Genomic DNA, 229,965 nt, shown 5'->3' on the forward strand with positions numbered 1-229,965 from the left:
CGATGCGTCGACGGTCAGCCCGAGCGCCTCGAGCACCGGTCGACCGCCGTCGGTCGACGCGCTGCCCCCGATGCCCAGCACGAGGCCGGTCGCCCCGGCATCGAGCGCCGCGGCGATCGCCTCGCCGAACCCGCGGCTCGTCGCGGTCCCCGGGCGCAGGGCCCCACCCAGGAGCGGTAGCCCGCTCGTCGCCGCGAGCTCCACGACGGCCCGGCCGTCCGGCAGGTGCAGCCAGTGCGTGTCGACGGGCGTGCCGTCCGGCCCGGTCACCGTCACGGGGACGCGGAGAGCGGTCGGGTACGCCGCGGCGAACGCGTCGAGGGTGCCCTCGCCACCGTCCGCCATCGGCACGGTGACGACGTCGTCCTCCGGCCGTTCGTCGAGCCACCCGGACCGCACCGCCCGCGCGGTGTCGGCCGCGGTCGCGGTGCCCTTCAGGGAGTCCGGAGCGATGACGACGCGCACCGGTCCACCGTAGCGGGACGGCCCGCGGTCAGAGGGCGAAGCGCGGGAGCGGCTCGCCTCCGGTCGCCAGGTCGGCGAGGAGTTCCCCGAGCAACGGCGCGAACTTGAACCCGTGGCCGGAGAACCCGGTCGCGACGGTGAGCGGCCCGCGCCGGTCGATGACGAAGTCCTCGTCCGGGGTGGTGTCGTAGAGGCAGCTGATGAAGGTCGGACGGGTCGCGTCGACCCCGGGCACGTACCGCGCGACGTACGCCTGCAGCCGCTCGGCCTCCTCGGGCACCGGCCGCTTGTCGCGAGCGTCGGGGTCGACGACCGGTCCGGTGCCGTGGAACCCGACCTTGACCCCCTCGCCCGGCGTCAGCAGCCCGTACACGTCGTCGCCGTCAGCCCAGTGCACGAACGACGGCCAGGCTTCGTCCGGCAGGTGGCTGGGGAAGTGGGCGGGCTGCTCCTGAGTGACGCGGACGGCCGGGAGGACCGCCCCGCGCCCGGCGAGCACGTCACCCACCAGCGTGGGCGCCCACGACCCCGCGGCGGCCACCACGCTCGCCGTCCGCACCGCCGTGCCGTCGCCGAGCGTCACGGTGAGGTCGTCGCCGTGGTCGACGATCGCCCGGACCCGGCTGCCGAACCGGAGCTCGGCCAGGCCCGTGCGTTCCGCGAGCGTCAGGAAGAGCTCGACCGCGTCGGCCGACCGGATGCGTCCGGCCGTGGCGTGCGTCACAACGTGCCCCTCGAACGCGATGCCGGGCCAGCGTGCGGCGGCCTCGTCCGGGGTCAGGGTCTCGTGGGGGATCCCGGCGCCCCTCAGCGCCGCGGCGATCGCCTCGACAACCTCGGGCCGGCCGTGGTCGACCGCGCCCGTCCGGTCGAGCAGCGTCGTGCCCGACGACGCTTCGAGGGCGTCCCACAGCGCGAGCGCGCGGGTCGTCAGCGCGACGTACTCCGGGTCGGTGTAGCCCTGCCGGAAGATCCGGGTCGCACCGTGCGACGACCCCTCGAGGTGCCCGCGACCGTGCTGCTCGATGAGCAGGACGCGCTCGCCGCGGGCGGTCAGGGCCCAGGCAGCGGCAGCACCGACCACGCCGCCGCCGATCACCACGTGCCCGTCGAACCGGCTCGCGTCCGGCTGCCTGTCGTCCATCACGGCAGCGTAGTGCGGCGCGGTGACCGGATCCCGGTGCTGACCAGGTGCTCAGCCGACCGGGACCGTCTCGCGTCGCTTCTGCCGCCACGGCGTCGCCGGTTCGTCCTCGCCGTTCCAGACCCGGACGACGCCCCAGCCGGCGGCGATGAGCGGGACCGCGAGCAGCGCCCCGGTCACCCCGCCGAGCACGGTGCCCGCGGTCAGGCCGACCAGGATGACGAGTCCGTGCAGGCGCAGCGTCCTGCCCATCAGCACGGGCTGCAGGAAGTTGCCCTCGATCTGGTTCACGAGCACGACGATCGCGACGACGATCACCGCCTTGACCGGCCCGAGCGCGACGAGTGTCACGAGTGCCGCGAGCGTGCCGGCGATCGGGGCACCGATCATCGGGATGAACGAGGTCACGAACGCCACCACCGCCAGCGGGATCGTCAGCGGGACGCCGAGGACCGCGAGGCCGGTGCCGATCGCCACCGCGTCGAACGCGGCCACGGCGGCCGTCCCGCGCACGTACCCGCCGAGGGTCGTCACCACGCGGTCCCCGATCCGGCGGGCCCGGTCGTACTGCTCGCCGGTGAAGGGGCGGAGCAGGAACTCCCAGATCGCCGGCCCGTCCTTGAGGAAGAAGAACAGGATGACCGCGGTGAGCACGGCCCCGGTGACGACGTTCGTGACAGCGGAGATGCCCGCGATCGCGCCCGCCCCGAACCGTGCGCTGGTGACGAAGTCGACGAGGCCGGAGACCGCGTCCTCGATCTGTCCGTCGGTCACCCGGACGGGTAGCTCGTGCAGGAGGTCCTGCACCTGCTGGAGCCCGTCGACCGCCGACGCCTGCAGTGCGGGCCACTGCCCGGCGAACGCGGCGACGAGCAACCACAGCACCCCGGCGGCCGCGGCGAGGACGCCCACGAACGCGATCGTCGTGGCGAGCACCGACGGCACCCCGTGTCCGCGGAGCCAGGCGACCAGCGGGTACAGCGCCGAGGCGACGATGAGCGCGAGCAGCACCGGGATCGTGACGAGGCTCAGGGTCGTCGCGGCGGTGACGATCCCGCCGATCACCACGACGATCACGACCGTCTGCAGGCACCGCACCGCGAGCCGGCCGTACGGGTCGGTCCAGGTGCTCGGGCGGACGGAGGTGGGCGCGGCGGAACGGCGCAGGTGCATGGCGGGTCTTCCGGGTCGGAGCGAGAACAGACGGCAACGGTGTTGCTGGTCGATGTCGACCGGCGCCGCGTCTGGCTCGACGGCAGACAAACCCTCGGGACGAAGGAACGATGGAAGGACGCCGCACCCATCTACGTCACCTTCGCCGTCGCCCGCATGCTCGCCGTCAACGGCGCCACCTTCGACGGACTCGTGCGGGCAGGGCTGACTGCCGGGCAGGTGGACGACGGCGCCACCCAGTCGGACGGCGAATTCGTCGCTCCGAAATCAAAAGCAACTGATGCCGGCTCGGTGTCCGCGGTGCTCAAACAAGGACACCGAGTCAGGCCGCGGTCGAATGCGAACAGAGGGATTTGGCGGCATTCGAAATTGCGGCAGAGATCTTCTCGATTGAGCGCCGTTCACCCGTCAGTCCGAGGACGCGTCGTTTCGGCGCCAGTTAGAGACGCCTTCAAGAAAGGCCGCCTCAACGTAGTGGAAGAATCGCTCGTCCCCGATAAGTTCGATCCCGCGCGTCTCACCGAGGTCGGTCTTGCCGATATCGCTGAGCACTCGGAACTCACAACCCTTCTTCACGACAAGTCCGTGCCCATCCTCGGCGTCACGAAGGAAGGTGTAGGTGGCGCTCGCCGCAGCGTCATCCTTCTTCTTTTTCGCCACGCGGGAGGCCTGAACGAGCTTCTTCACTCCGAATTCACCACCCTTGTAGAGGCCTATGCCAACGAGAGCGGCGACGGCGAGGACACCCTTCGGGCCCCCGAAGTTTGGAGCGATGCTCGAGAACCACTGGTACTCGGCAAACTTGGCCATGGCGTCTCCTGTCGACCCGGGTGAGCAGGAGCTTACCGGTGACGATCGCTCGCCTCGCAAGGTGCCCTGGGTTGCGCGTCAGTTGCAGGTCGCTTATACGATCCTGGCGTGCCACTGGAGCGGACGGCTGGCGTGGGCAAGCAGCCGCTGTTCGTGAGGCTGGCGAGGGTCATTACTGCAGCAGGCGCGGGTGCACGGACCGCACCGACAACATCATCGCGGCCAGCACATACCTTCGCGCCGACCTCGGCGATGACGACGACACCGCTGCCCTCGGCGACGCTTGCAACAACCTGCAGGTCCTCGCTGACACCGGCTACAACTTCCGCCACAACCTGCCAGCTGAACGCTGGCGCCTCCCACATTTCAACTGGCCGACGTTCACGTTGCTCCGCCGAGCCTAGGCGGACATCTTCGTCGCCCGTCGACCCGTTTCAACCCGCGCGGCGTCGTGGGTCATGCCGACCGCCGGCTATAGGGAGGATGACTCCATCGTCAGCGTCGGATCTGCCTCTGCGACGACAACCCTCCGCGGGCGCGCCATCCAATGAGGCTTCGTGGTGCCCCCCATCAAACCGTAAGCAGCATCAACACTGCGATCAGGGAGGCTTCGCTGCTACCGCGTCCTCAAGAAAGGTTTCGCCAGCCGCGAGCACGGCATCCAAGTCTTCGAACTCGCCGTACCAGGTGTCCTGCAGCGCGTTCTGCGGTGAACTACCGTCGCGGACGACAGGGCCAGCAGCTTCAGCGACACGGATGCTTCCCATCACTGCACGACACTAAGCTGCAGAACGTGACCGTTCCTCGTTGGCGGTTTCGGGTCGATGTCGGTGGTACCAGACAGCATCGGCGCATTGGGACTGGGAAAAGCGTGCGGGCATGCGGAAGGGCGAGCGATGGCGCTCAAAGATATGCGATATGTGGGGGAGGAACTCCGTCGTGACTCATCCGGGGGATTCGTGGATACACTGGAAGTGTTCCATGCCAAGTTGTCAGAACATTTCGAGGCACTGGCGGCGTCTCGTGAGAAGCTTCAGTATGCCGCCCCGGTATTCGCGCTCGAGCACGGTCTCTCGAACATCGAGCGCGACGAAATCGCCGTTGCTGTTCGCACCGCTACCGCACACGGACTGACCGCGCGGGAGCGGACAGCCTATTGGCTGCCGTTTGTGGTGTACGCCGCCGAATCTGGGTACGCGTACGAGGGCTCTGAGTACTGGCGCACATTTGGGAAGATGACCCCGGGGTGGACCGATGATGACCATGACTGGGTGTCGATCTGGTTCCGACGCTTCGCAAAGCAGTTCGCGGGTGCTGTTCCCTCCGGCGCTTTCGCCGACGCATTCCGAATCATCTCGTGGCCCATCACCCATTCCGTCCTTCCGGTGTACCTACAGCGGCAGCTCGTAGAGCTGCTGTTCCTATGTCGGGCAGAACTGACGCCTAGACTCCTGAACGACCCCGCTGAACTTGGCGCGCATCTCGCCGTGCGATCTGTGAAGTACTCCGAACGGTTCCGTATCTTCTGCCAGAACGGCGCTCTTGTTGGGCAAGTGAGTTCCGCTCTACTCACCGACAGCGGCGGTGAGTCGCCGTACCTGCTCTCAAGCACGCTCGACCGCATCGTTCAAAGCCTCAATCAGGAGCAAGACTCGCGCGCGTGGTTGCTTTCAGCGCGGGATGCCGTCGCTGTAGCGACTCGGCGACCATCTAGCGAGCAGCTCAACGTCCGACCGACCAGGCCTACTGTGCACCCCCTACGAATGTTCCTGCGGCGCTCTCCGGACTGGCATCTGCACGTCGAGTTGCCAACACTCACGAACTTCGCCGATGCGGTGCCTGGGCTGACCGAGGTTCTCCGAACGTCTCGGGCTCGTGTGAACGGCACGGCAAAGCCGGTGCCCCCAACGCGGCTCCTGCATCACGGACAGACGCTGCGGCTCGACTCCCTGCCCATTCTTGATCAGCCCTTCATCCGACTGGACAAGGCGGACGAGGCGATGAACGATGCGCTCGCCGAGAAGTATCCGGTGAGCGCCGGGCCAAACCGCATCTTCAAGTTGCAAGGTGAGGAAATCGCGTTCGAGATTCGTAGCAGGACGCTTCGAGCCGGCGGCAAGTACATACTTCTCGAACCTGCAGGTCGCAGGCCGAACCTTCCTTGGATCGTGCCGGCGAGAAGCGGTGTACACGGCGCAGTGGCCTATCGCATGGAGGTTCCGACACGGGTGGAGGACGCAGACCGTGTCGCGCTTGAGCAGTACGGACTGCTCCTTCGTACGCACGTCCAGGTGCGCCCGGTCGGTCTGAACGCGATCGGATGGGACGGGGAGTCGGAAGCAACATGGCTCGTCGGTGAACTGGCGCTTATCGGAGTGCGGGCAGACCTCGTACCCGACGCATGCGTGATCAGCGTGGGAGCAGAGGTCGAGCGGATCTCCTGGCCAGTTGGGGAGTCTGAGATCGTCCTCCGCCTGGTGGACTTGCCGGTGGGAGTGCACCAGTTGAGCGTTCGCCTCGAGGGCACAGCAGAAGGTTCGGCACTCGAGGCCGCTATGACTGCAGTGATCATCTCGACGTCCGCTGGGCAGGACGGGCGAGGAATTCGGATGCTCGCCGCGCCCGCCAACTCGAAGCTGCAGGACCTCTGGAACGGGCTGGCGAGCATCACAATCGATGGTCCCGCAGATGTAACCGCAACGCTGACCGTCGCGTTCGTCGCGGCAGACGGGACCTCCCTGGCTAGCTATCAGCAAAATGTTGTCTTGCCCGTCGACGAAAAGCATTGGAAGAGGATCGCTCGGGCGGTGCGTGAGGACAAACGTCTCGGCTCGGCGTACGACGACGCGGAGGCCGGCATCGTCTCGATCAGTCGCCAGAGCGTCGGGTTCGCTTCCATTCGATGCGAACGTGGCTTCGAGCCCCTGCGTTGGCGGCTCCTTCGCGGACACCGTGATGCCGCAATAACCGCGCAGGTCATCGATCAAACCGATGCGGGTGGTGTCGAGGTGACGATCTACGACGCCGATGAACCCGTCGCACCGCGGCGCACCCATGAGACCACCGTTGTGGTCCCTCCGCGCGGTGCTCTCGCCGTCGCGTCTGTCGGCACGATATCGACGTCGATGGTGCTGCCTGGCGACCCGAACAGTGCGCTGCAACGCCGCCCTCCACACCCTCGATTCCCGGCACGTGAACGAAGCGTGCAGGGTCTCACGCGGCTCATCGATGCAGACCGTCGTTGGGCGGACGCGGCGCTGCCCGGTGATCTCTTCGCAGCGTACGTCCAACACCGGGTGCGAGTCGCCATCGCCTCGGAAGTCGCATGCACGATAGGCCGAGGTCGGTGGGCCTCATTGGAACGCAAAGTCGGGTATTCGGACGCCGGCGAACTCCTCGACGATTTGGCAGGAGCGGTCGGAAGCGCGCCGCTTTACCAGCAACTGACCAACACCATTTCGAAGAGCCTGTACCGTTGGGATAGTCCGGGTGCAGTGCTGGAAGGCTTTGCCAGCGCCGCGAAGCGTGCGCTGAGCCGGGCGGGCCTTGAGGGACGCCCTTCCGCCGCGCGATACCTCCTGACCCTGGCCGGGCGCCCGGCGCTGACAGCGTCCTTCGACCGTGGGGACGCGATCGCCATCCTCAATGCCCTCCTCGACAGGCCGGAGCTATTCCACGCGGCGAGATATACCGTTCTGGCGACCCGCGCAATGGCGGAACCCACGATCATCGACGACGGATTCTAATGAACATTGAAACGCTTGACCGCCCGGCCGCCGTTGCCGTCACCGCATCCGCCCTCGGCCTCCCCTTGGAGACCGCTGCAAACGCCCCCGAATTCATCGCGGCGGCGCTTCGCCGCACCGCATCGTTCACGTGCCCGGCCAGTCCCGGACGTTTGATCGACGCCGTCCTCGGAGCGCTGCAGCCGCTCCACCCGGCGCTGGAACGGCAGATCATCGCCGACGTGCTCGAAGCGCTGATCAGCGGCGGCGATCTGGTCGAACTAACCCCGAATGCAGACCGCCGCACCCGGATGCTCTACCTTGGGCCACCTACGTCCGTGGCTCGAAGACCGGGCGAGTATCTTCTCGCCGGCGTTCACCCCTCCGGCGCCGTGGTCCGCGGACCCTTCACCGTCACTGCAACCGGCACCCGGAGAATTGCAATTACAGCGAAGGGCGACGAGGTTCCGGGTTTTCGCGTAGTCGACGCGGAACGCTGGGTCTCGCGTCCCGCGGCTCAAGCCGCCCGAGACTTCGTTCGTGAGTACGCCGAGCGACTCTCATTGGCCCCTCGCGGTGGCGACAACGTCCCGTCAGAAATCCTCGATCCAACCCGCCCAATCCGCTATTACCGGGGCCGGTGGCGTCCCCCGCACCCCGGGGATACGGGCATGTTTGTCGCTCGTCGCCCTCGAACCTACGGGGCCGACCTGTGGTGTCTCGTTGACCTGCGAGCGGGAACAGTGAACCGTGTGCTCCCCCTGCCGGCCCTCGATGCAGCAGTGGCCGCCCATGACGAGGCATGGCGTTTGCAAGCCGCGATTGACGCGACGCACGGCGCCCCTCAGATCGTTCGGGTCACGGAGGCTGCTGGGACATCACGGCTGGACTTTTTTGCGCCCCTACCCGGCTTCGCTGCCCGCTATATCAACCTTATGACGGATGCCGCTCCACGAGCTCGCGGGGCGCTGCTATCCGCGTCCACCGAGACCGACATGGTGGCTACCATAATAAGCTTTTTGCAGGAGACACTTTGGATGCGGAAGGGACACGCGAATGACAAAGAATGACCCGTTGACAATCGCCGAGACAGTCGCTGAGATCCAGGAAGCACTTCGGGAATACATCGAAGCCGCGTATCACGTAGGAAACCCCAACGTCATTGCGCAGCGACGGACCCTGCTGGAGACGGAAGGTGTGCTCTATCGAAACCCGTATATTGAAAGCACGCCGCGGTACCAAGCTGGAAAGAGATTCGACGATCTCCGTCTCTCTGCGGGCGCGCGAACACTGTTTAGAGCCCTTGGGCAGGGTGCAAACGGGGTGGTTCCGCTCCTTCACGACCCGCTTTACACGCATCAGGCAGACGCGTTGGAATGGGCGGGCACGGATGGTTCGAGTCTGGCTGTCACCACCGGTACCGGTTCCGGGAAAACAGAGTCCTTCCTGTTGCCGATGCTTGCGAAATTCGCCGATGAGGCGCAGGCTCGTCCGATCTCGTTCCGGCAACCAGCCGTGCGTGCTCTGGTGCTTTACCCTATGAACGCGCTCGTTAACGACCAGCTCGGACGGCTTCGGTTGCTCCTTGGAGACCCACGTGTCACCACGCAGTTCGACGCTTGGGCTGGGAGGCCCGCCCGTTTCGCACGTTACACCAGCCGCACGCTCTACCCCGGCGTTCGTACCGTCAGCAAGGACAAGATTCGTCTGAAAGCGATCGAAGACTTCTACCTCCTCATCGAAGAGCGGGCCGCCGATAGGACTGCATCTGGTCACGAAGCTGCGGCAAAGCTGATGGAGCACCTTCAAGGTCGCGGAAAATGGCCGGCGAAGCCCGACCTCCGTGCCTGGTACGGCGAGAAGGGTTCTCACTGGCAGAATGCTGATAGTGAGTTCATCCGAGCCATTCTGCAAGATCATGACCCTGAACTGTTGACACGGCATGAGGTGCTGCAGAGCCCACCCGATGCTCTGATTACCAATTACTCGATGCTCGAGTACATGCTAATGCGTCCGTTAGAACGGCCGATATTCGACCAAACGGCCGCGTGGCTCGCGGCGAACCCAGACGAGAAGTTCCTCCTCATCGTCGACGAGGCACACCTATACCGAGGCGCCGCAGGTGCGGAGGTCGGCCTCCTGCTACGGCGCCTGCGGACGCGGCTCGGGATCGCAGCTGACCGCTTCCAGGTCATCACCACGAGTGCAAGTTTCACGTCCGCAGCGTCAGCGGTTGAATTCGCGGCCGAGTTGACGGGTAAAGCCGCGTCATCCTTCCGACCCGTTACGAGCGCCCTGCGTACCAGCGATGGAGATGCGCCAGGCACAACGAGAGACGCTGAGGTTCTCGCCGCGGTACCCCTGCAGCGGTACTACGACGCGGAACGGGACGCAGATCGTGTTGAAGCACTTCAACCGCTCCTGGCGTATCGGGGCGTTGCGGCGGCCGGGGACGACAGCGCTCTGCTGTTGCACAGTGCGCTCGAAGGATGGGGGCCGATGAGCCGGCTGATCAACGAGACTATGCGGCAGGCGCAAGCCGTCGAGGAACTGGGGAAGGTCGTGTTCCCCGACGCGGAGACGCTCATAGCGGACCAAGCCGTCACTGCTTTGGTCGCTCTCGGCAGTGCCGCGAAGCGCGCTGCGGAAGATCCGGGGCTGCTGCCTTGCCGGGTGCACGCCTTCTTCCGTGGGCTTCCGGGTCTCTGGGCCTGCGTTGATGCTGACTGCTCAGCGAGGCCAGGAGATAGTGATGGCGATAGTCCAATTGGGAAACTCTACGCGCAGCCCCGCAGCACCTGCGACTGTGGGGCTCGGGTATTCGAGTACTACACATGCCGCCACTGTGGTGTCTCCTACGCGCGCGCCTACACCAACAACGTTCTGGATCCTACGTACCTCTGGAACGAGCCCGGCATGGCATTCCAGTCAACTGGAAGCGTCGCGAACGAACTTGAGCCGCTGGACATGCTTCTGGAAACGCCTGGGATCCCCGGTGACAAGTATGAAGTTGTTGAGCTGAACCTTGTCACGGGAGCGCTGCACCCGGACGGCGAACCCGACCGTTGTCGAACGGTGTACATCACCGCGCAACGGGCCGGTGAGGTGCAGGTCGACGATGATGACGATGCAACGGTTGTGCACGCAGACGGCCGATTCACACCGTGCGGTTCGTGCGGCGGACTGTTTTTCGGCAGCACGCCCGTCCAAGATCATCAGACAAAGGGGGATCAGCCGTTCCAGGCGCTCATCAGCCGCCAGCTCGAGGTGCAGCCGCCAAGCGCTCCATCGTCGGACTTTGCACCCCTGCGTGGGCGAAAAGTCTTGGTGTTCTCTGACAGCAGGCAGGTCGCCGCGCGTCTTGCGCCAACGTTGCAGAACTACTCCATGCAGGACTCCCTGCGGCCCGTGATGATGTACGGCTGGGCTCGGCTCGCCGAGAAGCCGCTCAGCGCAAACGCCCTGACCCTTGACCGGTTGTACAGCGCTGTCCTCGTCGGCGCGAACGAACTGCGGGTTCGCCTCCGTCCGGAACTGCGGGGAGGGGAGTCTACGCCGCCGATGAACGACGTGCGTCGACGCATCGCGGACGGTGCGCTCCAGGATGACGCGGCAGCCCTGATGGAACTGCTGAACGTGCCGACCAAACCACCACAGTCCCTGCTGCAGGCAATGTACACAACAATCACCGACCCGAACCGTGGGCTTGCAGCGCTCGGATTGGCGTCGTTGCGGGAATTGCCACGCGAGACCACCGGACTCGCCCAGGCTTTGCCAAACATCGACGGTGTCGCAGAGGACACAGAGACTAAAATTGCGCTTGTTCGGTTGTGGCTGAATCACTGGTTGAGTCGCAGTGGCGTGTGGTTCACCGCGATGAACGACGATTGGTGGAACATGCCCCGAAAGGTGCAGGCCCACCGCGGAGCGTTCCAGAAGATCGAGCAGTGGCTGCCCCACACAGCGAGCCGGCGGCGGTTCAAGACCGAATGGCTGCCCGTTCTCCTGGCCCACTTCTGCGAGCCAATGGCGCCGAACCTTTACCGATTGCGTGCGACGGAAGTGACGCTCGAGACTGGTGGGCTCTGGGGGTATTGCGACCGGTGTCGGTTCACGCAGCGTGCTTTCCCGGGCCGCAGGGTGTGCGTCAGTTGTGGACAGAGCGCCGTTCGTGTGATCGACCCCGACACAGATGCAGTGTTCACCGCTCGCAAGGGGTACTACCGAGCCAGTGCCGGGCAAGCGTTGCGGTTGGAGCCCTCCGTGCCGATGAGCATCGTCGCCGCAGAGCACACCGCGCAGCTCAACAGTACGAAGCAGGACGACGCATTCTCCCGGGCGGAGCAGTACGAGTTACTGTTCCAGGACATCGAGGTCGACCTTCCTGGCGTTGGTCAGGGGCGTACCGCAATCGACGTCCTCTCCTGCACGACGACGATGGAGGTGGGAATTGACATCGGCAATCTCTCCGGGGTGGCGCTGCGGAACATGCCGCCGTCTCGGGCCAACTATCAGCAGCGCGCCGGCCGCGCCGGGCGGCGGGGCAACGCGGTTGCGACGGTACTCGCCTTTGGTAGTGCTGACAGCCATGACGATCACTTCTTCCGCGAACCCATATCGATGATCCGCGGCGTCGTGGAAGATCCGACGCTCACCCTTGACAACGAACAGATCGCCCGCAGGCACGTCACTGCGTATCTGCTGCAACGCTATAACCAGGACGTCCTCCCTGACGCCGATGCCAGCGCGCACCGCTCACTCTTTGAGGTGCTAGGAACGGTGCGGGACTTCCTCACCGAGTTCGCGCAGATGAGCCGGACCGGTCTTGAGCAGTGGCTCCGCGACCATGAGCTGGAACTCGTTCAAGCGGTCGATGAGTGGCTACCGGCGCAACTCAGCGCGGAGCACCGAGCGGAAATCCTCGACGGGCTCGTGGACGACACGCTAAAGGCGATTGACGGCGCGCTCAGCTCGGGCGCGTTGCCCATGGCGACGGACGCCGAGAATAACAACAAGCCGCTCGCTGCCAGCGGAATGGGTGACGGCCGGTCGGTAGCCGACATGAACGACGAGGAGGACGCAGAGGAGGAGTTGGGCGAGGAACCTTCCGAGCGGGGCACTCAGATGAACCTCCTGAACCGACTCATCGATAAGGGCGTGTTGCCTCGATACGCGTTCCCCACTGACGTCGTCGCGTTCCACGTTTTTGATGCTGTTCAGTCCTCGCCATTCAACGTGCAGACGCTTTACGAGCCGACGCAGGGACTTCCAGTCGCCTTGACTCAATATGCGCCCGGGAAGACAGTCTGGGTGGATAACAAGAAGTGGACGTCCGGCGCCCTGTATCCACGTCGGGATCTCTCGAAGGCGTGGGAGGACAAGCAGCTGTACCTGGAGTGTTCAGTCTGCCATTACGCCAAGCATGTCGGCCAAGCCGAAGCGGTGCGTGGGGAAGCGCAGGACTGTCCCGCCTGCGATGGTGAGGGAACTTTCGGCGCCGCGATGAACTGGATCCGGCCTCCAGGCTTCGCTCATCCGGTCGGTCAGGATCCCGAGACAAGTGATGGATCTGCGCCTCAGAAGAGTTACGCCACTCGGGCCAAACTACTGACCAATGGACCGCACGATCAAACGAAGTGGAAGCAACTCACCCCACAGCTGACCCATGTCTTCCAACGCAGCACACTGTTGGTCAGCAACACCGGTCCGCAGGGGAAGGGATACTCCTGCTGTATTGCCTGCGGTCTGATTGAACCGTCCGCGAACGCCACCGGTGCAACCGCGGCCCCGCATCCGAAGCCGTACCCCGACTCGCGGGACCAGCAATGTCCGGGCGGGTTCGGAACTCGGAACATGGTGCTCGGCACTGATTTCGAATCTGACGTGCTCCTCATTCGCCTGCGTGTTGAGAGTCCGATGACCCTTCGGCCGAACCTGCTACCGACACAAGTAGCTCTGCGGACCGTTGCAGAGGCAATCACGATCGCGGCGACCGCGCGCCTCGGGATCGATCAGTCCGAACTGCAAGCTGAGCACCGACCGGCGCTGACCGCCCGCGGCTCCGACGGGCTCGAGGCGGAAATCTATCTCTACGACACGTTGCCGGGTGGAGCTGGGTTCACGAGAGCAGTTCACGACCAGGGGATCGCGGTGTTCCAGGATGCGTTGAAACTGCTTCAGGAGTGCCCCGAGAACTGCGAGACATCCTGCTACCGGTGCTTGCGAAGCTTCAGGAACCGCTTCGAACACGCTTCGCTGGATCGGCATCTCGGTGCGACGTTGCTGCGGTGGGCGCTGGAGCGCGAGCAACCGGAACTGAGTGCCGAACGGGTGGAACTCGCGATCCGACGGCTCCTCGCTGACCTGCGAAGCCGCGGGCTGGATGACATCGAATTCATCGGCCATGGGACGGTCGACGTGCCAGGCGTTGGGACGGTGGATGCGCCCATTCTTGCCCGAGGTGCGCGCGGACCGGACCGGATCTTCTACGTACAGCGCCCGCTGACCGCCGATGGACCGCCAACGCCGCAGCTTGAGGAGGTTCGCAAGGTCGGAACATTTGCAGCCGACCCAATCGACGAGATGACGGTCAGTCGGAACCTCCCAGTAGCGTCGCAACGGATACTCACCGCCCTAGGGGTGCCCCGCGTGGTCTGAGAACATCGGGCCGCTCCGGCTGGACGCCGGGGCGGCCCCGTCATCGCTCTGATAGTTCCTCCGGCGGGGGATTTGGAACCCGAGCTCCATGCTGAATGGGGAAAGTGGTTTTGTGCTGTCGTACCTGCTCGAGAATCTCGGGCCGGGCAGCGCGTCGCAATGCCCACCGTTCGAACCACCAGTCGACCACCTGCTGGGTGCTCGTCTGCCTGCTGTCGAAGAGGTAGTCCGGCTCGGAGTCGATGCCGAGCGAGTAGTCGCGGACGTTCCGAACCAAAGGAACCCCGAACAGGATCCGCTCCCGGCCGTGCTTGAGCAGATCTTCCGAGGACCAGCCCAATGCATTCAGGCCCAGCCGCACCTTCCGCAGCCGCGGGCTGACGCCCTCACCGAACATGCTGTTCACTCTCACTAGTGAGCCGGCGTGTTCAGAGAGACGGACGAGTGCTGCGATAGTCACGTCAGAGAAGTGGGATGACCCGAACGAGCGTGAACGGCCCAGAGGGTAGTAGCCCAGCCGCTCACCCTCTCTGCCGCCCATGACTTCAGCTGGCCAGAAGAGGCGGTTGTACTGACTCGCCCCTGACCCGTACAGCGACGTCGTCCCGATGAAGGAAAGCCTTGACTCGCGGCGGATCGGGCGACCCGCGATCGCGGACGCGATCTCGCTCGCTCGGTCGTAACGTCGGGCGTACGCGCTGGCGACGAACGGTGACGCGGCGAGAGCGCCAACGAGCTTCCCAGCGGCCAGCGCGTTATACGGGGCGACTGCGCCGCAGACGGTGAGGTCAGCAATCACCGTTCCTACTCGTTCACCGCGCGCCCGACGAACGACCCGACCGACGTGCTTCCGCATCTCCCGGTCGTTGAGCGCGGCGGAGAGGCCCGCGCCCGTGGGAACGTCGCCAAGGGTGGCGCCGAGGAGACGTTGCGCATCGAGGGTGTCGGCAAGTGCCTTCGCGCGCTTCGACCGGAAGAGTGGCGTTTCCGCACGGTTCACCCAGTAATCGTCGGAGTGTGCGCTGCGATCTCGGATCAGACGGCCGCGGTGGTGCTTCGCCCGATGACGGTCAGCGTCTTCGCGCAGACGCGTGATCGCTTCAGCGTCAGGGGAGACAAGGTCGGGAGGACTGAGGACGCCCTCCCGGAGCAGGTCGGCCAGGTAGATGTCTCCGCGTTGCGCTCGAATTCGGGAAGCGACCCATTGGGCGGCGCGGTCACTGGGCTCGTTGGCCAACTGGTCGAGGACTTGTGCTGTGCTCCAACCAATCCAATTGTCCCGGCCAGCGATCTGCACAATTGGACTGGACAGCGCTGCAAGGCCTATCACGGCGTGGTGCTCGGTTGCCGCGTCGCGAATCAGCAATCCCATCGACCTTCCGGGTACCGTCTGATAGGCGTTTGACCAGGTGTGCCGGAAATACCGCCAGATGTCCTGTAGTCCGAACCCCGTGAATGAATCGACGGCTTCCGCATCAACAACCTGGACATACGGTTTGATGGGTGCCGACGTCTCGAGTCCGCGCTCGAGCGCGGCTGCGAGTTCCTCGCCGTCGCGCATGAGATTGAAAACCGACACCATCCGGCCGTTGTATTCGTGTGGGGATTCCATGCCCCGCACGAAGCGCCGAACACTGGGTTCTCGCAGCTGCGCATCGCGGCGCAAATGTTCTTGCCGCCGAACGCGCAGCTTCTCGGTTTCCCTATCACTATCGGGGTCCGGCGGGCGGACGGCGACGCCGCCGTCGGCGCGGTGCACCACCCAGCCTTGGTCGACGAGGTCAATCAGGATGTGGGCCGCCGCAGCGAGGTACGGCTTGTCGTGAACGTCGTTGATGCCTGCGGCCGCGAACTCCTCGTCGTGGTCCAGGGACGTGTCTTCATCGAACCGGACCGCTGCAAGGTTTTCGGTGACCCGGCTGAAACTCTCACGCTCCTCGGCGGACGCTTGCGTCGGAAGGTCTACAGCAACGGTCGAGGAGGAGTTCAAGAGTGCCGCAGCATTCGTCCGAAGGTGCGGCTCCACCGCGTGACAAATTCCCCAGTCGACGTCCCGTCGGCTTCGAAGTGCGCGAGCGTGCGTCCGAGGGAGAGCAGCATCAGTTCAAACGAAGTGCGTACGCCTCCTCCGGTCGAGACCTCGACCGACTGGAGCGGAGCGTACAGGGCCGCGAAAGCGGGATGGTCCACGTTCAGCGTCAGGTCCAATCTCTGGTTGGAAAGTTCGGTCCGGAGCATCGATTCTATCGGAAGCGGTTCGGCGCATATACGGTACGTCAGTGGGGATCCGACGTGGTTTCGGATAGCCGGAAGGTCTCCGTCGGCGGCGGCAGCGACAGTGCAGGCCCGCTCGGTTGCTGCCCGGAACTTCACCTCTTCGAAGGCGCGTCGCACCCGTCCATTGAGGAGCCGTGCCGTCGCTTCGACGTACGGCTCGAGCGTGTCGATGAGAGCGCGCGTTGGCCGTACGCCCTGTTTGGTGTTGGTGATGCCGAATGCGTCATCAAGGGTCGGGGGGAACTGGATCTCGCACCGCCACCAGTCGTCGTAGTTCTCCTTTCGCTTGCTGCCCGTGAACATCCACCCATCCGCGACTTCCCGCCCGGCTCGCAGGACAGAGATGCCACCGCCGCCGATGATGCCGACCCGGCGTTTTGTCGCCTGGTCCAGGCCTGCCCACGCCTCAACGGGAAGGAGGGAGAACCTAACGATGACCTCGCTAGTTCCACCTACGTCATCCGGGATGGCAAAGCGCATCGGCGGGAAGGGCGGGCTTGCGCTGACACCGTTGAGTTCCGTCTCCAGCAGCAACGGGTCGGCAGGGGGCACAGCCTTACCGTTTACAGTGATCGACGTGCCACCGCGTAACGGTTCCCGATAGAGGCGACCGAGTCGGCGGATCACAGCGCGCTGCAGCCAGCCGAGCCGCCGGTACTCCACCCGATCGCAGTTGACCCATTCGACTACCGTGCCGTGTGCATCCGAAGCTGGGGAGACCTCGATCGGCGTGAAGTTCGGCGCGACTCCTGAGACGATGGCGGCGGCGTCGAGCGTGACGGCTCGTCGTACCTCGCCCCGGCGGGCGGAGGTGACCCGCACCCTGTTGCTCTGACTCAGACTCGCGGCTGGAAGGCCCATACCAAACCGGCCAAACGATGCCCGGCTGCCGAACCGCGACGACCCGCCGAACCGGAGGCACTGGCGAAGTTCCGGCGCCGTCATCCCATGTCCGTCGTCCGTGACGGTGACGATCGGACAGACACTCGGATCGTCCCGGCGGATATCGATGTCCACGTGTCGCGCGTTGGCCTCGAGCGCGTTGTCGACCAGTTCCGCGAGAGCTGTGGACAACGACAGATAGCCTGCGTCGCGGACCGCGCGGATGAAGTTTTCTGACACGACAAGGTCGTCGGACGGGTGTTCGAACGCGCTCATTCGGTTCTCCAGAGGCAGAAGGTGACTCGTTGAGAGTAGCTGCTCCGCGTGCCTCGACGCTGCCGAGTCGCTGGCTGCCTATCGGACGGTCAACTCGAGCGTGATCCGCTTCGTTCGCCCGGGTTCCGACAGGTCAATGGCGGAACCGTCCGTGAACTGGAGACGGGCGGTCGGCCGTCCCCCGGGCGACGCATGACTCCATGCCTGCGCGGAGGGAAGCGACATGACCCTGCCCGTGCGTTGCAAGTCAACCTTCAGCAGGTACTCGCCCGCGTGAAGGGTAAAAGTTCTTCCCGCCCCAAGGTCGAACGTCTCGATGGTCGCGGAAGCGAGCACGGACAATGGGACAACTGACTTCAACGCGTTCGGGGCCAGCACTTGTACGGCCGAGACGGTCTTGCCCACGGTGCCGAGCAAGAAGGTCTCCAGCTGAGGGCCGGCCTGCGCATCTGCCATACGCCAAGTATGGCGTCCAAGAGTCGCGGTGCTCGGCAGTTCAGCAGCCGAGCGTCGCTTTGCTTCCTCGCGCACGCCAGAGTCTCAACTAGGACGAGAGGAGTCTCGCTTGCGTTGAGAAACGACAGTCGCTGCGGGAAGGAGGAGGTGGAGCGAGTGACGGGAATCGAACCCGCGCTACCAGCTTGGGAAGCTGGAGTTCTACCATTGAACTACACTCGCGCATCCCGACCAGCGGGACGCAGCAAGCCTAGCGGATTCTGCGCTGGACGCCAGCCGAGTGCGCGCCGCACGGTCCGTGGCGGCGGCGACCCGTGCCTCCCGGCCGTCGCCGTGTCTCCCCTGTGAGGTCCGTGCGCCGACGGACAGCCCCGGCGGCCGTGTGTACCGTCCAGGGGGTTCCGTCGCCCTACCCGGAGGAGGACCCGGATGGTCAGGCATCCCCTCATCGACGACGTGGTCGGCACCGCCATCGTGGTCCGGTCCGCATCGCCGGTCGTGTGGCTGACGGAGTCGCTCGCCTCGCTGCTGCGTCGTGCGTCCGAGTCCGGCCGCACGGTCGTGCTCCGCACCGGCCGGGAGGCATCCGTCACCCCCGCCCTGCGGCACGCCCTGGGCGTGCACCACGCTGCGTGGGCCGTGGACGGTCCCGACGGCAGCCTGCGGGACGGCCGCACCGGCGTCGCCGCCTCCGGCATCGAGGACTTCGTCCGCCGCGGGCCGGAACTCGTCGGTCCGCCGGCGGCCGGACACCCGGCGGCGACGGACTCGGTGCGCCAGATCAGCATCGACCTCACCCTCCGCCACCACGCCGACCGCGCCGTCGACATCGGCGCCGCGATCGAGGCCCTGTGCGAGACCGTCGGCACCTGTCCGACGCACTGGGGCACCAGCGAGCCGCTCACGGTGCCGTGGGACCGCTGGGTCGTGACGCAGTACGCCAAGCACGAGGCACCGGACGTCTCCACCTCGTACGCGCACGGCGACGGGTTCTCGGCGACGATGACCGCGCACCTGCTCGACGGCGTGGTCGTCGAGACGATGTCGGCGGTGCTGACGATCCCCGAGGACGGCGCGGACCCGGCGCTCGCGTCGAGGCTGCTGGACGCGGTGCACCGGGTCGCCGACGAGGTCGAGCCCGTCTTCGGCGTGGTGATGCAGCGCCGCGGGGACGCCGACCACCTGGTCCGCGCGGTCGCGCACGAGGAGCCCTCCCCGCTGGCCGTCGTCGTCGGTCCGGAGGCCGCGGAGTTCCTCGACCGCGACGGCGAGTGGCCGCCGGCGCGGACGACGACCTCGGGCTTCGGTGGCGGCGGGCTCGTCGTGCGGTTCGACGACGGGTGGGAGGCACTCGAGGCCTTCCTCGACCGCATCGACGAGGACCGCTTCCTGCAGCTCGTCGGCGGCGCACCCCTCGACCCGGCGCACGACGATGGCGCGCTCGACGGGCACGACCGCGGGTCGCACGCCACGGCCGGACGGAGCACGGGCGGACGGAGCACGGGCGGTCAGGGTGCCGCGTGACGTGACGCTGCTCTGCCGTGGGCCGGTGGAGACCCGGGACGTGGCTGAGGCGCTGCTGCTGCACGACGAGGCGTGGGGTGTCCGCGCCCTCGACGACGGGCCGGTGCTGCAGGTCTGCCGGGACGCCACGCACCCGGTGATCACGGTGCTCGGGGTCCGACGGGTCGACTCGTTCGACGAGGTCACCCGGATCCTGCCGGACGCTCCGGCGCTGTCCACGCCGCTGTGGTGGGTGGACACGGTGACGCCGTTCGGCGCCGAGGGTGAGCCGGGTGTGACCGCTGCGCTGGAGGCGTCGATGGAGCTCGACGCCGTCTGCATCGTCCACGGGGACTGAGCGCCCGACGCGATCGCCGGCGCTCGACGTCAGTTGCGCTGGCTGCTGCTCAGTCGCGCTTGCTCATCGCCGCGAGCCGCTCGTTGTACGCCTTGAGGTCGGCGTCGCCGTCGCGGTCGGCCTTGCGGTCGAGGCGCTTCGCGTCGCGCTTGTCCGTCCGGACCCAGTTGCGCACGACGAGCAGCGCGACGAACACCATGGGCAGCTCGGACGCACCCCACGCGATGCCGCCACCGGTGTGCTGGTCGGCGAGCAGTGCGCGGTCGTCGGTCTGGCCGAGCGCGTGGAACCAGTCGGCCGCGAAGACGGACTGCGAGGTCATCACCGCGACGCCGAAGAACGCGTGGAAGGCCAGGGTCGCCAGGAGCGCGATGATCAGGATCGGGTACTGCGGGCGCTTCGGACCCGGGTCGACGCCGACGAACACCCAGAAGAACAGGTAGCCGCTGAAGACGAAGTGCACGACCATCACGACGTGCCACTCGTGGGACTGCATCGCGTACTGGAACGCCGGCGTGAAGTAGAACACCACGAGGGAGCCGGCGAAGATGACGCCGGCGACGGCGGGCTTCGCGAGGAACTGCATCCACCGCGAGTGCGTGAACAGCATGAGCCACTCACGCGCGCCGCGGGAGCCGTCGTTCCGCACCGGCAGCGTGCGCAGCGCCAGGAGCACCGGGCCGCCGAGGACGAGCGGCAGCGGCACGAACATCATGAGCAGCATGTGCTGGAGCATGTGCGACGAGAAGTGCACCATGCCGTAGACCGCCGGCCCCGCCGAGGTGGTCCAGATGAACAGCGCGCAGCCGAGCAGCCACGCGATGGTCCGGCCGACCGGCCACGAGTCACCGCGCTGCGTGAGCTTCCGCACCGACAGCAGGTACCAGCCCGCACCGACGACGGCGATCGCCAGGTACACCCAGTCGATGTGCCACTGCGTCAGGTAGGTCTGCACGGTCTGCGCCGGCGGGTACGGGAACCCGAGCAGTCCGGACCGGGTGTCCTGCCCGGTCTCCGGCGTCTGCGGGATCGGCGGCTGCGACCGCGAGACCGCGACCGAGACGCCGATCGCCACGGCCATGAAGACGATCTCGGCCAAGGCGAACCGGACGAAGAGCTTCCGGTCGAGCGGCGCACGGAGCAGCCCGGGCACGAGCTTCCGACGCTGCGCGACCCCGGCGAGTCCGAGCAGCACGAGGATGACGGCCTTGACCGTGATGAGCCAGCCGTACGTCGTGGTGACGAGGTCGGCCGGACCGGTCAGGCGGAGCGAGGCGTTGACGATGCCGGAGAACGCGACCGCGGCGAACGCCCAACCGGCCAGCGTCGAGTACCGGGCGACGACGCGTCCGGTGGCGCCCTTCGTGCGGGTGCGGAGCAGCAGCACGGCGACGAGTCCGCCGGCCCAGACGCAGACGGCGACCAGGTGCACGGCGAGCGAGTTCACGGCGTTCGCGTGCTCGAGCGACCCGGCGGCGTGCCCGGAGAGCGCGAGGGGCAGCAGGGCGAAGAGCCCGGCGACGGTGGCGACCGCGAGCGTGGCGACGCGCGTGGCGAAGGCGGCGACGAGGGTGGCGACCAGGATCGCCACGGCGGAGACGACGAGCGACTGGCCGATCTCGACCTGGAACGCGAAGAGCAGGAAGTTCCGCGCGAACACCGGACTGGTGAGCGGGACCCCGAGGGTGTTCGCACCCGTCAGGACGATGCCGACGACGGCCGCCAGGAACCACACGGCCCCGGCCGCCGCACCCCAGCGGGCGGCGCGGTGCTGCACGCTCGACATCGCGCCGTGGTCCGCCTTCTTGGCGGGCAGCGCGAACGCGGCGACGATGAGCAGGCCGATCGTCAGTGCTGCGGTGGTGTCGTGCACCACGCGGGCGACCGGCAGGCCGTACTCGACCAGGTCGCCGGCGGAGACGAGTTGCTGCGACGCGGTGAAGGCGCCGGTCACGGTCATGCCGAGCACGGCGCACGCCACGGCGAGGGGGATCGCGATCACCAGGACCGTCGCGACGGTCGTGGATCGCGCGGAGGTGGGGGCGGGGTCGGGTGCCGTGTCCCCGGGCTGCGTGGCGGCTGACGTGACGGTCATGACCGTCCAATGGTAGGTCGCCCGCCTGACACCCCGGTCCCAGTCCCGCGGTGGTCCCGGGCCGGTCCGGCTCGGGCTCCGGTGGTCAGTCGCGGTGCTCCCAGATGCCCTCGCTGCCGACCCCGACGAACCCGACGGCCTCGTTCACGTCGAGCATCGGACGGTTCTCCTCGGCGTTGAACGTGACGATCGACGGCCGGCCCGGGAAGTCCCGCTCGACCGTCTCGATCCCGACCACCTTGAGCAGCCAGCCGAGCCGGTGCCCGCGGTGCTCGCGGAGCACCAGCGTGTCCCACTGCATCACCGCTCTCGACGGGTCGTCCGGCACCTTGAGCTGGCTGAAACCGGCCAGGGTGGTGCTCTCGACGTGCTCGACCGCGACGGTGAGCATGGTGTGCGGCCCGGTCGCGAGCTGCTCCTCGGATCCGCGGACGCGGTCGGCCGTCCAGACGTCCTCGGGCTCCTGCATGTCACCCTCGGGGGTATCGGTGCTCATCCGCGTGTGCAGCAGGGCGAGGTCGTCGAGCCACCGCTCGGGCGTCGTGCCGGTCCAGGTGTGCACCCGGTACCCGGGGCCGGCTGCCGTCGCGGCGCGGTCGTGCAGTCCGCGCACGACGGAGGGATCGGCGGGGAGCTGCAGGCGACTGATCCGGTTCACCTGTCCGAACCGCCAGCCGCGTCCGGCCAGGAAGCGCACCGCGGCCTCGTCCTCGGGGACCGCGCCGGAGCCCGTCGGGGCCTGACGGTACGCGGGGCCCGTGCCGGGCCCGACCTGCCGCGAGACCGCGTACGTCTTCCACTGCGTGCGGCCCTCGGCGCGGGCGAGCTGCTCGAGGTGGTCGGCGAGCAGCGTGCCGAGCCCCTGGCGCTGTCGGTCGGGCCGGACGCCGAGCGACAGCCAGCAGTTGGTGGTGCCCGGCGCGGTCTTCGAGTCGTACGCCCCGGCAGCGACGACCGCCCCGGTGTCGTCGCGCACGACGAACAGGCGACTCGGCGACCCGGGCTCGTGGCACATCGGCAGGTACTCGGCGGGGGTCCACGGCAGTTCGGGCAGCCCGTGCACGGCGACCTCGGCCGCGTCGGAGACGGCGAGCCAGTCCGAGAAGGCCCGGACCAGCTCCGGATCGTCGTCCATCGTCGCCGGCACGACGAGCTCCTCGACGACGAGTCCTCCGTCGACGGTCTCGGTGCGGCCGGTCTCGGTGCGGTCGGTCATCGTTCGCCCCCTGTGGTCGGCCGGTCGGACGGCCGTCGTCCGCCGCCCGGCAGGGCAGCCTCGCAGCATATCGGTGGCCGTACCCTGCCGCTAGGCTTCTGCGCGTGCTGCTCTCCGACCGCGACATCACCGCCCAGCTCGCCGAGGGGCGGATCGGCCTCGACCCGTACGACCCCTCGCTCGTCCAGCCGTCGAGCATCGACGTCCGGCTCGACAAGTACTTCCGGCTGTTCGACAACCACAAGTACCCGCACATCGACCCCGCCGAGGACCAGCCCGAGCTCACCCGTCTGGTCGAGACCGACCCGGACGAGGCCTTCGTGCTCCACCCGGGGGAGTTCGTGCTCGGCTCGACGTTCGAGGTCGTGACGCTGCCGGACGACATCGCCGCCCGGCTCGAGGGCAAGAGCTCCCTCGGTCGCCTGGGCCTCCTGACGCACTCGACGGCGGGCTTCATCGACCCGGGCTTCTCCGGCCACGTCACGCTCGAGCTGTCGAACGTCGCGACGCTGCCGATCAAGCTCTGGCCGGGCATGAAGATCGGGCAGCTCTGCTTCTTCCAGCTGTCGAGCCCGGCGGAGAAGCCGTACGGCTCCGCCGAGTACCAGTCCCGCTACCAGGGCCAGCGCGGCCCGACGCCGTCGCGGTCGGCGCTGAACTTCCACCGCGCGGACGTCTCGCAGCGCGACTGAGCACGTCCGCGTGCACGGCAGCGGGCACCCGCCGGAGCGCCGCCCATAAGCCGCAACAGCACTGATGTACCGCCGATGACCGGGATGTCACATGTTGTGTATGGTGACGGCATGTCCGAAGCACCGACCCGTGCAGCGCACCCGGTGGTGGCGTCCGAGCTCATCCGTGCCGCACGACTCCGTGCCGGTCTGACGCAGGTGCAGCTGGCCGCGCGAGCCGGGGTCACGCAGAGCGTGATCAGCACCTACGAGAACGGACGCCGCGAGCCCTCGCTCGCCGCGCTGCAGCGGCTCGTGCGCGCAGCGGGCTTCGAGGCGGCGGTGGACCTGCTCCCGGTGGACGCCCCGCCGCCGCTGCTCGACCGGGTCGCTGCGGTCCGTGACGCCCTCGTCGCCCTGGTCGAGCGCAACGGCGGGTCCGGGCCGCGGGTGGTGTGCGATCCCGACGCCGGCAAGCGCCGCGAGTGTGTCGTGCTGCTCGTCGACCTGGCACCGGGGGCCGGCATCTTCACGCTCATGCGCATCCAGGACGACGCCGAGCGGTTGCTCGAGGTGGACGTCGAGGTGCTCGACGCCGCCGGCGCCGGAGCCGACCGGTACAGCGTCTCGGTGCCGCTGTGACCAGGACCCCCGTCGTCGGTGCCGCGTCACGACGCGACCTCGAGGACCGCCTCGACGAGATCGTCCGGGCCTGCGCGGCCATCGAACGGCACGTCGCGACGGACGACGCCACCGAGCTCGTGCTCGACGCGGTGCGCATGCGGCTGGTCGAGATCGGCGCGGTCGTCGCGACCCTGCCGGCCGACCTGACCGCCGTCGAGCCGGAGATCCCGTGGGCGCGGCTCGCCGGGGTGGGGGACCGCCTGACCGGTCGTCGACGACAGGTCACCGAGTCGGTGCTGCTGTGGACGGCACGTGTGGACGTCCCGCGGCTGTGTGCCGCGGTCGAGCGGTTGCGTGCGCGCGGGGCGGGTGCCGGCGGTGCCGGGGCACCCGAGGAGCCGCCGGCACCCGCGGACTGACCACTCCCACGGTCGAACCCGGCCACGTCCCCGGGACGGACGGAGCGACGGACGGGAGGCCCGTGGCGGCCCCGCCCCGCGCCTCCCGTCCGTCGCCCTGACGGGACCGCGAGACGGGGGCGTTCCCGCGAGACGCACCGCCGTCGCCGAGACGCCCCGGGAACCGGCGGTGTCTCGCGTCTGTCGAGGCGTCTCGCCCGGACGCCGGCGTCTCGCGCCGACGCCCCCCACGCGCCCCGGGACGCGGGACGGCCCCGTCTCGCCGGAGCGAGACGGGGCCGTCGTGTGCTGTGGTGCTGCTGCGGAAGGGGATCAGCCCTTCTTGGCGAGCTCCTCGAGGGTGTCGTTGCCCTTGTAGGCCTCGACCGCGTTCTCCTTGGTGACCAGGATCGGGGTCAGCTCGACGGCCGGCACGACCTTCGTGCCGTTGTCGTTGTTCTTGTCCTCGGTGGTCTTCGGGGTCTTGCCGTCGGCCAGGTCGGAGACCAGGTCGATCGCGGCCTGCGCCTCCTCGGTGGTGTTCTTGTAGATGGTCGAGTACTGCTTGCCCTGCATGATCAGCGGGATCGAGGCGGTCTCGGAGTCCTGACCGGTGACGACCGGGTTCGGCTTGCCGGCCGCAGCGGTCGCGGTGAGGATCGCACGGGCGAGGGTGTCGTTCGGCGACAGGACGCCGTCGAGCTCGGTGTTCGTGTACGACTTCGTCAGGATGTCGGTCATGCGCGACTGGGCGTTCTGCGCGAGCCAGCCCTGGGTGTTCGTCTGCGAGAACGAGGTCTGACCCGAGACGACCTTGAGCGTGCCGTCGTCGATCTTCGGCTGGAGCACGTCCATGGCGCCGTTGAAGAAGACCTTCGCGTTGGCGTCGTCGGGCGAGCCGGAGAAGAGCTCGATGTTGTACGGGCCGCTGGACTTCTTGGCCTTGAGTCCGTCGAGCAGGGCCTGACCCTGCAGCTGGCCGACCTTGAAGTTGTTGAACGCGACGTAGTAGTCGACGTCCGCGGTGTTCAGGATGTTGCGGTCCCAGGCGATGACGACCGCGCCGGACTTCTTCGCGGCGGCGACCTGCGTGCCGAGCTGCGAACCGTCGGCGGCACCGATGATGATCGCCTTCGCGCCCTTGGTGACCATCGACTGGATCTGGCCCTGCTGGTCCGGGACCGGGTTGCCGGCGTTGGCGTACTGGATGTCGGCCTTGAAGCCGGCGTCCTCGATCGACTTCTCGAACGCGGCACCAGCGAGCACCCAGTTCTGCGAGGTCTTGGCGGGGAGCGCGACGCCGATCAGGTCGCCCTTCTTGATCTGGACGTTCGAGGCGCCGCCGGAGGAGTCCGAGCCTGCGTCCGAGTTGCCGCGGGCGGAGCAGCCGCTGAGGGCGAGACCCGCGACGAGTGCCAGGCCGATGCCGGCGATGAGCTTCTTGCGCATGAGATTGCTTTCTCTTCGTTGAGGAGTGGTGCTGTGTGGTGCAGGGATCGTGCGGGCGGCCACCGGAGCGGCCGCCCGCCACGTGTTACTGGACGTTGACCTTCTCGGGCTGGTCCTCGATGCTCCGCGGCTGCTGCGCGGCCACCGTGTTGTCCTGGGTGTCCTTCCGCTGGAACTGCTTCAACATCCCGCCGATCAGGGACGGACGCCCCTGCGACTTCGAGTAGACGTCGAAGGCGACGGCGACGAGCAGGACGAGACCGCGGATGATCTGGACGCGGTTGGACTCGAGGCCCACCAGCGACAGGCCGTTGGACAGCAGGGCCATGACGAGACCACCGATGATCGACCCGGAGATCGTCCCGATGCCACCGGCGACCGCGGCGCCACCGACGAACACGGCGGCGATCGCGTCGAGCTCCCAGCCGGTGCCGTCGGCCGGGCCCGAGGCGCCCGAGTAGCCGACGAAGACCATGCCGGCGACGGCGGCCAGGACGGACATGTTCATCATCACGAAGAAGTTGACCTTGCGGGCGCTGACACCCGACAGGACGGCGGCGTTCGCGTTGCCACCGACCGCGTAGACCTGGCGGCCGAAGATCGTGTTCTTGGTGAGGAAGCCGTAGACGATGGTCAGGACGCCGAGGATGATCGCGACGATCGGGATCGAGGTACCGGCCGGGCCGGCGGCGAACAGGTACGTCGCGACGAGGGTGACGGCGACCAGGATGCCCGTGCGGACGATCGAGACCCAGAGCGGGACGAGCTCGGCCTGCATCTTCTTGCGACGCTGACGACCGCGCATCTCGAGGAAGATCAGCACGAGGCAGGTGACGAGACCGAGGATGAGCGTGCCGTTCGAGAACCCGAAGTCCGGCCCGAAGTCGGGCAGGAAGCCGGAGCCGATCTGCGCGTAGTCGCTCGGGACGGGCTGCGAGGTCGAGTTGCCGATGATCTGGTTCGCACCGCGGAAGATGAGCTGGCCGGCCAGGGTCACGATGAAGGCCGGGACCTTCACGAACGCCACCCAGAAGCCCTGCCAGGCTCCGACCGCCGCACCCACGGCCAGGCCGAGGATGATCGCGGCCCACGCCGGGAAGTGCCACTGCGCCATCGACTGGGCGACGATGATGCCGGTGAACGCCGCGACCGAACCGACCGACAGGTCGATGTGTCCCGCGATGATCACCATGACCATCCCCAGCGCCAGGATGAGGATGTAGGAGTACTGCAGGAACACGTTGATGATGTTCGTCGGCTCGAGGATGAGCCCGTTCGTCAGGATCGAGAACAGGATCAGGATCGCGATGAGCGCGATGATCATGCCGTACTGGCCGATGCTGTTGCCCTTGCCGAAGAGCAGTTTCAGGTTCTTCATGAGATCAGTGCGCCCTTCCGCGCGGAGGTCATGCTGCGCATGAGGGTTTCGGGGTCGGCCTGGTCCGCGGGGACGTCGGCCGTGATCTGGCCCTCGAAGATCGTGTAGATCCGGTCGGAGAGGCCGAGGAGTTCGGGGAGCTCGGAGGAGATGAGGATGATCCCCTTCCCCTGCGCCGCGAGCTGCTGGATGATGCCGTAGATCTCGAACTTCGCGCCGACGTCGATGCCGCGGGTGGGCTCGTCGAGGATCAGCAGGTCCGGGTCGGTGAACATCCACTTGGACAGGACGACCTTCTGCTGGTTCCCGCCGGACAGCTTGCCGACGTTCTCCTCGACGGTCGGCACCTTGGTGCGGAGCATCTTGCGGTAGCGCTCGGCGACGTCGTACTCCTCGAGGGAGTCGACGACGCCGGCCTTCGAGATCTTCGGCAGGTCGGCGGCGACCGTGGAGCGCTTCACCGTGTCGAGCAGGTTCAGGCCGAGGGCCTTGCGGTCCTCGGAGACGTAGCCGAGGCCGTGCTGGATCGCCTGCTGCACGTTCGCGATCTTGATCTCGCGGCCGTCCTTGATGATCTGGCCGTCGATGAAGTTGCCGTACGAGCGGCCGAAGATGCTCATCGCGAGCTCCGTGCGGCCGGCGCCCATCAGGCCCGCGAAGCCGACGATCTCGCCGCGACGGACGTGGAAGTTCGATCCCTTGGCGACCAGGCGGGACGCGTCCTGCGGGTGCTGGACGGTCCAGTTCTTCACCTCGAAGAAGACCTCGCCGATCTTCGGGGTGCGGTCCGGGAAGCGGCTCTCGAGCGAGCGCCCGACCATCCCGCGGATGATGCGGTCCTCGTTGACGCCGTCGCCCTTCACGTTGAGCGTCTCGATCGCCTTGCCGTCACGGATGATCGTGATCTCGTCGGCGATCTGCTCGATCTCGTTGAGCTTGTGGCTGATGATGATGCTCGCGATGCCCTTGGACTTCAGCCCGACGATCAGGTCGAGCAGGTGCTGCGAGTCGTTCTCGTTCAGGGCCGCGGTCGGCTCGTCGAGGATGAGGAGCTTGACGTCCTTGTGCAGGGCCTTCGCGATCTCGACGAGCTGCTGCTTGCCGACACCGAGGTTCTTGATCTGCGTGTCCGGGTCCTCGTCGAGGCCGACGCGGGCGAGCAGGTCCTGCGCGCGGAGCTGGGCGCTGGTCCAGTCGATGACACCGAAGCGACCGGGCTCGTTGCCGAGGAACAGGTTCTCGGTGATCGACAGCTCGGGGATGAGCGCGAGCTCCTGGTGGATGATGACGATGCCGGCCTGCTCGGACTGCTTGATGTCCTTGAAGCGGACCTCTTCGCCCTCGTAGACGATCTCGCCGCTGTAGGTGCCGTACGGGTAGACGCCCGACAGCACCTTCATGAGGGTCGACTTGCCGGCGCCGTTCTCGCCGCAGATCGCGTGGATCTCGCCGGCGCGGACGCTCAGCGACACTTCCGAGAGCGCCTTGACACCAGGGAACTCCTTGGTGATCGACCGCATCTCGAGGATGGTCTCGGCGCTGGTGACGGACCTGGTGGCCAGGTCCGGTCCCTGTGGGGTTGACGCCACGGTGCATCTCCTTCTGCCGCTGCGGTGCGGCAGTCCTTCGGGTGGTGAGGTGCGGCACCGGGGGCGCAGGAGAACCTGCGTGGACCTCGTTGTCGCGTCCGGTGTCCTGCCGCTCGTCGTTCGGGACGAGTGCTGTGTGACGGTCATGTGACCGTTCACATCGGCGGAACGGAGGTAATTTACGCACAGCCCCGTCGCGGCTGTCAATTCGGTTCGGTCGCGTTTGTGTAACGGCCCGCGTGATCCGGCGGATTCCGCGCGCTGACGCCCCCCCGAGGTGGGGTGGTGCGTGCGCTCCGGTCGCGCAACTTGCCGTATGCGGCGGAGGTGAGCGGCACGTCGTGCGACGAGAGCAGGACGGACGGGAGGCGCGGGGCGGCGCCGCCACGCGCCTCCAGGCCGACGGGTGGTCGCATCAGCGACGGCGGGGTGCGCCCGTCGATCCGCGCACCACGAGCTGCGGCACGAGGTCGACCGGGCGGAGCGCGTGCCCCTCGGACGGCAGGAGCAGTTCCACGCAGCGGCGACCGAGCTCCGGGAAGTCGACCTCCACCGTGGTCAGCGGTGGCCAGAGGTGCTTTGCCTCGGGGATGTCGTCGTAGCCGACCACGGACAGGTCGCCCGGCACGTCGAGGCCGTAGGAGCGCGCCGCGTGCATGACCCCGAGCGCCATCGCGTCGTTCGAGCAGAAGATCGCCGTGCAGTCCCGGTACCGCAGGAGTTCGCGGCCGGCGTGGTAGCCGAAGTCCGCGGTCCAGTCCCCCAGGATCGGCGGGACGACGGGCATGTCCCGGTCGGACATCTCGCGCAGGAACCCCTGCATCCGGGCCTCGGCCTCGATCCAGTCCTGCGGCCCCGCCAGGTGCCGTACGTACTCGTGCCCGAGGTCGAGCAGGTGCGCGGTCGCCAGCCGGGCGCCCTCCATCTGGTCGATGAAGAGCGTCGAGCGCTCGTCGCCGCCGCTCGTGCGGAGCGCCACGTAGGGCGTCCGCATGCCGAGCTCCTCGATGAGGTCGAACACGCGCTGCTGCGGGGCGATGACGATGATGCCGTCGACGTCCTGGTCGAGCAGGTGCCCGAGGCCGTCGCGGACCGCCTCGTCGGTGGCGGCGGCGATGTTCGCGGTCGTGACCGAGTAGCCGCGCGTGACGGCGGCGTCCTCGATCGCCTGCATCGTCGCGGCCGGACCGTAGTGCGAGCGCTGCGCGGTGAGCACGCCGATCGTGTGCGTCCGGCTGGTGACGAGGGCGCGCGCAGCCCGGTTCGGCCGGTACTGCAGCTGCTCCATCGCGGCGAGCACGCGGTCCTTCGTCTCGGCACGGATCGCGTCCGAGTTGTTGAGCACGCGCGACACCGTCTGGTGCGAGACGCCGGCGACCCGCGCGACGTCGCGGATGCTGGGCGAGCGCGGTTGCTGTGTCCGCGGTGACGCCATCGTTGCTCTCTCCCGCCCGGGGTCGTGGCACCTCGATGTGCACGTTCACATCCCGAGCCAGATCATTATGCACGGCAGTCGGCTGCGCGCCAGCCGGAGGGTGTCCCTCGGACCGGGGCTGCGCGGCGTTGCCACACGCACCTACGATTCGGCTGTGCATCCTCAGAACGAGGCGGACCCGACCGCCCCCGCTGCCGCCGCCACGGTCCGCGGCGCCACGACGCCGCGCGACGCCCGGGCGCCGCGCCGGCCCTTGAACCACCGCACCGTGCCGCGTGCCCTGCGGGGGCGGTCCATCGTCGCGGCGATCGCCGCCGTGGCCGCGCTCGTCGGCGCGGTCCTGCTGCCGACCACCGCGACCGCCGCCTCGACCGACGGGCGCCTCGTCGGTCAGGTCTTCCTCGAGGACGAAGGCATGGCCCCGCCTGCGACGATCGACGTGGTCGACGCGAGCGGGTACGTCGTCACGTCGGTCGACCAGGCGGCGCACGGTTCGTTCGTCGCGACGGTGCCGGCGGGCACCTACTGGTTGTCGCTGCGGGATCCCTCCGACGAACAGAAGTTCGTAGCGCAGTCCTGGTACCCGGACGCCCCGACGCAGCGCGAGGCGACGAAGGTCGTCGTGGGCGCGGGGCAGACCGTCCGGCTCGGGGCCTTCACCGCGCACCACCCCGGCATCGTCGTCGGCGAGTGGAAGTACCCGGCGGGCACCTCCCACCCTGACGTCTTCGGCGTCGTCACCGCGTGGCGCCTCGACGAGCACGGCGGCCGCCCCGTCCTGGTGAGCGGCACCGACATCGACCAGCAGTCCGACGAGTCGTGGACGATCACCGGGCTCGTCGCCGGGCGGTACGTCCTGCGGTTCAGCGCACTCGACGGCAGCTGGGCGACGAGCTGGTGGGCCGGCTCGCGCTGGGCGACCGACCCCGCGGCCGCGACGCCGCTGACCGTCCGACCCGGACAGTTCGACACCGGCATGGTGATCGACCTGCAGGAGCCCGTCCGCGACGTCACCCGCATCGACGGCGGGAACCGGTACGACGTCTCGGCGGCGGTCGCCGAGCGGATCCCCGGCACCGGCGGCACGGTCTACGTCGCCAACGGCGAGAACTTCCCCGACGCGCTGACGGCCGGACCGGTCGCCGCGCACGACCACGCGCCGCTCCTGCTCGTCACCCCGACCGCGATCCCCGACGTCGTGCGCCGGGCGATCGTCGCCCGTGCTCCCGCCCGCATCGTCGTCGTCGGCGGACCGCCGTCGGTCTCCGCCGACGTGTTCACGCAGCTGCAGGGCCTCGCGCCCGACGTCCGTCGGGTGTCCGGAGCGGACCGGTACGCGGTCGCCCGGCAGCTCGCGACCGACACGTGGGGTGCCAGCGGTGCGTCGAGCATGTACCTAGCGAACGGCACCGGTTTCGCGGACGCGCTCTCCGCGGGGGCCGCGGCCGCGTACGACGACGTCCCGCTGATGATCACGCCGGGCAAGTGGACGGCCGACCCCGCCGCGGCTGCGGTCCGGCGATCGCTCGGCGTCGAGTCGGTCTGGGCCGTCGGCGGCGCGATCTCGCTGAGCGACGCAGTGGCGCACGACGTGGCCGGCGACAAGTGGTCCGGTCGCTACGAGGGCGCGACCCGCTTCGACGTGTCGGCGAACCTGTCGTGGGACGTCTTCGCACCGTTCGGCGGCTACAGCGACACGGTCTACGTCGCGGTGGGCACGAAGTTCCCGGACGCGCTGTCCGGCACGCCGCTCGCCGCGGTCTCCGGCTCGCCGCTCGTCATCGTGAAGCCCGGCTGCATCCCCGAGGACACCCTGGACTTCATCGACTCGTTCGGGGCGAACCACGTCGTGCTGCTCGGCGGACCGGCATCGCTCGACGGCAACGTCGCGGCACTCCGGTCCTGCGGCTGAGCGGATCCCGCGGTCGGCGCGGCTGAGCGGATCCCGCTCAGCCGCGCACGGGCCCGTCACCCCGTCCGGGGTGACGGGCCCGTCGTCGATCCCCGCGCCGCGAGGGATCAGAGCCAGTTGCGCTTCCGGAACACGAGCCAGAGGATCCCCGCCAGGGCGAGCATCGCCACGATCGCGACCGGGTACCCGTACTCCCAGTGCAGCTCCGGCATGTGGTCGAAGTTCATGCCGTAGACGCCCGCGATGAGCCCCGGCGCGAACAGGATCGCCGCCCACGAGGAGATCTTCTTGACCTCCTCGCCCTGACGGTGTGCGGCCCGCGCCAACTGCCGGCTCTCCTCGCCCTGCGCCAGCGACGCGCTCGTCATCCGGCGCATCGCCTCGTTCTGCTCCTGCGTGACGAGGGTCGAGTGCAGCGTCAGGGCGTTCTCGAGCAGCGCCCGGAACGAGTCCACGCGCTCGGTCACCCGCAGGGCGTGGTCGAGCACGTTGCGCAGCCGGTGCTGCACCTCGTCGTCGACGCCGTACTTCTCGGCGCCCCGGAGCAGCCCGCGCACCATCGCCGGCACCGGGGCCGTGGCGCGCTGGAACCCGAGCACCTCGCTGAGCAGCTGGTAGATGCGCTTGGAGACGCCGGGGTCGACCTGGCCGGCGAAGAGCTGGTCCTCGATCGCGTCGACCTGGTCCTGGATGACCTCGACCACCGGGGCGTAGCCGTCCACGATCTCGTCGAGCACGGCCGCCGTGACGGCCTCGGACCCCATCGCGAGGAACTCCGGGTCCGCCTCGACCCGGCAGCGCACGGCGGCGAGGTCGGGCTCCTCGGCGTGCCGGACGCTCACCACGAACTGCCGTCCGACGAACAGGTGCACCTCGCCGAACTCGACCTCGTTCGTGTCCGCGCGGTGCCGTGCGGGGCGGAGCACCAGGAAGAGCGTGTCGCCGTACCGCTCGAGCTTGGCGCGCTGGTGTCCCTTGCGGGCGTCCTCGACGGCGTTCTCGTGCAGGTCGAACTCGGCGGCGACCGCCTCGAGCTCGGCGTCGTCGGGGCGCAGCAGTCCGATCCACGCGAGCGCGCCGTCGTCCGCCGTGACCGCATGTCGATCCGCAGCCGTGTAGGGATCCGCGACGGAGCGCAGGGTCGCGGGGCCGGGGACACGTCGTCCTCTGATGTAGACGGCGTCGTCGATGCGTGCCATGTCGTGCTCCTCGTGCTCGGGAGCAGGCAGGCGCGATGCTCCTCGACGGAGCAGGGCGTGCACGGGCGCCGGCGGGACCGGGGCGCTGGCGTGCGTCAGCGAACGGGCAGGGTGACGACCGGGGCGGTCACGCGGCCCGATCGAGGATGGTCACCCGACATCGCGCCTCACCTGCCCTTCCGGTCGTCCGTGGTCGCCGGGGCGCGACCAGCGGGCCACGTTACCCGGTGACGGGACGTGCGTCGAGTGAGCGGTCGCTCAGCGGGTGACGCGCAGCCCCTGCTGCTCGAGCTCGGCGAGCTGCCAGCCGAGCCACGGGCTCCACGCGAACGGTGCGGCGGCGACCGACGCCCGCAGTTCGTCCTCGGAGACCCAGGCGACCTCGGCGACCTCGTCGTCCGCGGGGGCCGGGACGTCGTCGGTCACGGCACGGAACACCGGGCAGACCTCGTTCTCGACGATGCCCGACGCGTCGACCGCGCGGTACCGGAAGTCGGGCAGCACGAGCTCGACGTCGCGGACCGTGATGCCGAGCTCGCGGGATGCCCGGCGGGCGACGGCGTCCTCGAACGCCTCGTCCGGACCGGGGTGCCCGCAGAACGTGTTCGTCCACACCCCCGGCCACGTCTTCTTCGACAGGGCGCGCCGGGTCACGAGGACCTTGCCCTCGGCGTTGCGCACGTGGCACGAGAACGCGAGGTGGAGCGGGGTGTCCTCGGTGTGCACCGCGAACTTCTCGGCGGTGCCGATCGGAGTGCGGTCTTCGGCGAGCAGGACGACGGATTCCGGGAAAGTGTTCATCTGCCCCGATAGGTTAGGCCAATGAGCGAGGAAGCGGCCACCGTGGCGCAGATCGACCTCGCACTGGTCGACGACTGCATCGAGCGCTTCTTCGCGGTGTCGTCGGCCCGTGCGCGTCGGTTCGGCAGACCGTCCGAGGAACTCTGGCGGGTGCTCCGTCGAGCGAGCATGGGCGGCAAGCGCTTCCGTCCGCGCATGGTCCTGACCGCGTACGCCGGGCTCGGCGGCACGGACGCCCACGCCGCCGCGAACGTCGCAGCGGCGTACGAGCTGCTGCACACCGCGCTGGTCGTGCACGACGACGTCATCGACCGCGACTGGTCGCGCCGTGGGGAGCCGAACGTCGCCGGCTCCTTCCGCGACACCGGCACCACGGGTGGCCTGGCGCTGCCCACCGCCGAGCACCGCGGGGTCAGCGCAGCGGTCATCGCGGGCGACCTCGCGCTCGCCGCGACGACCCGCTTCATCGAGGCGTCCGGTGTCACCGGTGACCGTCGCGCCAGGCTGCTCGAGATCCTCGACGACGCGGTCTTCGCGAGCGCCGCCGGCGAGATGACCGACGTCGACCTCGCGCTCGGCGTGATGCCGACCGTCGACGAGGTGCTCGCCATGGAACGGGCGAAGACGAGCGTCTACTCCTTCGAGGCCCCGCTGCAGTCCGGCGCCGTGCTCGCCGGTGCGCCCGAGTCCGTGGTCGAGGCCCTCGGTGCCTTCGGCCGCGAGATCGGCATCGCGTACCAGATCGTCGACGACCTGCTCGGGGTCTACGGCGACGAGACCGTGACCGGCAAGTCGGTGCTCGGCGACCTCCGCGAGGGCAAGCGCACCATGCTCATCGCCTATGCCGCGACCACCGACTGCTGGGACGACATCGCGCCGTACCTCGGCGACCCCGACCTGACCGAGGACCGCGCGGCCGAGCTCCGTGCGACCCTGGAGACCTGCGGCGCGAAGTCCGCGGCGGAGTCCCGGATCGCCGAGCACGCCGCCCTCGCCCGCGCCGAGCTCGCGGCCCTGCCCTACGAGCTCGCCGAACGACTGGAGCACCTGGTGTCCGAACTGCTGGAGCGCGTGCGGTGACCCAGACCGCACCACCGCGTCTGCCCCTCTACGACGCGACGGCCGAGGCCGCCTCCGGGGTCGTCATCGAGCGCTACTCCACCTCGTTCGGGCTGGCGAGCCGGCTCCTCACCAAGGACACCCGCGAGCACATCCGCAACGTGTACGCCCTGGTCCGCGTGGCCGACGAGGTCGTCGACGGCCCGGCGACCGAGGCCGGGCTCGACCACGACCTGGCCCGGACGGTCCTGGACGAGCTCGAGGCCGACACCGAGCGTGCGATGCGCCTCGGCTTCTCGGTGAACCCCGTCGTGCACGCCTTCGCCCGCACGGCACGCACGACCGGTTTCGGGCCGGAGCTCACGAAGCCGTTCTTCGCGTCGATGCGCATGGACCTCGAGCAGACGGAGCACGACCAGGAGTCGTTCGACCGGTACGTGTACGGCTCCGCCGAGGTCGTCGGCCTGATGTGCCTCCGTGCCTTCGTGTACCGCGCCGGCCGACCGACCTTCGACGACGCCGTGCTCGTGGACGGGGCGCGGGCGCTCGGAGCGGCCTTCCAGAAGGTGAACTTCCTGCGGGACCTGCACGCCGACTTCGAGGTGCTCGGCCGCTCGTACTTCCCGGGCGTCGACGTCCGCACCTTCGACGAGGCCACGAAGGACCGCCTGGTCGCCGACGTCCAGGCGGACCTCGACCGCGCCGCGCGCACCGTCCCGCTGCTCCCGGTCGACGCCCGCAAGGCCGTCGGGCTCGCGCACGCGCTGTTCCAGGAGCTCAACGACCGCATCGCCGCCTGCCCGGCGGACCGTCTGGTGACGACGCGCGTGCGCGTCCCGAACCCGGTGAAGGCGCAGCTCGCCGCACGCGTGCTCGCGGGGCGCGCCCCGCTGCCGTCCCGCGCGGCCCACCACCGGTCCGGAGGCCGTGCATGACCCCGCCCCGCGCCTCCCGTCCGTCCGCACCCGCGTCGCGGCGCGCGGTGCCGGCCCGGCGTGCCGTCATCGTCGGCGGCGGCATCAGCGGACTCGCGTCCGCCGCGCTGCTCGCCCGCGACGGCTACGCCGTCACCGTGCTCGAGCAGCGCGACCAGCTCGGCGGCCGAGCCGGGTCGTGGGAACGGGACGGCTTCCGGTTCGACACCGGACCGTCGTGGTACCTCATGCCCGAGGTCTTCGACCACTTCTTCCAGCTGCTCGACACCACGGCCGAGGCCGAGATGGACCTGGTGCGGCTCGACCCGGGGTACCGCGTGTACAGCGAGGGTGACGACGAGCCCATCGACCTGCGCGCCGACCGCGAGGCGAACATCGCGCTGTTCGAGTCGGTCGAGCCCGGTGCCGGCGAGCGACTGCGGAAGTACCTCGACTCCGCCGAGGACACCTACGCGATGGCGGTCCGCCGGTTCCTCTACACGACCTTCGCGGACCTGACGAAGCTCGCCGCCCCGGACGTGCTCCGACGCCTGCCGAAGCTCGCCCGCCTCCTGCTGCAGCCGCTGTCGACGTTCGCGTCGAAGGCCGTCCGCGACCGCCGGCTCTGGCAGGTCCTCGGGTACCCGGCGGTGTTCCTCGGCACGAGCCCGTACGCCGCGCCGAGCATGTACCACCTGATGAGCCACCTCGACCTGGCGGACGGCGTGCTCTACCCGAAGGGCGGCATCACCGAGGTCATCGCGGCCGTCGAGCGGGTCGCCCGCCGCGAGGGTGCGACGATCACGACCGGTGCGTCCGTCGAGCGGATCGTGGTCGAGGACGGGCACGTGACGGGCGTCGTCCACCGCGACGCGTCCGGGACGGAGCACACCGTGCCCGCCGACCTCGTGGTGAGCGCCGCGGACCTGCACCACACCGAGCTGCACCTGCTCGACGCGGAGCACCGGACGTACCCGGAGCCGCACTGGCGGAAGCGCGACCCTGGGCCGAGCGCCGTGCTCGTCTACCTCGGCGTCGACGGCCCCGTGCCCGGGCTGCTGCACCACACGCTCGTGTTCACCGCCGACTGGGAGGCGAACTTCGGCGCCATCTTCGGCAAGGACCGGCACGTGCCGGACCCGGCGTCGATCTACGTCTGCGCGCCCTCGCTCACCGACGACACCGTCGCGCCCGAGGGGTCGAGCAACCTGTTCGTCCTGGTGCCGCTGCCCGCCGACCTGTCCATCGGCAAGGGCGGGATCGACGGCGCCGGCGACGCCGAGGTCGAGCGGATCGCCGACCGCGCGATCGACGTCATCGCCGGGCGCTCCGGGGTGCCCGACCTGCGCGACCGCATCCGCGTCCGCCGGACGATCGGCCCGCAGGACTTCGCCGACGACTACAACGCGTGGAGCGGCTCGATGCTGGGGCCCGCGCACACGCTGGCGCAGAGCGCGTTCTTCCGCGAGAAGAACGTCTCCGCCAAGGTCCAGGGGCTGTACTACGCGGGCGCGTCGACCACGCCGGGCATCGGTCTGCCGATGTGCCTGATCAGCGCCGAGGTGCTGCTCAAGCGCATCCACGGCGACACCTCGACCGAGCCGCTGCCGACGCCGCTGCCGGCGCGGTCGACCGCTCCGGCCGCGGGCTGATGCCGGGGGCGTACCTCGCCGGACTCCTCGTGTCGATCGCCGGCATCGCGGTGCTCGACGCCCGGTACCGGTTGTTCTTCTGGCGGAGCCCGCTCCGAGCGGCCGCGGTGATGGCGATCGGCCTCGTGTTCTTCCTCGTGTGGGACGTCGCGGGCGTGCACCTCGGCGTCTTCTTCATCGGGCGGAACGACCTGCTCACGGGCGTCCTGCTCGCGCCCGAGGTCCCGTTGGAGGAGGTCTTCTTCCTCGTGCTCCTGTGCTGGACGACGATGGACCTGTTCGGTGCCCTGCGTCCGGTCGTGGCCAGGCGGCTCGACCGCGCCGGATCGCCGGACCCTGCCGGGTCGTCGGACCGTGTCGACGAGGAGGCGCGCTCGTGACCGGGACGACCACGTACGCCCTGCTCGCGGTGCCGTTCCTGGCGTCCGCCGCGCTCGTCGCCGTGGCGGCCGGGGTGGTCGCGGCCCGACGCCGTGGTGCTGGGCGACGGCGTACCGGCATCGTCGGCGGTGTCGTGAGTGCCGTGGTGGTCGGCGTCGTGCTGCTCGTGATGACGGGCGTCTTCAACAACGTGATCGTGGGACTCGGCATCGTGGCGTACGACGACGCGCTGATCTCCGGCGCCCGGATCGGGCTGTTCCCCGTCGAGGACCTCGCGTACTCGATCGGCGCCGTCCTGCTGCTGCCGAGCTGCTGGGTGCTGCTCGAGCGGCCGCGCGCGCGACGCGACGGACGGGCGGTACGGTCGGAACGGCCGACCCAGCCACCCCGTCGACCGGAGGAGACCCCGTGACCGTGAGCAGTGCCTCCAGACCGTCGACGGCGCGCGCCCTGTTCGTGTCCTCCCGGCCGATCAGCTGGGTGAACACCGCGTACCCGTTCGGTGCCGCGTACCTGCTCGGCAGCGGGGTCGGCGTCGACGGCGGGGGCGGGTTCTCGCTCGTCGCGTTCCTCGTCGGGGTCGTGTACTTCCTCGTGCCGTACAACCTGGCGATGTACGGCATCAACGACGTCTTCGACTACGAGTCCGACCTGCGGAACCCACGCAAGGGCGGGGTCGAGGGCGCACTGCTCGACAAGAGCGTGCACCGCACCACGCTGTGGGCCGTCGTCGTGACGAACGTGCCGTTCCTGATCGCCCTCGTGGTGCTCGGCGCCCTGAGCGGCAACGGGCCCTGGTCGTGGCTCGTCCTCGCGATCAGCGTCTTCGCGGTGATCGCGTACTCCGCGCCGGGCCTGCGCTTCAAGGAGAAGCCGTTCCTCGACTCGTTGACGTCGTCGACGCACTTCGTGTCGCCAGCGGTGTACGGGCTGGCGCTCGCCGGACCGCACTGGACCGGGGCGCTCGTCGCCGTGTGCGTCGCGTTCTTCCTGTGGGGCGTGGCCTCGCACGCGTTCGGTGCCGTGCAGGACGTGCTGGCCGACCGTGCGGGCGGCATCGGCTCCGTCGCGACCGTGATCGGCGCCCGGGCGACCGTGCGGTTGGCCTTCGTGGCGTACCTCGTCGCGGGCGTCGCGCTGCTGTTCTCGGACTTCCCGGGGCCGATCGCGGCGATCGTCGTCGTGCCGTACGCGCTCAACGTGCTGCCGTGGTGGAACGTCACCGACGCCGGAGCCGAGGCGGCGAACGCGGGGTGGAAGCGGTTCCTCTGGATCAACTACCTGGCGGGGTTCATCGTCACCATGGCGCTCATCGCCTACGCCTGGACGCACTGACGCAGCCCCCTGCACGACACCCGTCGCGGGCCTGACAGACTGGACGCACGCGCCGCGGGAGTCGTGGGGCGCCGGTCACGAAGGAGTGCACGCATGACGGTCCGCATCATCCACGTCGGTCTCGGAGGGTGGGGCGGCAACTGGGCCCGCACCGCCATCCCGCAGGTCACCGAAGTGGAGGTGGTCGGGCTCGTCGACCCGGTCCCCGCGACACTGGACGCGGTGCGCGAGGACCTCGGACTGCCCGCCTCGGCCGCGTTCGCCTCGCTCACCGAGGCGCTCGCCGGGGTCGAGGCCGACGCCGTCGTGATCACCGCCCCGGCGGTGACGCACGTGCCGCTCGCGCTCGAGGCCCTCGACGCCGGCAAGCACGTCCTGGTCGAGAAGCCGTTCGCGAACTCCACCGACGAGGCGCTCACCGCGGTCCGCCGGGCCGAGGAACTCGGGCTCGTGCTGCAGGTCAGCCAGAACTACCGTTGGTACCCGGCACCGCGGGCGGTGCAGGACCTGCTCGCGGCGGGGGAGCTCGGCGAGCTCTCGGCGATCAGCATCGACTTCCGCCAGTGGGACAACGACCAGCCCGTCGAGACCTACCCGCACTACCGGTTCCCGCACCCGATGATCAACGACATGGCGATCCACCACTTCGACCTGCTCCGGATGATCACCGGGAAGGAGGCCGTCCGCGTCTACGCCCGCGCGTCGTACCCGTCCTACAGCAAGTACCAGGACGAGGCCGTGACGTCGATGATCATCGAGCTCGAGGACGGCCTCGTGGTGAGCTACCGCGGCAGCTGGCTCTCGCGCGCGCCCCGCACCGCGTGGGCGGGGGAGTGGAGCATCCAGGGCGAGGACGGCGAGATCTGGTTCACGAGCCGCGACGGATCGCCGAGCGAGGTCGCCGGGGACCGCGTGACGCTCCGGACGGACCAGGACGCCGAGGCCGAGCCCGTCGAGCTGCCGACGCTCGAGCACACCGACCGGCAGGGCGGGCTGCAGGCCTTCGCGCGCTCGGTCGAGGGCGGTCCGGCGCCGGAGACGAGCGGCCGCGACAACCTGCGGAGCCTCGCGCTCATGGAGGCCGCGGGGCGCTCGGCAGCGTCGGGTCGCCCCGAGGACGTGGTCCTGCCCGAGTAGGCGCTCGCGGCTTTCCCCGGCGCTGGCTCGGCGCTCCCGCGCGGCGAGCTCGGGCGAACCGGGCGTACCGGGTGGAACCGGGCGTACCGGGTGGAACCGGGCGTGCCGGGTGGAACCGGGCGTTCCTGGTCGTCACGAACGACCAGGTACGCCCGTTCCCACCAGTCATCGCAACCGTTCTGGGAAGGAACGGGCGCGCGGACAGGCACACCGCGGCGGACGGGAGGCGCGCGGCGGGGCCGCCCCGCGCCTCCCGTCCGTCAGCCGGTCGCGTTCACCACCGCGGCAGCGACAGCCTGCCGCCGACGGTTCGGCGCGCACTGTCGCTCTCGCGGACAGGTCCACGCGCCGGGCCTGTCGACCGCTCCGCGGCGCAGGCGGCGGGCAGCCCCGCGTCGACGACGAACAGGCGGTCGCCCGTCTCGACCAGGTAGGTGTTGGTGTGTGTGATCTCGAGGCGGTCGCGCCCCTCGGCGACGTCCCGGAAGAGCATGGCCTGCAGCGTGGACCGCGGTCACCCGGTGCGGTGCCGGGCGGTGTCAGGAGGACCCGAGGGCGCGCCGGGCGAAGCCCGCGAGGAACGGCAGGGCCCGTCCGCGGAGCGATGCGGCCTGTCGGAGCAGGCCGCGGACGCGGAGCACTCCGGCGAGGACCACCTCGCCCTGCGCGCCGCCCTCGTCGGCCCACCTCGCACGGGAGACGGCATCACCGGGCAACTCGTCAGCCGACACCCGGACCGCGACCGTGTGCAGCGTCGTCGTCGCCGTCCACACGCGGCGGAGACCCCCACGGACGACCTTCAGCCCGTCGACCACGTACACATCGGCACCGGACGACAGGACCAGCCGGTAGTGCATGTGCCGCTCCGGCCCGGCGACCGCGAGGATGTCCGCGAAGCCGTGCACCACCGCGAGCGGCGTGGCCGTCAGCCCGGTCACGGAGCCTCGCAGCACCGTCGCCCGGAATCCGTCGCGCTCGGGATCGACCGCGTCGACGCGCACGAGCAGGTCGTCCAGGTCGAGCACGGTCGACCTGGCGCCGACGGTGCTCGCCGCCGTCCGGACGATCGCCGCACCGGCCGTCACCCCGCGTGGTCGGATCGTCCACGGCGTACCGGCGACGGAACCGACCCGCCCCGCCATGCGTTCGCGGAACGTGGTCACTCGCACGCAGCACCGCCCTCGTGGTGGCGCGTCGTGGTGACGGGTGCACCCGCTGCGCCCCGCACGAAGTCGACGAGGTCCGCGCGTGCAGCGTCGCCGACCGGCCAGGACTCGATGTCGAGACCGTGCCGGGCCCCTGCGCACCGCACCGTCCGGACCTGCGCGCCGTCGCGGGGTGCGACGTCCTCGGCCCACCGTCGGACAGCCGGGACGTCGACGTAGCGGTCCTCGTCGTCCCCGCCGACCTCCACGAGGGCCGGCATCCCGGCGGGCAGCGGCTCGTTCGCTGCGACGGCCGCCTGCGCGACGAGCCGCCCGGCGAAGACCGGGTCGAGGAACGGCGAGGCAGGACGCGGCGGTCCGGCGACCGGCGCGGACAGGTCGTGCGTCAGGGCGCGGAGCCGGGACACGCCGTCCCCGCCTGCGAACGGCAGCGGCGCGACGGCGGGGGACTCCAGCGCGAGCCCGGCGACCGGTCGTCCGAACGCCGCCCGGATCGCCGGCTCCTGCACGGAGCGGGTCGCCAGCAGCCCGCCGAAGGACCACCCCGCGAGCACGAACGGCCGGTCCGGGTCCTGCTCGGTGGCGTGCGCGACCCGGGCGGCCAGCGCTCCGAGATCGTCGAACGACCACCGGTCGATCGCACCCGCGTCCGTCGCGCCGTGGGACGGCAGGTCGAAGGACACCACGCGGACGCCCGCCGCGCGGAGGTCCTCGAACAGTGCTGCGTGGTTGTCGAGCCGGTCGGCGTGCCCGTGCAGGAACAGGACGTCGGCGACCGGTTCGCCCACCGGGTCGACGACGCCGACCCGGACCCGGTGCGCGCCGCCGCCCAGGTCGGGCACCTGGAGCGTCCCGGTGCGGAGGTGCGCGACCGGGCCGTGGGCGGGGCGGAGGTGCAGCGGTTCCGCCGGCAGGTCATCGTGCGCCGCGGCGCTGAGCACCTGGTCCGTGCGGAGGGCGTCGCGGACGGAGGGCACGACGCCGGCGGTCACGGTGAGGGCCGCAGCGAGCGCGAGCGCCCAGCCGGTCGTGTGGCGTGCGGTCGTGCGGCGGGTGGTCATGCGACGCCTCCGCTCCGGACCGTCGGACCGAGCAGCTCCTCGAGGTCCCGGGTGACGAGCCGCTCGGCGATCCGCTCAGCGATGGACGCGATCGTGAGCGACGGGTTGGCGCCGGTCGAGGTCGGGCAGAGCGCACCGTCGACGACGTAGAGCCCGGGGTGCGTACCGCCGTCGGCGTGGAGGACCCGTCCGTCGGCGTCGCACACCCCGTGGTCCACGTCGTCCGCCATCGCCGCCCCGCCGAGCGGGTGCACGGTGATCGGGGTGGTCGCGGGCGTTCCGCGCTGCAGGAGCGCTCGCCGAGGGTTGCCGACGAAGCGGGCGGACGCGCCCTCGGACAGGACCCGGAGGTCGTCGAGCTGCCGCGCGTAGACGTCCTGCGCCCCGGCGTCCGGCCAGACGATGCGAGGCTGCCCTCGTCCGTCGAGCACGATGCGCCCCTCCGCCGAGTCGGACCCCATCGCGAGCCAGACCTGCGAGTGCTCGAGTGCACCGCATCCCGGCGGGCAACCGCCCGGGCGCAGGTCGCACCACACCCGGCTGTCAGCGCTGAGCGCGAAGCGCAGGCCGAGGACGCGCCGCAGCGCCTCGGCCACCGGGTAGGGCAGCGCGCCGTCCTGCACGAGGTGACCCGATCCGCCGCTCCGGAGGTCGAGTGCGCTCGTGATGGTCGGGCCGATCGCGACCTCGGGCACGGCCTGGTCGCGGGCCCCGGTACCGGTGCGGCGAACGGTCGCGTTGTACGACACCGAGAGGGCGTCGGCGTTGCCGGAGAACCGTTCCCCGAGCCGTGCGCTCGTCCGCAGGCCTTCGGCGGCGCTCCGCAGCAGGATCCCCGTCGTCCCGATCGCGCCGGCGCCGAGCACCACCACGTCGGCGTGCAGCACGAACGGGGTCGGGCGTCGGCCGCCGGACCGGTGGTACCGCAGGCCGTGCAGGGTCCACCGTCGGCCCGCGGTCCCGGCGGTGACGTGCGTCACCTCGGCGCGGATGACGAGCCGGGCCCCGGCGGAGCGGGCCGTCGGCAGGTAGGTCGTCCAGAGGGTCGTCTTGGCGCCGACGGTGCACCCGGTGACGCAGTTGCCGCAGCGCGTGCACTCCGGCTGGGGGACGCCGGCGCTCGTCTCCCCGGGACCGCCGTGCAACCGGACGGCCAGCGGGAGCCGGACCGGTCGACGGCCGTGCACCGCCCCGAGGTGGTCGAGCGAGTGCGCCTTCGGTGTCGGGCGGTCCTCGTGCTCCGGGCGGAGGACCCGTCGGACCCGTTCGGCGTACGGCTGCAGCGCGGCCGCGTCGATGCCGGCCGGCCAGTGGTCGTCGAACACCTCGGGTCGAGCCTCGAGCAGCACGTTCGCGTAGATGAGCGAACCGCCACCGAGCCCGTTCGCGGTGAGCCGGTCGACGTCGGCGCCGAGACGCAGGTCGAACAGGCCGAGCGGGTTGCGACGGCTCCGGACCGCGCGGCGGACGGCGGCGAAGTCGGTCGGGAAGTCCGCGGGGAGCCACTCGTCGCCGCGTTCGACGATGACGACCCCGCCGGTGTCGGCACCGCTGGACGCCTGCGCGATCCGGGTCGCGGCGACGGATGCGCCGAAGCCGGAGCCGACCACGGCGACCGCGCACTCCTCGGGCAGGTCGTCGGTCGCGAGGGGGTGGTACACGGTCACGGTCGGCGCTCCTGGTCGTCGGTGCGGGCGTCGTGCAGCATCTGGTCGGCCGCGCGTTCGGACACCGCGAAGATCGTCATGAGGGGGAAGAGAGCGGGGATGGACGGGAAGACCGAGGCGTCGACGACGCGGAGACCCGCCGTGCCACGCACGCGGAAGTCGCTGTCGAGCACGGCGTGCGGGTCACCGTCGCGGCCCATCCGCGCGGTGCAGCTCGCGTGGTGGCCCCAGGCGTCGGCGCGGATGGCGGCGTCGAGGTCGTCGCCGCGCTTCGCCGCCCCGGGGAAGACCTCCCGGTCCGTCGTGGCATCCCCGAACCGCAGTCGGTGCGCGGTGGCCGTGATCCGGCGTGCCCGCTCGATGCCCTCGCGGACGGCACGCAGGTCCTGCCGTACCCCGGGGGAGTCCCCGCCGTCGTCGAAGTACCGGAAGTTGATCGCCGGTGGCTCGGTCGGGTCGGCGCTCCGGAGCCGGACGGTGCCGTCCATGCTCTGCTGGTAGCCCCGGATGACGGCCCAGCTGAAGTGGTCCCCACCCCGGAGGCCGTCCTCGGCGAAGCCCGGTCGGTAGCCGGTGAAGCCCGACGGCGCGCCGAACACGAAGAGTTCGGGGTGCGGGCTGCCGTCCGGGACGCGTTGCTTGATCCCGACCAGGATCCCGTTCGACCGGTAGAGCGCGTTCGGGTCCCCCGAGCGCCAGTCCCGCAGCCCGGGGTCGCCGGGTCGGCCGTACGTCTTCCCCTCGAGGACGGAGAACGGCCGGTCGTACTCCGTGACGACGGTCATCTCGTAGCGGTCCTGCAGGTTGCCGCCCACGCCGGGGGCGTCCACGACGACGTCCACGCCGTGTTGCCGGAGGTGCGCTGCCGGCCCGACGCCGGAGAGCATCAGCAGCTGCGGCGTGTTGAAGGCGCCGGTCGCGACGACCACCTCGCGTCTCGCCGTCACGTGGACGCGTGCGCGGTCCCGTACGGTGGGGTCGAGCCTGCGACGCAGCGGACTGGCGCCGTACTGGTAGGGCGCGACGACGGCCTCGACCCCGGTGGCGCGCGGCGTCTCGCCGGAGGTGTCGAAGGTGATCCGCTCGACGAGTGCGTCCGTCTGGACCGCGAGTCGCCCCTCGAGCCTCGGGGCCGCCTCGAGCAGTCGCTCCCGGGTGCCGTAGCGACGACCGTCCCGCGTCGACTGCGGGACGAGGAAGGTCCCCTCGCGGTACGCCTCGATGCCGCGCGGGTCGTTCGGGTCGAGCAGGGTCCCGCCGACCGCGCCGTGCTCCACGTCGACGTCCGACGCCGGCGGGGCGAGGTGCCCGGTCTCGACGAGCGCCGCGGTCACGATGCGGGCGAGGGTCGAGTCCTCGGTCAGGATCGCGGCCGGCGAGGTCTCGATCGGCAGCCACTCCCGCACGCGGTCCTGGTACCGCTGCATGACGGACGCGTTCCAGCTCGGATCGCCGGTGGCGCGGCCGATCCGGTCCCAGTCGTCGGACTCGGGCGCGAGCATGAGCAGGGCGTGGTGCGCCGTGCACCCGCCCAGGGTCGAGGCGCGCGGGTACAGGACACCGTCGCGCTCGCGGACGAAGGCCGACCCGTGCGCGTCGGTGTCGGTGTAGTGCCGGACCCAGAAGTCCCAGCTCATCTGCGGGTCGCTCGAGGCGAAGAGGTGGAAGGCGGGGACCGAGTAGACGTCCGGGTCGGTCGCTGCTGGACCCGCCTCGAGGACGAGGACGCTGTGCCCGGCCTCGGCGAGCCGGACCGCCAGCGGGACACCGCCGGCACCCGCGCCGACCACGACGTAGTCGTACTCGGTCGTGTCGGTCAGTGCATCGGTCCGGACGGTCGGCCGTCGGGGTCCGTCGTGCGGGTCGTCACCCGGACCGGGCCGACCGGTGAGGACGGCCCCCGTCGCCGCCGCGGCGGCCGTGACGCCCAGTCCGGCCGCCAGGAACCGGCGCCGGGAGGTCCGGCCCGTCGTCGTGGTCTGCTCCGTCATCGTCGGCTGCCCCGTCTTCGTCGACCGCCCGTTCATCGTCGGACGCCCCGGCCGGAGGCGAGCGTCAGGACGACGACCGCGCCCGTGGCACACCAGACGACGGCGGTCCCCCAGGTCGGTACGCCGAGGAGCGCCGCCCACAGCGGCGGGACCACCAGGACGCCGAGCCACGACGACGCACGTCCGCACCGGACCAGCGTGACCACTGCCAGCGCGAGCAGCCCACCGAGCCCCACGGACGTCGCCGCTGCCGTCCCCGACACGGTCGCCGCCGCGACCTCCGCCAGCTGCAGCACGGTGAGGAGGAGCACCGTGACGACCCCCGACCGGGTCGCGCGGAGCGCCACCACGGCAGCGCAGACGGCGAGGGTGGCGGTCGCCAGCAGGAGGGACGGCCAGGCCGACGACGACGGCGCCAGGGCGACCGCGACCGCCGGCACGGCTCCGGTGAGGACCTGGAGGACGAGCACCACGGTCACGGTCCGGCGGGTGGTGCTCCAGACGGTCGAGACCGGCCGGGAGCGGCCGACGACCGCGGCTGCGGTGGCAGCGGCCGCGACCGCGCCGGTGAGGACGGCGACGTCCGCGGTGTCGACCGCCGCGCCGGTGTGGGTGAACGGGTGCACGACGAGGGCCACGGCGACGGGCACGACGATCGTGGTCCCGACGACCACCGACCGCGAGGGGCCGACGTGGCGCACCCACCATGCCCCGGCGAGCCCCGCCACGAGGACTGCCCAGGGCACGGTGCCGAACACGTGGGCGACGACGCCCCAGACGACAGCGAGTGCTTGCACGACCACGAGGTGCACGGGCGACCGGAACCAGAGGGCGATCGCGGCCTCGACCACCAGGACCACGAGCAGCACCGCGACGAGCGCGCCGCCGTACCCGGCGAGGTCGACGAGACCGGCCACGGCCAGGCCCGCCGTCAGCCCGGCCCACCCCGCCCACGCGTGTGCCGTGTTCGTCGACCCGACCGCAGCCGAGCGGCGGCCGCTCGCGAGGAAGACCGCCGTCAGCGCGACCAGCGCGGTCGGGAGCACCCACCCGTCGAGCACCGGCAGGACCTCGGCGACGGCGAGCACCACTCCGACAGCGAGCACGAGCGTGCCGGCGGTCAGGACCGCGGTGCGCCGGCGCTCAGCGGTCGATGTGCGGAAGACGGGGAATCCGTCGTCGGGGCGGTGGTCGATGTCAGCGGGAGAGGCGAGCACCAGTGAAGTATGAGATACCGGAGATCAATCGATCCTGAGTGGGCGGCAGTGGACCGTGGACCGCGGCTCCTCGGTGCGGTGCCGGGCACCGACTGGTAGGCACGAAGCATGGCCAAGGACAGCATCCCCGAGCTCGAGCTCGCGAACGTGCGCACGCGCGAGCGCCTGACCGACAGCGTCAGCGAGATCAGGCGGCGCTCCGACGTCCCCGCCCGCACGCGGCTCGCGGTGGCGAAGGCCAGGCAGCGGTGGCACCGCGACCCGACCCCGCTCATCGCGATGGGCATCACCGCGGCGACGGGGATCGCGGCGATCGTCCTCGGCGCACGCATCGGACGGACCGACGCCGGCCACCTCGACAAGCCGGCCGCCTCGACGGCGTTCACCGCGCTCCTGCCGTTCGGCGCGCGTGGCGAGCCCGACGCCGACCAGGCGCGCGGTGGTCGCAAGGGGCGGAAGGCCCGTCGCAAGGCGGCCGAGGAGTCGCTCGAGCGCGACCCCGTGCACAAGAACCGCGTCAAGCAGCGCGCGGGGATTGCGGCCGTGCAGCGCCGCGCGACGGCGAACCGGAAGCAGGCCGCGAAGCGGTCGAAGGCGACGGCGAAGGCCCTCGCGAAGGCGAAGGGCTAGACCATGGCGCGCAAGGACAAGAGCCTCGAGCGGGACATGCAGCACAAGCCGGAGCCGGACGACCCCCGCAAGCCGGACAGCCCGACCGACCTCACGAAGCCGTCGTTCACGTACACGCTGAAGAAGACCCTGCGGGAGTTCACCAGCGACCAGTGCACCGACCTCGCCGCGAGCCTGACGTACTACACGGTGCTCGCACTCTTCCCGGGTCTGCTGGCGATCGTCTCGATCCTCGGCCTGGTGTCGAACCCGCGGGACACGATCGACACCCTGCTCGACGTCGTCACGAACGTCGGTGGTGGACAGGTGGCCGACCTCCTCCGCGACCCGGTCGAGGGACTCGTGCGCTCGCCCGCGGCGCCGATCACGTTCATCGTCGGTGTGCTCGGCGCGCTGTGGTCCGCCTCGGGCTTCGTCGGGGCGTTCGGCCGGGCGATGAACCGCATCTACAACGTCCGCGAGGGCCGGCCGATCTGGAAGCTCCGACCGACCATGCTCGGCGTCACGGTCTTCACCGTCGTGATGCTGGTGATCGGACTCCTCGTGCTCGTCTCCGGGCCGCTCGCCCGGGCCTTCGGCGACCTCGTCGGCCTCGGCGACGTCACGGCCACCGTGCTGCTCATCGTGCAGTGGCCGATCCTGCTCGCGATCATGATCGTCATCGTCGCGGTGCTGTACTACTGGGCGCCGAACGTCCGCCAGCCGAAGTTCCGGTGGGTGAGCGGCGGCTCGCTCGTCGCCATCACCATCTGGATCGTGGCGAGCGTCGGGTTCGGGTTCTACGTCGGGAACTTCTCGAACTACAACGCCACGTACGGCTCCCTCGGTGGCGTCATCGTGTTCCTGCTGTGGATCTGGATCACGAACAACGCGCTGCTGTTCGGCGCCGAGTTCGACGCGGAGATCGAACGCGGGCGCGAGCTGCAGGCGGGCATCCGGGCCGAGGAGGACATCCAGCTCCCCGAGCGCGACACCCGGCAGATCGACAAGCAGGAGGAGCAGCGCGCCAAGGACGTGCTCGAGGGCATCAGGATCCGCGAGAGCGCGGGGCGCACGAAGGACTGAGCGGGCGGCCGGCCGGTCCTGCACAGCCCGCCCGGCGGGCCCCGTCGTTCACAGCCTGGAGGCACGGCACCGGCCCGTCACGCCCCCTCCGTATGGTGGACGCATGACCGACACCGCACCTGCCGCAGACCGTCCGACCGCCCTCGTCACCGGGGCCACCCGCGGGATCGGCCGCGCGATCGCGCTCGAGCTCGGACGCACCCACCACGTCCTGGTCGGCGGACGCTCCGCCGACGCGGTCGGCGCGCTCGTGGACGAGCTGCCGAGCGCGGCACCGTTCGTCGGTGACCTCGGCGCCGGCGACGTGCCGGAGCTGCCGGCGTCGCTCGACGTCCTCGTGCACAGCGCCGGGGTCGAGCAGGGCACCCGCGTCGCGGACACCCCGCGCGAGGTCTGGGAGACCGTGTTCGCCACGAACGTCTTCGCGGTCGCCGAGCTCACGCGTCGGGCGCTCCCCGCGCTCCGGGCAGCGCGGGGCATCGTCGTGCCGATCAACAGCGGGTCCGGGCTCACCGCCGGCCCGGGCGGTGGGGTCTACGCGGCGTCGAAGTTCGCACTCCGGGCCTTCGCCGACGCCCTGCGCGAAGAGGAACGGGGCAACGGCATCCGGGTGTCGAGCGTGCACCCGGGCCGGACGGACTCCGACATGCAGCGGGCGCTGACCGAGAAGCTCGGCGAGGACTACGACACCGCCTACTACCTGGCGCCGGAGGACGTCGCCGCGGCCGTCCGGACCGTGGTCGACCTGCCGGAGCGGGGCACGATCGAGTCGCTCGCGATCCGTCCGACCCGGAAGCGCTGACCCCGTCACCCGAGCTCGATCCTCGTCGTCAGCGCCATGCGGTCGAGGAACCGCTCGTCGTGGCTGACGACGACGAGGGCACCGCGGAACGCCCGGAGCGCGTCCACGAGCTGGTCGACGCTCGTCAGGTCGAGGTCGTTCGTCGGCTCGTCGAGCACCAGCAGCTGCGGCGGTGGGTCCGCGAGCACCAGGGTCGCCAATGCCACCCGGAAGCGCTCACCGCCCGACAGTGACGCGACCGGGCGGTCGACGGTGTCCCCGCGGACCAGGAGCCGAGCGAGCTGGTTGCGGAGCTCGGCGTCGGGAACGTGGGGAGCTGCCCGGCGCAGGTTCGCGAGCACCGTCGCGCCGTCGTCGAGCGCGTCACGTCGCTGCGGCAGGTACCCGATCCGGTCGGCGTGCGGAACCGCTGAGGTCTCGGGCAGCGGATGCGCGCGCGCCTCGGGCGCCCCCACGAGCTGTTCGAGCAACGTGGTCTTGCCGACGCCGTTCGCGCCGGTGACCGCGATGCGCTCGGGACCCTGCACGACCACCGACCGGCCGCGCACGGTGACGGTCGCGATGCGCCTCGACGCGGGGACCTGCGGATCGGGCAGCGTGACGTGCAGCGACTCGTCGTCACGGAGGCGCAGCTCGGCCTCCTGCACCGCCGCCCGCGCCTGCGCTTCGGCCGACCCGTGGGCGACCCGCAGCCGACCGGCGGTCTCCTGCGCCTTCTTCCGTTGCTCGTTCGCCAGGATCCTCGCCATCGAGCGGCCGGCCTGCTCGCCCGCCCTCGCCCGGCGCGCGATCGTCGTCTCGGCCTCGATGCGCTGCCGTCTCTCTGCGCGGTGCCGTTGCTCGGCGACCCGGACCTCGCGGGCGACCGCCTCCTGCTGCACGGCGAGGTGTTCCTCGTACGCACTGAACGTCCCGCCGAACACCGTGGCCGATCCCGACCGCAGCTCGACGGTCTCGTCGACGTGTTCGAGGAGCTCACGGTCGTGGCTGACGAGCACGAGCGTCCCCGTCCACCGGTCGACGAGGTCGAAGAGCGCCGCCCGGGCGCCGCGGTCGAGGTTGTTCGTGGGTTCGTCGAGGAACACGATCGGGGCCCGGCGCATCCGGATGCCCGCCACGGCGGTGAGCACGGCCTGCCCGCCGGAGAGCGTCGTCACGGGGCGGTCGAGGTCGTCGCCGTCCAGCCCCGGCACGGATACCAGCGCGGCGGCGGCGCGTTCCTCGACGTCCCAGTCGTCGCCGACCGCGTCGAGCCGCTCCTCGCTCGCGTCACCGGCGAGGACGGCCCGCAGCGCGGCGACCGTCCTCCCGACGCCGAGCAGGTCCGCCACGGTGTCTCCGGGGCGGGCGTGCAGCCGCTGGGGCAGGTGGTCCACCGGGCCGGAGGTGCGGATCGACCCGGTCGTGGGGTGGAGCTGCCCCGTGGCGAGCCGGACGAGCGTGGACTTGCCTGCCCCGTTCCTCCCGACCAGACCGGTGCGGCCACGTCCGAAGCCGGTGGTGAGGTGGTCGAGCGCGACGGAGCCGTCGGGCCAGGTGAAGGTGAGGTCGTCGAGGACGACGGACGGTGTTGCGGGCATGGGTGTGCCTCCCGGATCGTGAGCTGGGCGCACGACACCGGACCCGCGGCGACCGGAGGGGTCAGCGACGCGGCAGCGCCCGACGGGGCGCGACGATCACGGTGTCAGCGCGAGGACTGCGCGGTACCGGTGATCGACTGCACGGCTGCTCGTTCCGTCGGGGGACCCCCGTGTCCGCCACCCGTGCTGCCGGTCGGTCTCCCGCCCCGGCGGCCCCGCGTGACGACGAGGTGTCACCCACCGTAGGGCTGACGCCGCCGGAGGACAAGAGGTGACAGGCTTGGGGCATGCCGGAGAACCTGCTGCCGAACCCGACCGCGAACCCCGCGACCCTGCTGCCGGAGGAGCCCGAGGTGACCGCCGCCCTCGCCGCCGACGCCCCCGTGTCGAGCGTCGTCCTGTCGCACCCGTCCTCGAGCCTGGCGTGGGCGCTCCTCGCCGACGAGGCCTGGGAGCGGGGTGCGACCCTGGAGTCCTACGCCTACGCCCGTGTCGGGTACCACCGGGGCCTGGACGCCCTGCGGAGGGCGGGGTGGCGCGGTGCCGGGCCGGTGCCGTGGTCGCACGAGCCGAACCGTGGCGTGCTCCGGGCGCTGTTCGCCCTGCGTCGCGCGGCGTCGGCGATCGAGGAGCCGGGCGAGCCCGAGCGCCTGACGGAGTTCCTCGACGCGTCGGACCCCGAGGCACTGCGCGCCCTCGCCGCCGGCGAGTAGCTCGGGGCGGGGGCCGCGCAGCGTGCCCCACGCACCCCGCACAACCGGAAGAACCTCGCGCCACGGAGTTCCGTGGTGCGGGGTGCCTTCGGTTGTGCGCGAGCAAACCGCGCTACGAGCTGCCCGCCGCCCTTCACCCCTCGGCTGGAGGTGTCGAGGTCCCCCGATCTCGACGAAGGGCGACCAGGAGGGGACGCTCGATGTGCCTGTCAGGACGAATTGGTCGGGGCGGGGTCGTGCGGACGGCGCGGTACAGCGACCACGGCATTGCGTCTGCAGAGCGCCACGTGACCAGAAGCACGACGCCGATCATCGAAATTGCGAACGTGACGAGCCCCAGCACCAGAGCGAAGACGAGATGCATGGTGGCGGACAGTGCCAGTGTCATCAGACGCACGTTCCGACGTCTCGCGGCCAATACAGAGAACGCGAGCACGTACTCCGTCACAATGACGCCCCAAGTAGCGGACTGAAGAAGCGGAGCATGGGAGAACGCGGACCCGAGAACGGAGCGGATCTCCGGGCGAGCTCCGAAATTCGGCTGCTGTAGCCAGAACCAGAGTGCGCTGCCGTCAGCCCATATCGGGTGTGTCTGCTTCACGACGGCCGCTTCCAGGTAGACGTACGCCAGCTGCACCTTGAGCGTGACGAGCAGGATTTGACTCGGGACGTGACGAAGGGCTGGAGTTGCTGAACTGCGCGGCGGCCACCCGAATGGCCGCCAGTCAGTCACGCACACCAGTGCGAGCACGGCGGTGACGCTCGCGGTCAGGTAATCGCCGCCTTCGATGCCGACTGTGTTGGACGCAAGAGTGAACGCGGCGTAAGCATGTAGCGGTGCGGCCAGCCCGGGTACAGCGCCGATGAGCGTGGGGACGCACAGCAGGACGAGCAGCCAGCGGACGACCTCCGCATCAGCCGACTCATCGAGGCAGAACGCTCCGAGAGCTGCGAGCCCCGTGCAGTTCGATGGCCTCAGCCCCGGCGTGGAGGGATCGTGCAACAGGACCGATGTGTCGTTTGCCGCGAGGACGAGAGCGGTCGAGAGTGCCAGCACGGACCGCGCGACGGTGAGCTGCAACCCGTGGGGTGACCTTGCCCAGTAGCGGAGGATCGCCGCGCCGAGCCCTCCTGCGGCGTCGCTCAGCTTCCGGTGCATCATACGTGCAGCCTTGTGATGGACCCGGGCGGCGGAGTGCGGAAATCCGCGAAGGCAAGAGGGACAGGTGGCTGTCGGATCAGCAAGAGTTCGCCGCAGAGAGCTTTCGATGAGCTGTGCATCGACACTTCCGGAACTCGCGAGGTTCGAGCTGCTTCGACGCAAGTGGCGGGCTGCCGCACGTTGTGGCATGGAGACCAGGGGGCGTTGTTCGGCAGACTCTCCAGCAAGTACGAGAGATCTTGGTCGAAGTTACGTGAACGCCTCGACAACCCGAAGGCATTCTCTTGCGCGGACGTCACATTGCCCTCGTCGACGGTCCATCGGTCCCTTTGCAAGTGAGCGACTCGTACGATGTCCTCCCGCGCGTCCCTCGTGAAGAAGCCCCAGCCCTGGCGGAAGACCTGCGCAACGGTGCGAGTGGCGATGCCGTTCCCGGAAGGGTCGCTGACAGTCTGCGGCGCTTTGTTCCCGAGGAACGAGAGCAGGCCGAGAAGGATGCATCCGGCGCAGCTGACGGCGGCGACCACGAAGGTCGGGGCGAGTTGGCGGACTCGCATCCCTTATGCGAAGAGGGCAGCGAGGCGAGCGGCAACTTCCGTCTCGCGGAGATGAGGATAGTGCTCCGCAACTTTCGACGGGTCCGCAGTCGGAAGGCCTTCGGTCGAGGTTGTCGTCATGCGCGAGTTCCACACTCCGTTGTTGGTCCAGAGGCCGTTCTGGTTGACTACGATGTTCACGTTTCCAGCGACGTTGAAGTTCACTCCGGCTATCACGGTCCCGACGGCGATCGCCAGGACGAGTGCCGCGGCGCAGACTGTCGGACCGCAGACGCGTGCAGAGTCATCTCGAGCCCCGGCCTCGATTGCTTCCGGGTAATTCGATCGGAGGGAAGAGGAGAAGGCGTCTCGGAGACCGGAGAAACCGTCGAGGACTTCGTACGGGTCGCCCGATTGCACCTTGTCGAGAGCCTCAGCAGTCTCGTAGGAGGTGTTGTGGAGGACATCGTCGACGATGTGATCGGTGAACCGCTCGTAGTTCTTCCGGTCAACGGCCGTCAAGCTGTCGGGCAGGCGCACCTCGGTATCGATCTCGTGCGCCAGCTCGCCCTGACCGAAGATGAGACCGCGCACGATCTGCTCGTCCGTGTACATCCGCGGCTGGGAAGCTGCGGCCGTGGACAAGCCCGCTGCGGCGATGGTGGCGCCGAGCGCGACCGTTGCGATGATTCTCTTCATGATGTCGTCCTGTATCAGTTGGTGAAGGGACTCGTCCGGCGTCTCGAGAGGCCGCCGCAGAGGTCGTCCTGAATGGTCAACACTCGTCGCAGCGGCGTGCCGCTCGGCTTGCGAAGACCGAGCCCGCAACGACCAACGCCAGACCCGCCGCCATCCCGATGAGGACGGCGGGGTCCGCGACAGCTCTCGTCGCAAACGCGTTCAACAAGCCACCGCCCACGAAGCAGAGCCCTGCGCCATCGAGCCACAGCCTGGCCGCACGATGGCCAGCTCGCCATGCCGCGTCCGACTTCATGACCGACTTGATGCGTATGCCGGCTGCGCCGTTGGGGCCGAGCGTGCCACGGGCGGCAAGTTCGCCCACGACTCCGATGACGACGCCGCTGAACACGAGGGCAAGACCAGACACCTGCATGTGATCAGTGAAACGTGATGTACCAGGAGAGTCAAGGGGGCGGTGGCAGATGTGTCTGAAGTCGAATGCCGCGGGAGCCTGCAACTGACCGAGCGCCGCGAGAATCTGCCACCAGGGCGCAGCCGTAGACGTCCCGCGACCTCGCGAGGGACATCGACTCCCTGGTGCAAACCCGAGCCGACCGCTCCCGTCAGCTCCTCCTGCTGGCGGGGCGCTCGCCACCGAACCACGCAACCGACATCGAACCCGGCCCAGGAGCTGGTTCGATGTCGGTTCCGTGATTCGACCCGAGCGGGCGGCCGACGCGAGCGCCGCCCGCCCCGCCCGCCCTCGCTACCCCAGCACCACGCTCCACGAGAACGCCTGCGGCCACAGCTGGTGCTCCGGCAGCACGTCGAGCCCGCACGCCCGCGACCCCAGCCCGTGCTGCGCCGCGTCGAGGTACAGGTACGCGTGCTCCGGCGTCGGCAGCTCGTACGGGTGCATCGCGCGCCCGAGCTCCTGAGCGGTCCACGGCGAGAGCGTGAAGCCCGCGCGGTGCGCCCCCACGGTCGACACCGTGAAGGAACCCACCGACAGGGCGCGCAGGGCGGGTCGGTGCCCGGTCTCCTGCGGCATCGAGTAGTCCACCGTCAGCGAGCGCACCGGTGCGCTGAACCGCCCGACCCGAGCTGCGCGCGACGAGTCCGCGTAGGACTCCGCCGGCCCGGTCCCGAACCACGAGGCATCACCGTCGAGCACCGACGCCGGCAGGTCGAACCGCACGCCGATCCGCGGCCAGGTCACGTCCCACGCCCCGAACGGCACCGCGTCGGTCTGCAGCAGCAGCCCGTCGTCGGTCAGCGTCCAGCGGTGCGTGACGTCGACGCCCCACCCGCTGTTCGCCGCCGCCACCCGGACCCGCTGCTCCAGCCCGTGCCCGGTCCGGGTCACGGACACGAGTCGGTGCGTCAGCCGGTCGAGCCCACGCTCGCGCCAGCGGACCGCGGACGCCGGGGCGTGCGGGTCGCCGACGCCCTTCGTGAGCACCGGGTCGGCCGTCTCGTAGCCGCCCTGCGAGGCGAGGCTGTCGTTGTCCGTCGGCGCACGCCACAGCTCCAGGCGCGGCCCAGCCACCTCGAGCCCCTTCCAGGACACCAGGTCGCCGCGCGCGGTGAAGGTCCCCTCGCCGAGACGGTCGCCGTCCCAGCCCTGCCGGGAGGCCCGTGGCACGTCCGCCGCGCGGCTCGCCACGAGCCGCTGCGTGCGTGCGACGACGTGGCCGGTGTCCGCCCACGCCGTCGGCCCCGCCAGTTCCGCCATCACGTCGAACCACAGCTCGTCGCCGGGCGCCAGGGAGTCGGTGTCCGCAGCGGCCGCGAGGACCTCGTCGGGCACCGGGAAGGTCGCTGACCGCCGGGCCGCGACGACCCCGGGGGTGAAGCGACCGCTCGCCTCCTCGACGCCGTTCCGCGACAGCGTCCACCGGAACCGCAGCCCCGCGGTCGAGGCCGAGTGGTACCGGTTCTCGACGAGCACGGTGGTGTCCGACACCGAGAAGCGGATCGGGGCGACGACGGCTGCGAACTCCGCCAGGCCGGGCGTCGGGGTGTCGTCGGGCAGGACGAGGCCGTCCATCACGAAGTTGCCGTCGTGCACGACCTCGCCGAAGTCACCGCCGTAGGCGTAGTAGTCCTCGCCCGTCGCGGTCTTCGCGAGCAGCCCGTGGTCCCGCCACTCCCACACGAACCCGCCGTGCAGGCGCGGGTACCGGTCGACCAGGTCCTCGTACTCCTGGATCTGCCCGGGCCCGTTGCCCATCGCGTGGACGTACTCGCAGTGCAGGAACGGCTTCGACCGCTGCCGCGCGGCCTCGGCCGGACCGCACCCGAGCAGCGGGGTCTCCGGGCCGCCGCCGATCGACTCGGTCTCCTGCAGCGTCGGGTACATCCGCGAGTACACGTCGGTGTAGGCGCCGGTGTAGTCGCCCTCGTAGTGCACGGGGCGCTCGGCGTCGCGGTCGTGCACCCACTGCGACATCGCCGCCAGGTTCCGACCGGTGCCGGACTCGTTGCCGAGCGACCACATCACGATCGACGCGTGGTTCTTGTCCCGCTCGACGGTCCGCGCGATGCGGTCGAGGTAGGCGTCGCGCCAGGCCGGGTCGTCCGAGGGGTTCCCGACCCAGTCGGTGAACAGGAATCCGTGCGTCTCGAGGTCGCACTCCAGGACCACCCAGAACCCGAGCTCGTCGGCAAGGTCGAGCACACGCGGGTGCGGCGGGTAGTGCGAGGTGCGGATCGCGTTGACGTTGTTCCGCTTCATGAGCGCCATGTCCGCGCGGGCGTGCTCCTCGTCGAAGACGCGGCCCCGCACGGGGTGGGTCTCGTGCCGGTTCACCCCGTGGAACACGACGCGCTCGCCGTTCACCAGGAAGCGGTCGCCCTCGATCGACACCGTGCGGAAGCCGAGGCGCAGCGAGACGGTCTCGCCGCCCGCACGGCCGCCGGCGTCGGTTCCGGTCGACACGGTCGCGTCGTACAGCTTCGGGACCTCGGCGCTCCACGGCTCGACGCCCTCGAGCGCGATCGGTGCGACCTCGTCTGCCGAGGCCCACGTGACGTCGACGCCGAGGTCCGGCACCCGGAAGCGCACCGGGAACGCGGCGTCGAGCGTCGGGAACGTGATCGTCCCCGTACCGGTCTCGGGTCGTCCGGACGCCGCCGTGCCCGCGGTCGCGGCCTCACCGAGCGTCGAGGTCCAGCCGGCGCGGACGAACACGTCGTCGATCGGCGCGGTCGGTCGCGCGAGCAGCGTGACGCTCCGGAAGATGCCGGGCAGCCACCACTGGTCCTGGTCCTCGAGGTACGAGGCCGCCGACCACTGGTGCACCCGGACGAGCAGTTCGTTGGTGCCGGGGCGCAGCAGGTCGGTCACGTCGAACTCGGTGGCGAGCCGCGAGCCGGTCGACCACCCGACCAGGGATCCGTTCAGCCACACCCGGAAGTGCGACTCGACACCGTCGAAGCGCAGCAGCACGCGGGCCGCGCCGTCGAAGGACGAGGGGAGCGAGAACGTGCGTCGGTGGTCGCCGGTCGGGTTCTCCTCCGGCGGGTGCGGCGGGTCGATCGGGAACGGGTACTGCAGGTTCGTGTAGCTGGGCGCACCGTGCCCGTGCAGGACCCAGTGCGACGGCACGGGGAGGCTGCCCCACTCCGCCTCCACCCCGGGGAGCGGGACGTCCGCGACCGGCGACCACCGGAAGTCCCACTCCCCGTCGAGCGACAGGGCGGGCGCGTCCGTGTGGAGCCAGGCCCTCGGCGCGAGCCGGGTGGCCGAGCCCGGCGCGGTCGAGGCGAGTGCCGCGAGCGCATCGCGCCCGTCGGGCTCGGGCGTGGACGAGGTGGAGGGGGAGTGAGCAGCGATGGTCAACCCTTGACCGATCCTTCCGTGAGGCCCCCGCGCCAGAAGCGCTGCAGGACGATGATCGCGATCACCAGCGGGATCACCGAGACGAGCACGCCGCCGGTGGTGAGCTGGTAGAACTCTGGCAGACGATCGACCTGTGCCCGCCAGTTGTTGAGTCCCAGTGTGATCGGGTAGAGCTTCTGGTCCGCCAGCATGATGAGCGGCAGGAAGAAGTTGTTCCAGATGCCGACGACCTGGAACAGGAACACGGTCACGAGTGCCGGGGTCATCTGCCGGAGCACGATCGTGTGGAAGATCCGCAGCTCGCCCGCGCCGTCGATGCGTGCCTGCTCGAGCAGTGCCGTGTCGACCGAGGCCGCCGCGTACACCCGGCACAGGAACAGCCCGAACGGCGAGACCAGGCTCGGGATGAGCACGCTCCAGTACGTGTCGGTCAGGCCCATCGTCGAGAAGAGCAGGAACAGCGGCAGCGCGGTCGCGGTCCCCGGCACGAGCACGCCGCCGAGGATCGTGCCGAACACGAGCTGCCGCCCGCGGAACTCGTACTTCGCGAGCGCGTACCCGCCGGCGGCGGCGAAGTAGGTCGCGAGGACCGCGCCGACGCCCGAGTACAGGATGCTGTTCGCGATCCATCGGACGAAGATGCCGCCGTCGTACGAGAACACCTGCTGGATGTTGCTGAACAGCGCGAACTCGCCGCCGAACCAGAACCCGTTCGTCGCGAACAGGGCACCGGTGGTCTTCGTCGCCGCGATGACGACCCAGTACAGCGGCACGAGGAAGTAGACCGCGACGATGACCAGGATGGCGGTCACGACGATCTGCGAGCGCGGGGAGCGGTCGAGCTTCCGGCGCTGGTGCGCCGTGATCGACGTGGTGTCGACGGGCTCGGCGGCCCGCTTGGTCACCGGCGCCTCGATGGCTTCACTGGTCATGCTTCCGCCCCCTTCGTTCCGTTCTGCTGGCTGCTGCCGGTCTGGAGGCGCGGTGCGGCTCCGTTGGTCGTGCTGCGGTTCGCGACGCCGGTGGCGGGTCGCGACCCGGTGGCGGACGTGCCGCGCGTCTGGAGCGCACGCCGCGCCTCCAGGCCGTCGCGCTTGGCCCGCCTCTTCTGGTCGCGCTCGTTCTTCGGCGCGCGGTTCGTCAGCGCGAGGAACGCGAACGACAGGATGAACGCGGCCAGCGCGATGATCACGGCCTGCGCGCTCGCGACGCCGTACTCGTTGAACGCGAAGGCGTTCGTGTACGCGGCGTAGTTCGGCGTGTACTCGGTGTCGATGGCGGGCGCGACCGTCGACAGGATCTGCGGCTCGGCGAAGAGCTGCAGCGTGCCGATGATCGAGAAGACCGTCGTGAGCACCAGGGCCGGCGCGATGAGCGGGATCTGGATCCGCCACGCGACCTGGAAGGCGTTCGCGCCGTCCATCTTCGCGGCCTCGTAGACCTCGCCCGGGATCGACTTGAGCTGCGCCACGATGATGAGCATGTTGTAGCCCGTGTAGGTCCACGTGACGATGTTCGCGATCGACCACAGCACGCTGTTCGCGCCGAGGAAGTCCGGCTGCAGCCCCATCGACTGCAGCAGCGACACGATGGGGGACAGGCCGGGCACGTAGAGGAACGACCACAGGATCGTCGCGATGACGCCGGGGACGCCGTACGGCATGAAGTAGACCGCGCGGAAGAAGGCGGGCCAGCGGGCGCTCGCCGACTCGAGCAGCAGCGCGAGGATCGTGCAGAGGACGATCATCACCGGCACCTGCACGATGCCGAACAGGAGCATGCGCCAGATCGAGCCGACGAAGCCGGCGTCGTTCAGGGCGGTGACGTAGTTGTCGAAGCCGGCGAAGCGGCCGGTGACACCGTCCTCGCCGAACAGGCCCTCGCGGTCGACGGTCGTGAAGCTCTGGAAGAGCGCACTGATGATCGGGATGATGAACGTCAGGACGAACAGGGCGAGGAACGGGGCGAGGAGGATCCACGGGGCGCGCTTCTGGGCGCTCGTGGCCTTCGTGCTCGTGCGGAAGCCGGATCCGGGCTGGGTGGCGGTCATCGTGCGGTCCTGACGCTGAGGCCCTTGTCCTTGAAGGACTGGACGATCTCCTGCTGGGCGAGCTCGACGGCGTCGGTGAGCTTCAGCCCACCGGTGAGCTTGCGGCGGAACTGGTTCTGCAGGCTGGTGAAGGCCGACTGGGTCACGGGTGACCACGACCACTCCAGGTTCTGCTCCTTGGCCGAGGGGGCGAAGACCTCCTCGTTGTAGTCCTGCCCGGAGAACCACTCGGACGGCTGCTGCCGCGCAGCGCCGATGTAGTCCTTGGCCGGCGACCACCCGATGCCGCAGTACTTGATCATCGCGTCGACGCCCTCCTTCGAGGTGGTCATCCACGTGATGAACTCGAGCGCCTCCTTCGGGTGCTTCGCGTTCGCCAGCACGGCGGCGGTCGAACCGCCGATCGAGCTCGAGCCGTAGCCGGTGTCGCCCCACGTCTGCATCGGCGCGACCTTCCACTTGCCCTCGCCGCCCTGCACGGACTGGATGAGGGCGTCACCCCAGCTCGCGCTCGTGACGGCGGCGATCTTGCCGCTCGCTGCGGCCGCGTACCAGCCGGGGGAGTACGCCCCGGCGCTGGTGTCGACGAGCTCGTCGTCGATCACCCCGTCGAAGAACTCGGCGACCATCATGGTCTTGTCGTCGGTCATGTCGACGACCCACGCGTCGCCGTCCGTCCGGAACCAACGCGCGCCGGCCTGCTGCGCGTACGCGGCGAAGGGCGAGGCGTCGGCGACGGGGAACACCTCGAGGTAGTTCCCGGTGCCCGTCCCGCGCACCTTGTCGGCCAGGTCGCGCCACTCGTCCCACGTCGTCGGGGGCTGGCCGCCGGCCTGCTCGAGGATCGCGGTCTGGTAGTAGAAGCCCATCGGGCCGGTGTCCTGCGGGATGCCGTAGACGCCGTCGACGAACTCGACCTGCGACCACGCTGCCTCGTCGTACTTCGACTGCACGTCCTTCGCGCCGTACCGGGCGAGGTCGACCAGGCCGTTCGCGAGCATGAACTCCGGGATCTGCCGGAACTCGACCTGCCCGATGTCCGGACCGCCGCCGGCCGCGAGCGCGGAGTACATCTTCTGGTACCCGCCCGAGTTGCCGCCGGGGATCCAGTTCGCGGTGACCTGGATGCGGGGGTTCTTCGCGTTCCAGACGTCGCAGACCTTCTGCAGGTCCTTCAGCCACGCCCAGTAGGTGATCTGGACCGTCTCGCCACCGGCGGCCGCGGGGACCAGCGGAGCCTTGTTGACGTTCGTGGACCCCGGCACGGCGCACCCGGCGAGCAACCCCGCCGCAGCTGTTCCGAGTCCGAGTCCGAGCAGGTTCCGTCGCGACAGGACGGTTCTCGATGGGATGGGTGTCATCACGGCTCCGGTTCGTCGTTGAGCGGGGTCGGAGCCAGCAAAGCACGAAACCGAGTGATGCTGTGCATTCACGAAGTCTTCACGGCGGGTCGTGACCGGATCGTGGCCGGGCTCCGGAGCGACGGCTGGCTGCGTGTTCGCTCCGACCTCCGAACGCGGTCAGTGCCGAGCGCGCACCGTGGCCAGCACGCAGAACACCGAAGCCGCAGGCGGCCCGACAGCGTCGTCGGCGGCACTGACGCACGAGGGGCAGACGATGACCGATCGCGGGAACAGCACGCACGGACCCGAGCTCGACGACCAGCTCGCGCACGAGGCGCAGAGCATCGTCCAGGGGCACGGCAGCAACGCGCACGTCGAGGAGTTCCGGCAGGCCGAACCGGTCCCCGACGACACCGACGACGCCGAGACGGTCACCGCCTCCGGCTACGACGGCGAGGGTGAGGGTTCCCTGCTGGACGACGGGTCCGCCGTCGACGAGGGCTCCGATGCCGTCTTCACGACCGAGACCGACGAGGAGGGCGAGCGCTGATGGCCCAGACCACCCGGGAGACCAGTGCCCTGCAGCCCGAGGTCGCGCAGGCGCTCCAGACGCCGGGCACCTGGACGTGGGCGTACGTCGACGCGTCCGGCAACCGCGAGGACCCCCGGCGCATCGCCGCGCTCCAGCGCCGGACCGTGTCCGACGCGCTCTCCGGGCAGGGGTGCTCCGAGCGTGCCGCGCAGATCATCGAGGAGGAGCTCGTCGAGCAGCCGGGTGTCCCCGCCCCGGTCGCCCGCTACGTGCTCGTCCGCGACGACGAACTCGTGCTGAGCGAGGTCCTGCCCGGGCACCTGCACGGACAGGAGTCGATCGGCACCGGCGCCGTCCCCGACCTGCTGCCCCTGCTCGCGCACCGGCCGTTCGACCTGCCGTTCCTGGTCGTCACCGTCGGACGCGAGGGCGGCGGGTTCCGCAGCTACCGGCTCGGGCACGCGCCCACCGGCGCCGCCGAGGACGAACAGCGCGTGCAGGGCCGCACCGACACCCTGCACAAGGCGAAGTCCGGCGCCGGGTGGAAGCAGCCGCACTGGCACCAGCACGCCGAGGAGATCTGGAAGCAGACCGCCGGTGAGGTCGCCGCTGCGATCGAGGAGACCGTCCGCGCGACCTCGCCCCGCCTGATCGTGCTCGCCGGGGACGTCCGCGCCCGCGAGCTCCTGCGCGGGGAGCTCTCCACGTCGACCCGTGCACTGGTGACCGAGGTCGCCGTCGACCCGCGTGCCGACGACGCGTCCGAGAAGGCGCTCGTGCAGCACGTGGACCTCGCGCTCGCCCGGGTCCTGGCATCGCGGCGGCACGACGTGCAGGACCTCCTCCGCACGCACGAGGGTCGTGGGGACAACGAGAGCGTCAGCGGACTCGGGTCCGTCGTGTCCGCGCTGCAGCAGGCGCGGGCCGCGGTCGTCGCGCTCGACGCCGGTGCCCTCGGCAACCGGACGCTGTACGCGCTCGACGCCGCGCCGTGGGTCGCCACCGCCCCCGAGCAGGCGGCCGGTGCGACGGTGCTCGGGCAGGTGCCGGCGGTGTGCGCGCTCGTGCGGGCGATCGTCCTGACCGACGCCGAACTCGTGCTCGTGAACGCCGCGTCGCTGCCGAGCGGTGCCCCCGCGTCCGCGCTCCTGCGCTGGCCCGTCGGCCCCGCGGTCCCCGCCTGACCCTTCCGCGGGACGCAACGTCGGCGACTCCTCGCAGCGGTACAGCTCTACGAGGAGTCGCCGACGTTGCGTCTTGCGGTCCAGCCCTGCGCCCTCGCTTCCGAGGCTCGCCGGGCGTCAGTCGTGGGAGACGTCGGCGCGCGGGACGACCGGCAGCGCGAGCAAGGGCAGCGCGGCCACGATCGCGAACGACGCCGCGAAGCCGAGCACCCCGACGAGCGCGCCGACTCCGGGGCCGACGGCGCTCGCCGCGAGGAACTGCCCCGTGTTCTGCGCACCGAGCGCCCGCCCGGACCACGACGGCCCCGCTGCCTCGGCCACCGACGTGTAGGCGAGCCCGTTGTCCGCCACGGTCACGCTCGTGGCGACGACGAGGAACACCGCTGCGGGTGCCCAGTGCGACACGTCGACGAGCGCGAGTACCCCCATCACCGCGGCCGCCGCCACGGCGACGATCCGGAGCGGCCCCACCCGGGATCCCGCGCGGTCGCTCCACGCGCCGACGAGGATCCGGCCCACGGCCCCGACGAACTGCGAGGCCCCGACCAGCAGTCCCGCCGCCGGTGTCGACCAGCCGAGCCCCACGAGCCAGACCAGGCCGTACGTCGAGAGCGTGAACTGCGGCACGACGAGCAGCACCGACACCAGGTGGACCCGCCACAGGAAGCCCGACGCCCGGTACGGGTTCGCGGAGGTGCCCGGGGTCGACGTCGTCGCCGCCCCACGCACCGGTCGCGGCGGATCGACGATGCCGATCGCGCAGAGGACGGTGAGCACCGCGCACAGCACGAACGGCAGCACGAGGGCCGTCCGGACACCGTGCGTCTCGGTGAGCAGCGGCACCGTCACGGCGGCGAGCGTCACCCCGAGCGGTTGCGACATCTGCCGGATGCCCATGGCGAGGCCGCGCCGCTCCTTCGGGAACCACCCGACGACGACCCGTCCACTCGCCGCGTTCGTCGACGCGCTCGTCATCCCGGCGGCCAGGAACGCGAGCCCGAGCAGCAGCGGGTCACCGGCCATGACCCACGCGGCCACGACGGTGAGCGTGGTCAGCGCGAGTCCGCCGGCGATGACGACGCGCTCACCGACACGGTCGGTCACCGCGCCCCACGCGATCAGGGTGAGGACGAGGCCGATCGTCGGCGCGGCGGCGAACAAGCCCGCCGACGCGAAGGGCATCCCCTGCGCCAACAGGTGGGGGATGAGCAGCGCCGGTGCGGAGACCACGAGGGTCCCGGCGGCCTGTGCGGCGACGCCGAGCGCGAGCATCGTCCACGCCCTCCCAGGGACGACGGCCGGAGCTGCGGTGGAGGTCTGCGCGGGCACGGCGTTCCGATCGGGAGTGGTTGGTGTACCAGGACGGTATACCAACACCCGTCGATCTGCACTACGCTGGTCCGCCGTGACCGAGACGACCGAGACCGCCGCGCCCGTGTCGCAGACGAGCCAGCTCTACGACAACCTCCGCGCGGCGATCCTCACCCTCGACATCGCCCCAGGCGAGCGCATCTCCGAGCGCGGGCTCGAGGGGCGCTTCCACGCGTCGCGAACCCCCGTGCGCGCAGCGTTGTCGCGGCTCGAGCGCGAGGGGCTCATCCTCCACGAGGGGCGGACGTGGACGGTCACGCCGATCGACCTCGACGAGATCGCCTCCCTCGCGGAGCTCCGCGGCGTGCTCGAACCCGCCGCGGCGCGTCTCGCCGTCGAGCGTGCCTCGGCCGAGCAGCTCGACGAGGTCCGTGCGCACCTCGACCAGCTGCGCAGCACGCCCGACCGTGAGGCCGGGATCCGCATGGGCTCGACCTTCCACCTGGACCTGGCGGCGCTCGGCGGCAACCGCTTCGTCACCGACGCCATCGCCGACGCGCTCACCCGGCTCGAACGGACACGGTGGATCGAGGTCCGCACCGCCGAGGCCCGCGAAGCCGCGTGGGAGGAGCACAGCGCCATCCTCGACGCCGTGCGCTCCGGCGAGGCCGACCGGGCCGCGGAACTGCTCGCAGCACACGTCGCCGGGACGAACGACCGCCTGCTCGCGTTCATCGCACAGGAGCGGCGGCGCCTGCGCGGGGCGGGCATGGCGATCGTCGGGAGTCCGGAGCTGCTCGGCGACGCCGAGCCGACCGCGACCCAGTCGCACTGACGAGGCCGCACCGACCCGGCCGCACCGGCCGGACCGACGAGGCGGACTCGACCGGTGCCTCCCGGCCGGTCAGGCCCTGGTCGTGGGTTCCTCGGATCCGTCGATGTCCTGGGTGGCCCATGCCGCCCCGTGCTCGGTGTGGTCGAGGAGCGCGTCACGCACCTCGGCCTCGTCGGTGGTGAGTCGGATGGCGTGCTTGCTGCCGGACCGCGTCTGCTGGGACATCGAGAGTTCCTCCTGTGTGTGTGGGCACCGTCGTGGTGCGCTTCCTCACGGGACGTTCTGAGGTCGCAACAGTCTGCGCCCGCCTGTCCGGCGAACGCAAGGGTCTCCGCTGGCCTGTGGAGAAGTCGCAGGCACCCTCGTGCCTAGGATGGTCCGGCCGCGCTCCGGTACCGCGGCCGGGTGGACGTCGGACGGGAGGCACGGCATGGGCGCGCAGCGCACCGCACCTCCCACGGTCTACGACGTCGCGTCCGAGGCCGGCGTCTCCATCGCCACCGTCTCCCGCGTGCTCCGCACGCCGGACGCGGTCCGCGAGGGCACCCGCGACCGGGTGCAGGCGGCGATCCGGACCCTCGGCTACGTGCCGTCCGGCAATGCCAGGGCCCTGGCCGGCAAGCGGACCGGCGTGGTCGGTCTGCTGCTGCCCGGGTTCGACGTCGTGCCGGACGAGCGACCCGACCTCGTGACCGACGGCGGCGTCCGCGTGGTCGACGACCGCCGGCACGTCACCCAGCCGTTCTCGTCGAACCTGTACTTCGACGAGGTCCTGCGCGGCGCGGAGACCGAGGCGTGGCAGCGGGGGCTCGCGCTCATGGTGGCGGCCGGACGAGGGTCCTCGCGCGACGTCATCGTGAACGACGTCGCCGGTCGCGTCGACGGCCTCGCGGTGCTCGCGCAGACGGTGCCCGACGACCTGCTCGAGCACGTCGCCCGACGCATCCCGGTCGTGGTGCTCGCGGACGACCGGCGCTCGCACGGCTTCGACTCGGTGAGCGTGGACAACGCCGCGGGCATGCGGACGCTCGCCTCGCACGTGATCGGTCGACTCGGGATCCGGTCGCTGGCCTACCTGGCGGGGCCGATCGACTCGCCGGACGACATGGAACGGTCGACGGGCTTCCGGCAGGCGCTCGCCGACCACGACCTGGCGGTGTCGGACGTGCGGGTCGTGCACGGCGACTTCGGGAGGGCCCGCGCTCGCGAGCTCGCATCGGTGCTGTTCGACGGCGGGGACGTGCCCCGCGGGGTGATCTGCTCGAACGACCAGTCCGCGCTGGGCGTGCTCGACGCGGCGGGAGCGCGGGGACTGCGGGTCCCCGAGGACGTCGTGGTCACCGGGTTCGACGGCATCGACGCCGGGCGCTTCTCGGCGCCGCCCCTGACGACGGTGCACCAGCCGATGGGGGAGCTCGGACGCGCTGCCGTCCGGGCGATCGTCGACCGGTTCGAGCGGCGCGAGGGGCCTCCACGGGCCGTGCGACTGCCGGTCGAGGTGCTGCTGCGCGAGAGCTGCCCGCCGGCGCTGTAGGTGGGTGACCAGCTGCCGGGTGCCGGTCGCTGGCCCGTCCCTGGTTCAGGTCGCGCGACATGCTGCCGGTCGCCGCTGCGGTCGCACGACTCGCCGTCCGTGCGGCGATCGGGCGGCGTGTCGTGCGACCGGAACACTCGCGGGCGGCGTCGGGCCGTGCCGCCCCGGCACGCAATCCGAGTGTTGCACGAGGTGATGTAAGCGCATACATTAGGCGCAGCACCCACTCGACACGGAGGTCGACCGAGCAATGACGCTTCCCCCACAGCGCATGGCACAGCGCACGCGCGGGCACCGCGACCCGCGCCCGGACGGACGGCGCAAGCCTCCGGCACCGGCACCGGCACCGGCACCGGCACTGGCGACGCCACCGCGCACTCCCGCCCGACGCCGCGGCCGCATCGCCGCCGCCATCGCCGGACTCGCGGTCGTGGCCCTCGTGGCCACCGGCTGCAGCATCCAGGTCCGCTCGCAGCCGGACCCGAGCATCGGCAAGGACACGATGCTCATCAACGCGGACCGCGGCAACCCGCTGTTCGACCGCAACTTCAACCCGTACATCTCGAACGCCCGCACCGCGAGCAAGTGGATGTACGAGCCCCTCATCGAGATCAACCCCCTCGACGGCAAGGGCACCCCGTGGCTCGCGAGCTCGTGGAGCCAGCCGGACCCGAAGACCATCGACATGACGATCCGGAAGGGCGTCGAGTGGTCCGACGGAACGAAGTTCACCCGCGAGGACGTCCTCTTCACGTTCGACCTGCTCAAGAAGTTCCCCGCGATGGACATCAAGGGCGCCTGGCAGCACATCGACCGCATCGAGCGGGACGGTGACCACGTCCTCTTCCACCTGAAGAGCGACGACGTGCCGAGCCTCAACATCATCGGCGCGACGTACATCCTCCCCGAGCACCACTACGGGAAGGTCGAGGACCCCACCACCTGGCGTGACCCGGACCCCGTCGGTACCGGCCCGTTCGTGCTCGGCAACTACTCCGACCAGCAGTACTCGATGGACAAGAACCCGCGGTACTGGCAGGCGGACAAGATCGCGATCCAGCACCTGATCCTGCCCGCGACGAACACGCAGCTCGACACCGTCACGCGCGGCTACGACTGGGCGTACTCGTTCATCTCCGACGTCAAGGGCACCTGGGGTGCGGCGTCCCCGGACAACACGTGGTGGTTCCCGGCCGGCGGTGTGATCGGCCTCATCCCCAACCTGACGAAGGCGCCGTACAGCGACGTCAACGTCCGCAAGGGCATCTCGTACGCGCTGGACCGCGACGACATCGCCGAGACCGCCTCCGAGGGCAACCTCAGCGCCGCGGGGCAGACCGGCCTGATCCTGCCGAACCAGGAGCAGTACCTCGACCCGTCGATCCCGGACGAGGGCATGATCGCGCAGGACACCGACCGGGCCCTGGCCGAGTTCGCGAAGTCCGGCTACATCCGGCAGGGCGGCAAGCTCGTCAAGGACGGCAAGCAGCTCGAGATCAAGCTCATGACCGCGAACGGCTACTCGGACTGGCTCCGCGCCGCGCAGCAGGTCCAGCGCGACCTCGGGAAGATCGGCATCAAGGTCGACATCCAGGCGCCGCAGCCCGCCGGCTACCAGCAGAACATCAACAACGGGCAGTTCGACATGGCGATGGGCGGCATGGGGAACGGCGACGTGTTCCAGGCCTACAACTCGCTGCTGTCGAGCGACTTCTACCAGCCGGTCGGCAAGTCGACGGTGAACAACTTCGAGCGCTACCGGAACGCCGACACGCAGCGGCTCCTCGACGCGTACAAGGCCACGACGGACAGGGCCGAGCAGCAGCGGATCCTGAACCAGCTGCAGGCGATCGTGTACGACGACCTGCCCGTGATCGGCATGTACTACGGCGGACTCTGGGGCCTGTTCAACACCGGCAAGTTCGTCGGGTGGCCGAGCGCCCAGGACCCGTACATGGCACCGCAGAACTACGACTCGGCACCGCTGCTCATCTTCACGAAGCTCCGACTCCGTGACAGCGCAGCGGGCAAGCAGATCCTCGAAGAGCAGAAGACGCAGACGAAGGAGGCAGGCAAGTGAAGTACATCCTCCAGAAACTCGTCCTCTTCGTCCTGACCCTCTGGGCTGCGGTCACGCTGAACTTCGTGCTCCCGCGACTCATGCCGGGCAGCCCGTCCGACGCGGCGCTCGCGAAGCTCAGCCAGAACGGCCCCGTCACGGACGCCACGAAGAAGGCCATCGAGGCCCAGCTCGGCGTCCCCAGCGGCAACCTCTGGGACCAGTACGTCAGCTACCTGCACCAGGTCGTGACGCTCGACTTCGGCACGAGCTACACGTTCTACCCGCAGCCCGTCGGTGACCTGGTCGGCCGCGCCCTGCCGTACACGCTCGTGCTCGTCGGCACGGTCACGATCCTGGCGTTCGTGATCGGCACCCTGATCGGCGTCGCGGCGGCGTGGAAGCGCGGCACCTGGCTCGACTCGCTCCCGACCCTGTCCGGCTCGTTCATGTCGACGTTCCCGTACTTCTGGACGGCGCTCCTGCTGCTGTTCTTCCTCGGCTACGTCCTGCACTGGTTCCCGACCACGGGCGCCTCGTCGGCGACGAGCGTCCCGGGCTGGAACGGCACGTACATCGCCGACGTCCTGCGGCACGCGATCCTGCCCGCCGTGACGATCCTGGTGACGAGCCTCGGCGGCTGGATCATCGGCATGCGCAACGCGATGATCAACACCCTCGGCGACGACTACGTCACCTTCGCCGAGGCGAACGGCCTCCGCGGCCGTACGGTCGCAGTCCGGTACGCCGCGCGGAACGCGATCCTGCCGAACCTGACCGGCTTCGGCCTGGCCCTCGGTGGCGTGGTCGGCGGCTCGGTGCTGGTCGAGCAGGTGTTCGGCTACCCGGGCATCGGCTACCTGCTGTTCAACGCCGTGATCGGGCAGGACTACCCGCTCATGCAGGCCCTCTTCCTGATGATCACCGTGTCGGTGCTCATCGCCAACTTCATCGTGGACGTCCTCTACGGCGTCCTGGACCCGAGGACGCGCCGATGACGAACAACGCAACCGTCGCAGTACGGACCCAGCAGCAAGACCCGGGCCAGCAGCAAGGCCAACAAGCCCCGAGCAAGCTGCAGGCCGCTGCCCGCCAGTTCGGCGTCGTCTGGAGCAACACCAAGGCCCGCGTCGGCATCTGCATCCTCGCCTTCTTCGTCCTCGTGGCGATCGCCGCACCGCTCCTCGCCCCCTACGGCGCGAGCCAGAACGGCTTCGCGCGCAACGCCGACGCCACCTGGGCGCACTGGATGGGCACCACCGCCGCCGGCGAGGACGTCCTCTCCCAACTGATCCACGGCGCCCGGGTCTCCGTGCTCGTCGGCGCGGTCGCGGGCTTCCTGTCCACGCTCGTCGCCGTCGCGATCGGCCTGAGCTGGGGGTACATCCGCGGCTGGGTCGCCGAGGTCATCGGGTTCATCGTGAACCTGTTCCTCGTCATCCCCGGTCTGCCGCTCATGATCGTCATCGCGGCCTACCTGCAGAACGGCGGCATCACGGTCATCATCGCCGTGATCGTCGTCACCGGTTGGGCCTGGGGCGCCCGTGTCCTCCGCAGCCAGACGCAGTCCCTCCGCAGCCGCGACTTCGTCACCGCCGCGCAGTTCTCCGGCGACGGCGCGACCCGCATCGTCTTCCGCGAGATCCTGCCGAACATGACGAGCCTGATCGTCGGCAGCTTCTTCGGTGCGGCGACGAGCGCGATCCTCGCCGAGGCGGGCCTCGAGTTCCTCGGCCTCGGTGACTCGTCGATCGTCAGCTGGGGCACGATCCTCTACTGGGCGCAGAACTCGAACGCGCTGCTCACCGGCCAGTGGATCCTGCTGTTCGCGCCGGGTCTCTGCATCGCCCTGCTGGCGATGAGCCTCACCCTGATCAACTTCGGCGTCGACGCCGTGTCCAACCCGCGGCTGCGCGAGGGCGCGCGCCGGAAGAAGGAGGCAGCAGCATGAGCGGCCAGACACCCGACGTGACCAGCGACGGCCTGGAGGCTCGTGGCGGCGCCGCCACGCGCCTCCAGGCCGACGCCACGCGCGCCACGCAGGACGTCCTGCTCGACGTCCGCGACCTGTCGGTCGTCTACGAGTCGGCCGGCCAGACGGCCGTCCAGGCCGTCGACCACGTGTCGTTCAGCCTGCGCAAGGGCGAGTTCGTCGGCCTGGTGGGGGAGTCCGGCTCCGGGAAGTCGACCCTCGGCTACGCGCTCACCCGCCTGCAGAAGCCGCCGGCGCGGACCAACGGCGGCAGCATCGTCTTCGGCGGGAGCGACATCCGCGACCTCGACGACGAAGCCCTCCGCCAGCAGCGTCAGGGCGGCTTCGCGATGGTGCTGCAGTCCGGCATGAACGCGCTCAACCCGGTGCGGACCGTGCGCAACCACTTCGTCGACGTCTTCCGGGCCCACGGTCACGTGCCGCGCGAGCGCTGGGACGCCCGGATGCGCGAGCTGATCGGCAAGGTGAAGCTGCCCGAGACGATGCTCGCGCGCTACCCCGGCGAGCTCTCCGGCGGCATGCGGCAGCGCGTCTCGATCGCCCTCGCGCTCTCGCTCGAACCGCAGCTCATGGTGTTCGACGAGCCGACCACGGCCCTCGACGTCCTCGTGCAGCACGCCGTGATGGACACGATCATCGAGTTGCAGCGCTCCGAGGGGTTCACGGCGATCCTCATCAGCCACGACCTCGGCATCGTGCTCGAGGCCACCGAACGCGTGCTCGTCATGCACGAGGGGCGGATCGTCGAGGACGGTCGGTCGCTCGAGGTCCTCCGCGACCCGCAGGACGACTACACGAAGATGCTGCTGTCGCACTACGCCGACCCCCGCGCTTCGGTCGTGTCGCTGCCGGGCTTCCCCGACCGGTCGCTCCGCGATCCCTCGACGACCCGCCAGGAGACGACCTCGTCGTTCAGCACCGTCGGCTCCCGCGAACGCAGCGCCGCCCGCAACCCGATCGTCGTCGACCACCTCGTCAAGACGTACCCGGCGCCGCGCCGCGGCGAGCAGCCCGTGCAGGCCGTCCGCGACGTCTCGTTCACGCTCGAGCCCGGGCAGTCGCTCGCCCTCGTCGGCCAGTCCGGTTCGGGCAAGTCGACCATCGCGAAGATGCTCACCGGCGTCGAGCAGCCGACCAGCGGTACGGTCCGCTTCGGCGACACCGACGTGGCTCGTCTGGGAAGACGGGGCCTGAAGGACCTGCGCTCCGAGGTGCAGATGGTGTTCCAGGACCCGTACGCCGCGCTCAACCCGCTGCACACCGTCGAGTACATCCTGTCCCGGCCCATCGCGAACTACACCGGACTCCGCGGGCGCGATGCCCGTCGGCGGGTGCTCGAGATCCTCGAGACCGTGGGCCTGACGCCCGTCGAGCAGTTCGCGCAGAAGCTCCCGCACCAGCTGTCCGGCGGGCAGCGGCAGCGCGTGGTCATCGCCCGGGCGCTCGCGAGCGACCCGCAGGTGATCATCGCCGACGAGCCCGTCTCGATGCTCGACGTCACGCTGCGGGCCGGCGTGCTCGCGCTGCTCGAGGACCTGCGGGAGCAGTGGGGCGTCTCGCTCCTCTACATCACGCACGACCTACTGAGCGCCCGACTCATCACCGACGACATCATGGTGCTGCACGACGGCGCCGTGGTCGAGCGGGGCCGGACGGCCGAGGTGCTGCAGCACCCGCAGGACGACTACACGGTCGCGCTGCTGGACGCGGTGCCGAACCCGCGGAGGACGCTGCTGGCATGAGCACCCTCCACGAGTTCCCCGTCGTCGCGCCCTTCGGCCACCTGCCCACGCCCGAGGGGGTCGACGTCGTCGGCATCGACCTGCCCGTCGGTCGGCTCACCGCCTACCGCGTGGTCCCGGACGGACCGTCGAAGGGTGTGGTGCTCGTCGTTCCCGGGTACACCGGGTCGAAGGAGGACTGGCGCACCTTCATGCCCCTGCTGCGCGAGGCCGGCTGGACCGCGGTCGCGATCAGCCGCCGCGGCCAGGCCGACTCCGCCGTACCCGGCAGCCCGTCCGACTACTCCCTCGAGGAGGAGGCGGCCGACGTCGTCCGGGTCGCGGCCCTGCTCGACGACGGGGCGCCCGTGCACCTGATCGGGCACTCGCTCGGCGGGGTGATCGCCCGAGCGGCCGCCATCGCCTCGCCGGGGTCGTTCCGCAGCGTCGTGCAGTTCTGCTCCGGCCCGTACGGCTGGCCCTACCGCAAGGTCACCGAGCTCACGATCCTGCACGACACCGGCGGGAACCTCCGGCAGCTGTTCGACTCGACGAACCCGCTCTGGGCCGGACGTCCCGACGACGAGCTGCCCGACGACGTCCGCATGGTCCGCGACCGCTTCGACGCCACGAGCCCGCTGAGTGTCGTCGCCGGCGGGCACATCCTCGAGGACCACACCGACTCGTCCGCCGAGCTCCGCGCGACCGGACTCCCGGTCCTCGTGGCGCACGGCGAGTGGGACGGTGCCTGGCCGATCCCGTGGCAGCGGCAGATGGCCGAGGACACCGGCGCCCGCTACGACGTGATCCCCACGAGCTACCACGGCCCCCACGTCGAGAACCCCGGCGCGACCATCGCCCTGTTCGACGACTTCCTGTCGGCGCACTGACGCCGGCGCACTGAAAGGACCCATCATCACCACGCTGCAGTTCCCCGACGGCTTCCTCTGGGGTGCCGCCACCGCCGCCCACCAGATCGAGGGCAACAACGTCAACAGCAATTGGTGGGTGCACGAGCACGAACCCGACACCACCATCGTCGAGCCCTCCGGCGACGCCGCGGACAGCTACCACCGCTACCGCGAGGACATCCGCATCGCCGCCGACCTCGGCCTGAACTCCTACCGGTTCAGCATCGAGTGGGCGCGCATCGAGCCCGAGCGCGGGTACGTCTCCCGCGCCGAGGTCGACCACTACCGCCGGATGGTCGAGGCGTGCCACGAGGCCGGCATCGAGCCGATCGTCACGCTCATGCACTTCACCGTCCCGCGCTGGTTCGAGCGCGACGGCTTATGGCGCGCGGACGACGCGGCCGACCTGTTCGCCCGCTACACCGAGGCTGCCCTCCCGGTCGTGCAGGACGGCGTCCGCTACGTCTGCACGATCAACGAGCCGAACATCGCCGCGATGCTCGCCGGGGGCGAGGACGCCGCGAACCTCGTCGCGTACGGCCTGCCGAACCCCGACCTGCACGTGGCGGACCAGCTGCTCGCGTCGCACCGGCGCTCCCGCGAGGTCCTGTCACAGGTCCCCGGCATCCAGTCCGGCTGGACCATCGCCACGCAGGCGTTCCGCGCGAACGGCGAGCCCGGTTCCGAGGAGATGCTCCGCGAGTACGGGTACCCGCGCGACGACTGGTACCTCGAGCAGGCGGCGGGCGACGACTTCCTCGGCGTGCAGGCCTACACCCGCACGTTCATCGGGCCCTCCGGTCCGCTACCCGTGTCGGAGACGAGCGAGACGACCCTGACCGGGTGGGAGTTCTACCCCGAGGCCTCGGCCGACGGACTCCGCAGCGCGTGGGAACTCTCCGGTCACGTCCCGCTGATGATCACCGAGAACGGCATCGCCACCGCCGATGACTCCCGCCGGGTCGCCTACACGCAGGGTGCGCTCGAGGGGATCCACCGCTGCATCGAGGACGGCATCGAGGTCCTGGGCTACCAGCACTGGTCGCTCCTCGACAACTACGAGTGGGCGTCCGGCTACCGGCCCACGTTCGGACTCGTCGCGTGGGACCGCGAGACCTTCGCGCGGACGCCGAAGGACTCGGCGCGCTGGTACGGCAGGATCGCGCAGGCGAACGCACTCGAGACGCGTCGCGACTGACGTGTGGTGACTGATGCGTGGTGACTGACGCGTGGTGACCGTCGCGACCCCGTGACGGTCTGGAGGCGCGGTGCCAGCTGGTACCGCGCCTCCCGTCCGCCGTGGGTCACGCGATCAGCGGGTCGCCTCGTCGCTGGAGGGGTCGTCGGCCGAGTACGCCTCACCGACGGCGTGCGCGTCGAACCAGGCGAGCAGCACCTCTTCCGCCTTGCGGGAGCCGCGCTCGCGGGCGAGGTCGAGCGCCGTGCGGCCCTCGGCGTCGAGCACCGTGACGTCCGCCCCACGCTCGATCAGTGCCTCGGTGGTGCCGCGTCGGTCGAACCAGGCGGCGGCGTGCAGCGGGGCGAAGCCCCAGCGCGGATCGACCTCGTCGATGCCGGTCGGGTCCGCGCCGAACCCGTCGAGTTCGAGCGAGAGCCCCCCGACGTCCCCGTGACCCGCGGCGCGCACCGCGGGCGCCGCCCACTCGAGCCAACCGTCCGGCACCGGGCCGTGCCAGCCGTGGGCGGGGCGCTCCTGCAGCTCGGACCACGCCGACTCGGCGACGGGACGGACCTCGATCACGACGTCACGGAAGTGCACCGCGAGCTCGCCGGTGGGGGAGAGCAGGAGCCGGAGTTCCCAGACGTCCGCGTCGACGTGCGCGATCTCGCCGCGGGAGACCTGCACGTCGCCGGCCGTGACGGCGAGCGGTGCGGTGTCCTCGGGCTCGAGCACGGCGCGGTGGAAGGTGAGCGTCACGCGGGCGTGGTTCCAGCGGCGCCACAGGCCGTCCGGGGTGTCGAGGACCTCGTCGGTCCGCACCACGACGACCATCCGGGCCGTGTGCGTGGGTGCCTCGTCGATGCCCGCCGCGTCGCCGTCGGGGGTCGCGGTGACCTGCCAGTCGGCGATGCGTGCCTCGTTCCAGGTCACGGACGCGAGGGCGGCGACGGACGGCGGTGCGTCGGTGACCAGGCGGGCGAGGTGCTCGGCGTAGCCCTCGACGTCCTCGAGGGAGACGTACCCGACTCCGGGCCATCCCACTCGACTCCATCGCACGGGGTCGAGCCTACCGACGAGTCAATCGACGACGCGGTCGCGTTCGCGGCGCGGGACGAGCGCGTCCTCGGCCAACACCACACCGCGGTGCGCGTCGTGCGGATCAGGGCGTCGCACGTCCTCCAGAGGAGGGCCCGACTCCTGCGCTGCTCGGGCCGACCACTGTCCGCACAGCGCGACCGCGAGCCAGAGCACCGTGGACGCGGCCGACATCGTCGCGAACCCGGAGTAGCAGAAGCCCAGGAAGACTCCGACCACGACGGCGAGACGAGCACCGACGGGCGCGGACCTGTCGAACGAGGGACGGAGGAGGACGAGCACGAAGACAACCACCGGGATCAGCCCCAGGTCGAATGCCAGGATCGCGAAGGAGTTCTCGAGGCTCGTGCGGAGGACGGCTCCCTTGAGCTGCCACGCTGCGCCCCAGCCGCCGCCGATGAACGTGTGGTCCCAGATGTGCTCGACGATGTACCGCGCGGCCGCTCCCCGTGCTGAGGCGGAGCTGCCGTCGTCGCCGGTCACTCGTTCGACCAGACCGCTGAGCAGTGACGTCCGCACGGCCACGAGCACCGCTGCACAACCACTGATGACGATCGTCAGGACCGCGACGAAGGAACGTGTCGAGCGCACGACGACCCAGAGCGTCCCGGCGAGAGCAACCGCGGTCGGCGCTCGTGACGCCGTGAGGACGACCGTGCTCAGGAGCACCAGCGCGACGACCAGTCGGATCGGGGCGCGACGGACGAATGAGGCCAGCGGGATGGCGACAGCAGCGGCGAACCCGAGGTCGAGCGGACTGTCCAGCGTCCCCCGAGGGCGGAACTGGCCGGTTCCGACGGCCCCGCGACCACCGACCGGTCCCCACGGCAGGTCAGATCGGAGAACGACCTGGATGACGACCACCGCAGCCACGACGAGCATCACCCCGATGACGACCACGGCCAGTCGGCGCAGGGTCCCGGGGACGGCCCGTTCGCTCGTGCGCGCGACGAAGCAGAACAGCATCGGTGCCAGGACGGCGTTGGTCAGCCCGAGGAGCGACGTCGGCCCGCTCCCGACGACGGCCTGCACCACGAGCAGGAACGCGACCACCACCAGGCCTGCGTACCAACCGCGGCGCGGTGGCACCTCGGCGGCCACGCTGCTCCACTGACTACGGAGGCCGAACACGCAGTGCACGATGACCAGGATCGTTGCTGGATGGAGTGCGGCGTTCCCTTCCCAGGCGCCGACGAGGAGTCCTCCGGCCGTGGACGGGACGAGGAGGCGGAGTGCGATGACGGCGGAGAGGGTCACCACCGGCCGCGACTGCTGCGTCGTGACGACGACGAGGCAGAACACGACCCAGATTGCCAAACGGAGCAGCTCCACGGTCAACTCCTGATCAGGTTCCGTCGGACGAGCCGGATGGTCTCGGTGGCGAGGTACCGTGCGTCAGTGGGACGGACGGCGTAGAAGTCACGCGTCCGAGCGCCGGTGAGGCGAGCCGCCCCACGCACGCTGCCGTTGCTCGAGAGCAGATTGCCGATGAGCGCCGCCGTCGCCGCCCCGACGGCACCGAGGATCGGGACGAGCGTCACGAGGCAGACGATGTTCGCGATGCACCCGACCGTGATGCTCATACTGCGCAGCTCGGGTCCCCCGCGGGCGGTCAGGGTGCTCCCGGCGATCGAGCCCGGTACACCGATCACGACGGCCACGATCGACACGGCCATCACCGGGACCGATGCGGCGAACGCGCCGCCGAACACGAACGGGACCCAGAGCGGTGCACTGATCCCGAGGGGCACCGCGATCGTGACGGCGAGCACGAACGCAGACCGAGCGACCCGGGGCACCCGCACATCGTCTGCTTCCTGCGCATCACTGGAGAGCATCACCTCACGAACCGCGTTGGTGACGATCGAGGGGACTTCTGCCACGTTGACCGCCACAGCGTAGAGCCCGAGCTGCTCGGCGTCCGCGAGCGGGAGCACCAGGAGCTGATCGAGACGGATGAGCAGCACCCCGGCCGCAGAGCCGAGCCAGCTGCGGAGCGAGAAGCTCAGCATCGGGATCGCCTGCACCACCGTCGCGCTGCCGCTGGGTGGGGTCGCGCGCGGCATGAACAGGTACACGAGGCCGCCGACGATCGGGGAGATCGCGACGAGGGCGACGGCGGCGGGGAGATCGAGACGATCGACTGCAGCCAGCACCAGTGTGCCGGAGATCTTGACGCTGGCTGCGATGATCCGTTCGGCAGTCACGAAGCCCCAGGCATGACGACCGGCCGCACGACCACGAAGGAGCGCGACGAAGAGTGCGGGGGTGGTGGCAGCCGTGGCGACGGTCACGAGGGCGGTCAGGTCGACGGTATCGCTCCCCACGATGACCGGCGCTGCGACCCCTACGGCAGCCAGTGCCGCGATCCCGCCGACGGTGAGCAGCAGCCAGGCGAGCCACCACCCGGATCGTGCCACGCGACGGCCGGAGGCGATCGTCTGGGTGACGGCGTCGGGGATGCCGAACGTGCCGATCGACAGCGCGAGGAGGAACGGTGCCGTCACGGCAGCGAGTTCTCCTCGACCGTCGACACCGAGCGAGTGTGCCAGGAACGGAGCCATGACGAAGGTCGCGGCCGGCGGGAAGACGTTGCCCACGACCAGGACGAGGGTGCTCGCCGTGATCGGTCGGCGGGCGCTCACGGGCTGGTCTCGGCGCGCACGATCTGCAGCAGGTCGGGCGTCAGGGTCGCCGCGATCTGTTGGTCGTTGCCCCCATCCGTCCCGTTGCTCCGTGACAGCGCCGACCGCTGTCCGCCGACGATCGTCCGCCAGACCCGAGGGGTGGCGTCGACCTGCGCGACACGCACGCCGTGCGCGATCGCCCGAGCCGTCAGCCAGACGTCGTCGGCGTGCGGCGCGGTCTCCCGGAAACCGGCGCCGTCGGCCCGCAGAGCGTCGAGGAGCGCAGGCGGGTAGAGGACCCCGGAGACGCCGGTCAGGAACGACGCATGCGACGGGGTGGTGCTCCGACACGGCGGCCAGGTCATGTACGGAGCCAGCGTCGAGTCTGTTGTGAGGACGATCTGGTGAGCGCGGTGACAGTGGACGGTGTCCGGTGCCGCGGTGTGGGCATCCAGCAACACTCGAAGCCACGCGCGGCCGTACCGGACGTCGTCATCCGCCGTGACGAGTGGGAGCGTGTGGTGCTCCTCCGACTGCACGTACGGCCACCACTTGCCGTGCGGACCGACCGGCTCCCCGACTCGCAGCTCGAGACCACGGGCGATGAGCCGACGAAGCGGACGGGAGCGCAGCGCGCGCATGCGATCGGCCTCGTCGTCGACCCAGAGGACGAGGCGCTGAGGCCGCACGCTTCCGCTCACGATGGACTCGATCGCCAGCGACACCGAGCGGAGACGTCGGCCGTGCGAGGTGAGCGAGACGACGACGGGTGCGGAGCCGGTCACTGGACGCGTCCTGACGAGGTAGATCGCGGCACGGCAGAGCTGTGGCACGGAGACCAGCGCGGCGATCGCCGCGCGGCGGATGAAGGATGCACGAGGAGCGAGCGTCATGCCACGCTCCGGAGGATGCGCCAGACGTCGGCCCGGAAGCGCGTGGCGTTCTCGGCAGATCGGTCAGCTGCGAGACGGCACCGTCGCCGCCGGACGGTGCCGTCCTGCTGGTCTTCCTCGGCGAGAGCGGCAGCGAGTCGTCCTGCGGCCCGGAGATCGAGGGCCAGCCCAGCGCGGTCGAGCTCCTGCGCGAAGAGGACCTGGTGGTCGTCCACGTGCTCGTCGAACGCGACCTGCCGGCCGAGGACGAGGGGCCAGGCTTCCGCCGCGAGCGCGCCGAAGACGGTGCCGGGGCTGCACTGGCTGACGACCACGTCGGCCCACGCGAGGGAGGTCTGCATGCTCGGCGCGTCGAGGTAGTCAGCGGCGGCACGGACGTTCGGGAGGCCGCAGGTCCAGGCGCCGACACCGTACTGGACGACCCACTCGTCGTGCGGTCGGGTCAGGAGTACCTGTTGTGCGGCGTCGAGGAGGCGTTGGAACGGCTGCTCGTGCGTACCCACGGTGAGGAGTACTCTCATCGGCTGGCCCCCACCCGTTCGCGTCGCGGGAACCCCGCGAGCTGACCGTCCCACTGGGCGATGAAGCAGTCCGTCACCGGACGGACCAACTTCGCGGTGAGCGTCGGGTTGTCGATCCGGTCGACGCACTCGATGAAGACGGTGCGCGTCCGGAAGAACACCTTCCCGAGCCAGAAGAAGGGCACCGCTGCGGCCGCTCCGCTGCTGACGATCATCTCCGGTCGTTCTCGGTACAGCGTCCGCGCGGCGATCGCGAGGTTCCGGACGAGCGCCGTGATGCTCCGGTTCGTCGGCCAGTGCAGGCCGTAGGTCCGGTGCCCGGCGATCTTGGCGATCGCGTCGGGCTTCAGGAAGGTCGCGATGGCGACGTCTGTGCCGTCCGGCGCGGGGAGGAGTGCGAGCAGCTGGTCGAGATGACCGCCACTGCTGCAGACGAAGAGGATGTTGGTCATGCCGGAGACTCCAGGAGGTCGTGTGCGCGTCGCTCCCACCGGGTGACCGCGTGGTTCAGCGTCACCGGTTCGATGTAGGCGTCGCAGTCGTCGAGTGCTGGCCGTGGCGTGTGCAGTCGTGCGCGCAGACGGGCTTGCAGGTCTGCTGCGGATCCGTTCTCGAAGAGTTCGAGGAGGTCGTTCCGGACCCCGAGGAGCGACTGCATCTCCGACGGTCCGATGGTGCTCGCCGCGAGCACCGGCGTCCCGACAGCGAGCGCTTCGAGGAGGACGATCCCCCAGGCTTCGCTCCGAGCGCTGTGGACGAGCACGTCGGCTGCGGCGATGAAGGAGTACGGCTCGGCGTGAGCGCCTTCGACAGACACTCGGAGGAGACCTCTCGGATCGCGGTACCGAGCGAGCTCGTCGGAGAGCGGGCCTGCACCGACGACGCGCCAGTGCACTGGCACGCCGAGGCCTTCGAGGGCTGCGAGCGTGACGTCCAGCCCTTTCCGGCGGATGAGGCTGCCCACCGAGACGACGGTGAAGGCGTCGTCGCGTTCGCACGGGGACGCCGCCGCGGCCGATCGGATCGCAACAGGGTCGACCGTGCTCGGGATGACGGCAGGGCGGTGGTCGAGACCGTAGACGTCGGTCATGGCGTCGGCGACGGTGTGCGTGTTGGCGGACAGGAGCGGTCGAGCGCGGAAGACGGATCCGATCAGGCGCTGCTTGAGCCGGCCGAAGCGGATGTACTCGGCGTGATCGGTCGGGTCGAGGTCCTCGCAGTAGTTGAAGACGTGGTGGGCGACGGATCGGGATCGGTCGATCATGGCGCACGCGAGGATCGACGACCAGAGCTTCACGATGACGAGCGATCGCGGTAGTGCCCGGAGGACTGCGTGCAACCGACGTGCGACGTCGACGGTCGCCGCATGGCTCTCGACACCGAGGACGAGCACGGCGACGTTCGGGCGCAGTAGCGGAACGAGGCCACCCCCACCCGAATGGAGGATCACGGTGACACGATGGCCGTTCTCGGCGAGTCGGTTGGCGACGTTGACCGTCTGGCGTTCGGCGCCGCCGAAGCGAAGGTGCGGTTGCACGAAGATGTAGGAAGACATGCGGCCCTTCGTTGTCATCTAGGATGTTATATATTAACTCTACGCGAGAGGAATTCAATGCGCAATCGGGCATCGCTCCGCATCCCCCGGCCCTGGGTGTTCGCCGTCGTGTCACGCCTTGCGGGGGGTGACGTTGCGGCCCGGCGGTTGGGCGTCGCGGTCGGGACCGGTTGCCGGATCTACTCCTGCCGCGTCGCATCCGAGTACTCGATGGTCTCCATCGGCAACGACACGACGATCTCCGTCGACGTGCTCTTCGTCACCCACGACGGCACCGGCTGGCTGTACCGGGACGAGCGGGGCCGTCGGTACCGGTACGCTCCGGTCAGCGTGGGAGATCGATGCTTCATCGGGGCCCGGGCCACGCTGATGCCAGGTGTCCGGATCGGTTCCGACTCCGTGGTCGCCGCGGGAGCGGTCGTCACTGAGTCGGTGCCGGACGGTTCGATCGTCGGGGGCGTGCCCGCGAGGGTGATCGGTCGGACGCGCGACCTCCTTGCGAAGATCGAGACCTGGCCGGCTGAGGACGACAAGTGCGGGCGAACCGCTGCGGAGCGGATCGCATCCATCGCTGAGGGGCACCGGCCGCTCCGGCGATGAGTCGACGCCGACTACCGCCGGCTCGGACCGATGACCCGCGCGGGGTTGCCCACTGCGACACCACCCTCGGGGACGTCGCACAACACGATCGCACCGGCCCCGATCCGCGCTCCTGCGCCGATCTCGACATCGCCGAGGATCTGCGCTCCTGCGCCGACATCGACGCCCGGTCCGAGGCGTGGCACCTTCGGAGTCGACTCACCGGAACGACGAACGCCGATCGTGACGTTGTGTCGGAGGGTGCTCCCTGGACCGATCTCTGCCGCGTGGTGGAGCACGACTCCGCGGTGGTGCGGCAGTGCCAGCCCAGGACCGATCCGGGTGCCGAGCGGGATCTCGGCTCCGAGCAGCGTCGTCGACACCGATCGGTACACCGCGCGGATCGGAGCAGTGAGGAAGCGGAGTGCCGAGGGTAGCGCCTGTGTAGCCCCCGCGACGCGGAACAGCCAGAGCAGTGTCCGTGCCGAGCGGCCAGCGTTCGCCGCTCGGTCGTCCCGCAGTTCGGACTGCAGGGTACGGAGCGACTCGATGTACCTCATGTTGCCTCCGTCAGGGCGTTCTGTGGTGAAGGCAGCACTGGTCGGGAGGGTCGTCCTGCTCCCGACCAGTGCTGCGCGACATCAGCGTGCAGTGATCGTGTTGCCCTGGCCGAGGTCCTGGACAGCGGTTTCGCCCGAGTACTGCACGGTGTTGTCCGAGCCGGGCACCGTGATGCTCTTCGCACTGTCGACGTGGATGGTGGCACCGCTCGCTTCGATCAGGAGATCCTCGACCGCGCCGAGCGTGATCGTCGATCCGTCCTTTGCGGCGCCCAGGACGGAAACGTGGGTGCAGTCACCGAGGTCGAGTGGCTTCTCGGCGGTGAAGTGTGCCGCGTCGATCGTCGCGAGACCGTCGACGCACGTGTTGTACACCGTCTCGTTGGCGGCGCTCGTCCTCGTCGGGGAGGGGGAAGCGGCCTTGTCCGGGTCTGCGCTGTTGCTGCACCCAGCAAGCGAGACGATCGATGTGATGGCAAGCGCGACAGTGAGGGCGGTCATGCGGTTCATGGGTGTTCTCCTTCTCTGAGATCGGGTCAGGGAGTCCGCGGTGTGCGGCTCCGACGTCCCTGTTCGGGGGCGCCGTGGGAATCGGTATCGGCTGCGTAGTACGTGTCGTACGATCCGCGGTCCTTGGTGGGGACCATCGTCATGACGATTCCGAGCGTCTTGCTGCCGATGCTCCGGAGTGCATCGAGCGCTGCGGCGAGTTGCTTCTGGGAGACTCGACGGACGGATGAGATCACCACTGCGCCGCTGGTCAGACGGCTGAGGACGGCCGCATCGGTGACCGGGAGGAGCGGAGGCGCGTCGAAGATCGCGAAGTCGAACTCGGTGGTCAGCTGGTCGATCAACGCGAGCATTGCATCGCTCCCGAGGAGTTCGCTCGGGTTGGGTGGGATCTGACCCGCCGGGAGGACGGAGAGGTTGCCGTGTCCCCAGGGGATCGTCACGTCATCGAGCTCGGTCCTCCCGATGAGGAGGTCGGAGAGTCCGGCTGCTCCCTCGATGCCCATGAGCTGGGCGATGCGGGGGCGCCGGAGGTCGGCGTCGACGAGGACGACGCTCGCGCCGCTCTCGGCCATGGTGATCGCGAGGTTTGCTGCTGTGGTCGACTTCCCCTCCGAAGGCAGCGCCGAGGTGATGGTGAAGCTCCGCCGCTGCGCATCGGCCTCGACGAACTGGATGTTCGTCCGCAAGGAGCGGAAGGACTCCGCTCGCGGGCTGCGCGGGTCAGAGTGGACCACGAGCGGACTGGTTGTCGCCGTTGCGTCGAAGCCGATCGTGCCCAGCACCGGTACCGAGGTCACCCGGGCGATGTCGTCTCGGGTCCGGACCTTGGAGTCGAGTGTCTGCCGCACGAGAGCTCCTCCGACCCCGAGTGCGAGCCCGAAGGCGAGCCCGAGCGTGACGTACTGGACGAGGTCTGGTGAACTCGGCTCCTCGGGAGCGAGCGGCGGCTGCACGGTCTCGATCCGGACGAGTGAGGCGCCGCCGTCGGTCGGCTTCTCGAGGTTCTCGGTCACCACGCGGGAGAAACTGGAGATGACGGCGGCGGTGATTCGGGCTGCCTCTTCGGGGTCCTCGTCAGTCACGGAGATGTTCAGCAGCACACTGTCGACGGTGGTGGTGGACACCACCTTCCGGGCGAGTTCGGTCGCGGTAGTGTCCAGTCGGAGCTCATCGATCACGGGCTGGAGCACGCTCGCACTCCGGATGACCTGCACGTAGGAGTTCACCTTCTGCTGCGCCGCGTTGTTCCCCTGTGCCAGGTCGCTCACATCAGGAGCTCCTGGTTGGACCGAGACGTAGACCTGGCCGGTCGAACGGTACTGCGGCGTGCTCACGGCGGCAGTGAGCGCGCCGACACCGCCACCGAGGAGCGTCGCCACGAGGAGCACGACGAGTGATCGGCGGATCGTTTGGAGGAAGTCGGAGAGCGTCATCATGCTCCAGGTCGAAGTCGGGTTGTCTCTTTAGTATATCAGATACTATGACAAGGGCGGCGACTCGAGGAGTCGCCGCCCTTGTGGTGGAGTGCTGAGGTCAGCTGGAGGGGGTGAGGCGGATACCGGTGATGCTGGTCGGGTCCCCGTCGGCGGGCTGCTGCACGAGGGTCAGGTCGTACGTGATCCCGGGCGCGAACGAACGCCGGATCTCCCAGTGGCCGCTCTCATCGACCTTCGTCTGGAAGATGGTGTTGTTGTTCCAGGCCGGAGCGATGGCCGTGACCGTCGCTCCGCGGGTTCCGGTGCCGGTGAAGCGCACGTCCGTGCCGGGCTCGAACGTCGACTCCTTCGCGGGCGTGGTCAGCGAGAACGGAAGGTCGACGCCCGTGGGAGCGAGCGTGAACGTGTTCGACAGCGACCGGGAGTCATCCGGTCGGATCTGCGTCGCGGTCAGCTCGTAGGTCGCAGTGGGTCCGTAGGAGCGGATGATGTTCCAGTTCCCGTTGGCGTCGGCCGTGGCCCGACCGTAGACGGTGTCGTTCCACTGGAAGCGGAGTTCGATCTTCGCGTAGGGGGTGGCGGTGCCGGTGACCCGGGTCTGTTCCCCTGGCGTGTAGTGGTGGTCCGCCGGCCCCGCGATCACGACCTCCTTGTTGGTGAGGTCCTCGGGCGCGAGGGTGAATCTGGTAGACGCGGAGGTGGTGCCGTCGACGCGGGTCTGCGTCGCCGTCAGCTCGTACGTGGAAGCTGGGCCGAAGGCGCGGTTGATCGACCAGTCGCCGTTCTTGTCGGCCTTCGCGGTGCCGTAGACGGTGTCGTTCCACTGGAAGCGGAGCTCGATCTTCGCGTAGGGGGTCGCGGTGCCCTTGACCGTGGTCTCGTGGTTCGGCTTGTAGGTGTGGCTGGACGGCTCGGTGATGTCGACCGCCTGAGGCGTCTGAGCGCCGTTGGGCGTGACCGTGATCGAGTCGGAGGTACTCAGGTTTCCCTTCGAACGCTGCTGAGCGGTGAGGGTCTTCGCGGAGTCCGAGGGTGCGAGTTCGATCTCCGCCGAGAACGTGCCGTCCTCGACCCTCGTGGTGACCGGCTCGGCACCGCCGGTGACCGTGACCGTGGCTCCGTCCTGGCCGGTGCCCGTGACCGAGACGACACCGGGGGTGACGGTGCCGGTCGGGCCGCTGATCTCGACGGCGTCGCCGAAGTCAGCAACGGCGGTGGTGGTCTGTGTGCCGTCGATGCCGGTCTGCTCGACGGTCAGGGTGTGCTGGCCCGGGCCGATCGGGTCGATCGGGAGCGACCACTTGCCGTCGGCGACCGATGCAGTCCCGAGGGTCTTCGCGCCGTCCTTCACGGTGATCGTCGCGCCCTCGGCGCCCTCGCCGGAGACCACGGCCTTCTGCGTCACGTCCGCGTCGAACCCGACCTGGGCGGTGGGCTGCTTCACGGTGGACTTGCCGGGGTTGATCGTGACCTCGGCGGAGGTGACGTTGTACCCCTTCGAGACGCCCTGCACGACGAGCTTGTACTCGCGGTCCTCGAGGCCCTGGATGACCGTGGCGTACCCGTTGGTGCCCGCGACGAGTTCCTTGAGCGGCTGGTCCGGCTTGCCGGCTTCGAAGATCTTGAGCTTCGTGCCCGCCTGCGCCTGGCCGCGGACGGCGAGGGCCTCGTCCGGGTCGAGGGTGTCCTCGTTCGAGGGGCTCGAGATCGACACGCCAGCGCCGTAGTCGAGCTGCACGTCGCTCATCGATGCGACCTCACCGCGGATGTGCTGCTCGACGCGCACGTCGTACGGGCCGCCGATGTTCGGCGGGTTGATCGCCAGGGAGTACTTGCCCTCGGCGTCGGTCATGGTGGTCTGGATCGGCCGGTCGCCGTGGAATGCCACGATCGAGGTGTTCGGCGACGCGGTACCGGTGATGTGCGCGACCTCGTCGACATCGGCGCTGAATTCGCCGGTCGCGGTCAGGTCGGACACGGCCAGGTCGACCTCGACCTCGGACTCGGCGACGCTCTCGTCGCCGGAGAACGCCTCGAGGTGCACCGTCGTCTTCCCCAGCGCCAGCCCGTCCAGGTCACGCGACCACGTGCCGTCCTCCTTCACGGGAACGGTCTTCGTCCTCGTCGTACCGTCCGCAGCCGTCCACGACACCACGACGTAGTCCGTGCCCTCCGGCGCGACACCATCGACCAGCTTCGCCGTCCCCGCCTCCAAACTCACGTCGGCGACGTCGGCGGAAACCCCAGCGAGATCAGCCGGCAGCCCGACGAAGTCCGCAGCAGATGGCTTGGTCGTCGACATGATGGCGTTGTAAGTAATGGCGTTGAGGGTGTCGAAACTGGAGGTCAGCCAGACACCCCATTTGTCGCCGTTGAAGTTGTGACGTACGCGCAGGCGTCCGTCAACCAGGCCCCAGAGACCCCCGTCGGAGTTGCACGCGACGCCTTCCCTCGCGGAGTTGACCAGGTAGCCTTTACCCCAACCGGTGCCGCCTTGGGCGGTGAGGCACTCGTCCGGCGTAGGGAACAACCGGTACCAGTCCGTGCCGTCAGACGTCTCTGCGTACTCGCTCCGGATCACGGACGCCGACGCTTCGGCTTCCTCCGGTGTGGCGTACTTGGTGAAGAGTTCTCCGTCGCTGAGGGCGTAGTAGCGGCCGTTGCGGATGTCGGTGACGAGCTTGAACGACGCTCCTGCAGTCCCGGGCGTGTGATTGGGTACCGAGGATGCGGTGGCAGCTGGTGCGATGCTCAGCCCCGCGGCGAGGGTGGCTGCGGCGACGCCGGTCGCGGCCGCAGCTCGAAGGAATGACTTCATGTGAATGAGGTGTCTTTCGGGATCGGGCCGCTGGGATCAGCGGCGTCTCACACAAGGAGTAATAAATATCACATGCACACGCTGTAAGCATGCCGAGTGTGATGACTACGAAGACTTGCGCCACCCCGACGCAACTTCGCCCCTGCCCACTTGACTCCCGACGGACCCTGAGTAAACTTGAGTGCAGCGGACGCAACTCCGCGTAGGCTTCAGCAAGACAGCACCCCAACCGAAGGAGCACCAACACATGGGACGTGCAGTAGGCATCGACCTCGGCACCACGAACTCGGTCGTCAGCGTTCTCGAGGGTGGCGAGCCCACCGTCATCGCGAACGCCGAGGGTCTCCGCACCACGCCGTCGATCGTCGCGTTCACGAAGGACGGCGAGGTCCTGGTCGGCGAGACCGCGAAGCGCCAGGCCGTCACGAACGTCGACCGCACCATCGCGAGCGTCAAGCGCCACATCGGTACCGACTGGAAGGTCGACATCGACGGCAAGAGCTACACGCCGCAGGAGATCTCCGCCCGTACCCTCGGCAAGCTCAAGCGCGACGCCGAGCAGTACCTCGGCGAGGACGTCACCGACGCGGTCATCACCGTCCCGGCGTACTTCAACGACGCCGAGCGCCAGGCCACGAAGGACGCCGGTGAGATCGCCGGCCTCAACGTCCTCCGCATCATCAACGAGCCGACCGCGGCCGCGCTGGCGTACGGCCTCGACAAGGGCAAGGAGGACGAGCTCATCCTGGTCTTCGACCTCGGTGGCGGCACGTTCGACGTCTCCCTGCTCGAGGTGGGCAAGGACGACGACTTCTCCACGATCCAGGTCCGCGCGACCTCGGGCGACAACCGCCTCGGCGGCGACGACTGGGACCAGCGCATCGTCGACCACCTCGTCAAGAAGTTCAAGGACGAGCACGGCGTCGACCTGTCCACGGACAAGATCGCGAAGCAGCGCCTGAAGGAGGCCGCCGAGCAGGCGAAGAAGGAGCTCTCGTCGCAGATGTCGGCGAACATCCAGCTCCCGTACCTGACGCTGACGGCCGAGGGCCCGCTGAACCTCGACGAGACCATCTCGCGCGCCCAGTTCGAGCAGATGACCTCGGACCTGCTCGACCGCACGAAGAAGCCGTTCAACGACGTCATCAAGGAGGCGGGTGTCAGCGTCAACGACATCGCGCACGTGGTGCTCGTCGGTGGTTCGACCCGCATGCCCGCCGTGGCCGAGGTCGTCAAGAGCCTGACCGGTGGCAAGCAGCCGAACCAGGGCGTCAACCCGGACGAGGTCGTCGCCGTCGGTGCCGCGCTGCAGGCCGGTGTCCTGAAGGGCGAGCGCAAGGACGTCCTGCTCATCGACGTCACCCCGCTGTCCCTCGGCATCGAGACCAAGGGTGGCCTGATGACGAAGCTCATCGACCGCAACACCGCGATCCCGACCAAGCGCAGCGAGACCTTCACCACGGCCGACGACAACCAGCCGTCGGTCGCGATCCAGGTCTTCCAGGGCGAGCGCGAGTTCACCCGCGACAACAAGCCGCTCGGTACCTTCGAGCTGACCGGCATCGCCCCCGCTCCCCGTGGTGTCCCGCAGGTCGAGGTCACGTTCGACATCGACGCGAACGGCATCGTGCACGTGTCCGCGAAGGACAAGGGCACCGGCAAGGAGCAGTCGATGGTCATCTCCGGCGGCTCGTCGCTGCCGAAGGAGGACATCGAGCGCATGGTCCGCGAGGCCGAGGAGCACGCCGCCGAGGACAAGGCCCGCCGCGAGGCCAACGAGCGTCGCAACCAGGCCGAGCAGCTCGTCTACTCGATCGAGAAGCTCATCAAGGAGAACGACGAGAAGCTCCCCGCGGACGTCAAGTCCGAGGTGCAGGCGGACGTCGACGGGCTCAAGTCGGCCCTCGCGGGTGACGACGACGAGGCCGTGAAGACCGCCTTCGACAAGCTCAACGAGTCGCAGGGCAAGCTCGGTCAGGCCATCTACAGCCAGCAGGATGCGGGCGCCGCTGCCGGTGGCGAGCAGCCGGCCGGCGACCAGGCGACGCAGGACGACGAGGACATCGTCGACGCCGAGGTCGTGGACGACGAGGACGACAAGGACAAGAAGTAACGATGGCGGACCCCAAGGACAACGTGCCGAACGAGGACGAGCCCCAGGTCGAGGGCGACGCCACCAACGCACAGGAGCCCGAGGACCTCATCGAGGCGGAGGGGCCGGACGTGGAACTCCCCACGGACGGCCCCGCCGCCGGCCCGAGCGCTGACCAGGCGGTGGCCGACGACGCCAGCGACCTCTCCCCGGAGGACCAGGCCCTGCTCGACGACGCCGCCCGCGGGATCGAAGAGGACAAGCTGAGCCAGGCCGACCGCGACCTCGTCGCCGACATGCGCGCCGACATGCTCCGTGCGCAGGCCGAGCTGGTGAACTTCCGGAAGCGCGTCGAGCGCGACCGCGAGGCGAACCGCGACGCCGTCATCGCCGAGGTCGTGCGGGCCCTGCTGCCCGCGCTCGACGACCTCAGCCGCGCCGAGGCCCACGGCGACCTCGCCGAGGGCCCCATGCAGGTCATCGCGCAGAAGATCCGAGGTGGCTTCGGCAAGTTCAAGCTGGAGCAGATCGGTGAGAAGGGCGAGCCCTTCGACCCGAACGTGCACGAGGCGATCGTGCAGCTCCCGACGCCGGGCGCGACCGGCCAGACCGTGGCGGACGTCGTCGAGCCGGGCTACAAGCTCGGCGAGCGCGTCATCCGTGCGGCCAAGGTCGCCGTCGCGGTCCCCGCCTGAGGCACGGGAAGGAGGTAGGGATTCATGGCCAGTCAGGACTGGTTCGACAAGGACTTCTACAAGGTCCTCGGCGTCGACAAGACGGCGAGCGACGCTGAGCTGAAGAAGACCTACCGGAAGCTCGCGCGGCAGTTCCACCCGGACTCCAACCCGGGTGACGCCGCCGCCGAGGCCCGCTTCAAGGAGATCAGCGAGGCGTACTCGGTGCTCTCCGACAAGGAGCAGCGCGCCGAGTACGACCAGGTCCGCGCCATGGGGTCGGGCGCCCGTTTCACCGCGGGCGGCCCGGGCCAGGGCGGCGGGTTCGAGGACGTCTTCGGTGGGATGTTCGGCCAGCAGGGCGGACAGCGCGTCCGCTTCGGCCAGGGCGGACGCGGCGGCGGTGCCGGCGGCTTCGAGGACATCCTCGGCGGGATGTTCGGTGGCGGCCAGGGCTTCGGCCAGTCGTCCGGCGGCTTCCGCGGGTTCGGTGGGCCGACGAAGGGACGCGACGTCACGGCGTCGACGACCCTCGACTTCACCACCGCGATCGCCGGTGACACGGTCAAGCTGTCGCAGGGGAACGGCCGTCCGGTGAACGTCCGCATCCCCGCGGGTGTCGCCGACGGGCAGAAGATCCGCCTGCGCGGCCGGGGCGAGCCGAGCCCGGACGGCGGCGAGGCCGGTGACCTGGTGGTCACCGTCAGCGTCCGCAAGCACCCGGTGTTCGAGCGCGACGGGCAGCACCTCCGCGTGGACGTCCCCGTGACGTTCGCCGAGGCAGCGCTCGGCGCGACGATACAGGTCCCCACCCTCGGCGGCGAGCCCGTCAAGCTCAAGGTCGCACCGGGCACCCCGTCCGGTCGCGTCCTGCGCGTCAAGGGCCGCGGCGTCACGACGAAGAACGGCACGGGCGACCTGCTCGCGACCGTCCAGGTCGCGGTGCCGTCGCACCTGTCGGACAAGCAGCGCGAGGCCGTCGAGGCGCTCCGCGCCGCCCTGCCGGACGAGGACCCGCGCGAGGACCTGCTCGCCAAGGCGCGCGGGTAGGCGGTACCAGCAACAGCACGAGAACCGGTCTGGAGGCCCGGTGCGGCTCCGTCAGGAAGCCGCACCGGGCCTCCAGACTGTTTCCAGGACCACCCGACGACGGAAGGGACGTGACGTGACCGACATGGACGAGGAGTCGCCCGTCTTCGCGATCGCGGTGGCGGCCGAACTCGCGGAGATGCACCCGCAGACGCTGCGGCAGTACGACCGGCTCGGCCTGGTCGTGCCCGGGCGGACCCGCGGCGGTTCCCGCCGCTACTCGATGCGTGACGTCGCGCAGCTGCGCGAGATCGCGCGGCTCGGCAGCGAGGGGGTCTCGCTCGAGGGCATCCGTCGCGTGCTGGAGCTCGAGAACGAGAACCGGGCGCTCCGCGACCGCGTGCGGGAGCTCGAGCGTGCGCTGGCTGACCAGTTGATCAGTCGACCGGGCGCGCGGGTGTTCGCGGCGACGACCACGGGTGCCGCGGTGCCGCTGCGAGCCGGGGTGCGGCCGCAGCGCAACACCGCCGTTGTGCTGTACCGACCAGCCAGAAGGACGACTGACGGCTGACGGAGCCCTTCGTAGCGTGACGAACGACCCGATCGGGTCACCAGTCACGATCTCAGGAGGTACTCCGTGCGTTCCCGTCCATCCGTCGTCACGATCGCCGTCGGCACCGCACTCACCGCCGTCCTCGCCTCGAGCGGCGTCAGCGGTCCGGCGTTCGCGGCGACTGACAGCAGCCCGTCGACCGGGGCGTCGACCGCGCCGTCGACCGAGGCCTCGACGAAGGCGATCTCGATCCGCACCAGCCCGCCCACCGACGTCTCCGTGTCGGTCGGCGCCGAGGGCTTCACCGTCCGGGCGACACCGCACTGCGACCTGGCGCCCGAGTGCAAGAGCTCCATCCGCGTCCTCAGCGCCGGGTTCAGCACCACCGTCGACACCCGGAACGGCGCGCTCGTCCCGTGGCCGACGGGTTGGGCCGAGGGGGAGACGCGCACCGACGGGCTCGTCTTCAGCGCTGCCTGCGACGGCTCCCGCTGCTACACCGAGACGTCCCCCGGGGTCTCGCTCGGGTCGATCACGCGTCCGGTGACGCCGCGGGCGCTCTCCGCCGAGGTCACCGCGCGGGACGACGCTGCCCGGACGGCCCGCGTCGAGGGGACCGCGACCCCGGGAGCGTCGATCCGCGTCGACGGGGCAGAGGTCGCACGGGTCGACTCGTCCGGCCGGTGGAGCCACGAGCTGCGGGACCTCGCGGTCGGCGACAACGTCCGCACCTACCAGCAGTACGTCGACGGCTCGTTCCGGGACGAACGACGGGTGACCGTCCGGATCGAGGAGACCCGACCCGTGTTCACGGGCACGGTGTCGTTCGACGACGACGTCACGCAGCGCGCGCTGGTCGCCGGTGCGGGCGTCCCCGGCGCACGCGTGGTGCTCGTCGACGGCACGTCTACGGTCGGCGAGACGACCGTCGGGGCGGACGGCCGGTGGTCGTTGCGGATCGACGCTCCCGACCGTGGCGGGGTCCGTCGCCTGACCGCGACCCACACGGCTGCGGGACAGGGGCCGGAGACCGTCGGCATCGACGTCGACTACGGCCAGGCCGTCCGCATCACCTCGCCGGGGAACGGATTCGTCATCCCACCGGCGTTCCCGGCGGTCAGGATCAGCGGGACCGCGGCGCCGGGGGCCGTCGTGCGGCTCTCCGAACGGGGTGTGAGCGGGAGCGACCTCGGCTCCGCGACGGCCGGTGCGGACGGTCGGTGGGCGATCCGGACACCGGCGCTGCCGCAGCGTGACCACGTACTGCAGGCCACGGCGACGTCGCGTGGTGCGAACTCGACGTCGGCCACCCTCGAACTCCTCGGCGGCTGATACGTAACACGCGGTATTCCGACTCCGTAGGTTGGTCAGGGTCCCGCACGGGGCCCTGACCGACAGGAGAACACGATGCACGAACGACCACCGATCGCTGCGGCCCTCGTCGCGGGGCTCGTCGCCCTCGCCGCCCTCGCAGGACCAGTGCCGGCTGCGTCGGCGGCTGACCAGGACGGCACCGGGGCCGAGGCCGGGACCGTCCGCGACCTCGCGACCGACCCGGAGCAGTCGCGGCAGTTGGCCTACCCGCACCTCCCCACCGGCGTCCGGGTCGAGGCGAAGCAGTCGGGTCTGGTCGTGACCGCCAACCCGGTCTGCACCGGACTCGTCTGGGGGTGCAAGTCGATCATCCACTCGAGCGGGCGCGTGTTCGACCTGGTCGACACGACGAACGGGTACACGGTGCCGTGGCCGTCCGACTGGCGCGAAGGGGAGTCGCGCGACGCCGGCGCGGTCTACTCGGCCGCGAAGGACTGGGTCTCCTGGTGGTGGAACTCCCGGCAACCGGCCGCACTCGGATCGGTGACGCGGCCGTACAGCGCACGATCGTTGACGGCGACGGTCGTGAGCAAGGACGACGCCGCTCGGACCGCCCGCGTGACGGGGACGGCGACGCCGAAGGCCTCGATCCGCATCGGTGGGTCCGAGGTCACGACGGCCGACCAGTCCGGCAACTGGTCGTACACCGTGACCGGACTCTCCGTCGGCGCGAACAGCCGGACGTTCCAGCAGTACATCGACGGCTCGTACAAGGACCAGAAGGCGTTGTCGGTGACGATCGTCGACCCCGTGCAGCCCGACCAGATCACCGGCGACCGCGGGTCGGCGACCCTGGAGCGCGGGAAGGCGACCACCGTGTACAGCACGTACACCCCGAAGCGAGCGTTCACGACCCCGTCGGGTCGTGTCGAGTTCACCGCTCCGACGGGGACGACCTTCGCGCCTGGTCAGGACAGCCAGCGCGGGGAGTACCGGTCGGGCTCCTCGTGGCGCTCCTTCGGCGGCGACAGCCTCGTGAACGGGTCGCGCTCGAGTGACGGTCGGACCTACACCTTCGACCTCGGGCAGCGGAACTGGGACGTCGCGCAGGACCAGGAGTTCCGGTTCGGGCTGCGGGTCGAGACGCCGGTCGACGTGACGACGACCACGAGCAGCATGACGGGGCACCTCTCCGGGTCGTTCACCGGCGGCACGTTCGACACCACCGCCACGACGGACACGACCGTGGCCGACCAGCCCCTGACCGCTCGGGTCGCCGAGGTCGACACCGCCCGGCGGACGGCGACGGTGGAGGGCACCGCTCCCGGCGTCACGACCGGCATCACGATCACGTGGGAGCGCAACAGCCAGGAGACGACGCAGCGCGTAGAGCCGAGCGACGGGACGTGGACGGTCGACGTCGACGGACTGCGAGCCGGGACCAACACGGTGCAGGTGGAGGCCTTCGCCGGACAACAGTCGCTCGCCCGGACCTCCGTCGACGTGCAGGTCGACGCGCCGACATTCGACGCGTCGGTGACGTTCGCCGACGACGTGACCGAGCGGGCGACCGTGTCCGGGCACGGAGTCGCCGGTGCGCGGGTCGTGCTCCGGGACGGGTCGACGGAGGTCGGGTCGACGACCGTGGGGCAGGACGGGACGTGGACCGTGCGGCCGGCAGCGCCGGACCGCGGTGGGGTCTGGTCGCTGACGGCGACGCAGACCGCGAGCGGGCAGCCGCCGCAGTCGATCGGCGTCGAGGTCGACTACGGGGCGGCCGTCAGGATCACCTCGCCGGGTGACGGGTTCGTCGTCTCGCCGGTGTTCCCGAGCGTCCGGATCAGCGGGGTCGCCGTCCCCGGTGCGGTCGTCCGGCTCGCAGAGCGGGGTGTGCCCGGCAGCGACCTGGGATCGGTCACCGCGGGCGCGGACGGTCAGTGGGCGGTGTCGACACCTCCGCTGCCGGTCCGCGACCAGGTGATCGAGGCGATCGCCACCGGGCGTGGCGCGAACACCACGACGGCGACGGTGTCGCTCTCCGGCAGCTGACCGGAGGTCGAGGCGGACGAGCCCGCGGTGCCCGAGCGGCCCGCGGGCTCGTCTGCGTCCGAGGACGCGTGCCCGAGCACACAGCCCCCGACGGCGGCACGGTGACAGCGGCAGAGTGACGACGGCGCAGTGGCCGGTCGCGTGGCCGACGGGCTCGCGCCGCGCGACGTCAGGGTGCGGGCGGTTCGTTCCGCTCCGCGGCGCGCGCCGTCATGCTCCCGCACCGGGGCACGGTGGGCAGCTCGAGCTCCGGGTCGACCGGTCTGCAGCGACCCGGTCGCCCGGCACGGATCCGGTCGATCACCGTGCGCAGGCAGGCGCCGCACACCTCAGCGGTCCTTCCGGTCCGGGTCCGGCAGCAGGTGGATCCGGCAGGACGCCCGCTCCGCCAGTCGCCCGTCGCGGCTGTCCACCGCGATGCGCAGCGCCACGAGGCCGTTGCGGATGTGCTCCCACGGCAGTGCAGCACGGACGTCGTCGTGGCGCAGTCGGTAGGTCAGGCCGTCGAGCGCGCCGCTCAGCGTCGCGGCGAGCAACGGGTTGTCGCACTCCGCGATGAACGACCGGTAGACCGGCGTCACGGCGTCGGCGCCCCACTCCCAGCGGGTCTCCGCCATGCAGTCGAGCAGGAGCCCGAGCCGGCGGAAGAGCAGGGCGCGTCGGCGATCGTCGAACTCGGGGATCGTCGTGCGCACGAGTCCGCCGAAGAGCAGCCCGAGCGCCTGCAGGGTCGGCACGAGGTCCTCGCGTCGGGGGACGGTCACCCTCGTGTACCGGTTGGCACGGAACTCGACCAGCCCGAGGTGCCCGAGGTCGGACAGCGCCTCGCGCACCGGCGTGCGGGAACAGCGCAGTCGGCCGGCCAGCTCGTCGTCGTCGAGCAGGGTGCCCGGGGCGAGCACCCCGCCCATGATCTCGGCGCGGAGTCGCTCCCTGGCCTGGTCTCGGAGCCGGGGCCGCACCCCGGCGTCTGGCGAAGCGAACATCGGCCCCTCTCGCACCGTCGTCCCACCCCGTCCGGGCGGTGCATCTGACTGTAGGGCCATGGGATACCAGAGCAGACCGGTGATATACCGACGTTGTCCGGTCGCGACGCCCCGTGAGGGTGGTGTGGGTAGCCTTGGCCGGTGCCGTTCGACTTCGCAGACCACTTCCGGCGCCGTTCCGACGGCGACCAGCCGGACATCGTCGCGATCGACGGCACGGACCGCTTCATGCTCGACGAGGCGCCGTTCCTGCACGGTGACGCGCTCCGGCAGCCGGGCGAGGTCGCCGTGGTCGACGACCGGTACGGCGTGCTGACGCTCGGACTCCTGGCTCTGCACGGCTCGAGCGACATCCGCGTCGTGCAGGACTCCCTGGTGGGGGAGCGTGCCCTCACCGCCAACGCCGGCACCTTCGGGCGTCGGGGCTTCCACCACCCGGCGACGCTCGAGGACGCCTTCCGCGACGTCCGGCTCGTGCTCCTCCGGCTGCCGAAGTCGAACGACCGGCTCGACGAGGTCGCGCGCGCGATCGCCCGGTGGGCGGCTCCCGACGTCGTCGTGGTCTGCGGCGGCCGCGTCAAGCACATGACCCTGTCGCAGAACGACGTCCTGCGCCGGTACTTCGGCGAGGTCACGGCGTCACGCGGACGCGCGAAGTCCCGACTCCTCATCGCACAGGACCCCCTGCACGCGGCCGCCGCGCGCGCGGACGTGACCGCGCCCTGGCCGCGCACGGTGCACAACGACGAGCTCGGCATCACGATCGCGGCGCACGGCGGCGTGTTCGCCGGGGCGTCGCTCGACCTCGGCACCCGGGTGCTCCTCGACGTGGTCGACGACGCGGTCCCGTCCGCGCGCCAGGCGGTCGACCTCGGGTGCGGCAACGGCACGATCGCGACCGTGCTCGCGCGCCGTCGGCCGTCGATCCGGGTGGTGGCGACCGACGTCTCGAGCGTCGCCGTCGCGTCGACCCGCGTGACCGCGGACCGCAACGGCGTCGGCGACCGGGTGGTCACCGCGCGGACCGATGCGGGGGACGAGCTCGACAGCGGCTCGGCGAAGCTCGTGCTCTGCAACCCGCCGTTCCACGACGGCACCAGCGTCAGCACCGACGCGGCGGCGGCGATGTTCCGGAACGCGGCCCGCATCCTGCAGCAGGACGGCGAGCTCTGGTGCGTCTGGAACGGCCACCTGCGCTACCGCGCCGACCTCGAGCGGACCGTCGGTCCGACGCGGCAGGTGGTGCGGACGTCCCGCTTCACCGTGACCGCGTCCCGCGTCACGTCCTGAGACCGGCCACGGACGGACGGGAGGCCCGTGGCTGCGCAGCCACGGGCCTCCCGTCCGTCAGGTGGTCACGTCAGGACGCGACCCGGGCCGGTCAGGCCGGCACGTAGTCGAACGTGTCCGGGTCCGGTCCGGTGCGGTGGCCCTTGTCGAGCGAGGTGATCGCGGTCATGTCCTCGTCGGAGAGCTCGAAGTCGAAGATCGCGAAGTTCTCCTCGACACGCGAGCGGGTGACCGACTTCGGGAAGACGATGTCACCGCGCTGGATGTGCCAGCGGAGGACGACCTGCGCCGGGGTCTTGCCGGTGTTCCCGGCGATCCGCGTGATGGTCTCGTCGTCGAGCACGAGGCCCTGTGCGATCGGCGACCATGCCTCGGTCGCGATGCCGTGCTCGCGGTCGTACGCGCGGAGCTCCTCCTGCACGAGGTACGGGTGCACCTCGATCTGGTTCACGGCCGGGGTGATCGTCGTCTCGGCGGCGAGGCGGTTGAGGTGGTGCGCCTGGAAGTTGCTCACGCCGATCGAGCGGGCCGTGCCGCCGCGGTAGAGCTCCTCCATCGCCTTCCACGTCGGGACGAAGTCCGAGACGGTGGGCAGCGGCCAGTGGATGAGGAACAGGTCGGTGTAGCCGCCGAGCAGGTCGGCCGACTTCTTGCCGTTCTCGAGTGCGGCCTCGGGGTCGTGGAACCCGTTGTTGAGCTTCGAGGTGACGAAGATCTCCTCGCGTGGGATGCCGGACGCCTCGATGGCCTCGCCGACCTCCTTCTCGTTGCCGTACATCTCGGCGGTGTCGATGTGGCGGTAGCCGACCTCGAGCGCGGTGAGGGTGGCCTCCTTCGTGTCCGAAGGGTCGATCTGGAAGACGCCGAAGCCGAGCTGCGGGATGGTCTTGCCGTCGTTCAGGGTGATGTTCGGAACGGTCATGCCGCCATGCAACCAAACGGGTCCCAGGAGGCATTCCGGCAACGCTCAGCCGGGCGGGTCGACCGGTGCGGAGTGCGCGAACCGGACCGGGGTCCGCTCGCTCGATCCGGTTTGCAAGCGGGCGGACAGGTGGGGCCGCAGCCGGTACAAGCGGGAGAATGTACGTAGAACACAGAACATCACCGGTCGGGGTGGTCTTCGTGACCGCACTCTGCCTGGTCGCCGCACTCGTCGGAACGCCGTCCGACCGGGCCGCTGCCGCGACCGACGAGCCGGGCCCGGCCGGAGGGGGAGTCGCGCCGTTCCGCGGGGCGATGCCCGAAGCGACCGGGGCGAACGCCGCGCCCGTCGTCCGTGCCTCGGAGGACTTCGAGCACGGCATGTCCACCACGCCGGTGATGCTCGACCAGTACGTGGGGCGCACCGGGCAGCGCTACACGGCGGACCCGCGGTGGATCGACGCGCAGCAGTGCAACGGCGTCCTGACCAGCCAGACGAGCCGCGACCTCGCCGCCTGCGCTGCGAACCCGCAGCTCCGGACGCTCGCGACCGTCCTCGGCACCGTGACCGGGACGGACCCGAGGTCGAACCACGCCGTCAGCGCCTGGACCCTGGACCGGCGGATGCCCGCGGACGCCGTGCAGGTGCAGCCGACCGCTGCGACGCCGCTCGGCCAGACCGGTCGCTTCGTCTCGTTCGGGGTCGCGGCGGCCGCGGCGTCCTGTGACGTCGCGCACCCGAAGCTCGCGTTCTCGCTCGTGGACCGCGGCGAGGAGCGCCCCGTCTCGGGGCCGATCGACCCGTGCACGGACCGACGCGCGCAGACGTACACCGTCGGCGGCGAGCAGATCAGGGCGGGCTCGTTCGTCTCACCCGGCGGTCTGCTCTTCGACGGCGACACCGTGCAGTGGCGGCTCCGGAACCAGCAGACGGCGTTCGACGGCAACGACGGCGCGATCGACGGGGTGTCGGTCCTCGACACGACACCGCGCCTGGCGAACGCCTTCGCCGGGACGCCGGTCGTCGGAGACACCGCCCGCATGACCGCCAGGGTCGTGAACACGTCGGAGCTCGGGTCGAAGCCCGGCTGGTCGTACGCGGAGCGCCTCCCCGCGGGCCTGCGCATCGCGCGGACCCCGCGGCTCGAGAGCACCTGCACCGGTGGAGCGGTGACCGCCGAGCCTGGCGGTGACCTGCTGAGCGTGCACGGGGACCTGGCCACGGACGCGGTCGACTGTGCCGTGTCCTTCGACGTGACCGCGGACCGCGCGGGGACCTACACGCTCGCTGCGGGCGACGTCGAGGCCCACCGCGGGATCGACCTGCCGGACCCGGCGAGCGTGACGTTCCTGCCCGAGCAGAACGCCCTGGAAGCCACCGAGGAACCGGTGCTGACGGGCGACGACGCGGTCGCCGACCTGGGCGAGGAGATCGCGTTCGCCACGACGGTGCGCAACGCCGGGAACGCCCCGGTGCACGACCTCGGTGTGGTCGGGACCGCGGGCACGAGCACCTGTGCCGCGACCGACCTCGCGCCGGGAGCGTCCACGCTCTGCACCTCGCCGAGTCGACCCGTCGTGCAGGCCGACCTCGACCGGGGACGGATCGACGATGCCGTCCGCGCCACCGCCACCGCGCGCTCCGGTGCCCCGGTCGATGCCACCACGTCGGCGAGCGCCCCGACCCCCGCGGCCGCACCCTCGGTGGCCGGGGTGCTCACCGCGCACCGGGACGACCACGAGCCGAACCCGGGCGACGAGGTGACGCTGGAACTCCGGGTCGCGAACACCGGGAACGTCACGCTGCACGACATCGCCGCCGCCGTCGACGACCGGGAGGAGTTCACGGTGTCGTGCCCTGCGGCCCCGCTCGCACCGAGCGCGGACGAGGACTGCCGTGTCTCGGGGGCTGCACGGCTCACCCAGCAGGACATCGACGGCGGCTCACTCGGCTTCGCCGCTCCCGTCGCCGGCCGTGCCCCGGACGGCGCCGAGGTCCGGACGGACACGTCGACCGACGTCCCGCTCCCGCGGCGCAACGCCGTCACCGCGACGGCGACCGCGTCGATCGTGCCCGGCGCGGGGTCCGTCCCCGTCGCGGGCGACGAGGTGCGCCTCGGGCTCGTCCTCCGCAACACCGGGAACACCACCCTGCACGACCTCACCGCGCTCGCCGAAGGCCGTCCGGACCTCGACGTCGACTGCCCGACCGGGGACCTCGCGCCAGGGGCTGTCGTGACCTGCACGGTCGGGTCGCACCACCTGTCCCAGGCCGAGGTCGACGCCGGGCGGCTCGACGTCGCCTTCACGGCGCGGGGCATCGGCCCCGACGGGCAGAGCGCCGAGGCCCACCCGGTGACGGGCGTGGACGTCGAACGGCTGCCGGTGCTCGGCGCGACGCTCACGGCGCACCTGGCGACCGTCGATTCCGGTGGCTCCGGTGGGTCCGGTGGCTCCGGTGGCTCGGATGGATCCGGAGGGTCCGGTGCTGCCGGTACCGACGACCGGCTGCCGCGTCCCGGCGACCACGTCGAGGTCGCCGTCGAGCTCCGGAACGCGGGCAACGTCACGCTGCGCGACCTGAGGGCCGAGCTCGTCGAGTCGGCCGACGCGCCGGTGACGTGTCCCACTGCGACGCTGGCACCGGGTGGGACGGTCTCCTGCACGGTCCCGGACCACGTGCTGACGCAGGACGATGTCGAACGCGGGGTCGTGCCGTTCGTGCTCGCCGCGTCGGCGACCGACCCGACCGGGTCCGCCGTCGACGCGCGTGACGACGTCCGGGTCGGCCTCCGTGCCGGGAACGTCCTCGACCTGCGCACGACCGTGGTCGAACGCGCTCGCGACGGCGAGGCGCGTCCGGTCACCGGAGCAGTCCACGAGGGCGACCGGATCGCGGTCCGCGGGACGGTGCGACACACCGGCAACCTCGTCGTGCACGGGCTCCGGGGTGTGGACGCGGACGTGCTCGACTGCGCGGACCGGACGCTCCAGCCGGGCGGTGCGACGACCTGCGACGGGGCGTTCCACACCGTGACGGCAGCGGACGTCCGCGCCGGGGTGGTCCGGTTCACCACCGAGGTCGCGGGGCGGGTGAGCCGCGCGGACGGCGAGTCCGAGCACGTCGGGGGCGGCTCGGACACCACGCAGACGGGGACCGTCACGGCGCACCACCGGACCGGCTCGTCGACCCCGGCGGACGACGCGTGGCCGGTGGCGGTCGCGTCCCCCGTCCGACACGACGAGGTCCGGGTCGAGGCCCCTGCGGCCGCCGGGGCGGCGGGCACCCCGGCGGCGCTGGCCTTCACCGGCACCACGGCCGTCGCCGGCGGACTCGTCGGAGCGCTCGGCCTGGTGCTGCTCGGGACGGCCCTCGTCGTCATGCGACGTCGGACGGACCGGACGGGACCGCCTGCGCAGGGTGCCGCCGGGGACCGCGGCGCGGGCCACGGCGAGGAGTAGTCGGGGAACGGACCCGGGTCGGGAGCGACCCGGGTCCGCGCTCGGCTCAGGCCGGCGCCCGCTTCAGGCCAGCGCGGCCGCGATGTACGCCAGCAGTGCGGAGCCGTAGGTCTCCGCAGCGTCGGCGCCGGTGAACTCCCGCCACTCGCCGTCGATCGTCGCGGTCACGGTGAAGCCCGCCGCGAGCGAGACGAACGCCGGCCCGAGCAGCTCGCGCAGCTGGTCCTCGCGCGGGAGCCACAGGGCCTCGGTCGCGGACACCGAGTCGAGCGCCCACTCGGTCGTGCCGTTGAACCCGAGCACGGTGCCGGATGGGTAGTCGTGCCGCTCGACGGTCATCTCGGAGACCGTGTAGACGTCGTCGTCGACGCCCGGCTTGTCGATGACGAAGCGGTCCCCGGTCGCGGGGTGCCAGCGGAGCCCGGCGTCGCGGAGGGCCTTGGCGGTGTCGACGGTGATCACGGCACCACCCTGCCACGTGCCGCCGCCGAGCGCGGTTCCGCCGCCGGGCGGAGGCGCACGGCAAGGTCCGCGTACTAGCATCGCCGAGCACCCCGCGTACGGCGAGCGATCGTCCGCGCGCGCGGACGCGACGATGCCGAGCAACCGGTGCCGCGCCTCCAGGCCGTCCACGGCCACGGGCACGACCGCGAGCCGGCGTCCGGACGCCGGTCCCCGCCGACGCCCGCGCCGCTCGTCCGCACCGAACCCGTCCGCCCAGCAAAGGACCCGCATGACCCTCGAGCGCGAGGAACTCCGCGACGACTGGACCGTGGCGATCGCGGGCGACGAGCCGCCGGTCGGCGCGCCGGAAGGCATCGTGGGACGCACCATGAGGGCGACCGTCCCCGGGCAGGTGCACACCGACCTCGAGCGCGAGGGGATCGTCGCCGACCCGCGGTACGACCGCAACGAGGCCGCTGCCGCCTGGGTCGGCCGCGCGGACTGGTCGTACCGCCGCACCGTCGACGTCGCCCCGCGGGGCTTCGAGCGCGTCGACCTGGTGTGCGAGGGGCTCGACACGGTCGCCGAGCTCAGCCTGGACGGCGTCGTCGTCGGCACCACGCGGAACATGCACCGCCGCTACCGCTTCGACCTCAACGACGTGCCCGGTGTGACGGGCGAGCGTGAGCTCGAGCTGCTGTTCGAGTCGCCGTACCGCGAGGCCGGTCGGGTCGCCGCCCGCGCCGGGTCGATGCCCGGACCGTACGACGAGCCGTTCCCCTACGTGCGCAAGATGGCGTCGAACTTCGGCTGGGACTGGGGACTGACGGCGGTCACGAGCGGGCCGTGGCGGCCGGTCGCGATCGAGCGCTGGTCCACCGCACGGCTCGCCGAGGTCCGACCGCTCGTCGACGTCGAGGCCGGCGAGGGCGTGCTCGACGCACACATCACCGTCGAGCGCTCGGGCATGAACGACCTCGACCAGGACGGCGAGGACGACGACCTCGTGCTCGTCGTGACCGTCAGCGGGCCGACCGTCGACGGTGGGACGACCCGGCAGCGCTCCCGTGCGCAGCTGACCCCGCAGAGCGACGAGACCGTCGTCACGGTGCGGGTGCCGGACGTCCGCCGCTGGTGGCCGCGCGGGTACGGGGAGCAGGTGCAGTACGACGTCACGGTCGAGCTGCAGACGGTCGACGGCGAGGTCCTCGACCGCCGCACGAGCCGCACCGGTTTCCGGTCGACCCGCATCGACACCGCCGAGGACGAGATCGGCAAGCCCTTCACGGTCGTGGTGAACGGCACCGTGGTCGACGTCCGGGGCGTCAACTGGATCCCGGACGACGTCATCGTGTCCCGTGTGGACCGCGCCCGCATCGAGGACCGGCTGCGCGCCGCTGCCGACCTGCACGTGAACCTCGTGCGCGTCTGGGGCGGCGGCGTGTACGAGTCGCACGACTTCTACGACGTGTGCGACGAACTCGGCCTGCTCGTCTGGCAGGACTTCCCGTTCGCCTGCTCCGCCTACCCCGAGGTCGAGCCGATCCGCAGCGAGGTCATCGCCGAGGCCCGGGACAACGTCGCCCGCCTCGCCGGACACCCGTCGCTCGTCGTGTGGAACGGCAACAACGAGAACATCTGGCTGCACGACGCCGACGGCTGGGCCGAGGAACTCGGTGATCGCGGCTGGGGCCTCGACTACTACCTCGACCTGCTGCCGACGATCGTGGACGCGGTCGACCCGTCGCGCTTCTACACGGTCGCCTCGCCGTGGTCGGGGTCGGAGAGCCTGCCGGCGAACCACGTCGACCACGAGACGCACCACTCGTGGGACGTCTGGAACCGGCTGTCCGACGACCACTACCGCGACTCCGTGCCGCGGTTCGTCTCCGAGTTCGGCTGGCAGGCCCCGCCCGCGTGGCGCACGCTGCGCGACGCGGTCGCCGACGAGCCGATGCGCGTCGACTCGCCCGGTGTCGTCCACCACCAGAAGGCCGACGACGGCATGGGGAAGCTCGCGCGCGGCATCGCGCCGCGCTTCGGCACCGTGGACCCGGCGGACCTCGACCGCTGGCACTACCTGACGCAGCTGCAGCAGACCCGTGCGATCGCGACCGGCGTCGAGCACTGGCGCACGCACTGGCCGCGCTGCACCGGGGTCGTGATCTGGCAGCTCAACGACCTGTGGCCGGTGTCCTCGTGGTCCGCGATCGACTCCGCGGGGCGGCTGAAGCCGCTCGCGCACGAGCTACGCCGCCTGTACGACGACGTGCTGCTGACGATCCGCCCGGTCGCCGCCCGCACGTCGGCCGCCGGTCCCACGGACGGCGAGGACCGGCCGGGAGGCACGGATCACCCCGACCGGTCGACCCACGACGGCGAGACGGCCGAGCTCGCGGACACGCTCTCGCTCGGTGTCTCACCGGGCGCTTTCGGCAACGCGCCGATCGAGGTCGCCGTCCGGTCGTCGCGCTCCGGTCTGGACAGCGTCGTCCGGGTACGGCGGATCGCGCTGTCGGGGGCGATCCTCGCCGAGGTCACGCTGCCCGTGCAGCTGTCGGCCTCCGGGGTCGCCGTCGTGGCGCTGCCGGAGTCGGTGGGCGTCGTCGACGACCCGACGAACGAGCTGGTCGTCGCGGACATGGACTGGCACCGTGCGGTGTGGACCCCGTCGCCTGACCGCGAGATGCGCTGGCAGCCGGCGCGGTACCGGACCTCGGTGACGCCGGCACCCGACGGGGACGGCCACGACCTGGTCGTCGAGGCGGACTCGCTCGTGCGCGACCTGCTGTTCCAGCCGGACCGCCTCGCGCCGACCGGCACGGTGGACCGCGGCTTCATGACCCTGCTGCCCGGGGAGCGCGTCGGATTCCGCTTGCGTGGCCTGGCGGCCGCGCAGCTCGGTGCACTCGACGAGTCTCCGGTCACCTGGACGTTGGACCGGGTGCTCGCAGGTGATATCCGAAACTGATATGCTTGTCGGGTGACGTACTACGTCATCCGCGTGCCTCCTCTGGCCGCGGCCGTCGAACGAGGGGCCCGCCGGTGTCGATCGCAGTCCGTCGTCCTGCAACGAGTTCGCAGTCCGGTGCCGGGCCGGCGGCCGATCGTGGCCAGCTGCACCGCGCGGTCGGTGGCTGGTTCGGCGACTACTCGCGAGCCGTCGCCGTCGTCGACCTGCTGCTGTTGGTCGTGACGTTCTGGATCGCCCACGGCATCCGCTTCCCCGGCGAACGACTCCTCGTGCCGTCCGCGCCCGGCTGGCTCGAGACCGCCACCGGCCCCGCGGTCGTCCTGCTCTGGGCCGCCCTGCTCGCGGGGTTCCGCACTCGGGAACCCCGGATCGTGGGTGTCGGCGGCGAGGAGTACCGCCGTGTCCTGCTCGCGAGCCTGACCACGTGCGCGGTCGTCGCCGTCGTCGCCTACGCCGTCCAGCTCGACCTCGCGCGAGGCTACGTCGCGATCGCCTTCCCGCTCGGCACGTTCCTGCTCGCGGTGGGGCGCCGGAACGCTCGCACCGTCCTCGCGCGGCGTCGGGCCCGCGGCGAGCTGCTGCAGGACGTCCTCGTCGTCGGTGACCCGGCGGACGTCCGCTACGTCGGACGTCGCGTCGCGGCCACACCGGCCGCGGGCTACCGAGTGGCTGCCGTCGCCGTCGACGCACCGGACGCTGAGTCCTCGCTGGTCCTCGGTCCGGACGAGGTCCCCGTCGCCGGTCGCGTCGACGACGTGCTCGACGTCGCCACCGCGCTGGACGTCAGCGCGGTGATCGTCGCCGGTGCGATCCCCGGCGGGCACGAGCGGCTGCGGCGTCTCGGGTGGCAGCTCGAGGAACGGGGCATCGAACTCGTCGTCTCCTCGCCGTTGGCGGACATCGCCGCGGACCGGGTGCACGAACGCCCCGTCGACGGACTGCCGCTGATGCACGTGGAGACCCCGGACTACCGCTGCCGCCCGGGCAAGCGGGCGCTCGACGTGCTCGGTGCGGTGATCGGTCTCACGGTGCTCGCACCGGTGTTCGTGGCCGTCGCGCTCGCGATCCGCCTCGATGACGGCGGTCCGGTCCTGTTCCGACAGGAGCGCATCGGTCGGGGTGGTCAGCCGTTCCGCATCTGCAAGTTCCGGACCATGTGCACCGACGCCGAAGACCGCGTCGCGGAGCTCGCCGCGCTCGACGAGGGTTCCGGCCCACTGTTCAAGGTGCGACAGGACCCTCGGGTCACCCGGGTCGGCGCGTTCCTCCGGCGGACCTCGCTCGACGAACTCCCGCAGCTGTGGAACGTGCTCACCGGCACGATGAGCCTGGTCGGCCCCCGTCCCGCGTTGCCCTGCGAGGTCGCGGTCTACGAGGACTTCGCCGATCGTCGACTCCTCGTCACCCCGGGCATGACCGGGCTCTGGCAGGTCAGCGGGCGGTCCGACCTCGACTGGGCCGAGGGAGTCCGACTCGACCTGCACTACGTCGAGAACTGGTCCTTCCTGCACGACATCGTGATCCTGGCGCGGACGGTCCCGTCCGTCCTGCGCTCGCGCGGCGCCTACTGAGTGCCGTGCCTCCTGACTCCGGCCGTGCCTTGACCCTCGGTCGGAACGGCGCACCCCCGGAACGCAGCGGCTTCCGGGGGTGCTGCCTGTGCGTCCGGTGTCCGTCCAGCCCCCGACCTGTGCTTCGTCGTCTGGTCGGGTTACGATTGCGGGACGACGGACTTCCGCCGTGCGGGTCGACGGAGACACGCAACACGGCGACCTGTTCCAGAACAAGGAGACATGATGCTCGGAAACCTCGGTGGCGTCCACCTGCTGATCATCCTCGGGATCATCATCCTGCTGTTCGGTGCGACCAAGCTGCCCGCGCTCGCCAAGGGCCTGGGCCAGTCGATCAACATCTTCAAGAAGGAGATGGGCGACGACAAGAAGCCGGCGAAGGACGGTACGGTGCAGGACGCCGCGCAGCCCGGGGCGGCCCAGTACTCGGCTCCGCAGAGCGACACCGCCGGCCCCGTCGTGAACCCGGGCCCCTCGGTCCAGCCGAACGCGCACACCGACCCCCGCAGCTAGGGCGATCCCAGCTCGCCGGACCTCCCGCACTTCGGGAACACGACCAGGACACCCAGCCCCGTCCTGTCGGCGGAAGCCCCCGCGACCAGCAGGTCGCGGGGGCTTCCCACGTCTCCGGGTGCCGTCGTCCGAGTCCGGGTCCTCGGCGGAGATCGATCAGGTGACGGCCGGTCGAGGGGCGGGGAGGACCTCGGGCGTTCCGCCACGAGCGGCGTTGGCGTCGACGTCGCCGCTGCCGCCGCGGTCGTCCAAGGATCGCGCGCAGCGTCGGGCGAGTGCCTCGAGGGGGCCGCGTCTGCCGGCTCGGTCGAGCAGGATCGCCGCGACCGCGGCCGCCACGATCAGGACGAGGTACGGGAACCACCCGTCGAGCGCCGGCAGCGGGTCCGGACGTCCGGCGACCACCCATGCACCGATTGCGAGGACGTGTCCGCAGTACAGCGTCAGGGCGCACCGACCGATCGATGAGAGCGGCCGCAGGCGCAGCGGTGCGACCGCCGTGAGGAGCAAAGCCGCGGCGAGGACGGCGACCGCGACCCCGATCGCCCCGAGGAGCTCGAACGTCGAGCCACCGTGCGGGGAGACGTCGAGCAGTCGCGCCCAGTTCACCTCGGGGAGCGGCTGCTGCTCGGGGACGAGCATCGTCGTGGATGACCCCGTCGGGATCGTGACAGACCCGGACCCGGGTCCGGTGCTCGACCCGGACAGGTCGGGGATCGGGATCATCGTGCCGACCGGACCGGAGATGCCGAAGGCGTGCGCGACGACGCTCCCGCCGCCGTAACCGAGGATCGCTGCGCCGATCCCCGAGCCGAGCGCGCCCCACAGGACCCTCCGGCGTTCGAGGCCGAGCCGCGCCAGGAGCACGCCGGCGAGGACGACGCCGAACCACGACACCGCCGGGTAGCCCGAGAACAGCGGGTCGGCGAGTCCGACACCGCTCAGCGAGGCGACCGACTGGCCGACGAGGGCGACCGGGGGACCGGCGACGAGGGCGAGGACCGCGGCCAGGACCACCCAGCGCAGTCGGAGCCGCAGGAACGGCAGCGCCGCGACGAACAGCACGGCGTAGGTGGGCAGGATGACGAGGATGCCGCCCGGGACCAGGGTCAGGAGCGCCCCGATCGCGAGGAGCAGGGCAGCTCGGGCCAGGACGTGCCGACGGTCGCGGATCCGTCCGCGCTCGGTCGGGCCGGTGGTCGCGAGGACGAGGGACACACCGGCGCAGAGCGCGAACAGCACGGACGACCGCCCGTGGACCATCGCACCCCACGTCGAGGGGTCGCCGAGGTCGACGGGGTCGTGGAGTGGGGCGAGGTGGGCGGCGAACATCCCCAGGACTGCGAGGCCGCGTGCGGCGTCGAGGCCGTCGAGTCGGGGGCGTCGTGGTGGGCGGTCACCGGTGGCGGCGGGTGTGGCGGCGGCGCTGGCGGCTCTGGGCCGCGTCGTGAAATGTTGCATGTCCCGATCCTGGCGACCAGGTGTTTCGTCAGCGTGTGCGTCTCCCCGATCGCGGCCGTGCAGGGTCCGGGCGCATGCTGAGCTCTTCCTGGTGTGACCGGTGCGGGACGGGCGGCGGCCGTGAGCCCTGGCCGTGCGCGGGTCGGCGGCCGAGCGGGCACGATGAGGTCATGGACCCGCACCGCCCGACGGCACCACTGCGCGGTGATCGTCGTGTCGTCCTCGTGGTCGCGATCCTGGCGTCCTTCGTCGTCGGGCTCGACTCGAGCGTGGTCACCGTCGCGCTCCCGGCGATCCGGCACGAACTCGGCGGCGGGCTGGTCGTGCAGCAGTGGGTCGTCGACGCCTACCTCGTGACCCTCGGGTCGCTCATCCTCGTCGCCGGATCGCTCTCGGACGTGTTCGGGCGGGTGCGGATCGTCACGTGGGGGCTGGTCGTGTTCGGGGTGGCCTCGGTCGCGTGCGCGGTCGCACCGTCGGGCGGGGTGCTCGTCGTGGCGCGCGCGGTGCAGGGGATCGGCGGGGCGCTCGTCACCCCGAGCTCACTCGCACTCATCGTCGCCGCGTACCGCGGTGCTGCGCAGGCGAGGGTGATCGGCACGTGGACGGCCTGGTCGAGTGCCGCGGTCATCGTCGGCCCGGTGGTCGGCGGCCTCGTGGTGGACGGCATCGGCTGGCGCTGGATCTTCGTGCTGACCACGGTGCCGATCGCGGTGACGATCCCGCTGGTGCTCCAGATCACAGGTGACGTGCCTCCGGTGCGGCGACCGCGGATCGACATCGTCGGTGCCGTCCTGGCGGTCGTCGGTGTGGGCGGCGTGGTGCTCGGGCTCATCGAGCAGGAGCGGCTCGGGTGGGGCGCTCCCGTGGTGGTGGTCGCGCTCGTCGCCGGCGCGGTCGCGCTCGTGGCGTTCGTGCCGTGGGAGCGACGGGTCGCCCGGGCCGGGGGCGCGCCGCTCGTGCCGCTCGAGCTCTTCCGGGCGCGGAACTTCGCGGTCGGGAACCTCGCGACCCTGTCGATCTACGGCGCGCTCGGGATGGTCGGCTTCGTCGTGACGCTCTTCCTGCAGGAGGTCTGGTCGTTCCCCGCCTGGCTCGCCGGCGTCGCGAGCCTGCCGCCGACGATCCTGCTCCTCGCGCTGTCCACCACGGTCGGCGCGCTCGCCGGGCGCCACGGCCCGCGGTGGTTCATGGCCGCGGGGCCGGCGATCGCCGCGGTCGGTGCGCTCGTGATGCTCGGCGCCGGTGACGAATCGACGGGCTACTGGTGGACGGTGCTGCCCGGGCTGGTGCTCGTCGGCGTGGGCATCGCGACGATGGTGACCCCGCTGACGAGTGCCGTGCTCGGTTCGGTGCCGGAGCGCGAGGCCGGAGTGGGATCGGCGGTCAACAACGCCGTCGCGCGGGTCGCCGGACTGGTCGTCGTGGCGCTCGCCGGGGTCGTGCTCGGTGGCGACGGCGTGAGCACGGCCGGGTTCCACCGGGCGATGGTCGTCATGGCAGTCCTGCTCCTCGCGGGTGCGCTCGTCAGCGCCATGGGGATCCGGAACGGATCAGCCGTCGGTGCCGTCGGGCTCCGGAACAAACCACCCCGTCCGTGAGTTGAGTCGAGTAGACTCAAGTACGAGACGCGCGCGCAGGACGCGACGTGCGAGCAGTACGACACCACACGACCACCGCAACGGAAAGGACGGACCGCATGGCGAACCTCCAGGGCGCCCCCGACTCGCAGGAGCGGCAGAAGACCGCCCTCGAGCAGTACGGCGTCGACCTCACCGCGATCGCCCGGAGCGGCAAGCTCGACCCGGTCATCGGGCGTGACGCCGAGATCCGCCGCGTCTCGCAGGTGCTGACCCGACGCACCAAGAACAACCCGGTGCTCATCGGCGAGCCCGGCGTCGGCAAGACCGCCGTCGTCGAGGGGCTCGCGCAGCGCATCGTCGCCGGCGACGTCGCCGACTCGCTCAAGGACAAGCGACTCGTGTCGCTCGACATCTCCGCCCTCATCGCCGGCGCGAAGTACCGCGGCGAGTTCGAGGAGCGCCTCAAGGCGGTGCTCAAGGAGATCAACGACTCCGACGGCCAGGTCATCACCTTCATCGACGAGCTGCACACCCTGATGGGCGCCGGCGGCGGCGAGGGCTCGGTCGCCGCGTCGAACATGCTCAAGCCGATGCTGGCGCGCGGTGAGCTCCGGCTCATCGGCGCGACCACGCTCGACGAGTACCGCCAGTACATCGAGAAGGACGCCGCCCTCGAACGACGCTTCCAGCAGGTCTACGTGGGGGAGCCGAGCGTCGAGGACGCCGTGGCGATCCTCCGAGGGCTCAAGGAGCGCTACGAGGCGCACCACAAGGTGACGATCAACGACTCCGCCCTCGTCGCCGCAGCGAGCCTGTCGAACCGGTACATCTCCGGCCGCCAGCTGCCCGACAAGGCGATCGACCTGATCGACGAGGCCGCGTCGCGCCTGCGCATGGAGATCGACTCGTCCCCGGTCGAGATCGACGAGCTGAAGCGCTCCGTCGACCGGCTGCGCGTCGAGGAGTTCGCGCTCAAGCAGGAGAAGGACGACGCCTCGAAGGCCCGGCTCGAGACCCTGCGCGCCGAGCTCGCCGGACGCCAGGAACGCCTCGACGAACTCCAGCGGCGCTGGCAGGCCGAGCGCGCCACCCTGAACCGCATCGGTGAGCTGAAGCAGCAGCTCGACGACCTGAACATGCGTAGTCAGCGGGCGCAGCGCGAGGCCGACTACGAGACGGTCTCGCGGCTCGAGTACGGCGAGAAGCCCCGCATCGAGGCCGAGCTCGCCGCCGCCGAGCAGGCCGAGAGTGCTGAGCGCATGGTGAACGACAGCGTCACCGACGAGGACATCGCCGCCGTGATCGCGCAGTGGACGGGCATCCCGGTGGGTCGCCTGCTGCAGGGTGAGACCGAGAAGCTCCTGCACCTCGAGACGGAGCTCGGCCGCCGGATCATCGGGCAGCGCAGCGCCGTCGGCACCGTGTCCGAGGCCGTCCGTCGCACCCGCGCGGGCATCTCCGACCCGGACCGACCCACCGGCTCGTTCCTGTTCCTCGGTCCCACCGGGGTCGGCAAGACCGAGCTGGCCAAGGCGCTCGCCGAGTTCCTGTTCGACGACGAGAAGGCCCTCGTCCGCATCGACATGAGCGAGTACGGCGAGAAGCACTCGGTCGCGCGGCTCATCGGCGCCCCGCCCGGGTACGTCGGGTACGAGGCCGGCGGGCAGCTCACCGAGACCGTCCGGCGTCGGCCGTACTCGGTGGTGCTGCTCGACGAGATCGAGAAGGCGCACCCCGAGGTCTTCGACGTGCTGCTCCAGGTGCTCGACGACGGGCGCCTGACCGACGGGCAGGGGCGAACGGTCGACTTCCGGAACACCATCGTGATCCTGACGTCGAACCTCGGCTCGCAGTTCCTGACCGACGCGTCGCTCAGCGCCACCCAGCGCGAGGAGGCCGTCCGTGAGCTCGTCCAGCAGTCGTTCCGCCCCGAGTTCGTCAACCGTCTCGACGACATCGTCGTGTTCCAGGCGCTGACGCACGAGGACCTCGGCCAGATCGTCTCGCTGTACGTCGACCGGCTCGCGCGCCGACTGTCCGACCGGCGGCTCGAGTTGGCGGTCACACCGCAGGCCCGCGGGTGGCTCGCCGAGCGCGGGTACGACCCGGTGTACGGCGCGCGGCCGCTCCGCCGGCTCATGCAGCGGCAGATCGACGACCAGCTGGCGCGGGCCATCCTGGCCGGCAACGTCCGCGACGGCGACACGGTCCGTGTGGACGTCGCGGACGACGGCGAGGCGCTCGTCGTCGAGCCCTTCGAGCTGGCCGAGATCGTCGAGGAGTAGGCGGACGGTCGGTTCCGGTCGCGACGGGACCGACCGCTCCGCGGTGACGGCCTGGAGGCCCGGTGCCGGTCCACGAGACCGGCACCGGGCCTCCAGGCCGTCGCGTGCCGTCCGTGGTCGCCGACCCGGTTACGCCGCGGAAACAGGCGGACCGACAGGCTCGCCACATGGACACACTCTCGATCGACACCGTTCCCCTCTTCGTCGTCCCCGGCCCGGAGAGCCGCGCCTTCGTCGTCCACCTGGACGAGCGACGCGGCACCGTGCACGTCGACCCAGCCGATGCATAGAAATGTCATGTGTCATGTACTCATGCGCGTACTGGTGGTGGATGACGAGACAGCCCTGGCCGACCTGATCGCCCGTGGCCTCACGCGTCAGGACATGGCCGTCGACGTGGCGTACCGCGGTGACCACGCCGACGAGTTGCTCGCCGTGAACGACTACGACGTCGTCGTGCTCGACCGTGACCTCCCCGGCATGCACGGGGACGAGGTCGCCCGACGGCAGACCGCCCGGTCCGGCTGCACGCGGATCCTCATGCTGACCGCCGCGACGGCGCTCACGGACCGCGTCCACGGGCTCGAGCTCGGCGCCGACGACTACCTGCCGAAGCCGTTCGAGTTCCCCGAGCTCGTCGCCCGGGTCCGCGCGCTCGGTCGACGCAGCACCGCCGCCGTCGCGCCGGTGCTCGAGCGGGACGGCCTGCTCCTCGACTCGAACCGCCGCATCGCCACACGCGACGGTCGGCCGCTCGACCTCACCACGAAGGAGCTCGGGGTGCTCGAGGTCCTGCTCCGCGCGGACGGACGGATCGTCTCCGCCGAAGAGCTCCTCGAGAAGGTCTGGGACATGAACATCGACCCGTTCACCGCCGCCGTCCGGGTGACGATGTCGAAGCTCCGCAAGAAGCTCGGTGCCCCGGACCCGATCCGGACCGTCCCGGGCAAGGGCTACGCGCTGTGACCCGACTCTGGTCCATCCGGGCGCGGACGACCCTGACGTTCGCGGTCGCCTCGATGGTCCTGACCGCGGCCGTCGTGCTCCTGGTGACGTGGGCCTCGACGGTGACGCTCACCGGGACGATCGACGGCGGCGCGGCCGAACGGACGCCCTCGTTGCGGAGCACCACCGAGGGCGACGACGGCGAGTGGTGGTCTGGCTCCGAGCTCCGACCGGGGCACGGCTCCGAGACCCCGGCAGGGGGTGCTCGGGACGTCCGTGGTGCCGAGGCGGTGATGGTGGTCGCGGAGGCGAACCGCACCCAGTGGCAGTGGGCCGCCGTCGGGGTGCTCGCCGCCGGACTGCTGGCGGGCGGGACCGGATGGGTCGTCAGCCGCCGGGTCCTCCGACCGATCGATCGGATCACCGACACCGCACGCCGGCTGTCCGCGTCGACCCTGCACGAGCGCATCGGACTCGACGGCCCCGACGACGAGCTCCGACGGCTCGCAGGGACGATCGACGACCTGCTCGACCGCCTCGAGGCGGCGTTCGAGAGCCAGCGGCGCTTCGTCGCACAGGCATCGCACGAGCTGCGGACCCCGCTGGCCGTGCAGCGCGCCGCCCTGCAGGTCGGCCTGGCTGAGGGCTCTGGTCCGGACGACGTCGTCGCGGTCCGCGAGGAACTGCTCGAGCAGAACCGGCGGACCGAGCACCTGGTCGAGAGCCTGCTGGCGCTCGCCGAGGCGGATCGCGGGCTCGACGGCCGCGTCGACGACCTCGACCTCGCCGAGCTCGCGGGACAGGTGGTCGCCGGGCAGCGGGACCACGCCCGGACCGCGGGGGTGGCCCTGACGGTCGAACCGGCCCCGTCCGCCGTGGTGTCGGCCGAGCCGGTGCTCGTCCGGCAGCTGGTGACGAACCTCGTCGACAACGCCGTCGAGTACAACGAGCCCGGCGGGTTCGTCCGCGTGTCGGTCTGCCCGGACGGCCTCTGCGTCGAGAACTCGGGGCCGGTGGTGTCGGCGGACGAGGTCGCCGTGCTCGTGGAGCCGTTCCGCCGCGGGGCGCAGGGCGCTGCGACCGGGCGCCACAGCGGTCTCGGGCTGTCCATCGTCGCGGCGATCGTCCGCGCCCACGGGTGGTCCCTGGCCGTCGAGCCCCGACCGGACGGCGGCCTCCGGGTGCGGGTCGCGACGGGCTGAGCCGGGATCGGCGGTGGTCCTGGCGAGGTCTTCGCAGCCGGCTACCGGTGTTTCGTCGATGTCACTCCGCCGCACGTCGTGCCGAAACACCGCTCCGGGTGCACTGGTCACATGACCACCACGACGAAGCAGACCATCGGACGGCTCTCGGCCGTCCTCGCCACCGTGCTCCTGGCAGGGTGCGCGCTCACCGCGTGTTCCTCGGGGCCCGACGCTCCCGACGCAGCGGGCGGAACGACCTCGGCCGAGGGCAGCCAGCGCGAGAAGCTCCTGGCGAACGCGAAGTGCCTGCGCGACAAGGGGTTCGACGTCTCGGACGAGCAGTTCACCTCCGGGAACTTCTCGATCCCGGAGGGCGCCGATCCCGACGAGTACCTGAAGGCCGACGAGGAGTGCAGCGCGAAGAACCGGAGTGCGGGTGATGCACAGGGCCCGGCGACGCCGTTCGGGTTCGGCCCCGCGGTGGCGGCCTGCCTGCGCGACTCGGGCTTCGCCGACTACCCCGACGACCCGGGGGCGCAGGGCGAGTACGTGCCGCACGACGGCGACGGCTTCGATGCGGCGCTCGACAAGTGCGTCACAGAGCACGGCGACGGTGCCGGAGTGCAGGCTCCCCGCGGCTGACCGGTGCGTGCAGCGGCGGAACCACTGTGTTTCGCCGCTGCAACCTCGGCCGACCGCCTGCTGAAACGTCGCTCCTCGTTCCATGGGTCCATGACCGAAACGACCTTCCGCCCGCGCGCCGTCCTGACCGCCGTCGCACTGCTCGCCGCACTCCCGCTCGCCCTGTCCGCCTGCTCCTCCGCCGACCCCGGTGCGGACTCCACCTCCGCCGCCCAGGGAGTCGGTGCGAAGTGGGGCGACTGCATGCGCTCCGCAGGGTTCGACGTCCCCGACCCCGCTGACGAGGAACTCGCGTCGGGGGTCGTCCGCACGCCGCCGGGCGCCGACGAGCAGGCGTTCGGCGAAGCCGCCCGCACGTGTCAGCAGGACCTCGGGCTCAAGAGCGCCGACGACGCGCAGCGACAGACCTGGGAGCGCCAGTACAGCCAGGTCGCGTCGTGCATCCGTGAGCACGGCTACGCCGACTTCCCCGAGCAGGAGCCCGGGGTGCTCAGTACCGGCGAGTACGCCCGCGCCTCAGAGCCGGCGTTCGAGAAGACCTTCCAGGACTGCCTCGCCGAGTTCGCTCCGGACACGAAGCAGCAGAACCCGGGCTGAGCGCTCCCCGCCCGACACGGCGCCAATCTGCACGCCGACCACGACCCTTGACCACGACGCCCCTGCCGACCCGGCGGGGGCGTCGTCGTGTTTCGCCGGTGCAACCCGTCCTGACCACCTGGGGAAACAGCCCGTCTCATTCCATGGACCCATGACCCACACGCCCGTCCGCAGCCGCGTCACGCTCGGCACCGTCGCCCTGTTCATCGCCCTCCCGCTCACCCTCTCCGCCTGCAGTACGCCCGACGCGGGGACCGCCCCCACCACGGCGGCGAAGGGCATCGGGACACAGTGGGGCGACTGCATGCGCGCGGCCGGCTTCGACGTCGAGGATCCGGACGACGACGCCGTGACCTCCGGGGTTGCGACCGCTCCGCAGGGCGTCGACCAGCACGCGTTCGCCGAGCAGGCGGGCACGTGCTCCCGTTCGCTCGGGGTCACCGGTGCCGACGACGCGACCGAGCAGAAGTTCCGGCGCGAGTACCAGCAGGTCGCGTCGTGCATCCGCGAGCGCGGCTACCCGGACTTCCCCGAGCAGGACGGCGGCTTCACGACCGAGGGGTACCCCCGGTCGGAGGAGCCGGAGTTCGACGGGGTCGTGACCGACTGCATGGCGGAGTACTCGCCGGACAGCCGGACCGCCGGGCGCTGACCCGCCGGGCGCTGACCCACCGGGCATGCACCCGCCCGGCACTGCCGCGCGGCACCACCCCACCTCACCCCACCTCACACACCGACCCCAGGAAGGTCCTGATGACCCCCACCTCCCACTCCCGACCCGGCCGCAGCCGTCGGCGCGTCGTCGTCGCCTCCGTCTGCCTGGTCGCCGTCCTCGGCGCCGGTGGCGCGTCCTGGGCGCTGCTCAGCGGCCAGCCGACCGCAGCCTCCGCCGCCGACGAGGACACCGCCACGGAGCACCGCTCCACGTCGCCGGTCACCCGCGGCGACCTGACCGAGTCGAACGTCTTCGCGGGCACGCTCGGCTACGGCGCCCCGGTCGGCGTACCGGCCGCGGCATCGGGCACCATCACGTGGCTCCCGGACCCGGGCCAGGTCATCCACCGCGACGAGCCGCTCTACGCGGTCGACGAGGAGCCCGTCCGGGCGATGTACGGCACCGTCCCGCTGTGGCGCACGCTCGAGTACGGCGACCGCGGTCAGGACGTCGCGCAGCTCAACCGGAACCTCGCGGCGCTCGGGTACGGCGTCGTCGAGGACGACCGGTTCGGCAAGCGCACGCTCGCGGGGGTCCGGCAGTGGCAGAAGGACCGCCACCGCACGGTCACCGGCACGATCGGCGCCGACGACATCGCCTTCGTCGACGGCGACGTCCGCGTGGCGAAGGTCGACGGGACGCTCGGCCAGACCGTCGGGAGTGGCGGCGGTGGTGACGCCGGTGGAGATGCCGGCGGCGGATCGGCCGGGGGCTCCGGCGGCAACGTCATCAGCGTCACGAGCACCAGCCGCGTGGTCGACACCACCGTCGGGCAGCAGGACGCGGACCGGCTCACGGTCGGGGCCGAGGTCTCGGTCCGGATCAACGGCGGCGGCGATGCCCTGCCCGGCAAGGTCGTCGCGACCGAGCCCGTGGAGGACGACAACGGCGGCGCACCGAAGGTCCGGGCGACCGTGTCGATCGAGGCGGGGGACCGGCAGCTGCCAGCGGCCGCGACGGCGCAGGTGATCGTCGCCGGTCGCAGCGAGCAGGACGTGCTGTCGGTGCCGGTCGCGGCGCTCGTGGCGCACGGATCGGACGGCTACGCGGTCGACGTGGTGCGACACGGCGACACGAAGCGTGTCCCGGTCGAGGCCGGCTTCGTGGCGAACGGTCGGGTCGCCGTCACCGGGGACGTCCGCGAGGGCGACCAGGTGGTGGTGCCCTCGTGACCGCCCCCGTCCTCGTGCTCGACGACCTCGTCAAGACCTACGGCGAGGTCGGGGCGCTCCGCGGGGTGTCGTTGTCCGTCGACGCGGGTGAACTCGTGGCCGTGGTCGGGCCGTCCGGCTCCGGCAAGTCGACGATGCTCAACATCATCGGGACGCTCGACCGGCCGACCTCCGGCAGCCTGACGATCGCCGGCAACGACGTGCAGACGATGGCGGACGACGCGCTGTCCGAGCTCCGCGCCGACCACATCGGCTTCGTGTTCCAGCACTTCCACCTGCAGGCAGGGGCGACCGCGACCGAGAACGTCGCCGACGGCCTGCTCTACGCGGGCGTCGGCCGGCACGAGCGCCGACGACGCGCGGTGGTCGCCCTCGAACGCGTCGGGCTCGGGCACCGGGTCGACCACCGGCCGAACCAGCTGTCCGGCGGTGAGAAGCAGCGGGTCGCCATCGCGCGGGCGATCGTCGGCGACCCGACGATCCTGCTCGCCGACGAGCCGACCGGTGCGCTCGACACGGCCTCCGGCGCGGCGATCCTCGACCTGCTCCGGGAACTGAACGTCGGCGGGACGACGGTGCTCGTCATCACCCACGACCTCGAGCTCGCAGCGGCCCTGCCCCGCCAGGTCCGGATGCGCGACGGACTGGTGCAGCAGGACTCCCGCGGCGACGGGGTCGACGCCCGCGAGCTCGCACGGACGATCCGCACGGCGGGTACGGGGCTCGTCGGCGCCTTCGGGTCGACCGGGCAGGAGGGAGCCCGGTGAGCCGCCGGAACGCCGTCCGCCCCGGCGACCTGCTCCGACTCGGGCTCTTCGGCCTGCGCACCCGCCCCACCCGCGTGGTGCTCTCCGCGCTCGGCATCGCGATCGGCATCGCGGCGATGATCGCAGTGGTCGGGATCTCCTCGTCGAGCAAGGCGAAGCTCGACCAGGTCCTCGACGCCCTCGGCACGAACGTGCTCACGGCGACCAAGGCGCAGGGCTTCGGCGAGACGCCACCGTTGCCGGAGACCGCGGTCGCGTCCGCCGAGCGGCAGGACGACGTGCTCACGGCCGCCGGCGTCGGCACCGTCCCGCGCCGGGCGCCCTACCGGAACGCGCTCGTGTCCCCGCTCGAGACCAAGGGCATCGGCACGATGACCGCGTGGGGCGACGTCCCCGCGGTGCTCGGTGGGACGGTGGTGTCCGGTCGGTGGCTGGACACCCGCGCCGACGCCGTCCCCCAGGTCGTCCTCGGCAGCCAGGCGGCCGCGTCGCTCGGCATCGACCGGGTCGCGGCGGACACCCGCGTCTGGATGAACGGATCGTGGGTGCAGGTCGTCGGGATCCTCGGGCCGATGGCACTCGCGCCCGACCTGGACAACCAGGTCTTCGTGCCGGGTGGGCTCGCGGCCGAGCTCGGCTTCGACGGCCACCCGACGGCGGTCTACACGCGGGTCGACCCAGAGCGTGTCGGTCAGGCCCGCGACGTCCTGGCCCGGGCCATCCGTCCGGACAGCCCCGCTGACGTCGGGGTGACGAACCCGTCCGACGCGCTCGCCGCGAAGAACGCCACGGACGACTCGTTCACCGGGCTCCTCGTCGGCATCGGCGGCGTGGCACTGCTGGTCGGCGGCATCGGCGTCGCGAACACCATGGTGATCACCGTCCTCGAACGACGGGCCGAGGTGGGTGTCCGCCGTGCGCTCGGTGCCCGGCGCCGCAACATCCGCGACCAGTTCCTGGTGGAGTCGCTGCTGCTGTCGTTCCTCGGCGGTGTCGCCGGGGTGGTGATCGGCGTGGGGGTGACCGCCGCCTTCGCGGCCGCGAACGGCGCTCCGCTCGCGGTGCCGCTCTGGGCTGTCGCCGGCGGCCTCGGCGCGACCGTCGTGATCGGTGGGGTCTCCGGGATCTACCCGGCGGCACGCGCGGCACGCATCCCACCGACCTCCGCACTCGCCGCCGTCTGAGCCGAGCGGTTCCGGACCGCCGCCGCTCGACCAGCGGCGGTCGATCCACCAGACGCACCGACGGGAGGCCCGGTGCCGGTCCCTGGAACCGGCACCGGGCCTCCCGGCCTAGCGTCCAGGGCATGCCAGAGCTGCCGATCCTGCGTCGCCTCACCGATTCCATCGAGCGCGCGAGCGTCCTCGACAAGGCCGTCGACGTCGACACGCGCGTCGTCCGTGCCGTCGCGAAGCCCCGCGCCCTGCGGCAGCTGCTGCACGGCGTACCGTTCGGCCACCCGCTGCACCCGCTCATGGTCCAGGTGCCGCTCGGCGCGTGGATCTCCGCCGCCGTCCTCGACACCATCGGCGGGAAGGGCAACGCCCGGGCCGCGAAGACCCTGACCGGGGTCGGTCTGGTGTCGGCGACGGCTGCGTCCACCGCCGGGTACGTCGACTGGGCCGAGCTCTCGCTCGAGCAGCGTCGCACCGGGTGGGTGCACCAGGCCGTCAACTGGGTCGGCATCACGTTCTTCGGGCTGTCGTGGTGGCAGCGCCGGAAGGGCAACACGGCCGCGGGCAAGGCCCTCGGCTTCGTCGGGCTCACCGTCGTGAGCGTCGGCGGGTACCTCGGTGGGCACCTGTCGTACCGGCAGCGCGCGGGCGTCGGATCGAGCGACCGCGTGCCGTTCGACGACTGAGATCGTCCCGCTCGTCCTTCGTTCGTGTTGGTTTCACGACAGAACAGTTGCGTTCGTGTGACTTTCGGACGTACAGTTCCTGGAACCAACGGGAACGAAGGAGTCCGGGCATGTACGCAACGGAGCGGCAGGACGCCATCGCCGCCGCGCTGCAGTCGGCCGGGCGGGTGTCCGTCGCCGACCTCGCCGAGCACTTCGACGTCACCACCGAGACCGTCCGCCGCGACCTCGACGCCCTCGAGGCCGCCGGAGTCCTGCGCCGCGTGCACGGGGGAGCCGTCCCCGCGGGCCGGTCGAGCGTCGTCGAGCTGAGCGTCGCCGAGCGGGAGGGCCAGCACGGCACCGCGAAGACCGCGATCGCCCGCGCCGCGATGCACCTGGTGCCCGCGACCTTCACCGGCTCGATCGCCCTCGACGCCGGCACCACCTGCGCCGCCGTCGCCGCCGAACTCGTCCGCTGGGAGCCGGCGACCCCCGGTGCGACCCTGACCGTCGTCACGAACTCGGTGCCGATCGCCGCCACCCTGCAGCACAGCGAGCACGTCGAGCTGCACCTGCTCGGCGGCCGGGTGCGCGGGGTCACGAGCGCCGCGGTCGGCACGGCCACCGTGCAGCAGATCGGCGCCCTCCGCCCCGACATCGCCTTCGTCGGCACGAACGGCCTGTCCGCGGGCTTCGGCCTGAGCACGCCCGACGAGTACGAGGCCGCCGTGAAGGGCGCCTACGTGCTCGCAGCCCGCCGCAGCGTGGTGCTCGCCGACGCCGCCAAGCACGGGGTCGAGGCGCTCATGCGCTTCGCCCGACTCGACGAGGTCGACACCCTCGTCACCGACCAGGAGCCGCCGGCCGACCTCGCCGGTGCGCTCACCGACGCCGACGTGGAGGTCGTGGTCGCATGAACAGCACCCGCATCGTCACCGTGACGCCCAACCCGTCCCTCGACCGCACGATCGAGCTCGGCGGCGAACTCCAGCGCGGCGCCGTGCAGCGGGCCGTCCGTACGACGGCGGAGCCCGGCGGCAAGGGCGTCAACGTCTCGCGGGTCGTCGTCGCGAGCGGTGGGGACACCCTCGCGGTGCTGCCCGGCGACGAGCTCGACCCCGTCCTGCTCGGCCTGGCGACCCGGGGCATCCCGACCGCCGCGCTGCCGATCGGGGCCCCGCTGCGCTCGAACGTCACCGTCACCGAGCCCACCGGCACGACGACGAAGCTCAACGAGCCCGGCCCCTCGCTCGCCGGGCGCCTGGATGACCTCGCCGCGCTCGTCGCCGACGCCGCCGGCCCGACCCCGACCGGCCCGGCCGCGCGCTGGGTGGTGTTCGCGGGGTCCCTGCCGCCCGGGCTGCCCGACGACGCGCTCGCCGTGCTCGTCCGTGCGGTGCGCGAGCGGCACGGCGACACCGTCCGGATCGCGGTCGACTCGTCGGGCGTCCCGTTCACGGCGCTGCTGCAGTCCGGCGAACGGATCGACCTGGTCAAGCCGAACGCCGAGGAGCTCGCCGAGGTCGTCGGCGGCGACCCCGAGGTGTACGAGCAGGACCTCGAGGCGGCCGTCGCCGCCGCCCACCGGCTGCGCGACAAGCACGTCGACACCGTCCTGCTGACCCTGGGCAGCGCGGGCGCCGTGCTCGTCTCCGGCGAGGGCAGCCACGCTGCCGCCGCACCGCGGATCACCGCCCGCTCGACCGTCGGCGCCGGCGACTCGTCCCTGGCGGGCTACCTGCTCGCCGAGGTCGCCGGTGCCTCCGCAGCCGAGCGTCTCGCCCAGGCCGTCGCCACCGGAGCCGCCGCCGCCGCGCTGCCCGGCAGCGACGTCCCCGCCCTCGACCACACCGACCCCGGCAGCGTGACCGTCCGGACCCTGCACACGACGCAGGTCCCGGCACCGATCGCCTGACCGTCCCCGCACAACCCCGCAGCACCACCCCTCGAACCCGCACTGCCCGCGCCACGGCGCCACTGCAAAGGAGCAACCCCATGTCCGCAGACACGACGCAGCGCCTCATCAGCGCCGAGCTCGTCGGCCTCGACGAGGACCTCGGCGCCACGTCGTCCGACGTCATCCGCGTGCTCGCCGACCGCGTCGCCGCGACCGGCCGCGCGGCCGACGGCGCCACCCTGGCCGAGGACGCCATCACGCGCGAGGCGAGCGTCGGCACCGGCGTGCCCGGCGGCATCGCGATCCCGCACGCCCGGTCGGCCTCGGTGTCGAGCCCGACGCTGGCGTTCTCGCGGCTCGCCCGGAAGGTGCCGTTCGGTGCGCCGGACGGCGACGCCGACGTCGTCTTCATGATCGCCGTGCCGGAGGGCGCCGACAAGGACCACCTCACCGTCCTGTCGACCCTGGCTCGCGCCCTCATCCGCGACGACTTCACCGCAGCCCTGCGCGCCGCCTCGACGCCGCAGGAGATCGTCGACCTGGTGCAGCGCGAGGTGGGCGGCGAGGTCGCCGCAGCCGGTGTGGGGAACGCGAGCAGTGCCTCCCGGCCGAGCACGACGGCCGGCGCGACCGGTGCTGCCGCCGCGACCGCCGCCGGAGCCGGTGCCGCCACCGGTAGCGCCGGTGCCCGCAAGGTCATCGTCGGCGTCACCGCCTGCCCGACCGGCATCGCACACACCTACATGGCCGCCGACGCCCTCGTCGCCGCCGCCGAGCGCGCCGGTGCCGAGATGCACGTCGAGACGCAGGGCTCCTCGCAGGTCGAGCCGCTCGACCCCGCCCTGATCGCCCGGGCCGACGCCGTCGTGTTCGCGGTCGACGTGGACGTCCGCGACCGCGGTCGGTTCGCCGGCAAGCCGCTGGTCTCCGGCCCGGTCAAGCGCGGCGTCGACGAGCCCGACGCGATGATCGCCGAGGCGATCCGCGCCGCCGACGACCCGCACGCCGCGCGCGTGCAGGGCGGTGCCGCGACCGCGTCCGAGTCGAACAAGGCCGACGAGCACTTCGGCCAGGCACTCAAGCGCTGGCTCCTCACCGGCGTCAGCTACATGATCCCGTTCGTCGCGGGCGGCGGTCTCCTCATCGCCCTCGGCTTCCTGCTCTCCGGCTACGCCATCGCGCTCCCGCACGGCGACTCCGGGCAGAACAACGCCGTCTACACGCTGACGAACTACACGCTGCTCAACCTGCCGCCGGAGGGCTTGGGTTACTACCTCGGCGCGGCCGCGTTCCAGATCGGCGGGGTGTCCCTCGGGTTCCTCGTCGCAGCCCTCGCCGGGTACATCGCCTACGCGATCGCCGACCGTCCGGGCATCGCACCGGGCTTCGTCGCCGGTTCGATCGCCGTCTTCATGAACGCCGGCTTCCTCGGCGGGCTCGTCGGTGGTCTCATCGCCGGTGCCGCCGCGTACTGGATCGGCCGCATCCCGACCTGGCGCTGGCTCCGCGGCCTCATGCCGGTCGTGATCATCCCGCTCTTCGCGTCGATCATCGCCTCGGGCCTCATGCTCCTCGTGCTCGGCGGTCCGATCGCCTGGCTCATGACGCAGCTCACCAACTGGCTGAACTCGCTCAACGGTGCCTCGGCGATCCTGCTCGGTGTCATCCTCGGCCTGATGATGGCGTTCGACCTCGGCGGCCCGGTCAACAAGGTCGCGTACTCGTTCGCCGTCGCCGGGCTCGGTGCCGGCACCGCGACGAACGTCGTGCCGTTCGAGATCATGGCCGCCGTGATGGCCGCGGGCATGGTCCCGCCGCTCGCCCTGGCCCTCGCGTCGACCGTCCTCTACCGCAAGGGCTTCACGAAGCCGGAGCGCGAGAACGGCAAGGCCGCGTGGCTCCTCGGTGCGTCGTTCATCTCCGAGGGTGCGATCCCGTTCGCCGCTGCCGACCCGCTGCGGGTCATCCCGGCATCGATGATCGGTGCCGCGGTCACGGGCGCGATCTCGATGGCGGCCGGTGTGACCTCGCGTGCGCCGCACGGCGGCATCTTCGTGTTCTTCGCGATCGGCAACATCGCGATGTTCGTCATCGCGATCGTGGCCGGGACGGTCGTCTCCGCGCTGGTCCTGGTCGCCCTGAAGAAGTGGGTGCGGAAGTCGCCCGCCGCCGAGTCCGTCGCCGCCGAGCAGGCAGCGGTGGCCGGCGAGACGGTCGGCCAGCGCGCGCCGGCCGCCGTGTAGCGGTCGTCACCACCTGACGGACGGGAGGCCCGTGGCGGATCCGCCACGGGCCTCCCGTCCGTCGTCGTGCCGCTCTGCGCGAGACGCCGGACTCCCGCCGAGACGCCGCGGGATCCGAGGGTGTCTCGACAGGAGAGGAGCGTCTCGGTCCGACGCCGGCGTCTCGGGGCAGCACCAGGGAGGCCGGACGGGGGCGGAGACGGTGCCGGGCGGCGGAGACGTGGTGGAGGAACGACCGCCCGACACCGCCGGCTCACCCGCCGACCACGAGGGTGCGCTGCTGCTGCGGGGCCGGCTGCCGACGCCGGTCGCCGTTGCCGCGAGCAACCGTCTCGCGCATGCACTGGTCGGAGTGCTCCGTGCCGGTGAGCAGGCAGGCATCCCGCCCGACCAGCTCAGCGACGCCGTGCTGCCGCTGCTCGCGCTGCACCGGGGTGCTCGCGACGACTGGCTGCGGCGGCTCGCCGATCGAGACGGACGCGATCGCCGGGACCTGGAGCACGAGGGCGCCGACGAGCCCGGCGATCAGGACGAGACGGCTGGTGGTGGATCGGTTCACGGTGGTACATCCCTTCGTTCGGACCTGTGGGACATGGTGGTCCCGTCCGGGGGCCGTGTCGGTCCGTCGAAGGTCTGAGCGGATGGCCGGGAGGACCACTCACCCCCGTCAGTCGTCGACCCAGCCGGAGCGGTGTGCGAGCACGGCGACCTGCACGCGGCTGCGGAGCCCGTACACCCGGAGCGTCCGGGCCACATGGGTCTTCACGGTCGCCTCGCTGATGAACAGCGCCCGGCTGATCTCCGCGTTCGACAGGCCGCGCGCGACCAGCAGGGCGACCTCGCGCTCCCGGTCGGAGAGGAGCTCGAAGGGCGGCGACGACGCCGGCCGGAACACGCCGCGCAGCCGGGCGCGCTCCAGGAGCAGGTTCGTCGCGTGCGGGGAGGCGAAGGCTGCACCCTCCGCGACAGCGTGCACGGCCCGCGCCAGTTCGGCCGGTTCGGTCTCCTTGGGCAGGAACCCGCTGGCTCCCGCGTCGGAGCCCGCGAGCACGTTGTCGTCTGTCTCGAACGACGTCAGCAGGAGCACCCGGCTGTCCGTCGTGGCGGTGATCTGCCGCGTCGCCGCGATGCCGTCGGTGCCCGGCATCCGGATGTCCATGAGGACCACCTGGGGCCGGAGGCGGGTGACGCGCTCGATCGCGGTGTCACCGTCCGCGGCGTCGCCGACGAGACGGAGGCCGGGCTGGGCGCCCACGAGCATGGCGGTGGCGGTGCGGAGGAGGGCCTGGTCCTCGACGAGGAACACGGTGACGTCAGCCACGCCGGCCTCCCTCCGTGGTCGCCGTGAAGCACACACGCCAGGTGCCGTCCGCCCCCGGCCCGGACGCGAACGTCCCGCCGTGCTCCTCGGCCAGTGCGCGCAGGCTGATCGTGCCGACACCGCCGTCGGGTGACCCGGTCCGGGCAGGATCGACGCCGTCGTTCACGACCTCGATGCGGCACCGGCCGCCGGGGTGCCCGTCGCGCTCGGGATGTCCGTCGCGCTCGGGGTGCCCGCTGGGGTCGTCGCGGGCGCCGTCCTCGAACGCGATGGTCACCTCCACCCGGTCCGGCTCGGCGTGCCGGATCGCGTTCGCGAGGCACTCGCGCAACACGCGGACGGCGATGCCGAGGAGCTCGCCGCTCGCGGGGGCGCCCTGGACGGAGGCGCGGATCGGGAGCCCGGCCCGCCGTGCGGCGGACAGGACGTCGTCGATGCTGGCGACGACCGACCCGGCCTCGCCCGCCACGTCGTCGTCGACGAGGTCCCTCACCAGGGCACGGATCTCGGCCAGACCCTGGCGGTTCACCCGGGCGATCTGCGCGACTGCGTCGAGCGCTGCGCGGTGGTCGTCCCGCCGCACGGCGACGGTCGCGACGTCGGCGAGCCGGGCGGAGAGGCACGCCGTGTTCGTCAGGGTGTCGTGGACGCTGCGTCCGACATTGACCCGGTGCTCGGCCGCGGTCCGCTCGAGCTCGGCCACGCGAGTGCGCTCGCGTTCGGCGCGCACCTGTCGTTCGAGTCGGTCCGCCCGGTCGACCGCGTCGCGGTCCCGCCGGAACCGCAGCCCGAGCCACACGGCGAGCAGGGCGACGACGGCGCAGAGGGCGAGTCCCGCGGGCGACCGATCGGCGAGCGGGACGGACAGGCCGAGGGCCGCCAGGGTCAGGGCGAGCGCGAGCAGCGCCTGCCGCCGACCGCGGAGGTCTGCGAGTGAGAACAGGGCGATCCCCGTCGTGAAGGGTTCAGCGGCGATGTCGGCGCGTCGGGTCATCCCCTCGAGCACGATCGCGACGGCGAGCACCAGCCACGGTGCGCGCCGGCGGGCGAGGGCGAAGGTGGTGACGGCCCCGGCGGGGAGCGCCCACTCCCATCCGGAGTACGCGAACACCGGTCGCCCGTCGGGTCCCCACCCCCAGCAGACGGCGGCGACGGCGACGAACGTCACGGCGGCGACGGCGAGGTCCTGGCCTCGGGGTGTCGGAGGTCTGCGGGGAGGGTCGGACTCCGCTCGGGCGTCCTCGACGGCAGGAAGGAGTGACCGTTCAACACTGACTGTCATACGGTATTTTGTACTCCTGATTGCGGAGAGGCTCCGCCGGTCACCGGGTGCACCGCGATCTGTCAGGACGCTCAGGGAGACTCGGGGGATGACGACCGCCCTCACGCTGCCGCCGACGATGTCCCTGCCCGCGGGTGCGACCGCCACCGCCGCGGGCTCCCGACCGGAGGGCACGGAGGACCTCGGGGGCCTGTCGGGCTTCGTGCTGCAGCTCATCGACGCACTGGGGGAGTGGGGCGTCGCCCTGATGCTCTTCGTCGAGACGGTGTTCCCGCCGATCCCGTCCGAGGTCATCCTGCCGCTCGCGGGCTTCCTGGCCGGTGCCGGGCAGATGAACCTCGTGCTCGTGCTGGTGCTGGCGACGCTCGGGTCGTACCTCGGCGCGCTCGTGCTCTACTGGCTCGGTGCCGTCATCGGGTTCGAGCGGACCGTGCGACTGCTGGGGCGACTGCCGCTCGTCGACGAGGACGACTTCCGCAAGGCGGCCGACTGGTTCCACCGGCACGGCAGGAGCGCGGTCTTCTTCGGCCGCTTCGTGCCGATCGTGCGCAGCCTGATCTCGCTGCCCGCCGGCGCGGACCGGATGCACCTGGTGCCGTTCTCCGTCTTCACGATCATCGCCAGCGGCATCTGGAACAGCGCGCTCGTGCTGCTCGGTGCGGCGTTCGGCACGCAGTACGACAAGGTCGAGCAGTACACCGAGTGGATCGACCGGGTGCTCTACGTCGCGATCGCGGTCGTGGTCGTCACGTTCGTGGTCCGGCGCATCCGCCGGGTCCGCGCCGAGCGGGCGGAGCAGCGCGCGGTGGCGCAGGACGCGCAGGACGCGCAGGACACGGGGTCGACCGGTGCCGTCCGCGGACGCCGTCGTGCGACGTCCGCGGACGACTGACGGGTCACTTCTTCGTGAGGGCCGACTCCTTGTGGGCGGCCTTGTTGCCGGACTTCTCCGACTCGACGATCCAGTACGGGTCGTCGTCCGTCGGCTTGAAGTCCTGACCGTCGAACGTGAAGTCCTTCGTCTTCTTCTCGACGAGCTTGCCGGTGGTCTTGCCCTGCGAGGTGTTCCAGTGCACCTCGTCGCCCTTCGACAGCGCCACGATGTCCTCCTTGCGTAGTCAGTACGGTTGCGTGACCCCGGACGCTACCCGCGCGGATGCGCGGATCCACGGGCATCTGTCCCCCATCACGATGTCGTAACGCCCCTGCGGGATCGAGGTGGGACGCGTACCGTTGACGGTGAGTCAGTTCGCCGGCGTGTGCCGCGGTCCCCGATGGCTCCAGACGGAACGACGTGCACCATGACCCTGGTCGACAGCGCACGAGCCGACACGGTCCTCGCGGGCCGGTACCGGCTCGTCCGGCTCATCGGTACCGGTGGCATGGGCTCCGTGTACGAAGCCCGCGACGAGCACACCTACCGGCTGGTCGCCGTGAAGCTCTTCGCGACGCCGGATTCGATGACGACCGCCGACCGCGTCCGCCAGGAGCGCGAGATCCGCCTGCTCAGCATGCTCTCGCACCCGGGGCTCGTGCCGCTCTACGACGCCGGGACCCACGAGTTCGAGGACGGCCCGCACCGCTTCATCGTGATGGAGCTCATCGCCGACACGACGCTGCTCCGGCGGCTCGCGGGCGGGCCGCTGCACAACTACGAGGTCGCCGACCTCGGCGCGCAGCTCGCCGACGCCCTCGCGTACGTGCACTCGCGCGGCATCGTGCACCGCGACGTCAAGCCGGCGAACATCCTCATCAACGACGAGGGTGCGTCCGGCTTCGCCCGCTCGGTCAAGCTCACCGACTTCGGCGTCGCGCACTTCGTCGACGGCTCGCGCCTGACGAACGACGGCACGATCATCGGCACCGCGGCCTACCTGAGCCCCGAGCAGGTCGCGGGTGAGCCGATCGGCTTCGCCACCGACGTCTACTCGCTCGGCCTGGTGCTGCTCGAGTCGCTGACCGGCAAGCAGGAGTACTCCGGCACCCTCATCGAAGCGGCCCTCGCGCGGCTCCGGAACGACCCCCAGGTCCCCGCGGAGGTCGGCGCCGAGTGGAAGGACCTGCTCGCCAAGATGACGCACCGCGACCCGGCGAAGCGCCCGACCGCGGTCGCGGTCGCGAACGCGCTGCGCGGTGGGTCGACGCAGATCACCGGTCCGGTGCCGCTCGGGCCGGAGCGCACGAAGCACAAGCGCGACCACAAGCTGCACCGTGCGGCGCACAAGCACGCCAGGCGCGGGACCTTCACGGCCGTTCGGCGGTGGCGGCGTCGGAACGTGCTCGTCGGCTCGTTCGCGACGTTCGGCGTGCTCGCGGCCTGCGCCGCCGCCTACGTCGCGGGCACCCTGCACTGAGGTCGTCCGTCCACGGGGGCGGCTCCGTCCACCGGTGCGCGCGACGCCGTCGCGGGACGGTGGTCCCTGGCAGGATGGGGGCATGACCGACCAGCGATGGATCAAGATCTGCGGACTCTCGACGCCGGAGACCGTGGACGCCGCCGTGGACGCCGGTGCCGACGCGGTCGGGTTCGTCTTCGCCGCCGGCAGCCCCCGGACCGTCACTGCCGACCTCGCCAAGGAGCTCGTCGAGCGGGTGCCCGAGGGCATCGACGCCGTCGGGGTCTTCCGTGACCAGCAGATCGACGAGGTGGTCGGCATCGCCTCCGAGGTCGGGCTCACCACCCTGCAGCTGCACGGCCGCGAGTCGGTCAGCGACTTCGCCCGCGCCCGTGACGCCGGGTTCTTCACCATCCGGGCCGTCGCCGCCGACGACTACCTGCGCGAGACCGCCGAGCAGCGCGCCGAGTTCGACCACGACCTGCTGCTGCTCGACGCCGCGGTTCCCGGCAGCGGCACCCTGGTCGACCCGGCGACGCTCGCCGGTCGGGTGGACGAAGCCTGGATCCTCGCCGGCGGTCTGACGCCCGCCAACGTCGTCGCCGCCGTGCAGGCGCTCGACCCGGACGGGGTCGACGTCTCCAGCGGGGTCGAGTCGGAGCGTGGCGTCAAGGACGCCGCGAAGATCCGCTCCTTCGTCGAGGCGGTCCGCAGCATCCCCTGACGGACGTGCCGTGACGGGCGCGGCGTCACCACATGACGGACGGGAGGCCCGTGGCGGATCCGCCACGGGCCTCCCGTCCGTCGTGTGGGCGCGTCAGCGCAGGGTCGGGATCAGCTCCGTCAGGAACGCGTCCGTGTCCTCCCAGCCCTCCACCGCGTGGCAGGGGACGCCGAGCGCCTTCACCGGGTAGTCGTTGCCCTCGGGGTCGAGGCGGTCGCCGACGAACAGCATGTCGTCGAGCGCGATGCCGGTCAGCTCGGCGAGCCGGCGCATGCCGTACGCCTTGTCGATGCCCTTCCGGGTGATGTCGACGCTGGTCGAGCCGCCGGAGCGGACCTCGAGGTCCGGGAGCTCCGCCTGGACGAGCCGGCGCAGGTGGTCCTTCTTCTCACCGGTCGGATCCCATCGCTTCTTGACGTCCACCGGGGCGGACTGGCCGAGCGCCGAGAACGTGATCTGCGACCCGCGGTCCTCGAGGATCTCGCCCCAGGTCTCCGACTCCCAGTAGCCGGCCGCCTTCGCCTGCGTCTCGACCGCCGCGAGGGCGCGGGCCTTCTCGTCGTCGGTCAGGTCCTCGGCGTACTGCAGGACCCAGTCCGACCCCGACCAGCGGTAGTACGCCGTGCCGCAGGTCGGCAGCAGGTGCAGGTCGTCGAGGACGAGGCCCTCGCGCTCGCGGAGCGGGAGCACGAGCTGCTGCTCGAACTGCTGGAAGTTGCCGCCCGAGATGACCGCGACGGGCACGGTGGCGAGCAGGGACGCGAACGTCTCGAGCATGCGCGGGTCGAGCGGGGACTTCGACGGCGCGAGGGTGTCGTCGAGGTCGAAGGCGACGAGGCGGGGCGTGGTCATGCCCCCGATTCTGTCAGCTGGGACCTGCGTCAGGCGCGGTGGGCGGCGGGGACGCGGTCGCGGGCGTACGTGATGTCGGTCCAGCCGTGCGGTGCGGGGTTGCCGTCCTCGTCGAGGTTCACGAACACGACCTCGTCGATGGTCAGGATGCTCCGGTGCGTGAAGAGGTTGCGGGCCTCGGCGCGCATCGTGAGCGAGGTCCGGCCGAAGCGGGTCGCGACGAGGCCGATCTCGACGATGTCACCCTGGCGCGCGGAGGACACGAAGACGATCTCGGACATGTACTTCGTGACGACCTTGCCGTTGCCGAGCTGGATGATCGCGTACACGGCTGCCTCTTCGTCGATCCAACGGAGCAGGCTGCCGCCGAACAGCGTGCCGTTCGCGTTGAGGTCCTCCGGACGGACCCACTTGCGCGTGTAGAAGTTCATCTCGGGCGTCGGGACGTCGAGGTGCTGCTGGCCGGGCTGGTGCTGCTGGTCTGGGTGCTGCTGGTCTGGCTGGTGCTGCTGGTGCTGATCCATGTCCGTACATGCTACGACGGCCGGACCCGTGGGGGTCCGGCCGTCGTGTGCTCCCGCGGCTGTCGGCTACTCCTTGACGAGGACGACCTCGTCGAGGGGCAGGCGGGTGCGCGGGGCGACCTCGCGCTCGGCGGCCTTCTCGTCGAGCTGCGACGGGTCCGCGACGGTGCCGATCGCGGTCACCGTGTACGGCAGGAAGCGCTCGGGCAGGTCGAACGCAGCGCGCAGGCCCTCGGCGTCGATGCCGGCCATCTGGTGCACGTGGAGGCCCTCGGCGTGCGCCTGGACGGTCAGCGCGGTGAGGGACTGGCCGAGGTCGTACTGCGCGAACGGGCGCGCCTCGCCGTCCTCGGTCGTGGTCTCGAGGATCCCGACGACGAGGGCGCTGGCACGGAAGGCCCAGGCGGCGTTGAAGCCGAGCAGGTTGTCGTTGATCTTCGCGAAGGTGTCGGTCCCACGACGGCCGGCGATGAAGCGGCGCGGCTGGTGGTTCATCGCGGATGAGGCCCAGCGAGCGGCCTCGAGGACGGCGTCCAGCTGGGCGTCGGTCATCGTCGCGGCGTCGTCGTAGGAGCGCGGGCTCCAGCGCTCCTCGAGCAGCGGCACGAGCGGCTGGCTGGAGTCGGTCGAACGGGTGAGCGTGTCGGGCGTCGAGGTCATGGTGGCTGCAACGGTAGTCGATGCGTACGCATTTCCCGGCTGAGTGACGTCACATGTGAGCGTGCTGCTCGGCCGCCCAGTTGCTCGGTTGCACGGCTGCTCGGCTGCTCGACTGCACGTGTTGCCGTGCTGGTCGCCGTGCGTGGCTCCGGGCTGCGAGGATGGTCGTGATGGGTGGCGTGTTGACCGGGTTCGCGATCATCGGCGCGATCATCGCCGCCGGGTACGTGGTCGGTCGCGTGCGCCTGCTCGGCCCGCACGCGCAGTTCGTGATGAGCCGGCTCGCGTTCTTCGTGCTCATGCCGTGCCTGCTCTTCCACACCATCGCCACGGCGCACATCGAGACGCTGCTGTCCCCGATGCTCTGGGTGTCGCTCATCAGCGCCGTCACGGTCGCACTCGTCGCCGTCGTGCTGTTCCGCCTGGTGCTCCGACGGTCGGTCGCGACGACCACGGTCGGCGCGCTGGCGTCCGGGTACGTCAACGCGAACAACATCGGCCTGCCGGTCGCGGTCTACGTCCTCGGCCAGGCCACCGCGGTCGTGCCGGTCATCCTGCTGCAGCTCGTGGTCCTCGCCCCGCTCGCGCTGACGGTGCTCGACGCGGCGACGGCCGGGGGTGGTGGATGGCGGTCCCGCGTCGCCGGGCCCTTCCGGAACCCGATCATCATCGCCTCGCTCGCGGGGCTCGTGTGCTCCGCGCTGCGGCTCGAGATCCCGGCGCCCGTGCTCGAACCGTTCTCGCTCGTCGGTGCCGCGGCGGTGCCGGTCGTGCTGCTGTCATTCGGCATGAGCCTGCACGGGGCGACACCACTGCGCGACCGGGCCACGCGGCCGGACGTGCTCGTCGCGTCGGCACTGAAGCTGCTCGTGATGCCGGCCGTGGCGTTCGTCGTCGCGCGCTTCGTCTTCGGCCTCGACGACCAGGACGTCTTCGTCCTCACCACCCTCGGGGCGCTGCCGGCGGCGCAGAACGTGTTCAACTACGCGCAGCGCTACCAGGCGGCCGTCCCGGTCGCGCGCGACGTCGTGCTCGTCTCGACGATCGGCGCCGTGCCGGTCCTGGTCGTCATCGCCGCACTCCTGCACCCGTAGCGCCACCCGCCGGACCCCGCCAGGGTGCCGAGTGGGCCAGATCTGTCACGCTCGACGGCTCCGGGCGACCGATCGCGCCCGGACGATGACCGACGCGCGGCATGTCGTGCCCGCTCGGGGCGGCGGCGTCAGAAGATCATCGGGCGGTCGTCGTCGAGCGAGGTCTCCAGGTCGAGGTCGACCGACACGGGGACGTGGTCGCTCGGGGCATCGCCCTTCCGCTCATCGCGGTGGATCGTCGCGCCGACGGTGACGTCCGCGAACGCCTGCGAGCCGAGGACGAAGTCGATGCGCATGCCCTCGTTGCGGGGGAAGCGGAGCGACTTGTAGTCCCAGTACGTGTAGCCCTCGGGCACCAGCGGGCGGACGACGTCCTGCAGTCCGCGTGCCTCGAACTCCCGGAACGCCGCGCGCTCCGGCTCGCTGACGTGCGTGGCCCCCTCGAACACCCGGACGTCCCACACGTCCTGGTCGAGCGGTGCGACGTTCCAGTCACCCATCAGCGCGAGCGGGGTGTCCGGCTCGGCGTCGAGCCACTCGGTCGTGCGGTCGGCCAGCTGCGCGAGCCAGTCGAGCTTGTACGTGTAGTGCGGATCGCCGAGCTCGCGGCCGTTCGGGACGTAGAGGCTCCAGAGCCGGACACCGTCGACCGTGACGCCCATCGCGCGCGCCTCGACCGGCAGGTCCGGACCCTCGTGCCCCTTGAGGAACCCGGGCTGGCCGGGGAAGTCGCGGGTGACGTCCTCCATCGGCAGGCGACTGGCGAAGGCGACGCCGTTCCACTGGTTCAGTCCGTGCGCCTCGACCTGGTAGCCGGCCGCCTCGAACGCCTCGACCGGGAACTGCTCGGGCTTGCACTTGATCTCCTGCATGCCGAGGACGTCGACGTCCTCGCGCACCAGCCAGTCCACGATCCGGCCCACTCGGGTGCGGACGGAGTTCACGTTCCAGGTCGCCACGCGCATGGGATCGAACCTACCGGTGGCGGCTGGCACGCTGCTCGCGCGCCGGCGCCGGCGCCGGCGCCGCGCCCAGCCGAGCCGAGCCCCCCGCCGTGCCGAGTATGCGACATCGCACGCGTCGATCGACGCGTGCGATGTCGGAAACGCCGTGCGATGTCGAGGGTGCTGTGCGACGCGGAACGTGCGCCGCCTGCGGCCCGCCGCTGTCGCGTGCGCCGCCTGCGGCCCGCCGCTGTCGCGTGCGCCGCCCGCCGCCCGCCGCTGTCGCGTGCGCTCCGGACTAGAAGCGGACGCCCCGTGCCGCCATGAACGGCGCCGGGTCGGTCGTCGCGCCGTTGATGTGGACCTCGTAGTGCAGGTGGCAGCCGGTCGAGTTGCCCGTCGAGCCGACCAGGGCGATGAGCTGCCCGGCCGAGACCCGCTGGCCCTTGGTGACGCGGAAGCCGCCGTTCACGATGTGCCCGTACGCCGTCGCGACACCGCCGCCGTGGTTGATCCGGACGTAGTTGCCGTACCCGCCGTACCAGCCGACGTAGTCGACGGTCCCCGCCGAGGCCGCGACGATCGCCGTCGAGCAGCCGCTCGTCAGGTCGAGGCCGTCGTGCTTCGTGACCCGACCGGTGATCGGGTGCACGCGGTACCCGTACGGGCTGATGACGTAACCGCCGCCGGGGCGCACCCAGCCGGTGCCGGAGCCGGAACCGACCCCGCCGCCACCGCCGCCGCCCGCTGCCGGAGCAGGCGCACCGCCACCACCACCGCTGCCCGCAGCTGCGGCGGCCGCGGCCTGGCGCTGGAGCTCGCGCTGCCGTGCCGCCTCGGCCTCCTGCCGGGCCTTCTCCTCCTCCGCCTTGCGGACCTTCTCACCCTCGGCGAACTCGGCCTCGGTGCGGACGCGGCCCGAGGTCAGCGTCGCGAGCTGGGCGTCGAGCCGCGCCTTGTTCTCCTGCTGCTCGTCGTACGCGGCCTGGACCTTGTCGGCAGCGGCCTGTGCGGCCTGCATCGTCCGCTCGGCCTCGGCAGCGCGCTCCTCGAGCGCCTTCGATGCGCGGTCGGCCTGCGCGGTGAGCGACCGGGCGACCGAGGCGTCGGCGCTCGCCGCGGCCTCGACCCGTTCGGCCTGTTCGGACAGCTTGCTCAGCGCACCGAGGTCGTACAGCAGGTCGCGCGCGCCCTCGCCCTCGGCCAGCACCGACGCCGTGACGTCCGCACCGCCGTGTCGCGCCATCTGCGCTGCGAACTGCCCTGCCTGCGACGCGCTCTGCTCGGCGATCTGCGCGTGCTCGTCGGCCTCGGCGCGGAGCTTCTGCTCGGTCTCCGCCGCGTCCTGCGCCTTGCCCTGTGCCGCGAAGAACTCGTCACCGAGGCGCTTCGCCTCGGCCTCGGCAGCCGCGACCTGGTCCGAGAGCCCGTCGATGATGCCGCGGATCTGGGTGATCTGCTCCTGCTTCGCGGACTCCTGGCCCCGAGCCGCGAGCACCTCGTCCCACGACGGGTACTTCGCGGCGCTCGCGCTCGGCGCGTCGACGAGCACCGTCGCGAGCAGGCCGGCAAGGGCCAGCCCGGTGGCGGCGATGCGGAGTCGGAGGGCGGGACGCGGGACGCGGTGGCTGGTGGAGCGAGTCACGGGGTCGAGCCTATACATCCGTACAGCCGACGCGACACGCCGCCGCGCCGCCTGTGGAGAACTCCCGACGGCATCGCGTCCCCCGCGACCGCACCGCAGGACGCCGGCGAAGCGCTGCCGCGCCGCCGGGATCGCGCGAACCGCGACCGCACCGCAGGACTCCGGCGAACCGCGACCGCACCGCAGGACTCCGGCGAACCGCGACCGCCCCTCAGAAGCCCCGCTCGCGGCGGATCGCGTCCGCGCTGCCCACGACGTCGCGCCGCAGGACGGACGCGCCGACGGTGCCCGCGTAGTCGTAGACGTCGAAACCCGTGCAGTGCGTGATGCTCGCCGGGGCACCCAGGGAGTCCTCGACCGCGGTGGTCCACACGTCGTTCGCGCCGATGACCACGAAGGTCGGCTCCGCGTCGCGGTAGGCACCGAGGTCGACGAGCCACGGGTAGGTCTGGAAGTCGTCCCGGACCTGCAGGAGCTCGACGTCGTCCGAGGCGTACGCCGCGAGGGGCCGGACCGTCCAGAACTGCCCGACGCCGGTGACCTGCCGCCCGTCCGCCCAGCGGTCCAGGCACGCCGACGGCGCGTACCGGGCCGCCGCGACCGCTCCGACCGTGCTCGGCGCCACCGCCACGCCCCCGGCCAGGACGACCGCTGCCGCGACCGCCACGGCGAGCTGCACGCCGCGCCGCGGTCGGTGCACCCGGGTCCGGCGGACGGCGGAGCGCACGAGCTCCGCGACGGCGACGAGCGCCAGGAGGGGCGCGGTCACGATCGGCTCCAGGTACCGCGGCGTCTGCGACCCGGCGACGACCACCCCGACGGACACCGCCACGACCGTCACCAGCGGCAGCACCGTCGCGACGAGCACGGTCCGGGCGGTGCGGACGCGCCAGGCCCACACCGTGCCGCCGACCGCGAGCACCACTCCGGCGAAGAGCAGCAGCAGCTCGGCGTCGCCGCGGGCCGACCCCGCGCGGTCGTCGGTCAGGGCCGCGAAGAACGCCAGTGTCCGACCGGCCTGCTCCGGGTGCACGTACGTCGACGGGTCGAGCGACACGAACGGCGCGAGCGGGATCCGGAGCAGGTACCCGACGACCGACCCCGCGACGAGCACGCCCGACATCCACGCCGTCGGTCGCCAGGGGACGCGGCGGGCGACCGAGAGCAGCACGAGGGTCACGACGACCGGCCCTGCCGACCACGGCACGTACAGCGGGTTCGATGCCGTGGTGCACGCCGCGACGAGCCCCGTGACGAGGAGCACGGTCACCGAGGCCCGCCCGGTCCGCACCGCACGGAGCACGAGGACCGCCGTCCCGAGCATCGCGAGCAGTGCGCCGTAGTAGTAGGTCGTCGTCAGCAGCAGGGAACCGAGCTCCAGCGACGTCGCCGTCGCGGTGTACTCCGTCAGCACGATCGCGGTCACGAACCCGAGCGCCAGCACGGACACCGTGATCCGTGCCGACCGGCGTGCGGCGGGCATGAGCTCGTTCGCCGCCGCCCGCACCAGCGCGTACACGGCGAGCAGGACGAGCACGCCGTTGAGCGCCAGGGCCTGCTGCGGCGTCGCCGTGACGAGGGAGCAGAGCAGGTAGACGGGCAGCTCCGGGAAGAAGAACAGTGCCGGCGACATCGCCCACTCGAACGGCTGCCCGAGACGGAGCGAGCGCTCGACGAGCGGCAGCAGGACGGAGTCGCCGTCGTACCAGAGCAGGGCGACGCGGTCGGTCGCCATGACGTGGCCGAGGGCGATGACGGACAGGGCGAGCGCGACGGCGGCGCCCAGTGCCTCCCGGCCGACGGCTGCCCACCGGCGGCGCGACGGCGGACCGGGGGAGGCGATCGCGACCGGCTCCGGTGCCGCGGCGCGGCCGGAGGGGCCGGGCGCGACGGGGGACATGAGCGGAGCGTACCGAGCGAGCCGTGACGCCGCCTGGCGATGGCGTTCCGGGGCCGAGCGACTACCCTTGTGGGCTGTGACCGACACGCGCGACCAGCTGATCCAGCACATCTCCGCAGACGCGGTGTTCCACGGCGACTTCACGCTCACCAGCGGCAAGCAGGCGTCGTACTACATCGACCTGCGCAAGGTGAGCCTCGACCACCGGGTCGCTCCGCTGATCGGGCAGGTCATGACGGACCTGCTGCAGCAGGTGCCCGACGTCGACGCTGTGGGAGGCCTCACGATGGGCGCCGACCCGATCGCCAGCGCCGTGCTGCACCAGGCCGCGGCGCGTGGGCTCGCCTACGACGCGTTCGTCGTGCGCAAGGAGCCCAAGGACCACGGCCGGGGCCGTCAGGTCGAGGGACCAGACGTCCGCGGCAAGCGCGTCGTCGTGCTCGAGGACACCTCCACCACGGGCGGTTCGCCGCTCAAGGCCGCCGAGGCGCTCGAGCGCGAGGGTGCGATCATCGCCGCCGTGGCCGTCGTCGTCGACCGTGACACCGGCGCGAAGGAGCGCATCGAGGCCGCCGGGTACCCCTACTTCGCGGCGATCGGGCTGGCCGACCTGGGGCTGAGCGCGTGACCGAGGGGCGTCCGGACGACGCGCGCGACCCCGACGGTACGTCCGGCCCGGCAGACGGGGCGGACGACCGGGAGGCCCGTCGCGCGCCCGCCACGGACGCTCCGTTCCGCGGTCTCCGCAGTGCCGCTGACATCTTCGGTGCGCCGCGTGCGGCCGACGAGTGGCCGTCGCGCCGCGAACGGCGCGAGGCCGAGCGGGCCGCGCGCGAGACCGGCGCACCGCTGCCCGAGCCGTTCGAGCCGACGACCGGCGCCCTGGCGCAGCCGGTGGACGCGGGCCGGCCCGAGCCGGCGACCGGCGCCCTGTCGCAGCCGGTGGATGCGGCCCGGCCCGAGCCGGACGAGGACGCCGGAGCGACGCAGGCGATCCGGATGGACGACGAGCTCCGCGAGCCGTCGGAGAACCCGCAGGCGACGGTCGAGCACGAACGCGCGACGCTGGGCGAGCGGATCCCGCCGGCGGCGCCGGTGCCACCGGCGAGCACGGTCGCGCACCCGTCGGCGATCTCGCTGCCGTCAGCGGTGCAGCACCGTGACGAGCGCGCCGCCGGGAACCGGGCCGTCGACGAGGAACGTCGGCGCGCGGACCCGTTCGGGCAGGGACGCAGCGACGTCGACTGGCTCGGCCGCGCCACCGGCTCGCAGCCTCCGGCTCCCGTGCCGACCCCGACCGGGCCCGTCGCGCAGCCCCTCGGCGTGGGGAACGTCCTGCCGCCGACCCCGGCCGCGCCGACGAACGAGCCACCGAGCTTCACCGAGCTGCTGCGCCTGCAGGGAGCGGAGGACTCCGCATCGACCGGGTCCACCGAGCGCCCGTTCGACTGGGCGATCCGGGACGACGAGACCGGTGAGGTGCCGACGACGCTGACCACCGACCGCTTCGACACGACGGCGTTCGGCGCCGGGTCGTGGTCGCTCGCGGACGAGGCGGACGACGACGTCGTGTCGGGCGAGGTCGACACGCCGGCCGGCGGCCTGCCGAGCGGACTGCTCGCGGCGCCGGTGCCCACGTCCGAGCCGGTGCCGGCTCCGGGTACGGCCCCCGCTCCCGCTGGTGGTGCGGCTGCGATCGAGGCCTCAGAAGAAGACGATGACGTCGACGTCGCCCGGACGACTGCGCTGCCGACCGTGGCGGACGAGCGGCGCGACGACGACGTCGACGGTCGCGACGACGATGACGCCGCCCGCACGACGGCGCTGCCCACCGCGCGCGACGACGTCCGACACGACGAGCAGGGCGACGCCGGTCCGGGCCTGCCGACGCCGATCGCCGCGACCGCCACCCCCTGGTGGGCGGAACCCGACGCCACCGTGCCGCCGACGGCAGCCCCGCCGCTGGTCGAACCGGCTTCGTCGGACACCGCTGCGGCCTACCCGGCGCACCTGCCACCCTCGGTCGGCCAGGACCTCCGCGGGCTGACCGGCGCCGCCGACGATCGGGCCGCCGACGACCAGCGCCACGACCGGCGCGGTGACGGCAGCGACGACCGAGACGACGACCGCGACGACCGGCCGGTCGAGCGCCTGCCTGCCGCGGCTCCGGACGACCTCGACCAGGCCGAGTGGGACGGCCGCGAGACGAGCGACACGAGCGCCATCAAGGACCTGTTCGGCACCGAGGCCGTCGGGCAGCTCGGCGACACCGGCTACGACCCCGAGGACTCGGGCACGCGCATGTTGCCCGCGGTCGCGGCCCCCGCCGGTGCCGCCGCTGCTGCCCGGACCCCGGGTCGTGCCGTGCCGACCGGGGCTGCGCCCGCGGGTGCTCGGTCCGCCGGTGACCGCGGCGGCCGGGACAACTTCATCAACGAGGGCTTCGGCCGCCTCGCCGGCGAGGGCAAGCGCGGCAAACAGCTGCTCGTCGTCGGCGCCGTGGTGCTCATCGTGGTGCTGCTCGTGGCGGTCTTCGGACTCACCCGCTGGATCCTCGGGAACTCGATCAGCGAGGAGAGCGCTCCCGCCGCCACGGCGACGTCCGCTGCCCCGTCGAGTGCCCCGTCCGCCGAGCCCTCGGCGGAGCAGTCCACCGAAGCCGCGGCGGCTCCCGCCCAGCCCCTGCAGTTCGCGACGACCCAGGCAGCACCGGGTGAGCACGCGTGGACCGAGCTCGCGGGTGGCGAGTGCCTGTCGCCCTACACCGACGCGTGGGCCCAGACCTACACCGTGGTCGCGTGCTCGACCGCGCACGCGGCACAGCTGACCGCCCGGATCCAGGTCGAGGCGGGGGCGTGGCCCGGGCCGGAGGACCTCGCGGCGCAGGCGTCCCAGGTGTGCCAGACCTCGCAGGCGATCGACACGTCGGCGGCGGCGACGTACGGCGACGTGCAGGTGCAGGGGTCGTACGCGCCGGACCAGGAGACCTGGGACCGCGGCAACACCTTCATCTCGTGCTTCGCGACGCGGTCCTCCGGCCAGCCGCTGACGGGCTCGCTCGCCCCGGACGGCGACTGACCCGCCCGGGGCGACGAGTGGTCAGGACGCGGCGGGGACCTTCGCGGACGCGTCGTCCAGGGAGCGGAGCTCCTCGGCGCTGAGCTCCAGGTCCGCGGACGCCAGCAGCGCCGGCAGCTGCTCGGTGTTCCGCGCGCTCGCGATCGGCGCGACGACGTCCGGCTGGGCCTGCAGCCACGCCAGCGCGACCGAGGCGATCTCCGTTTCGTGCGCCTGCGCGATCGTGTCGAGGGCGTCGACGACCGCCAGGCCCTCGTCGGAGAAGTAGCCAGACACCTGCCCCTCACGGTCCTTGCCGGCGAAGTCGTCCTTCGTCCGGTACTTGCCGGTCAGGAACCCGGCGGCCAGCGCGAAGTAGGGGACGACCCCCAGCCCCTCGGACGCCGCGAGCGGGGCGATCTCCGACTCGTAGGGCTCACGGGTGACCAGGTTGTAGTGCGGCTGGATCGCGACCGGCAGCGCCAGCCCGTTCTCCTTCGCGATGCGGATCCACTCCTCGGCACGCGACCGGGAGTAGTTCGAGATCGCGGTGTACCGGACGAGGCCCTCCTGCACGAGCTGGTCGAACGCGCGCACGGTCTCATCGAGCGGGGTGTCCTGGTCGTCGAAGTGCGCGTAGTACAGGTCGATCCGGTCGGTCCCGAGGCGCTCGAGGCTCGCACGCGCGGCCGCAGCGACGTTCGATGCCGACAGCCCCTTGTACTGCGGGTGCTGCGAGACCTTCGTCGCGATCACGACGTCGTCGCGCTTCCCGGACGCGCGGAGCCACGAGCCGATGACCCGCTCGGACTCGCCGCCCTCGTTGCCCGGAGCCCATGCCGAGTAGACGTCCGCCGTGTCGACGAAGTCGCCGCCGGCCGAGGTGTACGCGTCGAGCACCCGGTGCGAGGTCTGCTCGTCGGCGGTCCAGCCGAAGACGTTGCCGCCGAGGGCGAGGGGGAACACGTGCAGGTCACTGGTTCCGATGCGGGGCATGGGATTCCTTCCGGTTCGGTACGGGTCGCGTCCACGCTATGCCCCAGCTCCGTCCACGTGACCAGCGGGTTCCCGGTGTTGCATGAGGGCATGACCACCCTCGCCGACGACCTCACCGACCCCCGTTCGTCCGTCCGCCTCCGGGCCGTGATGGCCGCCGGCACCGAGGCGCGGGTGGAGGACCTCGAGGTGCTCGTCGAACGCTGCGCCGTCGAGCCCGACCTGCAGGTGCGCGAGGCCCTGACCTGGGCACTGGTCCGGCTGCCCGCGGAGACCGTCGTGCCCCGGCTGCTCGACGAGCTGCACCGCCCCGAGGCGCGGGCACGGTCGCAGGCGCTCCACACGCTGTCGAAGATCCGTGACGGGTCCGTGTACCCCGAGGTCGCCGAGCGGCTCGGCGACGACGACCCCGGCGTCCGTCGGACGGCCTGGCGCGCGGCCGTCCTGCTCGCTCCGGCCGACGAGGGACCCGCCCTCGCTCGTCGACTCGCCCGCGAGCTCGGCCAGGGCGACCGGGAGACCCGACTCGCGCTGAGCCGGGCGCTCGTCACGCTCGGCGAGGACGTCGTCGCCCCCGTCCTGGCGGACGTCGCGGACCGCCGTGGCGAGGCCGTCCGCGAGCACGTCGCCGAGACCGAGCGCCTGCTCGCCGATCCCGACGCCGGGTCGGCCCTCGCGCTCGAGCGCGCACGACGCGAGATGGCGCTCGGACGCGGCAAGCGCGCCTCGGGGTGACCGGGTGACGGACGGGAGGCCCGTGGCCGCGCCGCCACGAGCCTCCCGTCCGTCACGTGGTCGGTCCGCGCCGGTCCCGCCGTTCCGGGGCGGGCCGCGGAAGACCCGGATTCGGGTCGACGAACAGGACCGATCCGCTTGCGCACGCCGATCGGAGCGCGCCAAGGTGGGTGTCGAAGGGGAGTAGCTCCCAGCGCGTGCATCGACACACTGGCCATCACGACGATCGGCCCGGTGCACCACCTGCCGGTCCGACCCGGCGGGCGAGCGAGACCTTCGGCCGTTCTGCCGTGCCGAAGCGCTCCCCACCCCTGCGCGATCGGTGCGGCCCGACCAAGGGACCACCCCGTGATCGACACCGCATCCGTCCGCGCCGCAGAGTCCGGCGCACCGACCGCCCGCATGGGCCGCAGCGCCTGGGGGCGCATCGCGATCTGCGTCGTGATCGCCCTGCCCGCCGTGGTCTTCCGACTGACGGGCTTCGCCCCGAACCCCGTCGTCGACCTGCTCGTCTTCGGCGGCGCGGTCGTCGCCGCCTCGTTCCTGCTCGCCTGGGCCGCCGAGGCCGCCCAGAAGGACATCTCCGGCGCGCTCGCGATCGCGATCCTCGCCCTCATCGCCGTGCTGCCCGAGTACGCGGTCGACCTGTACTACGCGTTCCGCTCCGGGTACGACCCGTCGTACGAGCAGTTCGCCGCCGCCAACATGACCGGGTCGAACCGGCTGCTGCTCGGGTTCGGCTGGCCGCTCGTCGTGGTGATCTCGCTGCTCGTCGCCCGCCGGTACGTCCGTGCCGGGACCCTGCCGAGGTCGGCCACGAGGGTGCTGCAGCTCGAGCAGTCCTCGCGGCTCGACATCGGGTTCCTGGCGCTGCTGGCGGTCGTCGCGTTCCTCATCCCGCTGATGGGCTCGATCCCGCTGTGGTTCGGTTTCGTGCTGCTCGCCGCGTTCGTGGCGTACCTGTGGCGTGCCTCGCAGGCGCCGGACGACGGCGACGACGAGGAGATGGTCGGCATGGCGGGGAACATCGCGTCGATGCCGCAGCGTGCGCGCCGGTGGACGATCGTGGCCCTGTTCGTCGTGGCCGCCGCCGTCATCCTGTCGTCCGCGGAGCCGTTCGCCGAGGCCCTCGTCGCATCGGGCAGTGCCCTCGGCATCGACAGCTACTTCCTGGTGCAGTGGCTCGCGCCGCTCGCCACCGAGGCGCCCGAGTTCATCGTCGCCGCGCTCTTCGCGCTGCGGGGCATGGGCGGCGCGGCGATCGGGACGCTCATCGCGTCGAAGGTCAACCAGTGGTCGCTGCTCGTGGGCTCGCTGCCGATCGCGCACGTGCTCGGTGGCGGGACCTCGGGCGGACTGCCGCTCGACGGCCGGCAGGTCGAGGAGTTCGTCCTCACCGCCTCGCAGACCGTGCTCGGCGTGGCCATCATCATCGCGCTGCGCTTCCACCGGTGGTCGGCGATCGCCCTCGTGGCGCTGTTCGCGGTGCAGTTCGTGGTGACGGACACCAGCGGGCGGTGGGTGTTGAGCGGGGTGCACGTGGTCGCTGCGCTCGTGGTGCTCTGGATCAACCGGAGGGACATCGTGCCGACCCTGCGCGCGCCGTTCCGGCGGGCGGTGGTGGCCGGCGCGTAGCGGCCGCGGGGCGGCGACGGGGCGGCGTCGGGGCGGCCTGCGCCGCACGGCCGGGCCACCGGCTCGCCGCTTCCGGTCGCACGACGTGCCGTCGGCGGGCGTTCCGGTCGCACGACGTGCCGTCGGCGGCGGAGGTGAGCGGCACGTCCTGCGACCAGGTCGTCGGGTCTGGAGGCGCGGGGCGGGCTCGCACCGGGCCTCCCGTCCGGTGGGTGCGCCGTCGGCGCTACCGGCTCGCCGGTTCCGGTCGCACGACGTGCCGTCGGCGGCGGAGGTGAGCGGCATGTCGTGCGACCAGAACAGCGCTGGCGCGACCGCCGGCGGGCTGCGTGGGCGACCGCCGGCGGGCGCCGCAGGCGGCCGTCAGTCGGCGTGGGGGGCGAGCCAGATGGCCGAGGCGGCGGCGGCGGGGAGGTCGACGAGGGACTCCTCGCCGTCGGGGGACCGGCGCGCGACCGCGATCACGCCCGCGTAGTCCCGCACGCGCTCGACCCGCAGGTGCGTCCCGAGTGCGACCCCGAGCTCGTCGAAGTACCGGAGCAGGGCCGGGTCGTCGTCGGACACCCGGTCGACGATCCCGCACGCGCCGGGCTCGATCGACCCGAGCAGCGTCCCCGGGGACGACGGCACGGTGCCGTCCGCCGCGGGGATCGGGTCGCCGTGCGGGTCGTGCGTCGGGTGCCCCAGGTCGGCGTCCACCCGGTCGAGGAACGTCTCCGACACCGCGTGCTCGAGGGCCTCGGCCTCGGTGTGGACCTCGTCCCACGAGTAGCCGAGCCGTTGCACCAGGTAGGTCTCGATGAGCCGGTGCCGTCGGACCATCGCCACGGCGACCTGCTGCCCGAGCGGGGTGAGCACGACCCCGTAGTAGGGCGTGTGCTCGATGAGGCCGTCGCGGTCGAGCTTCCGGAGGTTGCCCGACACCGTCGAGGCCGAGACCCCGAGCGCCGCCGCGATGTCCCGCGTCGCGAGCCCCTCACCGCCTCGCTCGCCGGCCTTCCACACGAGCTTCACGTAGTCCTCTGCCATGGTGGAGAGGGAGGGCAGGCGCATGCGTCAATGGTACGGACGACGGGCGACCACGACGGCACCCGTCCGGCGTCGCCGCTGGCCGGTGCCCGCGTCGCTCCTGCTCGGTCTCGCGCCGCTCGTCGCCTTCGCGGCCGTCAGCGCCTGGCGCTCGCGGCCGAGCGACGACTACGGCACGCTCGGGCAGACGGTCGAGAGCGTCGTGCGGGCGCTCGTGCTGCCCGAGGGCATCGCGGTGCTCGTGCTCTGCGCCTACGTCACCGCCCTGGGCTGGTGGCCGATCGCGACCGTCGACCGTCGACGGACCACGCTCCGCTGGACCCTCACCGCGCCCGCCCTGATCGCCGTGGTCTGCCTCGCCCGGCTGCCGCTCGTCGAGTGGGACGCGCAGCCGGTCGGGTACTTCGTGCTGCTCGCGGTCGGGGTGCTCCTCGTCGGGGTGTTCGAGGAGCTGCTCACCCGAGGCGTCCTGCTCGTCGGGCTCCGGCGGCGGCTGCCCGAGTTCGGTGTGTGGATCGGGTCCTGCGTGCTGTTCGGGCTGCTGCACTTCCTCAACGTCCTCGCGGGCGCCGGGGTCGGCGTGACCGTCGTGCAGGTCGTGTTCGCGGCGTCGTTCGGCTCGACGCTGTACCTGGCGCGGCGGCTGACCGGGAACCTGCTCGCGCCCGTGCTGCTGCACGCGTTCTGGGACTTCGGGTCGATCGCGGTGTCGGCGACCGTGCCGACCGGGGACCTGGTGCGGATGGTGCCCGCCGGGGTCATCGGGCTGTTCGCCTTCGCGGTGCTCGCCCTCGGGCTGGCCGCCGGCGGCGTGGTCGCGTGGCGGGACGACCGGGGCCGTCGCCTCGGGCGCCGGTGGCGGACGGTACCGCCCATGGGGGCGCTCGCGGTGCAGGTGGACGAGCCGCGCCTCCCGTCCGCCGTCTGACGCGCACCGCCTGCGGGGCGGCGGCCGAGCGGATCATCCCGCGGGAGCGACAGGACGCCGCGAACGGTTGCGCGCATCCTGTCGCTTTCGCAGAGGACTCAGCGCGGAGGACTCAACGCGGGACCCAGCGCGGCGGACTCAGCGGGAGAGCGTGATCGCACCCGACCACCCGCCCGGCGCTGCGAATGCGCACAGCCTCGGGCCCGGTTCACCCCCGGGTGGGGGATCGTTCGCCGTCCGGCAACCACCCGTCCCTAGGTTCACCCTGTTTCCACACCGGTACAACAGGAAGGGGCGTCGCCCGCGGGCGACCACCACCACATGCGCAGATCCGCCCTCCGCGGAGTGACCGTCGCCGCCGTCGCGACCGCACTCGTCGTCGGGTCGCCGCTCGCCGCCCAGGCCGCGACGTACCCGAGCGACTCCACCAAGCCCGACCTCGTGTCGCTGCTGAACGGCTACGACCAGTACTGGACCTCCAGCGGGAAGAACGACCTGCACGGCACGGTGAACGACCCGGCGACCCTGGCGACGAACGACCAGCTGACGTCGTGGATCAACCAGCACGCCACGAAGGCGCAGCAGTTCACGGCCCTGCAGGACGCCGAGTACAACAACGCGTCGAACACCGCCTACGACCAGTCGTTCACGGTGTCGCAGGGCCTCGGCGACGTGCTGAGCAAGTTGTTCGTGCAGGGACGCAACAACGGCGACCTCCCGCTCGTGAACGCCCTCATCAACTCCTCGAACGGCACCAGCGGCGCCTACGTCGGCACCGGTGACGCGAAGGCGCACTACAGCTACCCGCGGCCCTACCTGCCGTCGGACCCCCAGGCGACGCTGCCCGCCGGCGACGACACCGCGAGCTGCAACCCGGCGACCGTGAACGCCTCGTCCCTCGCCGCGAACCGCACCGGCAAGGCATGGGCGGACGCGAAGGGCAACCTCACGATCACGCGCGTGCCGGCCACGACCGACACCACGCACGAGTTCTCGCCGAACGACGTCGTGCTCGACGCCGGCTACGGCCAGAAGGGCATCTGCACCGGCGGCTCGTACCCCTCCGGGCACACCACCACGGCGTACCAGGCGGGCATCACCCTCGCCACGCTCGTGCCCGAGCTCGCGCCGGAGATCCTCGCCCGCACGTCCGAGGCCGGCAACGACCGCATCGTCCTCGGCGTGCACTACCCGCTCGACATCATGGGCGGACGCATCGACGGCGAGGCCGCCCTGGCCGCCCGCTGGTCCGACACGCAGTACCGCACCGAGGTCCTCGAGCCGGCCCGTGCCGAGCTGACGAAGTACCTCGAGGCCCAGTGCGGCGGGACGCTGGCGGAGTGCATCGCCGCGGAGAAGCCGTACACCGACGACCCCTACGGCGGCCAGGCGATGCCCGGCGGCACCGCGCAGGTCGTCACCGACCGTGCCTCGGCCGTGCAGGTCTACCGCGAGCGCATGACCTACGGCTTCGCGAAGACCGGCACCGCGGGTCTCGCCCCGTCGGTCCCGACCGGTGCGTCGAACCTGCTGCTCTCGACCTTCCCGACCCTGACCGACGCGCAGCGCACGCAGGTGCTCGCGCAGACCGAGATCGCCTCGGGCTTCCCGCTCGACCAGTCCGGCACCGCGAACGGCTCGTGGGAGCGTCTCGACCTGGCGGCCGCGACGAGCGCGACCGTCGCCGTGGGCGCGGACGGCACCGCGACGGTCGTCTCGACCGGTGGCGAGGCGCGCGTCGTCTCCGGCGTGCTGACCGCCCCCGAGGGCACCTCCGTGCAGGCCGGCAAGATGATCGCCCTCGCCGGCACCGAGCTCCCCGCCGGCTCCACCCTGCAGGTCGTCCTGCGGTCCGACCCGGTCGAGGTCGGCACGCTCACGGTCGACGCCGACGGCACCGCGACGGGCTCGGTGACGATCCCCGCGGACACCACGGTGGGCGCGCACACGCTCGACCTGGTCGACGCGTCCGGCGACTCGGTGCTCGTGACGCCGCTCGCGATCACCGTGACCGCGGCGCCGAGCGCGGGTGGCTCGACCGGTGGGACGGGTACGGGGACCGGCAGCGCCGGCACCACCGGCACGGTCCCCGCCGGCGTGCACCTGCCGGTCGTCAGCGGCTGACACCCGCCCACCGCCGGACGGGAGGCACGTGGCCGGCCCGACCCGCTCCTCCCGTCCGCATCCGCCGGACGGGAGGCACGTGGTCGGCTCACCCCGCTCCTCCCGTCCGCATCCGCCGGACGGGAGGCACGTGGCCGGCCCGACCCGCTCCTCCCGTCCGCATCCGCCGGACGGGAGGTGCGTGGTCGGCTCGCCCCGCTCCTCCCGTCCGCCGTCCCGCTTCCCCTCGCACCACCGGAGATCCCCGTGCCGCACCGCAAGACCTGGACCACCCTCGGCGTCGCCGCCGTCGTGGTCGCCGCCGCCGCGATCGCGGTGCCCGCGCTGACCGGCGCCACCGGCGGCGAGGCCCTCTCGGCGCCGTCCCACCGATCCACGGCGACCGCGAGCGCGGCACCGTCCGTGCCCACCGTCGACGCAGCGGCGCTCGCCGCACTGCCCGAGGCCCGCTACTCGGCGGTGGTGAGCGGCCTGCTGCCCGTCGAGCGGACCGTGTCGTCCGCCGAGGTCTTCCGACTCCGCGCCGACGCCCCGCTGTTCGGGACCGACCGGCAGCACCCCGTCGCGCGCTTCGCGGCCACGGACTTCCTCGGCCAGCCGACCACGGTGGTCGGTCTGCGGCACGAGGGGGCGTGGGAGCTCGTCCTCACGCCGGCGCGGCAGGCGCTGCCCTCGACGGCAGGCGGGCACGCCGCCGCGCAGACCGCCGCGTGGGTGCCCGCGGCGTCGCTCGAGCAGCAGGCGACACCGACCTCGCACGTGGTGATCTCGACGGCGGACCAGACCGTGTCGATCGTGTCGTCGACCGGACAGGTGTCCCGGAGCTTCCCCGCCGGGGTCGGCACGCCGGACACCCCGACGCCGACCGGGGTGACGGGCTACCTGGAGCAGCGGTACGTCGACCCCTCGCAGGGGACGGGCGACCACCCGATCCAGCTGACCTCGCTGCACTCGAGCGCGGACGACGAGCCGTACGGCGGGTCGGACGGCGGGCTCATCGGGCTGCACTGGAACGCGGCGGCCTCGGGGGCGGTGTCGCACGGGTGCGTCCGGCTGTCCGCAGACGGGGTCGCCGCGATCGACGCGCTGCCGCTCGGGACGCTCGTGACGGTGGAGTAGCGGCCGCGCCGGCCGCGCCGGCGCCGGTGTGCCTCGATTCTTCCGCGAGAGCGACAGGCCGCCGCGAACGGTTGCGCGCGTTCTGTCGCTTTCGCGGACCACTCGAGCCGTGAGCTGTGAGCCGTGAGCCTTGAGCCGTGCGCCGCGTCCTGGTGCGCACCGCGGGCCGCCGGTCGGGGGCGCCGGGTACGCTCGGGCCGGTGACCGACGGGACCGGACCGCTGCCCCGCACCGTGCTGTCCGGGGCCGGTGCGACCGTGCGCCGACTGGTCCACATCTCGCGGCCGGTCCTGTGGATCAACACGATCGGCTCGGGGATCGTCGCCGTCTGGCTCACCGGCGCGCTGTTCGACCTCCGGGCGCTGCCGGTCCTGATCTGGTTGACGCTGCCGTTCAACCTGCTCATCTACGGCGTGAACGACGTCTTCGACCAGGACACCGACGCGACGAACCCGCGCAAGGGCTCCATCGAGGGCGCACGGATCCGGCAGTCCGAGGTCCGGCTCATCCTCTGGGCCGTGGCGGTGACCAACGTGCCGTTCCTCGTCGCCTTCCTGGTCACGCTGCCGCCGGTCGCGACCGCCGCGATCCTGCTCTACGCCGTGGTCTTCGTCGGCTACTCGGCGCCGCCGCTGCGGTTCAAGGCCCGGCCGTGGCTCGACTCACTGAGCAACGCCGCCTACGCGTTGCCGCTGGTCATCGTGCCGTTCGCGCTCGGCGACGAGCCGGTGTGGGCGGCCGCGGTCGGCCTGATGGCCTGGAGCGTCGCCAAGCACGCCTTCGACGCCGTCCAGGACATCGTCGAGGACCGCGACGCGGGCATCACCACGACCGCGGTCCGGCTCGGGCCCCGGGGCACCGCCCTGTGGAGCGGGGCGTGGTGGATCGTCTCGACGGTGCTGTTCGCCCTGGTCAGCCTGCCGGTCGCCGCCGTCAACGTGCTCATCGCCGGTGTCCTCGTCGTGCGCCTGCTGCGCGACCCGACACCGGAGACCGGACACCGCCTGTACCCGCTGTCCGTCGCCTTCCCGTACATCGCGGGGTCCTTCGCCGGGGTGCTGCTCCTGGTGTCCATCGTCCTCGGAGGTGGCCGGTGAGCCGCATCGTCGTCGTCGGGGGTGGCATCGGTGGTCTCGCCGCCGCCGCTCTGCTCGCCACCGCGGGGCACCGGGTGACCCTGCTCGAGGCATCGGACCGGCTCGGCGGCAAGAGCCGTCGCATCCAGCTCGGCGAGGACCGGATCGACACCGGGCCGTCGCTCGTCACCTTCCCCGCGGTCTGGGACGAGCTGCTGCGGCGGCTCGGGGACGGCCCGGGCGGCACCGGTCGTCCGCTCGAGGACGGGCACCTCGACCTGGTGCGGATGCCCGAGGTGGGGCGGTACTTCCACCGGGGCGAGGAGACCGCGCTGCCGGTCGCCCCCGACCACCCCTGGTACCCGGCCTGGCGACGGTTCGCCGACCTGCACGCGCCGCTCGCCGACGACGTCACCCGGCTGCTGCTCGCCGACCCGCTCGACCGGGCTGCCCTGCCGGCCGTCCGACGACTGCTGTCGGTCTACGGCTCGCGGCTCACCACGCGCGCGTACCTCGACGGGCTGCCCTGGCTACCGGACGGGCTGCGCGAGGTCATCGCGATCCACACCCTGAACGCGGGGGTGTCCCCGGCGCGCACCCCGGCGCTCTACGCGAGCATGCCCGCGATCATGGCGGAGACCGGTGCCTGGGTGCCGGAGGGCGGCGTGTACGAGGTCGTGCTCGCCCTGCAGCGACTGGCCGAGGCGGCTGGCGTCGACGTCCGCACCGGCGAGGCCGCCACCCACATCGACCGCGGCGGCGTCACCACCGAGGGCGGACGCCGCGTTGCGGATCTGGTCGTCAGCGCCCTCGACGCCGACCGGCTGGCCGCGCTGACCGGTCCGTCACCGGTGCCGTCGCTGCCCCGGTCACTGGCCGCGCCAGTCTCCGGAACGCTGTCCCGCTCCCGCTCCCGCTCGCGCTCTCGGTCCCGCGCCCTGTCCTGCAGCGCCGTCGCGCTGTACGGCGTGCTGCGCGAGGAACTGCCGGCAGGCCTGGCGACGCACAGCGTCGTGCTGCCGACGAAGCCGGACGCACTGCACCGGAGCCTCGAGGCGGGCGACGAGCCGGCGGACACCATGGTGTTCGTCAACCACTACCGCGCCGGCGAGCTCTCCCCGAATCCGCACGGCACCGTGGGGGTGCTGCTCACTGCACCCGCGGACGGCGCGCACTACACGGTCGATCACCCCTTCGTGCGGCGCGAGGTCGACCGGGTCTCGGCGGCGCTCGGCCTCGACCGGCCGGTCACGGACCTGGTCGAGGACCACGTGGTCCTCGACCCCGCCTACTACGGCACCGGCGGTGAACCACACGGGGCGCTCTACGGGACCGCGCGACCGCCGTGGCAGAGCGGCCCGTTCCACCGGCCGACCTACAACGACCGGTGGCGGCCCTGGCTCTGGCGGGTCGGCGCGTCGGTGCACCCCGGCGGTGGGATCCCGGCGGTCCTGGGCGGGGCGATGATCGCCACGCAGCGACTGCTCCGGTCGAACCCGGCCTGAGCGCACTGCCGGTCCGGGCGCTCCGCGCGAGGCCCCGGCCTGGACGCTCCGCGCGGTTCCGGCCCGGGCGCTCCGCTACATCTCGACCTCGATCGGCTCGGCGCGGACGAGCTCGTGCACGCCCGCGATGACCTCGCTCGGGCGGAACGGGTAGCGGTCGATCTCCGCCTGGTCGCTGATGCCGGTCATCACGAGGACGGTGTGGAGCCCGGCCTCGATGCCGGCCTGCACGTCGGTGTCCATCCGGTCGCCGATCATGCCGGTGTTCTCGGAGTGCGCCCCGATCCGGTTCATCGCCGAGCGGAACATCATCGGGTTCGGCTTGCCGACGACGTACGGCTGCTTGCCGGTGGCCTTCTCGATCATCGCGGCGATCGCCCCGGTCGCCGGCAGGACCCCCTCTGCCGACGGCCCGGTCGCGTCCGGGTTCGTCACGATGAACCGTGCACCGTCACGGATGAGCCGGACCGCCTTCGTGATCGCCTCGAACGAGTAGTTGCGGGTCTCACCGACGACGACGTAGTCCGGCGCGGTCTCCGTCATGATGAACCCGGCCTCGTGCAGCGCCGTCGTCATGCCGGCCTCACCGATCACGAACGCCGAGCCGCCGGGCATCTGCGAGCGGCAGAAGTCCGCCGTGGCGAGGGCCGACGTCCAGATGCGTTCCTCGGGCACCTCGAGCCCCGACCACCGCAGCCGGGCGCTGAGGTCACGGGGCGTGAAGATCGAGTTGTTCGTCAGGACGAGGAACTCGGTCCCCTCGTCCAACCACTGCTGGATGAGCTCCGGAGCCCCCGGCAGTGCCTGGTTCTCGTGGACGAGCACGCCGTCCATGTCGGTCAGCCAGCACTCGACTTCGTCGCGGGTCGCCATGGCCTCAGCGTACTGGGACCCCCGCGCGCCGGACCTGCGTGGTCACCCGGCTGTGGAGAACTGGCCGACCGGACACCGAGCGGAGTTCGGCTTTGGGCTACGATTTTCGGGACACGTACCGGATCAAGGAGGCCTCCCCGTGCTCGTCGACCCCGGCAACCCGACCGCCCAGCCGCGAACCACCGCCGAGACCGGTGCCGCCGAGACCGGTGCCCCCGAAGCCGCACCCCGGCGGCGCCGCGGACGCCCGAACGTCCTGAGCCGCGAGCAGGTGGTCGACGCCGCCACCGCCATCGCGAACGAGGAGGGCCTCGACCGCCTGTCCTTCCGCGCACTCGGCGCCCGACTCGGCGTCGCTCCGATGACCGTGCACCGGACGATCGGCGGCCTCGACGACCTGCACGCCGAGCTCGTCCGCCGCACCGTCGACGAGTTCACCGCGACCTTCGTCTGGCCGGACGACTGGCGCTCCGTCGTGCACGTCTTCGCCTGCACCTTCCGCGACCTCATGCGCACCCACCCCCTGGTGCTCGAGTCCCACAGCCAGCGTGCCCCGCTCGCCTCCACCGAGTCGGACGCCGTCGTGGCGAAGGTCGTCGGCGCCCTGCAGCAGGCAGGACTGCCGGAGCGCGAGGCCATGTACGCGTTCTTCGTCGTCTACGACTTCGTCGTCGGGCACGCCGGCGTGCAGGTCGGCCGCGGCGACTCCGACGCGGGCCGACCGGAGCGGCACCGGGTCGTCGGCGAGATCCTCGGCGAGCACTCCTACGACGACCGCTTCACGCTCGGCCTCGAGATCATCACCGCCGGCATCGAGGCCCGCGTCGCCGCGCACGGCACCCGCGGCGGAGACGTCGCCGCGCACGGCACCACCACGCCGTGAGCACGGTCGACCCGCAGCAGGCCCGCCGCGAGCGCGAGGCCCGGTACCGCGGATCGACCACCGCCCTGACGATGACCGTCGTCGGCGCCGTCCTCGTCGTCGCCGCGGGCGCCGTCGGCGGACTCGCGCTCTCCGGGTTCGTCCTGCGGGTCCGGACGGCGATGGTGAACAGCGTCTTCTCCGACAGCCCCGAGCCGGACCCTCACCTGTGGGCGGCTCCCGTGGCCGTCGTCGCCACCCTGGTCGCCGTCGGCCTCCAGACGAGGTGGAACCACCGCTGGTCCGGACGGACCACCGACCTGGTCGGACCGGGACCGCTGCCGCTCTGGCTCGTCGGCGCCACCGCATGCACCTGGTGGGCGACCACCACGCAGTGGCCGACGCCCGACCGCATCGGCGTGGCCGTCGACCCGACGTTCGGTCACGACGAGACCTGGCGCGCCGCGACGTGGATCTGGTACGCGTCCGAGTGGTGGCTCCCCGGCCTGTCCACCGTCGTGACGGTCCTCGCGCTCGTCGCCGGCGGCACGACCCGGATCGGCCGCGGTGCTCGCCGCGCCCGGCTCACGGAGGTGCTGGCCGACGGCCGTCGCACCACGGGTGAGGTCACCGCAGTCAGCGGCGGCACCACGCCCGACGCGTCCCGGACCCTGCTGCGGTGGACCTTCTCGTTCGTGGACCTGCACGGCGTCCGGCGCTGGGTCGAACGCACCGAGGGCTTCACGCACGGCACGGCACCAGTGCTCGGTGAGACGGTGACGGTGCTCTACGACCCGGACCGCCCCGGCGACCGGAAGCGCATCTTCACGACGACCGGCAGGGGCGACGAGCCCGAGGACTTCCTGCGCCCCGGCACGACCTGACGCCGGTCGCCGGCCTGGAGGCACGGGGCCGGCACCCTACGCTGGTCCTGTGACGGGACGGACGGGTGTCGACGCGCGGGTCGCGCGGGCGCTCGCCGTGTTCGCCACCGGTGACCGTCGCGCCGCCTGGGAGTCGCTGACGACGATGGCCCGACAGGACCCCTCCGAGCCCGCCTGGCGTCGGGCCCTCGTGCAGACCTACCGTGTCGCCGGCCACCCGGACCAGGCCGCGCGGTGGGGCGCCGCCGAACCAGCGCTCCTCGACGACCGGGAACGGCGGCTGCTCCGCCGCGCCGCGGCCCGTGCACGGTCGGCGGCGGAGCTCCGGTCGTACCTCGCGCTGCCGGTCCTGCCGCCGGAGCTCGACGCACTGCTCCCGCCGCGCGCCGAGCAGCGCCGGCACCGACTGGGTCCGCTCGCCGACGGGTTCGAGAAGGGGGCGCTGGTCGTGTCGTCCCTGCTCGCCGGGCCCGCGATCGCGATCGGCATCGTCGTGACGCTCGTGCGGGCGTTCCTCGGCGACCCGTCCGCACACGACGTGGCACAGGTGACGGCCGCAGGCGTGCTCGTCTCGGTCGCGGGGGTCGGGGCACTCCTGCTCGTCGCCTCGGTGCTCCGTGCACGCTGGGTCCGGGCGGCGCTGCTGCTCGTCGCCGTGGTGGCAGCGGTGGTCCTGCTCGCGGCCGCCGACCCGACCTCGTCGGCACCGTTCGACGGGGCGGCCCTACCCTGGGCACCGTGACCGCACAGCCCGAACCGACGCACGAGGCCACCACCAACGGCGTCGGGCCGCACCCCGAGCCGTGGCCGGACGACCCGCGGCTCGACCCGGAACTGCTCGCGACGGGGGACACCCGGAACGTCGTCGACCGCTTCCGGTACTGGTCGATGGACGCGATCGTCGCCGAGCTCGACACCCGTCGGCACACCTTCGACGTCGCGATCGAGAACTGGCAGCACGACCTGAACATCGGGTCGATCGTGCGGAGCGCGAACGCGTTCCTCGCCGGCACCGTGCACATCATCGGGCGGCGTCGGTGGAACAAGCGCGGGGCGATGGTCACCGACCGCTACCAGCACGTGCGGTACCACCCCGACGTCGCCGCGTTCCTGGCCGCGATGCACGACGAGGCCAGGCCGGTCGTCGCGATCGACAACACCCCGGGCGCCGAGCGCATCGAGACCGCGGCGATCCCGGAGCGCTGCGTGTTCCTGTTCGGGCAGGAGGGGCCGGGGCTCACCGACGAGGCAGTGGCCGGCGCCGACGCCCACCTCGAGATCACGCAGTTCGGCTCGACGCGGAGCATCAACGCCTCGGCCGCGGCGGCGATCGTCATGCACGCCTGGGTCGTCCAGCACGCGGAGCTGCCCACCGACTGACGCGCTCGTCGATCGGCGGCGTGCGTCAGTGGGCGGCGGTCGTGCGGCGGGCGACGAGGCGGGGTTCGACCAGGGTCTCCTGTGCGGGGGCGTCCGGATCGGCGATGCGGGCGAGCAGGCGCTCCCCGGCGCCGCGGCCGATCTCCACGCTGCGGTCGTCGATGCTCGTCAGCCCGACGTAGGACGACGCCGCGAGCGGGGTGTCGTCGTAGCCCATCACCGACACGTCCTCGGGGACCCGCAGCCCCCGGGCGGCGAGCCCGGACATCGCGCCGAGCGCCATCACGTCGTTCGCCGCGAACACCGCCGTCACGTCGGGGTGGGCGTCGAGCAGGTGCCCGACCGCCTCGGCGCCGGCCTCCTCGGTGGGTTCCACGGGCATGACGTGGGTGACGAGCGAGGCGGGCGCCGGGGCGGTGGTGACCCGTGCCTCCAGGCCGGTGAGCCGCTCGGCGGACGCTGCCGAGCGTCCGCCGACGAAGCCGATGCGCGTGTGCCCGAGGGCGAGCAGGTGCTCGGCCGCCATCCGGCCTCCGGCGCGGTCGTCGTTCGCGACGGTGTCCGCGCGGGGGAGGACCGCGCGGCCGCCGGCGACCACGACCGGCATGCTCGCCGGGATCGCGAGGTCGGTGTCGGGCTCGCCGGCGATGACGATGCCCTCGACGCGCATCGACAGGAAGCCCTCGACCGGTGACGCGTCGAGTCCGGTGTTGAGGAAGCGGTCGGCGACGACGAGCCGGTGTCCCTGGTCCTGCAGGGCCTCGCGCAGGCCGGTGAGCAGGTCGACGAACCACTGGTTGCGGAAGTCGTCGAGCACGACGCCGATCGTGCGGCTGCGGGTGCCGGCGAGCGAGACGGCGGCGGTGCTCGGCCGGTAGTCGAGTTCCTGGATGGCGCGGAGGACGGCCTCGCGGCGCTGGTCGCTGACCTTGGGGGAGCGCTGGAGCACGAGCGAGACGAGGGACTTCGAGACCCCTGCGCGTGCCGCGACGTCGTAGATGGTCGCCGGTTTGCCGTCTGCGGTGGCGGACCTGCCGTCTCCCATGATCTCCCTCGACCGGTAGTGGTGTCCCTCGATCGTAGCCGCCCCGCCGCTCGCGGTTGTCAGGACATGGCGGGGCACCGGGCGGGCGGCGCGTTCGTCGATGGAGCAGACAACGTCGAGCAGAACGGCACCACTCGACGTTTCCTGCTCCATTACTGGCGGTGCGAGTCCTGCACAGGGGAGCTCGAGCGTCCTGCTGCCCACAGGATCGGTGTGCAGCTCGGCTCGACGGTTGCGACGCACGGACCCTTGGACCATGCGCCCACGACCACTGCCGAAGAGCCTGTCCGCTCGGAGCTTCGACGTTCACGCCGCAGATCGTGAAGGCGTGGTGCACCGCGAGCGGCTCCGCCGGTCCGACCTGGTCCGCCCCACGCGCTCGATCCGCTGGCATCAGCAGCGTCCGCCGACCGGTGTCGATCGCATCAGGGCCTTCCGACCCGTGCTCGGGCCGGGGCAGTTCATCAGTCACCTCTCCGCGGCGGTCCTCTGGGGCCTGCCCCTGCCACGCGATCGCCCCGGCGACGACCCGGTCCACGTGACGAGCATCCGACCGTCCGCTCAGATGCGCCGCGAGGGCGTGGTCGGGCACCGGACCACGGAGGGCGCAGCCATGGTCCTGACACGCTGGGGGATGCGGACGAGCGCGCCGGCCGCCGCCTGGGTGGAGTGCGGGGCACTGCTCGACCTCGACGACCTCGTCGTCCTGGGCGATGCGGTGCTGTCGAGCCGAGCGTGTGCGACGACCGTCGAGGAACTCGCGGCCGCGCTGGCAGTCCGGGGGCGCTGCCCTGGCGCGCGCAGACTCCGGGCGGCGCTCGGACTGGTCCGCAGGGGGAGCGGATCTCCCCAGGAGACGCGGGCGCGGTTGGGCATCGTCCGCGCCGGCATCGCCGAGCCCGAGCTGCAGGTCGAGATCCGCGACGAAGCGGGTCGGTTCGTCGGTCGCGCGGACTTCGCCTACCGACGCGAGCGCATCGTCATCGAGTACGAGGGAGACCACCACCGCACGGACCCAGCGCAGTGGGAGTCCGACCTGCGGCGCTACCGCGCCTTCGCGCGTCTCGGCTGGGCGGTACTGCGATGGAGCCGGAGTGACGTGACGACGCACCGGGCGGCAGCGCTCGAGGAGCTGGCAGGGTTGCTACGACGCCGGGCGTAGCTTCCGCCGCATGGCGACGCTGCTGCTGACGGGTGCTGCTGGTCGGATCGGTACCGCGCTGCGGCCGAGACTCCGTGAAGCCGGACACGAACTGGTGCTGTTCGACGAACGCGAACCCGCGGACCCCGTCGCAGCGGGCGAGCGACTCGTCATCGGCTCCGTGGCCGATCTCCGTACGCTCGACGATGCCCTGGCCGGCGTGGACACCGTGGTGCACCTCGCGGGCATCCCGACCGAGGACGACTGGGACGAACTCGTCGCGGTGAACCTGACCGGTACGAAGAACGTGCTGGAGCGTGCGGCCGCCGCCGGAGTGTTGCGTGTGCTGCAGGCGAGCTCGATCCATGCCGTCGGCCGTGTGACGGAACCGGAGCAGGCGCCAGCGAGCATCCCGGGGGATCTCCTGCCCCGCCCCGACACGTACTACGGCGTGACGAAGGCCGCGATGGAGATGCTCGGGAGCCTGTTCGTCGACCGCTTCGGCATGTCGATCGTGTCCGCCCGGATCGGAGCGTTCGGCGAGCGGCCGACGAGCCGTCGGGCGCTGCTGATGTGGACGTCCGGTGACGACCTCGCACGCCTGGTCGGGGCGACGCTGGGGCTGCGCGAGCCCGGACACCACGTCGTCTGGGCGCTCTCGCACAACCAGGGCAGCCCCGCCGATCTGCGTGCCGGGGAGGCCATCGGCTTCGTGCCGGTCGACGATGCCGCCATCGTGCTCGACGATGGTGAACGCTCGGCGCTGCCCGACGAGGACATGCGCTTCCTCGGCGGTGCGCTCGCCGACGTGCCGCTCGGCCGTCGGTCTACCTGACGCGCCTGTACTCAGGACCAGGGCGCATCGATGGAGCAGAAGACGTCGGGTACGTGACCGTGACCCGACGTCTTCTGCTCCATGAACGCATCACGCCGGCGCGGCGCCGCTCCGCGCCGGGCGCCGCGCCGCGCCGCGCCGCGCCGCGCCGCGCTACCCGATCAGGCTCGGCCGCAGGTCGCGCAGCGTCCGCGAGCGGGTCTGCCGCGCCGTGACGACGTAGGACACGAGCAGCGCGCCGAGCAGCCAGCACGCGAGCACCCCCGCGTCCGACCACACCGCCGCGAAGGACCCGCCGTACATCGTCTGACGGATCGCGTCGACCGAGTACGTCATCGGCAGCGCGAAGTGCAGCGCCGCCAACGGCCCCGGCAGCGTCTGCCACGGGAAGGTCCCACCAGCGGTGACGAGCTGCACGAGCATGAGCACCAGGCCGAGGAACTGCCCGACCGACCCGAGCAGCACGTTCAGCGCCATGATGATCGCCGCGAAGGTCGCCGACGCGAGCACCATGATCGCCACCGTCGGCCCGGCGTGCACCACGTCGAGGTCGAGCGCGAACCGGACGATCAGGAACAGCGCCGCCATCTGCACGAGCCCGAGCAGCGCCGGCGTCAGCCATCCGCCGAGCACCACGCGCAGCGGCTTCTTCACGGCGGTGATCGCCCGCTTCGAGATCGGCTTGAGGATGAGGAACAGCGCGTACATGCCGATCCAGGCGGCGAGCGAGATGAAGAACGGCGCGAGGCCGGCGCCGTAGTTCGACGCCGCGGCCACGTTGTCGTCGCCGACCTGCACCGGGTCCGAGATGACGGACGCCTGCGCGGACCGCTGCGACGCCGTGGATGCCGGGATCTTCGTGCGGCCCTGGTCGAGCTTCGCCGCGAGCTCCTTCGAGCCGTCCTCGAGCGACTGCAGCCCGGTGGACAGCGAAGCGGCGCCCGACGCCGCCGAGGCCGAGCCGTCGGCGAGCGAGGCGGCGCCGGAGGACAGCGTCGGTGCCGCGGCGGCGAGCTTCGACGTGCCCGCGGCGACCTGCGACGAGCCCGACGCCAGCTGCGACGCACCGCTCGACGCCGACGCGATGCCGTCCGCCAGCTGCGGGGACGCCGCCGCGAGCGCCGACGTGCCGGCAGCGACCTGCGCCGACCCGTCGCGGAGCTGGTCGACGGCGGACTTCGTCGACGCGTAGGTCTGCTTGGCCGAGGCGCCGGCACCGTTCACGTCGCCGACGGCCTTGGTGATGGCGTCCTGCTGCGCCTGCGTCAGCGTGGCGCCCTCGGGCAGGTTCGCCGTGATCTGGGCGAGCACCGCGGTCGCGTCGATCGGCTGGACCGCGTCGACGTCGGCGCTGACCGAGTCGACCTTGTCCGCGAGCGCAGCGTTGCCCGCCGCGACCCGCTGCGCGCCGTCGTTCAGCTGCGCGGTCTGCGACGGCAGCGACGCGGTCTGCTGCTGGGCCGACTGCAGTCCGGACGCCAGGGTCGCGGCGCCCGACGCGACCTGCTGCGCACCGCTGTTCAGCTGCGCGGTCTGCGACGGCAGCGCGGCGGTGCCGGACGCGAGCTGCGCGGCACCGTCCGACAACTGCTGCGTGCCGGTCGCGAGCGAGGAGGCACCGTCCGCCGCCGTGGTCGCTCCCGACGCCAGCTGCCCGGCTCCGTCGACGGCGTCGCCCAGGCTGTCCCGCACGTCGGCGAGCCCGACGAGCAGCGTCTTCGCGGCCTGCTTGCCGACCCGCTCGGCGACGGCCGTGCGCATGGTCTTGCCCGCCTGCTCCGCGATGGTCGACGCCAGGTACGAGTTCGTGTCCGCGGTCGTCATGACGAGTTCGGCCCGCTGCGGGTCGTCACCCTGCGCCGACACCAGGTGCTCGGAGAAGTCGTGCGGGATCGTCACGACGAAGTCGTAGGTGCCGTTGCGCACGCCGGAGCGTGCGTCGGCCGCCGTCGTCTCGGTCCACTTGAAGTCGCCGCCGTCGATGGCCTCCTTCGCGACGTCCTTGCCGTAGTCGACCCGGTCGCCGTCGAGCGTCGCGCCGGCGTCCTGGTCGACGATCGCGGCCGGGATCTGGTCGAGCTTCGCGTACGGGTCGCGGTTCGCCCACAGGTACGCGCCGCCGTAGAGCAGCGGCACCACCATGAGGGCGACGAACGCCAGCCGGGCGAGCGGCGTGGCGGTGAGACGCGCCAGTTCGGCGCGGATGAGCGAGGGGATGGTCACGCGGGTGCCTCCGTCGGGACGGTTGCGGGAGAGTCGGGGTCGGACTGGAGGCTCTGGTCGCCTCCGTCGGTCCGGGTCGCGTCGTCGGGACCCTCGGTGTGGATCGTGTCGAGCAGCTGCTCGACGGTGTCGGCGGCGGCCTTCGAGGTCACGAGCACGACGGTGACGCCCCGACGGGCGACGTCGCGAACCACCGCGAACCAGTCGGCCACGGCGCCCCCGTGCCGCTCGGGCGCGGTGAGCACGATGCCCGTGACCCCGTCCCGCAGCAGTGTGAGCTCCACGAGCAGCCGCACCCGCACGCCCGTCGGGACCCGCTGCACGGCCGTGTCGGCGTACTCCGACATGCCGAGCTCGTCGAGCACGGTGTCCACGTGCTCGCGCGAGGGCCGCTGCCCGGCGAACGCGAGCTCCTCGCGCACGATCTTCCGGAGCGTCATGACGGGGAACGGCTCGGCGACCCCGGGGGTGTCCACGAGCGCGAATGCCGCCCGGACGGCAGCGGCGTCCTCGTGCCCGTCGAGCAGCACCCGGCCGGAGTCGGGCCGCATCCGCCCGCCGGCGACGAGCGACGCGAGCACGGGCGCCTGCTCGGTCTCGACGGCGACGACTCCCGGACGCCCGGGAGCCGCGACGGCGGAGACGACGGGCAGCGCGGCACCGGGCTCGTCGCCGATGCCGACGTGGTCGAGTTCGAGCGTCATGCGCGGGTCTCCTGCTCGGTCTGCGGTGCGGGTACGGGGGAGGCGGCCGGTTCGGACAGCAGGGCCGTGCGCCAGTCGATGCCTGCGGTGCCGAGCGCGGAGAGCACCACGGTGCGCCGCCCGGCCTCGTCGCTCGTGCCGGTCCGGGTGGCCTCGTCGAGGACGGCGATGCACGCCGCCTCGACGAGCCGTGCCAGCGACTCGGCGTCGACGTCGTCACGCATGGAGCCGTCCTCGATGCCGAGCGCGCAGGCCTGCCGGACCTGGGCGCGCAGCGGGGCGAAGACCTCGGCCACCGCCTCGGCGAAGGGGCTGCGGACGGCCACGCGGGCCATCGGGCGGACGTGCGACACCTCGGACCACAGCGCGACCGCGAGGGCGGCGAGCCGTGCGGCCGGCGGGAGCGCCACGAGCGCGGACGAGTCGGGCATCGCGGCGGCGATCCGTGCGGCACCGGCGGTCACGACCTCGCGCACCAGGTCGTCGCGGGAGGGGAAGTGTCCGTAGACCGCACGGCGCGAGAGTCCGGCGGCGGTCGCGATGGTCTCGAGCCCGGCGTCCGGGTCCTGCTGCAGGACGCGCTTCGCCGCCTCGATCAGGGCAGCGCGGTTCTCGGCGGCGTCCCGTCGGGGAGCGCGCCCGGGCTGGTCGGCGGTGGTCCCGCCCCTGGTCGTACTGGTCACGACGTCAAGAGTAATAACGTGCACACCACTGTGCAAGTTAGTAGGGCACGTACCCCCGAACGAGGGCCAGTCCCCCAAAGTGCGGACTGTTCCACCTGTGAACGAACGCATAACTTCACAGGAATTCCCACCACGGACAGAGCCCGAGGAGTGCGCCCTGTGACACGTGCAACACCGAACCGTGCAGTACCCGAGCAACCACCCATCACCGAGCGTCGCACGCGGTCACGCGTCGCGCGCCTGGTGACCGCCGGCATCGCCGCCGTCGCCCTGTCCTGCGGCGGTCTCGCCGTCGGCGGAGCTGCGAACGCCGCGCCGACCGGTCTCTCCGCCGCCGACCTCAAGCTCGCCGCGCCCCTCCGCGACGCCAAGCCCCAGAAGACGGTCGCCGCGTTCGTGCGCACGACCGGCCAGGGTGCGCTGGAGGTCGACGCGCAGGCGAAGGGCGGCGACCTGACGAAGTCGAAGACCCCGTCGTCCGCCGCGAAGGAGCGCGTCCGGGCGATCACCTCGACCGTCGACGCCGTCCGGTCCGCTGTGAAGCGCTCGGACGCGACGGCCACCGAGCTGTACTCGACCGAGTACACGGTCCCCGGCGTCGCGGTCGTCGCCGACGTCGATGCGCTGCGTGACGTCGCGAGCCGCTCGGACGTCGAGAGCATCATCCCGCTCACCCCGAAGAAGATCGTCGACCCGACCCCGGGCGACGCGTCCAAGGCCCCGAGCGGCGTCGACCCCGACCTGGTGCAGCCGGGCGCGGACGGCGTCAGCCCGAAGAACGCGGCCAGCGACATCTACACGCGCTCGCTCGACGCGTGGCAGCAGACCGGGCGCACGGGCAAGGGCGTCAACATCGCCGTCCTCGACACCGGCCTCGACTACACCCAGGCCGACTTCGGCGGCCCGGGCACCACGGCGGCGTACCAGCAGGCCCTCGCGAGCACGAACGCGCCGGACCCGAGCTGGTACGACGGGAAGAAGTTCCTCGGCGGCTACGACTTCGCCGGTCCCACCTACAACGCGGACTCCTCGAGCGCGGGCTACGACCCGACCCCGAAGCCGGACGCGAACCCGATCGACGGCAAGGGCGGCGACCACGGCACGCACGTCTCCGGCACCGCCGCGGGCTACGGCCTGACCGCGGACAAGAAGACGTTCCGCGGCGACTACACGAAGCTCACGAACCAGTCCGTCCAGGACATGTGGATCGGTCCGGGCACCGCGCCCGAGGCCGGCCTCTACGCCCTCAAGGTCTTCGGTGACGACGGCGGATCGACCGACCTGACCGGTGCCGCGCTCGACTGGGTCGGCCAGGCGCTGACCGAGGGCAAGGACATCAACGTCCTCAACCTGTCGCTCGGCTCCGACTACGGCGCACCGGACGACCCCGACAACGCGAAGATCGACGCGCTCACCGCCCGCGGCGTCCTGCCCGTCATCGCCTCGGGCAACGCCGACGACTTCACCGACATCGGTGGCTCGCCGGGCAACGCCGAGGGCGCCCTGACCGTCGCCGCGAGCGCCACCGGCCAGTCGCTGTTCGACGCCGTCGAGGCCACCGCGCCGTCCGACGTCGCCGGCACCTACCGCGCGCAGTACTCGCAGAACTACCAGGGCAGCCTGCCGGTCGAGGGCGACGTCGTCGTGCCGACCACGAACATCGACGGCTGCCAGGCGTTCAGCGCCGACGAGGCCGCGAAGCTCAAGGGCAAGGTCGCCTGGCTGAAGTGGACCGACGGGGCGCTCGAGTGCGGCTCCGGCGTGCGTTTCAACAACGTCCAGGCTGCCGGCGGCGTCGGCGTCCTGCTCGCCGGGACGGTGACCAGCTTCGACTCCGGCATCGCGGGGAACGCGACCATCCCGGGTGCCGAGCTGACCTCGGACAGCGTGACGAGCCTCCAGGCCGCCGCGCAGGCCGGGACCCTGCACGTGCAGTTCGCACAGGAGCTCAAGGGCTACCAGCTGGCAACCGACCAGGCGAACGTGAACACGCTCGCGTCCTTCACCAGCCGTGGCGTGCACGGGTCGTTCGACGACATCGTCAAGCCGGACGTCGCCGGCCCCGGGGTCAACGTGATCTCCGCGGCCAACGGCACCGGCAACGGCCGCATGTCGATGAGCGGCACCTCGATGGCGACCCCGCACGTGGCCGGCATCGTCGCACTGACCTTCCAGTCGCACCCGTCGTGGACGGCACCGCAGGTGAAGGCCGCCGTGATGAACACCGCGACGCACGACGTCAAGCAGGGTGACCGGAACGCCACGCTGCTCCGCCAGGGCACCGGCCGCGTCGATGCGCTGCAGGCGGTCACCGCCGGCACCACGGTGCGCAGCGTCGAGAACGACCAGCTCGTCACCGCCTCGTACGGTGTCGTCGAGGTCAGCGGCAAGACCAGCGAGTCCCGCACCCTGCAGATCCAGAACACCGACGGCCGCCCGCACACGTACGACGTGGCGTACCAGGCCCAGGTGGACCAGCCGGGTGTCGCGTTCTCGCTGAGTACGAAGCGGGTCACCGCTCCGGCGCACGGCACCGCGACCGTCAAGCTGACGTTCACGATCGCCGACCCGACGCAGCTGCGTCGCGTCATCGACCCCACGCAGGAGTCGGTGCAGTCCGGCTACCAGCGTGAGTTCGTCGCCGCCGAGTCCGGCGTCGTGTCCTTCACGCCCACCGACAAGTCGCTCAACCCGATGCGCCTCGGCGCGTACGTCGCGCCGAAGCCGGTCAGCGCCGTGCACGGCAAGGACATCGCGTTCTCGGGCTCGACCACGACCGCGGAGCTCGCGCTCACCGGCCGCTCGGTCGACCAGGGCGACGCCGTCACCGGGTACCACTCGGTCGTCGCACCGTTCGTGCTGGGCGGGACCGACCCGCAGGAGCCCCTGCCCGCCGGTTCGGCGCAGCAGTCCCTGCAGGCCGCGGACATCCGGGCCTACGGCGCGAACGTCGACACGGCGTCGGGCACGCTCGCCTTCGGCGTCCAGACCGCCGGTGCCGACGCGAACCCCGGCGCGGTGACCAACGTCGAGGTCCTCATCGACACGAACCGCGACGGCACGCCGGACTACCTGGTGTACGACGCCAAGTCGGCCACGGTCGACGCGACGTTCGCCACCACGGTGGACCTGGCGACGGGCAAGACGGTCGACTCGCAGCCGCTCAACGGCGGCACCGCGGGGCAGGACGTCAACACGTTCGACAGCGCCGTCAAGGTGCTGACGGTGTCGGCATCCGCGATCGGTGCGACCGGTGCGTTCGACTACTCGGTCCTGACCGAGTCGGCGTACGCCCCGGCCCTGGCCACCAGCGGCTCCTACGTCGTCGACGAGACCGACTCGGCCACGTTCGACCCGTCGAAGCCGGCGCTCGCCTTCGCGCAGGGCGGCACCTCCGGTGTCCTCTTCGCGGACAAGGGCTCGCTGCAGGTCACGCGCCAGGCGGACGCCACGAACGCCCGGGTCCTGCTGCTCCACCTCGGTAACGCGGTGGGCGACCAGGCGGACGTGCTGCAGGCGGCGCAGACCGCGCCGACGCTCACCCTGCGTGAGGGCAGCGCCGTCACGATCTCGGGCACCCCGAAGGTCGGCAAGACGCTCAAGGCGAACCCGGGCTCGTGGGACGGCAAGAAGGTGTCGTACTCGTACCAGTGGCTCCGTGACGGTGTCGCGGTCACGGGAGCGACCGGTCAGCGCTACGCGCTCGGCACGGCGGACGCGGGCCACCGCTTCTCCGTGACGGTGACGGCGAAGGCGACGGGCTACCAGGACGGGACGGCGACCTCGGGCCAGACCGCGAAGGTGGAACCCCGCAAGAAGTGATCGACACGGACGCCCCGCCACCGACCGGTGGCGGGGCGTTCGTCGTCTCCGGCTGTCACAGGGCGCGATGCAGAGTGCGGCGATCGGACATGTAGTTAGGCGAACTAGGCAATCGGTGCGAGAGTTGTCGCATGCGATCCCACACCTCCCTGATGCAGCTCCGGGCCAACCCGATGGAGTGGCGGCGCCGTGGGCTGACCCCGCCCGACGCACTCCAGGCCATGGTCGAGGAACGACTCGCGCAGCCGGGTCACGCCCAGCCGGTCGGCGACCCGTCGTACCAGGACTTCTTCCGCGCCTGATCGCGGAACGTCACCACCTGACGGACGGGAGGCGCGGTGCCAGCTGGCACCGCGCCTCCCGTCCGTCGGGTGGTCCGGGCTCCTGTTGTGGTGCGTTCTCCACAGGCGGGTGGCGTGCAGGTGGACAGTCGATAGACTCGGGTGGACCATCGGCCCAGCCCGCCGGTGCGGTCCTCCGCCAACGTGAGGAGAACCTCCATGCCCGCAGCAGTCATCATCGGTGCCCAGTGGGGTGACGAGGGCAAGGGGAAGGCAACCGACCTCCTCGGCTCGCGCATCGACTACGTCGTGAAGTTCAACGGCGGCAACAACGCCGGCCACACCGTCGTCGTCGGCGGCGAGAAGTACGCGCTCCACCTGCTGCCGTCCGGCATCCTGACGCCCGGTGTGACCCCGATCATCGGCAACGGCGTCGTCGTCGACCTCGAGGTCCTGTTCCAGGAGCTCGACGCGCTCCGCGCCCGCGGTGTCGACGTCTCGAAGCTCCTGGTGTCCGCGAACGCGCACGTCATCACGCACTATCACCGCACCATCGACAAGGTGACCGAGCGGTTCCTCGGCAAGCGCCAGATCGGCACCACCGGTCGCGGCATCGGCCCGACCTACGCCGACAAGATCAACCGCGTCGGCATCCGCATCCAGGACATCTTCGACGAGAACATCCTGCGGCAGAAGGTCGAGGCTGCCCTCGACCAGAAGAACCACCTGCTCGTCAAGGTCTTCAACCGCCGCGCGATCGACGCGGACGAGGTCGTCGAGTCGCTGCTGTCCTTCGCCGAGCGCCTGCGCCCGATGGTCGCCGACACCGCGCTCGAGATCCACCGGGCGCTCGAGCGGGGCGACACGGTCCTGTTCGAGGCCGGCCAGGCCACGATGCTCGACGTCGACCACGGCACCTACCCGTTCGTGACCTCGTCGTCGGCGACCGCCGGCGGTGCCGCGACTGGCTCGGGGATTGGCCCGGGCAAGCTCGAGCGCATCATCGGCATCGTCAAGGCGTACACGACGCGCGTCGGCGCCGGCCCGTTCCCGACCGAGCTGTTCGACGAGTCGGGGGAGTTCCTCCGCGCCAACGGCTTCGAGTTCGGCACCACGACCGGTCGTCCGCGTCGCTGTGGCTGGTACGACGCCCCGATCGCCCGCTACACGGCGCGCATCAACGGCGTGACCGACTTCGTGCTGACGAAGCTCGACGTGCTGACCGGCCTCGAGACCATCCCGGTCTGCGTGGCGTACGAGGTCGACGGCGAGCGCGTGGACGAGGTCCCCGTGAACCAGTCGGACTTCCACCACGCGAAGCCGATCTACGAGGAGTTCCCGGGCTGGACCGAGGACATCACGGGCGCCCGCTCGTTCGAGGACCTGCCGAAGACCGCGCAGGACTACGTGCTGTCGATCGAGGCGATGTCCGGCGCGCGGATCTCGGCGATCGGTGTCGGCCCGGGCCGTGACGCGATCGTGGTCCGCCACGACCTGCTCGGCGCGGCGTCCTGAGCATGCGGATCCTGTTCGTCTGCAGCGGCAACATCTGCCGCTCGCCCCTCGGCGCCCAGGTGCTCGAGGCCCGGCTCGGCCCGGACGCCCCGGCGTTCACGGTCGAGTCGGCCGGCACCATCGCCGACGACGGTGCCCTGATGGACGAGACGGCTGCGGCGCAGTCGGCCCGTCTCGGCGGTGACCCGACGACGCACCGGTCGCGCTACCTGACCGAGCAGATCGCGGCGTCGGCCGACCTCGTGCTCACCGCGGAGCGCTCGCACCGCGCGGCCGTGGTGTCGCTCGCGCCGCGGGCGGCGAAGCGGGCGTTCACAATCAAGCAGTTCGCGCGGGTGCTCAACGGGCTCGAACCGGGCGACCTGGCCGGCATCGCGACCGCGCAGGACCTGGTCGACCGGGTCGCCCGGCTCCGGGGGACCGTGCCGCCGCCCGCCGACCCGGCGGACGACGACGTGGACGACCCCTACCGTCGGTCGGAGGAGACCCACGTGCGGGTCGCCGACGAGATCGACGCGGCGCTGGCCCCGATCACTGACGCCCTGCGCGCGCTGCGCTGACGGTGTTGCACGTCGAAGCCCCCGCCGTCGTGGCGGGGGCTTCGTCGTCTCAGCTCACGCCTCCGGCAGGCGGTACGTCCCGACGGTGATGGTGTGAGCGCCCTGACCGGCCAGCTGCCGCACGACGGCGTCGGTGCGGGCACGGTTCGGCACGGCGTGCTTGCGTGCCAGATCGGTGATCAGGCCACGCATCTCGTTGTCGTTCGTCACGACGGCCGTCGTCGCCGAACGCCCGGTCGGTGTCGTGCTCGTGCTGCGGTCCTCGGGGTTCACGTACGCGGCGGCGTCCCCCGAGTAGAACACGCACGAGTCCACCCACTGCGGCCCGTTGCCGTCCTCGTCCGCCAGGAAGCGCTGCAGACGCCGGGCCTGCTGCCGGACCTGACGCGTCGGGGCGTTCCCACCGGACTGCACGCGGACCTGCCACCAGTGCTCGACGTCGTCGGCGGAGTCGAGCACGCGCCGGCTGCGCACCTGGATCGCGAACGACCCGGTCAGCGACGACTCGTCGAGCAGGTTGCGGAAGGCGTGGTGCACGGCGCTCGGCTTGCGGCCGTCGAACACGATGCCGTTCCAACGCTTGTTCTCGATGACCAGCACGTGCCCGGACTCGAACACGAGCACGTGGTCGAGCTGGGCGGCGTAGCTGCGGTCGCGATCCCGCTCGCCCTGGGCCACCGGCACGAACACGACGTTCGTCAGCAGGGCACCGTTGATCCCGGCGGCCTTGCAGACCTCGAGGATCGTGCGCTGCGAGGCCTCCTCCCACCGCATGCCTGTCCGAGCGAGGGCGCGACCGGCCTCTGCCTCGGCGAGGGCCTGCTGGCGCGCGGCCTCGGCACCGGCGAGCTGGCGGCCGTGTTCGGCCTCGGCAGCGGCGGTCCGCTCGCGGTGTTCCCGCTCGAGGGTGCCGGTGCGGTGGTCGAGTCTGACCTCGGCGTCGGACAGGGCGGCACGGTTGGAGGACTGGGTCCGCCGCAGGACGATCACCAGGACGACCACGACGATCGCGAGCCCCCCGGCGACCACCCACGGCACGAGGTCGCTGGTCATGGATTCACCTCATCACAGCCCGGCGCGCGAGAGGCCTCCGGCTGCGGCGAGTCCGGCAGGACGCCGTGCAGCTCTGCGGGTCAGCGCGGCCAGGTCGCGACGACCGCCACCGCGTTGAACAGCACGTGCGCCACGATCGCACCGCCGATGCGGTTGGTCATGGCGACCAGGGTGCCGGTCAGCAGCCCGAGCACGAACGTCGTCAGGAACACCTGCACCCCGCCGAGCGACGTCGTCGCCGAGCCGAGGAACAGGTGGGACAGCGCGAACAGGAACGCCGTCACCAGGACGGCGAGCCAGCGCGTGCGGGGCGTGAGCTCCACGGCGAGCAGGCGCTGGAACAGCCCGCGGAAGAAGAGTTCCTCGAGCACGGGGCTGACGAGCACGATGCCGACCGCCGACACGAGCAGCAGCCCGATGTCCGGGGTGCCGAGCGACGGCGCGGGCTGCAGACCGCTCGTCCCGGTGAACGACAGCGCGAGCACGGCGTCGAACACCCGCGTCAGGATCACGATCCCGAGCGCGAACACGAGGTCGCCGAGGTCGACCCGAAAGCGTCCGAACAGGTCGCGGCCCGTCCGCCGCACGACCCAGACGATGCCGAACACGAGCGGCACCCAGACCGCGACGTCGCCGAGCAGGACCTGGAGCACCGGCCCGGGGACCGCACCGCGCAGCGTCAGGGTGCTCACGATCCGGGCGAGCACGACAGCCACGACGAGGGCGATGAGCAGGGCGACGAGGTCACGTTGCCGGGCGGTCGAGGGCTGGTTCGTGGCCACTTCCGGCTCGGAGGTCATGCGCCGAGCGTAGAGGACCCCGGCGGCCGGATCGAGAAAACAGCCGAGCGAGTCTCATCCGTGTGGCACTATTTGAATGCCGTCTGCTGGGACAACCCTCGCGGAACCTGTGCTGGGACCACAGGAACGGCGAGGATCGGGGAAGGACGGCCGCGTGGAACTGCGCGACTACATCACAGTGCTCCGTAAGGGGTGGGTGCTCATCGTGGTGCTCGCCCTGGTGGGGGTGGCTGCCGCAGCCGGCTTCTCCCTGCTGAAGAAGCCGGTGTACTCCGCCTCGGCACAGGTGTTCGTGTCGACGGAGACGTCAGGAAGTGCGAGTGACCTGGCGCAGGGCAACACCTTCACGCAGCAGCGCGTGCTGACGTACTCGAACCTGGTGCAGACGCCGATCGTGCTCCTGCCGGTGATCTCGTCGCTCGGGCTCGACATGAACGCCGACCAGCTCGCGACGATGGTCTCCGCGACGGCCCCGACGAGCACGACCCTGATCTCGATCACCGTGAACGACACGAACCCCGTCCGCGCGACCGAGATCGCGAACGCGACATCGCAGAGCCTGACGAACGTGGTCGAGAAGATCGAGGCGACCGACGCAGACGGCACGAGCACGGTCAAGCTCACCCGGGTGAAGCAGGCCGACGTGCCGCTGAAGCCGGTCAGCCCGAACGTCCCGGTGAACATCGCTCTCGGTCTGCTCGTCGGTCTGGCCCTCGGTGTCGGCATCGCGGTGCTGCGCGAGACGCTCGACAACCGCGTCCGCACGGAGCAGGACGTCGAGAAGATCAGTGCGAAGCCCGTCGTCGGCGGTATCGCCTACGACAGCAAGGCGTCCGAGCGCCCGCTCATCGTGCAGGCCGATCCGCGCAGCCCGCGCGCCGAGTCCTTCCGGACGCTCCGCACGAACCTGCAGTTCCTCGACCTCGGCACCGGCTCGCGCACGTTCGTCATGACGTCGTCGATGCAGTCCGAGGGCAAGAGCACGACGGTCGCGAACCTGGCCATCGCGCTCGACAGCGCCGGCTTCAAGGTCATCCTGATCGACGCCGACCTCCGCCGACCGCGCGTCGGCGAGTACATGGAGGTCGACGGCTCCGCCGGTCTGACCGACGTGCTCATCGGTCGCGCCAGCCTGGAGGACGTCGCGCAGCCCTGGGGCCGCGGCAACATGGTCGTCCTGCCCGCCGGGCAGATCCCGCCGAACCCGTCGGAGCTCCTCGGCTCGAAGGCCATGCAGGACCTGATCGGCACGCTCGAGCAGCAGTTCGACTACGTGCTCTTCGACGCGCCGCCGCTGCTGCCGGTCACCGACGCCGCGATCCTGTCGAAGAAGGCGTCCGGTGCCATCCTGGCCGTCGCGTCCGGCAAGACCCTCAAGGGCCAACTCGCCGCCGCCGTCGCCTCGCTCGAGAACGTCGGGGCTCCGATCGCCGGTTTCGTCATCACGATGATGCCGCTCAAGGGCCCGGGTGCGTACGGCTACGGCCGCTACGGGTACGGATACGGGTACGGCCTGGACGAAGCAGAGCCCACGCAACCGCCCGCACGCTCTTCCGGCAAGAGCCGCGGCAAGCTCGGCGTCGTCCGCCGAGCCGACCGTTGACGGCGGCCGCGCGATGAGTCCGAGCCGGGGGGCCCGAAGCCTCGGGAGAGGGCTGCCGCGCACCACGCTGGTCGGTGTCGCCGTCGTCGTCGTCGCGCTCGTCGTCATCGACGTCGTCCTCGTTGCCCTGGCGCTCGCCCGTACCGCACCGGAGGCGGTGGGACAGCCTCGGCCCGTCCCCACCTTCGGAGCGACCGCGACGGCCCCCGCGACGCCGCGGCAGTCTCCGTCCGCGACGGCGACCGGTGGTCCGGCAGCAGACGGCGCGGGTTCCGCCAGGCACCTGCTGTCCGCCATCGACGGTCTGGAGGCATGGCGCGCCTCCAGTGCGACCTGTGCCGATCCCGAGGTGGTGCTGGAGCACACGACCGATGGTGGCAAGAAGTGGCAGGCGGTCGAGCTCGACACTGACGTGCGCACGATCGCGGCGCTGCGCGCCACGTCGTCCGGGGTGAGCGTGCTGGTCGGGACCGGCGACGCGTGCGCGACCGAGGTGCGAACGTCCACCGACGACGGCGGGACCTGGACCGACGGCGCGGCCGGCGCGGCCGGCGCGGGGATCACCGAACAGGGGCTCGCGCTGGGCAGTGATGTCGTCGACCCGCCGTGCGCGGACCCTGCGGACGTCTTCCGTGGGGACAGCACGACGCTCGTCGCCTGCGACGACCAGCTCGACTGGCGCTCGGGGACGGGTTCCTGGGTGGACGTGCCGATCGACGGTGTGCGAGCGATCGCCGTCGACGGTGCCGAGTACACGCTGGCCCGCGTCGGGACCGCGAGTTGCGACGGCGTGCAGATCGAGACCATGCGCGCCTCTGGCGTGACGGCGGCGACGACGACCACACCCATCGGATGCAACCCGGTGCCGACCGAGCGTCCGATCGCACTCGACCGGGCGGGGCAGTCCGTGTGGATGTGGTCCGACGGCGGCGTGGCCATCTCGAAGAACGGCGGGGCGACATGGTGACGGAGCGTCACCGATGACCGCCGAAGCCGTCCGGCAGCCGATCTCGACCGGCAGCACCCAGGAATGGAGCCGCACGTACTCGCGACGGGTGCTGCTGACTGACCTGCTCGCGCTCAGCTGGGTCGTGTTCGGGGTGCAGATCGCCTGGCTCGGTCTCGACTCGAACCTCGCGACGAACACCGCGGACCTGCGGCTGAGCTACACCGGGATCTCCCTCGTGGTGATCATCGTGTGGATGGCTGCCTTGGCGCTGTACGACACCAGGGGGAACCGCGTGATCGGCGTCGGGAGTACCGAGTACCGTCTCGTCGCCGACTCGAGCGTCCGCGTGTTCGGGCTGCTCGCGATCGCCGCGTTCCTGCTCCACGTCGACCTGGCGCGCGGCTACGTCCTCATCGCCTTCCCCATCGGCATCCTCGTGCTGCTGCTCTCGCGCTGGATGTGGCGCCAGTGGCTCGTCGCCGAGCGCAAGCACGGCGGCTACTCGGCGAAGGTGCTGCTCGTCGGTTCGACGCCGAGCGTGCTCCACATCGCGCGGGAGCTCGCGCGGACGCCGGAAGCGGGGTACCGCGTCGTGGGCGCCGCCGTCGCTGACGGCAGTCGCGGGCTGCTGCCGGGATCGACGATCGAGAGCCACGGTGGAATCGACGAGGTTCCCGCAGCCTTGGCGACGACCGGCGCGGACACCGTCGTCATCACCAGTTCCGACGACCTACCGCCCGAGCGCGTCCGGCAACTCAGCTGGTCGCTCGAACCCGGGCGCCAGCACCTGGTCGTTGCGCCGAGCCTGACCGACATCGGTGGTCCGCGCATCCACACCCGTCCGGTACAGGGACTTCCGCTCATCCACGTCGAGACGCCGACGTACTCGGGGCGGAAGCTGTACACGAAGCGGGCGTTCGACCTGGTCGGGTCGGCGGCGCTCATCATCGTCCTGTCACCGGTCCTGCTCGTGCTCGCACTGCTCGTAAAACTGACGTCGCCCGGCCCGGTGTTCTTCCTGCAGGAGCGCGTGGGTCTGAACGGGTCGACGTTCCACATGATCAAGTTCCGCTCGATGGTCGTCGACGCCGAGCAGCGGCTGCAGGAGCTGAGCGCGCTCGACCGCGCTGAGGGCAACGCGGTGCTGTTCAAGATGAAGAACGACCCTCGCGTCACGCGGGTCGGAGCGTTCATGCGGCGGTACAGCTTGGATGAACTCACGCAGCTCTTCAACGTGTTCGTCGGCACGATGTCGCTGGTCGGCCCACGGCCGCCGCTCTTCCGTGAGGTCGAGCGCTACGACCAGCACGTGCACCGGAGGTTCTTGGTGAAGCCGGGGATGACGGGGCTCTGGCAGGTCAGCGGGCGATCGAACCTCTCGTGGGAAGACTCGGTGCGGCTCGACTTGTACTACGTCGAGAACTGGTCGATGGTCGGAGATACTCTAATTTTGTGGAGAACGTTGCGAGCTGTTGCCGCAAGCGAGGGAGCATTTTGAAACGCACGAGCCCGCGAGTCGTTGTTATCGGGACGCGCGGCTATCCCAGCTACTATGGCGGATTTGAGACAGCGGTTCGTCACATTGCTCCTCACCTTGCGGATGAGGGCTGGGAAGTCGTCGTTTACAGCCGGAAAGATTTGCGCTCCGAGACGTCGGAATTCGATGGGCGAGTCCTAACGCCCGTAACGCGCGGCGTAGAGTCGAAGGCCCTCAGTACGCTTTCATACGGGCTCTCCAGCACGATTCACGCGCTTGTGCGGGGTGCGGATGTGGCGCTAGTCATGAACGTAGCTAACGGGTTTTGGCTCCCGCTTCTTCGGCTGCGCGGGATCCCTGTCGTTATGAACGTCGACGGCATCGAATGGGAGCGCGCTAAGTGGGGTCGCGTTGCAAAGATAGTCTTCCGCGTGGGTGCGCGCCTTTCGGCATTGTTCGCCAACACGCTGATAGTAGATGCGGCAGCGATTGGTCGCTACTGGAGTGCGCGTTTCCGACGGGAGAGCGTGTTCATTCCTTACGGAGCAGACGAAGCCCCGATCGCCGCTGTGCCGCTCGGCCTCACGAGTCGAACATATGTCCTGCTTGTTGCTCGCTTCGTGCCCGAAAATACCGTTGCTGAATTCTTCGCTGCAGTTCCGGCCATCTCAGAGCAACACGACGTCGTCATAGTCGGGTCCACTGGGTATGGAGGCAGGTTCGACGAGGAGGCGCAGGCGCTCGCTAGCGCACACTCGCGCGTGCGCTGGTTGGGACACGTCTCTGACGATCGCCTGCTTCATGGACTCTGGCAGCATGCCGGCGTGTACTTCCATGGGCATAGTGTGGGCGGAACGAATCCCGCGCTCGTCCAAGCGATGATGCTGGGTGCTCCGATCGTCGCGAGAGACACCGTCTACAACCGAGAAGTTCTGGGAGACGATGCCACCTTCGCGGAGCCGGACTCGAACTCGATCGCAAACAACGTGATTGCGCTGATGAACGACCCCGACCGTCAAACCACGGAGAGCGAAGCGTCGATGGCACGAGCCAAGGAGCGCTACACGTGGCGGAAGGTCAATGATGCTTATAATAAAGTGCTAAGTGGCGAGCTGAGAGGCCGCAGCCGGTGACGATCAAACGGCTGATTATCGACCAGGGTTCTCTGTCCGAGGCCGGATCAGACCGGGGACTCGGTCGGTACGCCTCTGCGCTGCACGACGCAGCGAAGGCACTACCTGAGGTTCAGACTCTCGAGTACTCGGGTAGTTCGTTGAGCGGGAAGCCTCGGCATAGCGCCTTGCGCCTTCTAGATCCCACGCGAACCGCCTGGTTACACGCAACCACGCCGCTCCACCTCCCGCTTGTGAAGGACCGCCCCTGGATCTGCTCAATCCAGGACGTTATTCCACTTGATGTTCGTGCTTATCAAAAGCTCGGCTTGAGAACCAGGGCACTATTTCTGAACTCGCGTCGCGCGGAGCGTGTAGTCGTAAACTCGACCTACACGGCAGACCGAGTCAGAGCGCAATTGGGGATACTCGCGAAGCGACTCCGGGTTCTCCCGCTTCCTGTGGCCGACGTCTTCTTCGAGGCAGCGCTCGACGAGCACGCGTCCAATCCATCGACGGTGATCGTTATGGTTGACCACAGAACTCATGATCCCAGGAAACGCTTCCACTGGGTGCACCAGTTTGCGGAAGTGGCGAAGCGATTAGGGCTCCGGGTGGTGGTCGTGGGCAGGGCGGATCGAACGCTGCTTCCGGACGGGGTTGAATACATTGAAAGCCCCTCGGATGAAAAGCTCGCCGAGCTCTACTCGGGTGCGCTCGCAACCTTTTATCCGTCGAGTTACGAGGGACAGGGCCTACCGCCCCTGGAAGCTATGGCCGCGGGTTGTCCGGTCATTGCTTTCGCGAATAGTTCTGTGACCGAGATGGTCGCCGTCGAGGAGTTTCTTTTGCTTGATCCGCTCCCATGGGTGTCTCAACGTTTCGATGAACCGATGCCGCGAACCACAATTTCGGAGATCGAGGCTAAGCTGCGGTCTTGGGCACGTAGCGCAGAGACTGTGCGAGCCGTCCGCGTACTGGCACGCGAACGCGCCGAGTCATTCCGGCGCGCGCAGTTCGTGGAGGCCCTCGGTCGGATCTACGGAGAGGACGACGGTGTTCCCACTGATCAATGACTTCATCTCCACGCGGGGAGTGAGCGGCTCTAGTCGTGGCGCAGAGCTAATCCGATGCGCTTTAGCGGGGTCGCAACCTGAGGTGGTTGGCAGCGTGACGCCTCCGAAAAAGCCGAAAACCCGGCTGGGTCGTCTCCTTCAGATGCTGACCTGGGACTTCATCACGGCACCGCGAGAGGCCGCGCGCCTTGGCGCTGACTTGATCGTCCACGCTACGAACACCGGGCGTGGAAGTCGCGGCGTCAAGAGCGTCATTGTGATGCACGACACAATGGTGTTGGACCATCCGTCGCTTTTCAATAAGTGGTTTGTGCTGTATGCACGAATGACGTTCGGCGTGTCCGCAAAAGCTGCCGACCTAATCGTTACTCCCTCGCGGCACAGTGCGTCGCGCATTGCGGCTCGATGGCCCCATACAGCCGGGCGTATTCGAGTCATTCCGTGGCCGGCACCCCAACCGGGGGACGTTTCTGCCTCGGTTGCAGAACGACGAAGGAAGCCGACGGTGCTTGTCGTAGCGTCGATGGATCAGCACAAGCGGCTGGGACTTGCGGTCGAAGTTGTCGCGCGACTCCGGAAGGACCGTGCCGGTGATATCGAACTTCACATGGTGGTGCGCGCAGGAAACGATGAGGACGTCGTCCTTGACAAGATCGAGCTACATGATCCGGAAGGTAGTTGGGTGGTTCTCCATCGGCAGCTCAGCGAAGCAGACTTGTTGCAGCTTTATGCCACGTCAAGCGTCACACTCGTTCCATCTTTAGACGAAGGCTTCTGCCTCCCGGCCATTGAAAGCATCGCCCGGGGTACGCCGGTGGTCCACGCCGGTCGAGGCGCTCTGACCGAGGTGATTCCGATGTATCCCGCCGCATCCGAGGGACAAAGCGATTCCGAAGTGCTCTACCAGCGACTCTCGGCGGTATTCGAGGGAACAGTCGCGCGGCGTCAGCAAGAGGATTTCCAGGAAGATTCCGTGCAGTTCGCAACCGATACTTTCCGTTCGCGATGGCTCGAGGTCATTAACGAATTGTCGGGGCGATCTTGCACGTAGTCGTCCTCCATGGTAGTAATGACCTTTACGGGGCGAGCAGAGTACTGGTCTCCGAAGTGGAAGCACTTACAGAGCTCGGGCACTCAGTTACGGTCGTCACTCCCGTCGACGGACCACTGTCCAACGAGCTGTATAAAATTGGCGCTAATGTTCACGTAGAACCGAAGCTAGCCGTAATTCGAGCGAGCAGGCTCCGGGACGTGCTGAGGTGGCCTCGCTTACCTGGCCCCGCGGTGTCCGCCGACGTGGTTGTACTTTGGACCCTAGCTCTCGGGGCATACATACCGCTGCTTCGGGTTAAGAGGCGGCCGCACTGGATATCCGTGCACGAGCTCCGCCCCAATCGGCTCGCTGGCTTGCTCGTGCGCCTTCTGCTCCGGCCAGGGAAAGCGCCCATAGAGATCGTCAGTCGATCCGTGGGTGAGTGGCTTGTGTCCCTCGGCGTCGAACAGCTTCGCCTGGCACCAGCGTTTCCAGTGGCGCCTTCGATGGTTCTGCGCGAGCAACGACACGGCGGTCAATTCGTCGTCGCTGTTGTTGGTCGCTTCAACGGACGAAAAGGGCACCTGGACGTACTTCATGCCTTTCAAATAGCTTCAAAGGGATCCAAAAATTGGCAGCTGATCCTGGCAGGCAGCCCCTATGGAGATGATGACTCCGCGGTTCAGGAAGTGATCAAGCACTCTGCGACGGACGACCGGGTACGGATCGTCGGTGAGGTACGTGGCGCTGCCGCACTCCGCCCTGTCCCGGACGTATACGCCTGCTTTGGGGATCGAGAGGAGGCCTTCGGTCTGGTGCCGTTGGAAGCTTGGTCCGTCGGCGCGCGAAGCGCGGCTTTCGCAGAGGGTGGGGCAACCGAGGTCTTGCCCGTAGTGGACGGCATTCTTGTAGCGCGCGGGTCAAACGTCGTCGGCGACATTGCGCAGGCTCTCGAAGAGATGGAGGCGGAGCGCTCGACTTGGCTTCCACCGACGGAGGCGGCAGTCCACCTCGTTTTCGGACGAGAGTCCCGCCGTCGGGCCGTCGAAAAGATCCTTCGAGCTACGCGCCCACAGGAAGGCAGCACTGATGCGACGTCGGCAAGATAACGAATCAACGCATATGACTCAAGGCGCCGTCGTGGTTTTCGGAGGCCCTCCGTACCAGCAGTCGGCGAATCAGACATCGATGCAGATGCTGGAGGCAATCAGCGGGGCGCGGAGAGTTTTGTACGTTGCACGCGGTAACCCGCGGCCGCTGCGCACTCGCAGGTTTAGGGATTTCCTCTCGTCGAACAAGCGCGAATCCTTCGCTCGCCCAGGCCTTCATCTCGTCAACGCTCGACTGGCCGTCCTCAATCTACCTACTTGGTCGGATTGGATTCCGCTCGTCGCTCCCGAAGTGGTGAGGCGTATTCAGTTGATGATGATCCGAATGTTGCTGCAAAGAGCAGTCAAACGGTTGAATTTCCGGGAGCCCAAGCTGGTGACCTACTGGTGGATGTTCCCAGAGATTGTGCGTATGGCGTGCTGGAGGTACCGCACCTTTGACGTGATTGACCGGCACTGGGGGTACGAGTACCTTGGCCACCGATTGCGCCAAGCGAACTGGCGTCTCGCGGTAGCTACGGCCCAGGTCAGTGATCGGATTGTGGCGGTCTCTGAGGGACTAGCGTCGGAGCTGCAGCCTCACATCAAGACGAGCGTGGAGGTGCTGCCAAACGGGGTCGACATTGATCGCGTTAGGCGGGTCCTTCGTAATGCCGTTGCGCGAACGCAGGTTTCCGAGAGGCGGAAGACCGCTGCCTACGTCGGGGGATGGAACAGCCGCATCGATTTGCTGCTCGTTACGCGGGTCGTACGGAGTCTGCCGGATTGGAGTTTCTTGATAATCGGCGTCGACGAGGTTCCCGAGTTAGCCGGTATGCCCAATGTGCGGATTGTTGGCGACCTGGCCTACGATGAGGTAATCAACGAATTATCGACAGCACGAGTCGGGCTTGTGCCTTTTCACGTCGACGCTTATACGAAAGCGAGTAGTTTTTTGAAGGTGTTCGACTACTTGGCAGCGGGTATGAGCGTATTGTCGACGCGGCTGCCGACGGTGGAGGCCATTGCAGCGCGCTTTCCTCAGTATATCCGCGTAGAATCCGGGGCCAATTGGGTTGAGCAACTTCAGGAGATGGGTGCCACGGAGGAGCTCGCGCCCATCGATCTTGCCCTACTGCCGTCGATCGATCAGCGGGCGCAAGCGCTCCTAGCGCCGCCGATGGATTAGAGCTCACCTTGACTGGCTACGACGCGAATCCGTTATTTGTGACATTGTGTGTCCTGCTGCTCGGCTACGCTGCAGTGCTCGTGCTACAGCGTGATAGTCGCATAGGCGTCCTGCTAGTGATCTCGATGTTCCTGACGCGCTACACGGTTGACGTGTTTGGCTTCAGTGTGCGCCTCGAGATGTTTGCGGCGACGCTTGCTGGCGTCGGTCTTTTCTTGCGTCAAGATGCAAGACACCGGTTGTCAAGCGCAGCGGTCGTTTCGATTGCAGCAGTGGCGCTTTGGTTGGTGAGCGGCTCGTTCGCATCTGTGGTGTCCTCTCCGGAACTGAATAAGTCGCTGGGCGTTTTGATTTGGTGCGCCCTGAGCTTCATTGGTGCCATTTGGGTGAGCACTCACCGCGGGGAGTGGCATCGGATGCTTTCGGTCGGGGTATGGTGCGCTTTTACCGCGTCAGCGCTTGCAGTCGTCGCCTGGACGCTGGCGACACTCGGCGTCTCGACGCTAGGCGTGCAAGACGATCCGACGTACGGTGGTTGGGCCGCTTACGTGGCTTCGATCGAAGCAAACGTTCTCGCCGGCCTGTTATGTCTCTGGGCAATCATCGCGGCCTGGAACCCGGGTGATTGGATCAGAAGACTGCCGCGGCTGCTAACGGTCCTTCTGGCGCCTGTGGCGATCCTCACAACGCATACTCGCGCGGCATTGGTCGCTTTGCTACTCGGGCTCTTCCTCGTCTTCCTTTTTCGTAAATCGTCGCGGCCCCTAGTGGTAGGGGCTGGCCTGCTGGGCGTAGCGGCGACTGTCGGACTAGCAGTGCGGTCGCCTGACGCGGGGTTCTCGAAGTTCTCGTCGCTACTGGACACATCAAGCGGTACAGGTGGGCTTCGGAGGCAGATCAATCAAATCGCGCTCAACGAATGGCTCGCGTCCGACGCGCGGGTGCAGGGTTTGGGTTGGAACTCCTTCGGTCAACGTCACCTAGATCCGACGCAACCTTTCAAAAACCTGCCTTCGTATATTGGGAATCTGCCTCTCCAGGTCCTGTACGACGGCGGGTTGTTGGCCGCGGCATCGGTCTGCGTGGCCCTTGTCGCGGTACTGTCCATTCAATTGCGTGCGCGGAATCTCGGACTAGTCGTCGCCCTTGCGCTGCCATATTTTCTGTTTTCCATTGCGACCAGCGTTCTCTGGCTGTTCGAGACGTGGTTTTGGATTGGGATTGCCTGGGGAGCTACATCGTGGTTGGTACCGAAGCGGGGGCCTAGTAGGCCACTAGAAGGCGCGCTGAAGCGTGCATAGGATCGTTCGCGACGGCACTGTTCTCTTCGCCGCCGAAGCGCTTGCCCGGATAGCCGCCTTCTCTGTGACTTTCGTCATATCCCGCAGTCTCGGCCTCGACAGCCTCGCAATCCTCACGGTCGCGCAATCAGTGCTTGCCTATGCGACTGTCGCTGGTGATGCAGGCCTCGGCACCGCTGCTGTCACACGATTGGCGAGTGGGGAGAAAGCGTCGGGAATCATCCGTGGTACCGCCCGTATCCAAGTGTCCCTTAGCTTGGTGTCGACGGCGGTGGTGATACCGATCGTTGCCGCAGCGAGCAGCTGGCAACTTGCCTTCGTCCTGTCACTCACGCCGGTCGCTATCGCATTCTCGACAAGCTACGTACTTCTAGCTCGCGCCGATGCACGCTCAGTTGCACTCAGCCGGATACTCGGCAACGCATCGACGGCAGCTTTTGGTGTCGCTTCTTCCCTTCTTGAGGCGCCGCTGTGGGCGGTGGCGCTTGCGTACCCATTGGGAGCAATAGTCTCCACGCTTTATGTCAATAGGTGCACGGGCGTGTCGTGGGGCGCCCTGGTAGGCGTTCCATCATGGAAATTCGTGCGCAACGACTTTCGCCACGTGTCAGGCCTCCTGCTTCATACCCTCATCGTTCATTTCTATTCCTCCATATTGGTGATTCTGGCGTCGATCGTGAACGATGGCAGTCAGCTTGTCGAGATCGCATTGGCGTCCAGGCTGCTGCTTCTGTTCAGCATTCCTGCGCAAGTATTGGAATCTGTTCTCCTGCCTCGGTACGCCGCGGCAGTGGATAGTTTGACTGCCATGAAAATCCTCAGGGACGGGGCGTTGGTATTTATCGGCGGCGCCGCCCTTGGGGTCATCATCATCTTCACCGCTCCTGTCTACGTGCCGTTGCTCTTTGGGTCAGCAGCATCAGCCGCTGTGCCGGTGGTGCAGGTGATGCTTTTGCAAATTCCGGTCTCTCTGTTGACGTCTGTGCTCACTGTCGCCTTGTTCGCACGTCGCGATACGCTTCGTCTCAGCTTTGCGTACGGTATAGCAGCGGTCGTCCAGCTGTCGGTGGCGCTCCTGCTCGCTTCGCGAGACGCGAGCGTTTCATCTGCGATTGTTCTGAGTGAAGCTGTTTTTGCGGTTGGCACGTTGTTTGCTGTTTTCACCTGGCGTGAGCCGAAAGGGGATGCTCGATGAGCGGGATGCGTCGGATACTGCGTGATGTGTGGTTCAACGTTGTGGTGACTCACCCAATCTGGCCTCAGAGATCCCGAGCCTGGTTGCTCAAGGTAGGAGGGGTCAAAGCCCGTGGAGCAGGCATCCTGAGCGGCACACGCGTCATAGGAGGCTCTCGCGTTGTCATTGGTCCTGGTTCGTTCGTTAACACAGGTTGCACTTTCGATGCTGGTGCAATGATTGAACTTGGCGAAAATGTGTCCGTGGGCCCGGGTGCGACCTTTCTCACATCGACACATCAGGTGGGCGGGCGCGATGCCCGCGCCGGGTCTGTTGTCCTTGCGCCAATTCGCGTCGGCTCAGGAGCTTGGATTGGAGCAAGAGTCGTTGTGCTGCCGGGCGTCACCATAGGACCGGGAGCGGTCATTGCAGCAGGTTCGGTGGTAACAGAGGATTGTGTAGGGCACTCGCTCCATGCTGGGGTCCCGGCGCGTTTCAAGAAATTCTTGAGTTGAGTGCGTTCGATCGCGGCAATTGCTTACTCGCGCCGGGAATCGGCTCTGCTCACTCCGATTCTGGTTACTTCGGTCTCCTTGCGTGCGGCGGGATCGTTCTACCGGGCCATTGAATTCCCAGCTCAGCTGGGGACGGAAGCTCTTGGCTCGTCGGGTAACAAAAGATTCGGGCGAGGACCGGAACGCAGCCAAGCTGCGTCACCCTCTGCCTGCCTGAGTCAAGTTTGGTGCTCCCTCATCGGATCGACTTGAGGGGCCGTAGGATTGTCCTCATGTCCGACCAGCCCGAGTCGCGACGCGCTGCTGTACGCCGGGGGAACAGGGCCCGGACCGTGCTGTGGATCGTGCTCGCCGTCGTCCTTCTGCTGATCCTCGCCGTTGCATGGGTGGGGGTCCGCGGTGCGCTCGCGAAGGGCCACCTCGAACGCGCGGTATCCGAAGTGACGAGTCTGCGGTCGCAGCTGGGCGACGGTGACACGAAGGCGGCGCATGCAACCGCGGCCCACCTGGAGGGCGAAGCCTCGGCGGCGCGGGAGCTCACCGGCGATCCTGTCTGGGGCGCGGCGCAGTACGTGCCGTTCTTCGGATCCAACCTCCGCGCGGTGCGTGAGGTCTCGGTCGTCGTGGACGACGTGGCGTCCGGAGCTGTCAGCCCGGTGGCGCGCGTCATCGGCGGTCTGAGCACTGATTCGCTCGCGCCGAAGGGCGGCAAGGTCAACCTCGAACCGCTGGTGAAGGCGCAGCCGGCCGTTGCGCAGGCCGCGGACACGGTGGCGAAGGCGGATCGCGATGCGAACGCCATCAACACCAGCGACACGCTGTCGCCGGTCACGTCTGCGGTCAATCAACTGCGGAACGCGCTGCGCTCGGCGTCCGGGCAGCTGGACACCGCGAACCGTGTGGTGCAGCTCGCCCCGGCGATGCTGGGTGATGGCGGCGAGCGCAATTACGTCCTGCTCTTCCAGAACAACGCCGAGCTGCGCGCGGGCGGGGGCATCCCGGGAGCCGTAGCGCTCCTCAAGGTGCAGGACGGCGCGATCTCGCTCGGTGACCAGGCGGCCGGCTCGTCGTTCGGACCGTACGAGAAGTCCGTCCTGCCGCTCGACCCAGGGACTCGAACGCTGTACGGCGAGATCACCGGGCGGTACATGCAAGATGTGACGCTGACGCCACGGTTTGACGTCTCGGCGCAGCTCACTCGAGAGATGTGGAAGCAGAAGTTCGGGCAGCAGGTCGACGGAGTGCTCGCGATCGATCCGGTGACGCTGAGTTACATCCTGCGGGCGACCGGGCCGGTACAGCTCCCGACCGGTGACACGCTCACGTCGGACAACGCGGTGCAGCTGCTACTCAGCGATGTGTACGCGAAGTACCCCGACCCGAGCGTGCAGGACCTCTTCTTTGCGTCGGCCGCCAGCGCGGTCTTCGACAAGGTGGCGACCGGGTCGTTCGACGCAAAGCAGTTCGTCAGCGCGCTGACGCAGGGAGCGCAGGAAGGTCGCCTTCGGCTGTGGAGCGCGACGAAGGCCGAGCAGTCGCAGCTCGAGGGCACACCGCTTGCGGGCGACCTGCCGGTCGCGACGACGTCGCTCCGACAGTTCGGTGTCTACCTCAACGACGGCACGGCCTCGAAGATGGACTACTACCTCGAGAAGACGGTGTCCGTCGGTGCCTCGGTCTGCCGCGCAGACGGCCGACCCACATCCGCGGTCGAGGTGACGATCAAGAACACCGCTCCTGCCGACGCTGCGACGAGCCTGCCCGAGTACGTCACCGGCGGAGGAGACTTCGGAACCGAACCGGGAAAGATCAAGACCCTCGTGGCGGTCTACGCACCCGAGGGTGCGATCTACCTCGGGTCGACGCAGGACGGCAAGCAGGTCCCCGTACAGACGGTCATGGACGGCGATCACCCGGTCGTGCAACTCCAGACACTGCTCGCCCCAGGGGAGTCGACGACGTTCCGGGTCGCCTTCCTCGGTGAGCAGAAGGACGCGAAGGCGGCCGTCGACGTGCTGTCGACGCCAGGCGTGCGGCAGAGCAAGGTCCTGCCGTTGCGGTTCGACTGCGCGAACCCGACGCCCGCCGACTGAGAGCAGCGCGGACCATAGGGCGAGTTCGCCCCGCGGCCGCGATCCTCGAGGCGTGTTGATCCGCATTGCGCAACGCCAGGATGCCCCAGATCGGGGGTGGCGGGTGTTCCTGAGGACACCGCTCATGCGGGCGAGCATGAGTGGACGGCGCTCGGAGGCCGTCCCGCTGAGAACCCGAAATGCTCCATGATCTGGGGTTTTCGACTGGTCTACGACTGCGAGGTGGTGATGGTCACCGGCGATCCGCGTCCGTCGCGCGAAGTCATCAACGTGACGCTTGTGAAAACTTTCGCCTGAGGTGGCAACATCCTGAGGATTCCCGCTAGATTGAGGGAACTTCGCCATAGCGACCGCTTGCTCCTTCGCGGCACGTTCCAGGGGGGAGTGCCAACGGGCTCTGGGTGTCAGGGTCTGCAGGATCAGATCTTTAGGGGAAACACTTCATGAAGAAGCTCATCGCCGCTGCCCTCATCGCGGGCGCAGCCTTCGTCGCGATCCCGACCGCGGCCAACGCCGCGACCGGGTACGCCCCGGAGTCGGCCGGCTCGGTCTCGGGCAACTACGTTGCCGGTGGCACCGCTGTCGTCAACTTCAACAACAACGTCTTCGCCGCGGGCGAGACCGTCAACGTGCAGGTCACCGGTGCCGGTGCCGTCACGCTCGGCGCGCTCCCGACCACGACGGTCTCGAAGACCTACACGGCGAACGCCGATGGTGGCCTCACGATCCGTGTCACCTTCCCGGCCGGCGGCTCGGGTAGCTACAACCTCACCGCGACCGGCGCCACCTCGACCACCGTGGGCACGGCGTTCTTCACCATCGCCCCGGCTGCTGGTGGCACCAGCACCACGGTCGGCTCGACCGGCGGCTCCGGCACGCCCGGCCAGCTCGCCTTCACCGGTGGCACCATCTCGACGCTCGGCCTCTGGGCTGCCGGCGGCGCCATCGTCCTCGGTGGTGGCCTCCTGGTCGTCCGCAAGTCGGTCCGTCGTCAGCGCGACGCCGCCTGAGAGCAGCTCGACTGAACCGAACGGAACCCCCGGCACCTCGGTGCCGGGGGTTCCGTGGTGTCTGCGCCCGAAGGCACACCCCGCGACCCCGGCCCGGGCCCGGAGTCGGAGCGGATCCCTGAGGCGGCTGCAGGGGCCGCCGACCAGGGGTCAGGTGACGAGGAGGGCGATCGCGACGATCGCCACGACCGCGAGCGGTGCCACGATCCACAACCACCACGGAAACATCGAGGGCGGCCGGTAGCGGCGGCGTTCGGGTCGAGCCATGCGCTGACCGTACGGCCACGTTCTCCAGGAGCGGGGCGAGCGGGAAGCGAAGGCTCTCAGGCCTGCCGCACCCGCCCCAACACCACGACCCCCACCAGCACCCCCAGCACCGCCCCCGACGTGTTCGCCAGCACGTCGTCCACCGACGCGAACCGCGCCGGCAGGAACAGCGCCTGCACCGTCTCGATCGCGCAGCTCGCCAGGAACCCGCCGAGCATGCCGACCCACCACGCCTGCGCCCCGAACAGCAGCAGCACGAAGAAGCCGAACGGCACGAAGAAGACCACGTTCGCCGTGAACTCGACCGCGTCGTACCCGAGCCACCCCGGCGCCCCGAGCCGATGACCGGCCGCGATCGCCCGCACCAACCACGGGTGGATCCCGCCGTCGACGGGGGAGCCCGCGGTTGCCACGAGCACCACCACGAGCGCGTAGACGGCCGCGAGCGTCCACGCCACCCGACGAGTCCGTCCCGACGCGTGGGCGGCCCGGTGGCGCGCGTGCCAGGCCGCGTCGGCGAGCGACCCGATCGCGACCCCGACGAGTCCCGCGAGCGCGACGGACCGGAACCGCCCACCCGGCGTCGACGACTGCGCCGCCAGGACCCCGGCAGCCAGCAGCACGACGACCGCACTCACCAGGGCGCGTCGACGCACCCCGTCCGGCCGGGAGGCCCTGCTCGCCCCCGCCAGCAGCACCGGCAGCAGGGCGGTCACCAGGGTCACCCCGATCGCCGCCACGAACCCGTCACCGAGCGTCAGGGTGCCGTGCCCGAGCGCGCGCAGCGCGCCCACGACGTGGAGCAAGGCGGACCGCACGCGGTCGGCGAGACCGGGCACCAGCAGGACCGCGCCCACGAGCACGACCGCAGCGAGCGTCCCGCTGCGCACGATCGTGGTCCTCGTCGCGGTGTCCATCGGGATCGACGGTAGTGGGCCGCGCCTCCCGGCCGGACGAGACGCGAGGGTGACTCGAGAAGGTGACCGAATCAGTTCATCCACGAAACGAGTACCCCGATCGCCCTCCTGTACCCCGTTCTCGTGTCCCCCAGGCCCGGAAATCCGGGGCTCTCCCCCGACGCGCATGCACGGATCCCGTGAAAGGGCGGGCATCGCTGGCGTGACCGGGGGACGTTCTCGTACGGTTGTCACGTCAGCAGATGTACCCCGGATCGCGAAGGAGAGCGACATGAGCACCACGGTCACCACCGACAACCGCGAGGTCACCCTCGACACCGAGACGGTCGACGTCATCGCGATCCTCGAGGCCGAGGCAGAGCACTCCGGCCGCGCCGCCCGCGCCAAGACCACCTGGACGCAGGAGGACGACGGCGAGTGGATCGCCAACTACGGCGGCTACTTCGGCGGCAGCGTCGACAAGCGCGACGGCCGCTACGTCGCCTCCGACACCTTCGGGCTCGTGGTCGGCGACTTCGCCACCCTCGAAGAGGCCCAGGCCAAGCTCGCGGACCAGCTCCACGTGATGCTGCCGTCCGTCATCCGTCCGGTCGCGTAGTGCCCGACGACCATCCGGCGCCGACCGCGGTCGGCGCCACCAGCCAGACCAGCACCGCCAGCACGATCAGCTCGACCCGAACGATCAGCACGACCCGAACCACCAGCACCGTCCAGCACCACAGCAGCACGAGGAGCACCACCATGAGTACCAGCGTCGCCAACAGCCACCAGGCCGAGGTGACCGTGGACACGGCGACCATCGAGGTCATCACCGGCATCGCTGCCGGCGTCGTGTCCCCCGACGCACCGGCCCGGGCGCACGTCGTCTGGTCCGAGGCCGACACGGGGCTCTGGGCGGCGAACTACGGCGGCTACTACGGCGGCGTGATCGACCAGCAGGGCGCACACTTCTTCGTCTCCGACACCTTCGGCCAGTACGTCGGCGACTTCCGCTCGCTGCACGAGGCACAGGACCGCCTGGCCGAGCGCCTGCACGACCTGCTGCCGGACGTGCGCCGCACACTCTGACCGCACCACGATCCGACCGGGAGGCCCGGATCACCTCCGCCACACGGCGGACGTGATCCGGGCCTCCCGTCGTCGTGCACCCCACCCGGGCACCGTCCGGTGCGCTCGGCGGCGTACCCCCAGTTCGAGGAGGGTCCCCCACACTGGGGACCACTGTTGCCCCCCTCGTTCCTCAGAGTCCTGTCAGGATCGGCACGACGCCAGTGACCGTCCCTCATGCACGGACCGTCACGTCACTTCGGCGTCAGCATCGTCTCGACCCGAAAGTGACTCATGCTGCCTGTGCACCAGGGCACCCGTGTGCCCGGACGCGTCCACGCGCGACCACGACCCGGTATCCGCACCGTCGCCATGCTCGGCGTCGCCCTGCTCGGCGCCGTCGGCGTGACGCAGGCCGTCGTCGCCGACCCGGCCGCCGCCGCGACAGCGCTGTCGTGCGACCAGAACACCCTGTACGCCATCAACACCGCGCAGAACCAGCTCGCCGCGATCGACGCGACCACCGGTGCCGTGACGAACGTCGTCCGCATGGACCCGGCCGACAACGCCCTCGCGGTCGCCCGCAACGGTGTCGCCGCCTACGCCGCGGTGAACAACGGCAACACGATCACCTCGTACGACGCGGTCAACGGCGTCCGGAACCCCGACGTCACCAACGCGGACCCGGGCGGCAACCACCAGCTGCTCCGCGGCGCGATCAACCCCGCGACGGGGATCTACTACTACGCGAGCGGCGCCAACCCCGCCTACCTCGGCGCCTACGACACGAAGACCGGCACGAAGATCGGCCAGGTCGGCACGATCGGCAACCTGCTGACGGGCAAGAACGGCGACATGGCGTTCAGCACCCGAGGTCTGCTCTTCGTGGTGACCGGCAACCAGATCCGCCGCGTGGACGGGGACACGGTCCCGACCACGGCGGGCACCACGGCGCTCACGACGACGCTCGTCGCGACGCTGCCGATCGACGCGAGCACCGCGGGGAGCCCGGGCATCGGCTTCTCGGCCGACGGGTTCCTCTTCGCTTCGGTCGGGTCGAGCGTCTACAAGATCGACCCGGGTTCCGGCAAGCAGGTCGGTGACCCGGTGACCATCGCCGGTGGCTACACGCCGAGCGACCTCGCCACGTGCAACTACGCCAACACGCTCTCCGCGCAGTCGAGCGTCGACCACCGCTGGGCGTCGGGTGACCAGTTCGCCCTCGAGGTCACCGGCGGCGGCGTCAGCACCGGCAACACGGCGACCACGGCGGACTCCACCGACGGCGTGCAGTCGCAGAAGGCCGGCGCGGTCCTGACCACGCCGAAGAACCGGTACACGGCGACGCAGAAGGCAGCCGGCACGACCGACCTCGCGAACTACGCGACGACCTGGCGTGCCGAGAACATCAACTCCGGTGCGGTGATCGCCCAGGGCGACGGCAACACGGCCGCCTTCGACTTCCCCGCGGCCACGAGCGCCGACGGCACCGACGTCGTCGTCACCTTCGCCAACACCGTGAAGGCCACGCACGTCGCCACCACCGCCGACACCGCGACCACCACCTCGGGCACCGCCGTGACGAAGAGTGCCGCCGACGGCGTGCTCGCGAACGACACCGGCACCGGCCTGAGCGTCGTGTCGAACACGCAGCCCGCCCACGGATCGGCGACGGTCCGTCCCGACGGCTCGTACACCTACACACCTGCCGCGGGCTTCTCCGGCACCGACTCCTTCACCTACACGGCGAAGGACTCCTCCGGGCAGACCGCGACGAGCACCGTCACCGTGACGGTCACGCCGAAGGGCGCCGACGACGCCTTCTCGGTGCGCGCCGGCGGGACCGCGTCCGCGGACGCAGCCAACGGCCTCCTGGCCAACGACGGCGGCAGCGACCTGACCATCACGAGCCACACCGACCCGACGCACGGCACCCTCGAGCTCGGGACGGACGGCTCCTACCGGTACACCCCGGCACCCGGCTTCTCGGGCACCGACTCCTTCACCTACACCGCGACCGACGGCAACGGCGCCACCACGACCGCGACCGTCACCGTGACCGTCACGCCCGCGGCGACCGCTGACTCCATCACCGTGACCGCCGGCGGGCCGACCACGGTCGGCGCTCCCGGCCTGCTCGGCAACGACCAGGGCACCGACCTGACCGTCACCGGATCGACCCAGCCCGCGCACGGCACGGTCACCGTCGGGTCGGACGGCTCGTACACGTACACCCCGGCCGACGGCTACTCGGGCAACGACTCGTTCGACTACACCGTCACCGACGGCAACGGGAAGTCCGACACCGTCACCGTGACCGTCCTCGTGCGGCCCGCCGCGAACGACGACACCCTGACCACGCGCGCCGGTGACACGCTCACCACCACCACGCCGCAGGACGGCCTGCTCGGCAACGACCGTGGCACCGGCCTGACGGTCACCGGCAACACGCAGCCGGCGCACGGTGCGCTCACGCTGAACCCCGACGGGACCTACTCGTACGTCCCCGCCACCGGGTTCTCCGGCACGGACACCTTCCAGTACACGGTCACCGATGCCGCCGGCACCGTCGCGACCGCCACGGTCACCGTCGTCGTGCCGCCGACCGCTAAGGACGACACCGCGTCGACCGCCGCGAACACCCCGGTCACCGTCGACGTGCAGCGCAACGACCTCGGCACCGGGCTCAGCACCCAGATCGCGACGCAGCCCGCACACGGCACCGCAGCGGTCGACGACCAGGGCCGCATCGAGTACCGCCCGGCCACCGACTGGTCCGGCACCGACACCCTGACCTACCAGGTCGTCGACAAGGCCGGGCGCAGCTCGACCCAGGCGACGGTCACGATCACCGTCGCACCGATCGCCCGTCCCGACGACGCGTCGACGACCGCCGGCACCCCGGTCACCGTCCCGGCGTCGACCCTGCTCGGCAACGACTCCGGCGCCGGCCTGACCGTCACCGGTGTGAGCCGGGCGACCGACGGCACCGTCGTGCTCGACGCGGACGGCAACGCCGTCTACACCCCGGCCGACGGCTTCTCGGGCACCGGCACCTTCTGGTACGACGTGCGTGACGCCTCCGGTGGGACCGCGTCCTCGTGGGTCGTCGTCATCGTCGGACCGCAGGCGACCGCCGACACCGCGACCGTCCCGGCGTCCACGACGCTGACCGCCGGCGCGGCGAAGGGCGTGCTGGCGAACGACCAGGGCACCGGCCTCACCGCGACGCTCGACGAGGAGCCGCTGCACGGCACGGTCGACCTGGCCGCCGACGGCTCGTACACCTACACGCCGACCGCCGACTGGTCGGGCTCGGACCGCTTCACCTACACGGCGACGGACTCGTCGGGTCAGAAGAGCACCGGACTCGTGACGATCACGGTCACGCCCCGCACCGAGGACGACCGGATCCGCACCGCGGCCGACCAGCCCGTCACGGTGACCTCGGGTGACCTGACCGGCAACGACCACGGCTCCGGGCTCACCGTCACGTCGGTCGGACAGCCGAGCGCCGGCACCGTCGTCCTGAACGCCGACGGCACGATCACGTACACCCCGGCTCCGGGCACCTCGGGCACGGCGACGTTCCCGTACGGAGTCACCGGCGCGAACGGCAACACGGCCGAGGGCACCGTCACGGTGACGATCACGCCCGTGGTCGTCGCGAACGACGCCGACGCCACCGCCGACGGCACCCTCGTCGTGCCCGCCGACAAGGGCGTGCTCGCCGGGGCGACCGGCACCGACCTCGCGGTCACCGACAACACCGACCCGAGCCACGGCACGGTCGAGGTCGGCAAGGACGGCTCGTACACGTACACGCCCGAGCCGGGGTACTCCGGCACCGACACCTTCGACGTGACGATCACCGACGGCTCCGGGAACACCACGACCGGCACCGTCACGATCACCGTCGCGCCGAAGGCCGTCGACGACGCCGTGACCACCACGGCGGACACCCCGGTCGACGTCCCCGTCCTGCGGAACGACAAGGGCACCGCGCTCCGCGTCACCGGGGTCGGCACCGCCGCGAACGGGACCGTCCGCACCACCGACACCGGCGTGACCTACACGCCCGCAGCGGGCTGGTCCGGCACCGACACCTTCACCTACACGGTGACGGACGGCACCGGCTCCACCGCCACGGCGACGGTCACGGTCACGGTCACCCCGACCGCAGCCGACGACGTCCTGCAGACGCCCGCGAACACCTCGCTCGCGATCTCGCCGGAGACGCTCACCGGCAACGACACGGGCTCCAGCCTGACCGTCACGGCCGCCACCGAACCGCGCCACGGCACCGTCACGAAGGCGGCCGACGGCACGCTCGTCTACACGCCCACCACGGGCTGGTCGGGCACCGACACCTTCACGTACACGGTCACCGACGCCTCCGGGCAGACCGCGACCGCCACCGTGACGGTCCTGGTCGGCGCGGTCGCGACCCCCGACCAGGGCACCACGACGACGAACGGCACGCTGACCGTCCCCGCCGACCGCGGCGTGCTCGCCGACGACTCCGGTGCCGGACTCACGGCGACGCTCGACCGGAAGCCGAAGCACGGCACGGTCGACCTGGCGAAGGACGGCTCGTACGTCTACACGCCGGCGGAGGACTTCTCCGGCACCGACACCTTCACCTACACGGCGACCGACGCCGAGGGGCAGACGTCCACCGGCCTCGTCACGATCACGGTCACCCCGACCGCGGGCGCCGACGCGGCACGCACCACCGCGGGCACGCCGGTGACCGTGCGCGGTCCGGGCGTGCTCGGCAACGACCACGGCTGGGCACTCCGCGTCGCCTCGGTCGGCCGCGCGCAGCACGGCACCGTGACGATCGCCGCCGACGGCACGTTCGTCTACACGCCCGAGGCCGGGTTCTCCGGCGTGGACACCGTCACCTACGAGGTGGTCGACGCCGAGGGCCAGCACGCCGAAGCCCTCGTCACCATCACGGTCGGGATCGCCGCCATCGACGACAGCGCCAGCACGGTCACCGGCACCGCGATCGCCCGCGACGCCCAGCACGGCCTGCTCGGCAACGACCGGGGGACCGGCCTGACCGCCGCCCTCGACCGGAAGCCCGCGCACGGCACCGTCACGGTCCGCCCCGACGGTTCGTACGTCTACACGCCCACGACCGGGTTCACCGGCACCGACCGGTTCACCTACACGGTGACCGACGCGTCCGGCCAGACGACGACGGCGACCGCGGTCATGACGGTCGTCGCAGCCGCCACCGCCACGGACGACTCCGCGGTCGGTGCGGTCGACCACCCGGTGACCATCCGTCCGATCGACAACGACCACGCCAGCGGCGGAGCGCACTTCGTGCCGTCGACGCTGCACCTGGTCGACCCCGCCAGCGGTGCGCCGACCGACCGGGTCGTCGTGCAGGGCATGGGGACCTGGCAGGTCCAGGACGGGACCGTCGTGTTCACCCCCGAGCACGGCTGGGCAGCGCGCACCTCGGTCGACTACACGGTGCTCGACAGCGCCGCGCAGCTGGTCCGCGCGACCATCGAGGTGTCCTACCCGACCGGCCTCGCCGCCGCGGCGCACATCGCGAAGCTCGCCTTCACCGGCACCACCGGGCTCGTCGGGCTCGGCCTGGCGGCCGCCGCGATGGTCCTGGCCGGGGTGTTCCTGGTGGTCCGCCGCCGGGGTGACGGCGCCACGGTCGTGACGGGGACGCGTCGCCGCAGCGGGTCCTGACCACCGCACCACACGAACCGGACGGGAGGCCCGGACCACGTCAGCCGACAGGCGCACGTGATCCGGGCCTCCCGTCCGTCGTCCGTGATCGCGACCCGACGTCGGGTCGCCGTGTCCTCGGGTCGCGCCTGCCTCGGGTCAGTGGAGCGGCCCGTGGCGCAGTGCTCACCTGAGAGGTTCGATGAGCTGCGGGCCGTCGTTGCGCACACTGTTCACCGCGCGGGAGACCTCGTACTGCTCCAGCCCGGCCGCGACCGCGAGCGACTCGTGGTCGAGCAGCGCCAGCAGGTCGTCGGAGCCGAGGTCCCCGTCGAGCCAGTCGTCGTAGCCGTCCGGGGTGAGGAAGGCGGGCATCCGGTCGTGGACCTCGCCGGGGGCGACGTGCGCGTCACGGGTGATGATCGCGAGCGACAGCCGCCATTTCTCCGGGTCGTCCTCGGGCTTCGTCGGGTCCGGCCAGGCGCTCACGATGCCCGCCATCGCGAGTGCACCGCCGGGTTCGTGGACGAAGTGGGGTTCCTTGCCGTCCTCGCGGACGACCCACTCGTAGTAGCCCAGGGCGGGCACGATGCAGCGGTTCGTCGCGAACGCCCGCTTGAACATGCCGCTCGTCGCGACCGTCTCGATGCGGGCGTTGATCGGCTTCGGCCGCTGCTTCCGGAAGTCCTTCGCCCAGCTCGGGACGAAGCCCCAGCTGATCTGCGGGAGCTCGCGCTGCCCGTGGCGCTGCCGGACGGCGTACACGGGATCGGTCGGCGCGACGTTCCAGCTCGGGGCGAGGCCGGCGTGCACCTCGCCCGTCTCCTGGTCGACGTGCTCGGTGCGCGCGGCGAGCTCACCCACGAGCTCGGGCAGCAGATCGGCCGTGGTGTCGGAGACGACGAACCTTCCACACATGCGCCCAGTGTGCCCGGCGCAGCCGACAGTGGTGCCGGTGGGGCTGCGAGGTCAGCCTCTGCTTCCGCAGCTTCGCTCCCGCAGCTTCGCTCCCGCAGCTCCGATGGAGCAGAAGGCGTCGGGTTCGCGTGCACGAACCGACGTCTTCTGCTCCACGGACGACCGTGGGGCGCGGCCGTGGCGGTCACTCGCCGGGCAGACGGACCTTCGATCCGTGCGGGTGCCGACGCCAGAGCGGACGGTGCTTCGGCGTTGGTGGCGCCGTGTCGAGCGCCGCGAGGCGGGCACGTTCGGCGCGGCCGAGCCGACGGACCATGTCCGGCAGCGTGAAGAGGTACACGAAGGGCCAGAGGACGACGAAGACCTCGATCTGACCGGAGACGAGCGCCGCGAGCCCGCCGGAGGCCGCACCCACCAGGAGTGGACCGAGCCGCGAGAGCCGTCGCACCAGCCCCCGCTGTAGGAGGGGCACGTCGGCCAGGACGTCGTCGCAGTCCTCGGGGGCGATCGGCCGTGCGCGCCGCTCGAGGTAGGGCTGCACCGACCACCGCACCGACATCGTCGCGTCGGGTCGGACCTGCCGGCCGTTGATCCTGAGCTCCGGACCGACCTCGCGCGCGGTCGGGAAGCACGAGTACGCGATCGCGAGGACACCGAGCGTGGCGAAGGTGATCGCCGCGATCGGCCGGAGGACGCCGGGTCCGGCCCACCCGTGGGCGAGCTCTGTCGCGACGAACACCACGAGTGCGATCGCGGCGATCCCGGCGGCGAGCCAGAGGGCACGGCGCACACGCTTGCTGTCGACAACCTCCCAGAGGCTCCCGCGCAACACCTGCCATCCGAGCCGGTACACGTGTTCCTTCTACCCGGCGATGCTGCCGGGCGGGTGAGCGCGGCCCGGGGTGCAGCGGCCGCTGTGCGTTCGACCTGAGCAGGGCTCGTCGGACCGGATCGTTCCCGGGGCCACAGCACCGATGAGTCGGCGAGGTACGGGACGCTTGTCGAGCACCAGCGGGTCCCTCCCTTCGGGGGCGTCGACCGGGTTCCTCGCGGCGACCTATGATCGTGCATCGAAGCGCTGCCAGACATCGGGTGTTCCCCGCGACGCGGGCGCCCCGTACGCAGTGAGGGAACAGATGAGTGTCGTCTTCGCAGCTGCGATCGTGGCGGTGGCCGTCGTCGTGCTGATGCTCACGAGACCCGACACTCGTCGCTTCGTGCGGGCATGTACGACGAGGACGTCATGGGAGCGCTCACTGCACGTCGCTGACGAGTCGGCGGATCTCAGTCCTTCCGACGACGTGCGACTGTTCGTGACCACCAGCGGTCGCTACGCGCCCGGGTACACCGCGCTCATCCCCCTCGAAGAGCCGACGGACCACGTCGTCGTGGCGATCACCGACCCCGACTCGAGAGCGGGGTTCCCCGTCGACATGGAGCCGGAAGGGTTGCCGGAAGGGGATGTGACTGGCTACGTCTCCTCGTGGGGCTTGAGAGGCATCACCGACGCCAGGTACCGCGACGCGATCCTCCTCAGGCACTTCCGCAACGTCCTGTCGGGTGACTCGTGAGCGCCACGAGCGACCCGTCGTCGAGCGACGGCCGCCCGTCGATTGCAGGCGATCAGTGAGACTGCTGACCCGTGTCCTCCTCCTCTGCGGGCTGCCCGCTCTGGTCCTGGCCGGTCTGGGCTTCCCGCTCCCACCGCTGTTCTCGCGCGTCGGCACGGTGATCTCACTCGAGGAGTCGCTGAGGAACGTCGGGCTCTGGTGGCCGGCGGACGGCCTGCTGCAGTACGACTTCTCGTCCTGGGTCTGGGGTGCGGTCTCTTGGGTCCTGCTCAGCAGCGCCCTGCTTGCTCATCGAGCGACGCAGGTCGCCCGGCTGTTGAGACGCGCCCCGGTGCGCGCACGGATCACGCTGCCGCTGTTCGTGACCCTTCCCGCGGTGGCCATCTACTGCCTCCCGCCGCTGCTGCTCGATGCGCTCGCCCTCCCGCAGTCCAGCTATGCGGATCGACGATGGCTGGATGAGGGGGCCGTTGTGAACGCGGCCATCATCTCCGTGCCCTACATGATCGTGTTCGTTGCGTACGCGCTCGATGTGCCTCGCATCGCGCGCGAATCCGAGAGGCTGCGCGTGCGGGGCGCCGGCGCGAAGCATCGAGGCGACTCTCGCCGTGCAGTCAGGAAGAGCCTGGTCCGTGACAGGTCCGATGAGGAGCGGTGAGATGAGCGACGACTCGCAGCGGCCGGGTGATCTCGCGCCCTACGGCGCGGGACTTCTTGCTGTGCCGTTCGGTCTGGCGGTGTTCGTCTTCAAGTCGCTTGCAGGCCTCGCCGATGGCTCGAGCGATGCGGTCATCGATCTCTCGATCGCGATCGGAGCGCCGATTACGCTGGTGATCTTCGGTCTCTTGACGACCATCCCTCGCCGCCGACGTGAAGCTCGGCTGCGCATCACCCACCCTCGGGCCGCCTTGGTGAACGTGATCGTGACGCCGGCGGCAAGGCGCGAACTGCGCCTCGAAGATGCGTTGCGGCGCTCGTACACGGCGACGTTCGTCTTCGAGCCAGGCAGTGTGACCCTGTGGAAGCGGGGATCGAAGCCCGTCTGTGTCGCCACGGTGGTGTCCAGAGGAACGATCATGCGTGCCACTTCCATGCGGCACGGGGGCAACCGCGTTGCTGCGCTCGAGCTCGCACTGCCGGATGTGACGCTCGTGGTCCCGGTGATCAAGAGCGGCGCGGTCTTCAACATGCCGACCGGGTACGAGTACATCGAGAAGCTCTGCCGGTCCGCTGCCGAGCGCCTGGCGCCGGAGGGGAACTCGAAGTGCTGAGGGGGATCCGGGTCTACAGCCTTGCGACGTGCCTTCTGGGTCTTCTCATCAGCGCGTTCTGGAGTCGCACGTTCGGAGCCGGGTTGTGGCTGGAGGATGCGTTGTTCCTGGTGCCGCGGGTCGCGCTGATCGTGGTGGTTTGGCTCCTCGTCTCCGAGAACCTCCCGGCCGCCTCACCGCTGCGGGTGCTGGTGCTGGTCGGCGACAGGTCAAGGTTGTTCTGTTCTGGGTCGCCCTGGGGTGGGCCTGGCTGAACGTGCCCTGGTATGGCTGAGCGCTCGCCGCGTTCGGTCCTTCTCGCCGTCGGCGGGCGGTGCCTGCACACACAGAATGACTCGGACGAAGAGTCAGGGGCGGTACAGCCGACCAAACCAGCGCCATCAGGAAGGGGCACCCGTGCGAGACGTCGTCAAGCCGTCGAGTTACCGTGCTGTTGACGGGATGCTCGTAGCGACCAGTGGTGCGGTGCTGTTCGCGCTCGTTTCCCTCGGCCTGGTGTGGCTGATGGCCAGCGTGCATCTCGACGAGTCCTGGCGCTCAGTGGTGCTGGTCGCGGGCAACGCCTCCGTGTGGATGTGTCTCGGACCGTGCGGTCTGTCGATGGCGTACTTCTACATGCGCGGACTCCAGCTGATCCGCCGCGAGGAGAAGAAGGGGCACTCCACGGGCCCTCATGCTGAGGGCCGGTTGTTCGTCGTCGACCCGAGGACGGGACTCGTCCTCCGGCGACCGGAGGATCCGCCGCTCAGGACCCGGTACGAGGTCAGGCTCGCTCGAGCGCAGGCTTCGGAGCTGTTCGTTCTCCGCGCCGACAGGGACGACCGTGCGAGTGGGGACTGACGTCCGACGTTGCTACCGTGCCCGGGTGGACGACGAACAGCGCTGCCCCTGCCTGAGCGGCAACCCCTACGGCGAGTGCTGCGGGCCCCTGCACGCCGGCGCCGCCGCTCCGACCGCCGAGCGGCTCATGCGCTCCCGGTTCACCGCCTTCGCGCTCGGGATGCCGGAGTACCTGCTGCTCACCTGGCACCCGCGCACTCGTCCGGCCGAGCTGACGCTCGACCTGGCCCAGCGCTGGACGCGGCTGGACATCCTGTCGACCCGGTCGGGAGGCCCGTTCGACTCCGCAGGACAGGTCGCCTTCCGCGCGTGGTGGCGCACCGACGACGACCGCGGCACGCTCGAGGAGACCAGCGAGTTCGTCCGCGAACAGGGGCGGTGGTTCTATCTGGACGGCGTGGTCGCCTGACCACTCGTCGCCGGTCAGTTGACGCAGGGGATCCCGCCGGAGGCGAGGGGCTGCGCGGCACTCGTCGTGGTCGTGGAGGGTGCCGTGCTTTCCGCTGTGGACGCGCCTGCGTTGGTCGCGCCGGTGGGCGCCTTCGCAGCGCTGCTCCCGCCGGCGCCCGTCCCAGCGGTCGTCGTCCCGCCACCAGCAGGCCCGCTCGTGGTCGGCGTCGCCGAGGCGGTCGTGCCCGGGTGGTCGGACGCAGCGATCAGCGCTGCCGTGGTCGACCGGATCTGCGCGAGGTCGACGATGTTCACGTCCTGACCGTCCTCGACCCCGTACCGGACGATCGGGAGCGTCTGGAACGTGATGCCGCCGCCGGCGAACCGTTGCGCGTCCCCGGCGAAGGACAGCAGGTCGAACCCGGAGTCGAGTGCGATGTCCTGCTTCGCGGTGTCGATCAGGTGTTGCACGAGCGGGAAGTTCGTCAGCACGTCCTCGTGCCGGAGCTTGTAGGCGAGCGCGACGATGAACGCCTGCTCGCGGCGTTCCCGGTCGAGGTCGGTCAGCTCGACGCCCGAACCGCTCGTGTCACGGCGCTGCCGGACGAACGACAGCGCCTGCGAGGCGTCGAGCGACTGCAGCCCCTGGTGGAAGTCCGCACCGGAGTACGTGTCCGAGGTCGTCTCGTTCAGGCAGACCTGGATCGGTTGCACGGCCTGAGCGATGTCGTAGAACGCCGCCATGGTGACCTCGATGAAGTGGTTGATCGGGACACCGCCGAGGAACTGCGACACCGTGGTGATCTCCTCCTGCCGCGCGGCCGACCGGGCCTGCTGGTAGGCGTCGTCGTGCGACACCCCCGGTTCGGTGTTCACGATGTACCGCAGCGTCTGGTCGAGCTCGTAGCCGTACGCCTGCTTGATCTTCCCCGTGGCGTTGCCGTCCGGAGCGCCGGGGAGCGTCGTCCAGTCGTCGCGCGGGATCGAGATGCCGATCGCGGGTCCACCGCCCGCGGGGATGTGGATGAGCATGAGGACGTTCGTGTTGTACCCGCCGTCCGAGCCGTCCCCGGCGTGCAGCGCCTGGTAGGTCGCGGCCGGCAGCACGTTGCCGTCCTCGTCTCGACGGCTGTCGAGCCCCATCACCAGGATGTTCGATTCCCCCTGGGCCTGCGGCACCGCGCTGCTGCTCGATGATGCTCCGGCGACCGGCAGGTGGATGTCCGACCGGTGGATGCCGGTGTCCAGGTCGACGACCGTCCGCGCGACCGCGACGCCGCCGCCGACCAACGCGAGGGCGGCGACCGCGGTGACGACGGTGAACGCACGGCGGCGGAGGACCTGAGCGCGACTCGGGCCGCGGCGGTGGGCGGCGCGGGCCGAGCGGGCCGCGGTGTTCGAGGGATCGGGCACGAGGTCTCCGGTCGGTCGGCCGCCGGCGCGGCGTCGTCGCGCCGATGTCCAGGGGGCGGGGTGTCGGTGACCGTCATCGAGGCCACATCCCTCGGGGAGATCGGTGTGGTGCGGGGCCGGCGAGGTGCGGACTCGCTCAGGGGCGGGTCCAGGACCGCTCAGCCCGTGATCGCGTCCGGCAGCCCGACCGACCGCCGCATCGCCCGCCGCACCTCGGCCTCGTCCGGCAGCAGCTCGGACTCGTCGCTGCTCACGAAGAACCGGATCTGCCCGATCGCCTGCTCCGTCAGCATGTCGAGCCCGTTGAGCACGCGGCCCCCGGCAGCAGCCCACCGTCCGGCAGCTGCCGTCGGCCACGGCTCGTAGGCCACGTCGAACAGCACCGCGTCCGGCCCCGAGGGCACGAGCTCGAGCGAGTCCGCAGCGCCACCGGGCAGGGTCGACACGAGGAACCCGTGCCGCGTGCCGGGCAGCGAGTCGATCGGCAGCACCTCGAGCGTCACGCCGAGCCGCACGGCCAGCTCCACCAGGGGCCCGGCCTTCGCGGTGTCCCGGAGGAACAGCCGCACGTCGACGGCCCCGAGCCGCACCGCGGCCGCGAGGGCGCTCGCCGCGGTCGCCCCACCGCCCACGATGGTGGCCTCGCCCGGCAGGTGCCCGAGCGCCTCGACCGGACGCACGATGCCCTCGACGTCGGTGTTCGCGCCGGCCAGGACGACCCGGTCGCCCTCCTGCCGGAACGCGACGGTGTTCGCCACCCCGAGCTCGTCGACGAGCGGGGTCGTGCGGTCGAGCATCGGCAGCACGTCCCGCTTGAGCGGCATGGTCAGGCTGAGCCCGCGCCAGTCGGGACCGAGCCCCGCGACGAACGCGTCGAGCCCACCGGAGGCGACCTCGTGCCTCCCGTACGTGAACGGCACCCCGAGCACGTCGTAGGCCGCCGCGTGCAGCGTGGGGGAGAGCGAGTGCGCGATGGGGGAGCCCAGCACGGCCAGCCGGGTCCGGTCGGGGTCGGTGAACTCCACGTCCGGAGCCTAGCCGTTCCGCGTCCGCGGGTGCGGTTCTTAGGATAGCCTTACCTGCGTGATCCGAACCTCCCCCTCAGCGCGCCGCGTCCGCCGCGTGCTCGCGGCCGCCGGTGCCGTCGTCGCCGCGTCCCTCGTCCTCGCCGGGTGCACCTCCGGCTCCTCGTCGCCCGCCGCGTCCGACGACGCCTCGAGCTCGGGCGGCGCGTTCCCCGTCTCGATCCAGACCGCGCTCGGCACGACCGAGATCCCCTCGCAGCCGAAGCGCGTCGTCGCCCTCGGCTGGGGCGACGCGGAGACCGCGCTCGAGCTCGGCGTGCAGCCCGTCGGCGCGAGCGACTGGCTCGCCTTCGGTGGCGACGGTGTCGGGCCCTGGCTCAAGGACGCGTACACGAAGAAGCCGACGATCATCCAGACGCTCGAGCCCAGCTACGAGCAGATCCTCAAGCTCAAGCCGGACCTGATCCTCGACACGAAGAGCTCGGGCGACAAGGACCGCTACGCCAAGCTCTCCACCATCGCGCCGACCGTGGCGATCCCGAAGGGCGGCGAGAACTACCTCACCACCACCGAGCAGCAGGTCGACCTGGTGTCGCGTGCGCTCGGCAAGGAGTCCGAGGGCAAGAAGCTGCTGACCGACCTCGACGACGCGTACGCCGCGGCGCGGAAGGCGCACCCCGAGTTCGACGGCAAGACGGCCGTCGTCGGCGCCTACACGGCGGACGGCTTCGGCGCGTACGCCTCGAAGGACAGCCGCTCCACCTTCATGCAGGAGCTCGGCTTCACCATCCCGAAGGCCATCGACCAGCAGGCCGGCGATGCCTTCTCGGTGAGCCTGTCCGAGGAGAACCTCGACCTGCTGAACGCCGACCTGACGGTCATCCTGCCGATCTACGTCGAGGCGTCGAAGGCCGAGTCCGACCCGCTGTTCCAGAAGGTGCCGTCGGTGCAGGAGGGCCACTCGATCGTCGTCGACGACCCGGACGTGTCCGCCGCGTTCTCGCTCGGGACGACCGCCGCGATCGAGTGGGCGCTCGACCGCCTGCCGGACGAGTTCGCGAAGAAGGTCGGCTGACCGACAGCCACAGGGGGAGTCCGGCAGACGCCGGGTCGCGGTTCGCGACCCGGCGTCTGCTGCGTTCGCACGGGGGTACGGGTGACCGACCGTCGGACGGGAGGCGCGGTGCGGGCCGGCACCGTGCCTCCCGTCCGGCGTCGGGTCCCGTTCCGCGCGTCGGGTCCCGTTCCGCGCGTCGGGTACCGTTCCGCGCGTCGGGTGCCGTTCCGCGCGTCCGGGGCCGGCGGACGGCTACGCGGTGGTGAAGGTGGAGCCGATGAAGGCGAAGAGCAGGGTGATCAGCGGCAGCGAGCCCTGCACGAAGGCCGAGTTGAGGTAGCGGCGGCCGGTGCCGGCGAGGACGACCGCGGCACCGAGCATGCTCGCCGTCGAGAACACCACGAGGGTCCAGCCGGTGGCACCGTTGCCGGCGACGACCAGGACGACACCGAGGATCGCGCCGACGGCGAGGAACAGGTTGTAGAAGCCCTGGTTGAAGGCGAGGGAGCGGGTGGCCTGCGCCTCGGACTCCGAGGCGATCCCGAACACGCGGCGCACGCGAGGACTCGTCCACGCAACGGACTCGAGGAAGAAGATGTACACGTGCACGAGGCCCGCGAGGACCGCACACACGCCCGAGATCACGAGCAGGACCGACATGGCCTCCATTCTCGCAGCCCCGGAGCCGTGCTCGTGTCCGCCCGTCACGCAGCCCTCGCGACGGGGCACCGCCGGTAGGCTCGGGCCATGAGTGCCGACGAGTCCACGCCCGTCCACGACGATGCGGTCGCCGAGCTGGCGAGCATCCGGCAGAGCATCGACAACATCGACGCCGCCGTGATCCACATGCTCGCCGAGCGCTTCAAGTACACCCAGCGGGTCGGTTACCTGAAGGCCGGCGCGGGCATGCCGGCCGCCGACCCGGGTCGCGAGCAGGTGCAGGTCGCACGGCTCCGACAGCTCGCCGCCGAGTCGCACCTCGACCCGGCGTTCGCGGAGAAGTTCCTGAACTTCATCGTCGCCGAGGTCATCCACCACCACGAGCGCATCGCCGGCGGCGAGCGGTGAGCGGGGGCGCGGCAGCGGCGGCCGACAGGTTGCCGGCCGACCTCGCCGACCTGCACCTGCTCGTCGGGTCGTACACCGCGACGGGCGGCGGGAACGCGACCGGCGTCTCGGTCGTGCACGGATCGACCGCCACCACCGTCGCCGTGATGGACGACCCGTCGTTCCTCGCACTGTCCGGCGACCGGGTCTACGCGGTGTCCGAGACGGCCGACGGCAGCGTCTCGGCCTTCCGGTACGCCGGCGGCTCGCTCGAGCACCGGTGGGACGCGGACGCCGGCGGTGACGCGCCCTGCCACGTGCGGGTCGACCCGTCCGGTGCGCTCGTCGTCACGAACTACGTCTCCGGCACCGTGACCGCGGTGTCGCTCGAGGCCGCGGAGTCGTACGCCGCATCGGTCACCGCGAGCGACGGCGTCGTCGGTGCGCACGGCGGCGCCGACCGGGTCGTCGTCCCCGAGTCGGCGGTCGTCACGGGCGTGCTGCCCGACGTCGAGGGTCCCGTCGAGGACCGGCAGGAGGGGCCGCACGCGCACCAGTCGATCGCGACGCCCGACGGCACCGTGCTCGTGGCGGACCTCGGCGGCGATGCGCTCCACGAGTTCCGGGTGACGGCGGAGCCGGCGATCGACCTCGTCCGCGTGCACCACCTCGGGCCCGGGGTCGGGCCGCGGCACATGGCCTGGCTCGGTGCCGGTGCCGGGGCGGGTGTCGGGCGCGACGCGGCCGAGGCGGGAGCCGGGGGCGGTCTGGGTGCCGGTGCCGGGGCGGGTGTCGGGGCCAGCGCCGATCTCATCGTCGCGGGGGAGCTGGACGGACGGGTGTACCGCCTGCGCCGCGACGACTCGGGGACGCTGCGGCCGATCGCCTCGGCGCCGGTGTTCGACGGCGAGGTCGGGGAGTCGCTCCTCAGCCACGTCGAGGTCGACCAGGCCGGACGCGTCGTCGTGGCCGTCCGCGGACGAGACCTGATCGTCGTGCTCGACACCGCGGACGACGACCTGACGGTCGTCGGATCGATCTCGTGCGGCGGTGTCTGGCCGCGGCACTTCGCGCAGGTGCCCGGGTACCTGCTGGTGGCGAACCAGATGTCCGATGCGATCGCCGTGCTCCCCGTGGGTGAGGGCGGCGTGCCGGGCGAGGCCGTGGCGCAGATCGCCGTCGGGTCGCCCGCGTGCATCGTGCCGATGCCGGAGGGCGCACGGTCGTGACCGGGGCCGGCAGCGAGGCCGGAGCCGGGGCCGGGGCCGGCGGCGGGGCCCGGGTCGGCGCTGGGGCGGGTGCCTCCGCGGTGCTCGCCGACGGGTACCGCCTGGTGGTCGGGCCGCCGCCGCTCGACGACTACCTGCGTCTGCGGCGGGACTCCGGTCTGTCGCCGAAGACCGCGGAGCAGGGCGCGGGGGCGATCGCCGGCAGCTGGTCTGCGGTGCACGTGGTCGACGAGCGAGACGTGCCCGTCGCGATGGGCCGCACCATCGGCGACGGCGGGTGGTACTTCCACATCGCCGACATCGCGACCGATCCGGACCACCAGCGCCGGGGGCTCGGCAGGGCCGTCGTCGAGTGGCTCGTGGCGGACATCCGGTCCCGTGCGCCCGAGGGGGCGTACATCACGCTCGTGGGGGATCCGCCCGGGCAGCGGCTCTACCGGTCGCTCGGGTTCGAGGACGTCGCGCCGAGCCTGGGGATGGCGCTGCCGCTCCGCTGACGGAGCCGGGCGTCAGCCGTGGACGACATTTGCGAACGGGTGACCGGCAGCCAGTGCGGACACCTGCCGCCGCACGAGCTCGAGGGTCCGCGGCACGCTGAGGTCCGTGTTGCCACCGACGTGCGGCGTCAGCACGGTGTTCGGGGTCGTCCAGAGCGGGTGCCCGGCGGGGAGCGGCTCCGGATCGGTCACGTCGAGCGCTGCCGACAGTCGGCCGCGCTCGAGTTCCGCGACGAGGGCGTCGGTGTCGACGACCCGTCCCCGCGCGACGTTCACCACGAGGGCGCCGTCGGGCAGCGCGGCGAGCTGGTCGGCGTCGACCAGGTGCTCGGTCTCGTCGGTGAGCGGGGTGATGAGCACGAGGACGTCGGTCCGGGTCGCGAGGTCCGGGAGCTCCCCGAAGGCGTGCACGTGCCGACCGTCCTGCTCCCGTGCCGTGCGTGCCACGACGGTGACGTCGCACCGCATCGCCTCGAACCGGGAGGCGATGGCGACCCCGATCGCGCCGTACCCGACGACCGTCACGCGACGATCGGCCAGGGAGCGAGTGGTGCGGACGTCCCACACCCCGGCCGTGCGGTCGGCCTGGAACGTGTGGATCTCGCGGAGCGAGGTCAGCGCGAGCCCGACCGCGAGCTCGGCGGTCTCGTCGTCGTGGATGCCCCGGCCGTTCGCGACCTGGGCGTGCGCCGGAGCGTGCGGCAGCGCGTGCTCGTAGCCGGCGCTCGGGAGCTGCAGGAGCCGGAGGTTCGGGAGGTCGTGGACGAACTGCCACCGGTGACGACCCGCGAAGTAGAACGGCAGCAGGGTGATCGCCACGTCGTCAGGTCGATCGTAGGGGCCTTCGACGTCCCAGACGTCGAGCTCGACGCCGTCCGGAATCGGACCGAACCGGTCGACGAGCTCCGCGAAGGGCAGGGTGACGATCGGCATGCGCGCGGGGTGCTCCTGAGGTGTCGGGACGGACCGACGGCGGTCAGCTCGCGCTGACCGCCGTCGGCGGGTGCTGTCCTTCGGTGTCAGACGGCGAGTGTCAGCCGTCTGCTGGCGGTGTCAGCCGTCGGTGCGCGGCGAGAACGAGCCGTGGTCGTCGAGCGGCCCGCGCCCGACGTAGCCCTCGGTGACGTCCTCGACGATGACATCACCGAACCGCGCCGGCAGCGTCGCGTTGTGCGTCCCGCGCAGCTCGTCGATCGACGCCTCGAACGCGCCCTGCACCTCGAGCGAGCTGGACGAGGCGTCCGTCACACCGATGCGCAGCACCGGGAAGCCCCGGCCCTCGCAGAGCCCGCGGAACCGCACGTCGTCCTCGCGACGGACGGTGACGATGACACGACCCGTCGACTCGGAGAACAGTGCGGTCGCCGTGTCGACACCGTCACGCTCCTCGAGCTCGTCGAGCACCACGCGCACGCCGATGCCGAAGCGCAGCACCGACTCGGCGAGGGACTGGCCGAGGCCGCCGTCCGCCAGGTCGTGGGCGCTCGTCAGCAGCTGCTCGCCGGAGGCCGCCTGCAGGAGCTCTGCCAGGGCCTTCTCCTGCGCGAGGTCCACCGCCGGCGGACGACCGCCGAGGTGCCCGTGCACGGTGCCGGCCCACGCCGAGCCGTCGAGCTCGAGGCTCGTCGTGCCGAGCAGGTAGACGTTGTGGCCGTCGTCCTGCCAGCCCGAGGGCACGCGCAGGGCGACGTCGTCGATGATGCCGAGCACGCCGACGACGGGCGTCGGGTGGATCGGCGTCGTGCCCGTCTGGTTGTAGAACGACACGTTGCCGCCGGTGACCGGGATGCCGAGCTCCATGCAGCCGTCCGCCAGGCCCTCGACGGCCTCGGAGAACTGCCACATGACCTCGGGGTTCTCCGGCGAGCCGAAGTTCAGGCAGTCGGTGACCGCTGCGGGGACAGCGCCGGTGACGGCGACGTTGCGGTAGGCCTCGGCCAGCGCCAGGCGTGCGCCCTGCTTCGGGTCGAGCTGGCAGTAGCGGCCGTTCGCGTCGGTCGCGACGGTGACACCGAGGCCGGTCTCCTCGTCGACGCGGATCATGCCACCGTCGTCGGGGAAGGAGAGCGCGGTGTTGCCGAGCACGTAGGTGTCGTACTGGTTGGTGACCCAGTTCTTCGACGCGAGGTTCGGCGAGCCGAGGAGCTGCAGGAACTGCGCCTTGAGCGCCGGACCGTCGGCCGGACGCTCCAGCGAGGCGGCGGTGTCGGCCTGCAGCGCGTCGATCCAGGACGGGTAGGCGACCGGGCGGTCGTACACCGGGCCGTCGACGGCGACCGTGCGCGGGTCGACGTTCACGATCTCCTGGCCCTGCCAGTCGATGACGAGTCGGCCGGTGCCGGTGACCTCGCCCAGGACGCTGGTCTCGACCTCCCACTTGCCGACGACCGCGAGGAACTCGTCGAGCTTCTCGGGGCGGACGACCGCCATCATGCGCTCCTGGCTCTCGGACATGAGGATCTCCTCGGCCGTGAGCGTGGGGTCGCGCAGCAGGACGTCGTCGAGCGAGATGTGCATGCCACCGTCGCCGTTGGACGCCAACTCGCTCGTGGCGCAGGAGATGCCCGCGGCGCCGAGGTCCTGGATGCCCTCGACCAGTTCCTTCTGGAAGAGCTCGAGGCAGCACTCGATGAGGACCTTCTCGGCGAACGGGTCGCCGACCTGGACCGCCGGCCGCTTGGTCGGGCCGCCCTCGGTGAAGGTGTCCGACGCCAGGATCGACGCACCGCCGATGCCGTCACCGCCGGTGCGGGCACCGAAGAGCACGACCTTGTTGCCGGCGCCGGAGGCGTTCGCCAGGTGCAGGTCCTCGTGCCGCAGGACGCCCACAGCGAGGGCGTTGACGAGCGGGTTGCCCTGGTACACCGGGTCGAAGTAGGTCTCGCCGCCGATGTTCGGCAGGCCGAGGCAGTTGCCGTAGAACGAGATGCCGCCGACGACGCCGTGCACGACGCGCGCCGTGTCCTCGTGGTCGATCGCGCCGAAGCGGAGCTGGTCCATCACGGCGACCGGGCGTGCGCCCATCGAGATGATGTCGCGGACGATGCCACCGACGCCGGTCGCGGCGCCCTGGTACGGCTCGACGTACGACGGGTGGTTGTGCGACTCGACCTTGAAGGTCACCGCCCAGCCGTTGCCCACGTCGACGACACCGGCGTTCTCGCCCATGCCGACCATCAGGTTCTTCGTCATCTCCGGCGTGACCTTCTTACCGAACTGCCGGAGGTAGTTCTTGCTCGACTTGTACGAGCAGTGCTCCGACCACATCACGGAGTACATCGCGAGCTCGCCCGAGGTGGGGCGGCGGCCGAGGATCTCGCGGATCTTCGCGTACTCGTCGGCCTTGAGCCCGAGTGCCTCGTACGGCTGCTCCTTGTCGGGCGTGGCGGCGGCGTCCTGGACGGTGTCGGGCTTCGGGCGGACGTTGTTCGTCACGGTGGTGTCGTTCCCTGTCACTGGAGTCGGCGTCGTCGTCACTTGACGAGCGTCGACTCGATCACGGAGGTGAAGAAGGTGAGGCCGTCCGTGCCGGAGGCCATCGCCGCGGGGGTGTCCGGGCCGAACCCGGGCTCCGTCGCGTGCTCGGGGTGCGGCATGAGCCCGACGACGTTGCCGCGCTCGTTCGAGACGCCGGCGATGTCGTCGATCGACCCGTTCGGGTTCACGCCGACGTAGCGGAACACGACCTGGCCGTTGTCCTCGATGCGCTTGATCTCGTCGGCGTCGGCGACGAACCGGCCGTCCGCGTTCTTCAGCGGGATCGTGATCTCCTGCCCGGCGCTGAACCCGGAGGTCCACGCCGTGCCGGTGGTCTCGACCCGCAGCTTCTGGTCACGCCGGATGAACTGCTGGTGCGCGTTGCGGGTGTGCGCGCCGGGCACGAGCCGCGCTTCGGCGAGCATCTGGAAGCCGTTGCAGATGCCGAGCACGGGCATGCCCTTGCCGGCGGCGTCGATGACCTCGGCCATGATCGGGGCCTTCGCCGCGATGGCGCCGGCACGCAGGTAGTCGCCGTACGAGAACCCGCCGGGGAGCACGATCGCGTCGACCCCCTGCAGGTCGTGGTCGCCGTGCCAGAGTGCGACGGGGTCGGCTCCGGCCAGGCGGACCGCACGCTGGGCGTCGCGGTCGTCGAGCGAGCCCGGGAACGTGATGACGCCGATGCGCATCCGCGTCACGCGTCCTGCACGGTGACGGAGACGACGTCCTCGATCACGGCGTTCGAGAAGACGTCGGCCGCGATGTCGCGGACCTCGGCCAGCTTCGCGTCGTCGACCGGGCCGTCGACGGCGATCTCGAAGCGCTTGCCGATGCGGACGTCGGTCAGGTCGGCCTTGCCGAGACGGGCGAGGGCGTTGCCCACCGCCTTGCCCTGGGGGTCGAGGATCTCTGCCTTGGGCATGACCTCGACGACGATGGTTGGCACGTGTTCACTCCAGCGCTTGGGTGGGTTGGGTGGGACGGCACCAGTCTACGGGCCGCGCACGGCGCGCCGAGCCGCTTGTGGAGAAGTCGTCGAAGGCGTATGTTCCAAGTCGAATAATCGCCCGCGAACATGGCCTGGAGGCACGGATGGCGTCGCTCACGCCCCTCGCGTTCGCCGCGCTCGGCCTGCTCGCCGAGGCGCCGATGCACCCGTACGAGATGTTCCAGACGATGCTCCACCGGCACGAGGACCAGAACGTCAAGGTCCGGCCGAGCACGCTGTACCACCAGATCGGACGACTCGTGGACCTCGGGTACGCCGAGGCCCTCGGGACCGCGCGCGAGGGCAACCGTCCCGAGCGCACCACCTACGCCATCACCGACCACGGCCGTGCGGAGCTCGACGCCGGGCTCCGCCGCATGATCGCCGAGCCCGCCGACGAGTACCCCGAGTTCCAGCTCGCGGTCTCCCACGTCGACAACCTGACCGCGACCGACGCGGTGACCGCGTTGCGCGCCCGCGCCGACGCGCTCCGTGCGGAACGCGCGGGGTACGACGAGGCCGCCACGGGCCTCCAGGCCAAGCAGCTCGCCGAGCGCTACTGGCTCGACGTGTCGTACGTCCGTGGCATGCTCACCGCGCAGATCGAGTGGCTGACCGCCACCGCCGACCGGATCGCGAGCGGCGACATCCCCTGGGACGGCCCCGCCGTCCCCGACCCAGCACCACAGAAGGACCAGGACACCACTCGATGACCTCCACCACGTCCGCCGACCTGCAGCACGGGAAGAAGCCGTGGCCCGCGCTCTGGGCACTCGTCGTCGGCTTCTTCATGATCCTCGTCGACTCGACCATCGTGTCGGTCGCGACACCCACGATCGCGCAGGCGCTCGACGCCGACATCAACGCCGTGATCTGGGTCACCAGCGCGTACCTGCTCGCCTACGCGGTGCCGCTGCTCATCACCGGACGCCTCGGTGACCGCTTCGGCCCGAAGGTGCTGTACCAGACGGGTCTCGTGGTGTTCACCCTCGCGAGCCTGTGGTGCGGCCTGGCCGGGTCGATCGAGGTGCTCATCGTCGCCCGCGTCGTGCAGGGCCTCGGTGCCGCGATGATGACCCCGCAGACGATGGCGGTCATCACGCGCATCTTCCCGCCGCAGAACCGCGGCGCTGCGATGGGTCTCTGGGGTGCCGTCGCCGGTGTCGCCTCGCTCGTCGGGCCGATCGTCGGCGGGCTGCTCGTCGACGGCTTCGGCTGGGAGTGGATCTTCTTCGTGAACGTCCCCGTCGGTGTCGTCGCGTTCGTGCTCGCGCAGCGCTTCGTCCCCCGCTTCGAGCGGCACGGACACCGCTTCGACTACCTCGGCATCGTGCTCAGCGCCGTCGGCATGTTCCTGCTCGTGTTCGGCATCCAGGAGGGCGAGACCTACGACTGGGGCACCATCACGGGCCCGATCTCGGTGTGGTCGCTGATCATCACCGGCATCGTCGTGCTCGCCGCGTTCGTCGTCTGGCAGGGCGTGCAGAAGGGCGAGCCGCTGCTGCCGCTCGGCCTGTTCAAGGACCGCAACTTCACGCTCGCCAACATCGCCATCACGGCGGTCGGCGTGGCGATCTCCTCCTTCGCGCTGCCGATCATGCTCTGGGCGCAGGACGTCCTGCGCTTCTCGCCGACACAGGCCGCGCTGCTGCTCGTGCCGCAGGCCGTCCTGTCCGCCGCGCTCGCACCGCTCGTGGGCAAGAACCTCAACAAGTGGAACCCGCGCTGGGTCGGCTCGTTCGGCCTGGCGTGCTTCTCCGGCGGGCTGTTCTGGTTCGGCGCCCTGCTCTGGTCGGGCGCCGGCTGGGGCTGGACCCTGTTGCCGAGTGCACTGCTCGGGCTCGCGAACGCCTGCATGTGGGGTCCGCTCTCGGTGTCGGCGACGCGCAACCTGCCGCCGGCGCTCGCGGGTGCCGGGTCGGGCGTCTACAACACCACGCGGCAGATCGGTGCGGTGCTCGGCTCCGCCGGCATCGCGGCGCTGATCGAGGCGCGCATCACGGCGAACTTCCCCTCCGGTGCGGGCACGGGTTCGGGCGGCGGCGCTGAGCAGCAGGTCGGGGCACTGCCCGAGTTCCTGCAGCAGCCGTTCGCCACGTCGATGGGGCAGTCGCTCGTGCTGCCGGCCGTGGTGCTCGTGGCGGCCATCGTCGCGGCGCTGTTCCTGGCGAAGCCGAAGCAGACGACGGCGTGGAAGCAGACCGGCGCGGTCGAGACGCAGCCCGACGCTGCGGAGCCGGAGGCCGCGGCGCGCTGACGTCGGGAGCGGCCGGTCCCAGCTCGCGGGGCGGCCGGTCCGCGCTCGCGGGGCGGGCCGGTCCGCGCTCGCGGGGCGACCGGTTCGCGACGTTGCACGTGTCGATCGACGCGTGCAACGTCGAACGATGCGGGCGTACCGAATACGAGTGCATGGATCGACATCGCGCGTGTCGATCGACGAGTGTCGTGTCGCAGAACGTGGGCCGGGCGCCCGCTACATCCGTCCGCTGCGCGCCGCGGCCCGCGTCACCCCCGGCGCTGCAGGTGCGCCCGCGTCAGCTCGGCCATCTCCTCGTCGGACAGGGCGTCGACCGAGCGAGCCTCGCGGCGGTCCGTCCGCTGCCACCGCACGAACAGCATCACGAGCACCGGGACGTCGGCCACCTCGGCGATGAACCACAGCAGGTCGCCCGCCAGGTGCTGGTCGCGCAGCGGCGACGGGAACCACGGCTGGCCGACGGCGTGCACGAGCGACCCGTCGAGCACGTGGTTCGACACCCGGAGCACGATGCCGGGCACCGCGTCGAGCAGCAGCTCCACGAAGGCGAGCAGGAACTCGACCGTCACGAAGGTCGAACTCCGCAGCACCCCGGGTTCGGACAGCGGCCCGAGCACGGTGAACCCGAGCGCCGGGACGAACACCGTGATGAGCGCTGCCCAGACGCCCGACTCGCGGATGCCCGCGGCGAGCGGGGTGAGCAGGACCGCGAACAGCACGAGTCCGACGACGGGGGCGACGATCGCGTTGCCGAGCACCCGGACCGGACGCGAGTGCATCACCCGGTCGGCAGCGGCGGACCACCGCGCCGGACCGCCGAGCCGGAGCAGCGACACCGGAGCGGCCAGGGCGGCGAAGGTCGGGACCGCGAAGAAGAGCAGTGCGAGCCGGAGCGTGAAGGCCCAGCGGAGTTCCTGGTCGTACCGGCCGACGACGCCGAACTGCAGCACGGCGAAGAGCACCAGCGCGACCAGGAACGACAGGGAGCGCCAGGCGGACCACCGGGCCCCTCGGCGTCGGGCCCCGACGAGCCAGCAGCCGTAGGTCACCACGGCGACCGCCAGCAGCACCGCCGCCAGGGGATCGACGTGCCAGGTGCTCCAGAACTCGGCGGGTTCGGGCGTGGGGAGCCTCCAGGAGACGAGACGGGCCGGACGAGCCGGACCAGCGGAACGGGCCGGCCGGACGGGATCGCCCGGCTCCGTCATCCTCCGCCCGCTCGCCCCCGCGACGACCCCGCTCGTCGCCGGCCGCGGTGAGGATCGACTCAGCTGTGCACGGACCGCCCTGCGACCGGAGCGCCCGTGGCGACCGCGGCGACCTCACCGGACCTGGTCCGGCCGAGCAACCACACGCCGATCGGCACGGCGACCGCACCGAGGAGCGCGACACCGAACGACAGGTGCCACTGCATCACGACGAACGCGGGGCCGATCGTGCAGACCGCGGCGACGGCCACGAGGGGCCACCCCGGGCGGTCGACACCGTCGGACAGCCGGGGGAGCGGTCGGTCCCAACGGCGCAGCGCCCTGGCGACCCCGATCGCGGCCGCCAGCACGACGACGACCGCGATCGGCCGCGTCGCCCACCACGTCGTCGACCCCGGGTCGGGGAACGGGACGGCGAGCAGCAGGGCGACGCCGTTCAGCGCGATGTAGAGCGGCAGGTGCCAGAGGTAGATCGCCATGCCGTCCCGTCCGAGCACGAACACCGTCGCCTGCGCCGGTCGGGTCTGCATCAGCCGGGTGAGGGGTCGGTGCACGAGCTGCACGAGGCAGACCTGTGACACCGCGAGCAGCGCCAACGGGAGCATCGGCGGGTTGAGGTCCTGCAGCATGTCCGGCGCCCAGAGCCCGACCGACGTCAGGGGCACGAGGAGCGCGTAGCCCGCCAGCGCGACCACCGCCAGCAGTGCCCTCGAGCGGCGAGCGAACCAGCCGTCCGCCCAGAGGAACCCGAGCTGCTGCGCGAACAGCCACACCGGGCCGAGGTTGAGCAGCCCGACCTCGGCCGTCCCGGTGGCGAACCGGAGTGCGTCGACCGCCACCGCCAGGAGCAGCAGGACACCGAGCGTGCGGAACGGCGCCCGCTCGTGCAGGCGTGCCATCACGGGGACGCAGCACTGGGTGATGCCGTACGCGGCGAGGAACCAGAGCGGCGAGCCGATGCCGAAGGCGACCTCGGCGAGCAGGTCAGCGGGCGTCCCGAGCGCCGTCGCGATGCCGAGGCCGATCGTGAGCACCGCGAACAGCGGGATCGACGGACGGAAGAGCCGCACGAGCCGTGTCGCCACGAAGTCGCGGGCGCCGCCGCCCCGGGCGAGCGTGCTCCGCCACCCGACCGCGCTCGCGAACCCACCGACGGCGAAGAACAGCGGCATGACCTGGCCCACCCACGTCGCGGGGACGTACCAGGCCGACTCCTGCAACGGGCTGGTGACGCCGATGCCCTCGGACGACGCCGCCACCCCGACCATCGTGACGTGCACGACGACGACGAGGACGACGCAGGCCGTCCTGATGAGGTCGACGACCAGGTCCCGCTGCGCGATGATCCCCCGGACGTCCTGAGCGCGTTCGGCCGGCGCGGAGTCGACCCGCGACGAAGGCCCCTGCTTCGTGGACATGCCGTGACGCTAGCGCTGGACCACGAGGATCAGCGTCGTCCCAGCCGATCGCGGCCGGATCGTGACACATCGCATGCCGCCAGCGGAATGAATGAGCGCGACGGCCCGACCGCACGGCGAGCCGACCCGACCCGACACCCCGACGACCCGACGACACGCGCAGCGCGCGCCCGCCCTGGGCAGCGGCCCGCCGAGCATGTACGGTGGAGCTTGTCTTGACCGATGCAAGAGAAAGAGATCGATGGACGCCGACGTCGACCTGCTCCGGTCCGCCGGTCTGCGGGTGACGACGCCGCGACTGGCGGTCCTGCGTGCCTCCGGGGCGATGCCGCACGCGACCGCGGACGACATCCTCACCGCGGTCTCGGCCGAGCTGCCCACGACGAGCCACCAGGCGGTCTACGGGGTCCTCGGTGCCCTGACCGGCGCGGGCCTCGTGCGTCGCATCGAGCCCGCCGGCAGCCCTGCGCGGTACGAGCGGCGCACCGGCGACAACCACCACCACATCGTCTGCACGATGTGCGGCGCGGTCGAGGACGTCGACTGCGCGGTCGGTCACGCCCCGTGCCTGACCCCGTCGGAGACCCACGGCTTCGCCGTCACCACCGCCGAGGTCACCTACTGGGGCATCTGCGAGCGCTGCGCGGCCGCGGAACGCGACGACACCGAGGTCGCGACGGCCTGATCCGTCGGCCCCGCCCCGACGGACCACCGCCCGGCACGCCCGCACCCACGCGGCGCGCCCCACGAGCAACCCGAACCACCCTGACCGAACCAACCGTTCCACCTGAGGAGGAACCGTGTCCGACCAGAACACGCCCACCGGCCCCGCCGGTACGCCCACCACGACGACCAACTCCGGCGCCCCCGTCTCGAGCGACCAGCACTCGATGGGTGTCGGCGCCGACGGGCCCCTCGCCCTGCACGACCACTACCTGGTCGAGAAGCTCGCCCAGTTCAACCGCGAGCGCGTCCCGGAGCGCGTCGTCCACGCCAAGGGCGGCGGTGCGTTCGGCACCTTCACCGTCACGCACGACGTGTCGCAGTACACCCGCGCCGCGTTCCTGCAGCCGGGCAAGCAGACCGAGATGCTCGCCCGCTTCTCGAGCGTCGCTGGCGAGCAGGGCTCCCCGGACACGTGGCGCGACCCGCGCGGCTTCGCGCTGAAGTTCTACACCGAAGAGGGCAACTACGACCTCGTCGGCAACAACACCCCGGTGTTCTTCATCCGCGACGGCATCAAGTTCCCGGACTTCATCCGCTCGCAGAAGCGCCTGCCGGGCAGCCACCTCCGCAACCACGACATGCAGTGGGACTTCTGGACCCTGTCGCCCGAGTCCGCGCACCAGGTGACGTGGCTCATGGGTGACCGTGGTCTGCCGTCGAGCTGGCGCCACATGGACGGCTTCAGCTCGCACACCTACCAGTGGATCAACGCCGAGGGCGAGCGCTTCTGGGTGAAGTACCACTTCGAGACGCAGCAGGGCCACAAGACCCTGACGCAGGAGGACGCCGACCGCATCGCCGGTGAGGACGCCGACTTCCACATCCGCGACCTCTACGAGGCCATCGAGCGCCGCGACTTCCCGAAGTGGGTCCTCAAGGTGCAGGTCATGCCGTACGCGGACGCCGAGAGCTACCGCTTCAACCCGTTCGATCTGACGAAGGTGTGGCCGCACGCGGACTACCCGCTCATCGAGGTCGGCACGATGGAGCTCAACCGCAACCCGGAGAACTACTTCGCGCAGATCGAGCAGGCCGCGTTCGCGCCGTCGAACTTCGTGCCCGGCATCGCGGCGAGCCCCGACAAGATGCTCCTCGCGCGCATCTTCAGCTACGCGGACGCCCAGCGGTACCGCGTCGGCACGAACCACGCGCAGCTGCCGGTGAACGCCCCGAAGAACGAGGTCCACTCGTACTCGAAGGACGGCGCCATGCGCTTCGACTTCCAGAAGGCCGAGGTGCCGGTGTACGCGCCGAACACCCAGGGCGGCGCGCACGCCGACCCGAACGCCACGGATGACGTGCCCGGTTGGGAGTCCGACGGCGCCCTGCAGCGCGCCGCCGCGACGCTGCACCCCGAGGACGACGACTTCGGCCAGGCGGGCACGCTCGTCCGCGAGGTCCTCGACGACGCCGCCCGTGAGCGCCTGGTCGGCAACATCGCCGGGCACGTGTCGAAGGTGACGCGCGACGACCTCCGCGAGCGCGTGTTCGCGTACTGGACGAGCGTCGATGCCGACCTGGGTGCGCGCGTGCGCGCCGCGGTCGCGCCGAGCGCGCCGGGTTCGAACGAGGACCCGGAGAAGGTCGCGGTCGAGGCGTAGTCGCCACTACACGACGGACGGGAGGCACGGTGCCAGCTGGCACCGTGCCTCCCGTCCGTCGTCGTGTCGATCTCAGACCTGTTGGCCGTTCAGCAGGACCTCGCCCGCTGGCGGCGGGGCCTGGTCCTCGTGTCGAGACCTGTTGGCCGTTCAGCATGATCTCGCCCGCTGGTGGCGGGGCCCGGTCCTCGTGTCTAGACCTGCTGGCCGTTCAGCATGATCTCGCCCGTCGGCCAGTCCTCCAGCTGCGCCTCGACCGGCAGGACCATCCAGCCGCCCTGCTCCGTCTCGTTCACGCCGACCCCGTCGGCCGTGAATGCCGAGAACGTGCCGACCGCGCCGTCGACCTCGTGCCAGCCCATGTGCGCGTAGAAGGGGATGCGGTCCTCGCCGGCGCCGAGGAAGCCGTACGGCACGCGGAGTCCCTCGAGGACGGCACGGGTGCGCACGAGGAGCTCCCGACCGACGCCGGAACCCTGCAGCCTCGGCGACACGGCGACGATGCCGGTGTCGCCGACCAGGACGTCCTGTCCGCCGACCGTGATGAACATCCGGCGGATCCCGACGTGCGCGAGGACCGTGCCGTCCGCACCCCAGCCGACCACCCGGCGCTCGGGCTGCATGCCGGCGTAGTCACGGCCGCCCACGTACCAGTGCGACCAGCTCGGGAACGCCTGCCCGAGCATCGCTGCGATCGCCTCGTGGTCGGGGAGCGTCAGCGCGCTCTCCTCGACCACTTCCCACCGGATGTCTTCGCTCACGGGTCCATCCTGCCGGACCGCACCCGGGTGGGCCGTCGGGCGCCGGGCACCGGGATCTCACGCGCTGAGCGACACCTCACGGGCCGGAGTGGGCGTGAGCTGTCGCTCAGCGCGTGAACTCGTGGCCGCGCAGCCGCGCAGCTGCGCAGCCGCGCAGCCGCGCAGCGGCATGCGCTCACCCGCGACCGGGCGCCGTCACCTCGATGAGGTTCGCCCACGGGTCCTCGAACGCCACGGTCCGGCCGTCGTCCGCGGTCTGCACCCCGGTGTCGTGCATCCGGGACACGAGCGCGCCCAGGTCGTCGGCCCCGGGGACCTCGATCCGGACGAGTCCCAGCCCGAGCCCGAGCTGTCGGCGTCCGGCGCCGCGGGAGTTCCACGTGTTCATCGCCATGTGGTGGTGGTAGCCGCCCGCGCTGACGAACAGCGCCTGGTCGCCCATCGCCGCGGTCGTCGCGAAGCCCAGCCGGTCGACGTAGAACGCCTTCGCGGTGGCCACGTCCCCGACGGACAGGTGCACGTGCCCCACGCGTCCGGGGCGGGATGCTGCGGACTCGAGCGCCGAGGGCGTCAGGTGTTGCTGCACGAACGCGTTCGGGTCGACCCAGATCGTGTCCATGTCGACCATGCCGTGCGTCCACGACCACTCCGTGCGGTCGCGGTCCCAGTACAGCTCGACGCCGTTGCCCTCGGGGTCGGTGAAGTAGAACGCGTTGCTCACCAGGTGGTCGGCGCTGCCCGTGAACGTCCGCGGGTACTTCGTCGCGACCGAGTAGAGCGCTGCCGCCAGGTCGGCCTGCGTGTCGAACAGGATCGCGGTGTGGAACAGCCCGGCCTCGTGCGGGGCAGCGTGCCGCATCGCCGGCGCGTGCTCGAGCACCACGATCGGGGTCGTGCCGCGGCCGAGCACCGCGACGCCGCCGTCTTGCGTCAGGACGGTGAGTCCGACGCCGTCGCGGTAGTACGCGACCATCGTGTCGAGGTCGGCGACCCGGAGCGTGACGGCGCCCATCCCGGTGTCCGCGGCGAGGAGATCCTGCGTGTGCATGCACCCAGTGTGCGCTGATTTGGTTGACGCGTCAACCAAATCGGTCGAGGTGGCTACCGGGCGCTGAACCCTCCGTCCGTCTTGAGCAGCTGCCCGTTCACCCAGCCGCCGTCCGGACCGAGCAGGAACCCGATCAGCGCCGCGGTGTCCGCGGGCGTCGACGGGCGTCCGAGCGGGGTCTGGGCGACCACGGCCTCGCGGACCTCGTCGGTGAACCACCCGGTGTCGTTCGGTCCGGGGTTCACCGCGTTCGCGCTGACGTGCACGTCGCCGAGCTCCTGGGCGGCGCCGACCATCAGCCGGTCGAGTGCGCCCTTGCTCGTGCCGTACGGCAGGTTGAACCCGACGTGGTCGCTCGTCAGGGCCACGACCCGTCGGCGGTCCTCGGGTGCCGGGGCGCCCTCGCGGAGGCGCCTTGCGTACGCCTGCACGATCAGGAACGGCGCCCGGACGTTCACCGCCAGGTGCCGGTCGAAGGACTCGAGCGTCGTGGTCGCGTAGTCGGAATCGACCGATTCGCAGTGCGACATCACGACGGCCGTCACGGGGGCGCCCGCCTCCACCTCGGCGCAGCCGACGAGTGCGGCCGCCTGCTCCGGGTCGGCCAGGTCGACCGGGAGGCGCGTCACCCGCGCCCCTGCACGCTCGGCCTCCGCGACCACCGCGTCCACCCCGTCGGGGTCGGCCGCACCGTGCACGCGTTCGTCGTACGGTCCCCACCAGGACAGCGCGAGGTCCCATCCCTCGGCGGCCAGCCGCGAGGCGATCGCCGCACCGATCCCGGCGCGGCGACCGACGCCGGTCACCAGGGCGAGGGGTCGGGTGGTGCGGGAACTGTGGGTCATGGGTCGTGCCTCCCGTCCGACGGCGCGTCCGTGCGCCGACCCGACCAGGATGGCATCGCACCCGGCGTCCTGTCGGCGCGGCACGGCGACGCAGGGCCAGGATGGGAGGATGCCGTCCTCCCGCCGACCCGACCTGTCGACGTTCCCCGTCGACCGCCTGCGCGACCGCATGTCGTCGTACATCTACGGCAACATCACCGTGCTCGCCGTCGCGATCGCGGTGGGGCCGGAGCAGATCGAGCACGGGAGCGCGGTGCTGACGGTCCTCGCGACGGCGGTGCTGACGTACCTGGCGCACGTGCTGTCGCACCTCGTCGCGCACACCATCGGTGACACCGGGGACGACGCCGAGCACCGGGAGACCTTCGGTGCGATCATGCGCGATGCGAACCCGATCGCGACCTCGGGCCTGATCCCCGCGGTGCTCTACGCCGTGGCGTGGGCGGATTGGCTGCCGGCGCAGTGGGCGCAGACCGCGGCGATCGTCATCCTCGTCGTCCGCATCGGGCTGGTCGGGGTGTTCCTGCAGCGCTTCAGCGGGCGGCGGCCCTCGTTCCTCGGGCTCTGGGGCGGCATCGTGCTGGCCGCCCTGGCCTTCGTGATCGGCCTGGTGAAGGTGGTGTTGACGCATTGAGCGAGCAGACGGACGAGTCCCGCGCCGGACGCCCCTCGAGGTCCGGGTGGCGGTTCCTGCGCGACCTGGCGGTCATCGTGGTCGTCGCGCTGCTCGCGTCCTTCCTCGTCAAGGCCTACCTGGTGCGGGCGTTCTCGATCCCGTCCGGGTCGATGGAGCGCACGCTGCTCGTCGGGGACAACGTCCTGGTGAACGAGCTCGTGCCGGGCGTCGTGCCGCTCCGGCGCGGTGACGTGGTGGTGTTCCGCGACCCGGGCGGGTGGCTCACGGCGGAGCAGGGCGACGACCTCATCAAGCGGGTGATCGGGCTGCCGGGCGACCACGTGTCGTGCTGCGACGCGCAGGGGCGGCTCTCGGTGAACGGGCACGCGGTCGACGAGCCCTACGTGGTGCGGCCCGCGGACGTGGACCGGGTCTCGGCGGAGGACTTCGACGTCACCGTCCCGGCCGGCCGCATCTGGGTGATGGGCGACAACCGGTACGAGTCGGCGGACTCGCGGATCCACGGGACGGTGCCGACGGCCGACGTGGTCGGGCGGGCGTTCGTCGTGACGTGGCCGGTGACGCGGTGGGGCGTGCTCGGCCGGTACGGCGACGAGTGGGACGCGGTGCCCGACCCGCGGTGAGCTGCTGTCAGCAGCCGGTCGTGCTGAGCGTCACCCGTGTCACGTCGTCGTCCGACACCGTCGCCTTCGCCGGACACAGGTCGCCCGCCCGCACGGTGACGTCGCCGAGCGGGACCCCGGCGAAGTCCGCGGTCCCACCGGGGAACACCCGCTGGTGCTCGGAGAGCTTCCCCGTCGAGGCGAAGACCTCCACCTCGTAGGGGCGATCGGCCGCGTTCGAGGACACGGTCACCGAGATCTGCCCCGTCGAGTCGTGGGCACCGCACCCCGTCAGCGAGAGTGCGGCGGCAGCGCCGAGGACGAGCACGAGCGGGACACGACGGATCACCGTGCCGAGGGTACGCGCCCCCGGTGACGTGACCCGACGTCCACCGTTCGACGTCCACCGTTCGGCGTCCACCGGTCGGCGTCCACCGTTCGGGGGACGGGCGCTCCTGGGGGAGACCAGTACCGTTGACTGCATGCACCAGGAGACCTCACCGACCTCCGCCGGATCAGCGCCAGCAGCCGTGCGACGCGCGGCCCTCGTCGCCGCGCTCGACGTCGTGGACAGCGGCCCCGAGGAGCGCTTCGAGCGGATCACCCGCATCGCCCGCGAGGCGTTCGGCGTCTCGGGCTCGTTCCTCAACCTCGCCGGTGCCGAGGTCCTGACCATCAAGTCGCAGCAGAGCGACGCCGTGTTCGGCCCGACGATCCCGCTGCAGGACACCTTCTGCGGCCGCACACTCGACCAGGCCGGCCCGATCGTGGTGCCGGATGCCCGCGCCGACGACCGCTACGCGGACATGCCGATGGTCGTCGAGGACCCCAACGTCCGCTTCTACGCGGGTGTCCCGCTCCGCGTCGGCGACGACGCCGTCAAGGTCGGCACACTCTGCCTCATCGACCCGCAGCCCCGCACGCTCGAACCGGACGACCTGGCACTCCTCGAAGAACTCGGCGTCTGGGCGGAGCGCGAACTCGCCGCCGGCGCCGACGAGGACCGGCTGCGCGGAGTGCTCGCCGGCCTGCAGCCCGCACCCGTCGCGGTGCCCGGGTACCGGATCGGCGGCATGTCCGTCCCGCACGGCGTGGTCTCCGGCGACCTGCACGAGTGGCACCTGGCCGGTGAGGCCCTGCACCTGACCGTCTCCGACGTCATGGGCAAGGGCATGTCCGCCGGGCTGCTGGCGGCGACCATCCGCGGTGCGCTCCTCGCCCGCCCGGCGGAGGACCCGGAGCAGGTCGTCGCCGCGCTGGACGAGCAGGTGGGACCGGACCTCGGCCGCGCCGAGTCGTTCGCGACGATGTTCCACGGGTCCCTCGACACGGGCAGCGGTCGGATGGACTTCGTCGACGCCGGCCACGGTCTCGTGCTGCAGATGCGTGCCGACGGTCGCGAGCGCACCCTCCTGTCGAGCGACCTGCCGATCGGGCTGCACCCCGCTGGGTTCGCCCGCTCGTCGGGGTCGCTCGAGCTCGAGCCCGGCGACGTCCTCGTGATCGTCAGCGACGGGGCGCTCGAGCTGTGGGACTCGACCCTGACCTCGCTGTCACGGCTCGGTGCCATGTGGCGTGAGGAGCCCGAGATCGAGCCGTTCCTCGCCCGGGTGCGCGCCCGCGCGCTCGAGCACGACCCCGGTGACGACCTGACGGTCGTCGTGCTCGCGCGCGACTGACGCGTCTGCTGCCCGTCGCGACGGCCGCCGAACGCGACGGACCGCCGGACGCGACGGACCGCCGGACGGGAGGCGCGTGGCGGTCTCGCCGCGCGCCTCCCGTCCGTCACGCGGTCGCGACGCGCCCCGCTGCGGACGTCGCGCGGGTCAGGCGCCGAGGCGCTCGATGAGCTCCGCGTAGCGCGCGGCGGTCCGGTCGACGATCTCCTGCGGCAACACCGGCGGCGTGCCCTGCCGGTCCCAGTTCGCGCTGAGCCAGTCGCGCACGATCTGCTTGTCGAACGAGTCCGTCCGGTTGCCGGAGCGGGCGTCCCAGTAGCGGCTGGAATCACTGGTCAGGACCTCGTCGGCGATCCGGATCGTGCCGTCCGAGTCCCGTCCGAACTCGAACTTCGTGTCGGCGATCACGACGTCGTGCTCGAGGGCGATCGCCGCTGCCTCGCCGTAGACACGCAGCGAGAGTTCGCGGAGGGCCTCGGCGTCCTCGCGCCCGACGAGCTCGACGGTCTGCTCGAACGAGATGTTCTCGTCGTGCTCGCCCTGCGGTGCCTTGTACGCCGGCGTGTAGATCGGCGCGGGCAGCCGGTCGCCCTCGGACAGTCCGGCGGGCAGGGGGACGCCGCACACGCTCTGCGTCTCGCGGTACTCGGCCCAGCCGCTGCCGACCAGGTAGCCCCGGACGACGCACTCGACCGGGAACATGTCGAGCGGCAGCACGTGCATCGACCGGGCCGCGACGGCCTCGGGCACCGCGGTGCCGCCGGTGCCAAGCGCGACGAGGTGGTTGGGGACGTCGGCGATCCGGTCGAACCAGAACCGCGACAGCCGTGTCAGCAGTTCGCCCTTGCCGGGGATCGGCGGTTCGAGCGCGAAGTCGTAGGCGCTGACCCGGTCGGAGGCGACGAGCAGCAGCTCGGATGCGCTCGCGACGTCGTCCACACCCGCGGGGACGTAGAGCTCGCGGACCTTGCCCGACGAGACGTGCCGCCAGCCCGGCAGCTCCGGCGCGGCGGTCACCGGGCGACCTTCGCGGCGATGTCGGTGCGGTACTGCGCGCCCTGGAGCGTGATGTCGCCGACCCCGGCGTAGGCGCGCTCCCGGGCCTGGGCGAAGTCGGCGCCGGTCGCGACGACGCTCAGCACGCGGCCGCCGGTCGCGACCAGGTCGTCGTCGAGCACCGCGGTCGCCGCGTGCGCGACGGACACGCCCTCGCGCGCCTCGGCGGCGTCGATGCCCGTGATGACCCGGCCGGTGTGCGGGTTCTCCGGGTAGCCCTCGCTCGCGAGCACCACCGTCACCGCGACGTCGTCGCTGAAGGTCGGCTGCGGCGCCGACGCGAGCTGGCCCGTCGCCGCCGCGGTCAGCAGGCCGCTGAGTGGCGTGGTCAGACGGGGGAGCACCACCTGGGTCTCCGGGTCGCCGAAGCGCGCGTTGAACTCGATCACGCGCACGCCCTGCTCGGTCACGATGAGCCCGCAGTAGAGCAGGCCGATGAACGGCGTGCCCTCGTGCTCGAGTCGACGGACGGTGGGGAGTGCGACGAGCTCGGTGACCTCGGCGACGAAGGCCTGCTCGGACTCCCACCGGTCGGTGAGCCACGGCAGGGGCGAGTACGCGCCCATCCCGCCGGTGTTCGGGCCGGTGTCGCCGTCGCCGAGGCGCTTGTGGTCCTGTGCGGGGCTGAGCGCGCGGACGTCGTGCCCGTCGCTGAGGAAGAACAGCGAGACCTCTTCGCCGTCGAGGAACTCCTCGACCACGACACGGCCGTGCTGCAGCCAGTAGGTGGCGTGGTCGATCGCCGCCTGACGGTCCTCGGTCACCAGGACGCCCTTGCCCGCGGCGAGCCCGTCGGCCTTGACGACGTACGGGGCACCGAGCTCGTCGATCGCGGCGACGGCCTCGTCCGCGGTGCCGGCGTACACCGGGCGCCCGGTCGGCACCCCGGCCTCGGACATGATGCGCTTGGCGAAGGCCTTCGAGCCCTCGAGCTGCGCGGCGGCCCTGCTCGGCCCGAACACCGGGATGCCCCGCGTCCGCAGCGGGTCGGCGACGCCGGCGATGAGGGGTGCCTCCGGCCCGACGACGACGAGCTCGACGCCGTTCTCGATCGCGTACTCGGCGACCAGTTCGCCGTTCGTGGGGTCGAGCGACACGGTCTCGACGTCGGCCGCGATGCCGGCATTGCCGGGGGCCGCCGTGATGACGTGTCCGGCTCGCTCCGCCAGGAGGGCCGTGATGATCGCGTGCTCGCGGGCACCGGAACCGAGGACGAGGATTCGCACCCGGCAAGCCTACCGAGCGCGACACGCCGCCCGCGATGCGAGGGCTAGCCTGTGGACATGCCGCCGAAGAGGATCGAGGACGCCGAGGGACGCGCAGCGCTCGCCGCCGTGCGCGCGGGGTCGACGGTCCGGTCGGACGTCGCGACGGCGGTGCGGTGGACCCTGCAGCGGCTGGCCGACGACGTCCCCGGCAACAGCGTCGAGGTCCGCGTCCCGCCGTTCGCCGCGGTGCAGGCAGTCCCCGGGCCGCGGCACACCCGCGGGACACCGCCGAACGTGGTGGAGACCGACGCCGTGACCTGGTTGGCGCTGGCGCAGGGGGAGCTGCGGTGGGACGAGGCCCTCGCGGCGGCGCGGGTCAGCGCGTCCGGGTCGCGCGCCGACCTGACGGCGTTCCTGCCGGTCCGCACCGCGGCCTGAGGACTGCTGCCGACGAGCCGGCGCGATCGTGCAGCCTGGCTCAGCGACTTAGGTAGGTCCTACCGATGTGGTCGGCCGCTCCGCCCCCGTAGCGTGGAAGTCGCCGGGATTCGGACCCGACCCGAACGGGTCCGAACCCGGCGACAGGGTCAAAGGTACGCGACATACTGCGTTCGTTGTCAACCGCCGCGGCGAGTCGTGCTGCAAACCGCAACGATCGTGGTCTCGTCAGGGACCTTTCCTGATGCGCCGTCACGTTCTGCGGCTCCCGGCGGGCCCGGCCGGTGGACGTCGGCCGGTGGACGCCCGTCCGTCGACGTCGGTCAGCGAGCGCCGAGCAGCTCCGCCAGCTCCGACCGCGCGTGCACGTCCCACTTCGCGAAGATCCGCGACACGTGCGCGTCGACCGTCCGGACGCTCAGGCTCAGCGTCTCCGCGATCCGTCGGTTGCTGAGGCCCTGCGCCACGAGCTCGGCGACCTCGTACTCCCGGTTCGTCAGCGGCGCACGGACGCGTCCCGCCGACACCGCCATGCCGTGCGACGCGAGGACCCCCTGCGCCGCGACGATCCGTGACCGATCGTCCGCGAGCACGGCGTCGGCGTACTCGACGATCGCGCCGGCGAGCGGACCGTCGACGCGGGCCGCGGCCTCCCGCATCCGCGAGAGCGACGCGGCGGTGTCCCGTCCGGTCGTCATGTCGTGCGTGTAGTGCTGCGTCACCGCGTACATCACGTGCAACCACGAGCCCTCGCGGGTGCTGCGCTCGATGATCTCGTCGGCGTGCCGCAGACCAGCCGGGTTGCCGAGCACGGTCTCGGTCCACGCGATCGAGACCGCGACCTGCTCGCCGGTGATCCGCATCGCGCGGCCCGGCGTCGTGCGCGCGCGCTCGAGGGCCTCGGCAGCGCGCTCCGTGTCGCCGGCGTAGGCGTACGCCATGGCCAGGCGCGCCCAGGGGTACGCCGCGAAGCCGCCGTGGTCGGCCACGTCGTAGCGTTCGCACGCGGCGGAGAACGCGGCGATCGCGTCGTCCCACCGGCGCTGCCCGATCGCGTGGTTGCCGAGCCCGATGAGCTCGAGCGTGAAGTCGTACTTCAGGAACGGGCTGCCGCGCCGGACCGGGATCTCCGTGACCAGGTCGGCCATGTCCCCGCGCCAGACCTGGACCTGGTGGAGCACGGAGACGTTCTCGCCGACGCCCCAGGGCGCAACCTCGATGTGCTCGACCGCGGTGGCGATCGCACGACGGGCGAACGCGGCGGCCTCCTCGAGCCGACCCTCGGTGGCGAGGGCCATCGTCACGCACGGCGCGACACAGAGGAACGACACCGGCACGGTCGGCTGCTGCAGGATGCGGGACCGCTCGATCTCCGCGCGGACCTCGGCGAACCGTCCGCCCCAGCCCAGGTGCGCGAGCCGGAGGAGCCGCACGTGCTCGGCGGTCTCCGGGCCGACCAGCGGCATCAGTTCCTCGGAGAGCGCCACCGCGGCGTCGACGTCGTCGTCGTGGAACTGCCGGATGTTCGCGAGGGTCTCGCACGCCTCGACCACGACGGCGTCGTCGATCTCGCCGGCACGCTTCCGGGCGAGGTCCCACGCGGCCTCGGCGTCGACGCGACCGGCCTCGCGCCCGGTGCTGTACGAGTGCGCGAGCGACCGCAGGCAGTGGGCGGTCACCCGCTCGGTGGCCGAGAGTGCGGTGCGGAGCGCGGCGGAGGCCAGGGCGACGGCGCTCTCGTGCTCCTGCAGCCGGACGGCGACCTGGGTGGCGTCGAGCAGCTGACCGACCGGGGGCAGCACGCCGCACTCGAGCGACCAGAGCGCGGCGCGGAGCCGGGCGGCGGGCGGTGCACCCTCGGGCCGCGTGGTCCGGAAGGCGTTGGCCCGGGCGAACAGCGCCGTGCGCCGGGCGACCGGGACGAGGCCGCGGACGACCTCGCCCACGAGCGGGTGCGACGGCCGCACGATGCTCGTGCCGTCCTCGGCGGAGTCGACGGCGACCAGTCCGAGCGCGACGACCCGGTCGACGTCGCCGCCGGACACCAGACCGAGCAGGCGGGCGAGCGGGATCGGGTCGGCGAGCGCGACGATGTCGACGACGTCGCGCAGGTCCTCGGGCAGCGTGCCGAGCTCGGTGCGGTACATGTCCGCCAGGCTGTTCGACGCCGTGATCCGGCCCCGCCAGTACCACCCCGTCGCGGTCTGGTCGAGCGCGCCCGAGGCGAGCGCGGCCCGGACCACCTCGCGCAGGTAGAGCGGGTTGCCGGCGGTCGCGCGGTGCACGCGCTCGGTCGACGCGGTCTCGAGCTGCGCGCCGAGTGCCTGCGCGACGACCTCGCCGGTCTCGTGCAGGTCGAGCGGCGCCAGGTCGATGCGCTCGAGCAGGTCGTCCTGCCAGAGCGCGCGGAGCGGGTCCGACAGCGCGGTGAAGTCGCGGCACGTCAGCACGAGCCGGGCGCCCTGGTCGCGGACGAGCCAGGCGACGTAGCGCGCCGAGATGGCGTCGAGGTGGTCGGCGTCGTCGACGCGCAGCACGACGTCGCGGTCGGCCAGGTCGTCGGTCTCGCGCAGCCGCTGGGCGGCGGCAGCGTCGTCCACCAGCTCGGCGAGGGCGGCCGGCAGCTCCCCGAAGCGGTCCGCGACGGCGCCGAACGGCATCGAGCGGCCCGCTGCGACCGCGGTGATCGGCACGACGACGGTCCGGCCGGTGGTGTCGCGGCGGGCGACCCGGTCGGTGACCCTGGCGGCGGTCGAGGTCTTGCCCAGCCCCGGTGCGCCGACGATCGCGACGCTCCAACGGTGCTCGGCGACGACGGAGACCGCGCGGTCCTCCTCGCGGCGCTGCACGATCGGCCACGGCACGCGTGCGGGCGTGCGGGGTCGGCGACGCCCACGGATGGACTGCTCGTGCACCCCGTCACCTCCCGATCCTGGTCGTCCGTCTGCTCCCCCCGGCTCACGGATCCCGTTCCCGGGCTCCGACATCGTCCTCGACCGGGCGGTCGGTGTCGCACGGGATGCGTTCCGTGGATACCGACCGGTAGGGACATCATGCCCTGGATCGGCCGACGCGCAACAGGCCACGGCACCTTCCACAGTGGGGGACAATGGTCTGGTGAGCGACACCGACCGACCCGAAGACCGCCCGGCAGCGCCGGCCGCGACACCGGCTCCGAGCGCCGTCAGCTCGGCGGACGAGGTCACCATCCGACGCGCGCCGAAGTTCGGCGTGTTCATCGTCGGCGGTGCGGTGCTCGGCTTCCTCGCGACGCTGCTCGTCGTGACGCTCACCATGGACATCGACCGCGGCGACCAGCAGGACGCGAGCTTCGGCACGCTCGTCGGCTACTTCTCGCTCTGGGGCGTCACGATCGGCGCCTTCGCGGGGGCCGTCGTCGCGATCGTGCTCGACCGGGTGTTCGCCCGCCGCGCCGCCCGCCTGACGGCGGAGCGCGTCGAGGTCGAGCCGGCCGAGGAGACCGTGGACGGCGAGGTCGAGGACCACGGCGA

Annotated in this window: 202 protein-coding genes and 1 tRNA gene (2 of these 203 only partly in view); 114 read left to right on the forward strand and 89 right to left on the reverse strand. The window is 70.8% G+C overall.

Annotated elements, in window-relative coordinates; all coding sequences use genetic code 11:
- The 5 genes from C1N91_RS01725 to C1N91_RS16535 form a co-directional block, all read right to left on the reverse strand.
- On the reverse strand, positions 1-465 hold the start of the coding sequence (locus C1N91_RS01725) for a glycerate kinase family protein (protein WP_137766341.1). The gene continues 597 nt to the left of window position 1, outside the view; 465 of the gene's 1,062 nt are visible here — the first part of the coding sequence; the start codon lies at positions 463-465; the stop codon falls past the left edge of the window.
- Positions 466-493: 28 nt separating this feature from the next.
- Positions 494-1,609 carry an FAD-dependent oxidoreductase gene (locus C1N91_RS01730; protein WP_137766342.1) on the reverse strand — a complete coding sequence of 372 codons (1,116 nt, stop codon included), beginning with the start codon at positions 1,607-1,609 and terminating at the stop codon, positions 494-496.
- A gap of 51 nt (positions 1,610-1,660) precedes the next feature.
- Positions 1,661-2,782 carry an AI-2E family transporter gene (locus C1N91_RS01735; RefSeq protein ID WP_137766343.1) on the reverse strand — a complete coding sequence of 374 codons (1,122 nt, stop codon included), beginning with the start codon at positions 2,780-2,782 and terminating at the stop codon, positions 1,661-1,663.
- Between the two features lie 408 nt (positions 2,783-3,190).
- A complete protein-coding gene (locus tag C1N91_RS01740; protein WP_137766344.1) occupies positions 3,191-3,592 on the reverse strand; it encodes a hypothetical protein in 402 nt (133 codons plus the stop codon).
- Positions 3,593-4,191: 599 nt separating this feature from the next.
- Positions 4,192-4,362 (reverse strand): hypothetical protein, encoded by a 171-nt coding sequence (locus tag C1N91_RS16535; protein WP_175415857.1) that lies wholly within the window; start codon positions 4,360-4,362, stop codon positions 4,192-4,194.
- Between the two features lie 204 nt (positions 4,363-4,566).
- Here C1N91_RS16535 and C1N91_RS01745 point away from each other — a divergent pair, with 204 nt between their 5' ends.
- The 3 genes from C1N91_RS01745 to C1N91_RS01755 are packed head-to-tail and all read left to right on the forward strand — an operon-like array spanning position 4,567 to position 13,974.
- The gene (locus tag C1N91_RS01745) at positions 4,567-7,338 is read left to right on the forward strand and encodes a hypothetical protein (protein WP_137766345.1); all 2,772 of its coding nucleotides are present in this window, start codon (positions 4,567-4,569) and stop codon (positions 7,336-7,338) included.
- A complete protein-coding gene (locus C1N91_RS01750) occupies positions 7,338-8,387 on the forward strand; it encodes a hypothetical protein (protein ID WP_137766346.1) in 1,050 nt (349 codons plus the stop codon). Before C1N91_RS01745 ends, C1N91_RS01750 begins: the two co-directional genes overlap by 1 nt.
- Positions 8,374-13,974, forward strand: a complete 5,601-nt coding sequence (locus C1N91_RS01755; RefSeq protein WP_137766347.1) for a DEAD/DEAH box helicase — start codon at positions 8,374-8,376, stop codon at positions 13,972-13,974. The genes C1N91_RS01750 and C1N91_RS01755 overlap by 14 nt, the downstream gene beginning before the upstream one ends.
- A 40-nt stretch (positions 13,975-14,014) precedes the next feature.
- On the opposite strand, the gene C1N91_RS01760 is transcribed toward C1N91_RS01755, so the two are convergent.
- From C1N91_RS01760 to C1N91_RS01775, 4 genes are all read right to left on the reverse strand, one after another.
- The gene (locus tag C1N91_RS01760) at positions 14,015-15,964 is read right to left on the reverse strand and encodes a Druantia anti-phage system protein DruA (RefSeq protein WP_137766348.1); all 1,950 of its coding nucleotides are present in this window, start codon (positions 15,962-15,964) and stop codon (positions 14,015-14,017) included.
- On the reverse strand, positions 15,961-17,409 hold the full coding sequence (locus C1N91_RS01765) for an ATP-binding protein (protein WP_137766349.1): 1,449 nt from the start codon (positions 17,407-17,409) through the stop codon (positions 15,961-15,963). Before C1N91_RS01765 ends, C1N91_RS01760 begins: the two co-directional genes overlap by 4 nt.
- 78 nt (positions 17,410-17,487) lie before the next feature.
- Positions 17,488-17,865 (reverse strand): hypothetical protein, encoded by a 378-nt coding sequence (locus C1N91_RS01770; RefSeq protein WP_137766350.1) that lies wholly within the window; start codon positions 17,863-17,865, stop codon positions 17,488-17,490.
- A gap of 148 nt (positions 17,866-18,013) precedes the next feature.
- A tRNA-Gly gene (locus C1N91_RS01775) sits at positions 18,014-18,087 on the reverse strand.
- A 207-nt stretch (positions 18,088-18,294) separates the two neighbouring features.
- On the opposite strand from C1N91_RS01775, the gene C1N91_RS01780 reads away from it, so the two are divergent.
- Entirely contained in the window at positions 18,295-19,389 is a 1,095-nt protein-coding gene (locus tag C1N91_RS01780) for a DUF6177 family protein (protein WP_137766351.1), read from the forward strand.
- Positions 19,390-19,429: 40 nt separating this feature from the next.
- Positions 19,430-19,726 carry a hypothetical protein gene (locus C1N91_RS01785; protein WP_137766352.1) on the forward strand — a complete coding sequence of 99 codons (297 nt, stop codon included), beginning with the start codon at positions 19,430-19,432 and terminating at the stop codon, positions 19,724-19,726.
- 49 nt (positions 19,727-19,775) lie between these two features.
- On the opposite strand, the gene C1N91_RS01790 is transcribed toward C1N91_RS01785, so the two are convergent.
- Both C1N91_RS01790 and C1N91_RS01795 read right to left on the reverse strand, forming a co-directional pair.
- Positions 19,776-21,821 carry a cytochrome c oxidase assembly protein gene (locus C1N91_RS01790; protein WP_137766353.1) on the reverse strand — a complete coding sequence of 682 codons (2,046 nt, stop codon included), beginning with the start codon at positions 21,819-21,821 and terminating at the stop codon, positions 19,776-19,778.
- Between the two features lie 85 nt (positions 21,822-21,906).
- Positions 21,907-23,037, reverse strand: a complete 1,131-nt coding sequence (locus C1N91_RS01795; RefSeq protein ID WP_175415858.1) for a GNAT family N-acetyltransferase — start codon at positions 23,035-23,037, stop codon at positions 21,907-21,909.
- 104 nt (positions 23,038-23,141) lie between these two features.
- Here C1N91_RS01795 and dcd point away from each other — a divergent pair, with 104 nt between their 5' ends.
- From dcd to C1N91_RS01810, 3 genes are all read left to right on the forward strand, one after another.
- Entirely contained in the window at positions 23,142-23,729 is a 588-nt protein-coding gene (gene dcd / locus C1N91_RS01800; RefSeq protein WP_111226833.1) for a dCTP deaminase, read from the forward strand.
- 111 nt (positions 23,730-23,840) lie between these two features.
- Positions 23,841-24,350: a helix-turn-helix domain-containing protein gene (locus tag C1N91_RS01805; protein ID WP_217496451.1), complete on the forward strand. Its 510-nt coding sequence runs from the start codon at positions 23,841-23,843 to the stop codon at positions 24,348-24,350.
- Positions 24,347-24,751 carry a HepT-like ribonuclease domain-containing protein gene (locus tag C1N91_RS01810; protein WP_137766356.1) on the forward strand — a complete coding sequence of 135 codons (405 nt, stop codon included), beginning with the start codon at positions 24,347-24,349 and terminating at the stop codon, positions 24,749-24,751. The genes C1N91_RS01805 and C1N91_RS01810 overlap by 4 nt, the downstream gene beginning before the upstream one ends.
- 312 nt (positions 24,752-25,063) lie before the next feature.
- Here the strand turns inward: C1N91_RS01810 and C1N91_RS01815 are convergent, their stop codons facing one another.
- The 4 genes from C1N91_RS01815 to C1N91_RS01830 all read right to left on the reverse strand — a co-directional run bounded on the left by C1N91_RS01815 (position 25,064) and on the right by C1N91_RS01830 (position 30,581).
- Complete coding sequence (locus tag C1N91_RS01815) at positions 25,064-26,179, reverse strand: substrate-binding domain-containing protein (protein ID WP_137766357.1); 1,116 nt, start codon at positions 26,177-26,179, stop codon at positions 25,064-25,066.
- 85 nt (positions 26,180-26,264) lie between these two features.
- Positions 26,265-27,557, reverse strand: coding sequence for a multiple monosaccharide ABC transporter permease (gene mmsB, locus C1N91_RS01820; protein ID WP_137766358.1), 1,293 nt, complete (start codon positions 27,555-27,557; stop codon positions 26,265-26,267).
- A complete protein-coding gene (gene mmsA, locus C1N91_RS01825; RefSeq protein WP_137768606.1) occupies positions 27,554-29,077 on the reverse strand; it encodes a multiple monosaccharide ABC transporter ATP-binding protein in 1,524 nt (507 codons plus the stop codon). The genes mmsB and mmsA overlap by 4 nt, the downstream gene beginning before the upstream one ends.
- A gap of 484 nt (positions 29,078-29,561) precedes the next feature.
- Entirely contained in the window at positions 29,562-30,581 is a 1,020-nt protein-coding gene (locus C1N91_RS01830; protein ID WP_058728650.1) for a LacI family DNA-binding transcriptional regulator, read from the reverse strand.
- 154 nt (positions 30,582-30,735) lie between these two features.
- Here C1N91_RS01830 and C1N91_RS01835 point away from each other — a divergent pair, with 154 nt between their 5' ends.
- Positions 30,736-32,493, forward strand: coding sequence for a cell wall-binding repeat-containing protein (locus tag C1N91_RS01835; RefSeq protein WP_175415859.1), 1,758 nt, complete (start codon positions 30,736-30,738; stop codon positions 32,491-32,493).
- Positions 32,494-32,600: 107 nt separating this feature from the next.
- Here C1N91_RS01835 and C1N91_RS01840 read toward each other — a convergent pair whose 3' ends face one another.
- Together C1N91_RS01840 and idi are read right to left on the reverse strand one after the other, a co-directional pair.
- On the reverse strand, positions 32,601-33,692 hold the full coding sequence (locus C1N91_RS01840; RefSeq protein WP_137766360.1) for a magnesium and cobalt transport protein CorA: 1,092 nt from the start codon (positions 33,690-33,692) through the stop codon (positions 32,601-32,603).
- Positions 33,693-33,950: 258 nt separating this feature from the next.
- A complete protein-coding gene (idi, locus tag C1N91_RS01845; RefSeq protein WP_137766361.1) occupies positions 33,951-34,493 on the reverse strand; it encodes an isopentenyl-diphosphate Delta-isomerase in 543 nt (180 codons plus the stop codon).
- 21 nt (positions 34,494-34,514) lie between these two features.
- On the opposite strand from idi, the gene C1N91_RS01850 reads away from it, so the two are divergent.
- The 7 genes from C1N91_RS01850 to C1N91_RS01875 all read left to right on the forward strand — a co-directional run bounded on the left by C1N91_RS01850 (position 34,515) and on the right by C1N91_RS01875 (position 40,971).
- Entirely contained in the window at positions 34,515-35,573 is a 1,059-nt protein-coding gene (locus tag C1N91_RS01850; protein ID WP_137766362.1) for a polyprenyl synthetase family protein, read from the forward strand.
- The gene (locus C1N91_RS16540; protein ID WP_175415860.1) at positions 35,570-36,487 is read left to right on the forward strand and encodes a phytoene/squalene synthase family protein; all 918 of its coding nucleotides are present in this window, start codon (positions 35,570-35,572) and stop codon (positions 36,485-36,487) included. Before C1N91_RS01850 ends, C1N91_RS16540 begins: the two co-directional genes overlap by 4 nt.
- Positions 36,484-38,118 carry a phytoene desaturase family protein gene (gene crtI / locus C1N91_RS16545; protein WP_175415861.1) on the forward strand — a complete coding sequence of 545 codons (1,635 nt, stop codon included), beginning with the start codon at positions 36,484-36,486 and terminating at the stop codon, positions 38,116-38,118. The genes C1N91_RS16540 and crtI overlap by 4 nt, the downstream gene beginning before the upstream one ends.
- Positions 38,118-38,498: a lycopene cyclase domain-containing protein gene (locus C1N91_RS01860; RefSeq protein WP_137766363.1), complete on the forward strand. Its 381-nt coding sequence runs from the start codon at positions 38,118-38,120 to the stop codon at positions 38,496-38,498. The genes crtI and C1N91_RS01860 overlap by 1 nt, the downstream gene beginning before the upstream one ends.
- On the forward strand, positions 38,495-38,911 hold the full coding sequence (locus tag C1N91_RS01865; RefSeq protein WP_175415862.1) for a lycopene cyclase domain-containing protein: 417 nt from the start codon (positions 38,495-38,497) through the stop codon (positions 38,909-38,911). Before C1N91_RS01860 ends, C1N91_RS01865 begins: the two co-directional genes overlap by 4 nt.
- On the forward strand, positions 38,908-39,834 hold the full coding sequence (locus tag C1N91_RS01870; protein ID WP_137766364.1) for a prenyltransferase: 927 nt from the start codon (positions 38,908-38,910) through the stop codon (positions 39,832-39,834). The genes C1N91_RS01865 and C1N91_RS01870 overlap by 4 nt, the downstream gene beginning before the upstream one ends.
- Positions 39,835-39,927: 93 nt before the next feature.
- Positions 39,928-40,971, forward strand: a complete 1,044-nt coding sequence (locus C1N91_RS01875; RefSeq protein ID WP_137766365.1) for a Gfo/Idh/MocA family protein — start codon at positions 39,928-39,930, stop codon at positions 40,969-40,971.
- Between the two features lie 274 nt (positions 40,972-41,245).
- Here the strand turns inward: C1N91_RS01875 and C1N91_RS16550 are convergent, their stop codons facing one another.
- From C1N91_RS16550 to C1N91_RS01905, 6 genes are read right to left on the reverse strand one after another with little or no spacing between them, the layout of a single operon-like run.
- The gene (locus C1N91_RS16550; protein WP_175415863.1) at positions 41,246-41,464 is read right to left on the reverse strand and encodes a hypothetical protein; all 219 of its coding nucleotides are present in this window, start codon (positions 41,462-41,464) and stop codon (positions 41,246-41,248) included.
- Positions 41,465-41,510: 46 nt separating this feature from the next.
- Complete coding sequence (locus tag C1N91_RS01885) at positions 41,511-42,140, reverse strand: hypothetical protein (RefSeq protein WP_137766366.1); 630 nt, start codon at positions 42,138-42,140, stop codon at positions 41,511-41,513.
- The gene (locus tag C1N91_RS01890) at positions 42,131-43,198 is read right to left on the reverse strand and encodes an alpha/beta hydrolase (RefSeq protein WP_137766367.1); all 1,068 of its coding nucleotides are present in this window, start codon (positions 43,196-43,198) and stop codon (positions 42,131-42,133) included. Before C1N91_RS01890 ends, C1N91_RS01885 begins: the two co-directional genes overlap by 10 nt.
- Complete coding sequence (locus C1N91_RS01895; protein WP_137766368.1) at positions 43,195-44,865, reverse strand: GMC family oxidoreductase N-terminal domain-containing protein; 1,671 nt, start codon at positions 44,863-44,865, stop codon at positions 43,195-43,197. The genes C1N91_RS01890 and C1N91_RS01895 overlap by 4 nt, the downstream gene beginning before the upstream one ends.
- Complete coding sequence (locus C1N91_RS01900; protein ID WP_175415864.1) at positions 44,862-46,856, reverse strand: GMC family oxidoreductase; 1,995 nt, start codon at positions 46,854-46,856, stop codon at positions 44,862-44,864. The genes C1N91_RS01895 and C1N91_RS01900 overlap by 4 nt, the downstream gene beginning before the upstream one ends.
- Before the next feature lie 32 nt (positions 46,857-46,888).
- Positions 46,889-48,073 (reverse strand): hypothetical protein, encoded by a 1,185-nt coding sequence (locus C1N91_RS01905; protein WP_137766370.1) that lies wholly within the window; start codon positions 48,071-48,073, stop codon positions 46,889-46,891.
- Positions 48,074-48,181: 108 nt separating this feature from the next.
- Between C1N91_RS01905 and C1N91_RS01910 the strand changes: the two genes are divergently transcribed.
- The 3 genes from C1N91_RS01910 (at position 48,182) to C1N91_RS01920 (ending at position 50,570) form a co-directional block, all read left to right on the forward strand.
- Positions 48,182-48,703 (forward strand): hypothetical protein, encoded by a 522-nt coding sequence (locus tag C1N91_RS01910; protein ID WP_137766371.1) that lies wholly within the window; start codon positions 48,182-48,184, stop codon positions 48,701-48,703.
- 3 nt (positions 48,704-48,706) lie between these two features.
- Entirely contained in the window at positions 48,707-49,768 is a 1,062-nt protein-coding gene (locus tag C1N91_RS01915; protein ID WP_175415865.1) for a YihY/virulence factor BrkB family protein, read from the forward strand.
- Positions 49,769-49,871: 103 nt separating this feature from the next.
- A complete protein-coding gene (locus C1N91_RS01920) occupies positions 49,872-50,570 on the forward strand; it encodes an SDR family oxidoreductase (protein ID WP_137766372.1) in 699 nt (232 codons plus the stop codon).
- A 5-nt stretch (positions 50,571-50,575) separates the two neighbouring features.
- Here C1N91_RS01920 and C1N91_RS01925 read toward each other — a convergent pair whose 3' ends face one another.
- Positions 50,576-52,150 carry an ABC-F family ATP-binding cassette domain-containing protein gene (locus C1N91_RS01925; protein ID WP_137766373.1) on the reverse strand — a complete coding sequence of 525 codons (1,575 nt, stop codon included), beginning with the start codon at positions 52,148-52,150 and terminating at the stop codon, positions 50,576-50,578.
- Between the two features lie 287 nt (positions 52,151-52,437).
- Between C1N91_RS01925 and C1N91_RS01930 the strand changes: the two genes are divergently transcribed.
- The gene (locus C1N91_RS01930; RefSeq protein WP_137766374.1) at positions 52,438-52,863 is read left to right on the forward strand and encodes a DUF3151 domain-containing protein; all 426 of its coding nucleotides are present in this window, start codon (positions 52,438-52,440) and stop codon (positions 52,861-52,863) included.
- Between the two features lie 133 nt (positions 52,864-52,996).
- On the opposite strand, the gene C1N91_RS01935 is transcribed toward C1N91_RS01930, so the two are convergent.
- The 8 genes from C1N91_RS01935 to C1N91_RS01970 form a co-directional block, all read right to left on the reverse strand.
- Complete coding sequence (locus C1N91_RS01935) at positions 52,997-54,025, reverse strand: hypothetical protein (RefSeq protein WP_137766375.1); 1,029 nt, start codon at positions 54,023-54,025, stop codon at positions 52,997-52,999.
- The gene (locus C1N91_RS17170; protein WP_137766376.1) at positions 54,022-54,582 is read right to left on the reverse strand and encodes an SdpA family antimicrobial peptide system protein; all 561 of its coding nucleotides are present in this window, start codon (positions 54,580-54,582) and stop codon (positions 54,022-54,024) included. Before C1N91_RS17170 ends, C1N91_RS01935 begins: the two co-directional genes overlap by 4 nt.
- Before the next feature lie 3 nt (positions 54,583-54,585).
- Complete coding sequence (locus tag C1N91_RS01945) at positions 54,586-55,260, reverse strand: hypothetical protein (protein WP_137766377.1); 675 nt, start codon at positions 55,258-55,260, stop codon at positions 54,586-54,588.
- A 76-nt stretch (positions 55,261-55,336) separates the two neighbouring features.
- Positions 55,337-55,675: an SdpI family protein gene (locus C1N91_RS17175; RefSeq protein ID WP_137766378.1), complete on the reverse strand. Its 339-nt coding sequence runs from the start codon at positions 55,673-55,675 to the stop codon at positions 55,337-55,339.
- Between the two features lie 333 nt (positions 55,676-56,008).
- A complete protein-coding gene (locus tag C1N91_RS01955) occupies positions 56,009-59,080 on the reverse strand; it encodes a glycoside hydrolase family 2 TIM barrel-domain containing protein (protein WP_137768608.1) in 3,072 nt (1,023 codons plus the stop codon).
- Between the two features lie 2 nt (positions 59,081-59,082).
- Positions 59,083-59,991 (reverse strand): carbohydrate ABC transporter permease, encoded by a 909-nt coding sequence (locus tag C1N91_RS01960; protein ID WP_137768609.1) that lies wholly within the window; start codon positions 59,989-59,991, stop codon positions 59,083-59,085.
- 23 nt (positions 59,992-60,014) lie between these two features.
- Entirely contained in the window at positions 60,015-61,136 is a 1,122-nt protein-coding gene (locus C1N91_RS01965; RefSeq protein WP_254678301.1) for a carbohydrate ABC transporter permease, read from the reverse strand.
- Complete coding sequence (locus tag C1N91_RS01970) at positions 61,133-62,497, reverse strand: extracellular solute-binding protein (RefSeq protein ID WP_137766379.1); 1,365 nt, start codon at positions 62,495-62,497, stop codon at positions 61,133-61,135. The genes C1N91_RS01965 and C1N91_RS01970 overlap by 4 nt, the downstream gene beginning before the upstream one ends.
- A 256-nt stretch (positions 62,498-62,753) precedes the next feature.
- On the opposite strand from C1N91_RS01970, the gene C1N91_RS01975 reads away from it, so the two are divergent.
- Entirely contained in the window at positions 62,754-63,029 is a 276-nt protein-coding gene (locus C1N91_RS01975; RefSeq protein ID WP_137766380.1) for a hypothetical protein, read from the forward strand.
- Positions 63,029-64,195 (forward strand): baeRF2 domain-containing protein, encoded by a 1,167-nt coding sequence (locus tag C1N91_RS01980; protein WP_137766381.1) that lies wholly within the window; start codon positions 63,029-63,031, stop codon positions 64,193-64,195. The genes C1N91_RS01975 and C1N91_RS01980 overlap by 1 nt, the downstream gene beginning before the upstream one ends.
- A 117-nt stretch (positions 64,196-64,312) precedes the next feature.
- On the opposite strand, the gene C1N91_RS01985 is transcribed toward C1N91_RS01980, so the two are convergent.
- A complete protein-coding gene (locus tag C1N91_RS01985; protein ID WP_137766382.1) occupies positions 64,313-65,467 on the reverse strand; it encodes an MFS transporter in 1,155 nt (384 codons plus the stop codon).
- Positions 65,468-65,600: 133 nt separating this feature from the next.
- On the opposite strand from C1N91_RS01985, the gene C1N91_RS01990 reads away from it, so the two are divergent.
- A complete protein-coding gene (locus C1N91_RS01990; RefSeq protein WP_137766383.1) occupies positions 65,601-66,341 on the forward strand; it encodes a GntR family transcriptional regulator in 741 nt (246 codons plus the stop codon).
- Between the two features lie 69 nt (positions 66,342-66,410).
- Here C1N91_RS01990 and C1N91_RS16555 read toward each other — a convergent pair whose 3' ends face one another.
- A complete protein-coding gene (locus C1N91_RS16555; RefSeq protein WP_161968377.1) occupies positions 66,411-66,566 on the reverse strand; it encodes a hypothetical protein in 156 nt (51 codons plus the stop codon).
- A gap of 205 nt (positions 66,567-66,771) precedes the next feature.
- Here C1N91_RS16555 and C1N91_RS01995 point away from each other — a divergent pair, with 205 nt between their 5' ends.
- The 7 genes from C1N91_RS01995 to C1N91_RS02030 all read left to right on the forward strand — a co-directional run bounded on the left by C1N91_RS01995 (position 66,772) and on the right by C1N91_RS02030 (position 75,757).
- Positions 66,772-67,875, forward strand: a complete 1,104-nt coding sequence (locus C1N91_RS01995; protein WP_175415866.1) for a LacI family DNA-binding transcriptional regulator — start codon at positions 66,772-66,774, stop codon at positions 67,873-67,875.
- Between the two features lie 271 nt (positions 67,876-68,146).
- The gene (locus C1N91_RS02005) at positions 68,147-69,955 is read left to right on the forward strand and encodes an ABC transporter substrate-binding protein (RefSeq protein WP_254678302.1); all 1,809 of its coding nucleotides are present in this window, start codon (positions 68,147-68,149) and stop codon (positions 69,953-69,955) included.
- Positions 69,952-70,932: an ABC transporter permease gene (locus tag C1N91_RS02010; RefSeq protein ID WP_058748536.1), complete on the forward strand. Its 981-nt coding sequence runs from the start codon at positions 69,952-69,954 to the stop codon at positions 70,930-70,932. Before C1N91_RS02005 ends, C1N91_RS02010 begins: the two co-directional genes overlap by 4 nt.
- The gene (locus tag C1N91_RS02015; protein WP_137766385.1) at positions 70,929-71,885 is read left to right on the forward strand and encodes an ABC transporter permease; all 957 of its coding nucleotides are present in this window, start codon (positions 70,929-70,931) and stop codon (positions 71,883-71,885) included. The genes C1N91_RS02010 and C1N91_RS02015 overlap by 4 nt, the downstream gene beginning before the upstream one ends.
- The gene (locus C1N91_RS02020; RefSeq protein WP_254678303.1) at positions 71,882-73,669 is read left to right on the forward strand and encodes an ABC transporter ATP-binding protein; all 1,788 of its coding nucleotides are present in this window, start codon (positions 71,882-71,884) and stop codon (positions 73,667-73,669) included. Before C1N91_RS02015 ends, C1N91_RS02020 begins: the two co-directional genes overlap by 4 nt.
- Complete coding sequence (locus tag C1N91_RS02025; RefSeq protein ID WP_137766386.1) at positions 73,666-74,538, forward strand: alpha/beta fold hydrolase; 873 nt, start codon at positions 73,666-73,668, stop codon at positions 74,536-74,538. The genes C1N91_RS02020 and C1N91_RS02025 overlap by 4 nt, the downstream gene beginning before the upstream one ends.
- A gap of 22 nt (positions 74,539-74,560) precedes the next feature.
- Positions 74,561-75,757 carry a glycoside hydrolase family 1 protein gene (locus tag C1N91_RS02030; RefSeq protein WP_137766387.1) on the forward strand — a complete coding sequence of 399 codons (1,197 nt, stop codon included), beginning with the start codon at positions 74,561-74,563 and terminating at the stop codon, positions 75,755-75,757.
- Positions 75,758-75,871: 114 nt separating this feature from the next.
- Here the strand turns inward: C1N91_RS02030 and C1N91_RS02035 are convergent, their stop codons facing one another.
- Genes C1N91_RS02035 through C1N91_RS02060 form a run of 7 tightly spaced genes read right to left on the reverse strand, consistent with a single transcriptional unit; the run spans position 75,872 to position 82,433 of the window.
- Positions 75,872-76,798: an ankyrin repeat domain-containing protein gene (locus C1N91_RS02035; RefSeq protein ID WP_137766388.1), complete on the reverse strand. Its 927-nt coding sequence runs from the start codon at positions 76,796-76,798 to the stop codon at positions 75,872-75,874.
- 21 nt (positions 76,799-76,819) lie between these two features.
- Positions 76,820-78,169: a hypothetical protein gene (locus C1N91_RS02040; RefSeq protein WP_137766389.1), complete on the reverse strand. Its 1,350-nt coding sequence runs from the start codon at positions 78,167-78,169 to the stop codon at positions 76,820-76,822.
- Between the two features lie 2 nt (positions 78,170-78,171).
- Positions 78,172-79,482 (reverse strand): oligosaccharide flippase family protein, encoded by a 1,311-nt coding sequence (locus C1N91_RS02045; RefSeq protein WP_175415867.1) that lies wholly within the window; start codon positions 79,480-79,482, stop codon positions 78,172-78,174.
- Entirely contained in the window at positions 79,479-80,357 is an 879-nt protein-coding gene (locus tag C1N91_RS16560) for a glycosyltransferase (RefSeq protein WP_175415868.1), read from the reverse strand. Before C1N91_RS16560 ends, C1N91_RS02045 begins: the two co-directional genes overlap by 4 nt.
- Positions 80,354-80,878 (reverse strand): glycosyltransferase, encoded by a 525-nt coding sequence (locus C1N91_RS02050; RefSeq protein WP_137766391.1) that lies wholly within the window; start codon positions 80,876-80,878, stop codon positions 80,354-80,356. Before C1N91_RS02050 ends, C1N91_RS16560 begins: the two co-directional genes overlap by 4 nt.
- Positions 80,875-81,330 (reverse strand): polysaccharide biosynthesis protein, encoded by a 456-nt coding sequence (locus tag C1N91_RS02055; RefSeq protein WP_137766392.1) that lies wholly within the window; start codon positions 81,328-81,330, stop codon positions 80,875-80,877. Before C1N91_RS02055 ends, C1N91_RS02050 begins: the two co-directional genes overlap by 4 nt.
- Positions 81,327-82,433 (reverse strand): glycosyltransferase, encoded by a 1,107-nt coding sequence (locus C1N91_RS02060; RefSeq protein ID WP_175415869.1) that lies wholly within the window; start codon positions 82,431-82,433, stop codon positions 81,327-81,329. Before C1N91_RS02060 ends, C1N91_RS02055 begins: the two co-directional genes overlap by 4 nt.
- Before the next feature lie 96 nt (positions 82,434-82,529).
- Between C1N91_RS02060 and C1N91_RS02065 the strand changes: the two genes are divergently transcribed.
- On the forward strand, positions 82,530-83,033 hold the full coding sequence (locus C1N91_RS02065) for an acyltransferase (RefSeq protein ID WP_254678304.1): 504 nt from the start codon (positions 82,530-82,532) through the stop codon (positions 83,031-83,033).
- A gap of 11 nt (positions 83,034-83,044) precedes the next feature.
- Here the strand turns inward: C1N91_RS02065 and C1N91_RS02070 are convergent, their stop codons facing one another.
- From C1N91_RS02070 to C1N91_RS02085, 4 genes are all read right to left on the reverse strand, one after another.
- The gene (locus C1N91_RS02070) at positions 83,045-83,572 is read right to left on the reverse strand and encodes a serine acetyltransferase (protein ID WP_137766395.1); all 528 of its coding nucleotides are present in this window, start codon (positions 83,570-83,572) and stop codon (positions 83,045-83,047) included.
- 81 nt (positions 83,573-83,653) lie between these two features.
- Positions 83,654-84,082, reverse strand: coding sequence for a DUF3060 domain-containing protein (locus C1N91_RS02075; protein ID WP_137766396.1), 429 nt, complete (start codon positions 84,080-84,082; stop codon positions 83,654-83,656).
- Between the two features lie 26 nt (positions 84,083-84,108).
- Positions 84,109-85,521 (reverse strand): polysaccharide biosynthesis tyrosine autokinase, encoded by a 1,413-nt coding sequence (locus tag C1N91_RS02080; RefSeq protein ID WP_137766397.1) that lies wholly within the window; start codon positions 85,519-85,521, stop codon positions 84,109-84,111.
- Positions 85,522-85,618: 97 nt separating this feature from the next.
- On the reverse strand, positions 85,619-88,339 hold the full coding sequence (locus tag C1N91_RS02085) for an Ig-like domain-containing protein (protein WP_137766398.1): 2,721 nt from the start codon (positions 88,337-88,339) through the stop codon (positions 85,619-85,621).
- Positions 88,340-88,586: 247 nt separating this feature from the next.
- Between C1N91_RS02085 and dnaK the strand changes: the two genes are divergently transcribed.
- The 6 genes from dnaK (at position 88,587) to C1N91_RS02115 (ending at position 96,050) form a co-directional block, all read left to right on the forward strand.
- Entirely contained in the window at positions 88,587-90,452 is a 1,866-nt protein-coding gene (gene dnaK, locus C1N91_RS02090; RefSeq protein WP_137766399.1) for a molecular chaperone DnaK, read from the forward strand.
- Between the two features lie 2 nt (positions 90,453-90,454).
- A complete protein-coding gene (locus C1N91_RS16930) occupies positions 90,455-91,126 on the forward strand; it encodes a nucleotide exchange factor GrpE (RefSeq protein ID WP_254678305.1) in 672 nt (223 codons plus the stop codon).
- Between the two features lie 24 nt (positions 91,127-91,150).
- The gene (locus tag C1N91_RS02100; protein ID WP_137766400.1) at positions 91,151-92,155 is read left to right on the forward strand and encodes a DnaJ C-terminal domain-containing protein; all 1,005 of its coding nucleotides are present in this window, start codon (positions 91,151-91,153) and stop codon (positions 92,153-92,155) included.
- 124 nt (positions 92,156-92,279) lie between these two features.
- Positions 92,280-92,705: a heat shock protein transcriptional repressor HspR gene (locus tag C1N91_RS02105; RefSeq protein WP_137768613.1), complete on the forward strand. Its 426-nt coding sequence runs from the start codon at positions 92,280-92,282 to the stop codon at positions 92,703-92,705.
- Between the two features lie 66 nt (positions 92,706-92,771).
- Positions 92,772-94,019, forward strand: a complete 1,248-nt coding sequence (locus C1N91_RS02110) for a hypothetical protein (RefSeq protein ID WP_137766401.1) — start codon at positions 92,772-92,774, stop codon at positions 94,017-94,019.
- A gap of 75 nt (positions 94,020-94,094) precedes the next feature.
- Complete coding sequence (locus C1N91_RS02115; protein WP_137766402.1) at positions 94,095-96,050, forward strand: hypothetical protein; 1,956 nt, start codon at positions 94,095-94,097, stop codon at positions 96,048-96,050.
- Positions 96,051-96,379: 329 nt separating this feature from the next.
- Here the strand turns inward: C1N91_RS02115 and C1N91_RS02120 are convergent, their stop codons facing one another.
- Positions 96,380-97,036: a GntR family transcriptional regulator gene (locus C1N91_RS02120; protein ID WP_175415870.1), complete on the reverse strand. Its 657-nt coding sequence runs from the start codon at positions 97,034-97,036 to the stop codon at positions 96,380-96,382.
- A gap of 141 nt (positions 97,037-97,177) precedes the next feature.
- On the opposite strand from C1N91_RS02120, the gene C1N91_RS02125 reads away from it, so the two are divergent.
- Positions 97,178-98,326 (forward strand): class I SAM-dependent methyltransferase, encoded by a 1,149-nt coding sequence (locus C1N91_RS02125; protein ID WP_254678306.1) that lies wholly within the window; start codon positions 97,178-97,180, stop codon positions 98,324-98,326.
- Between the two features lie 91 nt (positions 98,327-98,417).
- Here the strand turns inward: C1N91_RS02125 and C1N91_RS02130 are convergent, their stop codons facing one another.
- On the reverse strand, positions 98,418-99,248 hold the full coding sequence (locus tag C1N91_RS02130) for an aldo/keto reductase (RefSeq protein ID WP_137766404.1): 831 nt from the start codon (positions 99,246-99,248) through the stop codon (positions 98,418-98,420).
- A gap of 200 nt (positions 99,249-99,448) precedes the next feature.
- Here C1N91_RS02130 and C1N91_RS02135 point away from each other — a divergent pair, with 200 nt between their 5' ends.
- Positions 99,449-102,709 carry a DUF7507 domain-containing protein gene (locus tag C1N91_RS02135; protein ID WP_175415871.1) on the forward strand — a complete coding sequence of 1,087 codons (3,261 nt, stop codon included), beginning with the start codon at positions 99,449-99,451 and terminating at the stop codon, positions 102,707-102,709.
- 63 nt (positions 102,710-102,772) lie between these two features.
- Here C1N91_RS02135 and C1N91_RS02140 read toward each other — a convergent pair whose 3' ends face one another.
- A complete protein-coding gene (locus C1N91_RS02140) occupies positions 102,773-103,171 on the reverse strand; it encodes a pilus assembly protein CpaE (protein ID WP_137766406.1) in 399 nt (132 codons plus the stop codon).
- Positions 103,172-103,442: 271 nt separating this feature from the next.
- On the opposite strand from C1N91_RS02140, the gene C1N91_RS02145 reads away from it, so the two are divergent.
- The 3 genes from C1N91_RS02145 (at position 103,443) to tatA (ending at position 108,211) form a co-directional block, all read left to right on the forward strand.
- Positions 103,443-106,124 (forward strand): glycoside hydrolase family 2 protein, encoded by a 2,682-nt coding sequence (locus tag C1N91_RS02145; protein ID WP_175415872.1) that lies wholly within the window; start codon positions 103,443-103,445, stop codon positions 106,122-106,124.
- A gap of 74 nt (positions 106,125-106,198) precedes the next feature.
- A complete protein-coding gene (locus C1N91_RS02150) occupies positions 106,199-107,698 on the forward strand; it encodes a sugar transferase (protein WP_175415873.1) in 1,500 nt (499 codons plus the stop codon).
- Positions 107,699-107,920: 222 nt separating this feature from the next.
- Positions 107,921-108,211, forward strand: coding sequence for a twin-arginine translocase TatA/TatE family subunit (gene tatA, locus C1N91_RS02155; RefSeq protein WP_394587132.1), 291 nt, complete (start codon positions 107,921-107,923; stop codon positions 108,209-108,211).
- A gap of 156 nt (positions 108,212-108,367) precedes the next feature.
- Here the strand turns inward: tatA and C1N91_RS02160 are convergent, their stop codons facing one another.
- The gene (locus C1N91_RS02160; RefSeq protein ID WP_137766409.1) at positions 108,368-109,672 is read right to left on the reverse strand and encodes a heparan-alpha-glucosaminide N-acetyltransferase domain-containing protein; all 1,305 of its coding nucleotides are present in this window, start codon (positions 109,670-109,672) and stop codon (positions 108,368-108,370) included.
- Between the two features lie 170 nt (positions 109,673-109,842).
- Between C1N91_RS02160 and C1N91_RS02165 the strand changes: the two genes are divergently transcribed.
- The 15 genes from C1N91_RS02165 (at position 109,843) to C1N91_RS02230 (ending at position 125,545) form a co-directional block, all read left to right on the forward strand.
- Complete coding sequence (locus tag C1N91_RS02165; RefSeq protein ID WP_137766410.1) at positions 109,843-111,273, forward strand: MFS transporter; 1,431 nt, start codon at positions 109,843-109,845, stop codon at positions 111,271-111,273.
- A 98-nt stretch (positions 111,274-111,371) separates the two neighbouring features.
- Positions 111,372-113,540, forward strand: coding sequence for an ATP-dependent Clp protease ATP-binding subunit (locus C1N91_RS02170; RefSeq protein WP_137766411.1), 2,169 nt, complete (start codon positions 111,372-111,374; stop codon positions 113,538-113,540).
- A gap of 167 nt (positions 113,541-113,707) precedes the next feature.
- Positions 113,708-113,830 carry a hypothetical protein gene (locus C1N91_RS17085; protein ID WP_302641588.1) on the forward strand — a complete coding sequence of 41 codons (123 nt, stop codon included), beginning with the start codon at positions 113,708-113,710 and terminating at the stop codon, positions 113,828-113,830.
- A gap of 22 nt (positions 113,831-113,852) precedes the next feature.
- The gene (locus C1N91_RS02175) at positions 113,853-114,506 is read left to right on the forward strand and encodes a response regulator transcription factor (RefSeq protein WP_058749949.1); all 654 of its coding nucleotides are present in this window, start codon (positions 113,853-113,855) and stop codon (positions 114,504-114,506) included.
- On the forward strand, positions 114,503-115,687 hold the full coding sequence (locus C1N91_RS02180) for a sensor histidine kinase (RefSeq protein WP_137766412.1): 1,185 nt from the start codon (positions 114,503-114,505) through the stop codon (positions 115,685-115,687). The genes C1N91_RS02175 and C1N91_RS02180 overlap by 4 nt, the downstream gene beginning before the upstream one ends.
- Before the next feature lie 111 nt (positions 115,688-115,798).
- On the forward strand, positions 115,799-116,311 hold the full coding sequence (locus tag C1N91_RS02185; RefSeq protein ID WP_137766413.1) for a hypothetical protein: 513 nt from the start codon (positions 115,799-115,801) through the stop codon (positions 116,309-116,311).
- 90 nt (positions 116,312-116,401) lie between these two features.
- Complete coding sequence (locus C1N91_RS02190; RefSeq protein ID WP_137766414.1) at positions 116,402-116,908, forward strand: hypothetical protein; 507 nt, start codon at positions 116,402-116,404, stop codon at positions 116,906-116,908.
- Positions 116,909-117,059: 151 nt separating this feature from the next.
- Positions 117,060-117,560, forward strand: a complete 501-nt coding sequence (locus C1N91_RS02195; RefSeq protein WP_137766415.1) for a hypothetical protein — start codon at positions 117,060-117,062, stop codon at positions 117,558-117,560.
- 101 nt (positions 117,561-117,661) lie between these two features.
- Positions 117,662-118,795, forward strand: coding sequence for a peptidoglycan-binding protein (locus C1N91_RS02200; protein WP_137766416.1), 1,134 nt, complete (start codon positions 117,662-117,664; stop codon positions 118,793-118,795).
- The gene (locus tag C1N91_RS02205) at positions 118,792-119,562 is read left to right on the forward strand and encodes an ABC transporter ATP-binding protein (RefSeq protein ID WP_137766417.1); all 771 of its coding nucleotides are present in this window, start codon (positions 118,792-118,794) and stop codon (positions 119,560-119,562) included. The genes C1N91_RS02200 and C1N91_RS02205 overlap by 4 nt, the downstream gene beginning before the upstream one ends.
- A complete protein-coding gene (locus C1N91_RS02210) occupies positions 119,559-120,746 on the forward strand; it encodes an ABC transporter permease (protein WP_137766418.1) in 1,188 nt (395 codons plus the stop codon). Before C1N91_RS02205 ends, C1N91_RS02210 begins: the two co-directional genes overlap by 4 nt.
- 122 nt (positions 120,747-120,868) lie before the next feature.
- Positions 120,869-121,423 carry a DUF2231 domain-containing protein gene (locus C1N91_RS02215; RefSeq protein ID WP_058729621.1) on the forward strand — a complete coding sequence of 185 codons (555 nt, stop codon included), beginning with the start codon at positions 120,869-120,871 and terminating at the stop codon, positions 121,421-121,423.
- 110 nt (positions 121,424-121,533) lie between these two features.
- Complete coding sequence (locus C1N91_RS02220; protein ID WP_137766419.1) at positions 121,534-122,322, forward strand: DeoR/GlpR family DNA-binding transcription regulator; 789 nt, start codon at positions 121,534-121,536, stop codon at positions 122,320-122,322.
- On the forward strand, positions 122,319-123,320 hold the full coding sequence (locus C1N91_RS02225) for a 1-phosphofructokinase family hexose kinase (protein ID WP_137766420.1): 1,002 nt from the start codon (positions 122,319-122,321) through the stop codon (positions 123,318-123,320). Before C1N91_RS02220 ends, C1N91_RS02225 begins: the two co-directional genes overlap by 4 nt.
- Before the next feature lie 80 nt (positions 123,321-123,400).
- Positions 123,401-125,545 (forward strand): PTS fructose transporter subunit IIABC, encoded by a 2,145-nt coding sequence (locus C1N91_RS02230; protein WP_137766421.1) that lies wholly within the window; start codon positions 123,401-123,403, stop codon positions 125,543-125,545.
- 253 nt (positions 125,546-125,798) lie between these two features.
- Here the strand turns inward: C1N91_RS02230 and C1N91_RS02235 are convergent, their stop codons facing one another.
- The 3 genes from C1N91_RS02235 to C1N91_RS02245 form a co-directional block, all read right to left on the reverse strand.
- Positions 125,799-126,104: a hypothetical protein gene (locus C1N91_RS02235; protein WP_137766422.1), complete on the reverse strand. Its 306-nt coding sequence runs from the start codon at positions 126,102-126,104 to the stop codon at positions 125,799-125,801.
- Between the two features lie 108 nt (positions 126,105-126,212).
- Positions 126,213-126,866, reverse strand: a complete 654-nt coding sequence (locus tag C1N91_RS02240) for a response regulator (RefSeq protein WP_254678307.1) — start codon at positions 126,864-126,866, stop codon at positions 126,213-126,215.
- Complete coding sequence (locus tag C1N91_RS02245; protein ID WP_137766423.1) at positions 126,859-128,034, reverse strand: sensor histidine kinase; 1,176 nt, start codon at positions 128,032-128,034, stop codon at positions 126,859-126,861. The genes C1N91_RS02240 and C1N91_RS02245 overlap by 8 nt, the downstream gene beginning before the upstream one ends.
- Before the next feature lie 202 nt (positions 128,035-128,236).
- On the opposite strand from C1N91_RS02245, the gene C1N91_RS02250 reads away from it, so the two are divergent.
- Positions 128,237-129,040 (forward strand): DedA family protein, encoded by an 804-nt coding sequence (locus C1N91_RS02250; RefSeq protein WP_394587140.1) that lies wholly within the window; start codon positions 128,237-128,239, stop codon positions 129,038-129,040.
- A gap of 4 nt (positions 129,041-129,044) precedes the next feature.
- Here C1N91_RS02250 and C1N91_RS02255 read toward each other — a convergent pair whose 3' ends face one another.
- Entirely contained in the window at positions 129,045-129,248 is a 204-nt protein-coding gene (locus C1N91_RS02255) for a DUF2945 domain-containing protein (protein WP_058741762.1), read from the reverse strand.
- A 201-nt stretch (positions 129,249-129,449) separates the two neighbouring features.
- Here C1N91_RS02255 and C1N91_RS02260 point away from each other — a divergent pair, with 201 nt between their 5' ends.
- Positions 129,450-130,502 carry a serine/threonine-protein kinase gene (locus C1N91_RS02260; RefSeq protein ID WP_175415874.1) on the forward strand — a complete coding sequence of 351 codons (1,053 nt, stop codon included), beginning with the start codon at positions 129,450-129,452 and terminating at the stop codon, positions 130,500-130,502.
- Between the two features lie 82 nt (positions 130,503-130,584).
- Positions 130,585-131,208: a phosphoribosylanthranilate isomerase gene (locus C1N91_RS02265; RefSeq protein WP_137766425.1), complete on the forward strand. Its 624-nt coding sequence runs from the start codon at positions 130,585-130,587 to the stop codon at positions 131,206-131,208.
- A gap of 93 nt (positions 131,209-131,301) precedes the next feature.
- On the opposite strand, the gene C1N91_RS02270 is transcribed toward C1N91_RS02265, so the two are convergent.
- From C1N91_RS02270 to C1N91_RS02280, 3 genes are all read right to left on the reverse strand, one after another.
- Positions 131,302-132,060: an HAD-IIB family hydrolase gene (locus C1N91_RS02270; RefSeq protein ID WP_137766426.1), complete on the reverse strand. Its 759-nt coding sequence runs from the start codon at positions 132,058-132,060 to the stop codon at positions 131,302-131,304.
- Between the two features lie 29 nt (positions 132,061-132,089).
- Positions 132,090-132,491, reverse strand: coding sequence for an acyl-CoA thioesterase (locus C1N91_RS02275; protein WP_137768617.1), 402 nt, complete (start codon positions 132,489-132,491; stop codon positions 132,090-132,092).
- 159 nt (positions 132,492-132,650) lie between these two features.
- Positions 132,651-133,244, reverse strand: a complete 594-nt coding sequence (locus C1N91_RS02280) for a nitroreductase family protein (protein ID WP_137766427.1) — start codon at positions 133,242-133,244, stop codon at positions 132,651-132,653.
- Positions 133,245-133,414: 170 nt separating this feature from the next.
- Here C1N91_RS02280 and C1N91_RS02285 point away from each other — a divergent pair, with 170 nt between their 5' ends.
- Positions 133,415-134,338: an AEC family transporter gene (locus tag C1N91_RS02285; RefSeq protein WP_137766428.1), complete on the forward strand. Its 924-nt coding sequence runs from the start codon at positions 133,415-133,417 to the stop codon at positions 134,336-134,338.
- Positions 134,339-134,466: 128 nt separating this feature from the next.
- On the opposite strand, the gene C1N91_RS02290 is transcribed toward C1N91_RS02285, so the two are convergent.
- The 3 genes from C1N91_RS02290 to C1N91_RS02300 all read right to left on the reverse strand — a co-directional run bounded on the left by C1N91_RS02290 (position 134,467) and on the right by C1N91_RS02300 (position 138,827).
- Positions 134,467-135,303: an exodeoxyribonuclease III gene (locus tag C1N91_RS02290; RefSeq protein ID WP_137766429.1), complete on the reverse strand. Its 837-nt coding sequence runs from the start codon at positions 135,301-135,303 to the stop codon at positions 134,467-134,469.
- Positions 135,304-135,580: 277 nt separating this feature from the next.
- Entirely contained in the window at positions 135,581-136,927 is a 1,347-nt protein-coding gene (locus C1N91_RS17090; protein ID WP_137766430.1) for a M23 family metallopeptidase, read from the reverse strand.
- A 211-nt stretch (positions 136,928-137,138) separates the two neighbouring features.
- Positions 137,139-138,827, reverse strand: coding sequence for a hypothetical protein (locus C1N91_RS02300; protein ID WP_137766431.1), 1,689 nt, complete (start codon positions 138,825-138,827; stop codon positions 137,139-137,141).
- Between the two features lie 76 nt (positions 138,828-138,903).
- Between C1N91_RS02300 and pyrE the strand changes: the two genes are divergently transcribed.
- Together pyrE and C1N91_RS02310 are read left to right on the forward strand one after the other, a co-directional pair.
- Positions 138,904-139,455, forward strand: coding sequence for an orotate phosphoribosyltransferase (gene pyrE / locus C1N91_RS02305; RefSeq protein ID WP_058729844.1), 552 nt, complete (start codon positions 138,904-138,906; stop codon positions 139,453-139,455).
- A complete protein-coding gene (locus C1N91_RS02310) occupies positions 139,452-141,905 on the forward strand; it encodes a hypothetical protein (RefSeq protein ID WP_137766432.1) in 2,454 nt (817 codons plus the stop codon). Before pyrE ends, C1N91_RS02310 begins: the two co-directional genes overlap by 4 nt.
- A 21-nt stretch (positions 141,906-141,926) precedes the next feature.
- Here C1N91_RS02310 and C1N91_RS02315 read toward each other — a convergent pair whose 3' ends face one another.
- Complete coding sequence (locus C1N91_RS02315; RefSeq protein ID WP_137766433.1) at positions 141,927-142,880, reverse strand: aldo/keto reductase; 954 nt, start codon at positions 142,878-142,880, stop codon at positions 141,927-141,929.
- A gap of 90 nt (positions 142,881-142,970) precedes the next feature.
- Between C1N91_RS02315 and C1N91_RS02320 the strand changes: the two genes are divergently transcribed.
- Together C1N91_RS02320 and C1N91_RS02325 are read left to right on the forward strand one after the other, a co-directional pair.
- The gene (locus tag C1N91_RS02320; RefSeq protein ID WP_137766434.1) at positions 142,971-143,615 is read left to right on the forward strand and encodes a HEAT repeat domain-containing protein; all 645 of its coding nucleotides are present in this window, start codon (positions 142,971-142,973) and stop codon (positions 143,613-143,615) included.
- 348 nt (positions 143,616-143,963) lie between these two features.
- The gene (locus C1N91_RS02325) at positions 143,964-145,250 is read left to right on the forward strand and encodes a sodium:proton exchanger (RefSeq protein WP_254678308.1); all 1,287 of its coding nucleotides are present in this window, start codon (positions 143,964-143,966) and stop codon (positions 145,248-145,250) included.
- A 363-nt stretch (positions 145,251-145,613) separates the two neighbouring features.
- Here C1N91_RS02325 and C1N91_RS02330 read toward each other — a convergent pair whose 3' ends face one another.
- Positions 145,614-146,303 (reverse strand): metal-dependent transcriptional regulator, encoded by a 690-nt coding sequence (locus C1N91_RS02330; protein WP_137766435.1) that lies wholly within the window; start codon positions 146,301-146,303, stop codon positions 145,614-145,616.
- Here C1N91_RS02330 and C1N91_RS02335 point away from each other — a divergent pair.
- The 5 genes from C1N91_RS02335 to C1N91_RS02355 all read left to right on the forward strand — a co-directional run bounded on the left by C1N91_RS02335 (position 146,302) and on the right by C1N91_RS02355 (position 153,031).
- Positions 146,302-147,207, forward strand: a complete 906-nt coding sequence (locus C1N91_RS02335; RefSeq protein ID WP_175415875.1) for a CPBP family intramembrane glutamic endopeptidase — start codon at positions 146,302-146,304, stop codon at positions 147,205-147,207. The genes C1N91_RS02330 and C1N91_RS02335 overlap by 2 nt on opposite strands.
- 321 nt (positions 147,208-147,528) lie before the next feature.
- Positions 147,529-149,331 (forward strand): phosphatase PAP2 family protein, encoded by a 1,803-nt coding sequence (locus C1N91_RS02340; RefSeq protein WP_137766437.1) that lies wholly within the window; start codon positions 147,529-147,531, stop codon positions 149,329-149,331.
- A 246-nt stretch (positions 149,332-149,577) separates the two neighbouring features.
- Complete coding sequence (locus C1N91_RS02345) at positions 149,578-150,450, forward strand: L,D-transpeptidase (protein ID WP_254678309.1); 873 nt, start codon at positions 149,578-149,580, stop codon at positions 150,448-150,450.
- 200 nt (positions 150,451-150,650) lie between these two features.
- Positions 150,651-151,547, forward strand: a complete 897-nt coding sequence (locus C1N91_RS02350; RefSeq protein WP_137766438.1) for a UbiA family prenyltransferase — start codon at positions 150,651-150,653, stop codon at positions 151,545-151,547.
- A complete protein-coding gene (locus C1N91_RS02355; RefSeq protein ID WP_137766439.1) occupies positions 151,544-153,031 on the forward strand; it encodes a phytoene desaturase family protein in 1,488 nt (495 codons plus the stop codon). The genes C1N91_RS02350 and C1N91_RS02355 overlap by 4 nt, the downstream gene beginning before the upstream one ends.
- Before the next feature lie 75 nt (positions 153,032-153,106).
- On the opposite strand, the gene C1N91_RS02360 is transcribed toward C1N91_RS02355, so the two are convergent.
- Complete coding sequence (locus C1N91_RS02360; protein ID WP_137766440.1) at positions 153,107-153,904, reverse strand: HAD-IIA family hydrolase; 798 nt, start codon at positions 153,902-153,904, stop codon at positions 153,107-153,109.
- A 139-nt stretch (positions 153,905-154,043) separates the two neighbouring features.
- On the opposite strand from C1N91_RS02360, the gene C1N91_RS02365 reads away from it, so the two are divergent.
- The 4 genes from C1N91_RS02365 to C1N91_RS02380 are packed head-to-tail and all read left to right on the forward strand — an operon-like array spanning position 154,044 to position 157,030.
- Positions 154,044-154,787, forward strand: coding sequence for a TetR/AcrR family transcriptional regulator (locus tag C1N91_RS02365; protein WP_175415876.1), 744 nt, complete (start codon positions 154,044-154,046; stop codon positions 154,785-154,787).
- Positions 154,784-155,650, forward strand: coding sequence for a DUF3592 domain-containing protein (locus C1N91_RS02370; RefSeq protein ID WP_137766442.1), 867 nt, complete (start codon positions 154,784-154,786; stop codon positions 155,648-155,650). The genes C1N91_RS02365 and C1N91_RS02370 overlap by 4 nt, the downstream gene beginning before the upstream one ends.
- A 49-nt stretch (positions 155,651-155,699) precedes the next feature.
- A complete protein-coding gene (locus C1N91_RS02375) occupies positions 155,700-156,392 on the forward strand; it encodes a hypothetical protein (RefSeq protein WP_137766443.1) in 693 nt (230 codons plus the stop codon).
- On the forward strand, positions 156,389-157,030 hold the full coding sequence (locus C1N91_RS02380) for a TrmH family RNA methyltransferase (protein WP_137766444.1): 642 nt from the start codon (positions 156,389-156,391) through the stop codon (positions 157,028-157,030). Before C1N91_RS02375 ends, C1N91_RS02380 begins: the two co-directional genes overlap by 4 nt.
- A gap of 25 nt (positions 157,031-157,055) precedes the next feature.
- On the opposite strand, the gene C1N91_RS02385 is transcribed toward C1N91_RS02380, so the two are convergent.
- Positions 157,056-158,075 carry a LacI family DNA-binding transcriptional regulator gene (locus tag C1N91_RS02385; RefSeq protein WP_137766445.1) on the reverse strand — a complete coding sequence of 340 codons (1,020 nt, stop codon included), beginning with the start codon at positions 158,073-158,075 and terminating at the stop codon, positions 157,056-157,058.
- A gap of 256 nt (positions 158,076-158,331) precedes the next feature.
- Here C1N91_RS02385 and C1N91_RS02390 point away from each other — a divergent pair, with 256 nt between their 5' ends.
- Both C1N91_RS02390 and C1N91_RS02395 read left to right on the forward strand, forming a co-directional pair.
- A complete protein-coding gene (locus C1N91_RS02390; RefSeq protein ID WP_175415877.1) occupies positions 158,332-159,237 on the forward strand; it encodes an endonuclease domain-containing protein in 906 nt (301 codons plus the stop codon).
- Positions 159,238-159,247: 10 nt separating this feature from the next.
- Positions 159,248-160,051 carry an NAD-dependent epimerase/dehydratase family protein gene (locus C1N91_RS02395; protein ID WP_058730125.1) on the forward strand — a complete coding sequence of 268 codons (804 nt, stop codon included), beginning with the start codon at positions 159,248-159,250 and terminating at the stop codon, positions 160,049-160,051.
- Between the two features lie 153 nt (positions 160,052-160,204).
- Here C1N91_RS02395 and C1N91_RS02400 read toward each other — a convergent pair whose 3' ends face one another.
- From C1N91_RS02400 to C1N91_RS02410, 3 genes are read right to left on the reverse strand one after another with little or no spacing between them, the layout of a single operon-like run.
- Entirely contained in the window at positions 160,205-162,274 is a 2,070-nt protein-coding gene (locus C1N91_RS02400) for a YhgE/Pip domain-containing protein (RefSeq protein WP_137766447.1), read from the reverse strand.
- On the reverse strand, positions 162,271-162,978 hold the full coding sequence (locus C1N91_RS02405) for a hypothetical protein (protein ID WP_137766448.1): 708 nt from the start codon (positions 162,976-162,978) through the stop codon (positions 162,271-162,273). Before C1N91_RS02405 ends, C1N91_RS02400 begins: the two co-directional genes overlap by 4 nt.
- A complete protein-coding gene (locus tag C1N91_RS02410; protein WP_254678310.1) occupies positions 162,975-163,661 on the reverse strand; it encodes a TetR/AcrR family transcriptional regulator in 687 nt (228 codons plus the stop codon). Before C1N91_RS02410 ends, C1N91_RS02405 begins: the two co-directional genes overlap by 4 nt.
- A gap of 243 nt (positions 163,662-163,904) precedes the next feature.
- On the opposite strand from C1N91_RS02410, the gene C1N91_RS02415 reads away from it, so the two are divergent.
- The 4 genes from C1N91_RS02415 (at position 163,905) to C1N91_RS02425 (ending at position 169,839) form a co-directional block, all read left to right on the forward strand.
- On the forward strand, positions 163,905-167,483 hold the full coding sequence (locus C1N91_RS02415; RefSeq protein ID WP_175415878.1) for a S8 family peptidase: 3,579 nt from the start codon (positions 163,905-163,907) through the stop codon (positions 167,481-167,483).
- A gap of 131 nt (positions 167,484-167,614) precedes the next feature.
- On the forward strand, positions 167,615-167,785 hold the full coding sequence (locus C1N91_RS16565) for a hypothetical protein (RefSeq protein WP_153257418.1): 171 nt from the start codon (positions 167,615-167,617) through the stop codon (positions 167,783-167,785).
- 198 nt (positions 167,786-167,983) lie between these two features.
- Positions 167,984-169,279 carry an adenylosuccinate synthase gene (locus C1N91_RS02420; protein WP_137766451.1) on the forward strand — a complete coding sequence of 432 codons (1,296 nt, stop codon included), beginning with the start codon at positions 167,984-167,986 and terminating at the stop codon, positions 169,277-169,279.
- A 2-nt stretch (positions 169,280-169,281) separates the two neighbouring features.
- Positions 169,282-169,839, forward strand: coding sequence for an arsenate reductase/protein-tyrosine-phosphatase family protein (locus C1N91_RS02425; RefSeq protein ID WP_137766452.1), 558 nt, complete (start codon positions 169,282-169,284; stop codon positions 169,837-169,839).
- A 54-nt stretch (positions 169,840-169,893) separates the two neighbouring features.
- Here the strand turns inward: C1N91_RS02425 and C1N91_RS02430 are convergent, their stop codons facing one another.
- Both C1N91_RS02430 and C1N91_RS02435 read right to left on the reverse strand, forming a co-directional pair.
- On the reverse strand, positions 169,894-170,892 hold the full coding sequence (locus tag C1N91_RS02430) for a nuclease-related domain-containing protein (RefSeq protein WP_137766453.1): 999 nt from the start codon (positions 170,890-170,892) through the stop codon (positions 169,894-169,896).
- An 80-nt stretch (positions 170,893-170,972) separates the two neighbouring features.
- The gene (locus C1N91_RS02435) at positions 170,973-171,692 is read right to left on the reverse strand and encodes a CPBP family intramembrane glutamic endopeptidase (RefSeq protein ID WP_137766454.1); all 720 of its coding nucleotides are present in this window, start codon (positions 171,690-171,692) and stop codon (positions 170,973-170,975) included.
- Between the two features lie 154 nt (positions 171,693-171,846).
- Here C1N91_RS02435 and C1N91_RS02440 point away from each other — a divergent pair, with 154 nt between their 5' ends.
- The 6 genes from C1N91_RS02440 (at position 171,847) to C1N91_RS02465 (ending at position 178,960) form a co-directional block, all read left to right on the forward strand.
- Complete coding sequence (locus tag C1N91_RS02440; protein WP_137766455.1) at positions 171,847-173,295, forward strand: polysaccharide biosynthesis tyrosine autokinase; 1,449 nt, start codon at positions 171,847-171,849, stop codon at positions 173,293-173,295.
- 13 nt (positions 173,296-173,308) lie between these two features.
- Positions 173,309-174,262, forward strand: coding sequence for a hypothetical protein (locus C1N91_RS02445; protein WP_137766456.1), 954 nt, complete (start codon positions 173,309-173,311; stop codon positions 174,260-174,262).
- A gap of 13 nt (positions 174,263-174,275) precedes the next feature.
- A complete protein-coding gene (locus C1N91_RS02450; protein WP_137766457.1) occupies positions 174,276-175,742 on the forward strand; it encodes a sugar transferase in 1,467 nt (488 codons plus the stop codon).
- Positions 175,697-176,854 (forward strand): glycosyltransferase, encoded by a 1,158-nt coding sequence (locus C1N91_RS02455; protein WP_254678311.1) that lies wholly within the window; start codon positions 175,697-175,699, stop codon positions 176,852-176,854. Before C1N91_RS02450 ends, C1N91_RS02455 begins: the two co-directional genes overlap by 46 nt.
- A gap of 440 nt (positions 176,855-177,294) precedes the next feature.
- On the forward strand, positions 177,295-177,909 hold the full coding sequence (locus C1N91_RS02460; RefSeq protein WP_137766458.1) for a glycosyltransferase: 615 nt from the start codon (positions 177,295-177,297) through the stop codon (positions 177,907-177,909).
- A gap of 82 nt (positions 177,910-177,991) precedes the next feature.
- The gene (locus C1N91_RS02465) at positions 177,992-178,960 is read left to right on the forward strand and encodes a glycosyltransferase (protein WP_368074212.1); all 969 of its coding nucleotides are present in this window, start codon (positions 177,992-177,994) and stop codon (positions 178,958-178,960) included.
- Positions 178,961-179,223: 263 nt separating this feature from the next.
- Here C1N91_RS02465 and C1N91_RS16570 read toward each other — a convergent pair whose 3' ends face one another.
- The gene (locus C1N91_RS16570; protein ID WP_175415828.1) at positions 179,224-179,541 is read right to left on the reverse strand and encodes a hypothetical protein; all 318 of its coding nucleotides are present in this window, start codon (positions 179,539-179,541) and stop codon (positions 179,224-179,226) included.
- On the opposite strand from C1N91_RS16570, the gene C1N91_RS17180 reads away from it, so the two are divergent.
- The 7 genes from C1N91_RS17180 to C1N91_RS02500 all read left to right on the forward strand — a co-directional run bounded on the left by C1N91_RS17180 (position 179,449) and on the right by C1N91_RS02500 (position 187,312).
- Positions 179,449-180,051: a glycosyltransferase gene (locus C1N91_RS17180; RefSeq protein WP_137766460.1), complete on the forward strand. Its 603-nt coding sequence runs from the start codon at positions 179,449-179,451 to the stop codon at positions 180,049-180,051. The two genes, C1N91_RS16570 and C1N91_RS17180, sit on opposite strands and share 93 nt — an antisense overlap.
- Positions 180,052-180,130: 79 nt before the next feature.
- A complete protein-coding gene (locus C1N91_RS02475; RefSeq protein ID WP_175415880.1) occupies positions 180,131-181,219 on the forward strand; it encodes a glycosyltransferase in 1,089 nt (362 codons plus the stop codon).
- An 8-nt stretch (positions 181,220-181,227) separates the two neighbouring features.
- Positions 181,228-182,520: an O-antigen ligase family protein gene (locus C1N91_RS02480; RefSeq protein ID WP_137766462.1), complete on the forward strand. Its 1,293-nt coding sequence runs from the start codon at positions 181,228-181,230 to the stop codon at positions 182,518-182,520.
- Positions 182,513-183,715 (forward strand): hypothetical protein, encoded by a 1,203-nt coding sequence (locus tag C1N91_RS02485; protein WP_137766463.1) that lies wholly within the window; start codon positions 182,513-182,515, stop codon positions 183,713-183,715. Before C1N91_RS02480 ends, C1N91_RS02485 begins: the two co-directional genes overlap by 8 nt.
- A 215-nt stretch (positions 183,716-183,930) precedes the next feature.
- Positions 183,931-184,209, forward strand: coding sequence for an acyltransferase (locus C1N91_RS17185; RefSeq protein ID WP_175415881.1), 279 nt, complete (start codon positions 183,931-183,933; stop codon positions 184,207-184,209).
- Positions 184,210-184,481: 272 nt separating this feature from the next.
- A complete protein-coding gene (locus tag C1N91_RS02495) occupies positions 184,482-186,302 on the forward strand; it encodes a DUF4012 domain-containing protein (protein ID WP_137766465.1) in 1,821 nt (606 codons plus the stop codon).
- 443 nt (positions 186,303-186,745) lie between these two features.
- Complete coding sequence (locus C1N91_RS02500; RefSeq protein WP_137766466.1) at positions 186,746-187,312, forward strand: sortase; 567 nt, start codon at positions 186,746-186,748, stop codon at positions 187,310-187,312.
- A 323-nt stretch (positions 187,313-187,635) separates the two neighbouring features.
- On the opposite strand, the gene C1N91_RS02505 is transcribed toward C1N91_RS02500, so the two are convergent.
- A complete protein-coding gene (locus C1N91_RS02505; RefSeq protein ID WP_175415882.1) occupies positions 187,636-188,496 on the reverse strand; it encodes a VanZ family protein in 861 nt (286 codons plus the stop codon).
- 271 nt (positions 188,497-188,767) lie between these two features.
- Between C1N91_RS02505 and C1N91_RS02510 the strand changes: the two genes are divergently transcribed.
- Positions 188,768-189,094 carry a hypothetical protein gene (locus tag C1N91_RS02510; protein ID WP_137766468.1) on the forward strand — a complete coding sequence of 109 codons (327 nt, stop codon included), beginning with the start codon at positions 188,768-188,770 and terminating at the stop codon, positions 189,092-189,094.
- On the opposite strand, the gene C1N91_RS16580 is transcribed toward C1N91_RS02510, so the two are convergent.
- A complete protein-coding gene (locus tag C1N91_RS16580) occupies positions 189,075-189,239 on the reverse strand; it encodes a hypothetical protein (RefSeq protein WP_175415883.1) in 165 nt (54 codons plus the stop codon). The two genes, C1N91_RS02510 and C1N91_RS16580, sit on opposite strands and share 20 nt — an antisense overlap.
- On the opposite strand from C1N91_RS16580, the gene C1N91_RS02515 reads away from it, so the two are divergent.
- Together C1N91_RS02515 and C1N91_RS02520 are read left to right on the forward strand one after the other, a co-directional pair.
- Complete coding sequence (locus tag C1N91_RS02515; RefSeq protein ID WP_137766469.1) at positions 189,238-189,564, forward strand: hypothetical protein; 327 nt, start codon at positions 189,238-189,240, stop codon at positions 189,562-189,564. The genes C1N91_RS16580 and C1N91_RS02515 overlap by 2 nt on opposite strands.
- A 351-nt stretch (positions 189,565-189,915) precedes the next feature.
- A complete protein-coding gene (locus C1N91_RS02520; protein ID WP_137766470.1) occupies positions 189,916-195,264 on the forward strand; it encodes an Ig-like domain-containing protein in 5,349 nt (1,782 codons plus the stop codon).
- A 165-nt stretch (positions 195,265-195,429) separates the two neighbouring features.
- On the opposite strand, the gene C1N91_RS02525 is transcribed toward C1N91_RS02520, so the two are convergent.
- Complete coding sequence (locus C1N91_RS02525) at positions 195,430-196,161, reverse strand: SOS response-associated peptidase (RefSeq protein ID WP_137766471.1); 732 nt, start codon at positions 196,159-196,161, stop codon at positions 195,430-195,432.
- Positions 196,162-196,345: 184 nt separating this feature from the next.
- The gene (locus C1N91_RS02530; RefSeq protein WP_137766472.1) at positions 196,346-197,014 is read right to left on the reverse strand and encodes a hypothetical protein; all 669 of its coding nucleotides are present in this window, start codon (positions 197,012-197,014) and stop codon (positions 196,346-196,348) included.
- 283 nt (positions 197,015-197,297) lie between these two features.
- Between C1N91_RS02530 and C1N91_RS02535 the strand changes: the two genes are divergently transcribed.
- The 5 genes from C1N91_RS02535 to C1N91_RS02555 all read left to right on the forward strand — a co-directional run bounded on the left by C1N91_RS02535 (position 197,298) and on the right by C1N91_RS02555 (position 200,252).
- A complete protein-coding gene (locus tag C1N91_RS02535; RefSeq protein ID WP_137766473.1) occupies positions 197,298-197,732 on the forward strand; it encodes a hypothetical protein in 435 nt (144 codons plus the stop codon).
- 55 nt (positions 197,733-197,787) lie between these two features.
- Complete coding sequence (locus C1N91_RS02540) at positions 197,788-198,390, forward strand: hypothetical protein (RefSeq protein ID WP_137766474.1); 603 nt, start codon at positions 197,788-197,790, stop codon at positions 198,388-198,390.
- A 1-nt stretch (position 198,391) separates the two neighbouring features.
- On the forward strand, positions 198,392-199,003 hold the full coding sequence (locus C1N91_RS02545; protein ID WP_137766475.1) for a hypothetical protein: 612 nt from the start codon (positions 198,392-198,394) through the stop codon (positions 199,001-199,003).
- Between the two features lie 396 nt (positions 199,004-199,399).
- Positions 199,400-199,843, forward strand: coding sequence for a hypothetical protein (locus C1N91_RS02550; RefSeq protein ID WP_137766476.1), 444 nt, complete (start codon positions 199,400-199,402; stop codon positions 199,841-199,843).
- Between the two features lie 25 nt (positions 199,844-199,868).
- On the forward strand, positions 199,869-200,252 hold the full coding sequence (locus tag C1N91_RS02555) for a YchJ family protein (RefSeq protein ID WP_137766477.1): 384 nt from the start codon (positions 199,869-199,871) through the stop codon (positions 200,250-200,252).
- Positions 200,253-200,266: 14 nt separating this feature from the next.
- Here C1N91_RS02555 and C1N91_RS02560 read toward each other — a convergent pair whose 3' ends face one another.
- Positions 200,267-201,646 carry an LCP family protein gene (locus C1N91_RS02560; protein WP_254678312.1) on the reverse strand — a complete coding sequence of 460 codons (1,380 nt, stop codon included), beginning with the start codon at positions 201,644-201,646 and terminating at the stop codon, positions 200,267-200,269.
- 158 nt (positions 201,647-201,804) lie between these two features.
- Positions 201,805-202,671, reverse strand: a complete 867-nt coding sequence (locus C1N91_RS02565; RefSeq protein WP_137766478.1) for a shikimate dehydrogenase family protein — start codon at positions 202,669-202,671, stop codon at positions 201,805-201,807.
- Positions 202,672-202,729: 58 nt separating this feature from the next.
- Here C1N91_RS02565 and C1N91_RS02570 point away from each other — a divergent pair, with 58 nt between their 5' ends.
- Complete coding sequence (locus C1N91_RS02570) at positions 202,730-203,746, forward strand: iron-siderophore ABC transporter substrate-binding protein (protein WP_254678313.1); 1,017 nt, start codon at positions 202,730-202,732, stop codon at positions 203,744-203,746.
- A 234-nt stretch (positions 203,747-203,980) separates the two neighbouring features.
- Here the strand turns inward: C1N91_RS02570 and C1N91_RS02575 are convergent, their stop codons facing one another.
- Complete coding sequence (locus C1N91_RS02575; protein ID WP_175415884.1) at positions 203,981-204,388, reverse strand: DUF1304 domain-containing protein; 408 nt, start codon at positions 204,386-204,388, stop codon at positions 203,981-203,983.
- Between the two features lie 87 nt (positions 204,389-204,475).
- On the opposite strand from C1N91_RS02575, the gene C1N91_RS02580 reads away from it, so the two are divergent.
- Genes C1N91_RS02580 through C1N91_RS02590 form a run of 3 tightly spaced genes read left to right on the forward strand, consistent with a single transcriptional unit; the run spans position 204,476 to position 206,501 of the window.
- The gene (locus tag C1N91_RS02580; RefSeq protein ID WP_058729807.1) at positions 204,476-204,796 is read left to right on the forward strand and encodes a chorismate mutase; all 321 of its coding nucleotides are present in this window, start codon (positions 204,476-204,478) and stop codon (positions 204,794-204,796) included.
- A 29-nt stretch (positions 204,797-204,825) separates the two neighbouring features.
- Positions 204,826-206,004: a lactonase family protein gene (locus C1N91_RS02585; RefSeq protein WP_175415885.1), complete on the forward strand. Its 1,179-nt coding sequence runs from the start codon at positions 204,826-204,828 to the stop codon at positions 206,002-206,004.
- Complete coding sequence (locus tag C1N91_RS02590; protein WP_368074213.1) at positions 206,001-206,501, forward strand: GNAT family N-acetyltransferase; 501 nt, start codon at positions 206,001-206,003, stop codon at positions 206,499-206,501. Before C1N91_RS02585 ends, C1N91_RS02590 begins: the two co-directional genes overlap by 4 nt.
- Positions 206,502-206,513: 12 nt before the next feature.
- Here C1N91_RS02590 and C1N91_RS02595 read toward each other — a convergent pair whose 3' ends face one another.
- The 4 genes from C1N91_RS02595 to purS all read right to left on the reverse strand — a co-directional run bounded on the left by C1N91_RS02595 (position 206,514) and on the right by purS (position 210,927).
- Entirely contained in the window at positions 206,514-207,434 is a 921-nt protein-coding gene (locus C1N91_RS02595) for a 2-hydroxyacid dehydrogenase (RefSeq protein ID WP_137766480.1), read from the reverse strand.
- A 120-nt stretch (positions 207,435-207,554) separates the two neighbouring features.
- Positions 207,555-209,936 carry a phosphoribosylformylglycinamidine synthase subunit PurL gene (gene purL, locus C1N91_RS02600; RefSeq protein WP_254678314.1) on the reverse strand — a complete coding sequence of 794 codons (2,382 nt, stop codon included), beginning with the start codon at positions 209,934-209,936 and terminating at the stop codon, positions 207,555-207,557.
- Between the two features lie 38 nt (positions 209,937-209,974).
- Positions 209,975-210,670: a phosphoribosylformylglycinamidine synthase subunit PurQ gene (gene purQ, locus C1N91_RS02605; RefSeq protein WP_137768625.1), complete on the reverse strand. Its 696-nt coding sequence runs from the start codon at positions 210,668-210,670 to the stop codon at positions 209,975-209,977.
- Between the two features lie 5 nt (positions 210,671-210,675).
- Positions 210,676-210,927, reverse strand: coding sequence for a phosphoribosylformylglycinamidine synthase subunit PurS (purS, locus tag C1N91_RS02610; RefSeq protein WP_066652126.1), 252 nt, complete (start codon positions 210,925-210,927; stop codon positions 210,676-210,678).
- A 146-nt stretch (positions 210,928-211,073) separates the two neighbouring features.
- Here purS and C1N91_RS02615 point away from each other — a divergent pair, with 146 nt between their 5' ends.
- Together C1N91_RS02615 and C1N91_RS02620 are read left to right on the forward strand one after the other, a co-directional pair.
- Positions 211,074-211,682: a PadR family transcriptional regulator gene (locus C1N91_RS02615; RefSeq protein WP_137766482.1), complete on the forward strand. Its 609-nt coding sequence runs from the start codon at positions 211,074-211,076 to the stop codon at positions 211,680-211,682.
- Positions 211,679-213,226, forward strand: a complete 1,548-nt coding sequence (locus C1N91_RS02620) for a DHA2 family efflux MFS transporter permease subunit (protein ID WP_137766483.1) — start codon at positions 211,679-211,681, stop codon at positions 213,224-213,226. The genes C1N91_RS02615 and C1N91_RS02620 overlap by 4 nt, the downstream gene beginning before the upstream one ends.
- 248 nt (positions 213,227-213,474) lie before the next feature.
- Here the strand turns inward: C1N91_RS02620 and C1N91_RS02625 are convergent, their stop codons facing one another.
- Together C1N91_RS02625 and C1N91_RS02630 are read right to left on the reverse strand one after the other, a co-directional pair.
- The gene (locus tag C1N91_RS02625) at positions 213,475-214,434 is read right to left on the reverse strand and encodes a cytochrome c oxidase assembly protein (RefSeq protein WP_137766484.1); all 960 of its coding nucleotides are present in this window, start codon (positions 214,432-214,434) and stop codon (positions 213,475-213,477) included.
- A gap of 59 nt (positions 214,435-214,493) precedes the next feature.
- A complete protein-coding gene (locus tag C1N91_RS02630; RefSeq protein WP_137766485.1) occupies positions 214,494-215,852 on the reverse strand; it encodes an acyltransferase family protein in 1,359 nt (452 codons plus the stop codon).
- 241 nt (positions 215,853-216,093) lie between these two features.
- Between C1N91_RS02630 and C1N91_RS02635 the strand changes: the two genes are divergently transcribed.
- Both C1N91_RS02635 and C1N91_RS02640 read left to right on the forward strand, forming a co-directional pair.
- Positions 216,094-216,537 (forward strand): Fur family transcriptional regulator, encoded by a 444-nt coding sequence (locus C1N91_RS02635; RefSeq protein WP_137766486.1) that lies wholly within the window; start codon positions 216,094-216,096, stop codon positions 216,535-216,537.
- 115 nt (positions 216,538-216,652) lie between these two features.
- Complete coding sequence (locus C1N91_RS02640; protein WP_137766487.1) at positions 216,653-218,179, forward strand: catalase; 1,527 nt, start codon at positions 216,653-216,655, stop codon at positions 218,177-218,179.
- Between the two features lie 194 nt (positions 218,180-218,373).
- Here C1N91_RS02640 and C1N91_RS02645 read toward each other — a convergent pair whose 3' ends face one another.
- From C1N91_RS02645 to C1N91_RS02655, 3 genes are all read right to left on the reverse strand, one after another.
- Entirely contained in the window at positions 218,374-218,940 is a 567-nt protein-coding gene (locus tag C1N91_RS02645; RefSeq protein ID WP_058729154.1) for a GNAT family N-acetyltransferase, read from the reverse strand.
- A gap of 175 nt (positions 218,941-219,115) precedes the next feature.
- Positions 219,116-219,988 (reverse strand): VOC family protein, encoded by an 873-nt coding sequence (locus C1N91_RS02650; protein WP_137766488.1) that lies wholly within the window; start codon positions 219,986-219,988, stop codon positions 219,116-219,118.
- Positions 219,989-220,041: 53 nt separating this feature from the next.
- Positions 220,042-220,833: an SDR family oxidoreductase gene (locus tag C1N91_RS02655; protein WP_137766489.1), complete on the reverse strand. Its 792-nt coding sequence runs from the start codon at positions 220,831-220,833 to the stop codon at positions 220,042-220,044.
- A gap of 109 nt (positions 220,834-220,942) precedes the next feature.
- Between C1N91_RS02655 and C1N91_RS02660 the strand changes: the two genes are divergently transcribed.
- Both C1N91_RS02660 and lepB read left to right on the forward strand, forming a co-directional pair.
- Entirely contained in the window at positions 220,943-221,467 is a 525-nt protein-coding gene (locus tag C1N91_RS02660) for a hypothetical protein (RefSeq protein WP_137766490.1), read from the forward strand.
- On the forward strand, positions 221,464-222,093 hold the full coding sequence (gene lepB / locus C1N91_RS02665; RefSeq protein WP_254678315.1) for a signal peptidase I: 630 nt from the start codon (positions 221,464-221,466) through the stop codon (positions 222,091-222,093). The genes C1N91_RS02660 and lepB overlap by 4 nt, the downstream gene beginning before the upstream one ends.
- A 7-nt stretch (positions 222,094-222,100) precedes the next feature.
- On the opposite strand, the gene C1N91_RS02670 is transcribed toward lepB, so the two are convergent.
- Positions 222,101-222,421: a hypothetical protein gene (locus C1N91_RS02670; RefSeq protein ID WP_137766491.1), complete on the reverse strand. Its 321-nt coding sequence runs from the start codon at positions 222,419-222,421 to the stop codon at positions 222,101-222,103.
- Between the two features lie 133 nt (positions 222,422-222,554).
- Between C1N91_RS02670 and C1N91_RS02675 the strand changes: the two genes are divergently transcribed.
- A complete protein-coding gene (locus C1N91_RS02675; protein WP_137766492.1) occupies positions 222,555-223,751 on the forward strand; it encodes a SpoIIE family protein phosphatase in 1,197 nt (398 codons plus the stop codon).
- Positions 223,752-223,898: 147 nt separating this feature from the next.
- On the opposite strand, the gene C1N91_RS02680 is transcribed toward C1N91_RS02675, so the two are convergent.
- Together C1N91_RS02680 and purD are read right to left on the reverse strand one after the other, a co-directional pair.
- Positions 223,899-224,768: a phosphoribosylaminoimidazolesuccinocarboxamide synthase gene (locus C1N91_RS02680; protein ID WP_137766493.1), complete on the reverse strand. Its 870-nt coding sequence runs from the start codon at positions 224,766-224,768 to the stop codon at positions 223,899-223,901.
- On the reverse strand, positions 224,765-226,033 hold the full coding sequence (purD, locus tag C1N91_RS02685) for a phosphoribosylamine--glycine ligase (protein ID WP_137766494.1): 1,269 nt from the start codon (positions 226,031-226,033) through the stop codon (positions 224,765-224,767). The genes C1N91_RS02680 and purD overlap by 4 nt, the downstream gene beginning before the upstream one ends.
- Positions 226,034-226,090: 57 nt before the next feature.
- On the opposite strand from purD, the gene C1N91_RS02690 reads away from it, so the two are divergent.
- Positions 226,091-226,453, forward strand: a complete 363-nt coding sequence (locus C1N91_RS02690) for a sterol carrier family protein (protein WP_058729165.1) — start codon at positions 226,091-226,093, stop codon at positions 226,451-226,453.
- A gap of 323 nt (positions 226,454-226,776) precedes the next feature.
- Here C1N91_RS02690 and C1N91_RS02695 read toward each other — a convergent pair whose 3' ends face one another.
- A complete protein-coding gene (locus C1N91_RS02695) occupies positions 226,777-229,368 on the reverse strand; it encodes a helix-turn-helix transcriptional regulator (RefSeq protein ID WP_137766495.1) in 2,592 nt (863 codons plus the stop codon).
- A gap of 202 nt (positions 229,369-229,570) precedes the next feature.
- On the opposite strand from C1N91_RS02695, the gene C1N91_RS02700 reads away from it, so the two are divergent.
- On the forward strand, positions 229,571-229,965 hold the 5' portion of the coding sequence (locus C1N91_RS02700) for a hypothetical protein (RefSeq protein ID WP_137766496.1). Its footprint extends 34 nt past the window's final position; 395 of the gene's 429 nt are visible here — the first part of the coding sequence; its start codon is at positions 229,571-229,573; its stop codon lies beyond the right edge, outside the window.

Source organism: Curtobacterium sp. SGAir0471 (genome assembly GCF_005490985.1).
GTDB lineage: Bacteria > Actinomycetota > Actinomycetes > Actinomycetales > Microbacteriaceae > Curtobacterium.

Excerpts from the sequence above, each read along its gene's own strand:
- C1N91_RS01730 (WP_137766342.1), bottom strand. The coding sequence starts at position 1,609 with ATGGACGACAGGCAGCCGGACGCGAGCCGGTTCGACGGGCACGTGGTG.
- C1N91_RS01735 (WP_137766343.1), bottom strand. The coding sequence starts at position 2,782 with ATGCACCTGCGCCGTTCCGCCGCGCCCACCTCCGTCCGCCCGAGCACC.
- C1N91_RS01740 (WP_137766344.1), bottom strand. The coding sequence starts at position 3,592 with ATGGCCAAGTTTGCCGAGTACCAGTGGTTCTCGAGCATCGCTCCAAAC.
- C1N91_RS01750 (WP_137766346.1), top strand. The coding sequence starts at position 7,338 with ATGAACATTGAAACGCTTGACCGCCCGGCCGCCGTTGCCGTCACCGCA.
- C1N91_RS01755 (WP_137766347.1), top strand. The coding sequence starts at position 8,374 with ATGACAAAGAATGACCCGTTGACAATCGCCGAGACAGTCGCTGAGATC.
- C1N91_RS01765 (WP_137766349.1), bottom strand. The coding sequence starts at position 17,409 with ATGAGCGCGTTCGAACACCCGTCCGACGACCTTGTCGTGTCAGAAAAC.
- C1N91_RS01770 (WP_137766350.1), bottom strand. The coding sequence starts at position 17,865 with ATGGCAGATGCGCAGGCCGGCCCTCAGCTGGAGACCTTCTTGCTCGGC.
- C1N91_RS01780 (WP_137766351.1), top strand. The coding sequence starts at position 18,295 with ATGGTCAGGCATCCCCTCATCGACGACGTGGTCGGCACCGCCATCGTG.
- C1N91_RS01790 (WP_137766353.1), bottom strand. The coding sequence starts at position 21,821 with ATGACCGTCACGTCAGCCGCCACGCAGCCCGGGGACACGGCACCCGAC.
- C1N91_RS01795 (WP_175415858.1), bottom strand. The coding sequence starts at position 23,037 with ATGACCGACCGCACCGAGACCGGCCGCACCGAGACCGTCGACGGAGGA.
- C1N91_RS01805 (WP_217496451.1), top strand. The coding sequence starts at position 23,841 with ATGTCCGAAGCACCGACCCGTGCAGCGCACCCGGTGGTGGCGTCCGAG.
- C1N91_RS01815 (WP_137766357.1), bottom strand. The coding sequence starts at position 26,179 with ATGCGCAAGAAGCTCATCGCCGGCATCGGCCTGGCACTCGTCGCGGGT.
- mmsB (WP_137766358.1), bottom strand. The coding sequence starts at position 27,557 with ATGAAGAACCTGAAACTGCTCTTCGGCAAGGGCAACAGCATCGGCCAG.
- mmsA (WP_137768606.1), bottom strand. The coding sequence starts at position 29,077 with ATGCGGTCGATCACCAAGGAGTTCCCTGGTGTCAAGGCGCTCTCGGAA.
- C1N91_RS01830 (WP_058728650.1), bottom strand. The coding sequence starts at position 30,581 with ATGGCGTCACCGCGGACACAGCAACCGCGCTCGCCCAGCATCCGCGAC.
- C1N91_RS01840 (WP_137766360.1), bottom strand. The coding sequence starts at position 33,692 with ATGGCACGCATCGACGACGCCGTCTACATCAGAGGACGACGTGTCCCC.
- idi (WP_137766361.1), bottom strand. The coding sequence starts at position 34,493 with ATGAACACTTTCCCGGAATCCGTCGTCCTGCTCGCCGAAGACCGCACT.
- C1N91_RS01850 (WP_137766362.1), top strand. The coding sequence starts at position 34,515 with ATGAGCGAGGAAGCGGCCACCGTGGCGCAGATCGACCTCGCACTGGTC.
- crtI (WP_175415861.1), top strand. The coding sequence starts at position 36,484 with ATGACCCCGCCCCGCGCCTCCCGTCCGTCCGCACCCGCGTCGCGGCGC.
- C1N91_RS01860 (WP_137766363.1), top strand. The coding sequence starts at position 38,118 with ATGCCGGGGGCGTACCTCGCCGGACTCCTCGTGTCGATCGCCGGCATC.
- C1N91_RS01875 (WP_137766365.1), top strand. The coding sequence starts at position 39,928 with ATGACGGTCCGCATCATCCACGTCGGTCTCGGAGGGTGGGGCGGCAAC.
- C1N91_RS16550 (WP_175415863.1), bottom strand. The coding sequence starts at position 41,464 with ATGCTCTTCCGGGACGTCGCCGAGGGGCGCGACCGCCTCGAGATCACA.
- C1N91_RS01890 (WP_137766367.1), bottom strand. The coding sequence starts at position 43,198 with ATGACCACCCGCCGCACGACCGCACGCCACACGACCGGCTGGGCGCTC.
- C1N91_RS01900 (WP_175415864.1), bottom strand. The coding sequence starts at position 46,856 with ATGACGGAGCAGACCACGACGACGGGCCGGACCTCCCGGCGCCGGTTC.
- C1N91_RS01910 (WP_137766371.1), top strand. The coding sequence starts at position 48,182 with ATGGCCAAGGACAGCATCCCCGAGCTCGAGCTCGCGAACGTGCGCACG.
- C1N91_RS01915 (WP_175415865.1), top strand. The coding sequence starts at position 48,707 with ATGGCGCGCAAGGACAAGAGCCTCGAGCGGGACATGCAGCACAAGCCG.
- C1N91_RS01920 (WP_137766372.1), top strand. The coding sequence starts at position 49,872 with ATGACCGACACCGCACCTGCCGCAGACCGTCCGACCGCCCTCGTCACC.
- C1N91_RS01925 (WP_137766373.1), bottom strand. The coding sequence starts at position 52,150 with ATGCCCGCAACACCGTCCGTCGTCCTCGACGACCTCACCTTCACCTGG.
- C1N91_RS01930 (WP_137766374.1), top strand. The coding sequence starts at position 52,438 with ATGCCGGAGAACCTGCTGCCGAACCCGACCGCGAACCCCGCGACCCTG.
- C1N91_RS01935 (WP_137766375.1), bottom strand. The coding sequence starts at position 54,025 with ATGATGCACCGGAAGCTGAGCGACGCCGCAGGAGGGCTCGGCGCGGCG.
- C1N91_RS17170 (WP_137766376.1), bottom strand. The coding sequence starts at position 54,582 with ATGCGAGTCCGCCAACTCGCCCCGACCTTCGTGGTCGCCGCCGTCAGC.
- C1N91_RS01945 (WP_137766377.1), bottom strand. The coding sequence starts at position 55,260 with ATGAAGAGAATCATCGCAACGGTCGCGCTCGGCGCCACCATCGCCGCA.
- C1N91_RS17175 (WP_137766378.1), bottom strand. The coding sequence starts at position 55,675 with ATGCAGGTGTCTGGTCTTGCCCTCGTGTTCAGCGGCGTCGTCATCGGA.
- C1N91_RS01965 (WP_254678301.1), bottom strand. The coding sequence starts at position 61,136 with ATGACCGCCACCCAGCCCGGATCCGGCTTCCGCACGAGCACGAAGGCC.
- C1N91_RS01970 (WP_137766379.1), bottom strand. The coding sequence starts at position 62,497 with ATGACACCCATCCCATCGAGAACCGTCCTGTCGCGACGGAACCTGCTC.
- C1N91_RS01975 (WP_137766380.1), top strand. The coding sequence starts at position 62,754 with ATGACCGATCGCGGGAACAGCACGCACGGACCCGAGCTCGACGACCAG.
- C1N91_RS01980 (WP_137766381.1), top strand. The coding sequence starts at position 63,029 with ATGGCCCAGACCACCCGGGAGACCAGTGCCCTGCAGCCCGAGGTCGCG.
- C1N91_RS01985 (WP_137766382.1), bottom strand. The coding sequence starts at position 65,467 with ATGCTCGCGCTCGGCGTCGCCGCACAGGCCGCCGGGACCCTCGTGGTC.
- C1N91_RS16555 (WP_161968377.1), bottom strand. The coding sequence starts at position 66,566 with ATGTCCCAGCAGACGCGGTCCGGCAGCAAGCACGCCATCCGACTCACC.
- C1N91_RS01995 (WP_175415866.1), top strand. The coding sequence starts at position 66,772 with ATGGGCGCGCAGCGCACCGCACCTCCCACGGTCTACGACGTCGCGTCC.
- C1N91_RS02005 (WP_254678302.1), top strand. The coding sequence starts at position 68,147 with ATGGCACAGCGCACGCGCGGGCACCGCGACCCGCGCCCGGACGGACGG.
- C1N91_RS02015 (WP_137766385.1), top strand. The coding sequence starts at position 70,929 with ATGACGAACAACGCAACCGTCGCAGTACGGACCCAGCAGCAAGACCCG.
- C1N91_RS02020 (WP_254678303.1), top strand. The coding sequence starts at position 71,882 with ATGAGCGGCCAGACACCCGACGTGACCAGCGACGGCCTGGAGGCTCGT.
- C1N91_RS02025 (WP_137766386.1), top strand. The coding sequence starts at position 73,666 with ATGAGCACCCTCCACGAGTTCCCCGTCGTCGCGCCCTTCGGCCACCTG.
- C1N91_RS16560 (WP_175415868.1), bottom strand. The coding sequence starts at position 80,357 with ATGACGCTCGCTCCTCGTGCATCCTTCATCCGCCGCGCGGCGATCGCC.
- C1N91_RS02050 (WP_137766391.1), bottom strand. The coding sequence starts at position 80,878 with ATGAGAGTACTCCTCACCGTGGGTACGCACGAGCAGCCGTTCCAACGC.
- C1N91_RS02055 (WP_137766392.1), bottom strand. The coding sequence starts at position 81,330 with ATGACCAACATCCTCTTCGTCTGCAGCAGTGGCGGTCATCTCGACCAG.
- C1N91_RS02060 (WP_175415869.1), bottom strand. The coding sequence starts at position 82,433 with ATGTCTTCCTACATCTTCGTGCAACCGCACCTTCGCTTCGGCGGCGCC.
- C1N91_RS02070 (WP_137766395.1), bottom strand. The coding sequence starts at position 83,572 with ATGAGGTACATCGAGTCGCTCCGTACCCTGCAGTCCGAACTGCGGGAC.
- C1N91_RS02075 (WP_137766396.1), bottom strand. The coding sequence starts at position 84,082 with ATGAACCGCATGACCGCCCTCACTGTCGCGCTTGCCATCACATCGATC.
- C1N91_RS02080 (WP_137766397.1), bottom strand. The coding sequence starts at position 85,521 with ATGATGACGCTCTCCGACTTCCTCCAAACGATCCGCCGATCACTCGTC.
- C1N91_RS02085 (WP_137766398.1), bottom strand. The coding sequence starts at position 88,339 with ATGAAGTCATTCCTTCGAGCTGCGGCCGCGACCGGCGTCGCCGCAGCC.
- dnaK (WP_137766399.1), top strand. The coding sequence starts at position 88,587 with ATGGGACGTGCAGTAGGCATCGACCTCGGCACCACGAACTCGGTCGTC.
- C1N91_RS16930 (WP_254678305.1), top strand. The coding sequence starts at position 90,455 with ATGGCGGACCCCAAGGACAACGTGCCGAACGAGGACGAGCCCCAGGTC.
- C1N91_RS02100 (WP_137766400.1), top strand. The coding sequence starts at position 91,151 with ATGGCCAGTCAGGACTGGTTCGACAAGGACTTCTACAAGGTCCTCGGC.
- C1N91_RS02105 (WP_137768613.1), top strand. The coding sequence starts at position 92,280 with ATGGACGAGGAGTCGCCCGTCTTCGCGATCGCGGTGGCGGCCGAACTC.
- C1N91_RS02115 (WP_137766402.1), top strand. The coding sequence starts at position 94,095 with ATGCACGAACGACCACCGATCGCTGCGGCCCTCGTCGCGGGGCTCGTC.
- C1N91_RS02120 (WP_175415870.1), bottom strand. The coding sequence starts at position 97,036 with ATGTTCGCTTCGCCAGACGCCGGGGTGCGGCCCCGGCTCCGAGACCAG.
- C1N91_RS02130 (WP_137766404.1), bottom strand. The coding sequence starts at position 99,248 with ATGACCGTTCCGAACATCACCCTGAACGACGGCAAGACCATCCCGCAG.
- C1N91_RS02145 (WP_175415872.1), top strand. The coding sequence starts at position 103,443 with ATGACCCTCGAGCGCGAGGAACTCCGCGACGACTGGACCGTGGCGATC.
- tatA (WP_394587132.1), top strand. The coding sequence starts at position 107,921 with ATGATGCTCGGAAACCTCGGTGGCGTCCACCTGCTGATCATCCTCGGG.
- C1N91_RS02160 (WP_137766409.1), bottom strand. The coding sequence starts at position 109,672 with ATGCAACATTTCACGACGCGGCCCAGAGCCGCCAGCGCCGCCGCCACA.
- C1N91_RS02165 (WP_137766410.1), top strand. The coding sequence starts at position 109,843 with ATGGACCCGCACCGCCCGACGGCACCACTGCGCGGTGATCGTCGTGTC.
- C1N91_RS02170 (WP_137766411.1), top strand. The coding sequence starts at position 111,372 with ATGGCGAACCTCCAGGGCGCCCCCGACTCGCAGGAGCGGCAGAAGACC.
- C1N91_RS17085 (WP_302641588.1), top strand. The coding sequence starts at position 113,708 with ATGGACACACTCTCGATCGACACCGTTCCCCTCTTCGTCGTCCCCGGC.
- C1N91_RS02175 (WP_058749949.1), top strand. The coding sequence starts at position 113,853 with ATGCGCGTACTGGTGGTGGATGACGAGACAGCCCTGGCCGACCTGATC.
- C1N91_RS02185 (WP_137766413.1), top strand. The coding sequence starts at position 115,799 with ATGACCACCACGACGAAGCAGACCATCGGACGGCTCTCGGCCGTCCTC.
- C1N91_RS02190 (WP_137766414.1), top strand. The coding sequence starts at position 116,402 with ATGACCGAAACGACCTTCCGCCCGCGCGCCGTCCTGACCGCCGTCGCA.
- C1N91_RS02195 (WP_137766415.1), top strand. The coding sequence starts at position 117,060 with ATGACCCACACGCCCGTCCGCAGCCGCGTCACGCTCGGCACCGTCGCC.
- C1N91_RS02200 (WP_137766416.1), top strand. The coding sequence starts at position 117,662 with ATGACCCCCACCTCCCACTCCCGACCCGGCCGCAGCCGTCGGCGCGTC.
- C1N91_RS02215 (WP_058729621.1), top strand. The coding sequence starts at position 120,869 with ATGCCAGAGCTGCCGATCCTGCGTCGCCTCACCGATTCCATCGAGCGC.
- C1N91_RS02220 (WP_137766419.1), top strand. The coding sequence starts at position 121,534 with ATGTACGCAACGGAGCGGCAGGACGCCATCGCCGCCGCGCTGCAGTCG.
- C1N91_RS02225 (WP_137766420.1), top strand. The coding sequence starts at position 122,319 with ATGAACAGCACCCGCATCGTCACCGTGACGCCCAACCCGTCCCTCGAC.
- C1N91_RS02230 (WP_137766421.1), top strand. The coding sequence starts at position 123,401 with ATGTCCGCAGACACGACGCAGCGCCTCATCAGCGCCGAGCTCGTCGGC.
- C1N91_RS02250 (WP_394587140.1), top strand. The coding sequence starts at position 128,237 with ATGACGACCGCCCTCACGCTGCCGCCGACGATGTCCCTGCCCGCGGGT.
- C1N91_RS02260 (WP_175415874.1), top strand. The coding sequence starts at position 129,450 with ATGACCCTGGTCGACAGCGCACGAGCCGACACGGTCCTCGCGGGCCGG.
- C1N91_RS02265 (WP_137766425.1), top strand. The coding sequence starts at position 130,585 with ATGACCGACCAGCGATGGATCAAGATCTGCGGACTCTCGACGCCGGAG.
- C1N91_RS02270 (WP_137766426.1), bottom strand. The coding sequence starts at position 132,060 with ATGACCACGCCCCGCCTCGTCGCCTTCGACCTCGACGACACCCTCGCG.
- C1N91_RS02275 (WP_137768617.1), bottom strand. The coding sequence starts at position 132,491 with ATGAACTTCTACACGCGCAAGTGGGTCCGTCCGGAGGACCTCAACGCG.
- C1N91_RS02280 (WP_137766427.1), bottom strand. The coding sequence starts at position 133,244 with ATGACCTCGACGCCCGACACGCTCACCCGTTCGACCGACTCCAGCCAG.
- C1N91_RS02285 (WP_137766428.1), top strand. The coding sequence starts at position 133,415 with ATGGGTGGCGTGTTGACCGGGTTCGCGATCATCGGCGCGATCATCGCC.
- C1N91_RS02290 (WP_137766429.1), bottom strand. The coding sequence starts at position 135,303 with ATGCGCGTGGCGACCTGGAACGTGAACTCCGTCCGCACCCGAGTGGGC.
- C1N91_RS02300 (WP_137766431.1), bottom strand. The coding sequence starts at position 138,827 with ATGTCCCCCGTCGCGCCCGGCCCCTCCGGCCGCGCCGCGGCACCGGAG.
- C1N91_RS02315 (WP_137766433.1), bottom strand. The coding sequence starts at position 142,880 with ATGCCCCGCATCGGAACCAGTGACCTGCACGTGTTCCCCCTCGCCCTC.
- C1N91_RS02320 (WP_137766434.1), top strand. The coding sequence starts at position 142,971 with ATGACCACCCTCGCCGACGACCTCACCGACCCCCGTTCGTCCGTCCGC.
- C1N91_RS02335 (WP_175415875.1), top strand. The coding sequence starts at position 146,302 with ATGCGTCAATGGTACGGACGACGGGCGACCACGACGGCACCCGTCCGG.
- C1N91_RS02330 (WP_137766435.1), bottom strand. The coding sequence starts at position 146,303 with ATGCGCCTGCCCTCCCTCTCCACCATGGCAGAGGACTACGTGAAGCTC.
- C1N91_RS02340 (WP_137766437.1), top strand. The coding sequence starts at position 147,529 with ATGCGCAGATCCGCCCTCCGCGGAGTGACCGTCGCCGCCGTCGCGACC.
- C1N91_RS02360 (WP_137766440.1), bottom strand. The coding sequence starts at position 153,904 with ATGGCGACCCGCGACGAAGTCGAGTGCTGGCTGACCGACATGGACGGC.
- C1N91_RS02385 (WP_137766445.1), bottom strand. The coding sequence starts at position 158,075 with ATGGGAGACGGCAGGTCCGCCACCGCAGACGGCAAACCGGCGACCATC.
- C1N91_RS02390 (WP_175415877.1), top strand. The coding sequence starts at position 158,332 with ATGCGCCCACGACCACTGCCGAAGAGCCTGTCCGCTCGGAGCTTCGAC.
- C1N91_RS02395 (WP_058730125.1), top strand. The coding sequence starts at position 159,248 with ATGGCGACGCTGCTGCTGACGGGTGCTGCTGGTCGGATCGGTACCGCG.
- C1N91_RS02405 (WP_137766448.1), bottom strand. The coding sequence starts at position 162,978 with ATGACGCTCGAACTCGACCACGTCGGCATCGGCGACGAGCCCGGTGCC.
- C1N91_RS16565 (WP_153257418.1), top strand. The coding sequence starts at position 167,615 with ATGCGATCCCACACCTCCCTGATGCAGCTCCGGGCCAACCCGATGGAG.
- C1N91_RS02420 (WP_137766451.1), top strand. The coding sequence starts at position 167,984 with ATGCCCGCAGCAGTCATCATCGGTGCCCAGTGGGGTGACGAGGGCAAG.
- C1N91_RS02425 (WP_137766452.1), top strand. The coding sequence starts at position 169,282 with ATGCGGATCCTGTTCGTCTGCAGCGGCAACATCTGCCGCTCGCCCCTC.
- C1N91_RS02430 (WP_137766453.1), bottom strand. The coding sequence starts at position 170,892 with ATGACCAGCGACCTCGTGCCGTGGGTGGTCGCCGGGGGGCTCGCGATC.
- C1N91_RS02435 (WP_137766454.1), bottom strand. The coding sequence starts at position 171,692 with ATGACCTCCGAGCCGGAAGTGGCCACGAACCAGCCCTCGACCGCCCGG.
- C1N91_RS02445 (WP_137766456.1), top strand. The coding sequence starts at position 173,309 with ATGAGTCCGAGCCGGGGGGCCCGAAGCCTCGGGAGAGGGCTGCCGCGC.
- C1N91_RS02450 (WP_137766457.1), top strand. The coding sequence starts at position 174,276 with ATGACCGCCGAAGCCGTCCGGCAGCCGATCTCGACCGGCAGCACCCAG.
- C1N91_RS17180 (WP_137766460.1), top strand. The coding sequence starts at position 179,449 with ATGGTTCTGCGCGAGCAACGACACGGCGGTCAATTCGTCGTCGCTGTT.
- C1N91_RS16570 (WP_175415828.1), bottom strand. The coding sequence starts at position 179,541 with ATGAAGTACGTCCAGGTGCCCTTTTCGTCCGTTGAAGCGACCAACAAC.
- C1N91_RS02475 (WP_175415880.1), top strand. The coding sequence starts at position 180,131 with ATGCAGATGCTGGAGGCAATCAGCGGGGCGCGGAGAGTTTTGTACGTT.
- C1N91_RS17185 (WP_175415881.1), top strand. The coding sequence starts at position 183,931 with ATGATTGAACTTGGCGAAAATGTGTCCGTGGGCCCGGGTGCGACCTTT.
- C1N91_RS02495 (WP_137766465.1), top strand. The coding sequence starts at position 184,482 with ATGTCCGACCAGCCCGAGTCGCGACGCGCTGCTGTACGCCGGGGGAAC.
- C1N91_RS02500 (WP_137766466.1), top strand. The coding sequence starts at position 186,746 with ATGAAGAAGCTCATCGCCGCTGCCCTCATCGCGGGCGCAGCCTTCGTC.
- C1N91_RS02505 (WP_175415882.1), bottom strand. The coding sequence starts at position 188,496 with ATGGACACCGCGACGAGGACCACGATCGTGCGCAGCGGGACGCTCGCT.
- C1N91_RS02510 (WP_137766468.1), top strand. The coding sequence starts at position 188,768 with ATGAGCACCACGGTCACCACCGACAACCGCGAGGTCACCCTCGACACC.
- C1N91_RS02515 (WP_137766469.1), top strand. The coding sequence starts at position 189,238 with ATGAGTACCAGCGTCGCCAACAGCCACCAGGCCGAGGTGACCGTGGAC.
- C1N91_RS16580 (WP_175415883.1), bottom strand. The coding sequence starts at position 189,239 with ATGGTGGTGCTCCTCGTGCTGCTGTGGTGCTGGACGGTGCTGGTGGTT.
- C1N91_RS02520 (WP_137766470.1), top strand. The coding sequence starts at position 189,916 with ATGCTCGGCGTCGCCCTGCTCGGCGCCGTCGGCGTGACGCAGGCCGTC.
- C1N91_RS02525 (WP_137766471.1), bottom strand. The coding sequence starts at position 196,161 with ATGTGTGGAAGGTTCGTCGTCTCCGACACCACGGCCGATCTGCTGCCC.
- C1N91_RS02535 (WP_137766473.1), top strand. The coding sequence starts at position 197,298 with ATGAGTGTCGTCTTCGCAGCTGCGATCGTGGCGGTGGCCGTCGTCGTG.
- C1N91_RS02545 (WP_137766475.1), top strand. The coding sequence starts at position 198,392 with ATGAGCGACGACTCGCAGCGGCCGGGTGATCTCGCGCCCTACGGCGCG.
- C1N91_RS02575 (WP_175415884.1), bottom strand. The coding sequence starts at position 204,388 with ATGTCGGTCCTGCTCGTGATCTCGGGCGTGTGTGCGGTCCTCGCGGGC.
- C1N91_RS02580 (WP_058729807.1), top strand. The coding sequence starts at position 204,476 with ATGAGTGCCGACGAGTCCACGCCCGTCCACGACGATGCGGTCGCCGAG.
- C1N91_RS02595 (WP_137766480.1), bottom strand. The coding sequence starts at position 207,434 with ATGCCGATCGTCACCCTGCCCTTCGCGGAGCTCGTCGACCGGTTCGGT.
- purQ (WP_137768625.1), bottom strand. The coding sequence starts at position 210,670 with ATGCGCATCGGCGTCATCACGTTCCCGGGCTCGCTCGACGACCGCGAC.
- C1N91_RS02615 (WP_137766482.1), top strand. The coding sequence starts at position 211,074 with ATGGCGTCGCTCACGCCCCTCGCGTTCGCCGCGCTCGGCCTGCTCGCC.
- C1N91_RS02620 (WP_137766483.1), top strand. The coding sequence starts at position 211,679 with ATGACCTCCACCACGTCCGCCGACCTGCAGCACGGGAAGAAGCCGTGG.
- C1N91_RS02625 (WP_137766484.1), bottom strand. The coding sequence starts at position 214,434 with ATGACGGAGCCGGGCGATCCCGTCCGGCCGGCCCGTTCCGCTGGTCCG.
- C1N91_RS02630 (WP_137766485.1), bottom strand. The coding sequence starts at position 215,852 with ATGTCCACGAAGCAGGGGCCTTCGTCGCGGGTCGACTCCGCGCCGGCC.
- C1N91_RS02635 (WP_137766486.1), top strand. The coding sequence starts at position 216,094 with ATGGACGCCGACGTCGACCTGCTCCGGTCCGCCGGTCTGCGGGTGACG.
- C1N91_RS02650 (WP_137766488.1), bottom strand. The coding sequence starts at position 219,988 with ATGCACACGCAGGATCTCCTCGCCGCGGACACCGGGATGGGCGCCGTC.
- C1N91_RS02655 (WP_137766489.1), bottom strand. The coding sequence starts at position 220,833 with ATGACCCACAGTTCCCGCACCACCCGACCCCTCGCCCTGGTGACCGGC.
- C1N91_RS02660 (WP_137766490.1), top strand. The coding sequence starts at position 220,943 with ATGCCGTCCTCCCGCCGACCCGACCTGTCGACGTTCCCCGTCGACCGC.
- C1N91_RS02675 (WP_137766492.1), top strand. The coding sequence starts at position 222,555 with ATGCACCAGGAGACCTCACCGACCTCCGCCGGATCAGCGCCAGCAGCC.
- C1N91_RS02690 (WP_058729165.1), top strand. The coding sequence starts at position 226,091 with ATGCCGCCGAAGAGGATCGAGGACGCCGAGGGACGCGCAGCGCTCGCC.